The sequence below is a fragment of the Microbacterium sp. 05T445 genome (assembly GCF_056395865.1).
The window spans coordinates 1,574,187-1,804,872 of record NZ_JBFTKJ010000001.1 but is presented as its reverse complement, the minus strand read 5'-3'; the positions used below and the strand labels follow the sequence as shown (position 1 = coordinate 1,804,872).

Here is a 230,686-nt window from a genome sequence, read left to right as displayed (position 1 = left end):
CTGTTCTCGCTCACGGTCCGTGAAATCCACCTGGCTCACGGTGCCGACGTCGGCGGCGCTGCCTGTCATCCCGACCCGCACGCCGCCGATGCGCGCCGCACGCTCGAGGCCGCCCGAGCGCAGGGCGCGCTCGACACGGGCGGCCACGACGGCGGCGACCACCAGGTCGCGCCAGCGCCGGGGAGGCATGCGAAGGACGGTGCGCATGCGATGCTCAAGTGCCATCGGGCTCCCACCGTAACCCGTTCTCCGCGAGCCACGCCGCGTGAAGATGGATCGCGCTGGCCGGTGGCGCAGCGTCGCTCAACCAGGCGTCGCGCAGTCGGTCGATGTCGACGCAGGTCTGGTCGACACCGGCGCCGCTCCACGAGCGCGCGAACGCCCGCTCCCGCTCGGTGAACCGCGCCGCGTTGAAGGCGGCCTTCGTGCCCCGCGACAGGACCGCATCCGGGAGAAGATCGCCGAACAGTCTGCGCATGAGAGCGGTGCGGTCGCCGAGACCGAAGAAGCCTCCTTCGCGCGCGAGAGCACGCACGAAGCGAGGATGGTCGAAGGGGTTCACCGCGTCGAAGCCCTCGTCGGCGAAGACCGCCACCAGATTCGCGCCACCCATCCGCATCGGGCGGCGCGTCACCGCGTGGTGCAGGTCGGCCGACCACCCGAGCGGCTCGCGGCGCGGGGTCATCATCCCGGCGAGGGCGTCCTGCCCTGCGACGGTGAGCCACGGCAGCGTCAGTGCGTACTCACGCCCGAGGTCCGCCGGACGGGCGGGGACGACCGATCGCTTCAGCAGCCGAAGCGCGCGGCGTGGTCGCCGATCGCGAACGGCGGCGCGGACCGCGGTGATCCGACGTCCGCTCACGGTGAGATCTCCGCCTTCCCCGGTGATGATCGCGCTGCCAGGTGCCAGCCCCTCGACGTAGCGCGGCTGCACGTGGAGCCCGGTCGGCCAGAGAAGACCCCGGCGGCGGAGGCTGGCGATCGAGCCGTCGCTGAGGAGGCCCTGCTCCCCACGGAAGTCGAGCACGACGTGGTCGACCAGTCCCAGGTGGCGCAGCACGAGCTCCTGCCACTGCGTCTCGTCGGACTCCGGAGCGTCCGGGTGCCTCCCGGTGACGGGCACCGGGTCGGGGGCTCCGCCGGCGCGTGCGATCGAGGTGGCCAGGGCGAGCAGGGCCGAGGAGTCGCGACCGCCGGAGAACAGCACGTAGCAGCGATCGCGTTGCACCGCGGGCGTCAGGATCGCCTCGAGCGAGGCCCTCGCGGACTCATGGGCGTCGGTCGCCGCGTCGTCCCACCCGTCGAGGACGGGCTCGTTCGCCAGGGGCAGCCCGACGACCCGTTCCTGCGTGGTGAGTCTGATGAAAGTGTGCGACATGTACGACCTGCGGCGTCAGACGGATGCTGTACGCGAAAACGGCGGGTGGCGGTTCACCGCCACCCGCCGTCGTGGTTCGATCAGCGCGAGCCGGGCGTTGCCGGGTCGGACCAGTCCCACAGGTTGTCGAACTTCGGGCCGGTCTGCTTGTCGCCGAGAGTGAGGTCTGCGAACTTGCCGGCCTCAGTGATCTTCGGTGCTTCGTATGCCATGGTCACACTCCCCATCAGTGTTCAATCGATTGGTGTCCGAAAGGTTCCCCAGTACGGACTCTTGGCACATTAGCAATTTCTCATTCTCCGCGCTGAAATCTTTGGCAACCCCTTGGCCACCGCAAAGGTTCACGCCTGCATCGGCGGGAAGCGGCCACCCGGCTGCGGATACGCTCACTCGTATGGGGATGTCCGCGGTGCCCGCGCCTGCGCGCCGAAGCATGGGACGACTGGGCCGGCTGGTCCGTTTCAGCGTCGCTCTCGTGTGGGAGGCCGCGCGCGCGCCGTTCGTGACGCTGACCTCCCTTCAACTGCTCAACGCCGCGCTGCTGGCCGGCCAGGTCTTCGCGGTGCAGGCCGTGCTGGACGGAATCCTCCACCTGGCCGAGAACGGTGCCGGCCCGGTCGTCCTCCCGGTCATCGCGCTCGCCGTGCTGACCGCCGCGACAGCGGTCACCGGCTCGGTGCAGGGGTCGCTGTCGAGGTACGTCGGCGAGTCCGTCGCGCGAGCGATGTGGCAGCGTGTGCTGGACGTGTCGACGAGCGTCGGACTCCGGCAGTTCGAAGACCCGTCGTTCTTCGACCAGCTGGAGCGCGTGCGCGGCAGCGCTCTCACTCGACCGTTCCAGGTCACCAACGGGGTCATCGCGACCATCGGTGCGGTCGCGGCCGGTGTCGGCCTCGCGATCACGCTGGCCAGCTTCAACCCGATCCTGCTTCCGCTGATCCTCATCAGCGGCATCCCGCTCCTGTTCACGAGCCGCCGAGAGAGCAGGCTCGAGTTCCGCTTCAACGTCGACCAGACACCGAAGGTCCGACTTCGCACCTACTTGACGATCCTGCTCACCGGTCGCGACGAGGCGAAGGAGGTCCGCGCGTTCGGCCTGACGAGGAATCTGCGGGCGCGATTCAACGCCCTGTACACGACCTACCTGCACGACCTCGCGAAGCACCTCCGCCGGCGAGCAGGGCTCAGCCTGATCGGCCAGCTCACGGCTGCGCTCGTTCTGGGCGCGACCCTCCTCGTCCTGGTGTGGCTGATCGCCTCCGGCGGTCTGAGCGTGGCTCAGGCGGGTGCGGCGCTGGTCGCAGTGCGCCTGCTCGCGTCGCAGGTGCAGGCACTCTCGGGAGGCGTCCAGACCATCTTCGAGTCAGGCCTGTTCATCGACGATCTGCAACAGTTCCTGGCACTCAGGCCGAGCAACGCCGACGCCGAGACCCGCGCAGAGGCGATCGACTTCTCCGAGATCCGTGCCGAGGACGTGCGCTTCTCGTATCCGGGGCGACAGGAGCCTGCTCTGGACGGCGTGTCGATCCGCATCGGGCGCGGCGAAGTCGTGGCGATCGTGGGTGAGAACGGGTCGGGGAAGACCACGCTGTCCAAGCTGATCGCCGGTTTGTACGCCCCCGACGACGGCCTCGTCGCGTGGGACGGCACACCGGTGGCGGAGCTGCCGGCGGGAGCCGTGCGCGCGAGTACGGCGGTGATCTTCCAGGACTTCGTTCGCTACGGACTCGATGCCCGATCCAACATCGCGCTGGGACGCCCCGACGACGAGCCCGACGAGGCGAGCGTCGTGGCGGCCGCACGCGCCGCAGGGGCGCACGGCGCGCTGTCGTCGCTGCCCGACGGGTACGACACACCGCTGACCAGGTGGTTCGAGGGCGGCCACGACCTCTCGGGTGGGCAGTGGCAGCGCGTGGCCATCGCCCGGGCGTTCTACAAGAACGCGCAGCTGGTGGTGCTCGACGAGCCCTCGGCGGCACTGGACCCTCGTGCCGAGTTCGACCTCTTCTCGTCCCTGCGCCGCACCCTGGAGGGGCGATCCGCCCTCGTGATCTCGCACCGGTTCTCGACGGTTCGCAATGCAGATCGCATCTACGTGATGGAGGAGGGACGCGTCGTCGAGAGCGGATCGCACGACGAGCTGATGGCGCAGGACGGCCTGTACGCGGACCTGTTCCGCCTGCAGGCGGCGGCCTACCTTCCCGAAGGCGAGCCCGACGCCGCCGCCCCCGGTGACGGCTGAGGCGACAGCATCATCGCGAACGCGGTCGCCGATGTCACCACGCCCACCACGCCCGCGGTGAACAGCGGGGGCGCGAGCCCGTCCAGGGCGGTGCCCACCACGGCCAGTGCGCCCACGATCGACGCAGAGGTCGCGATCGCGATCCACGTCCACAGCCTGCGGGACGAGCGCGGCACCGGCGGAACGGCCGTCCCCGCGATCCACTGGGAGAACGCGGCACCGAGGACGGCACCCGCGATGACGTCGCTCACGCGGTGCGCGTGCGCGAGCACGGAGCTCAACGCCACCAGGGCCGGAATCGCGCCGACGAATGCCATCGGCCTGCGAGGTCGCGGCCAGCGCCATAGGGCGACCACCGCGGAAGCCGCCGCCACGCTCACGGCGACATGTCCGCTGGGGAACGAGTTGCCGTCGAATCCGGCCTCCGAACCCAGATCGGGGCGGAACAAAGCGACGTCGCGGAGGAGGGTGTTGACGACTCCCGCCGCTCCGACCACGGCGGCGCCCGTCAGCGCCGGCACGAACCGCCGATGCACCAGTGCGTCCACGATCACGATCGCCGCGCCCACGAGGCTGAGCACGAGTAGCGGTGTGCGCAGCGACAGGGCGAGTCCGCTCACGGCCTCCAGCCACTCGGGCAGTCCGGCTCCGAGCTCGTCCACGCGCTGACCGAGCGGCAGGACCACGAAGAGCACGTACAGGACGGCGACGACGCCGAGAAGCACGACGCTGCGCAAAGCGCGCCGCCTGATCCCCGTCATCATGCGCTCCTGTACGTGATCGTCGGGGCGGGCCGACCCGCCGTCGGCGCGGGCAGCCGGCCCTCGACGGCGGCCTTCGGGACGAGGGGGCCGCGGCGATCTCAGCACCCCTCGGACCTCTCTGCCCCAGGGTGACACAGCGGTGCGCCGCGTAGGCGTTCGCGCCGCTGCGTCACCACGCACTCACCGGCGGCCGCGCCGCAGCTCCTCATCGACGATCTCGTGCAGCCTCGCGGCGAAGCGCTCCTCGGAGAACCGCTCGGCGTGGGCGCTGATGGCGCCGGCGTGCCAGTCGGCACGCACCATCTCGTCCACGGCCCGGCTGATGTCGTCGACGGCGGGTCGGTCGAAGAAGACGCCGGTCCGTCCGCCGACCACGGTGTCGAGGTATCCGCCGTCATGCAGGGCGGCGGTCGGCTTGCCGAAGGAGGCCGCCTCCAGCGGCGAGAGTCCGAAGTCCTCGAAGGATGCCGCCACGAGCCCGGTGCAGTTCTCGTAGAGCCAGCGCAGCTCCGCGTCGCTTACGCGCCCCGCGAGCGTGGTGCCCCCGACCCGTTCCGCCAGTGCCTCCAGCTTGCGGCGCTCGGGACCGTCGCCGACGACCACCAGGTCGATGTCAGGGATCCGCGCGACCGCCTCGATGACGAGGTCGACGTTCTTGTAGGGGAGCAGCCGGGCGACGCACAGCACGAAAGGCTTGCCCACGTTGTCGACGGACTGCGACGCTCCGTCGCGCCCGAGCAGCGCCGGAGGCGGGGCCAGCACCTCGGCCTCGATCCCGTACACCTCGGCCACCGCCCGCTGGACGATCGTCGAGTTGACCACATACCTGTCGGCCGTGTGGGCGGCCTCCTGGTCCCACCGGCGCAGTCGCGGACCGAGCATGTCGGTCGCGAGCTTGACGGCGCGGGAGTGCGCACCGTGCGCCGCCTGGGTGCCGCCGGCGTACCGATCCGCCTGGTACAGCCAGCGGGCCGGGGCGTGGCAGTACACGACCTTGCGACCGGTCGTCGGGATGCCGTGGGCCCAGCCGCTCGAGCTCGCCACGAGCACGTCGGCGTCGATGCGGTAGTGCGAGACCGCATCGGCGAGGAAGGGGAGGGCGAGACGGTGGTGCCGGCGCAGCACCGACCACTTGTTGAGCTTCATCGCGCGCACGTCCACCGCGGAGAACTCCGGGAAGGTGCCCGCAGGGTCGTACAGCGTCGTGTGCAGCGGCGAACCACGGAAGGCTCGCGCCATCGAGAGCGCGACGCGTTCGGCGCCCCCGCGCTGCGTCACATAGTCATGTGCCAGTGCGATCCCGCCGGCATCGTCGACTGCGCCCCCCAAAGGCGCAATGAGGGCATCGATCCCCATTGAATTCCCCAGAATCCCCAGTTGCGCGCGATGCACAGCATCGCGATTCCCTACCTCCCACAGGAGGGAATGGCCGGTACCCCAGATACCGATCCCGAGCACAGCCTAGCGCGCGGTGTCCGCGGGTGTAACGGGCGGGGGCGCAGATCCCGGCGACTTCGCAGGATCGGGATGCCGCGAGCCGCGGCATCCGCTCCCTAGAGCTCGCCGGGCGCGGTGGCCTGCGCGTCGAACTCCTCGACGAGGCGGCGCGCGGCGCTCGGCGCGACGCCCGCCTTGCGCGGCGCGTAGACCACGAGCGAGTGGAACAGGAAGCGCACGAAGAACGCCACGACGAGGGTGATGGCGGTCGCCACGACCGCCGAGATGTGCCCGGTCGAGACCATGACCGCCACGATCGGGATGCGGATGACGGCCTCGGCGTTGTTGAACGCGAACGATTTCGCGAAGCGCGTCCACACGCCCGTGGCACCCTCGCGCATGTCCTGGAAGACGAACCGCTCCTGCAGCAGGAAGTTGCCGACGATCGTCACCTCGGCGGCGATCACGGCGGCGACGATGTAGTCGACGTCCAGCTGCGTGAGGGCCCACACGATCCCCACGTTCGCGATGGCACCGAGCCCGCCGATGACGGCGAACAGCGACATCTTGCCGAACCGCAGCGCGGTCAGCTGCGTGAGGAAGTGCAGCCCCTGCCGCACCGACGCCTTCGACTCGCCGGCGAAGCGGTCGGCGAAGTCGAACGGCACCTCGGCGACGCGCATCGGCCGCCGGGCGAGGATCTCGAGCAGGATCTTGAATCCCCGGGGCTTCAGCTGCGCGGCGTCGACGGAGCGACGGTCGACGAGGAAGAACCCCGTCATCGGGTCGGACACGTCCTTCAACCGGATCGGGAACATGGCGCGGGTGACCGCGGTCGACGCCTTCGACACCAGCACGCGGGTCTGGTCGGCCAGTCCGCTCGCGGTGCCGCCGCCGGCGTAGCGCGAGGCGATCACCAGGTCGACGTCGCCGCGCGAGAAGCGGCGCCAGAGGGCCGGGATCTCTTCGGGCGGATGCTGCAGATCGCCGTCCATGACCAGGCACGCGTCCGACTCCGCCGCGGCCAGGCCTTCCATCACGGCGCCGCCGAGTCCGTCGACGGCGCGGTCGCGGTGGATGAGCCGCACCGGCAGGGGTGCGGATGCCGCGACCTCGCGGATGACGTCGGGGGTGGCATCCGTGCTGTCGTCCACGAACACCATCTCGGCCTCGATGCCCGCCCCGGCGGCCGCGACCGCGACACGGCGGACGAGCTCCGCGATGTTCGGAGCCTCGTTGTACGTCGGGACCACGATGGACAACTGCATCGCCGCATATCCTCCCATGCACGCCGGGTTCCGTTCATCGGGGTTCAGCAGACACAGGGGAGACGCACGGCCGCCGCACGGACGGCCCGGGCGTGTCCGCCCGGCCTTCGCCCAGGATTCCCGGGAGACAATGGCATCATGACCTCCCCCTCGACGATCACCATGTTCGGCGCCGACTGGTGCCGCGACTGCATCCGCACCAAGAAGCAGCTCGACGAGCTCGGCATCTCGTACACCTACGTGGACCTCGTCGCCGACCCCGCTGCGGCCGACGTCGCGCGCGACATCTCGGGTCGCACCAACATCCCGGTGGTCGTGTACCCGGACTCGTCGCACCACGTGGAGCCGTCCAACGCCGACGTCGAGGCGAAGCTGCGCGAGCTCTGGCTCCTCTGAGCCGACGGCTCCGCATCGGGCCCTGACGCCGCGGCGCCGGTCCTGATTAGGCTGAGGCCGTGAGCGTCGAACGCAATACCCGGGCGATCGAGGGATCGGTCGTCACCGACTTCCAGGACCGCATGAGCTACGGCGGCTACCTGGATCTCGAGACCCTGCTCTCGGCGCAGCGGCCGCTCAGCGACCCCGAGCACCACGACGAGCTGCTGTTCATCGTGCAGCACCAGACCACGGAGCTGTGGCTGAAGCTCGTGCTGCACGAGCTCGGCGCCGCCTGCCGGCTGCTGGGCGAGGATCAGCTCGCGCCTGCGCTCAAGTGCATCGCGCGCGTCAAGCACATCCAGAAGACGCTGACCGAGCAGTGGTCGGTGCTGGCGACGCTGACGCCGGCCGAGTACGCGCAGTTCCGCGGCGTGCTCGGCAACGCCAGCGGGTTCCAGTCGGCCCAGTACCGCGCGGTCGAGTTCACCCTGGGCAACAAGAACGCCGGGATGCTGCGCGTGTTCGCATCCGACCCCTCGGCGCATGCGCTCGTCGAGGCGGCGCTCGAGGCGCCGAGCCTCTACGACCAGTTCCTGCGGATGCTGGCTCGATCGGGCTACCCGATCCCCGCATCCGTGCTCGAGCGCGACGTCACCGCCGCATGGACGTACACGCCCGAGCTCGTGCCGGTCTTCACCGAGATCTATCGCGACCCGCAGTCGCATTGGGCGGCGTACGAGACCTGCGAGGAGCTCGTCGACCTCGAGGACAACTTCCAGCTGTGGCGCTTCCGACACCTCAAGACCGTCGAGCGGATCATCGGGCTGAAGTCGGGCACCGGCGGCTCCAGCGGAGTGCCGTTCCTGCGGCGAGCGCTCGAGCTGACGTTCTTCCCCGAGCTGTACGCGGTGCGGACGGAGCTGTGATGACCCGCGATCCGCAGGCGCTGCGGGCTCTGCTCGGACCGGATGCCGAGCTCTGCCGCCGTGCGCTCACCGGCGAGCATGGAGTGTCGCTGCCGCCGTTCACCGACCACCACGTGCACCTGCACCTCATCGACGAGGCGCCGCTGGCCGCCGGCGGCATCGCCGGGGTCGTCGACCTCGGCGGCGACCCGGTCGCGTTCTCCCGTCGCGGGAACCACAGCATTCCGCGTGTGGCGTATGCCGGCGCGTTCCTCACCGCGCCGGGCGGGTACCCCGTCGGGCGCCCCTGGGCCCCGCCGCAGATCGCCCGCGAGATCACCGACCCGTCGACCCATCCCGGCGTGCCCGGCGGCGTCGCGACGGCGGTCGACGAGCAGGTGTCGTTCGGGGCATCAGTCATCAAGGCCTCCCTGAACGCCGTCGAGGGCGCGGTGCTCGACGCCGCGACCCTGACGGCGATCGTCGACGTCGCCCACGAGCGCGGCGTCGCGGTGGTCGCGCACGCAGAGGGCGAGGGGATGCCGCAGCGCGCGCTGGATGCCGGCGTCGACGGCTTCGCCCACACCCCGTTCACCGAGTTCGTGGGCCGGGCGTTCACGGCGCACGCGGTCGCGGCCGGTCAGGTGTGGATCTCGACGCTCGCGATCCATCGCGAAGACGCGGCCGCGAGCGAGTTCGCGCGCGTGAACCTCGCGGGCTTCGCCGCCGCGGGCGGGCGCGTGCTGTACGGCACCGATCTCGGCAACGGCGATCAGCGCGTGGGCGTGAACCCCGACGAGGTCGCGGCGCTCGACGCCGCCGGCGTGCGCGGAGCGGCGCTCATCGCGGCGATGTCCGACCCGTGGCCGGTGGCCGATCCCCCGTCCGGCGTCCGCACCTTCGTCCCCGGGCCGCCGCCCGAACACGTCGACGACGTCGCCCAGTGGCTGCGCGGCGCGACCGTCGTCCCCACCGAGGAGCTCATCCATGACGAGCACTGACCCGGCGCACGGGCTCACCGTCGCGAGCAGATCGGGCGGGCTCGAGGCGGAGGCATCCGCGCTGGACGCCGCCGACCCGCTGCGCGCCCGCCGCGACGCGTTCGTGGGTGCCGAGACGTCTCTCGTGTACTTCGACGGGAACTCGCTCGGCCGCCCGCTGCGCGCGAGCGTCGACAGGCTCGGGGCGTTCGCGCGCGACGAGTGGGGCGGGCGCCTCATCCGCGGCTGGGACGAATCGTGGATGCAGCTGCCGTTCGAGATCGGCGACGCCGTCGGCCGCGCCGCGATCGGCGCGGAGCCGGGGCAGACCGTGATCGGCGACTCGACCACCGTGCTCCTCTACAAGCTGCTGCGCGCGGCGTTCGACGCCGCCGTCGCCGCCGACCCGGCGCGCGTCGAGATCGTCGTGGACCGCGACAACTTCCCCACCGACCGCTACCTCGTCGACGGGATCGCCACGGAGCGCGGCGGGCGCGTGCGGTGGATCGACGTGGATGCGGCGGGCGGCGTCTCGGCCGACGCGCTGCGCACCGCCGTCGGCCCGGCGACCGCGGTCGTGCTGCTGTCGCACGTCGCGTACCGGTCGGGATATCTTGCGGATGCCGCGACCCTCACCCGCATCGCCCACGACGCCGGCGCGCTCATCGTGTGGGACCTCTGCCACTCGGCAGGATCGGTGCCCGTCGAGGCGGACGCGTGGGGCTTCGACCTCGCGGTCGGCTGCACCTACAAGTACCTGAACGGCGGACCGGGATCCCCGGCGTTCGCCTACGTCGCGGCGGGGCTGCAGGACCGGCTGGTGCAGCCGATCCAGGGCTGGATGGGCACCGCCGACGTCTTCGCGATGGGGCCCGAGTACCGGCCGGCCGACGGCATGCGGCGATTCCTCTCGGGCACGCCCCCGATCGTCGGGATGCTCGCGATGCAGGACACGCTCGCGCTGATCGAGGAGGTCGGGATCGCGGCCATCCGCACCAAGTCGGTCGCACTCACCGAGTTCGCCGTCCGCGTCGCCGACGAGCTGCTCGCCCCGCTCGGCGTGACGGTCGCCTCGCCCAGGGATCCCGCCGAGCGCGGCGGTCACGTGACGCTGTCGCATCCGTCCATGCGGGCCGTCACCGCGCGACTGTGGGAGCAGGACGTCATCCCCGACTACCGGGACCCTGGGGGTCTGCGCATCGGCCTGTCCCCGCTGTCGACGTCGTTCGCCGAGACGCTCGCCGGGCTGCGCGCGGTCGAAGCCGCGGTGCGCGCCGAGGCCTGACCGGCCGAGGCCCGCCCCCGCGTGTGCACAGCCCGGAATCGGCGGCGAGCGCGCTGACCTACACTGGCGCGATGAGCAACGAGGCTCCGGCGGCACCCGAAGCCGCGGCATCCACTTCCCCGCGCCTGACGCGCGGCACCATCGCCCGCTACGCGACCGGGTCGCTCGGCACCGGCGGCTTCGCGACGCTGCCCGGGCTGGTGTTGACGTACTACCTCACCGACTCGCTCGGTGTCGCGGCTCTCATGGCAGGCGTCGTCATCACGCTCGCCAAGGTGTGGGATGTCGTCATCGACCCGGTGATCGGCGCCCTCACCGATCGCGACCTCGCCCGCCACGGCAGTCGTCGCCGGCTGATGCTCATCGGCGCGTGCGCGCTGCCGGTGCTGTTCGCACTGACGTTCGCGGTGCCGCCGTCCCTCGGCCCCGTGGTCGCCGGCCTGTGGGTGCTCGTCGCCTTCACCCTCACCGCGACCGCGTTCAGCCTCTTCCAGGTGCCCTACATCGCGCTGCCCGCCGAGCTCACGCCGCGCTACGACGAGCGCACGCGCCTGCTCACATGGCGCGTGGTGGTGCTCACGCTCGCGATCCTGCTGTTCGGCGCGGGCGGGCCGGCGCTGCGCCGCGTCTCGGACGACCCGTTCGTGCAGTACCTCGTGATGGGCGTCGTGTCGGGCGTGGTGATCGGCGTCGGGATGCTCATCGCCACCTCCGTCGCACGCCGCGGTGCGACCGCGCCCGCGGCCCCGCAGGCGCCGGCGACGCCGAGCGCGCCCGACGCGGGGATCCGCGAACACTACGCCTCCGGCATCCGGGCCCTCCGTCGCAGCCGGCCGTTCCGGCTGCTGCTGTCGACGTTCGTGCTGCAGGCGCTGGCCACCGGTCTCATGCTGGCCGGGGCGCAGTACGTGGCGACCTGGGTGCTGCACTCGGAGGCGGCCGTCGAACTGCTGTTCGTCGCGCTCATCGCCCCCGCGCTGCTCGCGGCGCCGGCGTGGGGGGTCCTCGCCCGCCGGATCGGCAAGGAGCGCACGTTCGCGATCGCGAGCGTCGTGTTCGGCGTGGCGGCGCTGTCGATCGTCGCCGTGCTGTGGGCGCCGGGCGACTGGATCTACGTGCCTGTCGGGGTGGCGGGCATCGCCTACGCCGGTATGCAGTCGCTGCCCATGGCGATGCTGCCCGACGTCATCTCGCACGACGAGCAGACGAACGGCGCCGGCCGGGCCGGCTCGTTCAGCGGCGTGTGGACCGCGGGCGAGACCGTCGGCTTCGCACTGGGCGCGACCACGCTGTCGCTGATCCTGGCCGTCACCGGCTACGTCTCGTCGACGGGCGGCGAGGTCGTGACGCAGCCGGATGCCGCGATCACCGGCATCGTCGTCAGCTTCAGCGTGGTGCCGGCCCTGCTCATCGCGCTCAGCCTCGCGACCCTGGCGCGCTACCCGCTGCGCAGGGCCGACATCGACGTGCACTGACCCCGGCCGCGCCGCGGCGGCACGGGAGCCGCGGGCGATACCCGGTCGCACAGAACCTGACACCCCGTCCCACAACGCATCGCCCGGTGTCGTAGGATGCCCCCGAACGAACTCACAGGGCGCCGGACCCGCGGACGCGAGTTCACAGGCGCGAGTTCGAAGGAGAGCCTCCATGTCCCCCACCTCTTCGACGACGCCGGCGAAGCCGCGCAAGAAGCCGGCCGCACGCGCCACCGACCCGGGGCTGCCCGACGAGGAGCGCGCCGCGCTCGACGACGCGATCACGCGCCTCGAGGAGGGCACCCGCGTCTGGAGCGCGCTCACGCTCGACCAGCGCGCACGGCTGCTCGGCCGGGTGCGCGAGACGGTGGGCGCGACGGCCCAGGAGTGGGCCGACGTCGCGACCATGTCGAAGGGCCTGGAGCCGGGGCATGCGCTGTCGGGTGAGGAATGGCTCGGCGGGCCGTACGCCATCATCGGGCTCCTCGACGCGCTGCGCGAGACGCTCGAGGCGCTCGCTCACGGCAAGAGCCCGCTCGACGGCGTGAAAGTCGACGCCGCCCCCGGCGGACGGCTGCGGGCGCACACGTATCCCCACAACGGCACCGACAAGCTCCTGCTGTCGGGGTTCACCGGCGAGGTGTGGTTCGAGCCCGGCGTGACCGCGGCCGCCGCGCGGCGTGAGGCGGGGCTCGCTCAGCTGACCCCGACGGAGTCCGGCGGCGTCGGCCTGGTGCTGGGCGCCGGCAACGTGACCTCGATCCCGGTCGCCGACGTGCTGTACGAGCTGTTCGCCCACAACCGCGTCGCGCTTCTCAAGGTCAACCCGACGCAGGACGCCCTCGTGCCGGTGTTCGAACGGGCGCTGGCACCGCTCATCGAGCCCGGCTTCGTGCGCATCGTGCGCGGCGGCGGCGCGACGGGCGCCTACCTCGCGTCGCACCCGCGCCTGGTCCACGTGCACATCACCGGCTCGGCGCCGACCTTCGACGCCATCGTGTGGGGAACGGGGGCGGATGCGGCGGCCGCACGCGAAGCAGGGACGCCGAAGCTGAAGGTGCCGATCACGGCGGAGCTCGGCGGCGTCTCGCCCATCATCGTCGTCCCCGGCGACTGGTCGGCGGCCGACCTCGCCTACCAGGCCGAGCACATCACGACGATGCGACTGGTGAACGCCGGGCACAACTGCATCGCCGGCCAGCTCGTGATCGTGAGCTCCGACTGGCCGCAGCGCGAGCAGTTCCTGCGCGAGCTGCACAAGGCGTACGCCGCCGCTCCCGAGCGCCCGGTGTGGTACCCGCGCAGCGAGGAGCGCCTTGCGGCCGCTTCGTCCGCGTACCCCGACGCCGTCTGGAGCGCCGACCGCACGCGCGCGATCGTCGAGGTCCGGTCAGGGGACGACGGCGACGCCGTGGAGAAGACCGAGTACTTCGCGCCGATCCTGGGGGTGGTCGAGCTCGCCGGCACGGGGCAGGAGTTCCTCGATGCGGCCGTCGCCCACGCCAATGACAAGCTCACCGGCACGCTCGGGGCGAACGTCCTCATCGACCCGGTCACCGAGGCGGCGCTGGGCGACGGGTTCGAGCGCGCGATCGCCGACCTGCGCTACGGCGACATCGCGATCAACACCTGGACCGCCTTCAACTTCCTCACGGCACGTCTCACGTGGGGCGGCTTCCCCGGGGCGACGCTCGTCGACGTGTCCAGCGGCATCGGCCTGGTGCACAACGCGCTCCTGCTCGATCGCGTCGAGAGGTCGATCGGGCGCGGCCCGTTCCGCCCCTTCCCGCGATCGCTCGGCAAGGGCGTCTTCACGGTCCTGCCCACGCCGCCGTGGTTCGTGAGCTCGCGCACCGGCGCCGAGGTGTGCGCCGGTCTCACCCGCTATCTCATCGACGGCAAGGTGCCGGGACTGGTCAAGACGTTCGCGAAGGCGATGCGGGCGTGATGCGCCGGCAGGACCCTGCCTTCGGCCGCGACGGGCTCGAGGCCGACTACATCGTCGTGGGCGCCGGCTCCGCGGGGGCGGCGCTGGCCGCACGCCTGAGCGAGGACCCGGCCGTGTCGGTGCTGCTCCTCGAAGCCGGCGGCCCCGACAAGGCGCTGGAGCTCCACGTCCCTGCCGCGTTCTCGAAGCTGTTCCGCGGCGACGACGACTGGAACTACGACACCGTCCCGCAGCCCGGACTCGAAGGCCGCACGGTCTACTGGCCCCGCGGCAAGACCCTGGGCGGCTCGTCGTCGCTGAACGCCATGATGTGGGTGCGCGGGTTCGCCGCCGACTACGACGAGTGGGCGGATGCCGCCGGCCCGACGTGGTCGTGGGACGCCCTGGTCCCCTATTTCCGGCGTGTCGAGCGCACGTCCGATCCGGCCGACGCCACGCAGGGGTCTGACGGCGCGCAGCCCGTCGAGCACCAGCGCGACCCGCGGCCCCACACGGCCGTGTTCCTCTCGGCCGTCCGGGAGGCGGGGCATCCGGTCACCGCGGCGAACCTCGCCGAAGGGCAGGGCTTCTCGCAGACGATGGTGACCGAGCACCGCGGCGCGCGGGCTTCGACGGCCGACGCGTACCTGCGTCCGGCGAAGGGGCGGCGCAATCTCCGGGTGCTCACGGGCGCCCACGTGCGGCGCGTGACGTTCGACGACGCGTCGGCCACCGCCGAGCCGCGTGCCACCGGCGCCTACGTCGATGTCGACGGCATCACCCGCCACGTGCGCGCACGCCGCGAGGTGATCCTCTCCGGCGGGGCGATCAACACGCCGCAGCTGCTGATGCTGAGCGGCATCGGCCCGGCCGAGCACCTCGCCGAGCACGGCATCGACGTCGTCGTGGATGCGCCCGACGTCGGCGCGAACCTCCAGGACCACCTGGTCGCCGGGCTCGCGCCCGCCGCCCGCGGCGGCACGCTGTACGACGCCGAGAAGCCCGCAGAGCTCGTGAAGTACCTCACGGCCCGCAAGGGGATGCTGACCTCCAACGTCGCGGAGGCCTACGGCTTCGTGCGCACCGAGGTCGCCGACCGCACCGGCGCCCCCGAGGGTCTGCCCGACATCGAGATCATCTTCGCCCCGGTCCCTTACGTGGGAGAGGGCCTGGTCCCGACGCCGGGCCACGGCCTCACCGTGGGCGCCATCCTGCTGCGTCCCCGCAGCCGCGGCACGATCCGCCTGGCCTCGGCCGATCCCACCGCCAAGCCGGTCATCGACCCCGCCTACCTCTCCGACGAGGACGGCGTGGACGCGGCGACCATGCTCGCCGGCCTCGCCGAGTGCGAGCGCCTCATCGACACCGATGCGCTGCGCACCATCACCACCGGCGACTGGGTGCAGCCCGCGGGCGGCGAGCGCATGACCCCCGTCGAGCGGGCCGAGATGTCGATGCGCCGCTACTCGCACACGCTCTACCACCCCGTCGGCACCGCGCGCATGGGAACGGATGCCGCCTCCGTCGTCGACCCCGAGCTGCGCGTGCGCGGCGTCTCCGGCCTGCGCGTGGCCGACGCGTCGGTCATGCCCACCGTGATCCGCGGCCACACGAACGCCCCCGCCATCGTCATCGGCGAGGTCGCCGCGGATCTGGTGCTCGGCCGACGCGTCTAGCAGGCGGCGCGGCACGCGCATCGGCAAGGCCGAGAAGGTCCGCGGCGGTGTGCCGCGGGCCCTCCTCGTGCGACCTCACACCACCGGAACAGGAGCGGTCTCGGGCAGCGCCGGGGCGTCCGCGCCGGCGGCGAACATCCGCTTGACGAGAGGGAGCGCCGCCCGCGACATGAGGATGCCCGTCAGCGCACGCGACACGGCCGCTTCGAACCGGGTCGCCGGAACCATGCGCGTGATGCCGCCGCCCGGGATCTCCTTGCCGTTCTCTGCGAACGGCGCGATGTCGGCGGAGTACCGTCGCAGCGCGGCGGCGGCATCCCCCGGCGCCTCGGCGAGGCGCGCGGCCAGCAGGTAGGCGCCGATCAGCGCCGTCGCGGTCCCCTGCCCCGTCATCGGCGACCCGCACGACGCCGCGTCGCCGAGCAGCACGATCCGGCCGTTCGCGACGTCGGGCACGTCGATGCGCACCAGCTCGTCGAAGTACAGATCGGATGCCTCCCCCAGCGCCGCGAGCACCGCCGGCGCGTGCCATCCGGCGTCGGCGATGCGACTCCGGATCAGCGCCTCCTGCGCGACACGGTCGCCGCGCAGCGACCGGTCGCGGTCCATGCGCAGCGTGAGGATCGCCTTGGAGGTCGCCGGGTCGCGGTCCGGCCGGATGCCGAAGGTCGCCCCGGGGACGAACCGCAGCGCGAACCAGCCCTCCTCGAGATCGTCGGGCGTGGGCATCGTGAAGAACGCGGCGTACCCGCCGAGGTAGGTCGCGAACCGCTCCTCGGGGCCGAACGCGAGCCGGCGGGTCGCGGAGTGGACGCCGTCGGCGCCGACCACGACGTCGAAGCGCGCCGCCGCCGCGTGCTCGAATCCGACGTCGACGCCCTCGGCATCCTGCGCGAGGGTGGTGATGCGGTCGCCGAACCGGAGCTCGAGCAGGCCCGGACGGGCGCCTGCGGCGACGTGCAGCGCGTCCAGCAGCACCTGGGCGAGGTCGCCGCGCGCGATCTCGATCTCGGCGACGGCGCCCTCTCCGTCGAAGTCCGCCATCGACATGCGGCCGAACACGCGGCCCTTGCCGTTGACGTACGACATGCCCTCTTCGTGCACGCGGAGGCGATCGATGCCCGGCATGAGGCCCATCCGCTCGGCGACCTCGCGGCTCGCGCCGCGCAGGTCGACGGCCTGGCCGCCGGGACGAGGGGCGTCAGCGCGCTCCGCGACGGTGGTGCGCAGGCCGGAGCGCACCAGCTGCAGCGCGAGGGCGAGCCCGGCGATCCCGCCGCCGGAGACGAGCACGTGGGGTGTGCGGTCGAGGTCGTTCATGAGGCATCCCATCCCTTAGACGTCCGTATGAGACATATGTCTAACACGCATTGAGACAACTGTCTAGCACGCTTGTCTAAGACGTTCGGATAGGATGCCGCCATGGGCAATCGCGAAGACCTGCTGGCCGGTGCACGACAGGTGATCCTCGAGCGCGGGGTCGCCAAGGCCACCGCCCGCGACATCGCCGCCGCGGCCGGCGTGAGCCTGGCCGCGATCGGCTATCACTTCGGCTCGAAGGACGAGCTCGTGAGCGCCGCGCTCACCGAGTCGCTGGGCAACGGGATCGGCGACGAGATGGAGGCGATCGCCCACGAGACCGCCGCGCTCCCCCTGCTGGAGGGGTTCGCCACGCTCTTCGACCGCATGCCCGCCATCTTCGCCGCCAACCGCGAGCCGCTCCTGGCCAGCCTCGAGAATACGGTGCGCGTCCTGCACGATCAGCGCGGGAGTCATGCGATCGCGGACGCCGCCGGCCAGGCCTACCTCGGCATCGCCGAGGTGCTGCGCGCCGCCCGCCCGGAGCTCGACGACGCCGACATCGACGCGATCGCCAAGCTCGACTTCGCGCTCGTGCAGAGCCTCGGCATCCTGTGGCTCATCAGCCCCGACGCGCTGCCCAGCGGCGAGGAGCTCGCGCGCGCCGTCTCCGCGATCGCCGCGGACGGCGCGGCGCGGGACTGAGCCTGTCCGCGAGCACAGAATCGGAGCTCTCGGCCGACACGCCGGTTGACGGCATCCCGACTCCGGCGCGTCGCGCGAGACCTCCGACGCTGTGCGCACCCCGCGCAGACGGCGAACGCCCCGGCGCGCAGGCGCCGGGGCGTTCGGGAAGCGGATGCCGGATCAGCGGCCGCCGCGGCGGTTGGTGCCGTTGGGACGGACGACCGAGCCGACCATGAGCTTGCCGGTGCCACCCGACGACGCACGACGACCGGGCGTGCGCGGGTTGCCGGACTGCTGACCCGAACGCGAGTGCCCCGCGCTCTGGTCATGACGCTGATGCGTGGCCTTGTCGCCGGCGGGAGCCGCGTCTCGACGCTGTCCCTGACGCTGCTGACCTGCGGCGCCCTGGCCGCCCTGGCCCGAGCCGCCGCGGCGACGACGGCCGCCCGAACCCGAGCCTTCGGTGCGCGGTGAGGCGTCCGCACCCTGACGCGCGTCGCGCGCCGCGCGCTTGCGCTGCGCGTTCGCGCCCTGGCTGGTGCCGCGCGGCGTCTCGGCGACCGGGACGGGCTTCACGTACGGCGCGACCTGGCCGACGAGCTCGATGACCTCGGGCGAGGTCGCGGTGACCGCGACCGGGGTGACCGTGATCTCGGCCTTGCGCAGCAGCTGCGACACGTCGCGCTTCTGCTCGGGGAGCACGAGGGTGACGACGGCGCCCTCGGCACCGGCACGGGCGGTGCGCCCGGAGCGGTGCAGGTACGCCTTGTGCTCGGTGGGCGGGTCGACGTGGATGACCAGCTCGACGTCGTCGACGTGCACGCCGCGCGCGGCGACGTCGGTCGCCACGAGCACCTTCACGCCGCCGGACGAGAACGCCGCGAGGTTGCGGTCGCGCGCCGCCTGCGACAGGTTGCCGTGCAGGTCGACGGCGGGGATGCCCTGCGCAGTGAGCTGCTTGGCGAGCTTCTTGGCCTGGTGCTTGGTGCGCATGAACAGGATGCGGCGGCCCATGCCCGAGGCGAGCGCCGTGACGGCGTCCTTCTTGGCGTCGGCGTCGGCGAACGTGAAGACGTGGTGCGTCATCGCGGCGACGGGCGAGTGCGCCTCGTCGACGGAGTGCAGCACCTCGTTCTGCAGGAACCGGCGCACGAGCTTGTCGACCCCGTTGTCGAGGGTCGCGCTGAACAGCAGGCGCTGTCCGCCGGCGGGCGTCGCGTTGAGGATGCGCGTGACGCCGGGGAGGAAGCCGAGGTCGGCCATGTGGTCGGCCTCGTCGATGACGGTGATCTCGACGGCGTCGAGGTGCACGAAGCCCTGCTTCATGAGGTCCTCGAGGCGGCCGGGGCACGCCACGACGATGTCGACGCCCGCGTTGAGGGCGTTGACCTGGCGGTTCTGGTTGACGCCGCCGAAGATCGTGGTCGTGGTGAGGTTGTAGGCCTTCGCGAGCGGCGCGAGCACCGCGTCGATCTGGGTGGCGAGCTCGCGCGTCGGGGCGAGCACGAGGCCGAGCGGGCGGCCCTTGCGGCGCGGCCCGCCGGCGAGGGTCGTGCCCAGGCGCGCGATCATCGGGATCGAGAAGGCGAGCGTCTTGCCCGAGCCGGTCTTGCCGCGGCCCAGCACGTCGCGTCCGGCGAGCGTGTCGGGGAGCGTGTCGACCTGGATCGGGAACGCGGTGGTCTTGCCGGCCGCGGCGAGCGCGGTGACGAGGGGCTGAGGCACGCCGAGCGCGCCGAAAGTGGTTTCGGTCATGAGGGTGTTCTCCGGGCACGCGGGTGCCCTGTCGGTGGCCGGGGCGGATCTCGCCCACGGGTCGCCGTACGAAAGATGTCAGCGCGGTTCTTCGGATCAGAATCCGGATGCCGGCGAGGGAAGCGTTCTACGACGCGAGAAGCGCATGAAGCGCTGCAAGATCTCCCACCTTATCAGCGCGCGGCTGGACGTTCGGCGAGCGCGAACCGCCCGGCGTCGCGATCGTACGTTCTCGTCGAGACCGCATGTCGCGCACGTCGACAACGTGCCCCCTCGGCGAGGACGTACGTCCTCGACGAACGTCAGGGGGCGGCGGATGCCTCGGGCTCGGTGGCGGAGTTCTCCTCGGGCTCGGCAGGCGCAGGAGCGGATGCCGCGAAGCGGTCGGTGGCGGCGCGCAGCGCGGCGGCGATGCCCGGCTCGGACGCCGCATGCGCGGCATCCGGAACCATCGTGAACTCTGCCTCCTGCCACGCGCGATGCAGATCCCACGCGGTCATCGCGGGCGTGCACACGTCGTAGCGGCCCTGCACGATGACGGCGGGGATGTGGCGGATGCGATCGACGCCCGCGATCAGCTGGCCTTCGTCGAACCAGCCGCCGTGCAGGAAATAGTGATTCTCGATGCGCGCGAACGCGACCGCGGCGCGCGGCTCCGTCATCGCGGCGACGAGCTCGGCGTCGGGCAGCAGCGTCAGGTTCGACGCCTCCCACTGCGACCACGCGATCGCCGCCGGCGTGTGCACCGCGGGGTCGGGGTCGGCCAGACGCCGGTGATAGGCCTGCATCAGGCGTGAGCGCTCGAGGATCGGGATGGGGGCGATGAAGTCCTCCCACAGATCGGGGACGACCGATGCCGCACCGCCCTCGTAGAACCATTCCAACTCGTGGCGGCGCAGCGTGAAGATGCCGCGCAGCACGATCTCGCTGACCGCCTGCGGGTGCGCCTGCGCATAGGCGAGCGCGAGGGCGCTCCCCCACGATCCGCCGAACACCTGCCACTGCTCGATGCCGAGGTTGCGGCGCAGCAGCTCGATGTCGGCGACGAGGTGCCACGTGGTGTTGTGGCGCAGGTCGGCGTCGGGGTCGCTCGCGTGCGGCGTGGAGCGGCCGCAGCCGCGCTGGTCGAGGAGGATGACGCGGTACCGCTCAGGGTCGAAGAACCGCCGGTGCCAGGGCGACGTGCCCGCGCCGGGCCCGCCGTGCAGGAACACCACCGGCTTGCCCTCGGGGTTTCCGCACTGCTCGTAGTGGATGCGGTTGCCCTCGCCCGCGATGAGCGTGCCGGTGTCGTACGGCTCGATCGGCGGATAGAGGATGTCGTCGAGATGCTCGTTCATAGGCTTCCCCCCGGAACGCCGAAGGTGTCGCAGGACGAGACGCCGCCCCGGTAGCCCGCTTCGAACCAGCGCTGCCGCTGCGCGCTGGAGCCGTGCGTCCAGGACTCGGGATTCACGAAGCCCCCGGATTCCTGCTGGATGTGGTCGTCTCCGACGGCGCCGGCCGCGTCGATCGCGTCGGCGATCTGCTGCGGCGTCGGCGTCCGCAGATACGGTACCCCGTTCTCGTCGACCTGTTCGGTCATGTCGCCGACCCAGGCGCCGGCGAAGCAGTCGGCCTGCAGCTCGGTGCGCACGCTGTTGCTGTCGGGGCCGCTGCCGTTGTTCGGGTGGTCGTTCATGATGCCGGCGATGTTCTGCACGTGGTGCCCGTACTCGTGGGCCAGCACGTACAGCTGGGCGAGCTCGCCCGCGGACGCGTCGAACTGCTGGCGCAGCAGCGCGAAGAAGGTGGGGTCGACGTAGACGGTCTCTTCCGGCGGGCAGTAGAAGGGACCGGTCTGATTGGATGCCGTGCCGCACGCGGTGCCGGTCTGCTGGTCGACGATGATCAGCTGCGGCGCACGATAGCCCTGCACCTGAGTGGCCCAGTACTCGTCGAGCACGACGCTCCCGGCGGCCAGCCGGCACGCGTCGTCGCGGTTCGCGTCGGCACCCGTCTCGCACTGCTGGATCTCGGACTCACCGCCGGATCCGGCATCCGGCACCGGCATGACACTGGACAGGTCGGCACCGGTGAACAGCTGGAACAGCAGCACGGCGATGGCGCCGAGCCCGGCGATGCCGCCGCCGGCGACGGCCACGCCCGCCCCGCGACGCCGCGCCGTGTTCCCCCCGACGTTGGCGTTCTCGTTGAACGTCATGCCTGTCACGGTACCCCGAGAGCCTGATCCGGACACGTTTCGACAGGCAGGACGACCCGAGTGGCACGTGTTCGGGAGGAATAGGCTCGTGACATGGCGAGCGAACCCACGACCGTGACCATCACCGGAGGGGGCGGCCAGATCGGCTACGCCCTGATGTTCCGCATCGCGGCGGGCGACATGCTCGGGCCCGACCGGCCGGTGCGCCTGCGGCTGCTGGAGATCCCGCAGGGCATGCGCGCGGCCGAAGGGGCGGCGCTCGAGCTGCAGGACTGCTCGTTCCCGCTGCTGACGGAGGTCGAGGTCACCGACGACCTGCTGACGGCGTTCCAGGGCACCAGCATCGCGATGCTCGTCGGGGCGCGGCCCCGCTCGGCGGGCATGGAGCGCGGCGACCTGCTCGCCGCGAACGCCGGCATCTTCGGCCCGCAGGGCGACGCGATCGGCGCCGTCGCGGCGGACGACGTGCGCGTGGTGGTGGTGGGCAACCCGGCGAACACGAACGCGCTCATCGCCGCCGCATCCGCCGCCCCTCACGTGCCCGCCGATCGCTTCAGCGCGCTCACGCGCCTGGACCACAACCGGGCCGTCGGCCAGCTGGCCGAGCTGCTCGAGGTGAACCCCGCCGCGATCCGCGACGTGGCGATCTGGGGCAACCACTCCGCCACCCAGTTCCCCGACGTCTCGCACGCGACCCTCCGTCGCGGGCTGGTGGGAGGGATGCCGCTGCTCGACGCCCTCGCCGAGCGCTTCGGCGGCGCCGAGGCGGCGACCGCATGGCTGGACGAGATCTTCATCCCGCGCGTCGCCAAGCGCGGCGCCGAGATCATCGACGTGCGCGGCTCTTCGTCCGTCGCGTCGGCGGCCAACGCCGCGATCGCGCACGTGCGCGACGAACAGCTGGGCACCGACGACGGCTGGACCTCGGCCGCAGTGATCTCGCGCGGCGAGTACGGCGTCCCCGAGGGCATCGTGTGCTCGTTCCCGGTGACCTCGGACGGCGACGGATACCGCGTGGTCGAGGGACTCGACCTCGACGAGCGCGCCCGCGGGCGGCTGGCGGCATCCGTCGACGAACTGGTCGGCGAGCGCGACGCGGTACGGGCGCTGGGCGTGCTCTGACGCGACGCGCTCGGCAGCGGCGGCGCAATAGGCTCTGACCCGTGGAAGCGCTGATCGTCATCATCGTCGCGATCCTGGTGATCGCCCTGGCGACGGCGATCGCACCGAAGCTCGGCATCGCCGGGCCGCTGATCCTGGTGCTGATCGGCGGGGCGGTGAGCCTGCTGCCGTTCGTGCAGGTCCCCGAGATCGACCCCGAGTGGATCCTCGTCGGCGTGCTGCCGCCGCTGCTGTACTCCGCCGCGGTCGCCCTCCCGGCTGTCGAGTTCCGCCGCGACTTCGGCCCCATCGCCGGGCTGTCGTTCCTGCTGGTGATCCTGAGCTCGGTGGTGCTCGCGTTCTTCTTCGTGCTCGTCATCCCGGGCATCCACCCCGCCATCGCGGTCGCGCTGGGCGCGATCCTCAGCCCGACGGATGCCGTCGCCACGTCGATCGTGAAACGGCTGGGCGTCTCCCGGCGCGTGGTGACGATGCTCGAGGGCGAGAGCCTGCTCAACGACGCCACCGCGCTCGTGCTGCTGCGCACCATGATCGCCTCGGTGGCGGTGGCCACCACCGTCGGCGGCGACGCGCGCATCGGGGTGGGGTTCCTGCCCGCGTTCGCGTGGGGCGTCGTCGTCGCGGTCGTGGTCGGAGCGGTGGTGGGCCTGCTGAACCTGCGGCTGCGGGCGCTCGTGCGCAACTCCGCCGCCAACACCGCGATCGGGTTCGTCGTCCCGTTCATCGCGTACATCCCGACCGAGGCGCTGGGCGGGTCGGGACTGGTCGCCGCGGTCGTGGCGGGCATCGTGACCGGCCAGGGCGCGGCACGCTGGTTCAGCCCCGAGCAGCGGCGGTCGGACGAGCACAACTGGCGCACGATCGAGCTCGTGCTCGAGGGCGGCGTCTTCCTCATCATGGGCCTCGAGCTCAGCGAGATCGTGTCGCAGAACATCGAGAACCACAACGGCCTCGGCACGGGTCTGGCCATCGCGGCCGGCGCGCTGGGCATCATCGTCGCGGTGCGGGCGGGGTACGTATCGCTGCTCGTGTGGCTGCAGAGCCGCCGGGCCCGCGGCCGGCAGCGCAGCCGGCTCGAGGCGATGTCGGCGCGCATCGACGAGATCGCGGCGGGGCCGCCGGGGTCCCCCGCGGATGCGGCGCCAGGCCCGGCATCCGGTCGCCGACGACAGGACCGTCGACGCCGCGCCGGCGACGACGGCGGAAGGCGGGTGCAGCGGCGCCTGGACGTGATGCGCAGTCGCGTGTCGCGGGCGCTCAGCGACCTCGACTACTACCAGGCCTCGCCGCTGGGCTGGAAGCACGGCGCGATCATCGTGTGGGCGGGCATGCGCGGCGTCGTGACGCTCGCGGCGGCGCAGACGCTCCCCCGCGACGACACCACCGACCGGGCGCTGCTGGTCTTCATCGCGTTCGCCGTCGCGGTCGGCAGCCTCATGCTGCAGGGCTTCACGCTCCCTTGGCTGGTGCGCATGCTGCGCTTGGAACAGCCGGAAGACGACGACCTGGACCGCGCCGAGCAGTCCGCCCTCGACGACGAGCTGCGCGAGGCCGCGGTCACGGCGCTCTCGAGCCCGCAGCTGCGGCGACGCGACGGGTCGGCGTTCCCGGCCGACCTGGTCGAACGGGTCGGCACGCGCATGGTCGATCCGCCCGAGGAGCCCGAGGCGGCCGCGAGCGTGCGGGACCTCCTCGAGCTGCGGCTGGCGATGATCGAGGCCATGCGCACGCGGCTCAACCACCTCACGTCGGGCGGCGGTTACAGCACGCCCGCCCTGCGGCACGCCCTCGCCGAGCTGGACGCCGACCAGCTCAGCCTCGAGCTGCGCCTCGACGACGAGGACTGACGTCCCGACAGCCGCGGCGGCGTCGGCGGGGGATGAGACAATGGGGACCGAGCGAGGGGGCCTCACCATGAGCGAGACGACCAAGACGCAGGATGCCGGGCATACGCATCCTGCGCCGGCTCCCGGATCGGCGGGGCCCGACACCGCGCCGCTGCACCTGCCGCACCCGGCCACCGCGTGCCCGAAGTGCTTCACCGAGCTCCAGGAGAACCGCAACTGGTGGCAGGCCCAGCCCGCCGGCTCGCGCCTGGTCGGCCTGGTCATCGCCCGCGACGACATGCCTTCCGTCGTCGAGCAGCGGGGCGACCTCACCCGCTTCGGCGTGCCCATCGAGGGCTTCCGCCACCCCGCGCCCGAGACGCTGGAGTCGTGGGAGGAGCGCCTGGTGCGCCTGTTCGGCACGCTCGGCCGCGGCGACGTGCTCGTCGTGGCGAACGTGCACGCGCTCGGCCGCGACATCGACGAGGAGACCCGGACCGTCGCCGAGCTGCACCGCCGCGGCGTGGTCGTGAAGGTCGTCAGCCACGGCGGTCGCCACCTGTACGACGTCGGGCGCTGAGCCGGCCGCGCAGCCTCCCGCAGCCCAGCCCGGATCGCAGGACACGGCGACCGGGGTCTCACGCGCCCCGCGAATCGCCCCCTAGTGTGCGAAGAGGTCCGCCGCGGCATCCGCCGCCGTGGGCCTCCGCAGTCGATACGGAGGGGTGAACATGGCGCACATCGTCGCCACCGGCGCAGGCAAGGTCATGATGGAGCGGCGCAACGACCCGACGCACGAGTACATCCTGGGCCTCACCGGCAAGACCCGCCCGCGGGTGCTGTTCGTCGGCACCGCGACCGGCGACGAGCAGGCGTACACGCTGAGCTTCTACAAGACCTACGACTCCGACCGCTGCGCACCGCACCACCTGACGCTGTTCCACCGCGACCTCGACGACCTCGCGGGCTTCGTGAAGGGGTTCGACGTCATCCACGTCGGCGGCGGCAACACCGCGAACATGCTCGACGTGTGGAAGCGTCAGGGACTGGACGCCATCATGCGCGAGATGTGGGAGGACCCGGCGTCGAACGTCGTGTTCACCGGCGGCTCCGCCGGCGGCATCTGCTGGTTCGAGGGCGGCACCACCGACAGCTACGGGCCGACCCTGCAGGTGCTGCCCGAGGGCCTCGGGTTCCTCGAGGGCAGCTTCTGCCCGCACTACGACGCGGAGGACCAGCGCCAGCCGCTGTTCCACGAGGCGCTGCGCACCGGAGAGCTGTCCACCGGCTACGCGGTCGGCAACCTGCAGTCGCTCCACTTCGACGGAGCCGAGCTCGTCACCGCGATCAGCCCCGTCGAGGACGCGCTGGCGCTGCGGGTCGAGTCCGTCGACGGCCGCATCGTCGAGACCCCTCTCCCGGTGCGGGTGCTGGCGGGTGCCGCCCCGATCGCGAAGGGCCCGAGCGCGTGAACGACAACGTCTGGATCCTGCTCGCCGAGCTCCTGGTCGTCATCCTCTCGATCTACATGGGCACCCGCACCAGCGGGATCGGCCTGGGCGTATGGGGCCTGGTCGGCGTCGCCGTCCTGATCTTCGTGTTCGGCGAGGCGCCGGGCAGCGCCCCCGTCGACGCGGTGTTCATCGTCATCACCGTGATCACGGCCGCCTCCGTCATGCAGGCGGCCGGCGGCATCGACTGGATGGTCGCCGTCGCCGCCAAGGCGATCCGCCGACGGCCGAAGTCGGTCGTCTTCCTGGCACCGGCGATGTCGTTCCTGTTCACCGTCGGCGCGGGCACGGGCAACATCTTCTACCCGCTGCTCCCCGTGATCTACGACGTGTCGTACCAGCAGCGGATCCGCCCCGAGCGGGCACTGTCGGTGTCGGCGGTCGCGTCGCAGGTCGGCATCCTGTGCTCCCCGGTGTCTGCGGCGACGGCGTCGATGGTCGTGCTCCTGGCTCCCAGCGGCTTCGACCTCGGCAAGCTGCTGCTCATCATGTGGCCGGCGTCGATCGTCGGTCTGTCGCTGGCGGCACTGGTGATGATGCGCAAGGGCAAGGAGCTCGACGACGACCCCGAGTTCCAGCGCCGCCTCGCCGCGGGCGAGGTCGCTCCGGCAGCCGAGGACACCACAGGCAAGAAGCTGCCGCGCACCGCGGTGCTGTCGGCATCCCTGTTCCTCGGCGGCGTCGTGGTGATCGTGTTCTGCGGCCTGTTCTCGAACCTGCTGCCCGTCATCGGCACGAACGCCGACGGCGACCCGGTGCGCCTGTCGGTCACGACCGTCATCGAGGTCATCATGGGTGTCATCGCCGCCCTCATCTTCGTCACGTGCAAGGTGCCCGCCGCCGAGGTGCCCAAGCAGTCGACGTTCTCGGCCGGCATGGTCGGCGCGATCGCGCTGTTCGGCATCGCGTGGCTGGCGAACACCTTCGTCGCCGCCAACAACCAGCTGATCGTGGACGGACTCGGAGCCATGGTGTCGGGATCGTCGGCGTTCATCGGCGCGCTGCTGTTCGCGCTGGCTCTGTTCGTGGTCGCGATGCTCACCACCAGTCAGTCCAGCGCGACCAACGCGATCGTGCCGATCGGTCTCGCGATCGGGCTGCCCGCGCACCTCATCGCGGGCCTGTGGCCGAGCGCGATGGGCATGTACACGCTGCCCGCGAACGGCAGCCAGGTCGCGACTGTCGCGTTCGACCGCACCGGCACCACCAAGATGGGCAGGTTCGTGTTCGACCACTCGTTCCAGCTGCCCAACCTGGTGTACGTCGGCAGCGCGATCATCGTCGGCGTCGGGATCTCGTTCCTCCTCGGGTGATGACGAGCTCCGTCCCGGCAGGCACCGTGCGCGCAGCGGATCCGCTGCTCGGCAGGTTCCTGCTGGGGCTCGCCGAGGGTCTGAACGCCGCCGACGAGTCGGTGGACCGCATCCGATCCGAGATGACGACGGTCGCGCGCGCCTACGGGCGCGACGACATCGAGTTCGTCGTGCTGCCGACCGTGATCCTCGTCGAGACCGACACCGGCGACGGCGGGCGGGTGTCGCTGCGCACGGTCGGGGCGAGGTTCCGCTTCGACCAGATCGCGGCGCTGTACCGGCTGCTCACCGACGCCAAGACGGGATCGGTCGCGCCGGAGGACGGCATCCGTCGCCTCAACGAGATCGGCCGCATGACGCCCGGACGCGGGTGGCTCATGCGCACCTTCGGCCACGCGGTGCTCACCGCGGGACTCGCGCTGCTGCTCACGCCGACGTGGGAGGGGGCGGTCGTCGCCTTCGTCCTGGGCGCGCTCATCGGCCTGGCCAAGCTCGTCCCCTCGCCGACCCTGCAGCTGGTGTTCCCGGTGGCCGCCGCGTTCCTGTGCGGCATCACGGTGTTCCTGCTCGCGCCGTACATCCCGTTCGGCGATCCGCTGCGGCTGCTCATCGCCCCGCTGGCGACCTTCCTGCCAGGAGGGATGCTCACCACCGCCGTCACCGAGCTCGCAGCCGGCCAGATGGTTGCGGGGGCCTCGCGACTGGTGACGGGGCTGGTTCAGCTCGGGCTGCTGGCCTTCGGCATCCTCGCCGCCGGCACTGTGGTCGGCGTCGCCGACGCCAGCTATGCCGGAACCGACGGCGGCGCCCCGACGCCGTGGTGGATGGGCGGGCTGGGACTGCTGCTGTTCGCGATCGGCAACTACCTGCACTTCTCGGCGCCGGGCCGCACGTTCCTATGGGTGCTGCTCGCGCTCGTCGTCGCCTACCTGGGCCAGCTCGCGGGTGCAGCGCTGCTGGATGCCACGGTCAGCGGCTTCATCGGCGCCCTGGTCATGACGCCGGTGGTGCTGTGGATCGCGTCGCTGCCGCGCGGCGTGCCGGCGCAGCTGACGTTCCTGCCCGCGTACTGGCTGCTGGTCCCCGGTGCGGCTGGCCTGGTCGGGCTCACCGAGGCGATGGGCGCGGGGCAGGGGTTCGAGGACTTCGCGCTGGCACTGGTCTCGATCATGTCGATCGCGCTCGGCGTGCTCATCGGCACCGCGCTGTACCGCGCGGTGCACCACGGCGCCGAGGAGATCGTGGCCTTCTACGTCGAGGTCCCGCAGCGCGCGCCGGACGCACCTGCGCACCCGGGTTTCTGGGCGCGGGTCCGCCGGGCGATCCGGCGACCGGCGCGCCGTGCGGCCGATCCTGCTGCTGAGACCGCCGAGCGCTCTCAGGAGGCGTGACCGCTGGTCGTCGGCCGCGAAGCCGGCGCTCGGGTCAGCCGACGAGTGCTCCCGACACGATCCGGCGGATCGCTGGCAGCGACGTCTCGTAGTCGGCGGGCGTCGCGGTGCCGGTGACGCGGACCACGTCGGTGATCGTGCCGTGGTCGACGACGGTGACCGCGACCACCTGGACGACGGTGCCGACGGCCTCGGTCGTGTAGGCGAACTCCGAGACCGCCCACGTGCGGCCCGAGAACTCGACGCGTGCGGCGTCGACGCGCGCGACCTCCGGGAGCCTTCCCACGTACTCCTCGATCGCCGCGGCGGCCTCATCGAGGGTGTGGCCCGCGGGCGTGCGCGTCACGCCGACGACGACGTTCGGCGAGAACGCCCCGGCGCCTCGATCGTCGATGAGGGCGAGCACGGTGCCGGCGACCGCGCGCGGCTCCCAGCCGTCGGGCGCGTCGAGCGTCACCGCGGGGAAGGCGGGGAACGTCTCGCTGGGGAAGGATGCCTGGGACATGTGGTTCTCTCCGTGTGTCATCGGTGTGCTGCGCTCACCAGTCGAACAGGTTCATGATGCCGTCCGCCATGTCCTTCGGGCTGAACGAGACGGACGGCTTGACCGAGAAGCCGACCCCGAGCGCGAGCCCCAGCTCGAGCTCGAGTTCGACCTTGTTCGTGGAGAACTCGGCGTTGACGCCCGCGTCGGCCCCGACGCCGGCGCGGACGCCCGCCTCGAGCTGACCGCCGACGCCGAGGACCTCGGCCTCCACCGAACCCTTCGCCTCCGCGCCGGCGAAGGCACCTGCGGAGACACCGGCCTGGGCGCCCTCGGGCCCGAGGGTCAACCCGCCGCCGATGTCGGCGCGGGCACCGGCGAGCGCCTCGCCCTCGACCCCGACATGCCCCAGGTCGTTGCCGTACTCGGCCGATCCCTCCGCGAACGCCCCGGCTTTCGCGTAGGCCTCCCCGCCTACGCCGATGCCGATGTTGTTCTGGGTGATGTCGTCGCCCATGTGGTGGCTGCGATCGCCCTTGTCGTTGGCCTGGGTGTCGTTGGACTCGCCGAAGCTGTACTCGCCCGACGCGTGCGCCTTGGCGCCGAGCCCGGCCTCGCCCTCGGCCTTGGCGGTGCCGCCGAGCACCTTGCCCTCGGCCTCGCCACGCGCGTTCAAGCCCCAGCGCGCCGTGGCCTCGCCGTCCCCGGTCTCGACCGAGCCGTTGTCCCAGCCGGCGAAGTTCGGCGAATCCCCGTCGCCGCCGTCGCCCGCCGGAGCGGGGCGCCCGCCGCCGGTGCCCCCGGTGCCGGTCCCTCCGGTGCCGCCGGGGCCCGCGGAGCCCCCTGCGCCACCCGTGACCGCGCTGGTGGCCTCCTGGTCGTCGGCGTTGGTGCGCAGCGCCCGCGACGCGTCGCGGAGGCGGGACGCGGCATCCGACAGCCGACGGGAGTGGTCCGTGTCCCAGTTCGAGCGGAAGGTCGTCGCGTCGGCGCCCTGCCAGGGTGCCCGCGAGAGCTCGCCGCCCAGCAGCGTCGTGATCGACTCGAGCGACTGCGCGGCGCGCTCGAACTCGGATGCCGCGTCTCGCAGCTGCGCGACGTCTGCCCCGTACACACCCATGACGAACCTTCCGACGGATCAGGCCCGATCGACGCGGTCGAGGGCGGCCCCGAAGGACCGCCCCCGACGAGCGAGGATCAGAGGGACGACGAGGTGCTCTCCTGAGCCGACGCGTTCGCCGACGCCTTCTGACCGGCGTCCTGGAGCGCCGCGATGACCTTCTTCAGCGACGCGGTGTGCTCGCCGTTCCAGTCGTTGCGGAACTGCTCGGCGTCCGGGCCGGTCCACTGCGTCGAGCCGAGCTTCGAGGTCAGCTGCGAGAGGATCGACTGGATGTCGCTCGCCTTGCTGTTGAGCTGCTGCGAGAGCTCGCGGACCTGCTGGACGTCAAGACCCCAAACGGCCATGGTGTTCTCCTTCGTTGAGTCGCCCGTCCGACGGGCTTGTGGTTCCGGTTCAGGCCCCCGAGTCCCCCGGGAAGTCCTTCGAGAGGTTCCCCTCTCATGTCCACGACGCTATCGGCGCCCCTTCCATACCGTCGATGGGGACATATCCCCATCCGTCCTGCACCGTCACGAGACCGGGTCCGCGACGGCCACCTGCAGGCGCCGTGCGCGCCCTTGATGGATCGTGAACCCGCGCCCCGGCGGGAAGTCGGCCCGCTTGACACGACCGAGCGAGAGCCCGAAGAGGGCGTCCCCGTCGACGTCGCTGGGCGCGAGCAGCAGGCCCTGGCGCGCGGCCTTGAACGGCTGGCCGAGCAGCCACGCCTGGCCCCACGTCGAGGACTCCGCCTCGCCCACCACGAACGCCTCGGCGCGGACGGCGGCCCGGATGAGGCGGTCCAGCGCCGACTCGGCCTCGCCGCCCGAGAACTCGGTGAGGTGCTCGACGAGGATCGCCGGGTTCACCAGCGTCCCCGCCTCGATCGCGTCGGCGAGCGTCGCCGCGGCGGCCGCGACCGACGCCGCGTCCTGCGCCGCGAAGCGCGGCTCCGTGGCCAGCTGCAGCGCGGTGCGCCGCGCCGAGAAGTGCACGATCGGCCGCTGCGGGTCGGCGCGGCGCAGCGCCCGGCCGATCGTCGCCAACGCCGTGGTGCGCCCGCTTCCGGGAGGACCGGCGAGCAGGAACGCGCCGCGCGGGTCGATGCCGGCGGGGCCGAGGTCCTCGTCGGCGAGGCCGATGACGACATCGCCCCGCGAGGTGCGCGGCGGCAGCGGAGCGAGCTCGACGCGTTCGGGCAGGCGCCCGACCGCGGGCGCGGCGGCGACACCCTGGCGGCGCATCGCATCGGCCAGGCGCTCCAGCTCGCGTGCCTGCACGGCCATGTTGGCGCTGCCGCCGAGCACCGCGAACTGCACCTCGTCGCCGTCGAGCATGCCTCGACCGGGCGGGGAGGCGGCATCCAGCACGTCCTTCGGGGCGCCCAGCAGCAGGTAGTCGTCCTCGGTCGCCAGGCGCAGCACGAACCGCTTCTGCACGGTGGACGCGATCGAGGTCGGCAGCGCGTTGGGGCGGTCGCCGGTCATCACGAAGTGCACGCCCACCTGGCGGCCGTCGACGGCGATCTGCGAGAACACGGTGAACCACCCGGCGCTTCCCGACGCGAACTCGTAGCGCTCGCGGAAGGCCCCGAGGCCGTCGATCAGCACGACGATGCGCGGCTCGTCGGGGCGGGAGGCCAGGCGGCGGTACTCGGTGATCGTGCCGGCGCGCAGGTCGCCGTAGCGCGCGGAGCGCTCGTCGACGATGTCGCGCAGCATCCGCAGCAGGCGCGTCACCCGCTCGTCGTCGTCGCCGTCCACGACCGCGCCGACGTGCGGCAGATCCTCCAGCATGCGCAGGCCGCCCGCGCCGAAGTCCAGTCCGTACACGTGCACCGGGCCGCCGCGCGGGGTGATCGCCGCCGACACCGCGATGGTGCGCAGCGTCGTGCTCTTGCCCGAGCCGCCGGTGCCGAAGATCGCCACGTTGCCGTCGCGGTCGGGTTCGTAGAACGTCGTCGGCTGCGCCTGCGTGCGCGGGTCGTCGAGCACGCCGAGCAGCATGCGCTCGTCGGTGCGCGGGCTGGGCAGCCGTGCGAGGTCGTAGGCGGCGGCCAGCTCGTCGAGCCACGGTCGCCGCGGGGCGGGGATCGCGAGAGCGGATGCCGCCGACCGCACGGTGCGCACGATCCGGGCGATGTCGGTGGGACCGGGATCGGCCACCGCCTTCACCTCTTCGGCCGGCATCTCCCAGCGGGCGCCCACGCCGAAGTCGAGTTCGTGGATGTCGATCTGCGCGCGCGGCTTCTCGCCGGTCGTCCAGCCGCCGACGTACCCGGTCTGGAACGTCGCGATGCGGCCGGGGCCGGTCTTGGCGGCGCCGCGGCCGGGGATCGACGGGTCGAAGTGCGCGGCCATGGGAGTGCCGAGGATGTCGGACGAGTCCTCGGTGTCGGCCATGCGCAGTGCGACGCGGAGGTTCGTGTTGGCGCGCAGGTTGTCCTTGATGACGCCCGCGGGTCGCTGCGTCGCGAGGATGAGGTGGAGGCCGAGCGAGCGGCCGCGCTGAGCGACGTCCACGACGCCGTCGACGAACTCGGGCACCTCGCTCACGAGCGCGGCGAACTCGTCGACCACGATGATGAGGCTCGGCGGCGTCTCGGGGTCGCCGGTGCGCTCGAGCGAGACGAGGTCCTTCGCCTTCTTGCGGTTGAGCAGGTGCTCGCGGTACCGCAGCTCGGCGCGCAGCGACGTCAGCGCGCGGCGCACGAGGTGCGGCGACAGATCGGTGACGAGGCCGACGGTGTGCGGAAGGTCCACGCAGTCCGCGAACGCCGAGCCGCCCTTGTAGTCGACGAACAGGAACGTGACGCGGTCGGGACTGTGCGCGGCCGCCATGCCGAGCACCCACGACTGCAGGAACTCCGACTTGCCGGCGCCGGTGGTGCCGCCGACGAGCGCGTGCGGACCCTGCGTGCGCAGGTCGAGGTGGAAGGCGCCCGCGCCGCCGTGGCCGACCAGCGCGCGGAGGTTGCCCTCCTTCTTGCGGCGCTGCGGCGGACGCCCGTCGCGCGCGGTGACCGAGTCGCTCTCGCGCCAGCGGTCGACGACCGTCGCGGCATCGCCGCCGATGTCGGCGTCGGCCAGGTCGATGAACGACACCGAGCGGGGCAGGTCGGACTCGTCCTCGACCGGGGTGCCGGCATCCACCGTCGGCGACAGCACGCGCGCCCATGCGGTGGCCGAGCCGTCGTCCAGCAGCTCGACGCGCACCGGGGTGCTCGACAGGCCGCGGCGGACGATGCCCGCCGCCGTGCCTTCGGCCGCCCCCTCGACCACCAGGAACGTGCGGCACGCGGCCGGCAGCGACAGCGGCGACGGCGCCACCCACACGATGTGCACGGCGACGTCGGGGCCGCGCTCGGCCAGGCGTGTCAGGCGCGCGCGGTCGACGGTCGCGTCGTCCTCGACGATCACGAGCACGGCGGGGATGCGCGACGGCGCGGGCTCGGCGGTCTTGCCGGACTCGAGCGGCCCGCGCAGGGCGCCCGCCTCCTTGTCGCCGGCGCGCTCCTCGACGAGTCCCTCCAGGCGGGAGAGGAGGGATGCCGCGGTGCCCGGGTTCGCCGCCAGGTGCGCGCCGTCGAGCGGCGTGTGGGGCGAGCTGGTGTGCGGCAGCCACTCCAGCCACGACCACGCGGGGCGGGTCGCCGGGGAGGTGAACGCGGTCACGACGAGCTCGGCCGGAGAGTGCGTCGCGACCAGCTGCATCGCGAAGGCGCGGGCCGCGGCATCCGCCTGCCCTCGCGCTCCGGCGATGCCGACGTTGCCCGCCTCGCGGAGGTCGGCCACGACCGGCACGTCGTCGATCGTCGCGTAGCGCTCGCGCACCTCGAGCAGGCGTGCGGTGAACTCGGGCTCGGTGTCCTCGATCGAGCCGAGCTCGATGACCGCCCGCGACGGCAGCGTTCCGGTGCCCAGGCGCGCCGTCAGGAACGCGGGGTGCTCGGGACGGTGCGTCCAGGTGAGGTCGCCCCACGACGACAGCGCGGCGAGCGCGTCGGCCAGGGCGGGCACCTCGGCGGAGCGCACCGCGCGCTCCTCGACCTGCTCGCGCTGCATGAGCTCGTCGAACTGCTCCATGCCGGCGTCGAAGCGGGCGACGGCCTTCTTGTGCTCGGCCTTCGCGGCGAGCTTGTTGTCGATCCAGGCCGCGATCATGATGAGCGGGCTCAGCGCGATGAAGATCACCGAGAGCCAGTTCTTCGTGACGTAGAACAGGATCGCGCCCATGAACAGCGGCGCGATGAGGGCGATGTACGGGAGCCGCTGCGCCGCGAGCGGGCGCGGCGGCTTCGGCGCCTGGAAGTCGGGCTTCTCGTAGCGCGGCACGACCCGCGGCGAGCGCACGATCTCGACCGTCGAGGTCGCCGCATGCACCGTGCCCGGACGGGTGAGCGGCACGACCGACACCTCGGTCGACCCCAGCAGCACGACGTCGTCGGGCGAGAGGCTGGTGCGGGCGATCTGCTCGCCGCCCATCACCAGGCCGTTCGCCGAGCCGAGGTCGATGATCTCGACGCCGGCGTCGACGTTGATGCGCGCGTGCCGCTTGGAGACCAGCGCGTCGTCGATGACGATGTCGGCGCCGCGGTCACGGCCCACGACGTTGGCCCCGGCGCGCAGCGGCAGCTCGCTGCCCGCGCGGGGGCCGTTGAGGATGCGCAGCACCGCGGCGGGGGCGTCGTCGCCCACGTACGACGGCGCGGCGACGATCTGCACCGTCTGCCCCGAGCGGATGCCGGACTCCGCCACGGCGCGCGCGGGATCGACGATGCGTGGGCCCGCGGACTCCGCTGTGGCGAGGGTCACCGCGCCCGGGTCGGCGATCTCGTTGCCCGGATCCGCGAGCACGAGCGTGCGCGCGAGGTCGCCCACGGTCGACGTGCCGTCGGCCGTGACCTCCAGATCCACCGGCGTCCCAGGCCGGTGGAGCGTGAACTTGAGCTTCACGCGTCGTCCTCTCCATGGTCGTTCTCCCCGCGGAGCGAGCTCTCGTGCTCGGCGTCCAGCAGGGGAAGGTCGTCGCGGGTGACCAGACGCGCCGCGATCGCGTGCTCCACGAGCCGCACGCGGCGGTTGGTGGCGTACGAGCGCACCCCGCCGCGCATGCCCGGCACGCCGATGCGGTCGAGCTTGTCGCACACGTTGTCGAGCTTGCGATTGAAGCGGGTGAGCGTCCAGCCGAGCCGCTCGGCGGCCTGCGCCGAGGTGGGCAGCTCGCTCATGCCGGTGCCCTCGCGACGCAGCACCGGCTCGGCGAGCGCGAGGATCATGACGCGCTGGCTGTGCGTGAGTGGCACGTCGCCGATGGTCGACAGCCCGTCGTCGTCATCGTCGGGTGCGGGCTGCGTGTCGCGGAACGTCGGCTCGGCGGTGTGGATCGTCAGCTCGTACGTGGTGGGTCCGGCGCTGAAGATCACCGAGGTCGCGGCGAACACCAGCGGCAGACGCGCGCCCGGTGCGAGCCAGGCCTGCACGCGCCCTCCTGAGTCGGTGACGGTGGCCGAGAGCCGAGACCCCACGTTCGAGAGGAGCCACAGCCCCTCGACGTTCTGGATCGTGAGGAAGGTGCGGTGCAGGAACAGGTTGTCGTCGATCGCGAGGTCGCCCTCGCGGCCCACCGTGAACACCGCGCCGGGCGCGACCGGGAACACCTCGCCGGCGAACTCGACGGTGAGCGCGTCGGACGCCGCGGTCACGGCGTGCACCCCGATGCGGGCTCCGAGTCCCTGCCGTTCTCTCTCACGAGCGTCACGTACACGCACGTCTGACCCGACGCGTTCGCAGGCACGACGACCTCGGCGTCCTCGACCTTGTCGCCCTCTGTCGACGGGTCGGTCAGCGACGCGACCTGCACGAGGTAGAAGTCGCCGTCCTGCGGGTCGGGGTTGGTCCACGTGAACTTCACGCCGCCCTCGACGGGCACCCCGACGACGTCCTCGACGGGCGGCACGATCATCGACACCGGATCCTGCGGCTTCGAGGACGCCGAGGGCTTCGGCTTCTCCTCGGCGGTCCCCGACAGCATCCCGGGCAGGGACACCCCGACGATGACCGCGACGATCACGAGCGCGGCGGCGCCGAGCCCGATCCACACGCCGGTGCGGCGACGACGCGGGGGCGCGGCATCCTGTTCCGGCGCAGGCGGCTCGGTGACGGGCGCGCGCACCACCGTCTCGTCCAGCGACACCGGCAGGGCGATGCGGTCGCGGCGCAGCGTCTGCGCGGAAGCCGACGGCGCGGCGGCAGGTGTGGGGCGCGCGACGGTCTCGGTCTCGACGGGAGGGGCCGGATCGAACCGCGGCGCGTACGCCGAGGCGCTCGGCGCGGTCGTCGCCGACGGCCGCGTCATGCCGGCGGCGGGCGTGGTCTCGGGGTTGATGCTGACGACGCCGCGCACCCGCGTGAGGCCGTCGTCCTCGTCCTCCTCGATGTCGTCGGGGACGTGGTCGTCGAGGATGTCGATCGGCGTCACCGAGTGCGACAGCTCGATCTGCACCGTCTGCAGCGCGCGGGCGAACGCCAGCGCGCTCTCGTAGCGGTCGGCGGAGTTCTTCGCCATCGCCCGCTCGAGCACCCGCTGCAGCGAAGCCGGCACGTCGGCGCGTCCGAGCGCGGGCAGCGGCAGCGTCTCGATGCGGTGGATCAGCTCGGCGGCACCGTTGCGCTGCCCCGGCAGCTCGAACGGCGAGCGCCCCGCGAGCAGCGTGTACACCGTCGCGCCCAGCGCGTAGACGTCCGAGCGCGGATCGCTGCGGGGCACGTCGGCGAAGGACTCCGGCGGCGACCACGGGATCGACAGGCCCGCCGACTCGGCGGCCGCGTTCGTCGTCGACGCGATGCCGAAGTCGGTGAGGGCCGGGCGGTTGTACTCGGTGACGAGGATGTTCGCCGGCTTGATGTCGCGGTGCAGCACGCCCGCGCGGTGCGCCGTCTCGACGGCCGCGGCGACCTGCACGCCGACGCGCAGCGACTCGGCGATCGAGAACGGCTCGCGCCGGTACCGCACCTGGAGGTTCGGCCGCGGGCAGTACTCCATCACGAGGTACGGCCGGCCGTCGTTCGCGACCCCGGCCTGGTAGATCGTGACGATCGCCGGGTGCGTCGACAGCATCGCCATGACGTTGGCCTCGGCCGTGAACTCCTCGACCGAGCCGCTGGACATCCGATCGGTCAGCAGCACCTTGACCGCGACGCGGCGCTTGGGCAGCTGCTGCTCGTAGAGGTAGACGTCGGCGAAGCCGCCAGAGCCGAGCACGTCGACATACGTGAACCCGGGAAGATCAGGCGGCGCCATCGGGGCGCGCTTCGCGCTCACGACAGCGCCTCGATCGCGACGGTGATGCCGTCGCCGAGGTCGAGCACGTCGCCGGGCACGACGACGGTGCTCTCACCCGGGTGCAGCCTCACCGGGTCCGCGCCCGCGCGCAGCAGCGTGGTGCCGTTCGTGGTGCGCAGGTCGGTCGCGACGATGCTCTCGCCTTCCACGCGCAGCTCGACGTGGCTGCGCGAGATGTCCTGCTGGGGGCTGTCGACGGCCACCAGGTGCGGCAGATCCGTGCCGCTCACGCGGGTCGAGCGCGGGCGGCGCCCGATCACGACGGTGCGGTCCAGCATCAGCACCTGCCCCGTGGACACCCGGATGCGTCCGGGCGCCGGTGGGCGCGGGGGTGCCAGCGGCGAGGGGAACGAGTCGGTGGGAAGAGCGGATGCCTCCCCCGCGGCGTCGCCGCGCAGTGCGCGCGCCTGGGCGAGCGAGATCGTCGCGCCGTCGTGGTCGCCGACGGGCGGCGCGGCGGCCTCGGCCTCGTCGTCCCCCTCCGGGCGGACGGCGGCGTCCTCGACCGAGCGGATCACGGTCGCGCCCCACAGGTGGTCGTAACCGGTCGTCGAAGCGACCTCGTCGGCCGCCGGCTCGGGCGCCGCGGGCTCGGACGCGGCGGCCTCGTGCGCCGACAGCGCCGAATCCAGCGGGAGGAGCGTCTCGCCGTCGGCGACCGAGAGCACCGCGGTCGAGTCGATGAGCCCGGGAGCCGGCGACGCGGGCTCCGTCGCCGTCGCGCGCGACGACCAGGGTCCTCGCGACGCCGGAGCGGACACGTCCGCCGGCGCGGCCTCGGCCACCGGAGCCGGGAGGACGGATGCCGCGACCGCCGGTTCGACGGGTGCCGCGGTGGCAGGCTCGGCCGGAGCGGCGACGGCGTCCGGCACCGCATCGGCGGGGGTGGACGATGCGGGCAGGGCCGCGGCATCCCACACGATCCCCGCCGCCAGCACGATGCCGTCGGCGATCTCGAGCTCGGCGGGAGCGGATGCGTCGAGCTCGGACGTGGACAGGGTCACGCGCGAGACACCGGGGATCACGCGTTCGGTCCACGTGGTGACGCCGGTGCCCGACACGCGCTCGGAGGAAGCGGCGGTCACCTCGAAGGCGAAGTCGCCGCGCACCGCGAGGCGGACGCCGTCGCCCTCGGCCAGTGCGACGGCGAACGACGGGATCGCGGTCAGCGATGCGCCGTACGCGCCGGTGAGCGCCTCGATCACGCCGCCGAGACCCCGGCCCTCGAGCACCACCGCACGGATCCTCGCCAGCAGCGCCGCCGACGCGCCCGATTCGAGCACCGCGAATCCGCGCGGCGTGACCGCGATGGGGGTGCGTCCGGGGGCGTACAGCGTCGGCATCAGAATCCTCCTGTCGCGAGCGCGCGCGGCAGCGTGTCGCCGTCGATGTCGGCCACGGCGTCGGCCAGGGCGCCCACCGGCACCGTATCGCGCTCGCGCGAACGGTTCGTGCGCGAGCGCACCGCGAGCGCGTCGACCACGAGCGCCGTGATGTTGTCGCGGCCGCCGCGCACCATCGCCTCGTGCACGAGGCGGGTCGCCGCGGCCTGCGGGTCGGCCTCGGCCAGCAGGATGCCGTGGATGGCGTCCTGCTCGAGCTCGCCCGAGAGACCGTCCGAGCACACCAGGATGCGGTCGCCGTGCTCGGCGGGGATCAGCCAGTAGTCCGGCTCGGCGTCGCTGCCGGCGCCGATGGCGCGCGTGATCACGTTGCGGCGCGCGTCGCGCTGCGCGGCCTCGGCCTCGAGCTCGCCGCTGTCGACGAGCTCCTGCACGACCGAGTGATCGACGCTCACCTGCTCGAAGACACCCTCGCTGAGCCGGTAGGTGCGCGAGTCGCCGAGGTTGATCGCCAGCCAGTAGCCCTCGCCGTCGACGTCGGCGATGACAACGCCCGCGAGGGTCGTGCCGGCGCCGGCGCCCGCGCCGGGAGGCAGCATCGCGACCCGACGGCGCGCGGCGGTCATCGCCGACTGCACGTCGTCGATCGCGAGGCTCTCGCGCCCGGCGAGAGCCGAGAACTCGTCGATGACCGTCGCACTGGCGATCTCGCCCGCGTTGTGACCGCCCATGCCGTCGGCCACGAGGAACAGCGGCGGCATCGCGATGTGCGAGTCCTCGTTGATGCGACGGCGCAGCCCCGCGTCGGTCGCGGCGCCGAAGGCGACCGTGATCGGCGCCGCTGCGGGAAGGCTCACGCGGCTCCCACCGTCACCCGGCGGTCGCCGAACTCGAGGACGTCGCCCGGGCGGAGCACGGTGCGCACGCCCGCGACGAGCGGGATGCGCACGCCGTCGCGCACGAGGGTCGTGCCGTTCGTCGAATGCCGGTCGACGATCCATGCGCCCGATGCGTCGCCACCCACCTCGAAGTGCGTCTTCGACAGCGACAGCGTCTCGTCGCGCACCGCGACCGCGACGGCGCCGTCCTCGCTCGCCGGGTTCCGGCCGTAGAGCGTGCGGCCGTACACGGCCATGCGCGCGCCGTCGTCCCACGTCAGCACGGCGAAGACGGGCGCCTCGTCGTACAGCGCGGCGCGCTGCGCGGGCGGCGGCACCGCGATCCGCGTCGAATCGAGGTCGTCGTCCGAAGCGAGCGCCGGCGCAGCGGGGACGGATGCCGCGGCCCCCGCGCCGACGCCGGAAGGAGCCGGGGGAGCAGCTGCGGCGGGCGCGGACGGCGGGGCGACCGGAGCCGACGCGCCTGCGGCCATGGCAGCGCCCAGCGGCTCGGTGGTCGTGGCCGCCGGGAACGGCATCGTCACGCTCGGGAACGCGTCGGCCGGCTGCGGTGCACGTGCGACGGCCGCGCCGACCGGGTCGCCGGTGATCCACGGCACGGCGTCGATCATGCCGGTCGCGGCCGGGGCCGGCGGACGGGTCGTCGACGGCGCGGCCTCGGCGACGGGCCGGAAGCCGGCCTGCGGCACCGGCGGTGCCGGCGGCAGCGGCGGGACCGGCGGCAGCGAGGCCGCCCCCGCCGGCGGCGGCAGGTACGGGTTCGCGGTCGCCGCGACCGCGGCCGGCGCGGCGACGCAGGAGGCGGCATCCGTCTTCCGCACGTCGACGACGACGGCGTGCGCCGCCATGTCGTGCCAGCCCTGACGGCGTCCGCTGCTGTCGAACAGCGGCGTGAAGTAGCCGACGACGATCGACGCGGCGAGGGCGAAGACGATGTTGCGCCACACCGCACGCCAGAAGCCGATCGGCGCGGCGCCGTCGGCGTCCTGCAGGCGCAGCCCGAGGATGCGCTGGCCGATCGACCCGCGGCCGCCCTGCATCGCCGAGTACACCAGCCACCACACGCACAGCAGCAGACCGATGACGAGGTAGCTGAGGAGGATCATCATCGCGAGGCTGTCGCGTTCCCACGCTGGGCCGACGCCGAGCACGATCCCCGCGGCGATGCCGATCAGCACCGCCCCGATGCCGTAAGCGATACCGAGGTCGATCGCGAACGCGCCGACACGGCGTCCGAGGGACGCCGCGGTGGCGGCGCCGGGCGGGCTGATGGTCATTCGGTCTCCTGTGGGGCGCGGGGGGATCGCTCGGGTGCGCTCGGGTCGTCGCGGGCGGCACGGCGGGACGCGCGCCTGCCCGGCGACGACGGTGCGGGCTCGGGTGCCGACGGCGACGCGGGTTCGACAGGGGGAGCCGAGGCGGCGGGCTGCTTCGCGGCGGCCGAGACCGGACGGGTCGGAAGAGCGAACCGCGTCCCTTCCAGGAGCGTGCGGATGCTCAGCCGCGCCCGCAACCGCTGCCACAGCGTGCGGCCGCGGTCCATTCCGCCGACGATCGCGTCGACCTGCGCCCAGAACGTCTCGATGTCCTCCGGCGAGGGGTCGGTCGGTCCGAAGACCTCCAGGTCCGCCCGCGCCGCGAGGGTCGCCACCTGCGGCTCGGCGAAAGCGGCGGTGAGCACGCCGGCATCCTCCTGACGGGTCGCACCCGGACGCACCGGAGCGCCGTAGTCCGATGCCCGGTCGACGAGTTCGTCCCACCCGCCGCTGATGCGGTCGGACGCCCGCTCGGCCTCGCGGCGCTTGCGACGGCGTGTCGCCTTCAGCGCGCCGATCACGACGAACGGCGCCGCCAGCACGGCCAGCAGCCCGATCACGCCGACGCCGATCGACACGATGGTCCACAGCAGTGCGGCGTCGAAGGCGTCCTCGTCCTCCGACCCGCGGTCGTCCGCGGCGGTGGGCGGCAGGTCGACCTGCTCCTGCGGCGGGGGCGGCGGCTGCAGCACCTGCGGCTTGGGGTCGGCCTTGGGCTTGGTCGTCTGGTCGCTGGGCACCTGGTCGTCCGGCGGCGTCGGGTCGAAGGGCACCCAGCCCGCCTCGTCGAAGGCCACCTCGACCCACGCGTGCAGCGTGTCGCCGGTCGCGGCGAACGCGCCCTGACCCTTCTGGTCCTCGGCGGGGTAGAAGCCCATCACCACGCGCGCGGGGATCCCCACCTCGCGGGCGAGCAGCGCCATCGCCGTCGCATACTGCTCGTCGTCGCCGATCATCTGCTCGGCCCCGAGCAGCGTCGAGACGCGCTCCGCGCCGTGGCCGGCGCGCGAGAGCGGCTGCCCTGCCAGTCCGTGGCTGAAGAAGCCGCCCTCCGACAGCATCTGCTGCAGCGCCCGCACCTGCTCGATCGGCGTGGCCGCCTCGGCCACCGTCTTCGAGGCCAGGTCGGCCACGCCCTCCGGCACGCCCTGCTGCTTCGGAAGCGTCACCGGCGCGAACTTCTGGTCGGCGAGCGCCTTGTCGCTCGGGACCTCGGGGATCACCGACTCCAGCGTGTACTGGTCGCCCTTCTCGAGGCCGGCGGTGACCACTCCGGTCCCGGTCGACTCGTTGTAGTGGGCGCTGCGGCGCAGGTCGTCGGCACGGTCGCCGTCGAACGTCACGCTGCGGACGGCGCCGGCATCCGGCATCCACACGCTCTGCAGGTCGCCGATCTCGATGTGCACGGTCGCGGGGGCGCCGTCGGCATCGGCCGACATGTTGGTGCGCGCGGGGGTGAAGGCGCTGGAGGATCCGGCGCCGGAATCGGAGACGTTGTAGACGGTGCCGTTGTAGGCGTCCATCGCCGCCAGGCGCACGCGCGCGTCCTCGGGGAGGCCCGTCACGGTGAACAGGGTCTCGTCGGGGAAGTCGCGCACGTAGGCGCGGAAGGACTGCAGCGGGCTCGCGTACTCGCGGATGTCGAACGGCGGGATCACCACGTCGCGCAGCACGTACCGGGGTGACGCAGGCGCCGCGAGTGGGCTCGCGGCGACGCCGACGGCCACGGCGACCGCGACCACGCCGCCGCCCATGAGCACACGGCGCAGGCCTGCTCCGCGCGTGGCGCCGCCCTCGCCGACCGCGATCGCGGCGACCTGCGGCTGCCACGCCTGGCGCACCGCGAGCCACACCACGGCGACCAGCGCGAACACGACGCCCTGCACCACGGGCACCACCGGCTGCGACGTGCCGAGCGCGATCTCGGCCGCGAGGAAGGCGGCCGCAGGGATGAGCGCCCACGCGGCGCTGCGCAGTCGCAACGCGAGCGATATCGTGAGCACGGCCGCGACGAGCGCGAGGACGAACGGGACCACGAGGTGGCCGTCGTCGGCGGCGACCGGCGCAACGGTGGTCAGCAGCTGCTTCCACGACGTCACTGTGCCCACAGCCAGCAGGCGAAGCGTGTCGAGGGTCGGGATGACGCCCGCCACCGTCGTGCCGGGCAGCGCCAGCGCGCCGCCGAAGAGGAAGTAGACCGCGATCGTGGCGGCGGTGAGGAGCAGGATGCCCCACCGCAGCGCCCGCCCGAGCACGCCCAGCCCCATGCCCAGCACGATCCCGCCGAGCGCGGCGACGAGGTAGCGCGGTCCGTCGAAGGTGGGCCAGAACCCGACGACGGGGATCAGCAGCAGCACCAGCACCGCGCCGAGGTCGAGGATCCAGCGGCGGCGCGGAAGGGCTTCGGGCGTGGGCCGCGGCGCCCGCGGCGCGGCGGCCGCGGATGCCGACGCGGCCTCGGCGCGAGCGGAGGCCCGGGTGGCGGGCGCGGTCATGCGAGCACCTTCCGCAGCGCTGCCGGGAGCTGGTCGAGCGCGCCGATCGTGACGACATCCGCCTCGCCGATGCGGCGCAGCGACGGCGCCTCGATGCCAGGCGAGGCGACGACCGCCATCACGCGAGCGCCGAACGGCAGCCGGCTGCACGCGGTGCGCAGGTCGGCCGGGTCGACCCGGCTGCCGCACACCAGCACGACGACGCTCGCCAGCGGCAGCGTCGCCGCGACGGCGCCGGCGAGGTCGACGATGCCGCCCGCTCGCGGCTTGGAATGGCCGAGCGCCGACAGGGCGTCCAGGAACTGCTTGCCGGTCCCGGCGGGTAGCGCCCGCCCTTGTACGCGCACCTCGACGCGCTGCGAGTCGCGCAGCGCACGCAGGCCGAGCGATCCGGCGGCCGAGATGGCGAGTTCGAACTCCGCGTCGTCGCGGTAGTCGGCGGGGCTGGTCGACAGGCCGATGACGAAGTGGGAGCGGCGGGTCTCCTCGTACTGCCGCACCATCATCTGCCCGGTGCGCGCGGTCGACTTCCAGTGCACGTGGCGCAGGTCATCGCCCGGCTGATACTCCCGCAGCGCGTGGAACGAGACGTCGTCGCGGGAGAGGTCGGTGGCGGGCAGACCCTCGAGGTCGCGGAGGAAGCCGAGCGACTGGCCGTCGAACAGCACCGTGCGCGGGTGGACGAACAGGTCGACGGGCTCGTCGCGTCGGTGGACGCGTTCGAACAGACCCAGCGGGTCGCCGCGCACGACGCTGACCGGGCCCACCTTGACGACCGCACGGCGCGACGTGGGGATCGCGAACAGCTCCTCGGCCGATTCGCCCGCCGCCAGCCGGTGCACGTCGAAGACGCCGCGCCCGCCGCCCACGGGCAGCAGCACGCGGGACGGCAGGATCGCCCGGCTGCCGGTGTTCGACAGGGTCAGCGCGCCCACGGCGCGCTCCCCCACGACCACGCGCGTGCGGTTGAGGTCGAGCGACACGTCGTACGCGGTGCGCCCGACGAGGAACACGAGGCACAGCAGCAGCACGACGGCGATGACGACGGCCGCCACCGTCAGCTCCCACCAGCCGAGCGACCGGCCGGCGATCCACAGCGCCACCGCGGCGGCGATGAGCACCCAGGCGATCGGGCGCACCACACCGAGGATGCGGCCCAGCACGACGCCGGCGCGGCGCAGCGCGCCCAGCACCAGCTGTCCGTACCAGGCGCGACGATCCTCCGCGGTCGCCTCCTGCCCGAGTGCCTCCGTCGTCATCAGGCTGCGGACCTCGCCTGCGGTGCGGCGACCGACTCGAGCACGCGTGCGACGACGGTCTCGGCCGACGTGCCGGCGAACTCGGCCTCGGGGTCGAGCACGATGCGGTGGGTCCACACCGGTGCGGCGAGGGCCTTCACGTCGTCGGGCAGCACGAAGTGGCGCCCCTGCGCGGCGGCGTACACCTTCGCGATGCGGATCATCGCGAGCGAGCCGCGCACCGACACGCCCAGGCGCGTCGCCGGGTCGTTGCGGGTCGCCTCGGCGAGCTGAGCGGTGAAGCGCAGCACGGCGGCGTCGACGTGCACGGTGGCGGCGAGGTCGGCCATGTCAGCGACGGCGCCCGTGGTGATGAGCGCGGGCAGGTGCGCCGACGGGTTGCGGTCGGCCGCGCCGGCCAGGATGCGCTCGGCCACCGCGAGGTCGGGGTAGCCGATCGAGGTCTTCACCAGGAAGCGGTCCAGCTGCGCCTCGGGCAGCTTGTAGGTGCCCGCCTGCTCGATGGGGTTCTGCGTCGCGATCACGAGGAACGGCCGGCCGACGTCGTGCGTGACGCCGTCGACCGTGATCCGCGACTCCTCCATGACCTCCAGCAGGGCCGACTGCGTCTTCGGCGAGGCGCGGTTGATCTCGTCGGCGAGCACGATCGAGGCGAACACGGGGCCGCGGTGGAACTCGAAGCGGTGCGAGGCCTGGTCGTAGATCGTGACGCCGGTCACGTCCGACGGCAGCAGGTCGGGCGTGAACTGGATGCGGCTCGAGGTGCCCTGCACAGTGGCGGCGAGAGCCTTGGCGAGGCTCGTCTTGCCGGTGCCCGGGGCATCCTCCAGCAGCACGTGGCCCTCGGCGAGCATCGCCGACAGCACCAGCGCCACGACGTCGCGCTTGCCCATGAGGGCCTGGTCGACGTTGTCGACCAGGCGGGCGAAGGTGCCCTGGAACCAGCCGGCCTGTTCGGGGGTCATCGTCATGTGAGTCTCGTTCTCTCGTTGCGTCGTGTCGTGTTCAGAAGAGTGGATGCCGCAGCTACCAGGTGATGGCGGCGGCGTCGCCCCAGCCCTCGATGGTCACCCACGCGGACTTCCCCGGGTCACCGAAGTAGCAGCTGAGCTGCGCATAGCCGGTCCCGCTGCCCGAGATGTTCAGCGTCCCGGATCCCCAGGAGCCACCGTTCCCGCCCGTGGCGTTGCAGTGCAGCGAATAGCTCGCGCCCGGGGGGAAGTTCTCGACGCTCACCGTCATGTAGGCACACGACGCGCTGCCGCAGTTCGGTTGCCCCTGCGCGTTGCCGGCACGGCCGGTCGTCGCCTTCGGCTGCGGCTTGGCCATCGTCGTCGCAGAGTCCGTCGCCACCGCCGACCATTGGCCCTCGGTGTCCATCGCCTTCACCTGGATGCTGGAGGTCGTGCTGTAGCCGAGGGTGCGCTGCTCGCTGCCGTTCCGGCCGACGTTCTTCCAGCCTTCGCCGTTGATGTTGACCTGCATCACCTGGATGCTGCGACCGTTGTCGGTGGGAGCCGACCACGAATAGGTGACCGTCAGGCCGCTCGCCGTGGCGTTCGCGCCGGGTGTGTTGACGGGCCCGTACGGTCTGACGCTGTTCGACGCCCCCGACTCGACGCCCGTGTAGCGGACGCCGTCCATCGCCGTGTACGCCCGCACCCGGATGGAGTAGTCCGTCGAGGTCGACAGACTGCCGATCTTCTTGTTGGTCGGCATCGCCGTCCAGCCGCCGCCGTTGAGCGAGTACTCGTACTTCACCTCGGTCGTGCTCGCGCCGTTGCCCGCCGCGGCACCGTACGAGACGACCACCGACTTGTCGGCGTCCGGCGTCGAGAGGCTCACGCCCGTGGGCGTGCCGGGCGTGCCGAAGGCACGCTTCGGCGCGGATGCCGCACTCCACGAGCCCCAGCCGGCCTTGTTCTGCGCGTGAACCTTGAACGTGTAGTCGGTCTCGGACGTCGTCAGGTTGATCGCCTGACGCGTCGTTCCCGCCGCGACGTCGATCGTGTTCCTGACGGTGCTGCCCTGCAGCACCTGCACCTGGTAGCCCGAGATGTCGGCGCCGTTGTTCGCGGGCGCGGCCCACACGACCTCGATCTGCGCCTGGTTCCCGACGGGGTCCAGGCGGTTCGTCGTCGGGGCCGCCGGCGCCTCAGGCGCCTTGGCGGGCACTTCGCCCAGCGACCACGGGCTCCACGACGAGGGCTCGGGGGCGAGGTTCTCGGCCTGCACCTGCACCTGGTACGAGACGCCGTTCTCGAGGCCGTCCCACACGATGCTGTTGCCGGTCACCTTCTGCTTCAGCGCCACCCCCGAGGGCGGAGCCGGCGAGATCTGCAGGTTGAACGACTGCACCGGGGAGCCCGGCGTCGACGGGGTCACCCAGTCCACCCGCAGGCTGCGGTCGCCGAACGTGAGCGTCGGCGCCTGCGGCGTGTCAGGACGCGCGTCGGGACGCGCTTCGCCCGACGGCGCCGACGGGTCGGAGTCGCCGACGCGGTTGGTCGCCACCACCGTGAAGTTGTACTTCACGTTGTTGGTCAGGCCGTCGAGGGTGCAGGTCGTCGACGTGCACTCCTTGCTGTAACCGCCCGCGGTGGCGCTCACCGTGTATCCGGTGATCTCCGCGCCGTTGTTCGCCGGCGGCGTCCACGACAGCACCACCGTGCGGTCCTGCACGCTCGACACGGTCGGGGTCCCCGGTGCGTCGGGGCGTCCCTGCACGGTGAGGCGGATGCGGCCCTCGACCTCGCGGTCGGCGTCGGCGGTGGCATCCTCCACGCGGTAGCGGACCACCATCGTGCCGAAGAACTTCGCGTCGGGCGTGACCTCGACGCGGTCGCCGGACACCTTCACCGTGCCGTCTCCGGTCTCGGTCACCGCGGCGGTGATCTTCAGCGGCTTGCCGTCCTTCTCGAACGGGTTGAAGTCGTTGTCGAGCACCGCGACCGACTGGGTCTTGCCCTGGTGCGCCTCGGCGATCACGTCGTCGTTCGCGGTGGCGAGCGGACGAGTGGATGCCGTCACCCGCACGACCACGGAGCCTTCGATGGGCTGCGTGACGCCGTCGGTGATGCGCAGGTTGATCGTCGCGGCCGTGCCCTTCTTGGTTGCCGCATCCGCACGGACGCGCAGCTCGCCCTTCTCGATGGACGCCGACATCCCGTCGGGCGATCCGCCGACGATCTCGTACTTCATGCCAGGAAGGTCATCGGGGTCGGGGTCGGACGTGAGGGCGCGCAGGTCGAGCGCGGTGGGCTCCTCGCCGGGGGCGACATCCATCTGCCCGTTCGCGAACGTCGGCGGCTGGTTGTCGGGAGGGAGCACCGTGATGGGCAGCGTCAGCGTGGCCTTGCGCCCCTCGGGGTCGTCGGGTCCGGTGCCGTCGGTCACCTCGAAGGTGAGCGCGTCGTCGCCGAAGTAGCCCGCCGCCGAGGTGTAGACGAGGGTCTTCGCGTCCTTGATGAGGCCGGAGCCGTCGCTGTGGACCGCGGCGACCTTCGCCGCCTCGGTCACGATCACCGCGCTGCCGTCGGCCGACCGCACGTACTCGGAGAGCGGGATCTCGATCGTCTCGCCGCTCTTCACCTCGATCGGCTTGGTCGTGGTCAGCGCCGGCGGCAGCGTCTTCAGCCCCGGCACGTGGATGAACGCGGACGCCTCGTTGCCGTCGGGGTCGGTGAGGGTGTACTGGATCAGCTGCGACACGTCGGCGAGCGTCACGCGGATCTTGCCGTCGGCGATGACGCGGGCGGCGGCATCCTTCACGGTCACCTTCAGCGCGTCGACCGTGCCATCGGGGTCCTCGTCGTTGGCGAGCACCTCGACCTCGGCGGTGCCGTCCTCGACGTCGGCGGCGCGCACGTAGTCGTCGCGCGCGACCGGCGGGCGCAGCGGCACGTTCTCGGCGACCGTGATCTGCAGCACCGCGGTGGCCCGCGCGCCTCGGGCGTCCTTGATCGTGTACTGCAACGAGGTCTCGACCGGCTTGTCGGGAGCGGTCACGACCACCCGGTCGCCCTGCACGTCGGCCTTCAGCCCGGCGACGTCCGGCAGCACCAGCCCGTTCGAGACGAGGCCGAAGCGATCGCCGTCGGGGTCGGAGTCGTTCGCGAGCACCGGCACGGCGATCTTGCGGCCCGGGCGCATGACCACGGAGTCCTTCACCGCGTACGGCGACTGATTGGCCGCCTCAGGCGGTGCGATGCCCACGCTGATCGTCGCGGTCGCCTCGGCGCCCAGCCGGTCACGCACCCGGTAGGTGAAGCCGTCGACGCCGGACGTGTCGCCGAACGCCTCGTAGATCAGGTAGTCGGCACCGGTTTCGACGATCCGGCCCTTCTTCGGCGGCGACGCGATGCCCACGAGCTCGACCGAATCGCCGTCGGTGTCGATCCCGTCCAGCGGCACCGCGATGCGCACGCGGCTGTCGGTGAGCACGCGGGCCGTGAGGTCGCGCGGCCGCGGCGCGGCGTTGTTCTCGTTGACCGCCACCACCTGGATGGTGATGTAGCCGGCATCCTTCTGGCCCGTGCTGTCGACGACCTCGTACGTCGCGTACACCGTGCCGGCCTCGTCGGACGCGCGGAAGCGCACGGAGTCCTGCGAGACGAACGCCTCGCCGTCCTCGGGGTCGACCAGCGGCGCGACGAGATCGGGGGCGACGTGGATCGCGTCGCCGTTGGGGTGGTAGTCGTTGTCGAGCACCGGGATCGTCACCACGTCGCCGGCGCGCACGATGGCGAGGTCGTCGTTGGCCACCGGCGGACGCAGCTGCGCGGGCGCGGGCACGGGGATCACGATGACGTCGGCCTCGGCGGACTTCGCGCCGTTGGAGATGCGGTACGAGATGCGCACCTGCTCCGACAGCGCCGCCTGATCGGTGATGCGCAGCGTCTCGTGGTTGAGCACCGCCACCGCGACGCCGGAGTTCGGCTCCACGGTCACCGACTGCACGACGAGGATGCCGCCCGCGGGGTCGCTGTCGTTGTGCAGCACGTCCACAAGCACCTCGCCGCCGCTGGGCAGCAGCGCGACGTCGCGCACCGCGACGGGCGGCAGGTCGGTCTCGCCTTCTTCGATCACGTCCACGCGCACCAGCCCGGGCACGGGGTCCACCCCTGCGGCGACGAGGTACTGCACGTAGTAGGTGCCGGGGGCGTCGGAGCGGAACGTGAACGTCTTGTTCTGATAGTCCGGCGTGATCGTCGCGCCCGGCACCTCGTCCACGCGCGCGAGCCGCAGCGGTTCCCGCGTCGAGCTGACGTCGTTCTGCAGCGGAGCGACGGTCGCGGTCTTGCCGGCGCGCACGACGACGTAGTCGGCGTTCGTGATCGGCACGGTCGAGCCGATCGGCTTCACGTCGAACCGCACGACGCCCTCGGCGTCGTCGGTGCCGTCCGAGACGACCACCGGGACCTCCTTGCGCCCCTGCGCGCCGCCGACCGCGCGGAAGGTGATGCGGCCGTCGGAGGTGAAGTCGGCCTCGTCGCCGTCGCCGGCGACCGCGGACTTCAGGAAGACGTCGTCGCCGTCCGGGTCGGACCAGTCCGGCAGCACGTTGTAGCTGACGACGCCGCCCGCTTCGACGGCGACCGTCGTGACACGTTTGGCGGTCGGCGCGGCGTTCACGTCCCAGCCGTGGACCGCCAGCTGCACCGTCGCGGTGTCGGTGCCGCCGCGGCCGTCGGTGATCTCGTAGGTGAAGCTCGTGGAGCCGGTGGTGTCCTCGGGCACGGCGATCTGCAGTGCCCGCCCGTTGTCGACCGCCTGGATCTCGCCGAAGGCCGGGCCGTCGCCGGTCACACGGGCGGTGAGGATGTCGCCGTCGGGGTCGTTGTCGTTGTCGATGATCGACAGCATCGTGGTGCGGCCGGGGCGCACCCCGAAGTCGTCGTCGGTCGCGTCGGGCGGCGTGTTGATCTCCGAGCGCTCCGGGAGCGTGGTCTCGGTGGTGTCCTCGGTGGTCTGCTCGTCGTCTTCGGAGTCGCCCTCGGGCGGCGTGATCTCGTCCCAGTTGTCGACGCGCTGCATGTCTTCGGCGGCCATCCACGTGGCGCCGCCGATCGTGTCGTTGAGCACGATCACGTCGCGGTTCACACGGAACCGGAGCACCGACGTGGGCTCGATGCCGGCGACGTCGGCCGCGAGGTCGTCGGCCTTGCCGGTGCAGTCGCGCAGGAACCGGCCCGATCCGCTCCACGCGCCGTAGGTGCAGCCCTCGAGGAACACCGGCGCCGCCGGCGATCCGTCCGGGCCGGCATCCTGCGCCGACGGCTTCGAGCCGTCCAGCGGCACCGAGACCAGTTCGGAGGCCGTCGCCACGGCGACCGCGTCGTTCGCGGCCGACGGCTGCTGCAGCACCTCCGCGCCCTTCACGACGGTCTTGGCGCCCCCGGCGTACACCGCCCCGGTGTCGGCGTCGAGCACGACCGGGCGGTCGCCGACGACGGTGATCGTCGCGTCGGCGTCCTTCGGCAGATCGCCGATCGCCGCGTGCTCGGGGTCGCCCGGCACGCCCTCGGCGTCGGTGCGCACGGTCACGAGCTCCCCCGTGGCGGGTGCGACCGCGTACACGACGCCGTCGAGGCCGACCGCGACATCCGCTCCCTTGCCGAGGCTGACCACCGGCTCGTCGCCCTTCACCTGCAGCGTGCCCTGCGCAGGGGCGACCCAGAGGTCGCCCTTGGCCGGATCGAGGATCGCGACCGTCTGGCCGCCCAGGGCGACCAGCGCACCGCCGGGGATGTCAGCGGCCTCGGTCAGCGCGACGTTCGCGGTGTCGACGCCGGAGAGCGTCGAGTTCTCGCCGTCGACCACCAGCACGGTTCCGCCGGACTGGAGGATGTCGTAGTCCTGGCTGGTGGTGCGCAGGCCGCCGTCGAGCACCTGCGACTCGTGGTTGAAGTGGCCGACCATGAGGCTGGACTGCTTGGTGACCCACACGCCGCCGTCATGGAGGTCGACCTCGGTGGTGGGCAGGCCCTGATAGACGAAGGCGAGCGTGGTGACGGCGACGGCGGCGGCCGTGACGGCGCCGGCGGACGCGAGGGCACGCGGGCGCGCGCGAAGCCATGCGAAAGACCTCATGGAAACCTCGGCCTCCTCCGGGGCGTCAGTGTCTATTCGTGGCGTCGGGACCTGACGTGGGGCATCAGGCGCGCACTAGAGACGGGGGAATCGACGATAAGCCTAACGTCTCGACGAACATTCCCCTGATGGGGACAAACACCCATGGGCTCCGCAGGCGGTCGCCCGTCACCCTGCGACGTACTCGCGCAGGTGCTGCGCGGTGAGGGTCTCCGCCCCCGACACGAGGTCGGCGGGGGTGCCCTCGAACACGATCGAGCCGCCGTCGTGGCCGGCGCCAGGACCGATGTCGATGATCCAGTCGGCGTGCGCCATCACGGCCTGGTGGTGCTCGATCACGATCACGCTGTTGCCGGCCTCGACCAGACGGTCGAGCATGCCGAGCATGTTCTCGACGTCGGCGAGGTGCAGCCCCGTGGTGGGCTCGTCGAGCACATAGATCGCACCCTTCTTGGCCATCGAGATCGCGAGCTTCAGTCGCTGCCGCTCGCCGCCGGAGAGGGTGTTGAGCGCCTGGCCGAGCGTGATGTAGCCGAGACCCACGTCGATCATGCGCATCAGCGTCGTGTGCGCGGGACCCTTGGTGATGAACGCGGCCGCCTCGGATGCCGACATGGCCAGCACCTCGGCGATGTTCTTGCCGTCGAGCGTGTACTCGAGCACCGCGTCGCTGAACCCCGACCCGTCGCACAGCTCGCACAGGGTCTCGACGGTCTGCGTGAACCCGAGGTTGGTGATGATGACGCCCAGGCCGCGGCACGCCGGGCACGCGCCCTCGGAGTTGGCGCTGAACAGCGCCGGCTTCACCCCGTTGGCCTTCGCGAAGGCCGAGCGGATGGTGTCGAGGATGCCGGTGTAGGTCGCGGGGCTCGAGCGCCGGTTGCCCTTGATCGGCGACTGGTCGACGACCACCACGTCGTCGAAGCCGGGCACATTGCCGTGGATGAGCGACGACTTGCCCGAACCCGCGACGCCGGTGACGACGGTGAGGATGCCGAGCGGGACGTCGACGTCGACCTCTTTGAGGTTGTGCTGGGTCGCGCCCCGGATCTCGAGCGCGCCCTTGGCCGCACGGGTCGACTCCTTGAGTCGCGCGCGGTCGCCGAGGTGGCGCCCGGTGATCGTGCCGGACGCGCGCAGGCCCGCGACATCCCCCTCGTACTGCACCTCACCGCCCGCACGGCCGGCGCCGGGCCCGAGATCCACGACGTGGTCGGCGATCTCGATCACCTCGGGCTTGTGCTCGACCACGAGCACGGTGTTGCCCTTGTCGCGCAGCAGCTTGAGCAGCCGGTTCATGCGCTGGATGTCGTGCGGGTGCAGGCCGGCCGTCGGCTCGTCGAAGACGTAGCTGATGTCGGTGAGCGCCGAACCGAGATGGCGGATCATCTTGGTGCGCTGCGCCTCGCCGCCCGAGAGCGTCCCCGACGCGCGGTCCAGCGACAGGTACCCGAGGCCGATGTCGATGAACGAGGCGATCGTCTGACGAAGCCCCACCATGAGCGGAGCGACCGACGGGTCGTCGACCGTGTCGAGCCACTCGGCGAGGTCGGTGATCTGCATGGCCGCGGCATCCGCGATGCTGGTCCCGTTGATCTTCGACGACCGCGCGCCCTCGTTCAGCCGGGTGCCGCCGCAGTCGGGGCACGGCATGAACTTCACCGCGCGGTCGACGAACGCGCGGATGTGCGGCTGCAGCGAGTCGCGGTCCTTCTGCAGCATCGACTTGGTGATCTTCGGCACCAGACCCTCGTAGGTCATGTTGATGCCGTTGATCTTGACCTTGGTCGGCTCCTTGAAGAGGAAGTCCTCGCGCTCCTGATCGGTGTAGTCCTGGATGGGCTTGGCGGGGTCGACGAATCCGGACTCGGTGAACCCCTTCACCATCCACCCGTCGGGGTTGTAGCCGGGGATGGTGATCGCGCCGTCCTGCAGCGACTTGGTCTTGTCGTAGAGCTCGTCGAGGTCGACGTCGCTCACCTCGCCCAGACCCTCGCAGCGGGGGCACATGCCGCCGGTGATCTCGAACGACCGGCGTTCCTTGACCTTCTTGCCGGCCTTCTCGAACGTCACGGCTCCGGCGCCGGAGACCGACGGGATGTTGAACGAGAACGCCTGCGGCGAGCCCACGTGCGGCTGACCGATGCGGCTGAACAGCAGCCGGAGCATCGCGTGCGCGTCGGTCGCCGTGCCCACCGTGGAGCGCGCATTGGAGCCCATGCGCTCCTGGTCGACGATGATCGCCGGGCTGACGTTCTCGAGGGCGTCGATGTCGGGCCGGTTCAGCTGCCCCATGAACTGCTGCACGAACGTGGGGTACGTCTCGTTGATGAGCCGCTGCGACTCGTTCGCGATCGTGCCGAACACCAGCGACGACTTGCCCGACCCGCTCACGCCGGTGAACACGGTGAGGCGGCGCTTCGGGATGTCGACCGAGACGTCCTTCAGGTTGTTCTCCCGTGCGCCGACGACGCGGATGACTTCGTGCGAATCTGCGATGTGGGACTCGGATGCCATGCGCACGAGTATGCCCGGCAACCCGGACACCGCGCTTCCTGAATCCTGCTCGATCCGGGATGGCGCCGCTCAGGCCGCGTCCGACTCCGCCGGCTCGATCGCGAAGTTGTCGCGGAAGACGCACGTCGGATCGTAGGCAGCCTTCACGGCGCGCAGCCGCTCCAGCGTCTCCGGCGGGAACGCCTCGCCGATGCGCTCCGGCCGATCCGACGAGTCGAAGCTCAGGTACATGCCGTCCACGTGCGCGGCGAGCGTGCGCCACTGCGCGTCCAGCCGGTCGGGGTGCGACCCGAGCGCGGCGACCGAGAAGTTCGCCGAGCGGTGCGCGTACGCGGTCGCCTCCTCCGGGACGTCGGAGACGGCTCCGCCCACCGCACGCAGCTGGAAGAACGGGACGGCGCCGGACTCCAGCATCCGTGCCGCCGCCTCCGCGAAGGCGGACGTGACGTGCTCGATCAGACCCGAGCGGGAGTGGGGCTCCCCCGCGCCGTGCTGCGGGCCCAGGTCCGCGTTGGCCATCACCTGCGCGTAGGTCGTGAGCTGCACCGACTGCTGCACCAGCGGTGCGAGCTCGGCGAAGGGCTGCAGGCGGGCGATGATCGTGTCGGGGTCGTCGGAGTCGACGATCCCGTACAGCTGGACGACCTGGGGCTGGCCGGGGCGCGGACCGCCGGTCATCAGGAACAGCGTGAGATCGCGCGGCGAGGACTCGACGATGCGGCCGTAGCCCTCCAGGAACTCAGCGACGTCGTCGACCTGGAACGCGAGCTGCGCGTAGCCGACCTGTCCGACTTCGTCGACCTCGAACTCGAACGCGGTGACGATGCCGACGTTGGCACCGGCCCCGCGGATCGCCCAGAAGAGGTCGGGGCGGGTCGCGGCATCCGTCCGCACGATGGAGCCGTCGGCGAGCACCACCTCGGCGGCGCGCAGGTGGTCGATGGTGAGGCCGTGCTCGCGGGCGAGCAGGCCGATGCCGCCCGCGGTGGCGAGCCCGCCGACGCCGACGCCGCCGTAGTCGCCCGAGGTGAGCGCCCAGCCGTGTTCGCCCAGCGCCGCGGCGACGTGCGCCCAGCGTGCGCCGGGTCCGATGCGCACGAGACGACGGTCGGGGTCGAGCACCGTGATCCCGTCGAGGAGCCGGAGGTCGATCACGATGCCGCCGTCGTTGGTGCTGCGGCCGCTGATGCCGTGGCCGCCGCTGCGCACGGCGAGCGGGAGCTCGGGATGCCGCCGCACGAACGTCAGCGCCTCGGCAACCTGCTGTGGCGAATCCGGCTGCAGCACGAGACCGGGCCGGCCGCCGCGCATGTAGGTCGCGCGCACGTCGCCGTAGTCGAAGTCGCCCGGCTCGATCGCCCGGAGTCCCGTGGGCACGTCGTCGTAGGCGATGCCCTCGCGCCGCGCGGCGAGCGCCGCGGACGACCGCACCGGCGCGGCGGCGACCCCGCGATCGCCGCGCTCGGCGGCCACGATCTCGCGCACCGCCGGCGCGACGTCCTCACCGAAGCGCTGCAGCAGGTCCGGGTCGTCGCCGGCGAGGATGAACGTGCCGATGCCGTCCTCGAGCGCCAGCTTCGCGAGGCGCTCGGCGAACTCGCGCGGATCGGCGGCGAGCTGCCCGACATTGAGCAGGCGCCGGACCTCGCGCGGGTCGCGGCCCACCGACGCGGCGGCGTCGTCGATCGCCGCGTTGCCCTTCGCGAGGTCGCCGGGCTTCATGTAGCCGAGCGAGGGCAGCCACCCGTCGCCCTTGCGGCCCGTGAGCGAGAGCATGCGCGGCTTGTACGCGCCGATGTGGATCGGGATGTCGTGCGCCGGGCGCGGCCCGCGCTTCGCGCCGTGCACGCGGTGGAACGTCCCGTCGGTGAACACGCCGCGGCGCTCGTCGGTCCGCCACAGCTCACGGATGACGTCGATCGCCTCTTCGAGGGCGGTGACCGCCTGACCCGGCGTGAGCCGCGTGCCGCCCATCGCCTCGATGGCGTCCCAGAAGCCTCCCGCGCCGAGGGCGAGGTCGAAACGCCCTCCCGTCAGCAGGTCGATGCTCGCCGCGGCCCTGGCCACGACGGCCGGCGGTCGCAGCGGCACGTTCAGCACGTTCGGCGAGATCCGGATCGTGTCGGTGCGCGCCGCGACGAACGACATCAGCGTCCACGTGTCGAGGAGCGCCGGTTGGTACGGGTGGTCCTGGAAGGTGACGAGATCGAGCCCGGCTGCCTCGGCCACCTGCGACAGCAGCACCGGGGCCTCGGGGCTCGCGGCGGTCGGGGTGAGGAAGGCGCCGAATTCGAGCGGGTGTCCGTAGTCCACGGTCCATTCCAACGAATGGGGACCGCCGGTTGTTCCTGAGAGGGATCAGCCCACGCGCCAGCAGCCGTCGACGTGGTCGTCGACCATGCCGGCGGACTGCATCAGCGCGTACATCGTGGTCGGGCCCACGAACCGGAAGCCGCGCCCCCGCAGCGCCTTGCTCATCGCCTCGGCCTCAGGGGTGATGGCGGGCACCTCGGCGAAGCTCGCGGGACGCCGATGGGATGCCGGGGCGAACGACCACATGAAGGCGTCGAGCTCGCCCGGCTCGAGGCCCTGCACCAGGCGCGCGTTCGAGATCGTGGCCTCGATCTTGGCGCGGTTGCGGATGATGCCGGCATCCGCCATCAGCCGCTCGATGTCGTCGTCGCCGAACGCCGCCACCGTCTCGGGATCGAAGCCGGCGAACACCTCACGGAACCGCGGGCGCTTGCGGAGGATCGTGATCCACGACAGCCCCGCCTGGAACCCCTCGAGGCTCATCTTCTCGAAGAGCGCACGATCGCCGTGGAGCGCGACGCCCCATTCCTCGTCGTGGTAGCGGGCGTACTCGGGGTCGTCGCCGACCCACGCGCAGCGCGCGCGGCCGTCGGCGCCCAGACGGACATCGGTGCTCACCGCGCCAGCCTATGCGCGGCCGCCGACGCGGTCGCGTCGCCGTCGCGACACGCGCGCATCCTTCAACCTTCATGTCGAGGTCACACCCTGGGTCACCGCACGGCCGTCGCGTCGCTTACCTTGGAATGTCGGGCTGTTCTCGCCCGCACAGCTGGGAGGCAGGACCATGAAGATCGTCGCGTCGGCGGATTGGCGGGACGCCGTCCCCTTCGAGAACCCGGTGCTCGTCGCCGATGTCGTCCCCGGTGAACCGACGCGCTGCTTCGCCTGCGGCGCGGACTCCGAGCTGCTTCCCCGCACCGAGCTGTGGGCGTTCAAGCACCGGCATCCGAAGAATCACGACGGCTACGTGCGCTTCTACTGCTCGTTCCACCTGCCGAAGGTCGAGCGCCGCCCCGAGCCGGTGGCGCCCGCGACCGCCCGCGCCCGGGCCGCACGCCCCGCGGCCGAGCGCCGCGTCCCGAAGCCGGTCGTGCCCGAGCGCCAGCGGGCGATGTGCCCGAACTGCTTCGTCGAGGTGTCGGCCACCGGCGAGTGCGGCATGTGCGGCTGGACGGCCTAAGACCGCCGGGCAAAGGAAAAGGGGACCGCGTACCCGATTCGCGGTCCCCATGAAGACGTTCCCTCGCCGCGCGAAGCCCGATCACGCGGGCGGTTCAGAGTGGCCTTCACTAGAGGAATGTCCGGAACCCCCCGATTCCTGACACCCTTCCGGCCATCGTTACCGTTTCGTGATCTTTGTCCGGTCCGCAGCGATCGGATCCGTCTGCGCGCTACTTCACCGTGACGATCACCCGCGCCTTCACGTCGGTTCCCTCAATGGTCCCCGCGACGGCGAACCACCCGGCCTCCGCCAGCTTCCCGGCCGGGATCTCCTCCCAGGAGACCGGTACCGCGCCTGTCGTGCCGTCGCTGTAGACCGCCTCCGCCTCGGCCGGCAGCGCCGGCTGCCGGCCGATCGATGTGGTCACCGGTGCGGCGACGGCGTCGACGACGCTCTTCGCGGTCGCCGGCCCGAACACGCTGAACTCGGCCAGCCCGACCTCGCCGTGCCGCGCCTGGTTGTCGAAGACGTTGCTCGGGTCGGCGGTGAACTTCAGCCACGAGGTGGTGACAGGTGCGTCGAGCGTGATCATGTTGTCGGGCTGCCCGTCCCACCTGATCCCGGTGACGACCTTGCTGCCGCCCTCCCACTCGAGAAGCCCCTCGACGATCTGGTTGACCTCGTGGCCGCGGTCGACCAGGTTCACCCGGTCGATCGTCACCGGCGCGCCGAAGTCGAGCCTGATCCACGGCGAGACGTCGGCCTGCTTCGATGCCCAGGAGCTCGCCCTGTCGCCGTCGAGCGCCTTGGCGCCGACGTAGCGGTCATCCACCGCATTCCCGTCCGGTACGCCGTTGCGGTCGCGCACCGACGAGACGGTGACGGATGCCGAGCTCGCCAGGTTCTCGCCGGTGAGGGTCAGCGCGACCGGGGCCGACACGACCTTCTGACCGTCGAGCGTGACCACCGCGCGCACCGTCGCAGCCACCGCGCCGGTGACCGGCTCGGTCAGCACGACGGTGTTCGTTCCGTCGACCTGCGACAGCCGCGGATCGCTGAACTCGAAGGTCGTGCTCACCTCGGCGGGGTTCGCGACAGCGCCCGTGCTCAGCGTCGCCTGCACCTGCGCCACGACGGGCTGCCCCACGCGGATGGTGCCACCGGTCAGCGACAGCTCCACGCTGCGCACGAAGCTCGGCAGCGACAGACGACCGTCCGCTCCGACCTTCACGGTGAAGGAGTCCGAGGCCTGATACCCGTTCACCTTCGCGGTGACCAGGACCTGCGTCCGGCCCTCTCCCACCGCGGTGAGCCGCCCCTCGGCGTCGACCGCCACGACGCCGGTGTCACCGGAGACGAGTTTCACCGCCGAGGAGGGCACCGCGACGGCGTCGCCCTGGAACGTGCGTCCCGTGACCTCGACCTTCGCCGAGCGCCCGTGGTCGCGGATCGTGGGCGATGCCTGGATGCTCGCCAGCCCGGTCATCTCGTGCACGGCCCGGATCTGCACCTCGAGCAGGTCCAGGGACGCGCCCGCCGACCCTTCGGGGAAGGAGATCCGCACGTGCTGCGCGATCCCCGTCACCGGGTAGGAGTCGACGTTGCCCCAGAAGATCGCTCCAGTCGGGCCGTTCGCGGTGGCGGCGTCCTTCCAGGTCTCGCCGTCCATGCTCGTCTGGATGACGATCTTTCGCGGCGTGTTCGCGTAGCTCTGCCCTGCCTCGTTGAACGCCAGCCCGATGCTGGAGAGCTCGGTGGGAGCGGCGAGGTCGAACCGCGCCCACGATGCACCACCCGCGGCGGTGCTCCAGCCCGAACCTGCGAGGTGCGCGGCGTCGATGGTGATGCCGTCGGTGAGCGCGCCCGCGTCCGGGGAGGCGTCGCTGGTGGTGACCGTGGCGGCAGCGGCGACGTCGCGTGTCGGCAGCAGGTCGAGGAGCACCCGGTTGGTGGTCACGGTCTTGCCGTCGAGGGTAACCTCGGCCCAGACCGCGCCCTTGGTCGGCTCACTGACCTGAGGCGTCGTCACCCTGCCCTTCGCGAAGCCGAAGGTGTCCACCTCGGTGATCGCGACCGGCTGGGTCTTGGTGCCGCCGTCGACATCCACGATGCCGGCGTGCCAGGTCACGTCGGCGGCACCGAGCCGCACCGCCTGGCCGTGCCCGGACCGGCCCTCGAGGGAGTACTCCGGATCGGCGCCGGTGGGGAAGGTTCCGAACGTCTCCTTGCCGCCGATGCGCAGCACCGCCGACGACAGGTCGTCGCCGATGTACGCCACGCCGTCCTTGACGGTGACGGTGACCTGCGCCTTCTTGGTGACCTTGCCGGAGGTCACGGCGAGGTCGACCTTCACCGAGCCGTCCGCGCGCGGGATGACGACGCCGTTCTTGTTCACCTGCGCCACCCCGGTGTTCGGTGCGCTGAACACCACCTTGTCGAGCTTCGCGGGCAGTGCCGGGTACGTCATGTACCCGCCGGCGATGAGCTTGAGCCGGCCGGCGCCCAGGGGCTCTGCGTCGATGGTGGCATCCGTGATCCGGTACGTGCGCGCCTTGCTGTCGGTCTCGATCTTGATGATCGTGTCGACGGGGTCGGCGGCGACGGCGGACAGATCGAGCGCGACGGAGTCGCCGTCCTGCGTGAACGTCGAGATCGCCTTCCCGGTGTTCAGGTGCGTGACGGCGGTGACGTCGTGCCCGATGCCGCCGAGGGTCAGCGTGCCGTCCTGGATCGCGTCGAAGCCCTTCTTGCCGTCCGGCCCCTTCAGGATGTGCAGGTACACGATGTTGTCGCGCGCGGTGGCGTACCCCCACTGCGGCCCGGTGGAGGCGTCCGGATGAGCGAACTTCTCGTGGTTGCCGATCCCGTCGTCTTCGTAGCCGTAGCCCGGGAGGAAGAACGGCGTCGTCCCGGAGACGGACTCGAGCAGGTCGATGCCGGCCTTCGGGCTGAACCAGTCGCCGATCTGGTCGCGGACGTCGATGAACTCCTGCGCGCCCTTCGGATAGCGGGTGACGATCTCCTCCGGCGAGTGCCAGTTCGGCCCGCGTCCGTCCACGATCGTCTGGTCGTTGTTGTCGACGTAGCCGCGACCGGCGTTCATGATCGTCTCCTGCACCACCAGGCGGAAGTCGTCGCGCTGCGGGTAGTACGGCGAGTCCTGGTTCCTGGTGCCGAGGATCTTCCACGGTTCCATCGGGCTGCGCTTGACGAGGTGGTTCGCGCTCGCGTTGGCGTAGATGTGGGATGCCTCGTTGGTGCGCAGATCGGGGTCGCCGTACTCCTCGCCCCAGGCGTTCGAGTCGATGACCACGTCGGCGCTGTGGTTGCGCACGGCGCTGTACATCACGTCGTAGTTGGCGTTGGGCATCGCCTGCGGGCCGTCGAAGTAGAGGTAGCTCGGGTCGTAGCGATCCAGCAGGTCCTCGACGTTCTGCACGAACACGTCGGTCGAGTAGTGCTGCAGGCCGCCGCCCTCGGTGGCGTAGTAGATGCCGACATCCATGCCGTAGCGGCGGATGGCGTCGACCATCGGCTTCAGACCGTCGACGACGTTGCCGTCCTCGCCCTTGGGCAGGTACTTCTGCCGATCGCCTGCCGGGTCGGAGAACTTCGAGGGCCAGTGGTAGTTCTGCTGCAGCGCCTCGACCGACACCATCGCCAGCCCCTGCGCCTTCGCGCGCGCGGCCCACTGGTCGTACGAGTAGTTCGGGTCGACGAAGTAGCCGTACATCGGCGCGGCGTGGGTCAGTGCACTGACCCGGCCCTCTTCGAACTTCCTGTTCGGACGCTCCTTCACGGTGAGGGTGAACTTCTTCGTCGCCACGGCACCGGCCCGGTCGGTCACCTCGAGGGTGAACTCGTAGTCGCCGACCTTCGCCTTCGGGCTGATGATGCCCTTTCGGCTGGACAGATCCGCCTTGCCGTCGACGAGGCCGTCCGCGATCGTCCCGTCGGCGTTGAGCTCGAGGCCGTCGGGAAGCTTCCCGTCCACGAGCCTCCAGGTGTAGCCGGGCTCGCCGCCGCTGGCGAGGAACTGGAACGCCGAGGCGGAGACGCCGTGGTTCTTGTCCGTCACCGACTTGTTCCAGACGTACGGCCAGTCCAGGTACCCGGTCGGCAGCTGCTGGGCCGGCAGGCCCTTCCCCGCCTCGTCGTCGGACTTCAGGCCGGTGGTGTCGATCCTCAGCTCGTCCGCGGGGCCGTTCACCGAGCTGAGGATGCCGTCGATGCGGTTGCCGTCCTTGTCGCCCACCCGTCCGTAGAAGCCCAGGAACGCGACGTTCTGGTCCTTGGCGACGGGCACGCCGTTGGCGTTGACGTCCTCGGTGTAGGTGTGCTGGATCTGCAGCAGCACCTTGTTCCAGCCCTGCTGGAGGTCCACCTCCTGACGCGTGAGGTCCTTCTGCACCTCCACGGGGGTGCTGGGGGCGGTGACGCAGCGGTCGTTCACGTACAGCCGGTACGAGCCGCTGGCGCCGACGTTCACGTACGCCTTCCGCGCCTCGGGGCTGTACACGTAGGTGTGGGCGTAGACGAACTTGTTGCGGGTGTCCTCGCCCTTCTTCACCTCGAAGTAGCCGTACAGGTCCTGGTAGTCGTCGTAGTTGCGGTTGTAGACGCGGTCGTCGAAGTACTCCCAGTCACCGGACTCCGCATCGTCGCCGAGCGTGCCGCCGAGCACCGGGTCGATCGACGCGCCGCCGTCGGTCGGCTGCGCGCGCTGGTACACCTCGACCTCGGAGAGCCCGGTGATCGAGGGGTACGGAGTCACTCCCCGATCGATCGCGATCGTCATCGACGTCACGCCGGCGAGGACCTTCGGATGCATGTAGACCGTGGGCTCGGACGGCGAAGCGGACGTGCTGTCCACCCGCGGCGAGGTCACCGTGGACCCGTCCGTCAGGGTGAACGCGAGGTCGTAGTGCCTGTTGACGTGCCTGCCGTCGCCCCACTGCGCGAGCCTGACCTCGTTCAGCGAGATCGGGGTGGTCCAGGTCAGCGTGACCGTCGGGGCGGGGTCGTTCTGCGCCACCCACTGCTTGCGGATGTCGCCGTCGATCAGCTGCGCGGGCGGGTTGACGGCGAGCGCGGACGAGGCGGTCGCCTTCGCGGTCGCGGCGAGGTTCGGCTCCGCGGCCACCTCGCAACCGTAGATCTCGTCCGCGACCGCGGTGTCGAACGGTCCCGACACCAGCCAGGAGTTGATGAACGGCGCCGTCCCGGCGACCTGCTGCGCCTGCGCGGCGCCTGCGCTCGCGCCGAGCACCATCAACGTGGAGATCACGGCGGTCGCAGTGATCATCGCAATCGGCTTCCTGCGGCTGTCTTTCATGCTGCTCCTCTGGGGTTCGTCGATGAACCGACGATGGGGATCGCCTTCGGGGAAAGAGAGTGGACGCTGCGGCCCGTGATCGTTGCTTAGACGATTAAGCGCTGATGCTGTCAACGGTCGACGCCGACGTCAAGAAATCGATCGCGATCAGTGCGCGGAATGCGTGGAGTGGCGCGCGTAGAGCACCGGCTCCAGGACGAGCAGACGATTCTGCGGCGTGCCGGGGTCGAGCGCCCGCTCCAGCACGAAGTCGACGATCCGCTCACGCATGTCCACGGCGCCCACCGAGCTGATCCCCGATCGCCCGGCTTGCACCGAGTCGCCGATCCCGATCACGGCCACGTCCTCCGGCACGCGCAGCCCCAGCTCCCGAGCCGTCTGCACGGCCGCGAACGCCGCGAAGTCGGCTTCGGCGAACACGGCCGAAGGGCGGTGCTCCTGTGTCAGCAGCGCCCGCGAGGCCCGGTACGCGTCGAGCACGTCCTTCTCGAACTGCACGACATACCCCTCGGGGACTGCGCGGCCGGCATCCGTCATCGCCTCGACGTAGGCACGGCGGCGCACACCGCCTTCCGGCTCGTCCGGATCGGCGACCGCCGTCAGGCAGGCCACGTCGCGATGCCGCTCGAGGAGGTGATCCACCGCCATGCGCGCGGCCGACCGCTCGTCGAAGCGGATGACGTCGAAGCCGTCCGGTTCGAGCGTCGACGAATACACCGCCACCTTGCGCGCCAGCGGACCGAGGGCCTCACGCCATTGCGCGGGCTCCGAGACTCCGGTGGCCGCCACGAACGCGGCATCGAACTCGCTGCGCGCGAGCGCGGCCGCGAAGTCCGAGTCCAGTGCGATCAGGGTCGTCAGTGCGTGCTCCGGGGCCCGGGCGGTGAACGCTGCCGCGATGTCCTGGGTCCACGGGTCGCCGAGCATGTGCAGCACCAGCTGGATCACTCCGGCGCGCCCGGTCCGCACGGAGCGAGCCATGCGGTTGGGCACGTACTGCAGCTCGGCAGCCGATCGGCGGACGCGATCGGCCGTCTCCTCCGAGAACCGCGCGCCGGCCTTCTGCGTTCCAGAGAGCACATAGGAGGCGGTCGCCACGGACACCGCGGCTCGCTCCGCCACCTCGCGCAGCGTGGTCCGCGTGCGTGCCTCTCCCGAACGTCCGCCCATAACGCCAGAAGCCTAGAGCCTCGTGCACGCCCGCGCGCACGAGGCCCCACGCGGTCACTTCTTCTTCAGCGACTTCTCCGAGACCGGTGCGTCGCCCGACGCGGCCAGCGCGTGGTAGTACTCGCGGGCCTCGTCCTGGCGCTTGCGCTCGGCACCCGATGCGATGGGCGCGCGCACGTGCTCGGGCTCGAAGCCGTAGGCGTCGACGAGGTCCTGCACGTGCGGGCGCAGTCGCGACGTGAGCCGGTCGATGTAGCGCGAGACCGAGGCTGCGCGCTGCGTCGAGAGGCGTCCGTTGATGAGGTACCACGCGAGGTGCTTCTCGATGAGGTGCATGCCGAACAGGTCGCGCAGCCACGTCAGCACCTGCCGGGTGCTCTCGTCGGAGACGCGGTTCACGCCGTCGGTGAACGCCTCCCACTGCAGCAGCTCGCCGTGCGCGCGGGCGGCCTCGATGAGCTCCGCCTGGTGGCTGTTGAACAGCGCCGCCGCCTCGGCGGGCGACAGCTTGGATGCCGGGCGCAGCGCGCCGGCGACATCCGCCACCATCCGCTGCACGCGGCCGGCGAGCAGCTCGTGCTGCTGGTCCTCGCGCAGCCCCAGCTCCACCGAGCGGGCGGTCGAGCCGAAGTCGGCGACCGCCTGACCCAGCTGACGCAGGCCCGCGCCGTGGAACAGCTTGCCCGCGGTCTGGCCGACCGCGAAGCGGGCGAGGGCTGCGGCATCCTTGCCCTTGAACTGGCGGGCGTAGTCCGCGAGCAGTCGCTTGCCGACCAGCTGCAGCAGGATGTTGTTGTCGCCCTCGAAGGTGACGTAGACGTCGAGATCCTGGTGCAGGCCCACGAAGCGGTTCTCGGCGATGAAGCCCGACCCGCCGCACGCCTCGCGTGCCTCCTGGATCGTCGAGAGCGCGTTCCAGGTGCTCAACGGCTTGAGCGAGGCGGCGAGCGTCTCGAGGTCCTCGCGCTCCTCCGGGGTGTCGTTGCGGCCCGAGAAGACGGCGTCGAACTTCTTCAGCAGCTCGTCGTTGGCGAAGAACTGCGCGTAGTTCTGGGCGAGCAGGGGCAGCAGGCGCCGCTGGTGCTTGCCGTAGTCCAGCAGCACGACCTCTTCGGTGCCGGCGCCCGAGTCGAACTGGCGACGCTGGTTCGCGTAGGTCAGCGCGATGTACAGAGCCAGCGCGGTGCCGGTGGTCGCGGCGCCGTCGAGCGACACGCGACCCTGCACGAGCGCACCGAGCATCGTGAAGAAGCGGCGACCGGGGCTGGGGATGTCGGACGTGTACGCGCCGTCGGGCGCGACCTGGCCGTAGCGGTCGAGCAGGTTGAAGCGGGGCACGCGCACGTGGTCGAACGCGAGCCGGCCGTTGTCGATGCCGTTGAGGCCGCCCTTGACGCCGTCGTCCTCGCTGGTGACGCCGTCGAGCATGCCGCCCTCGTCGTCGCGGATCGGGACGTAGAAGCAATGCACGCCGTAGTTCACGCCGCCGGTGATCAGCTGCGCGAACACCGTCGCCGCCTTGCCGTGCAGCGCCGCGTTGCCGAGGTAGTCCTTCGTCGCCGCGCGGAACGGCGTGTTGATCACGAACTCCTCGGTGTCGGGGTCGTAGGTGGCCGTCGTGCCGATGGCGGCGACATCCGATCCGTGACCGATCTCGGTCATCGCGAACGCTCCGGGGATCGACAGGTCGATCACGCCGGGCAGCCACTGGTCGTGGTGCTTCTTGGTGCCGAGCTGGTAGATGGCCGAGCCGAACAGTCCCCACTGCACGCCGGACTTGATCTGCAGGCTCGGGTCGGCGAGCACCAGCTCCATGAACCCGGCGAGGTTGGCGCCGTTGTCGCCCAGGCCTCCGTACTCCGCAGGGAACGCGCGGCGCGAGCCGCCGTGCTCGACGAGCAGGTGCAGCTGCGTGAGCACGCGCTCGCGGTGCTCGGGCATGGGCAGCCCGTCGATCCGCCAGAACGCGGGGTCCTTGATCATCTCGCGGGCCTCGCGACGCGTGTGCGCCCACGTGCCCAGCAGCAGGTCGGTGACCGCCGCGACATCGATGCGGGGCTCGGATGCCTCGGCCGCGGTGTGCGGAGCGGTCGGGGCGCCGCCGGCGGGCGTGCGCTTGTGGACGGCGGGCTTCTTGGAACGGACGGCGGCGTCAGCCATGTGCATCACCTTTCAGCGGGATGGACAGGAGGAAGTTCTCTTCGACCGTAGAACTCCCACAAGCGCGCATCAAAGCCGCTGTCGAATGTGCACAACATCGGTGCGCGCCTCAGCGCAGACGGGTTGTGCGAGACGCACAGCCCGGCGCCGCTGCGGCCTGTCCGAGGTCGGTGCAGGGCCTTAGGCTCATCGCCATGACGCCGCCCCCGACCGCCATCACGACCGCGTTCATCCCCGTGCACGATCCTCGCGCGAGCGCGCTCTGGTACGCGGAGGTGCTCGGCCTCGGCGTCGTCGAGGCGACCGATGTCTCGAGCGTGCTCGCCGGTTCGCGCGGCCAGGTGACGCTGATGGGCCCGCAGAGCGGCATCCGTGTCGAACCGGGCCTGCCGTGGGCGACGTGCAACTTCCGCGTCGACGACCTGGCGTCGGTGCACGAACGGCTCGCGAGACTCGGGGCGCGCCCGAGCGACGAGCTCGGCGACCCCGATCGCTGCCTGTTCTTCACGGCGACCGACCCCGACGGGAACACCATCCTCGTCACCGACCGCTGACCTGGGCTCGGCATGAGCGATGGAACCGTGACACTCGCGGCGTGGGGGCCGGACGACCGCGCGCTGCTCGAGCGCGCGAACACCCCCGAGATGACGGCTCACCTCGGCGGTCCCGAGAGCCCGGAGCAGCTCGACGAACGCCAGGAGCGCTACCTGCGTCTCATGGACGCCGGCGAAGCGGCGATGTACCGGATCGAGCTCGACGGCACACCTGTCGGCGGCATCGGGTACTGGCAGGTCGAGCACGAGGGCGCGCCCGCGTGGGAGACCGGGTGGAACGTCTTTCCCGAGTGGCAGGGGCGCGGCCTCGCGCGGAAGGCGCTGCGACTGATCGTCCGCGAAGTCGCCGAGCGACATGACCGCGACCTGCTCGTCGCCTACCCCGGCGTCGACAACGCTGCGTCCAACGCGGTATGCCGTGGCGCCGGGTTCGAGCACCGAGGATCCGGCACGGAGCCGTGGCGCGGGTCCGAGCTGCACTTCAACGTCTGGGTGCTCGACATGTCACCGCTCGACCTCGACGGCCGCGAGCCCGCCCTGGACGAGCGCTTCGGCGAGGGGGTGCTCGACGAGAAGGTGTGGTGGCCGTTCTACCTCGCGCACTGGTCGTCGCGCGAGCGCGCCGCGGCGCGGTATTCGGTCGCGCCCGACGCCCTCGAGCTCTTCATCGACGCCGACACCGCGCCGTGGTCGCCCGAGTTCGACGGCGACAACCGCGTCTCGCACCTGCAGACCGGCCAGTTCTCCGGGCAGTGCGGCGGCCCGGTCGGGCAGCACCGCTTCCGCGAAGGGCTCGTGGTGCGCCAGGAGCAGCCGGAGCGCAGGCTCCACCTCCCGCGGTTCGGCGTGATCGAGGTGCGGATGGCCGCGGTGCGCCACCCCGACGCGATGGTCGCGTTCTGGCCGATCGGCTTCGAGGACGTCCCCGAGCACAGCGGGGAGCTGTGCATCGCCGAGATCTTCGGCAGCGAGCTCGACGAGGAGGGCGGGTGGGTCGGCGTCGGCGTGAAGCGGCAGCACGACCCGCGCCTGCGCGACGACTTCGAGAAGATCCGCGTCGTCGGCGACCTCACCGAGATGCACGACTACGCCGTGGAGTGGACGCCCGACGCCGTGCGGTTCTTCATCGACCACCGCTGGGTCAAGACCGTGCGCCAGAGGATCGACTATCCCGTGCAGCTGATGCTCGACCTCTACGAATTCCCGCGGGCCGACGGCACACGCGACCTCGCCGCGCTCCCCCACACGCTGCGCGTGGAGCGGGTGCGGACGTTCCCTCCGGTCTGACGCGGCGCCCGTTCCTCACCCACCACGGCGTGCAACGCCGGCCCGTTGCGGCACGCGACGCCGCTGCCGGTCGACCAGCACCGCACCGGTCAGCAGCGCGAGGAGCGCTGTCGACGCCACGGCGACGAGCGGCGCAGCGACGCCGCCGCTGGCCGCGAGGGCCGCCAACGGCACCTCCGCGGTCGCGGACTGCGACGGGACGGGCCCGCCGCGTCCGATGCCGTCGACCGTCGCCGTGTTCACGACCTTCCCCGCGGCCACGTCGGCGGCGGTGATCGTGTAGACCGCGGTGCATGTCATCGACGCCCCCTCGGCGAGCGTCGTCGACGGACACGTGACGGTCGCCACTCGCGGGTCGGTCACGACGATGTCGTCGACCGCGCCGCCGCCGGTGTTGGTGACGACGAAGTCGAAGCGCAGCTGCGACCCCTCCGAGACATCGCCCGCCACCACCGGCTGGGCGGTCTTGACGAGGCCGAGTGCCGGGTCGGGGGCGATCGCCTGCATCTTGAGGGTTCGGATCAGGTGCACGTCGGTGAACGCACCCGTCGAGGCCGCGAACCCGAACTTCACGGCATCGGGCACCGGCTGTGGCGCCTCCATGCTCAGCACCTGCTGTGAGCCGTTGCCGTCATGGAAGTCGATGAACACCGTGATGGTGTGCACCGGTTCGGGCTCGAGCCGCATGGTCACGGTGCGCCTGGAAGGCTCCAGCGCGGTGACGGCGGCGGCAGGATCCGTGGTGAGCGGACCCGTGGTGGCGCCGTGGAGCACGCCGGGAAGCGTCGAAGCGTTGGGTCCGGTGGCCGTCGCAGCAAGCCAGCAGTAGCCGAGCGTCTGGTCGGCGCCGACCGGACCGCGCACCGTGACCATGTTGGCGCCGGGCGCCGGGACGAGGAACGACGAGCCGGCCGGAGACAGCTGGTCGGGCGGGCATCCGGCGCCGCGCTGCTCCCAGTCGCCGTAGAAGTTGCCGAGCACGTCGAAGCCGAAGCCGAGGTAACCGCCCGCGACTCCGGGCACCATCGCGTTGGCGGGGTCGTCGTCGGGCAGCTTCTTCGCATATCCGAGGCTGCCGCCGAACGCGCCGGGCGCATCGAGCTCGGCGTTCGCGTCGACGAGGAAGAAGGAGATGCCGTCGGCGGTCTGCCCGGCGAACTGCGGGAGCGTCGAGTAGCCGCCGTACTGCCACTGCTCGAACGTGATCTCCACGCCGTCGGTCGCCTTGATCGGGGTGTCGTACAGCACGGCCCCCGCCTGGTCGGGCAGGGCATCGGTGAGACGCAGGAATCCGTTCGGGGCGGCACCGAGGGGCGGCGAGACCGGGAACAGCGACTCGAACCCCGCCGGCGGCACGCCCTGCGCAGGACAGCCCGACAGCGTGTGCACGCCCGCTCCGAGCGGCCCCGCCTGCGGCGCTCCGGTCAGACACGCGGTGCCGTAGCCGGTGAATTCCGGGACCGCGGCGGCACCGGTGAAGTCCTCGTCCAGGAGCAGCGGTCCGACGGCCGGGTCGCCCACCGCCGCAACGACGGGGAGGGCGGATGCCGCGGGCGCACCCGCGATGCCGAGAACGCCGACCAGCCCTGCCAGGACGACCACCGACCAGCGCCGCAACATGCCCACACCCTACGAGCGGGGCTCGCGCCCGGCAAGAACCAAGCCGGTCAGGCCGCGAATCGTCAGAACAGCCCGACGATGCGGCCGTCGTCGTCGACGTCGATCGAGTTGGCCGCCGGCGCCGCCGGCAGCCCCGGCATCGTCATGATGTCGCCGCACACCATCACCACGAACCGTGCGCCGGCCGCGAGGCGCACTTCTCGGATGTCGACGGCATGGTGCCGCGGCGCACCGCGCAGCTTCGGGTCGGTCGAGAACGAGTACTGCGTCTTCGCGACGCACACCGGGTAGCCGCCGTACCCCTCGTCCTGCAGTCGCTTGATCTGATTGCGGACGGCGGTCGACGCGGTGATCTCCGTCGCCCCGTAGATGCGCGTCGCGATCGCGCTCATCTTGTGCCACAGCGTCGCGTCGTCGGGATAGGTGAAGCGGAGCTCCGATGCTGCGCCCCCCGGTGCTGCGGCACGCTCGTCGCACAGTCGCACCACCTCGCGGGCGAGCTCCTCGGCCCCCGCGCCGCCCTCGGCGAAGTGCTTCGCCACGACCGCCCGGACCCCGACCGCCTCGGCCGCAGCCACCAGCGCCGCGGTCTCGGCATCCGTGTCCTCCTCGCGGTGGTTGATCGCCACGACGGTCGGGATTCCCCACGTCTCCCGCAGCGTGGTGAGGTGGCGCACCAGGTTCGCGGTACCGCGCTCGAGGGCGGCGACATCCTCGTGCGGCAGGTCGGCGACCTCCACGCCGCCGTGGTACTTCATGGCGCGCACCGTCGCGACGACCACCGCCACCTCGGGCCGCAGGCCCGTGGTGCGGCACAGGATGTCGACGAACTTCTCGGCGCCGAGGTCGGCGCCGAAGCCCGCCTCGGTGACGACGTAGTCCGACATCCGCAGGGCCGCGTCGGTCGCCAGGAACGAATTGCAGCCGTGCGCGATGTTCGCGAATGGCCCCCCGTGCACGAACGCGGGGGTGTGCTCGAGCGTCTGCACCAGGTTCGGCGCGAGCGCATCGCGCAGGATCGCCGCCATCGCGCCGTGCGCCTGCAGGTCGCGGGCGCGGACGGGCGTACGGTCGCGCCGGTATGCCACGACGATCTCGCCGAGCCGCTCCTTGAGGTCGACGAGATCGGTGGCCAGGCAGAAGATCGCCATGACCTCGCTGGCCACCACGATGTCGAAGCCGTCCTCGCGCGGGTACCCGTTCGAGGGGCCGCCGAGACCGACGACCGCCTCGCGCAGCGCCCGGTCGTTGACGTCGAGCACCCGGCGCCACGTGATGCGCCGCACGTCGATGCCGAGCTCGTTGCCGTGGTGGACGTGGTTGTCGATGAGCGCGGCGAGCAGGTTCGTCGCGATCGCGATCGCCGAGAAGTCGCCGGTGAAGTGGAGGTTGATGTCCTCCATCGGCACGACCTGCGCGTACCCGCCGCCGGCGGCGCCGCCCTTCATGCCGAACACCGGCCCGAGCGCCGGCTCGCGCAGGCAGATCATGGCGCGCTCGCCGATGCGGCTGAGCGCGTCGCCGAGCCCGACGGTCGTCGTGGTCTTGCCCTCGCCGGCCGGCGTCGGCGAGACCGCTGTCATGAGCACCAGTCGCCCGCGCGGGCGATCGCGGAGGGTCCGCAGGTGCCGCAGCGACACCTTGGCCTTGTACCGCCCGTACGGCTCCAGCTCGTCGTCCGGGATGCCGAGTCCCTCGGCGATCCGGGTGATCGGCCAGAGGTCGGCCTGCTGTGCGATCTCGATGTTGCTCGTGGCCACGTGTCGCTCCTGTCGCGGGCGCCGTCGCCCACGACGGCCAGCCTAGGCTCCGGCCCGTCAGCGGCGCAGGACCGCCCACGCGTGCCCGCGCCATCCCACGCGGCGGGCCGCCCGCGATACGGTGACCGTGCGCGGCCGGCCGACGAAAGGGGCACGATGTCCGACATCCTCTCGCTCTTCCCACCGGGCTCGACGGTCGATCCCGACGGTGTCCTGCGGATCGGCGGATGCCGCGTCGATGACCTCGCCGACCGGTTCGGCACACCCGCGATCGTGGTGGCCGAGCAGGCCCTGCGCGACCGGGCTCGTGAGTACCGCGGCGAGCTCGCCGCCCGCTGGCCGCGGTCGCGCGTCGTGTTCGCATCGAAGGCGTTCCCGGTCACGGCGGTGCAGCGCGTGATGGTGGACGAGGGCCTCGGGCTGGACGTGGCCGGGGGCGGCGAGATCCTCAGCGCCCTGCGCGCCGGGGTGGATCCGGCGCTGCTGGTCGTCCACGGCAACGCCAAGACGACCGAGGAGCTGCGTCTCGCGGTCGATGCCGGGGCAGGCCTCGTCGTGGTCGACGGCCCCGACGACCTCGACCGGCTCGAGGCGGTGGTGCCTGCCGGCCGCCGGCAGGACGTCCTCGTCCGCATCGTCCCGGGTGTGGCGGCATCCACCCACCCCCACGTGGCCACCGGTCAGGTGGGGTCGAAGTTCGGGCTCACCCCCGAGGCGGCGAGCGCACTCATCGCGCGCATCCGGCGCAGCGACCGGATCCGCGTCCAGGGCGTTCACGCCCACGTCGGATCCCAGATCATGGAACCCGCCGACCTCGCCGCCGCCGTGGCGCCGCTCGCGGAGATGGGGGCGTTCCCCGTCTACGATCTCGGCGGCGGTCTGGGCGCACGCTACACCTACGACGACCGGCCCGCGTCGGTGGCGGACTATCTCGATGCCCTGATCGGCGCGGCGCGCGCGCACCTTCCCGCCGACGCCGAGATCATCGTCGAGCCGGGGCGCAGCATGGTCAACGCCGCGGCCGCGACGCTGTACACCGTCACCACCGTCAAGCGCGATGCGCGGAACTTCGTCGCGGTCGACGGCGGCATGGGCGACAACCTCGAGGTGGCCCTGTTCGGCCAGCGGTACGAGGCCGCCCTCGCCGCGCGCATGCATGAGCCGGTCGGCGAGGAGGCGGTCGTCGTCGGCAGGCACTGCGAGAGCGGCGACATCCTGATCGACCCGATCGACCTGCCGGTCGCGCGGGTCGGCGATCTGCTGGCGGTCCCCGCGACAGGCGCCTACTGCCACACGATGGCCAACAACTACAACGGCTACCGTCGGCCGCCCGTCGTGTTCGCCCGCGACGGCGAGGCGCGCGCGGTGGTGCGCCGCGAGACCTGGGACGACCTGTTCGCGCGCGACGTCGACGCCTGAGTACGGCACGGCGCGGGACGGCACGCGCGGCGGGCGGCGGGGTTGCCAGCCCGGGGGTATCCACGGGATGCTGTGAGCCACCTCGATCGCGGAGGATCGAGCCTGATCGCCGGGAGTCGTCATGACCACGCTCGCGCAGCAGTTGCTCCGTCGGAAGCCGATCGCACACGTCGCCGACGGGGTCCAGCTCAAACGCAGCATCGGTCTGTTCTCGCTCACGATGATCGGCGTGGGCGGCACCATCGGCACCGGCATCTTCTTCGTGCTGTCGGTGGCGGTGCCCGAGGCCGGGCCCGCGGTCGTCTGGTCGTTCGTCATCGGCGGTGTCGTCGCCGGCCTCACGGCCCTGTGCTACGCGGAGCTGGCCGGATCGGTGCCGGTGTCTGGCTCGACCTACTCGTACGCCTACGCCACCATGGGCGAGGGCACCGCGATGGCGGTCGGGGCGTGCCTCCTTCTGGAGTACGGGGTGTCCACGGCGGCAGTGGCTGTCGGCTGGTCGCAATACGTCAACGAGCTGCTGGACAACCTCTTCGGGTTCGCGCTGCCCGATGCCCTCTCCAACGCCCCCGAGCAGGGCGGGATCATCAACCTGCCGGCCGTCATCGTCATCGCGCTGTGCGCGCTGCTGCTGATCCGCGGGGCCAGCGAGTCCGTCGTCGTCAACAACCTGATGGTGATCGTGAAGATCTCGGTGCTGCTGTTCTTCATCGCGGTGGCCTTCACGGGGTGGAACAGCGACCACTTCGCGAACTTCGCGCCGCACGGCGTGCAGGGCATCGTCGCCGGCGCGGGCATCATCTTCTTCTCGTTCATCGGCTTGGACGCCGTCTCGACGGCGGGCGACGAGGCGAAGAACGCCAAGCGCAACCTGCCGCTGGCGATCATCTTCGCGCTGTCGATCGTCATCGCGCTCTACGTGCTCACCGCGCTGGCGGCGCTGGGCGCCCAGCCCGCCGATGAGTTCGCCGACCAGTCCGCGGGGCTGTCCGCGATCCTCGAGAACGTGCTCGGCGCGACGTGGCCCGGCACGGTCGTCGCGGCCGGCGCCGTGATCTCGATCTTCAGCGTGACCCTGGTGACCCTCTACGGCCAGACGCGCATCCTTTTCGCGATGTCGCGCGACGGCATGATCCCGCGCGTGTTCTCGCGGGTGAACCCGCGCACCATGACCCCGGTGCGCGGAACGATCATCGTCGCCGTCGTGGTGTCCATCCTCGCCGCCGTCATCCCGATCAACTTCCTCGCCGAGATGACGAGCATCGGCACGCTGGTGGCGTTCCTCGTGGTGTCGGTCGGCGTCATCATCCTGCGCCGCCGCGAGCCCGACCTCGAGCGCGGGTTCAAGGTGCCGTTGTACCCGGTGGTCCCGATCCTGTCGATCCTCGGCTGCATCTGGATCATCACGCAGCTGCGCCCCATCACCATCTGGGTGTTCCTCATCTGGACCGCGGTGTTCCTGACGTTCTACTTCTTCTACGGCAGGCGCCATTCACGGCTCGAGCATCCGGACGCCGGCGGACCGGCGGCGTCGCCGGACGTGCCGTACACGACGAACATCGCCCAGCCGACGGCGGCCGACCTCCACGATGGTGCCCCGCGGCGCCCTGACGAGGAAGAGACCGACCGATGAGCCTGCTGGTGGGGGTGAACCCAGGTCATCGCTCCGAGTCCGTCCTGCACCTGGCGGCGATGCTCGCCCGCTCGCTCGAGACCGATCTCGTGATCGCCGCGGTGGTGCACCGCACCTGGCCGCCGTCGGCCGCACCCGTCGACGCGGAGTGGCGCCAGTTCGCCAACGGCTCGGCGGATGTCGTGCTCGACCACGCGGCGAGCGTGCTGGGCGGCGACGTGCGCGCCGAGTTCGTCATCCACGAAGCGTCGTCGGCCCGCCGCGGTCTTCTCGAACTGGCCGCGCAGCGCGGGTCGACGCTGCTGGTGCTCGGCTCGTCGTCGGCCGGATCCTTCGGGCACGTCGCGCTGGGCTCGGTCAGCGACGCGTTGCTGCACGCCTCGCCGATCCCCGTCGCCATCGCTCCGCGCGGGTTCCGGGCGACGGCGGGCGCCCGCGTGGGACGGCTGACCGCCGCCTACGGTGGATCGGATGCGGCCGCCGACCTGGTCGTCGGGGCAGCCGGGATCGCCGGAGACCTGGGCGCGGCGCTGCGTATCGCCTCCTTCGCGGTGATGAGTCATGCCGTCACGGCAGGGACGGGAGCCGATACGGAGCAGCGCATCGTGGACGAGTGGGCCGCCAGCATCGGCGAGCACACTCGCACGCTGCTGTCAGAGGTGTCGTCGCTGCCGCATGCGCCGCACGTCGAGGGCGCCGTCGTGGGCGTCGGCGACTCGTGGGCGGCCGCGATCGAGAACGTGCCGTGGCAGAGCGACGACGTCCTCATCGTCGGCTCGAGCAGCCTCGGACCGATCGCGCGGGTGTTCCTGGGCTCGCACGCCACCAAGGTGGTGCGGCACTCGCCTGTGCCGGTGGTCGTGGTACCGCGCCGCGCCGCCGAGGAGCTCGCCGAGGAGGCGCAGCAGGCCGGCGAGTCGGCCTGAGACAGCGTGCGGGCGACGGATCCGACGGCTAGTCGCGCACGCGCACCGAGAGGCAGGTGACGCAGCCCTCGAGCTTCTCGAACTCGGTGATCGGCGTGGTGAGCACCTCGAGTCCGCGGCTGCGGTACAGCTCGGCCGTCCGGGGCGCATCGGCCGACATCAGCACCGTGTCCGCGTCGAGCACCACCACGGCGGTGCCGTGCTCCTCGGGCACCGCCAGGAACCCGGGGTACACGCCGGTGTCGTCGACGAGCGGCTCGAAGCCGACGACGGTCCCGTCGGGCAGTGCCGTCACCCCGCTCTTGAGGTGCAGCACCTTCGACACCGGAACGGCGACGACCGTCCAGCCTCGCGGCTCGAGGAACTCGCGCAGCTGTGCGATTCCGGCCTCGTTGGTGCGCAAGGTCGAGCCCACGTACACGGTGCGGCCGACCTTCAGCACGTCGCCGCCGTCGAGCGTGCCGGGGGCTTCGATGGAGAGGAACGGGATGCCGGATGCCTCCAGCGCCGCGCGCGTCGAGTCGATCTCGCCGCGCCGCGAGTCGGCGCCGGGACGCGTGAGGACCGCGACGTGGCCGAACATGACGACGGTGTCCTCGACGAACACGCCGTCGGCGTGCGCATCGGCCGGGTCGATCTCGACGACCTCCCAACCGCGCTGCCGGAACACGTCGACGTAGGACTCCCACTGCTGCAGCGCGAGCCCGGCGTCCACGGGCAGTCGTTCGATGTGGGTGAGCTCGCCCTCGGCCAGGCGGGGCGAGGGACGGCGGACGAGTAGGCGCGACATGGCGTCAGGTTACCTCCGGAAACGCGGATGCCGCGCCGCACAGGTGCGGCGCGGCATCCGTCGACCGTCATCCGATCGACGGGCGGAGTGTCAGAGCGACAGCCCGTGGCCGAAGCGGAACAGCGGGTCGGCGGTGTCGAACGGCACGTCGGGACGCGAGGCCTCGACCGCGGCCATCGAGCTCGGGATGTCGAACGGCAGCCGGCCCTTGGCCTCGGCGGCGCCCGACAGCACGTCCAGCAGCGCCGCGGGGCTCGCGCCCCAGTTGCCGGTGACCGCGTGGGCGGCCTCGACGATCGGGCCGAGGATCGCGGGACGGTCCAGGAACACGTCGACCACGGTCGGCACGGCCGCGGCGACCTCGGCGACGTGGGCGACGGTCTCGGGGGAGAAGTCGAGCGAGCCGGCGTGGAAGAACGACTCGAACCCGTTTCCGCGCTGCTCGTACGGCGCCTGCAGGCGCAGCACCGCGATGTCAGCCTCCGCCGGGGTGGCGACGACCTCGCCGTACTGCGCGGCGACGTCCGCGGCGATGCCCTCGACGTAGAGCTTCGCACCCTTCGCGAACGGCAGCGCCTGGTCGCGGTTCGCGAGCACGGCGATGGCCGCACGCTGCGCGGCGTCGCCCGCGGCGCGGAACTCCGCCGAGCCGACGATGCGGTCGGCGGCCCCGGCGTCGACGTACGGGTTCTCGAAGAGGCCGAGCAGGAACTTCTCGCGCAGCAGGCGCCGGGCCGAGGCATCCAGTCGGTCCTCGTCCACACGGCCCGCCTGCACCAGCTCGACGAGCAGGTCGGTGCAGTCCTCGCCGCCGAACTGGTCGGCGCCGGCGTCGAGGATCTTCACCATGCGGTCCTCGCGCGAGAGGTGCTCGACGCCCCATGCACGGGCCGGGAAGGGCTGGCCCATGATCTCGGCATCGGTCACGAGGCCCCAGTCGGTGCAGACCACGCCGTCGAAGCCGTAGCGGTCGCGCAGCAGCCCCGTCAGCACCGACTTGTTGAAGCCGAAGCCGACCTCTTCGTACTCGGTGCCCACCGGCATGCCGTAGTACGGCATGACCTGGCGCACGCCCGCGGCGAAGGCGTCCTCGAAGGGCTTCAGGTGCAGCTCGAACTTGCCGCCCGGGTACACCTGCTCGCGGCCGTACGGGAAGTGCGGGTCTTCGCCGTCCTGCTGCGGTCCGCCGCCCGGGAAGTGCTTGACCATCGTCGAGACCGCGCCGGGGCCGAACGACTCGCCGTTCTGGAAGCCGCGGATGTAGGCGGCGCCCAGCTCGCCCGACAGCTCCGCGTCCTCGCCGAACGTCTGCAGCTGACGCGCCCAGCGGGGCTCGGTGGCGAGGTCGACCTGCGGGTGCAGCGCGACGCGGATGCCGACCGCGGTGTACTCCTGGCGCGCGATGTCGCCGAACTGCTCGACCAGCGCGGCGTCGCGGGTCGCCGCGAGGCCGAGCGTGTCGGGCCACTGCGAGAACGGGCCCGACAGCATCGACGCACCAGGGTTCTCGGTGAACGAGTGGCGCGGGTCGGTCGAGATCGTCACGGGGATGCCGAGGCGGGTGGATGCCGCCAGCTCCTGCAGCGCGTTGTGCCACCGGGCGATGGCACCCGCGGTCGGCGCGACGCCGAGCAGGTTGAAGTGGTTCATCTGCAGGTCGAGCACGTACTCGCGGTTCGACGGCAGGTCGAACACCGGGTCGGCCTCGGCGAGCTCGCCGTCGGGACCCATCGTGATCATGGTCTGGAAGAACAGACCCGCCTTCTCCTCGAGCGTCATCTCGCCGAGCAGCAGCTCGACACGCTCGTCGACGGGCAGGCTCGCGTCGAGCCAGGGCCGTTCGGGTGCCGCGGCTGCGGCATCCTCGATCGTCGTGGTGTTGTTGTCCGTCATCACTTCACTCCCTTGATCCGGTAGACGAGGATCGCGCCGGCGAGGGCCACCAGCGCGCCGAAGAGGTAATACGTCGTGTAGCCGCCGAGCGCGGTCGTCGCGCCGAACGCGATGATGCCCGGGGCGATCGCCGGGGCGATCGACTGCGGCAGCGCGTTGGCGATGTTGAGGACGCCGAGGTCCTTCGCGGTGTCGTCGGGGTTGGGCAGCACCTGGGTCGCGAGGGCCAGGTCGACCGACATGAACGAGCCCGCACCGAGGCCGATGATGGCCTGCGCGATGAGCACGACGGTGACGCTGGGCGCGAACGCGAGGATCACGAGGCCGACGACCATGATGACGCCCGCGATCGCGACGAACGGGCGACGCTTGCCGATCTTGTCCGACAGGATGCCGCCGAGCGGGCCGGAGATCGCCATCGCCACCATCGAGGCGAGGTTGGCGATGAGGATCGTCGTGATCGCGGTCTGCTCGTCGAGCCCGAACTTCTCGGTCAGGTAGTAGGGCAGGAACGTCGCGATGCCGGCATACCCGAACATCACGAGGAACTTCGTGAGCCACGTCCAGCCGAAGTCGGGGTGCTTGGCCGGGTTGAACACGAACGAGCCGAAGAACTGGCCGATCGTGAACTTCTGCTCGGGCTTGTGGTCGAGGCGGCGGTCCTTCAGCACGAGCACGAACAGCACCGCGAGCACCGTCGCGATGGCGGCCGGCACGACGAAGCGGGCGAAGTCGTCGGACAGGAAGTTGACCAGGAACGAGCCGGCGAGGATGCCGAGGGGCGTGGTGAGGCCGACGATGCCCGACACCTTGCCACGGCCCGAGACCGGCACCTGGTCGGGGAGGGTCGCGTTGGCCGCGGCGAGCACGGCGTTCATCGCGGTCTGCACGAGGCACCAGGCGATGAGGACGACCCAGATCGAGTTGGCGACGCCGATCAGCGCGAAACCGCCGAGGCCGACGAGCGTGCCGCCGAGGATCCACGGGCGGCGCATGCCGAAGCGCGAGGTGGTGCGGTCGGACAGGCGACCGGCGAGCGGGTTGGCGATGAGGGCGAACAGCGCGCCCACGCCCATGATGAGGCCGAGGTTGCCTGCGGCCTGTCCCTCGGCGGAGATGTGCTCGACCTTGAAGGCCATCGACACGAGCACGGGCGTGAGCAGTGCGAGGTAGACGCCGAAGTTCACGGCGGCCAGGCCCGGCGTGTAGCCGCGCGGAGTCTTCTCGGGCGTCGTTCCCGGCGCCTTGAAGCCGGTGGTGCCGGCGGCGGCTGCCGTCGCGGCGGGCGACATCTCTGTCATCGGAGTCCTCTCTCGGGTACGCGCATCCCCTGTGACGCGCGCAGGCACGACGATACACGAAACTCGACCGCGTGGTAACTGAAATTAGACCGCTTGGTAATCCGCGAGGATAGGATGAGCCGCAGCAGCGACGAGCACAGAGAGGAGCGAGCCGTGACGACGACCGCACCGCCCGGCACCGCCCGCAGTGCTCGTGCCGAGCGCACCCGAGCCGCCATCGTCGCCGCCGCCTACGACGCGTTCGTGACCCGTGGCTACCGGGCCACCTCGCTGCGCGACGTCGCCGCCGCCGCCGGTATCAGTCACCCGGGGCTGCTGCGCCATTTCGCGACGAAGGACGAGGTGCTGGCCGCGGTCGTCGAGTCGTTCGAGCGCGACAACGAGACCGCGCTGCTGGAGCGCATGGCCGCCGACGAGCCCGGAACCTTGGCCTACGCCGACGTCGCCAGACGCAATGAGGCCACACCCGGATACCTCGCGCTGTTCGCGGCGCTCACGGGCGAGGCATCCACTCCCCGCCATCCCGCGCACGAGATCATGCGCGCCCGCTACGCGCGCCTGCGCGAGCTGTCGACCGACGCCATCGAGGAGGCGATCGCACAGGACACCGTCGCGGGCGACCGCGACCCCGCCGCGGAGGCGGTGCGCATCGCCGCCGCATGGGACGGACTGCAGCTGCTGGCCCAGTACCTCCCGGACCGCGTGGACATCGGGTCAGCGCTCGAGGCGTACGAGGAGCACCTCGCCCTCCCGCTCGGCTGGCGCGAGCCCGGCGATGCGGCGCCGACGGATGCCCCCACCCCCGTCCCCGGGATGCCGCCCTTCGCCGAGCCGCCGTCGGGCCCCGCCGTGGGCTACCGCGTGGGGCGCGAACGCCGCGAACGCATCGTGGAGAGCGCGATGAAGCTGTTCGCGCAGGAGGGCTACGGCGACACGAGCCTGCGCGAGATCGCCGAGCGCGTCGGCGTCTCGAAGTCGACCCTGCTGCACTACTACGCCTCGAAGGACGAGCTGCTCAGCGCCGTGATCTCCGAACGCGACCGTCGGATCGACTCGCGCGAGACGTACGTGCGCGCCGCCCGCGCCGCGGACGAGCTGCGCGGTCTGTCGGTCGGCGCCTCCGAGGACGCGCGGACGATGCCGGGTCTGATCGAGGTGTACGCGGTGCTCTCGTGCGAGGCGGTGCCGGCCGATCATCCCGCGCACGCGTACTTCGAGGACCGCTTCCGCATCGCGCTCGACCACTTCACCGCGCTGTTCCGCGCGGCGCAGGCCGACGGCGACCTCTCGTCGCATCGCGATCCCGCGTTCGAGGCGATCTGGCTGATCGCGCTCTGGGACGGTCTGCAGTACCAGTGGCTCTACGACCGCGACTCGGTGGACGTCGGGGAGCAGCTCGCCGCGCATCTCGCGGACGTGCTCCCGCACGCCTGACGGCCCTGCCGCGGCACCGTGTCAGTGCCGCCCGTCAGGCCGCAGCGACCACCGCCAGCACGGCCTCGCCGTAGGCCTCGCGCTTCTTGGCGCCGATGCCGGACACGCCGTCGAGGTCGGCGAGGCTCTCGGGGCGCCGCTCGGCGAGCGCACGCAGCGTGGCGTCGCCGAACACGATGTAGGCGGGCACGCCCAGCTCCTTGGCCACGCCCGCGCGCCAGGCGCGCAGCGCCTCGAAGAGGCCGGCGTTCGCCGGATCGAGGTTCTCGGGAGCGGTCGACTTGCGCACGCGCGCGACGCCCGAGCGGCCCATCACGTCGCGGCGCAGCGGCACCGGGGTCTCGCCGCGCAGCACGCCGGCCGCCGGCTCGCCGAGGGCCAGCGTGCCGTACTCGCCGCGGGCGACGAGGATGCCGCGGGCCAGCAGCTGCCGGATGACGCTGCGCCAGTCCTGCTCGCTGAGGTCGGCGCCGAGCCCGTACGTGGAGAGCTGATCATGCCCCTGCTGGCGGATGCGGTCGGTGGACGAGCCGCGCAGGATGTCGACGAGGTGACCGGCGCCGAAGGCCTGGTTGCGTTCGCGCTGCAGGCGCACGATCGTCGACAGCAGCTTCTGCGCCGGCACGAGGCCGTCCCACGTCTCGGGTGCCTCGAGGCACGTGTCGCAGTTGCCGCACGGCTGCGAGTCCTCGCCGAAGTAGGCGAGCAGGTTCTGGCGGCGGCATCCGACCGTCTCGCATAGACCCAGCATCGCGTCGAGGTGCTGACCGAGCCGGGTCTTGAAGGCGCGGTCGCCGGGCGACTGGTCGATCATGCGGCGCTGCTGCACCACGTCGCCGAGGCCGTAGGCCATCCAGGCGACGGATGCCTCGCCGTCGCGGCCCGCTCGGCCGGTCTCCTGGTAGTAGCCCTCGACCGACTTCGGCAGGTCGATGTGCGCGACGAAGCGGACGTCGGGCTTGTCGATCCCCATGCCGAAGGCGATCGTCGCGACCATGACGACGCCGTCCTCGCGGAGGAACCGGGACTGGTTCGCGGCACGCGTCTCGGCGGGAAGGCCCGCGTGATACGGCAGCGCGTCGACGCCCTGCGCGGAGAGGAACTCGGCCGTCTGCTCCACCGACTTGCGGCTCAGCGCGTAGACGATGCCCGCCGCACCTGAGCCCTGGGAGCGGATGAACGCGACGAGCTGGCGGCGAGGGTCGGACTTGGCCTCGATGCGGTACTGGATGTTCGGACGGTCGAAGCTCGACACGAAGTGGCGCGCGTTCGGCAGGTGCAGCCGCTCGGTCATCTCGCGGTGGGTCGCCGGCGTCGCCGTCGCGGTGAGCGCGAGCCGGGGCACGCCGGGGAACCGCTCGGCGAGGGCGCCGAGGGCGAGGTAGTCGGGGCGGAAGTCGTGGCCCCACTGCGACACGCAGTGCGCCTCGTCGATCGCGATGACGCTCAGCCGTCCGCGCGCGAGGAAGCGGAGGGTCGTCTCGGTGTTGAGGCGTTCCGGGGCGACGTAGAGCAGGTCGAGCTCGCCCGCGAGGTAGGCGCGCTCGACGGCCGCGCGCTCGGGCGGCGCCTGCGTCGAGTTGAGGTACGCCGCCCGCACACCGTTGGCGACGAGCGCGTCGACCTGGTCGTGCATGAGAGCGATGAGCGGGCTCACCACGAGCCCCGTGCCGGGCCGCACCAGCGCCGGCACCTGGTAGCAGACGCTCTTGCCGCCACCGGTGGGCATCAGCACGACGGCGTCGCCGCCGGCGATGACGTGCTCCACGATCGCGTCCTGCTCGCCGCGGAACGCGTCGTAGCCGTACACCTCGCGCAGCACCGTGCGCGCATCGGCGCCCGTGAAGTCACGGCGCGGGCCGGCCCCCTCGAAGGGGTCGAGCGTGGTCGAGCCGCCTGCCGCGGGGTCGGGCGGCGGCATCCAGCCGTCCTCCGGCGGAGCCCACGAATCGTCGAGCGGGGGCGCGAACTCGTCGGGCTCCCACGCGAGGTCGGCGTACGGGTCGCCCTGCGGGATGGTCACCTGTCCCAGGGTAGTTGCGGCATCCGACGCGATCGTCGCCGTCAGCTAGGTCGCGGCGATAGGCGCGGGGCAGAGGGCGCTCGCCGCGCTTGGGGAGGAGCCTCGGATCAGCACCACTTGTCGGCGATCGCGGCGATGACTTTCGCGTTGCGGCTCGTGGCGACACCGAGCAGCTTCGCCGCGCCCAGCGGATCCACCTCCCCCGCCTGGTACCCGGGGCCGAGCAGCGCGTGCGCCACACGGCCGCGCACGACCATCTCGCCGGCATCCGTCGCGAGCTCCTCGATGCGGGTCACCGTGGCGGCGGGCGGCTCGTCCTTCAGCAGATAGATGTAGTGCCGCTCCAGTCCGCGGCGCCCGGCGCTCAGCACGACCGCGTCGCGTGCGATCGCGGCCAGTTCGGTGGTCGTGAACACGATCGACGGCACGTCGAAGCCGCGGTCGGCGGCGAAGGCGTCCTCCAGCGCCGTCTCCACCTTCGCGCGGGACCGCATCGGGGTGGCGAACCGCACGTTCCCGGTGTTGATGTGCGTCGCGACGTCGGTGAAGCCGATCCCCTCGACGACGCGGCGGATGTCGTCCTTGGGGAACTTCCGGTTCGCCCCCAGGTTGATCGCGCGCAGGAACGCCACGTAGGTCGCCATACCGTCATCATCCGCTATCGTCGTCGGCATGCAATGCCTGTGAGCCCGTCTCCCTCACCCCCGCCCGCCGCGATCCGCGTGGGCGCTCGATCGGATGCCGCCTCCCGGCTTCCACGAAAGGCATCGCATGCACACCTCCCCCTCCCTGCCGCTGCAGGGCAAGACCGCCCTCGTCACCGGCGTCTCACGGCGGCGCGGGATCGGCTACGCCGTCGCGGCCCGGTTCGCGCAGCTCGGCGCCGACGTCGTCATCCACCATTTCGCACCGCACGACCTCGATCAGCCGTGGGGCGCCGACGACCTCGACGCCGTGCGCGCGGGACTGCGCGGCGAGCTCGCCCCGGGGGCGCGGTTCGACGACATCTCGGCGGACCTGCGGGACGCGGCATCCATCCCTCGCGTGATCGGGGCGGCCCGCGAATCGACCGGCCGGCTCGACATCCTGGTGTGCAACCACGCGCAGTCGGGGGACGACGGGTCGATCCTCGACATGACCGCCGAGCGGCTGGACGCCCACTGGCAGACCAACGCGCGCTCGACGATCCTGCTGACGCGCGAGTTCGCCGCCCTGCGGGCGGGTGACGCCGGTCCCTCCGCGCGCCCCGGCGAGCGCGTCGGACGACGGGAGCCGTTCGCCGAGCCGACGGGACGCGTGTTCTGGATGACGTCGGGGCAGATCCACGGACCGCTGCGCGGCGAGGTCGCGTACGCCGCGAGCAAGGCGGCGCTCGCGGGCGTGACGAAGACGGTGGCGGCCGACCTGCTCGACCTCGGCATCATCCTCAACACGATCGACCCGGGACCGGTCAACACGGGCTACCTCGACCCCGAGACCACCGACCGGCCGCTCGAGGAAGCAGAGGCCTGGATGCGCGCGACCCCGTTCGGCCGCTTCGGCGAGCCCGCGGATCCCGCGCGGCTCATCGGATGGCTGTCGACGGATGCCGGAGCCTGGGTCGTCGGCCAGGTGCTGACGTCGGACGGCGGCCTGGGCCTCGGCTGACCGGCTCACCGCGGGCGGCCCGCTCGCGGTGGGCATACGGGCCTAGAGCCGCACGACCTCGGTCACACGCACGACGGCGGTGCCCGCCTCCTCCGATGCGGGGAGATCGACGACCCCACGGATGCGCCAGTCGTGGTGGCCCTCGGGATCGTCGATCGTCTGCTCGACGCGCCACACGCCGGCGGCGGCATCCGTCTCGTCGATCGTGACCAGGCGCGGCGAGCGCGCCGCGCCCCCGGTGAGGATCTCGTCGTGCTCGTCGAAGTAGGCATCCAGCGCGGCCGGCCAGTCGACGTCCGCGTCGAGCTCGACGAGCTCGTCGTCGCGCTGGAGCGCGGCCAGCTGCACGCGCCGGAACAGCTCGTTGCGCACGAGCACGCCGAACGCGCGCCGGTTGGTCAGCACCGATGGCGGAGCGGGCGGGACCACGGGCGCCGAGGGGTCGTCGACCGGGTTGACCAGCGCCTCCCATTCGTCGACGAGGCTCGAGTCGACCTGCCTCACGACCTCGCCGAGCCACGCGACGAGGTCGTGCAGCTCGTCGGTCTGCGCCTCGGCGGGCACGGTCTGGCGGATGGCGCGATAGGCGTCCGAGAGGTAGCGCAGCACCAGACCCTCGCTGCGGGCCAACTGGTACAGCGAGACGAGCTCGGCGAACGACAGCGCCCGCTCGAACATGTCGCGCACGACGGACTTCGGCGACAGCTCGAAGTCGCGGATCCACGGCTGGCTGGACGCGAAGACCTCGTACGCCTGGCTCAGCAGCTCGTCGAGCGGCTTCGGGTACGTGACCTCCTCGAGCAGCGCCATGCGCTCGTCGTACTCGATCCCGTCGGCCTTCATCGCGGCGACGGCCTCGCCGCGGGCCTTGAACTCCTGCTGCGACAGGATCGGCCGCGGGTCGTCGAGGGTCGCCTCGATGACGCTGACGACGTCCAGCGCGTAGTACCCCGTCCCCACGCCGCCGGCCGTGTCGTCGGGATCGAGCAGCTCGATCGCGGCGAGCGCGAACGGCGACAGCGGCTGGTTGAGCGCGAAGTTCGGCTGCAGGTCGACGGTGAGCCGGATGCCGGGGGCCCCGGCATCCGTCGCCGCAGAGCGGTCGATCTCGACGACGTCGGCGGCCAGCAGGGTGCGGAAGATGGCGATCGCGCGGCGCGCGAGCTGGTACCGGCGCGCGCGGGGCTCGTGGTTGTCGAACACGAGCGAGCGGACGTTCGCGAACACGTCGCCGCCGCGCGCGATGACGTTGATGAGCATCGCCGCGGTGAGCTGCAGCTGCGGCACGAGCGGCTCGGGCTCGGCTTCGACGAGGCGCTCGAAGGAGCCGAGACCCCAGTTGACGACGCCCGTCGGCGCCTTCTTGCGCACGATCTTCTTGCGCTTGGCGGGGTCGTCGCCCGCCTTGCGCAGCGCGGCCTCGTTCTCGATCTCCCACTCCGGCGCCATCACGACGACGGTCCCCGAGGTGTCGTAGCCGGCGCGGCCGGCGCGACCGGCGACCTGGTGGAACTCGCGCGCCGAGAGCTGGCGCATCTTCGTGCCGTCGAACTTCGACAGCGCGGTGATCATCACGGTGCGGATCGGCACGTTGATGCCGACGCCGAGCGTGTCGGTGCCGCAGATGACCCGCAGCAGCCCGCGCTGGGCCAGGGTCTCGACCAGGCGCCGGTAGCGCGGAAGCATGCCGGCGTGGTGCACGCCGATGCCGGCGCGCACGTACCGCGACAGGGTGCGGCCGAACGCGGTCGTGAAGCGGAACCCGCCGATCGCCTCGGCGATCGCGTCCCGCTGCTCGCGGCTCACGATCCTGATGCTCGACAGCGCCTGTGCGCGCTCCATCGCGGCGGCCTGCGAGAAGTGCACGATGTACACCGGCGCCTCGTTCGTCTGCAGCAGCTCCTCGACGGTCTCGTGCACCGGCGTGCGCGCGTACGAGAAATGCAGCGGCACCGGGCGCTCGACGCCGGTGATCCGCGAGACGGTCCGCCCGGTGCGGCGCTCGAGGTCTTCGGCGATCGTGGCGACGTCGCCGAGCGTCGCCGACATCAGCACGAACTGCGCGCGCGGCAGGAGCAGCAGCGGAACCTGCCACGCCCACCCGCGGTCGGTGTCCCCGTAGTAATGGAACTCGTCCATGACGACCTGGTCGACGGCGGCGTCGGCCCCCTGGCGCAGCGCGAGGTTCGCCAGGATCTCGGCGGTGCAGCACACGATCGGGGCGTCCGGGTTCACCGACGAGTCGCCCGTGACCATGCCGACGTTCGCGGCGCCGAAGATGTCGACGAGCGCGAAGAACTTCTCGCTCACGAGGGCCTTGATGGGCGCCGTGTAGTAGGTGCGACCGCCACGCGCCAGGCACGCCGCGTGCGCCGCGACGGCGACCAGCGACTTGCCGGTGCCCGTCGGCGTCGACAGGATCACGTGAGAGCCCGACACGATCTCGATGACGGCCTCGTCCTGTGCGGGGTAGAGCGCGAAGCCCTGATCACCCGCCCATTCGACGAACGCGTCGTACAGTGCGTCGGCGTCGGGGGCTCCCGCGGGCGCGCCGGAGGCCGCCGCCGCGGTGGCGATGGTCTCGAGGAGCGTCACCGTCCGAGTCTGCCAGGCCGCGGCGGACGTCCGGCCAGGGTCGTCACGCGCGTGGCGGAATCCCGCGCCCGCGCCGTACGTTTGAGAACGACGACGGAAGGATCGACGTGACCGACATCCACGCGCAGACACTCGTGACCCGCAACGACGAGGACCACCGCTACGAGGTGCACGTCGGCGACGTGCTCGCCGGCTACACGGTGTTCCGCATCGACCCGCGCGGTCGCCTCCATTTCCCCCACACCGAGGTCGACCCGTCCTTCCGGGGCCGGGGTCTGGCACAGACGGTGGTCGCCGAGGCGATGGCGGATGCCGCACGCCGCGGTGAGACGGTCGTCCCCCACTGCCCCGTGGTCGCCAAGTACCTGCGCGAGCACGAGGTGCCCGGCCTCAGCATCGACTGGCCCGAGCACCCGCGCCCGGAGTGAGCGAAGATCGAGTCATGACCCGACTCGACGCCGACGACGCCGTCGCGACCGAATCCTCGGTGGAGTGCAGCGGACCGCGGACGCTGCTCCTGGAAGCGCGCGAGGTGCCGCTCGGCGGCGTGCGCGCGATGTCGGTGCACCGCTCGCTGCCGCAGCGCGACCTGCCGCTGGTGGGCGCCTGGTGCTTCCTCGACCGGTTCGGGCCGCAGTCGACGCGTATGCGCGTCGAGCCGCACCCCCACATCGGGCTGCAGACGGTGACGTGGCCCTACCTGGGCGACATCCGCCACCGCGACTCCGTCGGCAGCGACGTCGTGGTGCAGCGCGGCGCGCTCAACCTGATGACCAGCGGCGCCGGCATCGCCCACTCCGAGTACTCGGTGGGAGAGGATGCCGTGCCCTTGGACGCACTGCAGCTCTGGGTGGCCCTCCCCGAGTCGCGTCGTCACGGCGCCCCGACCTTCGAGCAGCACGCCGTGCTGCCGGAGGTGGCGCTTCCTGCCGTCGTGGGATCCCCCGGCTCGGCGACGGTCGTGCTCGGCGAGCTCGCCGGGGTCGCGTCGCCGGCGACGGTGTACACGCCGATCGTGGGCGCCGAGCTGCGCGTGCCGGCGGGATCGACGGTGCGGGTTCCGCTCACGCCCGCGTGGGAGCACGCGCTGGTCGCGGTCGCCGGCGAGGTCGCGGTGCCCGCCGACGGCGGCGTCGACGTCGTGCTCGACACGACCCATCTGCTGTACCTCGGGACCCACCGTCACGAGGTGGTGGTCTCCAGCCCGGGCGGCGCGACGCTGTTCCTCCTCGGCGGCGAGCCGTTCGAGGACGACGTCGTCATGTGGTGGAACTTCGTCGGCCGCACCCACGAGGAGATCGTCGAGGCCCGAGAGGCCTGGGAGTCGGGCGCTGCCCGGTTCGGCCACGTCGTCGACCACGGCGACGAGCGCGTGCCCGCGCCGCCGCTTCCGGCGGTGCGCCTCACCCGTCGCCGCCGGCGCCTGTGACGGCCGGCCGCGCCTGAGCGCGGCATCCGTCCCGTCATGTGAAAGGGGCGCCCCGGCCGAAGCCGGGGCGCCCCTTGTCCGCGCTAACCGGTCACGGCACGTCGACGAACACGAGCGTGCGCAGCTGCGAGTCGCCGTAGCGGACGACGCCCAGGTAGCCGCCGGCGCTCAGGCCCGACCACGACGCGGTGAACTGCGCCTGCTGAGCCTGCTGCACCGGCAGCGAGCTCGGCGTGACCGCGAAGCCGCCCGCACCGCCGGCGGTGACCAGAGCGCTCGTCGCCGTCCAGGTGAAGGGCTTCGTGTACGAGAACACGTCGGCCGAGACCACGTAGCGGCCCGCCGGCGGGTTCGGGATCGCCACGGCCTCATCGGCCGAGCCGGTCGCCGACTGCCAGACGCGGTCGTACGTGTTCGTGCCGTCGACCAGGTGGTAGACGACCAGGTCGAGGTCCGACCCTGTGTCGTCCGACGAGTCGAGGGCGAAGCGGGCGAGCTCGGCGCCCGCCGCGACGTCGACGAGCACGTTCGTCGTGCCGCCGGTGGAGGCCCCGGTGGTCTCGTTGCCGTCGATGATCACGTTCTCCGGCGCGAGCCCGACCGCGTGCAGGTCGAGGGTGCCGGTGAATCCGGGCGTGAACGTGACGGTCGTGCTGCCGTCGGCGCCGGTGCCCGAGACGGATGCCGGCACATCGGCCTCCACCGGACGCACGGCGATCGGCGAGCGCACCGTCGCGTCGGCGCTCTTCCAGGAGAGGAAGCCGGTCGCCCACTCCCCGATCGCCGCGTCGGCGGTGGTCAGCGTGACGGTGAACGTCTGCGTGCCGCCGGCGGCGATCGTGAACGTGGCGGGCGAGACCACCGCGGTGATCCCCGGGACGTCGACGGAGGCGTTGTACGTGCCCGCCTTGGTCGCCGTCACCGTACGGGTGATCGTCTGGCTGCCGGCGAGGGCGCCCACGCCGATCGAGGCGATGTTGAGGTCGCTCGGATCGGTCGGGTCGATGCCGTCGAAGTAGTCCACGCCGGTGGCGCCCTCGATGTACGACGCCCAGTCCTGCGCCCGGTTCAGGTACACCAGTCCCGGCGCGAGGTACTTCGTCGGGTCGACGTGACCGGCGCCCTGCTCGAACGGGTCGGTGTCGGGGTCGCCGTTCGCGTCGACGAGGTCGTACGCGGTCGTCATGAGCGCGGACTTGATCTCGGCGGGCGAGGCCTTCGGGTGCACGCCCAGGTAGAGCGCACCGAGACCGGCCACGTGCGGCGACGACATCGACGTGCCCGACTTGAAGCCGAACGTGGGCTTCGCGTTGGGCCCGTTGTGGGTGGCCGCGAGGATGGCGACGCCGGGCGCCGACACGTCGGGCTTGATGACGTCGCTGCCGTCGGCGAGGATCGGGCCGCGGCTGGAGAACCCGGCGATCTGCGGCGTCGGGGTCACCTCACCCGACACGTTGTCGCCCACGAGCGTGATGGGACGGTTCGCGCCGCCCTGCACGTACCCGAGGATCTGCGAGTAGTACACGTTCGACATGTGCACGGTCGGCACCGAGTGGAAGTCGTTGTCGAGCGAGTTGGCACCGGTCGGCGAGTTCACCAGCACCATGCCGATGCCGCCGGCGGCCTTGACGACGTCGGACTTCTCGACGCGGGCGTTGCCGCCGCGCACGCAGACCACGATGTGCCCCGACGCCTTCGCGGGGTCGATCGAGCCGGGATAGCACAGCGACGCGTTGGCGGCGATGCCGATGTCGCCGGCGAACACCGACGGTCCGGTGATCTCCTTGCCGAACGGCACGCTCACCGAGGCACCCGCGTGGTTGAAGCCCTCGAACTTCACCGTTCCCTCGTAGGTGGGGATGGTGGATGCCGCGACCGTCGTGTACCAGGGCGAGGCGTGGTCGGCGGTCGACGCACCGGGGCCGTCGTTGCCCGCACTCACGGACACGAACACGCCCGCCTGGGCCGCGCCGAAGAACGCCCAGTCGTCGGCTCCGAACACGGTCGCGGCCGCGCCTCCGCCGATCGAGTAGTTGATGACGTCGACGCCGTCCTCGACGGCCTTGTCGATGGCGGCGATGAGGTCGCTGCCCGCGCAGATGTCGTCGTCGGTGACGAGCACGTCGGGTCCGACGAAGCACGCCTTGTACATCGCGACCTTGGCGGCCGGCGCCACGCCCGAGATCTTGCCGAAGTCGACGCCCTCGACCTTGGTCGAGACGCCGAAGTTGCCGGCGGCGGTGCTGGCGGTGTGCGAACCGTGGCCGTCGCCGTCACGGGGCGACAGGTAGTCGTAGCTGAAGTCGAAGCCGGACGCGGTGGCGCCCTGGGCGAAGTACTGCCCGCCCACCAGCTTGGTGTTGTAGTTCAGCTTGTTCCAGCTCTCCGCGATGGTGATCGGGCTGCGGAACTGGCCGCCGTCGGCCTTGTCGAAGACGATCGTGTCGCCGTTGACTGTGTAGGGCTCGCCGGCGCCGGCCTTCTTCTTGAGCGGGCTGCCGGCGAAGGAGGGGCTCTCGGGAGCGATGCCGGTGTCGATCACACCGACGACGACGCCCTTGCCGGCCTGCGAGATGCCGCCTACCGCGTCCCACACGCCGCCGGAGCCGGTGGCGCCCGAGCCGAGGCCGAGGAACTCCGTGGAGGGCACGGCGGAGGTCGGGTGGAACGTCTCGTCGGGGAACACGCCGAGCACGGCCTTGTCGCCCGTGAGCTCCGCGACCTGCTCACCGGTGAGCTGGGCGGCGAAGCCGTTGACCGTCACGCTGTACGACGTGTCGGGCGTGACTCCTGCGTCCGCGGCGACCTCGGCCTGCTGCTTCTTGAGGTGTGCGGCGTACTTCTGCGAGTTCGACGAGTGCGCGTCGAGCTGGCTGCCCTTGGCGGGCTTGGTCGGAGCGAAGCCGTTGGTGCCGCCCTCGTACGTGGCCAGGGGCTTCTCCTTGAGAAGGACGATGTAGCGGCCGTCCTCCGCGCCGGCCGGTGCCGGGGTTGTCACCTCCTCGGGTACGGCGCCGAAGCTGGCTGTTGCGGTGCCCGTGAACAGTGCGGCGAGTGTGACGACCGCTGCTGCTCTGACCGAGGATCGACCCATCGTGGCCTCCTAGTGGTTCGTGCCGGAAGAGCTGCGCCACATCGTTGGGGCGCAGCTCGCTCAAAGCTATCTCCCAGCTGAATCCCAGCGAATGAGAGCTCGGTGAGAAACGCGAGCCCTTCGGCAAGTACCCTGGGCACGTGGCTGCACGCACCCGACTGTCGACGAGCGTTCTGCTCACCTGCGCGGCGATCGGCGTGGCGACCGGTGCGCTGCAGGCCGGCGCAGGCGCGATCAGCGGCTTCGTCGTCGCCGGTGCGCCGATCCTCTACGGCCTCGTGCTCGGCGTGCACGTGCTCCCCGGTGTGGTCGCACAGGATCTGCTGCGCCGCCCCTGGGTCGCCCTGATCACGCACATGATCGCGGCGCTGGTCGCCAGTGCCGTGCTGCCGCTGTGGATCGGCCGCTACGTCGGCACCGCGCTGCTCATCGGCGGCCTGCAGGAGCTCATCGCCGCCGCCTCGCGCTATCAGCGGTGGGACAAGTGGCGCTTCTTCCTGTCGGCGGTGATCGTCGGCGCCGTCATCGCCGTCGCGATCTGGTTCGCGGCCGACGTCTCGCAGTTCCCGCTGTGGGGCCAGATCGTCTACGTCGCGCTGTTCGTCGCGGGCCCGGTGCTGTGGACGGCTGTCGGCCTCGCGATCGGCTCGGCGCTGCGCCGCGCCGGCGTCGCTCGCCGCAGCCGCTGACCTCCGGCGAGGCCATGCCCGCACCCGCGGGCGACGTTTCGCGCACGCGCGGGCCACGGGTAAGTTAGGGAAGGCTAAGTTTCCTTCGACGATCGGATGCCCGTGTCCTCTGCCGTGCCGCTGCTGCGCGTGCGCGAGCTGGGCGTCACGCACGAAGGCGAGACCACGCCGGCTCCGGCCTCCGTCTCCTTCGATGTCGCTCCGGGCGACGTCGTGCTGCTGCTCGGACCGAGCGGCTCGGGCAAGTCGACGCTGACGCTCGCGCTGGACGGTCTGATCCCGCACGCCGTTCCGGCGACGATGACCGGCACCGTCGAGGTGGACGGCCTCGACACGCAGGCGACCACGGTCGCCGAGCTCAGCACTCGCGTGGGCATGGTCTTCCAGGATCCCGACGCGCAGCTGGTGACCGGGACCCTCCTGGACGAGGTCGCGTTCGGGCCCGAGAATCTGCGGATGCCGGTGCCCGAGGTGCTCGCCCGCGCCGAGGCCGCGCTGCGCCGCGTGGGCCTGTGGGAGCGGCGCGCGGAGAACCCCGACCGGCTGTCGGGCGGAGGGCGCCAGCGGCTCGCGATCGCCTGTGCGCTCGCGATGGGCTCGCCGCTGCTGGTGCTGGACGAGCCGACGGCGAACCTGGACCCTGCCGGCATCGAGGACGTGTACGCCGCGCTGCGCGAGCTGGTCGCCGCCGGAGATCGCGCGATCCTGCTCGTCGAGCACAACCTCGACGCGGCCGTCGGGTTCGTCGACCGGGTCGTCGTGCTCGACCAGGACGGCCGGCTGGCCGCCGACGGCAGCGTCGACGAGGTGCTGCGCGGACGCGCCCCCGACCTGCACCGGATGGGCGTGTGGCTGCCGGTCTCGACCATCGCCGCCCTGCGGCTTCGCGAGGCCGGCTACGCGCTCGACCCCCTGCCGCTCACGCCCGACGAGCTCCGCGCGGCGCTCGAGGCCGAGGAGACCCCCACGCCGCCGCAGGACGCGGGCCCACGGCAGCCGACGACCACGCGACCGAGTGCTGACCCCGTCATCGCCGTACGCGGATTGAGCCTGCGCCGGGGCCGCGCCGAGGTGCTGCACGACATCGACCTCGACGTCCCGGCGGGCGCGTTCGTCGCCGTGGTCGGGGCGAACGGCGCCGGCAAGACGAGCCTCATCCAGGCCCTGGCGGGCGTCGTCCCTCCCCCGAAGGGCGCCGTGCACGTCGGCGGGCTCGACGTCGGCAGGACCGACGCACGGACGCTCAGCGCGCACATCGGGTTCGTGTTCCAGAACCCCGAGCATCAGTTCATCGCGCACACGGTGCACGACGAGATCGCGCACGGCCTGCGCATGCAGCACCTGCCCGACGATCAGGTGCACGCGCGCACCGCGGCGCTGCTGGAGAGGTTCGGGCTGACCGACAAGGCCGGCAGCCACCCGTTCCTGCTGTCGGGCGGGCAGAAGCGGCGGCTGTCGGTGGGCACGGCGCTGGTCGCCGGCGCGCCGGTGCTCGTGCTCGACGAGCCCACGTTCGGCCAGGATCGCGCGCGCGCCGACGAGCTGCTGTCGCTGCTGTCGGAGCTCAACGCCGAGGGCACCACGATCGTCGTCGTGACCCACGACATGCAGCTGGTCACCGACTACGCCGATCGCACCGTCGTCATGGCGGACGGACGCGTGCTCGCGGAGGGCCCGACCGCCGAGATCTTCGCCGACGACGAGCTCATCGCGCGCGCCGGCCTGCGCCCGCCCCCGCTGCGACGCGCCCTGCAGGGTGTGCGGCGGCATCCCGAGCTCTCCCATATCGCGCGCCTCGCCGACCTCCCCGGTGCGGCCTCCGCTCCGACTCTCCCCGCGGCGGGAGGTGCGGCGTGACCGACACCGGCCCCCTCACCGCCGCCGCTGCCGCACAGAGCGGTTTCGACCCCTACGCCGGCCGGGTGTCGGCATCCGCTGTCCGGTTCCTGTACGCGCTCAACCCGCTGGCGAAGCTGGCGGCGCCGCTGCCGGCGATGGTGCTGCTGGTGTTCGTGCGGGATGCCGCGACCCCGGCGGCCTTCCTGCTGACGGCGTACGCGGTGCTGTTGGTCGGCGTCGACTTCACGAGACGGCTGGCGGCGGTGCTGTTCCTGGCGCTGCCGCTGGGGACCCTGCTCATCGGGTTCGGCTTCGCGCTGTGGACCGACGCGTCGCGCGTGGACCAGTCGGTCGTGGTGTGGCAGATCGGCGGGTGGACCATGTACGGCGGAGCGCTCCTCGTCGGCATGGCGACCGCCCTGCGCCTGTCGGCGATCGTCGCCCTCACCCTCATCGCGGGGCTCTCGACGACGGGGCCCGACCTGGTGCGGGCGAGCGTGCAGCAGCTGCGGGTGCCCTACCGCATCGGCTACACGGCCTTGGCGGCGTTCCGGTTCGTGCCGCGGTTCGGGCATGAGCTCGACGTGATCCGCCAGGCGCATCGCGTGCGCGGCGCGCACGGCGGTCGCGGTCCGTTCGCGGCGATCTCCCGTTGGGCGGGGTACGTGGTGCCGCTGCTGGCCGGCGCGATCCGCCACGCCGAGCGCGTGGCGCTGGCGATGGACGCGCGCGCGTTCGGCGCCCACCCCGACCGCACCGAGCGGCACATCGTGCCGTGGCGCGCGCGCGACACGGTGTTCGTCCTGCTGTTCTGGGCGATCTCGGCCGCGCTGTTCGCCGTCCTCTTCCCGTGGGGGCTGTGATGGTCCCCGCCGCATCCGACAAGGAGCGCTGACATGGCCCACGCCCCTCGACTGGTCAAGCCCGAGACGCAGGGCCTCGTGCATCTGACGGTGCTGCGCACCGAGCGTCTCTCCCCGCACTGGATGCGGGTGACCCTGGGCGGCGGTGAGATCGACCGGTTCCGCCCCCTGGGCTACGACCAGTGGTTCCGGCTGTTCCTGCCGCTGGGCGGCGACGAGGGGCTGGAGCGGCTGCCCGCCAAGGCGAACAAGATGTTCGGGTATCTCAAGTACCTCCGCATCCCCGACGGCGTGCGCCCGGTCATGCGCAACTACACCGTGCGGGCGTACCGCCCGGCGACGGCGAGCACCGGCGCCGAGATCGACGTCGACTTCGTGCTCCACGGCTCCGCCGCCGACGGCACCGCCGGTCCGGCCTCGCGCTGGGCCGAGACATGTGCTGCCGGCGAGAGCGTCGTGGTGATCGACGAGGGGCTCACGTTCAACCCCGACCGCGGCATCGACCGCGTCGTACTCGTCGCCGACGAGACCGGCCTTCCCGCGATCGCGGGCATCTGCGCCTCGCTCCCCTCGCACGCGGAAGGCGTCGCGATCGTGGAGGTGCCTTCGGCGGACGACGCCCTCGACTTCCCCCGCCCTGAGGGCGTCACCGTACGGTGGATCGTCCGCGACGACCACGCTGCACCGAGGACCCTCGCGCTGCAGGCGCTCCGCGACGCGGCGATCCCGGATGCCCCCTGCCACGCGTACGTCGTCGGCGAGCAGGCGCTCGCGACCGGGGGCCGCCGGCACCTGGTGGGAGAACGCGGCATCCCGAAGGACCTCGTGAGCTTCTGCGGCTACTGGCGTGTCGGCGCCGCCTCACCCGCGCCCAAGTCGCAGCGAGCGACCGCCGAGGCCCACTCGTGAGCCGCGCGACCACCGCGTACCTGCTCACGTGCGCCGCGATCGGTGTCGCGGGCGGCGTCATGCTGTGGGGAGCGACCGGATTGTCGACGGTGCTGTTCGCCGTCGTGCCGTTCGTCTCGGTGGGTCTGGCCGGCCTGTGGCTGATGCCCGCCGTGGTCGCGCTGCGGCTCATCGAGCGCCCGCTGGCGGGTCTGCTCGTCGGGCTCATCTCGGGACTCGTGGTGTTCCCGTACCTCGCGACGAACCTGTGGTGGGCGTTCTTCGCCGAGCTGCCGTTCCTCCTCGCGCTGTACCGCAGCTGGCGCACGTGGCAGTACTACGCCGGCGCCGTGTTCGTGGGCGTGGTGTACCCGGTGCTCGCCGCCGTCTCCTTCGACCTGGCGTCCATGACGATCGGCGTGCAGATCGGCTTCTTCGCCCTGTCGATCGCGAGCTGCGTCGGAGGCACCGCGCTCGGCCTGCTCATCGCCGACCGCCTGCGCCGCGCGGGGGTCGCCAAGCTCGCGCGCCGTCGCGGCCTGGCGGGTCGCGGCCTCGGTCGCGGCAGCGGACCCGCCGGGCAGCACTGAGCCGCGGGCGGCGGCATCCCCGATCCTCGCGTCAGCCCGCGGCCAGCGCGGCGCGCGCGCGTGCGAGCGCGGCCGGGCCCGCCCCGGCGTGGGCGAGCGCCGCGAGGGCGGCCCCCACGATGGGCGGGGCGGACAGGCGTGCCAGGCGGGCCCGCGGAGCGACGGCGCGCACACCGGCCTCGATGCGCTCGTCGAGCAGAGCGTGACCGGCGGTCAGGATGCTGCCCCCGAGCACGATCGGCACCTCGCGGTCGGCGAAGTCCAGCCGCGTGACGATCGCGCGCACGTAGGCGACGATCTCGTCGGCCTGCCGTTCGACGAGTCCGACCGCCACCTCGTCGCCGGCCGCCGCGGCGTCGAAGATCGCGGGCGCGACGTCGATGAGGTCGCTGTACGGGCGGCGTTCGAAGTGGAGCTCCTCGATGAGGTCGGCGACGGATGCCGCGCTCAGGCGTTCCAGCAGCAGCCCGGTGAGCAGCGTGCGCGGCCCACGGCCGTCCACGTCGCGCGCCACGTGCCACAGCGCCTCGGGCCCGAGGCCGGATCCGCCGCCCCAGTCGCCCGAGAGCGTCCCTAGCGAGGGGAAGCGCACCGTGGCGCCGTCGGCCCGCACTCCGACGGCGTTGACGCCGCTGCCGCAGACGACGGCGACGGCGTCCGCTTCTTCCGTGCCCGCCCGCAGCAGCGCGAACAGGTCGTTGTCGACCACGAGGTGCGCCGACGCCCACTCCAGCGGCGCCACGGCGTCGCGGTACTGCGCGATCTCGACGGGCAGGTCCAGGCCCGACAGGTAGAGGTCGACCTGCGCGACCGGCGCGCCGCCCGCGACCCCACGCACGAGCTCGTCGACGACGCCGACCGACGCGTCGAGGCCCTCGAAATGCGGGCTCGAGCCGGGGCCGCGCCGGCGACCGACGAGATCTCCGTCCAGGCTCAGGGCGACGGCATCCGTCTTCGTCCCTCCGCCGTCGACGGCCACGGCGAGCCCGGAGTTCACGATGCCCACGGCAGGAACCTCGCGTTCGCGGCGAGCAGGAGGTCGGTGAGCTTCTCGGCGCGGTCGTGCTGCAGCACGAGCGGGTGGGCGCGCATCGCGCGCAGCACGCGGTCCCGGCCGCCGTGGACGGCGGCGTCGAGCGCGAGGCGCTCGTACCCCGCGACGGCGGCGATGAGGCCGCGGACGTCGTCGTCGAGCGGCGCGACGGGCTCCGCGACGAACCGCCCGTCGCGGAAGGACGCCGGCACCTCGATCACGTGGTCGTCGGGGAGGAACGGGAGCACGCCGTCGTTGCGCAGATTGACGACCCGGGCGGGGGCGTGCGTGTCGCGCATCGCCGCGAGCAGCTCGACGGCGGCCTCGGAGTAGAACGCGCCGCCGCGACGCTCCAGCGCCTCGGGCTTCTCGTCGACCTCCGGATCGGCGTACAGCGCCAGCAGCTCGTTCTCGATCGCCCGCACCGCCTCGGCGCGCGACGGCTCGGCCAGCTGCTCGGCCAGCACCTCGTCGTGGGCGTAGTAGTAGCGCAGGTAGTACGACGGCACGACCCCGAGATCGGTCAGCAGCTGCGGGGGAAGGTGCACGTCGTCGGAGAGCTCGTCGAGGTGCTCGCGGAACAGCCCCGGAAGCCGGTCATGCCCGTCCACGAGCACGGCGCGCTCCCACGTGAGGTGGTTGAGGCCGACATGGCCGAGCGCGACGCGCGACGGGTCCACGCCGAACATCGCGGCGAAGCGTCGCTGGAACCCGATCGCGACGTTGCACAGGCCGACGGCGCGGTGCCCTTCCGACAGCAGCGCACGGGTCACGATGCCCACCGGATTGGTGAAGTCGACGATCCACGCGTCGGGCTTGGCGTGTGCGCGCACCGCCTCGGCGATCCGCAGCACCACCGGCACCGTGCGCAGCGCCTTGGCGAGCCCGCCCGGGCCGGTGGTCTCCTGTCCGATGCAGTGCACGTCGTGCGGCCAGGTCTCGTCCGCGTGACGGGCGTCCTGCCCGCCGACCCGCAGCTGCAGCAGCACCGCGTCGGCGTCGGACACCCCCGCGACGAGGTCGGTGGTGGTCAGGACGGATGCCGGGTGCCCGGCGCGCGCCAGCATCCTCCGGGCCATCCCGCCCACCAGCGCGAGCCGCGACTCGTCGGGGTCGACCAGGGCGATCTCGTCGAGCGGCAGCACGTCGCGCAGGCGCGCGAACCCGTCGATGAGCTCAGGGGTGTAGGTCGACCCGCCCCCCACGATCGCGAGCTTCATCGATTCCTCCTTCTGGCTTGCAGTGTGTGTGATCGGATGCGGTCAGCCGACCGCGATGGTCTCTTCGAGGCGGTCTCGGATGTGCGCCGTCAGCAGGCGCCGCGCGCCACGCAGGATCGACTGGGTGGGCACGCCGCTCGTGCGGACCTCGAGGACGCGGCGGGTGCGACGGGTCTCGGGACGCTCCCGATCCAGGCGCTCCTGCACCAGCGCGGCGAGGGCATCGCCGCCCGCGATCCCGGTCTGCCCGCCGAGGACCACCAGGCCCGGATCCAGCAGCGCCTCGATCATCCGGACGGCGACCGTGACGCGGTCGGCCAGCGCGCCGAGCAGCTCCGGGCGGCCGGGGAGCCGCGTCAGCGCGGTCTCGACGGTGTCGTCGCTCGTGCCGCCGAGGAGCTGGATCACTCCCGCCGAACCGAGCAGGTCGGTGAAGTCGTTCGCCTCCGGCGCATAGGCCAGCGCCGCGCGCGGGACGGAGAGGTATCCGATCTCCCCGGCGCTGCCGGATGCCCCGCGCTGGACGACGCCGGCGACGTCGACGCCCACGCCGACGCCCCATCCCATCCACAGGTAGGCGAAGCTCTCGGCATCGGCCGCCGTGCCGTGATTGCGCTCGGCGACGCTCGCCAGGTTGACGTCGTTCTCGAGGATCACGGTCGTCCCGGTCGCCTCCTCGATCCGCGCACGAGCGCCGACCAGGGGCCATCCGGGGAGCGTGTCGGTGAGGCTGACCTCGTCGACGTCCGCGTCGACGGCGGCCTGCACTCCGACGACCACGACGCTGACCGACGTGCGGGGGATCCCGGCGGCACGGCACGCGGCGTCGATCGCCGCGGTCACGTCGGACTCGGGCGAGCGGTCGAGGCCGGCCGTGGGGAGCACGACGACGGGGTGCTCGGCATCCGTCGGATCGGTGACGACGGCCTCGATGGCGTCGGCGAGGATGCTGACGGCCACCCCGGTCATGCTGTCGCGACGGACGCCGTAGACCGTCGCGTTCGGCCCTCGGGACTTGGAGGTCTCGCCGACCGCCTCGATGAGCCCGACCCGCTCCAGGCGCTGGATCATCTGCCCGGCGGTCGGCTTGGACAGGCCCGACAGCTGGCCCAGGCGCGAGCGGCTCAGCGGCCCGTGCTCGAGCAGCAGCCGGAAGGCCGTGCGGTCGTTGTGCGCCCGCAGCCACGTAGGCGTGCCCGGATCGATGGTGGTCACGCGTTCTCCTTCGTCACAGCGGCACGCACTTCGTCGCGCAGCATACCGATCCGCTCGGGGTCGGGTGCGGCGCCGAGGAGGGTGCGGGTGTAGTCGTGTTGCGGATCGAGGATGACGGTGTCGGCGGGGCCGCGTTCGACGATGTCGCCGCGGTACATCACCAGGATCTCGTCGGAGAAGTGGCGCGCGGTGGCCAGGTCGTGGGTGATGTACAGCACCCCGAGGTGGTCCTCACGCTGCAGCTGGGCGAGCAGGTTCAGCACACCGAGGCGGATGGACACGTCGAGCATCGACACCGGTTCGTCGGCGACGATGAACTGCGCGCCGGGGGCCAGCGCGCGGGCGATCGCGACGCGCTGCCGCTGCCCGCCGGACAGCTCGTGCGGGCGGCGTTCGGCCATCTTCTCCGTCGGCGTCAGCCGCACCCGGTCCAGCAGCTCCAGGGTGCGGCGGCGCACCTCTGCGCTGCTGATGCCGGGGTTGTGGATGCGCAGCGGCCGCTCCAGGTGGTGCGCGATGGAGTGGAACGGGTTCAGCGACGCGAACGGGTCCTGGAACACCATCTGCACATCGCCCCGGTACGCCGCCACCTCGCGGCCGCCGTTGCCGGCCGGTCTGCCGTCGAGCAGGATGTGCCCGCTCGTGGGCTTCTCCAGGCGGGCGAGCATCTTCGCGATGGTGGACTTGCCCGATCCGGACTCCCCCACCAGCGCGAGGGTGCGGCCCGCTTCGAGCGTGAACGAGACGTCCTTCACCGCGTGCAGGGTCGAGAAGGTCAGGCCGCTGCGCAGCCGGAAGTCCTTGACCAGATTCCGCGCCTCCAGCGTGCGGGGCCCGGCGGCGGTGTGGCTGTGGGCGCTCATGCGGCACCTCCCTGGGCGAGGGTCGCCCCGATGGGCTGGGCGCCGGTGCGCACGAAGTCGCCGCGGTCGCCGCGCAGGCTCGGGAAGCTCGACAGCAGCTTCTTGGTGTACTCGTGCTGCGGGTTCCGGTAGATGTCCGCCGCGGTGCCCGATTCCACGATCTCCCCCTGCAGCATGACCGCGATCCGGTCGCTGATCTCGATCAGCATGGGCAGGTCGTGGGTGATGAAGATCACCGCGAAGCCGAGCTTCTCGCGCAGCCGCATGATCTCCCGGATGATGCCCCGCTGCACCACCACATCGAGCGCCGTGGTGGGCTCGTCCATGATCATCACCTGCGGGTCCAGTGCGAGCGCCATCGCGATCATCACGCGCTGACGCATGCCGCCGGACAGCTCATGCGGGAAGCTCGTCAGCCGTTTGGGGTCGACCCCGACGAGCTCCAGCAGCTCCTCGCTGCGCGCCTGCTTCTGACGCCTGCTCATCCCGGGCCGATGCGTGGTGAACACGTCGAACAGCTGCGCCCGGATGTTGATCACCGGGTTGAGGGAGTTCATCGCGCCCTGGAACACCATCGACACCTTGTCCCACCGGAACCGGCGCAGCTCCTGGTCGGTGAGGCCGACCACGTCGATGTCGACCCCGGACCGGTCGTGGAACACGATCTCGCCCGATGTCATGAGCGCCGGCGGCTTGAGCAGCCGGTTGACGCCGTACGCGAGCGTCGACTTGCCGCATCCCGACTCGCCGGCCAGCCCCAGGATCTCGCCCCGGTTGAGGGTCAGCGAGACGTCCCGCACGGCCTTGACCGGCGGATCCACCTCGTACTCGATCGACACGTTGCGCGCCGTCAGCACCGCTTCGGTCATGCGACCGCACCTCCTCCGGCGACGCCGCGGCCGGCGCGCGCCGCGCGACGCTGGCTGCGCGCCACCTTCGGCGCGAGCCGCAGCTTCGGGTTGACCACCTCGTCGATGGCGAAGTTGATGAGCGCGAGACCGGCGCCCAGGAGCGCGATCATCGCGCCGGGCGGGACGAACCACCACCACGCGCCGCTGCCGACCGCCTGGCCGGTCTGCGCGTCGTTGAGCATCGTGCCCAGCGTGATCGAGCCGGTCGGGCCGAGCCCGAGGTAGGACAGCCCCGCCTCGCCCAGCACCGCGAAGACGATGCCGAAGATCAGCTGGGCGGCGATGAGCGGAACCAGGTTGGGGAGGATCTCGACGAAGATCACGCGCATCGGCTTCTCGCCCGCGACCCGCGCCGCCGCGACGTACTCCCTCGTGCGCAGCGACCGCGACTGGGCGCGCAGCACGATCGCCGAGCCCGCCCATCCGGTGACCCCGAGGATGATCGCCACCAGGAACGAGCTGCGGGCCAACGGACCGAGCCCCGGCGCGTTCTGCACGTACGCGGCGATCACCATCACCAGCGGCAGGCCCGGGATGACCAGCATGATGTTCGTGATCAGCATGAGGATCTCGTCCGCGACGCCGCCGAAGTAGCCCGCGAGGATGCCGAACACGATCGCGAGCAGCAGTGCGACGAATCCCGCGACCAGTCCCACGAACAGCGATTCGCGGGTGCCCCACGCGAGCTGCGAGAACACGTCGTAGCCGAGCTTGGTGGTGCCCAGCAGGTGCTCGGGGCTCGGCGGCTGGAGCGACGGGTTGTCGGAGTCGCGCGGGTTCTGCGCGAACGGCGGCACCAGCAGCCCGAACAGCACGATCAGCCCGGTGATGACGACGCCGGCGATGAGCTTTCCCGACCACGTCGGCAGCAGGTGACGGATGCCTCCCAGCCGCCGCGTCGCGATCGCCAGCGTCGTCGCCTCCTCGGCGGCGACCGAGCGCTCGGTGGCGCGCACCGCCTCCGCCGTCGCCGGCGAAGCCATCGGGGTCTCGTCCTCGACGATGGTGTCGGACGTGGGCTCAGCCATTGTGCCTCACTCGCGGATCGATGAGTCCGTAGATCAGGTCCATCACGAAGTTCGCCGCGAGGACGGTGAGCGTGATGACCAGGAAGACGCCCTGCATGAGCGCATAGTCGAGCCCTTGCACCGACTGGATCATGAGCTTGCCGATGCCGGGGTAGCTGAAGACCTGCTCCATCACGATCGAGCCGGCGACGACGAACCCGAGGGCGATGCCGAATCCGGCCAGGCTCGGGATCGACGCGTTCCGGGCGGCGTAGCGGCCTCGGATCCGGCGAGGGGAGAGCCCCTTCGCCTCCGCGGTGACCACGTAGTCCTCGGCCATCGTCGAGACCATCATGTTGCGCATGCCCAGCAGCCACCCGCCGACCGACGAGATCACGATCGTCGCGGCGGGCAGGATCGCGTGTTCGACGGCGCTCCAGAAGAACGCCCAGCTCCACTCCGGTCCTGACGGGAACTCGAACACGTCGTAGCCGCCCACGATCGGCAGCAGGCCGAGCTGCACCGAGAACACCGCGACGAGCACCAGCGCGAGCCAGAAGTACGGGATCGACTGGAACACCGAGGTGATCGGCACGAGGTGGTCGACCCACGTCCCGCGACGCCAGCCGACCCACGCGCCGACCGCGATGCCGATCACGAACGAGATCACCGTCGCGGTGCCGACGAGGACCACCGTCCACGGCAGGGCGGCGGCGATGAGGTCGCTCACCTCCGCCGGGTAGCGGGTCGACGAGACGCCCAGGTCGCCGTGCAGCAGGCGCCCCCAGTACGCGAGGTACTGGTCCCACAGCGTCATGCCCTTCTCGGCGCCGAGGATCGCCCGCACCGAGGCGATCGTCTCCTCCGACAGCGGCCGTCCGCCGCTGGCCCGGCGCAGCTTGCCCAGCATGATGGCCGCCGGGTCGCCGGGGAGCAGGCGCGGGAGGAAGAAGTTCAGTGAGATCGCGGCCCACAGGGTCACGACGTAGAACGCGATGCGGCGAGCGTAGAACTTCATGCCTCTCCCTCCCGCGTCTGCTCGATGCCGATCATGAGATCCGTCGCCTCATCACTTCGCAGGCTTCAGATGGGTGAGCACGACCGCCGAGGCCGCCGACAGGTACGGCAGCGGGTTGGCGTACAGATCGCCGTCCGTCGGCCAGCCCGTGAAGCGGTCGACGTTGAAGAACGCCTGCGACGCGTTGAGCACGACCGGGATGTACGGCAGGTCCTGCGCGATCTGCGCCTGGATCGTGGCGTAGGCCTCCTTCTTGACGTCCTCATCGAGGGTTCCCGCGGCCACCTCCACCGCGGCGTCCACGTCGGCGTTCTGGTAGCGGGAGTAGTTCTGCCCCGACGTCGGGTCCTCGCCCACCTTCGCCGTCGACTTGCCCGCGAAGTACTGGTCGTAGTTCGAGAACGGGTCGGCGACCAGCGACTGGGTCAGGCCGTACAGCGCCATCTGGAAGTCGCCGCCCGAGATCGGCGTCCAGTACTCGGCATCCGACACGGTGCGGGCGTTGACGCGCAGTCCGGCTTCCGCCGCCTGCTCGCTGATGAGCTTCGCCGCGTCGTTGTAGTCGGTCCAGCCGTCCGGCGAGAACAGGTCGATCTCCAGCGCCGTGCCGTCCTTGCCGTAGAAGCCGTCGCCGCCCTTCGTGTAGCCGGCGGCCTCGAGCACCTCCTGCGCGGCCGCGATGTCGGCATCCTGCGGGCTCGCCGCCAGCGCCGGGTCGCTCAGCCACTGCTCGTCGCGAGGCAGCAGCACGAACGCGGGCGAGCTCTCGGCGACCAGGCCCGCGAAGGCCTTCTCGGCGATCGTCGACCGGTCGATGGCGAGGTTCAGCGCCTGTCGCACAGCAGGGTCGGTCTGCGGTCCGCTGCAGCCGAGGTCGGCGTTGGAGCAGGTGAGGATGACGGTCGGGTCCTGCTGGTTGTTCATCGTCGCGATCTTGCCGCTGCCGGTGACGCTGTCGGGATTGGCGATGAACTGGCCGACCCAGTCGAGCTGGCCGGTCGCCAGCAGGTCCTGCGCCGACTGGTTGGAGTCCAGGCCGATGTACTGCACCTCGGTGACCGCCGGCTCGCCGTCACGGTAGTACTCGTTCGCTTCGACGGTGTAGGCCGCGTCGGAGAACGTCTTGAGCTTGTACGGTCCGGAGCCCACGGGGTCGGGGTTGGTCTCGGACGCGTAGTCGTCGATCTTCGACCAGATGTGCTCGGGGATGATCCACGTCGACCCCAGCAGCAGCGACGCCGAGGTGAAGCGCGGCTCGCTGTAGGTGAGCACGACGGTCGTGTCGCTGGTCGCCTCGGCCGACACCATCTTCTCGTCGACGTTCGACCCGTAGCCGAAGGTGAAGGCGACGTCCTCGGCGGTGAGGTCCTCGCCGTCGTTCCACTTCAGGTCGGGCTTGATCTCGACGGTGAGGGTCTTTCCGTCCTCGCTGTACTCGTAGCTGTCGCCGATCAGGCCCACGGGCGGGTCGGAGGACAGCTGGTTGAAGAAGAAGAGGGGCTCGTAGATGGCCCCGAAGGTCGCGTGGACGGCGGTGTCCACGGCGAACGGATTGAAGTTCTCGCTGATGGGGTTCGCGCTGCCCGCCCACACCCGCAGCGCGGATGCGTCCGCGCCCGACGACGAGTCGGACGGGCCGCAGCCCGCGAGCATGAGCGACACCGCGGCTGCACCGGCAGCGATCGCCACCGACGCCTTGCGCACTCTCCGGCTTGACATTCCGTGATTCCTTTCGGCTCCTGGCAGGGAAAGCCGGTGACATCGAGACACCATCGGCTCGCTCACAATATAGGCAAGAACGTTACCGAAAACAACCTTTTTTGTTACGACTTCATCTCATCGACGACGGATGCCCCGGACCCGGGCCTCCGCAGAGGCTCAGGTCCGGGGCATCCCGGACGGTGTGCGGCGCGAGCCGTCCCGTCAGCGCTTGCCGACGATCTGGCGCGACACGATGTCGCGCATGATCTCGTTCGTGCCGCCGTAGATGCGGTGCACCCGGGCGTCGAGGTAGGCGCGGGCGATCGGGTACTCGGTGATGTAGCCGTAGCCGCCGTGCAGCTGCACGCCGACGTCGAGCAGCTCCGCCTCGCGGTCGGTCGTCCAGAACTTGACCTTCGCCGCCTCTTCGGCGGTGAGCTTCTGGTCCTTGTAGAGCATCATCGCGCGATCGGTGTAGGCCCACATCACGTCGACGGTGGTCGCCATGTCGGCGAGCTTGAAGCGCGTGTTCTGGAAGTCGGCGATGCGCTCGCCGAACGCCTCGCGGCTGAGCACGTACTCGCGGGTCCAGTCGAACGCCGCCTCTCCCGCGGCCGCCGCGGCGACGCCGATCGACAGGCGCTCCAGCGGAAGGTTCATCATGAGCTGGATGAAGCCGAGGCCCTCCTTGCCGCCGATGAGGTTCTCCTCCGGCACGAAGACGTCGGTGAACGACAGCTCGGCGGTGTCCCAGCCGTGGAAGCCCATCTTCTCGAGCTTCTTGCTGTGGTCGAAGCCCTCCATGCCGTCCTCGAGGATCAGCAGGCTGAACGCGTCGGGGCGGTTGCCCTCGCCGGTCTTCACGAAGGTCACGACCATGTCGGCGGTCTTGCCCGACGAGATGAACGTCTTGGCGCCGTTGACGACGTAGCCGCCCTCGACGCGCTTGGCGGTGGTCTTGATGCCGCGAAGGTCGCTGCCCGCGCCGGGCTCGGTCATCGCGAGCGCGCCGAGGATCTCGCCGGTCGCCATGCCGGGGAGCCACTTCTCCTTCTGCTCCTGCGTGCCCATGTGGACGACGTAGGGGACCGCCAGGTCATCCTGGATGCCGAGGGCTCCGGCGAGCGAGCCGAGGCCGGCGCCGATGGTCTCTTCGAGCACGATCGAGCGGAAGCGGTAGTCCTGCAGCATCCCGGCGCCGCCGAACTCCTCGGGGACCGACAGGCCGATGATGCCCGCCTCACCCGCCGCGAGCATGGTGGCGCGGTCGATCTCGCCGTCCGCATCCCACTGCTTGCGCTTCTCCTCCGTCGCGTAGCGCTTGATGAACTCCTTGACGACGTCGCGGAACGCGTCGTGGTCCTCGTCGTAGATGTCGCGCTCCATGGTGCGCCTTCCTCTCGTCGTCGAGCTTGGGGAGATGGATCCGGTTGGGATCGCATCTCACGAGATATGGTACTCAGTTTCAGCTGAGTGGTCCCCCACTCCCCACCAGGGAGTCGTGGCACACCGGGAGTCTCCCGAGGCGGGCGGCGCCGCTGCCGCCGTCAGAGGTAGTCCGGGGCGGGAGGGAGCCCGAAGAACTCCTCCAGGGACGTCCATCCGCCCTCGTGGTACGCCGTGGCCAGCTCGGGACCGACGTAGCGCAGATGCCACGGCTCGGGGAGATACCCGGTGACCGAGGTCGCGCCCTCGACGTACCGCACGATCCAGCCGTGCTCCCAGGCGTGCTCGGCGATCCACTGGCCCTGCGGCGACGCCGCGAGCTGGTCGAGCGTTCCGCACGATCCCGCGCACGCGACGACGTCGGCGCTGAGCCCGAGCTGGTGCTCGCTGTAGCCCGGGCGCGCGCTGACCTGGTCGGCACGCTCGCCGCGCTCGGCGAAGTGGCGGCCGTAGGTCTGCTGCTGCGTCTCGTACGACCGGAACCCGCTCTCCAGCGCGATCTCGCCCACCCCCGCCGCGCGGGCGTCGTTCGCGAGAGAGGCGAGAGCGGATGCCGCATCCGAGCGCAGCGCGCCGCCCTCCAGGTTGCGGACCCCGTCGGGCAGCACCAGTCCCTCGGGACGGTAGTCGACGGGGCTCGCCGGGCGGATCTTGTCCATCACGGTCCACACGTGCGACGAGTCGCTGAGGTTCACGCACGGCGCGCGACCCTCCACGACGGCTGCCCGGAAGGCCTCGCCGCCGCCGGACGCGATGATCGCCGCCTCGTCGTCACCGCGCTGCAGCGCGGTCGCCACATCGGGAAGCGTGCAGATGTCGGCCGCCGGCGGCGACTCCTCCACGTCCGGGACGGGAAGCGCCTCGATGCCCGGCGGCGCGACGGTGAGCGAGAGCGCGGCGTCGGCATCCGGCGACGGGGGCAGCATCATGGCCGTCATCGCGGCCGACCCCGCCAGCAGGGCGGCACCGGCGACCAGTCCCGCGACGATGACGAGGCGCTTGGTGAGCCGCCGCGGACGCGCGTGGCGGACCGGCTGTCCGTCGTCGTCCACCTCGAGCATCTCCGCGGCACGCGCCAGGCGCCGCTCGCTCACGACCGGGCGGGCGGAATGGGCCGTGCGCCCGCGGCCCCGCACGCGCACCTGCGGAACGCGGTGGGCCGTGGAGGCGCCGAGAGCGGCGGATGCCGGAGGTGCGGCATCCGGTGTCCACGACTCCGGAGGCAGTGCCGAAGGCGCGCCCGCCGGCACCGACCCTGGCGCGAACTCGTCGCTCGCAGGCTCGACGGCGACGACGGCGGTATCGGTCTCGCGGGCACGCCGATCGGCCTCCTCGCGCATCGCTCGGGCGGCACGACGAGTCTCGGGGGCGGCTCGGGGGGTAGCGAGCCCGCCAGGCTCCGTCACGTGAGCCATCTTGCCCGTGACGGCCCGATTTCGCCAGGAACCCGGCATCCGTTCCGCCGATGTTCTAATCATGGCGCGTCGGTCTTGACTTGGTTTCGAATCTTTGTTCTCATGAATGCATGCGGTGGCAGGGTCAGGAACTGGGTGTGGCGGATGCCGCAGCCCTGCCCGGCCTCGAGCAGCTGAACGGTCTGGTGCGGTCGGTCACCACACCCGAGTTCGCCGGGGTGACCTTCCACGAGGTGCTCTGCAAGTCGGCGCTCAACCATGTGCCGAGCGCCTCGGCGATGCCGTTCGACTGGACCGTTAATCCGTATCGCGGCTGCTCTCATGCATGCGTGTACTGTCTGCATCCCGACACGCGTGTGTTGATGGCGGACGGCCGCAGCAAGCGCATCGCAGATGTGCGCGCCGGAGACGAGGTGATCGGCACGCGTCGCGAGGGCGCCTATCGCCGCTATGTGCGGGCGGCCGTCTCGGCCCAATGGACGACGCGCAAGCACGCGTATCGGGTGACGCTCGCGGACGGCACCGAGCTGACCGCCAGCGGCGACCACAGGTTCCTCACGGAGCGTGGGTGGAAGTACGTTGGGCCGGCCGGCGCAGGCTCACCTCAGCGCCCCTCCCTGACGACGAACAACAAGCTGATGGGGTTCGGCACGGGCGGCGTGGTCGCGGATGCCACCGAGACCGATGCCTACCGGCAGGGGTACCTGTGCGGGATGATCCGCGGGGACGGCATGATGCTGAAGCGAACGTATCCGCGGTCGAAAGGCGAGGGGACCTTCGTGGCCCACCGATTCCGTCTCGCACTGGCAGACGCCGAGGCGTTGGAACGGTCCCGTGCTTATCTTCGCGGTGTCGGCGTCAGCACCACCCTTCGCCGGTTCGCTCCTGCGACCCCGCAGCGGCGCGAGATGAACGCGATCTTCACCTCCCGGCGCGCGGACTTCGACGCGATCGGCGAGGCCATCCGGTGGCCGGAGTCCGCCTCGCCCGAGTGGTCGCGGGGATTCCTGGCGGGGATCTTCGACGCAGAAGGCAGCTGCAGCCGCGGAGTGCTTCGCATCTCCAACTCGGACGCCGACATCCTCGCGGCGATCGGAGACTCACTCCGACGCCATGACTTCCACTTCGTGCAGGAGCCTCCCCGCCCGAACGGGGTGAGCAGCGTCCGCCTGCTCGGTGGCCTTCCCGCCCGACGACGGTTCTTCGAGCTCACACAACCCGCGATCACGCGGAAGCTGAGCCTGATCGGAGACGCGGTGAAGTCGGATGCCCCACTGCGCGTCGTCTCGATCGAGGATCTCGGTGAGACCATCGACATGGTCGACATCACGACCTCGACGGGGGATTTCATCGCCAACGGCGTCGTCAGCCACAATTGCTTCGCCCGAGGGACGCACGAGTACCTCGAGCTCGATGCGGGGCGGGACTTCGACACGCAGGTCGTGGTGAAGGTGAACGTCGCCGACGTGCTCGCGAAGGAGCTGCGGCGGGGCAGCTGGCGGCACGAGCCGGTCATGCTGGGCACGAACACCGATCCCTACCAGCGCGCCGAGGGGCGCTACAAGCTCATGCCGGGGATCGTCTCGGCGCTCACCGAGTCGGGAACGCCGTTCTCGATCCTCACGAAGGGGACGCTGCTGCGGCGGGATCTGCCGCTGCTGAAGGATGCCGCCGCCGACGTGCATGTCACCCTCGCGATGTCGATCGCGGTGTTCGACGACCACCTGCAGCATCTCATCGAGCCGGGCACACCGACCGCCGCGGCCCGGCTCGAGACCGTGCGGGCGGCGACCGAGGCGGGGTTCCGCGTCACCGTGTTCCTGATGCCGATCATCCCGCACCTGACGGACTCGATCGCCGCGATCGACCACGCGCTGGCCCGCATCAAAGAGGCCGGCGCGGCGCGGGTCGTGTACGGCGCGCTGCATCTGCGTCCGGGAGCGAAGCAGTGGTTCCTGCAATGGCTCGAGCAGCGGCATCCCGAGCTCGTGTCGTCCTACCGCGGACTGTACCCGGGAGCCACGTCGACCGCGCCGAAGGCGTACCGATCATGGCTCGCGAAGCGGGTGCGACCGTTGCTGCGGGTCTACGGGCTCGATGGTCACGCCGAGGACGAGAACGTGCGCGGCGGACCGGTGGCAGGGCTCGCCGACCGGGCCGACGCCCGGGCGGCGCCGCCCATCGTGACGACCTCGCGAGGACGCGCGGCGGCCAGCCTGCGTGCCACGGGCCATGGCACAGCGGGCGCCGCGGACACCGCCTCCCGGCTCTTCTGACGAGTCGACGCCGGCGACGTTGCGTCGACGCGCCTACGCCCCGGCGTCGCGCCGACGCGCCTCGGCCGACCGCGCCGCCACCTGGCGCTGGTGCGCAGTGGCCTTGCGTGCGGCATGCCGACGGCGGGCCCGCTCGTCGTTCGCCGGCCGGGACAGCTCGCCGCGGGCGGCGCGGATCAGGTAGCCGACGGAGTCGACGACGAACTCGACGCCGGCGAGGGCGCCCAGAGAGAGGCCGATGATCGCGATCCATGCCGGAGTCGGGCGCGCGATGCCGACGGTGTCGAACGGCCCGATGCCGTCGATGACGATCTGCACCAGCAGCGTTCCGCAGAGCACGAGCACTGCCAGCCCGATCAGCACCATCACCGCGGAGGCGATGACGCCACCGGTGGTGAGCACCTCTTTGCGTCGCCGTCTCAGCACCGTCCGATTCTGCCCCACGACGGCCGACTCGCGCCGTCGGGCGACACCATGCAGCGTCACGGGCGCACGCCGACCGCGACCCGCTCCCCCAGCAGCGCACCCTCGCGGAACGGAGCGGAGACGGGCAGCGCGGCCGTGGCCGGCCCGACGTCGCGCGGCTCCCCGGTCACGAATTCCACGACGGCGTCGAGCACAGCGTCGTCCGCGAGGACGCGGTTGTGCCCCAGCCCCGTCGTGGCCAGCAGGCTCGCACCGGGGTTCGCGGCGGCGATCCGCTCGGCCTCGCCGAACGGCACCATGCGGTCGCCGCGATCGTGGACCACGAGCAGCGGCACCTCCGGCGCGAGGGGCCGGCGCACGCTCGACAGCCACGAGTACGGGTCCGGCTCGCCGGGGAAGTACCGGCGCGCGAAGCCCTCGCGCATCTGCACCGCCACCGCGTCGGGGTAGCCGAGCATGCCTTGGAACTGCGTCAGCAGCAGATCGGCGTCGGCAGGCGCGGCGATCGTGACGATGCGGCCGGCATCCACGCCGCCCGCCACGCCGACGAGGGTGGCCAGGCCGCCGAAGGAGTGCCCGACCATCAGGTCGAACCGGCCGCGGCGATCCTGCAGCACGCGGAACACGTCCATCCAGTCGACGAGGTACGTGTGACGGCCGGCCGACATCCCGTGCGCGGGGGCATCGAACGCGAGGACGCGGAACCCCTCGGCGACGAGCTCGCGCACCAGCCGTGAGAACTGGCTCGCCCGGCCGTTCCAGCCGTGCGAGACGACGGCGGTGCGGGGCCCGACGCCCCACGCATAGACCGCGACGTCGACCCCGCGCCGATCGATGCCGGGGATCCGCACGGTGCTGCGGCGAGCGCGCTCCATCGTGGGCTCGTCGTCCGGGTGCACCGGACGCGGCCGCGCCACGTGTCCGAAGAGGGGCATGGCCAGCGCGGCGCCCCAGCGCGGCGAGACGGCGCCGGCCGCGCGAACCGTGGTGCCCGCGAGGGCGATGGCGACGTTCATGATCACTCCGATCCAAGAATACGAACGGTCGTACTTATGAATACGAACGATCGTACGGTATTCTCCTGGCATGACACAAGCACCTGTTGACCGCCGTCGCCTGCGCGGCGACGAGTCGCGTCGCGCGGTGCTGACTCATGCCGTCGACACCGCGACCGTCGACGGACTGGACGGCCTCACGATCGGCCGGCTGGCGGATGCCTCCGGCCACAGCAAGAGCGGCATCGCGACGCTCTTCGGCTCCAAGGAGCAGCTGCAGCTCGCGGTGATCGCCGCCGCACGCGACGTCTTCGTCGACAGCGTGGTCGCCCCCGCACGAGAGCGCACGCCGAGGGGCCTCGGCCGCGTGTGCGCCCTGCTGTCGGACTGGCTCGCCTACTCCCGCGACCGGGTGTTCCGCGGCGGGTGCTTCTTCGCCGCGACATCGGTCGAGTTCGACGCCAAGCCGGGCCCGATCCGCGACGCGATCGTCGCGGCCTCGTCGGAGTGGGAGGACTACCTGGCCCGCAGCATCGAGCACGCGATGGCGGCGGGCGAGCTGCCCCTCCTCGACGACGCGCGGCAGCTGACGTTCGAGATGGTGTCGTTCCTCGAAGCGGCGAACACGCGCTCGCTGCTCCACGCGAGCGCCGAGCCCTACCGCCGCGCAGAGGTCGCGCTGCGCACCCGCCTGATCGCGCTCGGCGGCGATCCCGCGCTGGTCGCATCGATCGGCGCGATCGCCGGCACCGACACCGGCGCCTCGGTCACCGCGCCGGCGTGATCGACACCTCCGAGACGCCGTCGTCGATCGTGAAGGTGAGCACGCGGGTCGCGGCATCCCACTCCACGACCTCACCGCCCTCGACGGCAGCGCCGTCCGGGAAGGCGTCGGCCGGGAGGTAGGCCTCGCTCGTGCCGTCGCCGGCGGGGCCGTCCAGGTGGATGACCAGTTCGTCGTCCGCGACCGTCCACGACGACACCGGGCCGGCGACCGCCCGCGGGTAGGGGCGGTCCACGACCGCGACGAGGTTGCGCGGCGTCCCGTCGCCCTCGTACGGCCCCCAGCTGCCCGGATCGCGCGACCAGTACACGACACCCATGCCCGCGGCATCCGCTGTGCGGTAGACGAGGTCGACGTAGTCGAGGGCGCCGGGGAGCGTGGTGTCCAGGCCGAACTCGCCCAGGATCACCGGCACTCCGCCCAGCGCCTCGGCGGCGCGCAGCGTGTTCGACGCCCAGGCCGAGACGGTGCCCTCGATGAGGTCGCGGCTGGTGCCCGAGAAGCCGTCGCCGAGGTCCATGGGCAGCGGGTACAGGTGCGGGCAGAAGGCGATGCGGGGGTCGCCGTCGCGCGCGTCGTCGACGGGGCCGAGGCCGGTGGGCAGGCCCCAGTTGAAGCCGAGCGCCTGCGGCTCCAGGCACACCCACGTGTCGGGATCCACCTCGCGGATCGCGTCGGCGCTGCGCTGGTAGAGCGAGGTGAGCGGTCCGGCCTCGAAGGCCGGGCCCTGCACGGTCCCGCCGTAGGGCTCGTTCATGAGGTCGTACGCGACGACGGCCGGCTCGTCGGCGAAGCGCTCGGCGACCGCGCGCCACGCCCCCGCATAGTGCTCGGCGAGCTCGGGGTGCTCGCCGGTGGTGTTCCAGAAGTTGTCGAAGGCCCGGATGACGCCGGGCTCGAGGTAGTAGAGCTCCCACATGTCCTGGTCGGCGACCGGGTACCCGTCCAGGTACGTCGCCCACGCCGGGGCGCCGTTGCCGGCGTCGCCGCTCGGCGTGATCCCCGTGCCCCACGTGTCCTGGTGCATGTCGAGCATGACGCGGTAGCCGCGCTCGGCGTACCAGTCGACGCGCTCGGCGACGTCGTCCAGGTAGTCCTGGTCGTACTCGCCCGGTGCGGGCTCGACCTTGCGCCACGAGATGAGGAAGCGCACGAAGTCCGTCCCCATGTCGGCGTGCTCCGCATCCAGGTCGGCCTCGGTGAACTCCGGCATCCCATCGGGTGCGATCTTCGAGCTCGACGCGGTGTTGAACCCGTTGGCGACGATCGCCCGCCCCTGGTCGTCCTCCATGTGGGCGGAGACGGATGCCGGTCCCGGCGTGCGCACGACGGCGGCGATGCCGCCGGCCACGACGAGCGCGCCGAGCGCGAGGGAAAGGACGCTGCGGGGACCGAGCATCGGGACCGTCCTCTCTGACGGGCGGAGCACGGCCCCGGGGGTGCGGACACGCGCGAATCGGAGGCTATCATCGGGCGGGTGTCGACGAAGTCACCGTTCCTGTCCGACCGCAGCCTCCTCGCGAGCCTCGTGACCCTCGCCGTTCTGGCGATCGTGGTCGGCATCTGGCCGCTCGTCGGCACCCTCACCACGTGGGTGCCGTATCTGGCGGTGCCGGCCGCCGCGGGCCTGCCGTTCCTGTGGCCGCCGCTGCGACTGGTGCCCCTCGGCGAGACCACGTGGGCGTTCTGGATCGCCGACACCGTCGGCGCCCTGGTCATGCTCGCCGTCGCGTGGGCGATGCTCCGCGCCGCGTCGCGGCGACGGCCCGGCGCCGGGCCGTGGCGCGCGTTCGGCCGTGGCGTGTGGGTCACCGTGGTCGCGGTCGTGGCGGGCAACATCGTGCGCGCCGTCTTCTCGAGCTTCGTCGTGCACGCGGACTTCGGAACCTACGTCGGCACGCTGGCGGCCGGCATCCTGGTGTCGGCGCTGACCGCACTCGTGCCGGGTGCGATCGTGGGCGCCGTAGCCGCGGTGACCGCTGCCACCGGCCGCATCCGCGGGGCGACGGCCGCCGCGGAGGCCTGACCGCCGCGGCGAGCGGCGTCAGCGCCCGGCGAGCTCGTCCAGGAGGTCGTCGCCGGGACGCACGTCGGCGAACGGCGCCTCGATGTCGGCGCGCTGCAGCAGTTCGGCGAGGCGCTCACGCCGCGCCCGCGTCACGAGCGTGACGACCGTTCCGGCGCGGCCGGCGCGGCCGGTGCGCCCAGAGCGGTGCAGGTAGGTCTTGTACTCGTCGGGCGCATCGGCCTGCACCACGAGGTCGATGTCGTCGACGTGGATGCCGCGCGCGGCCACGTCGGTGGCCACCAGCACGTCGATGCGGCCCGACGTGAGCTTCTCGAGGTTGCGGGTGCGGCGGGCCTGATCGAGGTCGCCGTGCAGGGCGAGCGCGCGGATGCCGTCCTCGCCGAACTGCTCGGCGAGCATCTCGGCGAATGCCCGCGTGCGCGTGAACACGAGCGTCTTGCCGTCGCGGTCGACCAGCGACCGGAGGATCTCGCGCTTGTCGCGGTGGTCGACGACGAGCACGCGGTGCTCGATGGTGCCCGAGTCCTGCGTCTCGCCGGCCACTTCGACGACCGTGGGCTCGGCCAGGAACTCGCGGACCAGCGCCGTCACCTGGCCGTCGAGGGTCGCCGAGAACAGCAGCCGCTGCGCGTCGCGCGGCGTCCGGCGCATGAGGCGCTGCACCGGCTCGAGGAAGCCGAGATCGCACATGTGATCCGCCTCGTCGAGCACGGCGACGCGCACCTGCGACAGGTCGAGCGCACGCGACTCGACGAGATCCTCGATGCGGCCGGGCGTGCCGATGACGATGTCGACGCCCCTCTTCAGCGCGCCGAGCTGCCGTGCGTGCGGCACGCCGCCGTAGATCTGCGTGGTGAACAGGCCCACGCTGCGGGCGATGGGCTGGATCGTGGCGTCGATCTGCAGCGCGAGCTCGCGCGTGGGGGCGAGGATCAGCGCACGCGGCGGGCGGCCCATCTCACGCTTCTGGCCCGCCTGCGAGCGCAGCACGCTCTCGACGAGGGGCGCTCCGAAGGCGATGGTCTTGCCCGATCCGGTGCGGCCGCGGGCGAGCACGTCGCGGCCGTCGAGGATCGCGGGGATGGTCGCCGCCTGGATGGGGAACGGATGCTGCGCCCCGAGGTCGGCGATGGTCTTGACGATGTTCTGCCCGAGGCCCAGGTCGGCGAACGTCGTTCCCTCGACCGCTGCGGGAGCGACGGCCGACGCCCGCAGCCGCTCGTGCACGACGTCGCCGGCCGCCTGCTCCCCCTTGCGCGGCGCGGAATCCTTGCGCGGCGCGGCGTCGCGCCGGGGCGCGGCATCCCTGCGGGGTCCGCCGTCGCGGCGCGGCGCATCACCGCGGGGTCCGCCGTCATGGCGCGGCGCGGCATCCCGCCCTGCCGGAGCTCCGCGACCGGCGTCGGGACGGCGCCCGCGGTCGTCGCGTGCGTGGGTGCGGATCGCCCGCGCCTCGTCCCGCCCGGCGCGCTCCTGGTCGGTCCAGCGACGCTTGGGGGCGGCCCCGGCGCCTTCCGAAGAACGGGATGCAGCGCCATCGGCGTCGGTCCGGTACCCGCGGTGGCCAGGGCTGCGGCTGCCCGCCTTCCCGGCGGAGGATTCGCCGGGGCGCCGCTGGGGATCACGGCCGTCGCGCGCCTCGTTGGCGGCGCGGTACTTGGGGTTGTACCGCGGGTCGAAGTTCTTCGCCGCGCGGCCGCCGGCCGGCTTCTTGTTCTTGGGCATCCGGCTCCTCCTGGGTCCCGTTCACGCCGTTCGCGCGTCATCGGGGCTGCGCGAGCGGCGAGCCGGCTCCCCCAGCGTACCCGCGCGGGGTCGGGCGGACGGGGACGGAGCAGCCGATCGGCCAGCGCTCTCACGGCTGTTCCGACTACTGTTTGACTCAGCGGCATGCCGTTGAACTGGGGATTCGGCCTCATTCAGCGACCCGTCGCTGAACTGGGGATTTGTCGTCAGACCTGACGAGTCCCGGGGTCGGGCTCGTTTGGGGGGTGCCGCGGCTCGGGGACCCGTCGACACAACGATCGTGAGTCGAATGCCTCCCACGACCTTATCCGACGCGACCCGGGGCCCCCTGGCCCTGCCCCAGGCGATGATGTCGCGCGACGTCACCGCCGGTCGCGTCACCACCGTCCTCGCGCCCGGGACCTCATCGGGCGCCGTGCCACCCGCTGCCGTGAACGCGGCCTCCGGCGACCCCGCGATCGCCCCGTCCGCCGTCGCGCACCATGTGCACCGCGTGGGCCGGCTCGCCGTGCTGTCGCTCCCGGTGGGCGTGCTCGTGTCGGTGCTCACCACGCACGATCCCACCTGGTGGCACCATCACTTCTCGCAGCTGGGCACCCACTCCGACGTCTCGGGGCGCATGTTCAACACGATCGCGATCTTCTCCGGCTTCTGCCTGGCGACCTACGGCGTACTGGTCGCGGTGGCGCTGCCCACCGGCATCCGTCGCCGCTCGTCTCGCGCGTTCCGCGGCTCGATCGTGTCGGCGGGGCTGCACCTCACCGGCGTCGGGCTGGTGCCCATCCCGGTGAGCGCGGTGATGCACGACATCATCGCCACGGGGCTCGGGCTGTCGTTCCTCGCCACCGTCGCGACGGGCCTGGCGATCCCCCGCCGCAGCCGCCCGTTCCGCCGGGCCACGATGTTGTGCGTGGCGGTGCTGGCCAGCGGGATGGTGGTGCTCACGGCGGGGTTCATCACGCTCGCGCTGTTCGAGTTCGTCGCGTTCGTCACGATGGGCATCTGGCTGCTGTCACTGCCCCGCGTGCTCGCTCACGTGCCGCACGCCGCCCCCGTACCCGCGCGCGTCGCGCCGACCGGAGAATGGATGCCATGGCAGAACCCGTGGCCCACCCCATCACCGTCGCGATCGAACGACGTATCGACCCGTCCCGCACCATCGAAGCCACAAGCTGGATGCAAGCGGGCACAGATCTCGCCGCAGGATTCCCCGGCTTCCTCGGCTCCGGCTGGGTCCGCGCGGGCGAAGGCAGCGACCTCTGGTACATGCTCTACCGCTTCAGCGACATCCCGACCCTCGAGAGCTGGGAGGACTCCCCGCAGCGGTCGTGGTGGCTCGACTCCGGTCGTGCCTTCGCGAGCGAGGTCCGCATCGAGCGCCGCACCGGCATCGAAGGGTGGTTCGACGCTCCGTTCGCGACCCACGTCGAGTCGCGGCATCCGGGCTTCGCGGCGCAGCCGCCCACCGGGCCGGTCCAGCAGCCCATCCCGGCCGCCCCGCCGCGCTGGAAGCAAGCCGTCACGATCTGGCTCGGGTTCTTCCCGACGAACCTCCTCGCGTCGTGGCTCCTCGGGTTCGTCCCGGGGTTCGCGGAGTGGCCGCTTGTCGCCCGCGTCCTCCTGTCCACCGTCCTACTGACGCCGATCATGACGTACGCCGTGCTGCCGTGGGTGACGCGGATGCTGCGCCCCTGGCTGCAGCGCGGCGCCTGAGCCTCCGACAAGCGGATGCCGCGGCATCCGTTCGATGACTTCTCGCGCCGATCGCCCCCGACGTTCCCGGCCGGACGTACTCTGACCTCGTGAGCACCGTGAACGCCCCGTCGCTGCCCGACGCGCCCGCCCCCACACCCGGCCGCCGGGCGGAGTCCGAGGCGGTCTACGCCGCCCTGTCGGCCGGGATCGTCGGCGCGGTCTACGGCCTGATCGTGGGGATCTTCGCCCCCGATCTGAAGCTCGCGGGAGAGGCGGACTCGTTCGCCGTCTGGGCGGCCGCAGGGGCGGCCGTGGTCGCGGCCGTCGCGTCGACCACCGAGTACTGGCGGGCGCGCAACCGGCCGGGGCAGGAGTGGCGCGCCGCCCTGCCGTCGTGGAAGTTCATCGTCAACACCATCTCGGTGGTCATCGTCCACACCGCACTGGCATTCGTCGCGGTGTACGCGCTGTACCGGGTGCTCGCGCTGGGCTTCATCGGGCTGCCGATCGTGACTTTCTGGGCGGTCGTGCTGATGGCGGTGACCCTCGGCCTCACGACGTGGGCGGTCTTCCTGTCGGTGTCGGCGATGACGACCCAGCGCATGTCGACGCTGCTGCTGGCGTTCATCGCGATCGGCACGCTCACCGCGATGGTGACCACGCCCGACCCGAAGTGGTGGACGATCCACTTCAGCCACCTGGGGACCTTCGAGGACGACCTGTCGAGCTGGGTGTTCAACGGCACGCTGATCGCGGCGGGCCTGCTCGTGACGACGTTCGCGGTCTACATCGCCAACGACATGCGCGCCCTCGCCGCCGCAGGTGTGCTCGAGAACCCGCGCGGGCCGCGCATCGTCCCGGTGCTGTTCGTGGTGATGGGCATCATGCTCGCGTGCGTGGGCATCTTCCCCGTCGACGTGAACATGCCGATGCACAACATCTCGGCATCCGGCATGGCGGCGATGTTCCTGGTGCTCCTCATCGGCGGCCCGAACTTCCTGCGGGGGATGCCGCGCACCTACTTCGTCGCGTCGTGGTCGTTCCTCGTCGCGATGGTCGTGTCGGTCGTGCTCTTCATCCCTGCGATCGGGTTCTTCTCGCTGACGGCGTTCGAGATCATCGTGTTCGCACTCATCTTCGGCTGGATCGCGGTCTTCATCCGCTTCCTCGGCGTCGCCGGCCGCCAGGACTGATGGAGAGCGGATGCCGCCCGCATCCGCTCAGTTGATGATCTCGCCGCGCTCGTCCTCGCGCAGCGCGGCCAGCCGTTCCCGCCAGGCCTGCAGCGCCTCGGGCGTCAGCCGCGTCCAGTCGAAGACCTCGCCGACGATCCGCAGCGGCTCGGTGCTGCGATACGAGCGCGTCGGGTTGCCGGGGAACTTCTTGTCGGTCACGTTGGGGTCGTTCTCGAACGCGCCGGTCGGCTCCACCACGTAGACGCGCGGCTCGGCGTCGCCGGGGGCGAGCTCGGCGGCCAGCCCGGCGCCGTCGGGCACCGCGGTGAAGTAGATGTGGTTCATCACGACCTCGGGCCGGTAGTTCGAGCGGAACCCCGCCGAGAGGAGGTCCCCCTCCCGCAGGTCCGCCTTCGTGCCGTGGTAGAACGGGCCCTCGTCCAGCGCGTGCGTCACGGCGACAGCCTAAGCGGTGGCACCGTCGCCCTCACCGAGCGCACGCCCGCGGCCTGGATGCCGGTCGGCTCGGGTACTACCGTCTGACGGGAGCGATCGCACACCATCTGCGGAGGCATCCCATGCTGCAGTCCGTCGCCGAGGGCGTTCTCACCCACGAGAGCGAGTTCATCCAGACCCAGGCCACCGTCGTGCAGGGACGGGAGGGCGTCCTCCTCGTCGACCCCGGCATCACGCGCGCCGAGATGGCGGACCTCGCCAATGACGTGCGCGAGCTCGGCCGCCCCGTCGTCGCGGCCTTCTCGACGCATCCTGACTGGGATCACGTGCTCTGGCACCCGAACCTCGGCGACTCGCCGCGGTACGGCACGGCCCGCGGCGCGGCCGCCATCCACGAGGTGCTGGCCATGGCGGACTGGAAGGAGCAGGTGGCCGAGGGACTTCCGCCCGAGTACGCCGACGACATCCCGATGGAGCTGCTCGGCCTCATCACCGGCCTCCCTGAGCGAACCACTCACATCCCGTGGGACGGACCGGCCGTCCGCATCCTCGAGCACCGGGCGCACGCCCCCGGCCACGCCGCGCTGCTGGTAGAGCCGAGCGGCGTCCTCGTCGCGGGCGACATGCTCTCCGACATCCTGATGCCGTTCCTCGACCTCCAGGCCGACGACCCGATCGGCGACTACCTCGCCGCGCTCGACCTGTTCGACAGCGTGGCCGACGACGTCGTCGCCGTCATTCCCGGCCACGGTTCCGTCGGCGGCGCCGGCCAGGTGCGCCCGCGCATCGCGCAGGACCGCGCCTACGTGCTGGCCCTGCGCGACGGCCGCGCTCCCGACGACCCGCGCATCGGCCCCTCCGCCGCCTTGGACTGGCTCGTCGACGTGCACGACTGGCAGGTGCAGTCCCTCGCCGAGCGCGGCTGACGCAGAACCGACGACGGACGGATGCCTCGGCCGTAGCAACGACTGCCGCCCCAGACCCGCCCTGATGGGAGGACAATCGTGCCATGGCACGCGGCGCGTGGTCGCAGGAAGCACGCCTCGAGGCTGCCGCGGTACGGGTCGAGAAGCAGCTGCACCGTGACGGAGTGGCCGAAGCGCGACGGTTCGCCGTGCGCACCGAGGCGCGGGCGATCGTCGTGGCGGCGCTCGCGTTCGGCGTCGGGCTCGCCGGCGGAGCGCTGGGGTTCTGGGGCCGCGCGGCACCGGTGTGGGAGGGGGCGTCGCTGGGCGCGGCCGGCATCGTGGTCGCGGCATCCGTCACCCTCGCCGCTTCGGCGGTGAGCTATCGGCTCGCGGCCCGCGATCCGAGGCAGGCGTGGCTGAAGGGCGTCACGCGCTCGCGACGAGCCTGGATGTCGGCGGCCCTCGCGATCTCGCTCGCGGCGGTGTTCGCATTGGTGCAGTGGATGCTGTTCCACGCAGCATCGCTGATCTGGCCCGGCGTCGCGGTCGACACGATGACGGCGGCCATGATCGTCGCTCTCGTCGCAGGCGCCTGCGGCTACACGGCGTTCGTGCTCGCGGCGCATGTCACCGCCACCCGGCTCGTGCTGCTGCTGTTCGCCGTGGTGGCGACCGGGTTCACGGTGAGTGTCGCGACGACGCAGGACGACGAGTGGTACCGGCTCAACTTCAGCGAACTCGGCGGCCGCGGCGGGATCACGTCGACCGTCTTCAACGCGACCCTGATCCTGGCCGGCGGGGTGACGGCGCTGCTCGCGATGTACCTGCTGGTGAGCGTGGACGCGTGGGCGCGCACCGAACCCCGGGTCCACCACACGAGCGCGCTCATCGTCTACGGCGTGTTCCTCGCCCTCGCGGCGTGCTTCCTCGGCGCGGCGCTGGTGCCGGTCACGTTCAGCCAGGTGGGCCACAACGTCTTCGCGATCGGCATGGCCGTGATCTTCGGAGCCTTCCTGCTAGGTCTTCGCTGGGTGCTCCCGCGCCTCCCCCGGCCGATGATCGTGCTCGCCCCCGTGGTGGCGGCCGGCATCCTCTTCTCCGCGAGCCTGTTCTGGATCGGGTACTACACCCTCGCCACCCATGAGATGGTCTGCGCCGGCCTCGTGGTCGGGTGGCTGCTGCTGTTCACGCGCACGCTCGCCGTCGCCGGGCGCGCCGACTCCGTGGCGGCCGGGAGCCGTAGCCGGGCGCTGTGAACGACGGCGCCGGTCTGCGGGCGGCGTTCTGCTGCAGAGGGATGATGGACTCATGCCGGCCGCCCATCGTCCCGGACTTCGGGTCAACGCGCAGGTCACGATCCCGGAGTCGGAGTTGTCGTGGCGATTCTCGCGCTCCTCGGGCCCCGGCGGGCAAGGGGTGAACACCGCCGACTCGCGAGCGGAACTCGTATGGGATGCCGCAGCCTCGGCCACCCTCTCCCCCGTTCAGCGAGAACGACTCCTCTCGCACCTGCGCGGCCGTTTGGTGGACGGAGTGCTGACAGTCGCGGCATCCGAGCATCGCGAGCAACTTCGCAACCGGGATGCCGCCCGCGCGCGACTGGCCGCGGTCGTGGCCGACGCGCTGCGGCCGCCCCCAGCGCCGCGTCGACCCACCGCACCCAGTCGAGGAGCCAAGGAACGACGCCTGAAGGCGAAGAAGCAGCGCACTGACGTCAAGCGTCTCCGTCGACCACCCGACGATTGACCACGCCCCGCGTCCACGTCCGCTCCGGCCTCTGCCATTCGCCTCTCCCTCGGCGTAACCTCCGAGCTGAACGCTAAGGGAGGGTGGCCGACATGAGCGACGGACGCAGGGGCGGGGCTGCGGCAAACGCCGCACCGTGGGGGTTCTTCTTCTTTCTGGCGTACATCGGCGCCGCGATCTACTTCATCTCCCACTCCGACATGGGATTCTGGGACTGGGTTCTGGGTCTTCTTCAGGCCCTCGTCTGGCCGGTCTACCTCACCTATTACGCGTTCGAGGCGCTCGGCGTGGCTTGAGCACCCGATGCCGTCGACGCGCTTGCACACTCGCGATCCCCAAACGGGCATTGCGGTCATTCACCAGGGCAGAGTCGTGCTTCAGGGTGTCATTCGCTGCTCTCGCAGCTGACTTATCCACACGCGCCTTGGTTTGGCTATCCGGATGAGCCGGATTGCTACTCTCAGTCGAGAGCTGCAGAGATCGGCCACCTCAGCCTTCGCGCCAAGGGTGCTCGGCGGACGGACTCACATCACCGGAAAACGTGGGGAAGCCGAATGACAAGGAGCAACGCATCTTGAGAAGTGTGCGGTCTCTGATCGGATCCGTTGTGTTGACGGGGGCGCTGACGCTGGCGGGCTGTGCGTCATCCGGCAGCGACACAGCTCCGGACGGGGCTGCCACTCCGACCCCGGAACGAAGCGCGATCCCCGCCGCAGCGCCGACCCCCGGATCCAATGCTGTGACGGATGCCGAGACATGTTCGGCGATCGGTGACGTCATGTCAATCCGATTCAATGCCGACGTCGCGGTGAGCGAAGGGCGCATGGATACGCAAGAGCAAGGCGGCTGGTATCGGCTCGCGACAATCGTGCTCAGCCGTGTGCCCACCCGTGGCGAGGGGTCCGTGAGCGACTCTGTGTCCGCGCTCCAGTCGGCCGTTCCGCCGGTCGCGCTCGCGGCGTATGGCCGCGGCGAGATCGGATCGGACGACTTGGATCAGCAATGGTCCGCTGTCATGCAGGCCTGCACGGAAGCGGGGTCGGAGATCGCGACGGTGGCATTCACGGGCGGCTAAGGCCGGCCAAGTCCCTACGGGGATCCCTAACCGCGCATCGCACGAATGGGGCTCGTTGCGGGCCGCCAGAGGCGGTCCGAAGTAAGTCTCGTGGCCGCAGCGGACGTCATCAGCTGGTCGGAGCTCTACTCCTGGATCGGCTCGTCTTGCGCCTCGCGCCTCTCCCGCGAACTGAGACCCCCGGAACCCACTCTCAGGGCTCCGGGGGTCACTCGTGTCCAGGAGGACCCCACGGGACGCCGGACTGCACGCGCGGGGCTAGTGCGGTCCCTGCTTGCAGGTCGTGCATACGCCCGGCGTCACGAGCCCCTCGTGGTAGGCGTGCTCGAACAGCGGCGCGTGACCCCATGCTTCAGTCTTGTGCGCTCTGCCCTGAGAGCATCGTCCGCAACAGGAGTGACCGACCGCGCGAGTCAGATCCGGATTCTGGTGCTTGGTGCACCCGTCCGGCTGGTAGTGCTGGCAGGTTCCCGCATGGATTCGCGTCATGTGCAGTCTCCCGGGCGCTCCAAATCGAGCCCGATGGTCTCCAGATCCCGCAGGTGATTCACGGCAGCTTGGATCCGATCGGGGTCGGCGACAGTGCTCCCGTCCGCGTCTAGGAAGTCCACGTGGGTGTCGTCGACGGACACGACCCACCGGATGGTCATATCCAGCTCGTCGATTCGATGGACCATGCGGACTTCGTTATCTGCCATGCGCACACGTTACTGGTTCGAGTCACACGGTTCGGATGAACGAATCGGGGTGCCGTGACGTGCGAGCGTCACGCGCTATCTTGACGGCATGCCGGTCGCAGACCCGAACAAGCCGCTCGATGCATTCCTCGACGGCGTGATCGAAATGGAAGCGCGTTACGCGGACACGTATCAAGCTGTGTCCGACCATGTGAAGAACCCTCGTCAACTCCAACTGCGCAAGGGTCTCGCAGCGGACTTCGCGTTTCGACTCGGTTCGGAGTGGGAGCTGTTCCAGCACAAGTGGCACGTCGTCGCCGTGACGGCCGCGCCGGACAGGTTCGTGACCGCCCAGCAAACGAGTCTCGACGCGGGAGTGAAGAAGGCAAGCATCGACCACTACATTCGCCTTCTTCATGGCGGCGCGCTCACCGTCCCGATAAGACCGAAGCAAGGCGAAGTCGAAGCGCTCCTAGACCCCCGTGGATACAACGTCACCTTCGACAGTTGCGAAACGTGGATGACGGAAGCGGCGAGGGATCTCGACACCCGATACTCCGACAAGGTACGAGGCATAGTCGCGACCGCCCCCGACGCTTGCGCTCTTGACCTTCTGAAAGGGATCCGCAACACCCTCGCTCACGGAAGTGGCGGGAGCTTGTCACGACTAAACGAGCTAGTGAAGGAGCGCCCACCGGGAGAGAAGGTCGGTCTTACCGGATCGGTCAACGACGGACTAAAGCGAGATACCAACAAGATCCGTGATGTGGCCGTCTGTCTCCACGGACGTGCCCCGGGGTCCGCGAAGCAACGCGTCCAGAAGTTGGCTCAACGAGTTCGAGAGATCGCCGAACAGCTGCGGGTATAGGCCCACACCGGGATACTGCAACTCCGTATGCCTACGTCGTGCGTGGCGAGGAACGCGCCCACCACTCATCCACCGGCGGCTTCGAGTCGCTCGGGAGGATCTCCGAGTATTCGTTCTTGAACAGGTTGTTCACGGGCGGCATGTTGAATGAGCCGTTGGCGTCGACGAGGAACCGATCGTGCCAGTCGCGTGCGGTGTCGACCCGCCATTCGACAGTGATCCCCTTGTTCGACATCTCCTGCTCGAACCGCTCGAAGTCTTTGAAGCTACGCGGGGACAACACGTTGGGTGCGTCGCCCGAGATGATGCGCAGTTCCGTGACCTTCGACGGGTCGAGCTCGTCGGCGAGCTCCTCGAGTGCACGTGCACCGAAGTGCGGGTCGGCCCACGTCACGACGCCGCTCTGGGTGCGAAGAACACGACGCAGCCGGACCACGTTGGAGTATGGGGTGCGAGGCGAGATCATCGCCCCCAACGATCCGACCTCGCCCGCCTTCGCCGCACCCGGATCGTCGGGGACGAACCGGACCGTCTTCTTCTGGCGCGAGTAGACGACGACGCCGAGGTCGTTGAGCCAGCGGAAGGTGAGGCGGGCGTCGTCGGCGGTGAACGTCGGCGGCACGACGCGGTGGAGAGCGAGCAGGTGGACCGCACCGGACTCTGGGATGGGATCGGTGTTCCCGAGCTCCTGGCCGAGCACCTGAATGGGCAGGAGCGCGCGAAGCGCCTGCCCGAGCAGACGCTTCGTCGCCGGCTCGTCGTGCTGTACCCACGCTGCGCTGTAGAGGGCAAGCCCGGAGGCGGTGAGTCCAAGCGACCCACCACCTCCGTTCGCCTCGACCAGACCGGTCAGCTCGAACACCCGCTGGACGTCAGCCGAAACCGCGTCACCGTTGCCGACGCCGAAGTTCCGGATGCCGTCGAGCATCTCGGGCTGACCGACCCAGAAGATCAGCTGGCCGTCGTCACTCGGACTCACTGGCGTCTTCTCCGTAGCCGAGAGCGTTGAGCACCTTGACGGCGTCGTCCGCGGCCCACTCCGTCATGTCGATCCTGACCTTCACGGTCACCGGCGAACCGCCCACCGCCAGCGCCGCCGGCGCAGGGATGCTCACCGTGACGGGCTGAGCAGGAGGCTGAATCTCGGGCACCGAGGGAGCGGGAGCAGCAACCGGTGCCGGCTGACCTGCAGGAGCAGCCGCGCTCTCGACCTCAGACTCATCGTCGGGTTCGGCATCGGGGTCGACCTCGGCTCCGTTGACGGGAACCGACACGCCACCGAGCGACACGTGCCCGTCTGCGTCGACCAGTCCGGCGTACCGCGCGCTCTGAACGAATGCGTTTGCCGCCGTCACGGCGTCCGCGTTCGACAGTTCGTATTCGAACTCGATGTCGCTCGCCAGCAGCGCGATGGGAGGCAGCTCCCCGCCGTCTGCGCGTTCCAAGAACTTCTGGTACGCGGGAATGCTGAGCACCGCTTCCCGCAAGCCCTTGGTGTGTCCTTCGACATCGGCCGAGTTCGCGATTGCGATTCCGATAGGACTCAGCTTGAAAGCCGAGCCCCGCTCGATCACGTTGAAGGCGCGCAGCGCGGCGACGCGCTTCTGCCATGCGCCGCCGCTTGCCTTGGCATCCTGCTTGCCGGTGATCGCGCGAGCGACCGTGACAGGCGCGGCTTCGCCACGACGAGCGACCTGCCAGATCGCGTTGACGGATGCCTCGATCGTTTCGAGCGCCACCCGCGGGACTCCGTTGCGCGAGCGGAGCTTCTTGGCGGCTTCGCTCGCACCCTCTTCGGTTACTTCTTCGGCCATGGTTTGGCCTCCTCTCGGTGTTGGTGTATCGAAGGCTAGCATCAAACCGCGGAGTTTAGGCATACCTCGAGGGGAAAACACAGAGGCTATTTTTGAGAGATAGAGGGAGTATGTAAACGCGCTTTACAGAGGGTCGATGTCAAGTGCATGAAAAGTCCCGATCAAAAGATGATTCGTTGGACGCCGGCTCGACCGTGTAAACACCCCCTCCGCGTCCTCCGATTTCATGAAACGACTTGAGGGGTCGGCACGCGGGCTGTGGCGGCACTCAGGTGGTGGTCCGCCTCGCCGGGATACGACGAAGCCCCGGCTACAAGGCCGGGGCCGCGTCATGCACACCACAGGTGACGGGAACCACCCGGCCGGGAGCCAACCAGGCGTGACAGACGCCCGCAATCCTTGACTCCGAGTCATGCAGAAGGCTCCCAGGCGGGCCGACCTGTGAGGCCCACCGTTGCCGAGGGCAATACCCCCCCCCCCCCCCCCGGCCCGGCGGTCCCTCCCAAGGGCTGCATGGGGTGCTTCGGAATGGGGTGTATCGGCGTCATCGTGATTGTGGTGCTCGCTTTATTGGTGCCCACTGTTGGGGGTGCTCGAGCGCGCAGCGTGGAAGCAGTGGGGATTCGACAACCATCGGTGGATCGACCGGGGGCGGTGACTCCACCACCGAGGGGGATGGTTCCGCGGGGGGGCGACAGACTCAATCGAACAAGCTCGAGTGGTGCTAGGCGGCGGGTATTCCTATGACCAGATCAAGGTGGTCACGGATGCCGCGCTCTTGGCGACGGGACCGCGATCTCGAACGAGAACTACTCGCGCGCGTGGAGTTCGGTTCTCAAGGTCGTCGAGGGACTCGAAGGCGTCGTCCCAATGGACGTGATGAATTTGCATCGTCGAGCTCGGTCCTTCATCGAACATGGACTTCCCGGAGACGACAGCGCTCGGTGCCACGACTATTCACCTCAACGGGTAGGCGGAATCGCGGCATTGGCCTGGCTAGGACTGACTCCCTCGCCATATGAAGGCTTTCGCGAGTTCTCTCGGCCATCGCTGGATGTGGGTGGGCATGGCCGGAGCATCACCTTCGGAAGCGAGTAGCTCTCTGCGAGTTGTGGAGAGATCTCGGACTTGCGGATCTGGACTCGAGTGTCGCGCAACGGCGTCACGTCCTGAGAGCGCTTCTGCCTCGTTGTCATGATTGATCGAATAACGGAGAAGCGGCGCGTCGCTCGCTGACCGGTCCCTTAGCGCGCGATCCGCCCTCGCCGATGCCTCCGCGGTTGCACGCGAGAGTGCGATGCCCGTATACCCGCCCGGGGTCGATGCCCGCACAGCCGCGGTATTCGCACGGCGGCGAAACAGCCATCGGCTCGGTCAGCCTGCAACGACCGGTCGCTCTCGGCTGGAGGCTTGCGGGCACGGCTGACAGCGGCCAGTCCCCCGGCAACCCCACCCGCTCGTACCGAACGAGCCGCTGCGGATCGTCGGCGAGATCGGCTCATGGACACGGCTGACGCCCGAGGCCGCTACAGCGTGGCTTCGCATCCGTCCTCGTTGTTCGCTGTCGGTCAGTCGTTGCTGCGCGGGCGGTCTTCCTCGACGTCGTGAGCGTCGACGGAGTCGCCGCCAGCCGCCTCCGGCGGCGCCACGTCGGACTCGTCCTCATGCGCCTCGGGCTCGTCGGCCACCTGGTCGGCGGCGGGCACGTCGGTCGATTCGGGCGCGGGCTCCGTCTCGGGGCGCGAAAGCGGGGCGTCGGCCGCTTCCCGCTCGTCGTCCGTCACGGGCTCGGCCTGCGGCTCTGGCTCGCGCTCGGCCGCGAAGTCGGGCGTCTCCGCCACGGCGTCGTGCTCACCGACCGCGGATTCCTCAGCCGGCTCGGACTCGTCGACTGCCGGTTCGGGCTCGGAGCCCTCCGACTCCGGTTCCGTCCCTGCGGCGGCGTCCGGCTCGGCCACAGGCTCGTCCGACGCGACCGACTCCGGTGCCGAACCCGCGGCGTCCGGCTCCGACTCGGCGACGGCGTCGTGCTCGGCAACAGGCTCGTCCGACGCGACCGACTCCGGTGCCGAACCCGCGGCGTCCGGCTCCGCACCGGGCTCCTCCGCGACGATCGGCTCAGGCGCGCTCGTCGGCACGGCATCGATCACATCAGGTCCGTCGGACTCGGCCGGGGCTGCCTCGGCGGCCACGGGCTCGGCATCCGCACCTTCGGCGCCGGCCTCCTCGATCGCGGGTGCGGGCGCCTCGTCCACGGCGGCATCGGCCGGCGTGTCGGCGTCCTGCCCCGCTTCCTCCGCCGCGACGGCCGTCACGGCGTCAGCTTGGTGCACACTCGCCTCGGCAGCCTCGGGCGCAGGAGTCGACTCGAGCACCTCGACGTCCGGGCCCTCCTCGATCACGGGTACCGCGACGGCCGCGCTCTCGGCTGCACCGACCGCGCCGCGCTGCCGGCGCTGACGGCGCGTCTCGAACGCCGCGGCACCGGCGACGCCGGCCGCAGCACCCGCGCCGCCATCACCCGCGGCATCGCCGGAAGCCGCAGCCCCGGCAGCTCCCGCCGCAACGGCAGCCCCGCCCAAGCCGGCACCGACGAGCACACCCTCTGCCTCGGCATCCGCGTCTTCGCCCGACGGGCCCTCGCCCTCGGGTGCCGGACCGCCCTCGCCCCCGCCGTCGCCCTCGTCGCGACGCTTGCGCCGCGCGATGCGCCGCTCCTTCGCGCCCTCGACGAGGTTGTACAGCGTCGGCAGCACGAGCAGCGTCAGCACGGTCGACGACACCAGGCCACCGATCACGACGATCGCCAGCGGCTGCGAGATGAACCCGCCCTGGCCGGTGATACCCAGTGCCATCGGCGTCAGCGCGAAGATCGTCGCCAGCGCCGTCATGAGGATCGGGCGCAGACGACGCGAGCCACCGGCGACGGTCGCGTCGTGGGCGGTGAGACCCTTCTCGCGGTACTGGTTCACGAGATCGACGAGCACGATCGCGTTCGTCACCACGATGCCGATGAGCATCAGCACGCCGATGAGCGAGGCGACGCCGAGCGGCACGCCCGTGATGATCTGCAGCAGGATCGCGCCGGTCGCCGCGAACGGCACCGACACGAGCAGCAGCAGCGGCTGGCGCAGCGACTTGAACGTCGCCACCATCACGATGTACACGATCAGGATCGCGGCGAGCAGGGCCAGCCCCAGCTGCGAGAACGCGTCCTGCTGCTGCGTCACGACGCCGCCGAGGGTGGCGTCGGCCGACGACGGCAGGTCGGCGTCTGCGAGGGCCGTCGTCACCGAGGCCGACGCGGTGGCGAGGTCGTCGGTCGACGGGGTCACCGTGACGGTCGACGTGCGCTGGCCGCCCTCGGTGGTGATCGAGGTGGGTCCCTCGCTCTCCTCGACGGTCGCGACCTGCTCGAGCGGGATCGGACCGGTGGCGCTCGGCACCTGCAGCTGGCGCAGGTCGTCGAGCGACGCCGGCGTCTCGGGTGCCGCGAGGTAGACGGTGAGCGCCGTGTCGTTGATCTCGACCGAGCCGATCGACTGCGCCTGCATGGTGTTCGACACCAGGGCTCCGACGGCGACCTCCGAGAGGCCGAGCTCCGCGGCCTTGTCGCGGTCCACCGTCACCGCGATGTACGGCAGCGAGGCCGAGAGGTTGCTCGTGACCTGACCCACGCCCTCGGAGCCGTCGACGGCGGCGATGACGGCATCCGTCGCGGTCTGGAGGGTCTTCGAGTCCGGAGCCGTGACGTCGATCGCGATGTCGGTCGAACCGAACCCGCCCCCGCCCGCGGCGATCGAGATCTCGCCGGCGTCGTCGAGGTCGGCGACCGCCTTCTGCACGTCTTCGCGCAGCGCCACCTGATCGACGTTCGGGTCGGTGGTGATCGAGTACGTGATGCCGCTGCCGCCGCCCGAGAAGGCGTCGCGCAGGGCCGAGCCGCTCGAGCCGATCGACACCTGCACCGTCTCGATGCCGTCGATGTCGAGCAGCGCCTCCTCGACCTGCTCCGCCGCGGCGCTCTCGGCCTCGAGCGAGGGCGCCGGGCCGATGTCCTGCGTCATGGTGAACGTGTTCTGACCCGAGTCGCCCAGGAAGTTCGTCTTCATGAACGGCGCGGCCGCGATCGTGCCGACGAGCACCAGCACCGCGAGCGCGAGCGTGATCCACGAGTGCTTCAGCGTCCAGCGCAGGATCGGCAGGTACGCCTTCTGCAGGCGGCTGGGCGGGGCGGCCGGGTCCTCGGGGTCGACCGCGACGCCTCCGGCATCCACGATCGGCTTGCCGGGCTTGAGGAACCAGTACGCGAGCACCGGGACGATCGTCAGCGCCACGAACAGCGACGCGGTCATGGCGATCGTGACGGTCATCGCGAACGGACGGAAGAGCTCCCCGGTGACGTCGCCGACGAACGCGATCGGCAGGAACACCGCGACGGTCACGATCGTGGATGCCGTGATGGCCGAGGCCACCTCCCGAACAGCCCGGCGAATGGAATCGCCCTTGTCGGCTCCGGTGACGTAGTGCCGCTTGATGTTCTCGATGACGACGATCGAGTCGTCGACCACGCGCCCGATCGCGATCGTGATCGCACCGAGGGTCAGGATGTTCAGCGAGTAGCCGAACGCCTGCAGGCCGATGAAGGTGATGAGCAGGCTCGTCGGGATCGAGATGGCCGCGACGAGTGTCGAGCGCACCGACAGCAGGAAGACGAAGATCACCAGCACCGCGAACACGAGGCCCAGCAGGCCCTCCTTCGCGAGCGTGTCGATCGACTCCTGGATGTACGGGGCCTGATCGAACACGACGGTGAAGTCGGCGCCGTCGAGCGACTTCTCGAGGTCGGGCAGCACGTCGAGGACGCCGCGCGACACGTCGACGGTGTTCGCCGCAGGCAGCTTGGTGACGGCGATCGTGAGCGCGGGCTCGCCGTTCACGCGCGAGACGGTGGTGACCGGGTCGGCCTCCTCGACGACGGTCGCGACATCCGCGATCGTCTTCGGCCCGCCGACGAACTGGTCCTGCGTCGACGGCACCAGCGGCAGCGCCGCGATCTCGTCGACCGACGAGATCTTCGAGCCGGTCTGCACCGTCAGCGTCTCGTCGCCCTCGGTGATCTCGCCGCCCGGGAACAGCACGCCGTTCTGGTCGAGCGCGTCACGGATCGCCTGCTGCGAGTAGCCGGATGCCGCGAGCTCGGCCTGGTCGGGCGTGATCGTCACGCGCTGGCCGACGCCGCCGACGATCTGCGCCGCGTTGACGCCAGCGACATCCTCGAGGTCGGGGATGACGGATGCCTCCAGCTGCGCCTGGATCGTCGCCTCGTCGTCGTAGCCGGTCACGGCCAGCTGGATGACGGGGAAGTCGTCGATGCTCGCCGAGATGACGTTCGGGTCGACCCCGGTCGGAAGCTGGCTCTTGATGCGGTTGATCGCCTGCGTCATCTTCTGCTCGGCGGTCGCGAGATCGGTGCCGTAGGTGAAGGACGCCTGCACGATCGAGGCGTTGGTCGTGCTCGTCGCGCTCGTCGACTCCAGCCCGGGGACGCCCTGGATCGCCGTCTCGATGGGCACCGAGACGTCGTTGCTGACGACCTCCGGCGACGCACCGGGGTACGTCGAGACGACGATGAGCGCGGGGAACTCGATCGAGGGGATGAGCTCCTGCTTGAGGTTCGTGAGTGCGAGTCCGCCGAAGATCGCGGCGACGATCGTGATCAGCGCGATCAGGGCACGGTTCTTGAGACTCAGGACGGCGAGGTTCGACACACGGAGGCCTTCGCTGGGTGGTGGTGCAACGGATGCGGGAGCCCGCACGATACGGAGACGTATCGAGTGTCAGTATTTCATGCAGCTCTCATATGAAAGGCCTGGGAGCACCAGCGCGGGGACGGCTCCGCGCGGGCGCGACGGAACAGCCCCCGCGCGCATCTTGCGAGCTCGGGAGACGGAGCCGGGAATGCGTCCCCGCGGGGACTCGTCAGTGCACCGAGGCGCGGGCGGACTCCCCGACCCCGACGGGGACTCGGCCGGCATCCGGACGGCGACTGCCCGAGAGTTCGAGGCGCGAGAGATCCGTGTCACCCTCCTCCGCCGGCAGGGAGACCACGGTGCCGGTGCGGCGGGCCTCCTCCGCGGCGAAGACCACACGGTGGCTGGCCATGCTCGCGGAGATGCTCGAGGAGAGCTGTTCGGGTGTGGCGTCCCGTAGCGCCGCGACGAACTCCGACATGAGCCCGCGGTCGCCGCCGCCGTGCCCGGTTGCGGCATCGAAGCCGAGCTCGTCGGTGTCGTACACCGTCGTCTCCAGCGTGCGGAAGTCGTACACGCTGATGAACCGGCCGTCTCCGGTGATCTGCCCTGCCGTGCCGAACAGGCGCGTCTTGCGGTTGGCGCCCTCGGCGAACGCGGTGAGGGTGAAGCTCGCGAGCCTTCCGCCGGAGAACTCCATCTGGACCGTCTGATGATCGACCACGTCGTTGTCGCAGAGGAAGGCGCACCGCCCCCATGGGCCGGTCTCCAGCGCGCGGTCGATCGCCTCCGGGGTCACCTCGCCCGCCATGACCAGGGCGTTGTACTCCTCGGCTGAGCCCGGATTGTTCAGGCCGCTGCGGTAGAAGCGCACGGCGTCGAACGCGCAGGACGACGCGACAGGGCAGGTCACGCAGCGATCGGAGGCGCCGGCCGGCTGGGACTCCGGCCGGAAGTACCCGAGCGAGCCGAAGGAAGAGACCCGCTGCACCGGGCGCCCCATGACGTGCAGCAGCCAGTCGATGTCGTGGCACGACTTGGCCAGCAGGAGGCTGTGGCTGGACGCGGAGCGGGCCCAGTTCCCCCGCACGAAGGAGTGCGCGAAGTGGAGGTGGCCGATCGGCTCGAGATGCTCGATCTGCATGATCTCGCCGATGGCCCCGCTCTCGAGGAGCTGCCTCAGCTTCTGCGTGTACGTGGTGTACCGCAGCACATGGCACACCGTGATGCTGACGCCGTTGGCCTTCGCGGCATCCTCGATGTCGTCGCAGTCCTCCGGGCTGGTAGCGATCGGCTTCTCCAGGAGGATGTCGTAGCCGGCCTGGGCGAAGGCCACGCTCGCATCGCGGTGGTACTCGTCCGGGAGGGCGACGATCACGGCATCGGCGAGACGCGGCTGCGCGGCGAGGTCGCGCCAGTCGTCGAAGGTCTGCGCGTGCGGGAAGCGCCCGGTGAAGCGGGCCATGGTCGTCGGGTTCCGCTCCGCGACCGCGACCACCTCGACGCCCGGAAGCTCCGCCGCCTCCGCCGCATAGGCGTGGCCGCGCATTCCGGCCCCGACGACGGCGAGGCGGATCGTCCGCGCCGTTCCGAGGATGGCGTCATCCCTTTGCTGCACCACTGAGCAGTCCCTTCACGAAGTACTTCTGCAAGAAGATGAACAGGATCACGATCGGGATCGTGGCGAGCACCATGAAGGCGAACACCGCGCCGTAGTTCGACACGTGTTCGCTGATCTGGCGGTACATGCCGACCGTGACAGTGCTCCCGCTGGCCGGCCCGAGGATGATCAACGGCGTAATGAAGTCGTTCCACAGCCCGACCGCGAGGAAGATGATCACGCTCGCTGCAGCAGGGCGCAGCAGGGGGAACACGATCGCCCAGAACGTGCGGATCGGGCCTGCGCCGTCGATGGCGGCGGCCTCCTCGATCTCCTTCGGGATGGTCCGCATGAACCCGGTGAACACCAGCACGCCGAACGGCAGGTTGCCCGCGACGTACACGATGATCAATCCGAACACCGAGCCGATCAGCCCGAAGTCCTTCAGCATGCGCAGCAGCGGCATGAGGGTCGTCGCCGCGGGGATCATCAGCCCGAGCGGGATGACGAACCACAGCAGCTTCCCGAACAGGCTCGTGGAGCGCACCATGTAGTGCGCCATCATCGCGGCCAGAACCGTGGAGATCAGAGTGCCGATGACGGTGATCTGGATGCTGTTGATCAGGCCGGTCCAGAACAGCCCGTCGGGACGGGTGAACACGTCGATGAAGTTCTGCGCCGTGAGGGGCAGCACCGGGAGCCCGGGGTACTTGTAGATGTCCTCCTGCGTCTTGAACGCGTTCAGCAGCACGAGGTAGATCGGGTAGATGAAGATCGCCGTGACGACCAGGGCGAGGATGGTGCGGGTCGGTCCCGCGCCGCTCGCCTCCACGCCGCGCCAGCGGCGCCGAGGTCGCGGATTCCGACTGCTGTCGGCCGTCACGATCGCCTCCGTGGCGCCCATCGCCTCTGCGGTGATCACAGGTCCACCTCCCGCTTGCGCATCAGACGGATCGAGAACAGCGAGATCATCGCGATGATGATGAACATCACCGCGGCCTTGGCGGCGCCGTATCCCACCGCGCCGGCGTCGAGGCTGGTCTGCACGACGTCGAAGGCCAGCGTCGAGGTCGTGCCGACACCCGGTCCACCGTTGGTCATGACCTTCACCTGGTCGTAGATCTTGAAGCCGCCGATCATCGACAGCACGGTCATGATCGTGACGGACGGCGCCAGGAGCGGCCAGGTCACGGCCCAGAACCGGCGCACAGGTCCGGCACCGTCGATGGATGCCGCCTCCAGAAGCTCTTTGGGGATGCTCTGCAGGCCGGCGAGGTACAGCACGACGCACACGCCGACCGACTGCCACGCGACGATGGCCCCCACGCTGTACAGCGCGAGGTCGGGGTCGGACAGCCACCCGGGCGGATCGGCCATGAAGGGGCTGAGGGCGGCGTTGATCAGGCCGTCGTCTTTCAGCAGCAGCTGCCAGACGACCGCGACGACGACCGACGAGAGGATGACCGGCACGAAGAAGACGGCGCGCATCGCGTTGAACGCCCAGCCGCTCCGGTCGAGGAGGATCGCGATGCCGAGGCCGAGCGCGTTCGGCACGATGACGGCGATGATCGTGAGGATGACGGTGTTGCGCAGGGTCTGCAGGTACGCCGGGTCGGAGAACAGGGTGGCGTAGTTCTCGAACCCGATGAAGGAGGTGTCGACCCGGTAGGCGTCTTCGTTCGTCAGGCTCGACCCGAACGCGACCAGCAGCGGCCAGAGCACGAACACCGCGTAGAGCGCGGCGCCGGGGAGGGCGAACAGGAGGAAGTGGAGCGGATTGCGCAGGATCTTCCTGCGCCTGGACTGCGTGTGCTGCGTGGTCATGGCGGCGGCCTTGCTTCTCATGCGTCTCGGTCTGGAAGGGGACGGCCTCGGTCCGAGACCGTCCCCTTCCCGTGCCGGGATGCGGCTACTTCTGCGCGGCGGCGTACTGCTCGTCGAGGTACTGCGCGAACTGCTCGGGCGTCGTCTTGCCGGTGAGCAGATCGACGTTCGCGGCGATCATCTTGTCTCCGAAGCCAGGCGGAAGCGCGCCGTCGCCGGTGACGTTGCCCCAGGCCGGCACGCTGGCCTCAGCGGACGCGGCGGCGTCGTAGGCGGCCACCATCTCCTTGTAGAGCGCGCCCACGCCGTCGGGGATCGTGTAGTCCTTCACGGTGATGATCCCGCCGTCGACGATGGCCGAGGCATCCAGGTTCTTCTTGTCCGTCGCGAACGCCAGCGCCCACTCCTTGGCGAGATCGACGTTCTTCGAGCTCGCGTTCACGTTCATGCCTGCGCCGGTGACGACGGGGAAGGCCGGCTTGCCATCATCGCTGGGCCAGCCGAACACGCCGATGTTGGACAGCTCCTTGCCGTCGGCAGCCGCGGTGAACCACGATCCCATCGGGTACATCGCCGCCTTGCCGTCGACGAACGCCTGCTCGAGGTCGGCGTAGGTCCGCGTCATGCCGTCAGGATCGGCGAAGCCGTCCTTCATGATCGAGGCAACCTTCTCGGCCGCGCCGACGAACTCCGGATCGGTGAACTTGACCTCGTCCTTCTCGCGCTTGAGGAACCACTCCGGGTCGGCGATGAGCACGTCGGCCGAGACGGCGGCGTTCAGCGCGAACGACGTCGCCCAGGTGTCCTTGCCGCCGCCACCGATCTCGAACGGGGCGATGCCGGCAGCCTGCAGCTTGACGCAGTCCTCGATCAGTTCGTCGTATGTCTTCGGCGGGGCGCTGATGCCGGCCTGCTCGAAGAGGTCCTTGTTGTAGTAGACGAGCGGGATGGCCTGCGCGGCGGTTGGGATGCCATAGAACTTGCCGTCGATGGTCCCCGAGGTGAAGTCGGTGATCCCTGCGGCTTCCAGCTCCTCGCGGGTGTACTCCGCGAGCTCGCCCTTCTGCGCCAGACCGTTCGCGATGCCGGCGGCGAAGATGTCGGGCGCCTGGCCCGACGCGAACAGCTGCTGCGCATAGGCCGGGGTGTTCTCGCCGACGACCTTCTTGATCGTGACGCCCGGGACCTTCTCCGATGCGCGGGCGATCGCGGCGTCCCAGTACTCCGGCGTCAGGTTCGGGGATTCGGAGACGAGGAAGGTCAGCGTGACGTTCCCATCGGATCCGGAACTGGCGGACCCGCCGGCTGTGCAGCCGGCGAGCGCGACGGCCGCCGCGGCGGCGGCGCCCAGAGCCAGGTAACGCGTCATACGCCTTTGTGTACGCACGGTTTCTCATTTCTCATGGTCGAGGTGCGACGCGCCGGCATGCAGCGACGCAGGTGCACGGGTTATGAAAATGGTTTTTGTAATGCCTGTGGCTCGGGTAGTTTTGCACCGGAAGGGGGTGCTGTCAACCCGCACTCTTCCGCTAGTCTCTGGGGAACGTGAGCGTTGAAGGCAATTCAGAAATGAGATTCCTTATGTCGGTCAAAGATGTCGGCGCCGGCGGCGTGCACGCGGGGGATTCCTCCACGCTGCGGAAGCTGAACGTCGTCGCCGTGCTGCGTCTGCTCTACGCTGCGCAGGCGGCCGCCGCCCTCCGCGCCGGCGACGACCCCGGCATCGACCGCTACACGGTGACCGAGATCGCGCAGGCGGCCGGCATCTCCCGTCCGACCGCCGAGGACGTGGTCGATGCGCTCATCGGACAGGGCTGGCTGGCCGAGGCGCCACCCGTCCCGCGGGCCGGGCGCCGACCCGCCGGGCGCCCCGCTCGGACGATCTCGTTCGACTCCCAGGCCGGGTGCGTGGTCGGGGTCGACATCGCGCTGTACTGGGTGCGGGCCCTCGTCTCAGATCTGGCGGGGAAGGTGATCGGGCAGGCGGAGTACCCCCTGGCCCACGGGGCGACGGTGGCTGAGCGCGTCGCCGCCACGTCCACAGCGGTCACCGAGGCACTTCGCCTGGCCGACCGCGAGCCGGGGCAGATCCTTGCGGCGACCGCCGCGACGGTCGGCATCGCGCGTGCCGACGGCGAGATCGTGCGTTCCGCCATCCCCCAGCTGACAGGACAGAACCTGGCGGCGATGCTCGGCGAGTTCCTCCCGGTCCGCGTGAAGATCGCGAACGACATGCGCGCCGCCGTGCTCGCCGAACACTGGGTCGGTGCGGCCGCCGGCTGCAGCAGCGCCGTCTACCTGCACGTGGGGCGGCGTCTCGGATCCGCCTACCTCATCGACGGGGTCTCGCCGCTGGGCCATCACGGAGCCGCCGGGGAGATCCCGCCGGAATCCGGTCACCGCCTGATCGACGCCTACCGCAAGCTCGTGAGCTTCACGGGAGTCGGCGTCGACGAGCTCTCGCGCGACCAGATGCTCGGGGTCGATCCGCTGACGGTGTTCGAGGCGGCACGGCGAGGAGAGGTCGACGCGCGCGAGGCCGTCGCCGACTTCGCGGACGAGTTCGCGGCGGGCATCGAGGGGCTGGTGATCACCGTCGATCCCGAGGTCGTCGTCGTCGGCGGCGGCGTGGTCGTCGCCGGAGACATCGCGGCCGAAGCGATCCGCTCCCGCCTGGCGCGCGTGTGCATGTTCGAGCCCCGCGTGGCCGTCTCGCCCCTCGGCGAGGGCGCGGCCGCGATGGGTGCCGTACGTCTTGCCCTGAACGACGTCGAGGAGATGCTGTTCTCGGATCCGTTCGCCCGTACGTCCGCAGCCCAGGGGAGCAGATGAGCGACTCCGCCCGATACGTGACCGCCATCAGCGCAGGGTCCGGCGCACGTCGACCCGCGCGGTCGTGGCTTCATTCCGACGCACCCGTGCGGTCTCTCGACGGACCATGGCGATTCCGGCTGCTGCCGGGAGCGCCCGGGAGCCTCGGCGCGCCGCACGCGCTCCCGGAGGGCGAGGCGGTCGACGGGTTCGCCGACCCGGCGTTCGACGACGCCGGCTGGCAGGCCATCGACCTGCCGTGCCACTGGGTGCTGACCGGCGACGGGGCGTTCGGAAGCCCGGAGTACACGAACAGCCAGCTGAGCATCCCGATCGATCCCCCGCACGTGCCGGATGAGAATCCCACGGGCGACCATCGCCGCACCTTCGACGTGCCGGCCGAATGGCTCGACTCCGCCAGGTTCGACGCCGTCGTGCTCCGCTTCGACGGGGTCGAGTCGATCTACCGGGTGTGGGTGAACGGCACCGAGATCGGCGTCGGCGTCGGATCGCGTCTTGCTCAGGAGTTCGATGTGACCGCGGCCCTGCAGCCCGGGCGCAACACCATCGCCGTGCGCGTGCACAAGTGGTCGGCGCAGACCTTCGTCGAGGACCAGGACCAGTGGTACCTCCCCGGCATCTTCCGCGACGTCGTCCTGCAGGCGCGGCCCGTCGGAGGCATCGAGGACGTCTGGCTCCGGACCGCGTTCGACCCCGGCACGGGCGGCGGGGAGATCCTGCCCGAGGTGATCGCCGACGCCGCCGCCTACCCGGTCCGTCTGGAGGTCCCCGAGCTCGGCATCGATCTGAGCTGGGCGACCGCCGACGAGGTGCGACCCGTTCACGTCGACGCCGTCGTCCCCTGGTCGGCCGAGGTCCCCCGCCTGTACGAGGCATCCGTGTCCAGTGCGAGCGAGAGGATCTCGCTGCGGGTGGGGTTCCGCACCGTGCAGATCGTGGACGGCGAGATCCGCGTCAACGGCGCCCAGGTGATCTTCAACGGGGTGAACCGGCACGAGACGCACCCCGACCTCGGGCGGGTGTTCGATGAGGCATGGGTGCGCGACGAGCTGCACACGATGAAGCGCCACAACGTGAACGCGATCCGCACGTCGCACTATCCCCCGCATCCGCGCGTGCTCGATCTGATCGACGAGATCGGGTTCTGGGTCGTGCTCGAGAACGACTACGAGTCGCACGCCTTCGGCAAGTCAGAGCCTGTGCAGTGGGACGGCAATCCGAGCGGCGACCCCGCGTGGCGCGAGGCCGTGGTCGATCGGATGCGGCGCACCGTCGAGCGAGACAAGAATCATCCGAGCGTCATCATCTGGTCCCTCGGCAACGAGTCGCACACCGGGGAGAACCTCGCCGCCGCCGCCAACTGGGTGCGTGCGCGCGACCCGGAGCGCCCGGTGCACTACGAGGGCGACTACCAGGGGCGCTACACAGACATCTACTCCCGCATGTACACGTCCGTCGCCGACGTGCGCAGCATCTGCAGCGACACCGACGGATCGACCCCGTGGGCCACCGACTTCGCCGAGGCGGCACGCGTGCGAACGCGCCCGTTCCTCATGGCCGAGTACGGCCACGCGATGGGCAACGGCCCCGGCGGGCTCGCACGCTACGAGGACCTGGTCCGCGCGCGCAACGCCGACGGCAGCCGGACGTACCCGCGGCTGCACGGTGGATTCATCTGGGAGTGGCGCGATCACGGCATCCGGCAGACGGCACCGGGTGGCGAGGAGTACTTCGCCTACGGCGGAGACTTCGGTGAGCGCGTGCACGACGGAAACTTCGTGCTGGACGGACTGGTGTTCTCCGACGGCACGCCGAGCCCGGGACTCCTCGAGTTCGCCGCCGTCGTCGCCCCTGTGGAGTTCGGCGAGCCCGTCGTGCGGGACGGACGGCTGTCCGTCGACGTGCGCGGGCACGCCGGCGTCGCGATCGCGCCGGTGCGGTTCACCGGACGGGTGGAGATCGACGGCGTCGCGGGACCCGAGGTCCCCGTATCGCAGGAGGGTGTCGGGGTGGAGGCCCCGCCGCTCACGCCTGGGGAGCAGCGGATGCTGTCGGTCCCGGTCCCCGACATCACCGACGAGGCGGAGGTCTGGGTCACGGTCGAGGCGCAGTTCGGCGCCGACCTGCCGTGGGCCGGCGAGGGTCACGTCGTCGCCGTGGCTCAGTTCGACCTCACCCCGCGGCGCGTCCACGACCGCGCCCGGGAGAGCGCGCCGCCTCCGCCGGCCACGACGTCGCCGGCGGCGGGCGTGCACCGCGCCACGCTGGGCCCGGCATCCTTCGTCGGCGGCCGGCTCACCTCGCTCGCGGGATTGCCGACAGGGCCCGTGCGGTGCGAGCTGTACCGCGCGCCGACCGACAACGACCGGGGGGCGGGCGCGGTGGACTCCTCGAGGTACGACCCGATGCATCCCGTCGACTACCGGCACGCGACCATCGATCCGCCGCACGCGGACGTGTGGGAGCGCGAGTACCTCCACCTCCTCACGGGCCGGGTCGAGTCGATCGAGACGTTCGAGCAGGGGCTGCGCACGCGCAGCCGTTGGTCGCCGCCCAACTCGCGTCACGCCGTCACGCTGACGGAGACCTGGCAGCTGCACCGAGGGGACCTGTGGGTGAGGTTCGACTTCGAGCCGACGTCGGACTGGACGTACATCTGGCCGCGGCTCGGTGTCCGCCTCGACCTGCCGCGCGACGTGGACGGTGCGCAGTGGTTCGGATCCGGTCCCGGCGAGGCCTACCCCGACACGGACCACGCGGTGCGCGTGGGGCGCTTCGCGGCCGGCATCGACGCGCTGGGCGTCCCCTACGCCAAGCCGCAGGAGAACGGACATCGCGCCGACGTGCGCGAGCTGACGCTCACCGCGGACGGCGCGCCTCGCGTCCGATTCGACATGCCGTCGGATCTGCACGGGCGCCGGCCCGGGTTCACGCTCACACGTCACACCGCGCAAGAGGTGGCGCAGGCGCGGCATCCGCACGAGCTGCCGCCCGCGACGGCCTCCTACCTGTACCTCGACGCCGCCCAGAACGGGATCGGATCGAGATCGTGTGGTCCGGACGTGTGGCCGGAGGACATGCTCAGCAGCCAGGCGCGGACGCTCGTGGCACGGATCCGGCAGCTGCCCTAGCGCGCAGCCCCGTCAGGGGGCGGCGAGCACGGCGCCGAGCAGGATGCCCAGCCCGGCCGCGACGGCGGCGAGCGCCAGCGTTCCGAAGAGGTTGAGGGCGGCATCCCGCCAACGCCGCCGCTGCGCGAGCAGCACGGTCTCGACCGACACGGTGCTGAAGGTGGTGTACCCGCCGAGGAGCCCGACGCCGAGGGCGAACGACAGCTCGGGCGCGACGGCCGCGCCCAGGCCCGTGATGACCCCGAGCGCGAACGAGCCCGAGACGTTGACGACGAGGATCCCGAGGGGGAACCGCACGCCGCTGCGCGGGGTGAGGAGGCGGTCGACGAGGTAGCGCAGTCCCGCGCCGACGCCCCCGGCGAGCGCGGCGACCAGCAGCCACGGGCTCATTCGGCGTCCTCCGGGGGTTCGATCTCGCCCGGGACGTCGGCGATCCGGCGCCCGATGTAGAGGCCCACGACGGCACCGACGACACCCAGGACGACGGATGCCGCTGCCAGCCCCGCGGCCAGCCACGGCGTCGACAGCCACAGCGCCGTCGCGACCGCGAACGCGCTGTACGTCGTGAACCCGCCCATGACGCCCGTGCCGAGGAACGCCCGCAGCAGCGGGCGCCGGTCGTCGAACCATCCGACGACCACACCGAGCACGAGCGAGCCGGCGACGTTGATGCCGAGCGTCACCCACGGCACTGCCGTGGGATCGGTGACCGGCGCGAGCACCAGCGCGCGGGCGAGCACGCCCACCGCACCGCCGGCGACGGTCACGCCGAGCACGCGCGGGTCGACGGGCTGCGGCATCCCTTCACGCTACTCCGGCCCGCCGCTTCGTCTCGTCGCTGCGCTCCTCGCTCAGCGACCGGGAGAAGCGCGGTCGCTGAGCCGGCGCCGCGAGACGAAGCGCCGCGCCGGCCGCCCCCGGTCGCTGAGCGAGCGCAGCGAGACGAAGCGCCCCCGCCCCCGGTCGCTGAGCTCACGCAGACCCCCGGTCGCCGAGCTCACGCAGACCACCGGTCGCTGAGCGAGCGCAGCGAGACGAAGCGCCCCCGCCCCCGGTCGCCGAGCTCACGCAGACCACCGGTCGCCGAGCGAGCGCAGCGAGACGAAGCGCCGCTCAGCGGCCGGGGCGCAGGAGACCGCGGATCGCGGATTCGGGCGTGACCGTCAGGTCGAGGAGGTGCCCGTCGTGGTAGCGGGCGAACACGCGCGGGTCGATGTAGGAGCCGCGGGCCACGGCGGGCGTGTTGCCGAGGGCCTCGGCCGTCGCGCGGACCGCGAGCACCTCGGCGCGCTTGCGATCGGCCTTCGTGTCGACGGTCCCGATCCGCGCCAGGGCGTCGGCGGCGAGGATCGTGCCGCGCAGCGTCCGGAAGTCCTTCGCGGTGAACCGGCCGCCGGTGAGCGACCGCACGTAGGCGTTGACCTCCGCGGGGGTCACCGGCACGCGCCGAGCACCCCGCTGCCACGCCAGCAGCGGTGACCGGGGTCGTCCGGCCGCGAGCAGTGCGACCGCGGCGGCGAGGTCGGCGTCGTCGATCTCGAGCAGCTGCCGCTTGCCGCTCTTGCCGGGGAAGGCCAGCGCGACGACGGATGCCTCCACCGACGCGTCCCTCCGCTGAAGCGTCGTGAGGCCGCGGCTGCCGTGTGCGGCGAGGTAGCGCTCCGAGCCGATCCGCGGCGCGGCGTCGTCGAGGAGCCGGAAGGCGACCGCGAGCACACGCTCACGGTCGACCGCCTCCCGCCGCAGCGAGGTCGTCACGCGCGCGCGGGCCCGCGGCAGGGTCTCGGCCAGTGCGAGCGCACGGGCGAACTTGCCGCGGTCGCGGCCCGCGGTCCAGTCGGGGTGGTAGATGTACTGGCGCCTCCCGGCGTCGTCGGTGCCGACGGCCTGGATGTGCCCATCCGGGCGTTCGCTGATCCACACGTCCTGCCATGCGGGCGGGATGACGAGCGCGTCGATGCGCTCGAGATGGCGTCGACCGGGCGTCCGGCCCTTCGCGTCGAGGTAGCGGAAGCCGGACCCCGCGCGCACCCGGCGGAACCCGGGATCCTGCACGGGTCGCACCCGGGTGAGTCTCGGCATCCGTCATCTCCTTCGGCGAGTTCGGATGCCGGTGAGGCCACCCCGGGTCGCGAGTCCGTCGAATCGCTCATGGACGGACCCGCGAACCGACGTCAGTGGTTGCGGATCATCGAGATGAGCTCGGACTTGTTCTTGCCCGAGTATCCCCTGAGCCCGAGTTCCTTCGCGCGCTTGCGCAGCTCGGGCACGGTGCGGTCGTCGTAGTCCTTCGCCTTCGCGCCGCGGCGGCCGACGACCTTCCGACTCTGACTTGCCGCGGCATTGGAGATGCGCGCCGCCTTCTCCTTCGAGGCCCCCTCGTTGCGCAGCTCTTCGTACATCTCGCGGTCCTTGAGGTTCGTCCCGCGTCGCCCTGGCATGGCATCCTCCTTCTCTCCGGGCGCGCCCGTCGGACGCGTCCGTCATAGTCCCTTCCCCCCTGTCACCGGCACGATCGCGCCGGATGTATAGCTCGCGTCGTCGCCGGCGAGGTACACGTACGCACCCGCCAGCTCGGCCGGCTGCCCCGCGCGCCCGAGCGGCGTGTCCTGCCCGAACGTGGCGAGGCGCTGCGCGTCCCACCCGGTCGCGGGGATGAGCGGCGTCCAGATCGGCCCGGGTGCGACGCCGTTGACCCGGATGCCCCGCGGACCGAGCTCCTGCGCGAGCGCCTTGACGAAGGCGACGTGGGCCGCCTTGGTCATCGCGTAGTCGATGAGCGACGGCGAGGGGTTGAAGGCCTGGATCGAGGTCGTCACGATGATCGACGCTCCGGGCTCGAGGTGCGGGATCGCCGCCCGCGCCGTGAACATCGGCGCGTACAGGTTCGTGCGGAACACCCGGTCCATCTCTTCGGTCTCGAGCTCCGCGAGGCTGTCACGGTCCTTCTGATACGCCGCGTTCAGCACCAGCACGTCGAGGCCGCCCCACTCGGCGACGGTACGTTCGACGATCTCGGTGCAGAAGCCCTCGTCACGCAGGTCGCCCGCCAGCGGAAGCGCCCGCACGCCGGACTCCGTGACCCAGCGCATCGTCTCGTCGGCGTCCGCCTGCTCCTCGGGCAGGTACGAGAACGCGACGTCCGCGCCCTCGCGTGCGAAGGCGATCGCGACAGCGCGGCCGATGCCGGAGTCGCCACCGGTGATGAGGGCCCGGCGCTCGCTGAGGCGGAGGGAGCCACGGTATGAGTGCTCCCCGTGGTCGGGCGCGGGATAGGCCCGGTCCGTCAGCCCCGGCTGATCCTGGCGCTGCGGCGGGAACCCGCCGGCGTGATGCGCGGTCGTCGGATCGGTGGACACGGAATTGCTCATGGCTGCGAACGTACGGGGGTCCCGTGCCGCGCGCCGGGGGGTTGACTTCGCCGCCCCGGGCCCCTAGGCGGCGAGGGAGCGGCCGTATCACCGGGTCGGGAGCGGCGTCAACCCCCTACGGGCCGCGTCGGCCGAGTGCCACGGTGGATCCGTGCCCACAAGGCATCCGGCGCATCCCGTGCACCGGAGACGCAGAAGGAGAACCTCCCATGAACCTCGCCCTGATCATCATCATCGTCGTCGCGATCGTGCTCGCGATCGTCGGCGGCCTCAACTCCGCGCTGAGTTGGCTGCTCTGGGTCGCGATCATCGTCGGCGTCATCGCGCTGATCGCGTTCCTGTTCCGGGTGATCAGCGGCAGCCGCAACACCTGATCGACGGCTCTGCCACCAGGACGGACGGATGCCGCGGCCACATCGGCCGCGGCATCCGTCCGTCCCCGGGGCTCTCGCCGGGATCAGAGGTTCGCCTCTGCGTAGACGCGGAGCGCGTCGCGCACGAACCCTGCGCCCTGCGTGCCTCCGTAGTTCGCGGCGAACCGCGGGTCGGCGACGTACATCTCACCCAGACCGAGCACGTACCCCTTGACGTCGCCGCCGGGCGCCGCGGCGGGTGTCCCGGGGATCCCCGTCAGCCACTCGACGTGGCGCCGCGCGAGCGCCTGCGCCTCGTCGGACTCCGGGGCGATCCCGGCCTGCGCCGCGGCGATCCAGTCGCGGCCGAGGTCCGAGACGCGCTGCTGCCACGCGGCCTTGTCGTCGGCGCTCATCGAACGCCACCACCGGTCGCTGTCGGCGTACGCCTTCTTCCCCCAGCGCTCTTCGACCTCGTCCTTGTACTGCGTGTGGTCGAATCCGTCGAACATGTTCTCTGCCATCAGTCGTTCACCTCCTCTCAATGCGCTGATCGTGGTCTCGACCGACGCGATCTGCCGCGCCAGCCTGTTCTGCTCCTGCCGCAGCCACGCCAGGTGGCTCTCCAGGGCGTGGGCTTCGGATGCCTCCCGCCCGAGCACGTCCGCGATCTGCGGCAGTCCGAGCCCGAGCTCGCGCAGCAGCAGGATGCGCTGCAGGCGCACGAGCGAGGCCTGGTCGTAGTGGCGGTAGCCGTTGCGGCCGATGCTCGACGGCGCGAGCAGCCCGATGTCGTCGTAGTGGCGCAGCGTGCGGCTGGTCGTGCCGGCGAGCTTGGCGATCTGCTGGATCGACCATTCCTGTCCGTCGTCCATGACGACCTCCTTCCTGTCGCGTCGTCGGTGACCACGCTAAAGGTTGACGCTGCGTCAAGGTCAACATCGTTCAGCAAACTCCTTGACAAGGACGCGATATATCGTGTTACCCTCGTCATACGCGATATATCGCGATACAGACCCATCCCTAGAGAATCGCAGGAGAGCAGTCATGACCCTGGAGAAGTGGATCATCCACCCGGGCGACACGCGCGTCATCGACATCGAGACCGTCCGCACGCTCAAGGTCGGCCTCGTCGGCGGACAGATCGACGTGATCGCCCACGACGAACCCGGGATCCGGATCGAGGTGCACGAGGTCACCGTCAAGGACCTGCGCATCGAGGTCACCGAGGACCACGTCGAGATCGACCATCCGCAACTGCGCTGGGACAACTTCCTCGAAGTGTTCCGCAACTTCGGCACCGGCGGCCCGAAGGCCGAGGTCAGCGTCGCCGTGCCGCGCGAGGTCGCCCTCACCCTCGGCGTCGTCAGCGCCAACGCGCTGGTCGCGGGCCTGAGCGCCGGCGCCTCGCTGAACACCGTGTCGGGCGACATCATCGTCGACGGGCTCACCGGCGACCTCTCGGTCAACGCCGTCTCGGGCGACGTGCAGGTGCGCGGCCTCGTCGGCGGCCTGAACGCCAACAGCGTGTCCGGCGACGTCGCGGCGACCGGAACGCTGCGCAAGGCCACCATCGACACCGTCTCGGGTGCGCTGCTGGTCGACTCGACCGGCGACATCCTCAGCGTCGGCCTCAACACCGTCAGCGGCAACGCGACAGTGCGCCTGGACGAGGGCTACCCGGCGAACTACGTGGTGCGCAGCGTCAGCGGACGCGTCCAGGTCGACGGCATCGTGCGCTCGGGCAACGGCACCGGTCCCACCACCAACTACGCGGGCTCGGTGGGCGAGCTCAGCGGCAGCTTCGCCGACGTGCGCGCCCACAGCGTGTCGGGCGACATCACCGTGCTGCGCCGGCCGGCCGAGCCGGTGAGGGATGCCGCATCCTCCGCGCCCGTGACCGCCGAGGCCACCGGAGCCGATGGGGCGGCCGGCGACGACGCGGGCTCCGACCGGGGTGAACTGTGATGGCCCCGGTCTTCTCCCACGGCGACCTGCGCCTGTACCTGCTGAACCTGCTCGACGAGGGGCCGCGCCACGGCTACGACATCATGCAGGCGCTCTCCGACCGGACCGGGGGCACCTACACCCCCAGCGCCGGCACCATCTACCCGCGTCTGGCGAAGCTCGAAGAGGAGGGCCTGGTGACCAAGACGGTCGACGGCCGCAAGACCGTGTACGCCATCACCGAGGCGGGCCACGCCGAGGTGCAGTCCCGCGCCGGCGAGCTCGAAGGCATCGAGGCCGGTCTGACCGACTCGGTGCGGCTCATCGCCGACGAGGTGCGCGGCAGCGTCCGCGAGGCGATGAAGAGCCTGCGCGCCGACCTCGCCGCGGCCTCCCGCGACGAGCGCGAGACGACGCCGCAGCGTCCTCGCGAGGACGACCCGCGCGTGCGCAGCCGCGAGCAGGTGCAGCGCGTGGACGCCCTCGTGAACGAGTTCCGCGCGAACGTGCGCGGCGACGTCCGCGTCCACGTCGCGCGTGGCGGCGAACTGGCCGCCGCGGTCGTCGATCAGCTCGCGTCCGAGCTCGACCGCGTCGCCCGCGACGTGACCCGCGCGCTGCGCGGCTGAGGCGCGGCATCCGGTTCTCCCGGCATACGCGAAGGGGTGGATCCGCCACGGCGGGTCCACCCCTTCGATGTCGTCGGACCCGCGTCAGGCGGGCCAGATCTCCTCGTCGTCGGGAACGGGCTCGCCCAACGGTACGATGAGGATCGGGCGGTGCTGCCGGTGCGCGAGGCGCGCGCCGACCGAGCCGGTGAAGAACTCCCGCACCGACTCGCCGAACCCGCGCTTGCGGGTGCCGACGACCAGCAGGCGCGCGTCGATCTGCTCCGCGAAGTGCTTGATCGCCATCGCGGGGTCGCCGACCAGCTGGTGCACGACCCACTCGAGGCCGGACTCGCCCAGCACGGCGGCTGCGGCATCCTGCACCTTCGCCAGTTCGCCCTCGCCGGCCGCGATGTTCATGTCGATGGGGGCCGAGTGCACGTAGCCGTCGGGGTCCTCGTAGGTGACGAAGCGGGTGACGTCGACGTGGACGACCGCGAGGGGCGCCTGGAAGAGCGCGGCGTAGCGCGCCGCCTCCTTCAGCACGCGCGGGGACTGATCGGGGATCACACCCACGATCACCGCCCCGTGCAGGTGCTCGATGCCCGCAGCGTCGGTGTCCGGCTCGGATGCCTCGTCGGTCATACGTCGGTGCTCCTCCCGCACAGGTGTGACGGAACCGCCGGGGTGCAGGGGCTCCGTGTTATCCTGAATGCTACTCTTACCGGTTCGAAGCCGGATTCGTGAATGCCCGGGTTTGCGCGGCTGAGAGCCCGCAAAATAGCCCGCGACCTTAAATGAGGGGGTCTCGCATGGGGCGTGGCCGTCAGAAGGCGAAGCACACCAAGATCGCCCGTGAGCTGAAGTACGACACGTACAACGTGAACTACTCCGCGCTCGAGCGCGAGCTCGGCCACCCGTCCGATGGGGACGAGTACGTCGACAAGTGGGCCGACCAGTACAACGACGAGGACGAGGACGAGACATCGCCGCTCTCGTCGTCGCAGGCGTAGTCTCCCTCGCGCAGGTCGTCGCACCGACCTGATACGCTCGCCGGCCCGGTGAGCCGTATTCGGCGTGCGCTGTCGCGTGCCCGCGTCGCCTCACCAGGCGCCGTGGCGGCGCTCCCAGTCGTCCTCGACGGTGTGGGGGCGTGCCGCGACCACGCCGACCGGGATCGCCGCGGCGACGACGAACGCCAGCACGATGAGCGGGCCGGTCCATGAGCCGGTGGCCTCGTGCAGCAGCCCGATGCCCAGCGGGAAGAACGCGGCGATCGCATAGCCGCCGCTCTGCGCGAATCCGCTGAGCGCGACCGACCCCTCGTGGGTGCGCGTGCGCAGGCCCAGCAGCACCAGGATCATCGGGAACAGCAGCGGCGCCAGGCCGAGCAGCACGACCCACAGCCACGTCGCCACGGTCGGCGCGAACAGCAGGCCGGCGATGCCGGCGAACCCGCACACCACCGCGACCCCGAACAGCAGGCGCGTGGCGTTCCAGCGCGTCACCAGCAGCGGGACGGCGAGGGATGCCGGAAGCCCCATGAATCCGAACAGCGACAGCAGCGCGCCGGCCGCGGCCGGGGTGACGCCGGCGATGTCGACGAGGATCGTCGGCAGCCAGGCGAACGACGTGTACGCGAGGCTGCTCGACACCGCGAAGGCCACCAGCAGCGCCCACGCCAGCGGGATCCGCCACATGCGGCCGAACGCCCGGGGGCTCGGCCCTTCGATGTCGTCGTCCTCCTTGGCTGCCTGCGCGGCGCGGTGGCGCATCGCCAGACCGATCCACGGGATCATCGCCACCAGGGCGAAGCCGGCCCACAGACCGAGCGAGACGTGCCAGTCGGTGGCATCCGCCATCGGGACCGCGATGAGCGGAGGCAGGAACGTCGACACGGCCATCGTGGTCGAGAACACCGTCGTCATGAGCCCGATGCGGTCGGGGAAGTACCGCTTCACCAGCGGCGGCAGCAGGATGTTCCCGGTGCCCACGGCCGCGAACACCAGCGCGGTGCCGGCCAGCAGCAGCCCCCAGCTCGGCGCGAAGCTGCGCGCGACGAGTCCCAGGGTGACGACGGCCATGGCGGCGACCGCGAGCCGTTCGAGCCCGAAACGGCGCTCGAGCGCCGGCGTGAGCAGACCGAAGATCGCGAAGCACACCGGCGGCGCGGTGCCGATGAGCCCGATCACCGCCGCCGGGACGGCGAAGTCCTCGGCGATGTGGTCGTACAGCGGCGACAGCGAGGCGACGGCCGAGCGCAGCGAGAACGCGAACAGCACGATGCCGACGAGCGCGAGGGTCCTCCCCTGCCAGAGCGGGCGGGCAGGAGACGACATCACTCCCCAAGCCTACGGGCGGGGGGAGAGCCCGAGGGTCGTCGTCAGCTCTCCTGCGAGCCCTCGACCCACGCGAGGTACTCGTCGGTGACGGTGCCCGTGATGTAGCGGCCGTCGAAGCAGCTCATGTCGAGGTCCTCGACATCCGACCCCTCGAGGATCGCCGCCTTCAGGTCCTCGACCTCCTGGTAGACCATGTAGTCCGCGCCGAGCTCCTCGGCGATCTCGGGGATCGTGCGACCGTAGGCGACCAGCTCGTGCCGGGACGGCATGTTGATGCCGTACACGTGCGGGTAGCGGACGGGGGGCGCGGCCGAGGCGAACGTGACGCTCTTGGCACCGGCATCCCGCGCCATCTGGATGATCTCCTTCGACGTCGTGCCGCGCACGATCGAGTCGTCGATGAGGAGCACGTTCTTGCCCTTGAACTCGCTCGACATGGCGTTGAGCTTCTGGCGCACGCTGCGCTTGCGCGCCGCCTGGCCGGGCATGATGAACGTGCGGCCGACGTAGCGGTTCTTGTAGAAGCCCTCGCGGTACTCCACGCCGAGCTTGCGGGCCACCTGCATGGCCGCGGGGCGGGACGAGTCGGGGATCGGCATGACGACGTCGATCGCCTCTCGCGGGGTGTACTTCGCGATGGTGTCGGCGAGGCGGTCGCCCATGCGCAGCCGCGCCTCGTACACCGAGATGCCGTTCATCACCGAGTCGGGACGGGCGAGGTAGACGTACTCGAACGAGCACGGCACGAGCTTCGGGTCGGCCGCGCACTGGCGGGTGTGCAGGTTGCCCTCGAGGTCGATGAAGACGGCCTCGCCGGGGGCGACATCGCGCACGACCTCGAACTCGCCGTTCTCGAGCACGAGCGACTCGCTCGTGACGACCCACTCGGAGTGGCCGTCCTCGTGGCGGCGGGTGCCGAGGATGAGCGGACGGATGCCGAACGGGTCGCGGAAGGCGAGCAGGCCGTACCCGGCGATCAGCGCGATCGCGGCGTACGACCCCTCGACGCGCTCGTGCACGCGGGTCACGGCCTGGAACACCTGGTCGGGGTCGAGCTCGAGACCCGAGATCGACGACTGCAGCTCGTTGGCCAGGACGTTGACCAGCAGCTCGGTGTCGGACGAGGTGTTGAGGTGCCGGCGGTCCTTGTGGAAGAGCTCCTCGGTCAGCTCGCGCGTGTTGGTGAGGTTGCCGTTGTGCACCAGCACGATGCCGTACGGGGCGTTCACGTAGAACGGCTGCGCCTCCTCCTCGTTGGAGGCGGTGCCCTTGGTCGCGTAGCGGACGTGGCCGAGGCCGATCTCACCGAGGAGCGCGCGCATGTCGCGCGTGCGGAACGACTCGCGGACCTGGCCCTTCACCTTGTGCATGTGCACGACGCCGTTGCGTTCGGCGGTCGAGATTCCGGTGGAGTCCTGACCACGGTGCTGGAGGAGGAGAAGGGCGTCGTAGATCTCCTGGTTGGCGGACCCGCGTCCCACCACTCCGACGATTCCGCACATGGGTGTTGCTTGCTCCGTTGGTTCGTTCTGCCGGCTCAGCGAGCCGCGTGGTCTGCGTACGCGCCGACGAGGCGCACTGCGCCGCCGTCCACGCCCTTGGCGCCCTGCTCCCAGTGGCCGTCGGGACGGTCGCCGCTGCGGACGACGCCCACCTGCCAGGTGGCGATGCCCTCCTGGGAGAGAGCGGATGCCGCCGCCTGCGCCTTGTCGGCGGACACGACGGCGAGGAACCCGATGCCGAGGTTCCACGTGCCCTCGGTCGACTCGAGGTCGAGGTCGCCGAGGTCGGCGAGGACGCGGAACACCGGCGGCGGCGACCACGTCGAGCGGTCCAGCTCCACCCAGGTGTCCTGCGGGAGCACGCGCGCCAGGTTCGCGGCGATGCCGCCGCCGGTGACGTGGCTGAGGGCATGGACGCGCTCGCCCTGGTCGGCGATCAGGCGCAGCAGTGGCTGGGTGTAAAGGCGCGTCGGCTCGAGCAGCGCCTCGCCCCAGGTCGTGCCGAAGTCGGCGGCGTTGTCGCCGTACTGCACGCCGGCGCCGGCGACGATGTGCCGCACCAGCGAGTAGCCGTTGGAGTGCAGGCCGGAGCTCGCCAGGGCCAGCACCGCGTCGCCTTCGCGGACGCGCTCGGCGCCGAGCACCTGCGAGGCCTCGACGACGCCGGTGGCGGCGCCGGCGACGTCGTAGTCGTTGATGCCGAGCAGGCCCGGGTGCTCGGCCGTCTCCCCGCCGACCAGTGCCGTGCCGGTCTCGGCGCAGCCGGCCGCGATGCCGCGCACGATGTCGGCGATGCGCTCGGGGAAGACCTTGCCGCAGGCGATGTAGTCGGTCATGAACAGCGGCTTGGCGCCCACCACGACGATGTCGTCGACGACCATGCCGACGAGGTCCTGACCGATGGTGTCGTGCTTGTCGATGGCCTGCGCGATGGCGACCTTCGTGCCGACGCCGTCGGTGCTGGTGGCCAGCAGCGGCTTGTCGTACGCCTTGAACGCGGTGGCATCGAAGAGTCCGGCGAAGCCGCCGACGCCACCGAGCACCTCGGGACCGTGCGTGCGGCGCACCGCGGACTTCATCAGTTCGACGGCGAGATCACCGGCGGCGGTGTCCACGCCGGCGGCCGCATACGGGTTCACCGGCGGTTCGGGGCGGGAAGGGGCGTCGCGATCGGTTGAGGCCACGGCCACCAGCCTACCGGCGGCCTGGCTGAGCGGATGCCGGGGGTCTGCGCCCGACGGTTCCCGGTGCGCCGTTTCCGGCCGTCGCGTCGGTGCCCGGATCTAGAATGGCGCCATGGGCGGCGCCGGTGCTCCGGAGTGGCTGATCCGCGAAGACGCCGGTCAGCCGGTACTTCTCGCGCTCTACCTGCGCCAGGTGCTCGGCATCCGCTCTCCCGACGAGCTGCCCCACCTGCGGGGCATCCCGCCGCGCGCGAATGATCGCTCGGAGGAGTCGCAGGCGGCGCTCGAACGGCAGTGGCGCGAGTACTGGGCCATGACGGTCGAGCCGCAGGCCCATCCCTCGGCGGTGCCGCTGGATCTCGTCGACGGGTTCGACACGGCGCTGGCGCTGCCGATCGAGGGGTTCGACGGCCTGCGGGCCGCGTTCGAGCCGCACGCGGCCGACGCGATGGAGTTCGCGAAGGCGGCGAACCTGCGCTATCGCAAGGAGGCCGCGCACAGCACGGGCACGGCCTACCGCGCGTACGCCGGGGCGATCGCCGAGCACGAGCGCCAGGTCGGGCGCCGCGCGCACGCGTTCGAGCTGAACGTGCAGGTGCTGCCGCTGACGCAGCGCGGCGTGTGGTGGATCGGTTCCCTCACCATCGCCGTGACCGACGGACTGCGCGGGGACGTCGCGGCCTTCGACGCCGCGATCCACCCGATCATCGCCGAACTGGCGTGAACGTCCGCGCGGCCTCGGCCGCGTGACTCAGTGGCTGGAGCCGTGACCGTTCGTGCCGGGCTCCGGGTCGACGTGCACGGACTCGTGGTCGACCGCGATCTCGTGCGTGCGACGACGCGAGCGACGGTCGAGGAAGAGCGCCAGGACCGCGGCGAGCGCGATGCCGATCGGCGCGCAGATCAGCACGAGGAAGCCGAACACCTGACCCGCCGAGTACTGCACGCCGGTGTTGGGGCTGACCTCGGCGGTGCCGTTGAAGGCGAAGGTGAGGATCATCGCGACCAGGATGCCGAGCGCGGCCCCGGCGACCAGGAACACCGAGATCTTCGGCGCACGCCGCACGTGCACGGTCTCGATGTGGTCCTGGCTGTGCTCGGGCATGCCTCCATTGTCCCACCGTCCGCCTGCGCCCGGGCACCCCACCCGCGGCGAGACCGTGCGTCTTCGGCGTGCACCGGGCCGCGCTGACCTGCCGAGCGTCAGGAGCGCAGCGGCAGCAGCGCCGAGATGTCGGCGCGCGTGCCGGAGGCGAGGATGCGGCCGGCGGCGGCGGCATCCGTCCACTCCTCGGCTCCTGTCGCCAGCGCGATCCAGGTCGCGGCGTCGGTCTCGACGACGTTGGGTGGCGTGCCGCGGGTGTGCCGCGGTCCCTCGACCACCTGCACCGCCCCGAACGGCGGCACCCGCACCTCGACGGAGTTGCCCGGCGCCTTCTCGGCCAGCAGCTGCAGCAGGTAGCGCACGGCCGTCGCGTTGTCGGTGCGGGCGGGGGCGACGGATGCCGCGCCCGCCGCCGCGACCGCGTGCAGAGCGGCGCGACCGTCGTCGGTGGAGATCTTGCGGGCCACGCCTCCACCGTACGCCGGGGTCCGGTCACTGCCGCGCGGCGCTCTCCCGCAGCCCGCCGAAACGGCCTCGGACCCCGCCGGTAGGCTGGAACGCGTGAAGATCCTGGTCCTCGGCTCGGGCGCGCGTGAGCACGCCATCATCCTGGCGCTGCGTGCGGAGGAGGCCGAGCATGAGATCTTCGCGGCCCCCGGCAACGCCGGCATCGGGCAGGACGCGCAGCTGGTCGCGCTGGACGCGAACGACCCCGGCGCGGTCACCGAGTTCGCCAATGAGAACGGCGTCGACCTCGTCGTGATCGGCCCGGAGGCGCCGCTGGTCGCAGGCGTCGCCGATGCGGTGCGCGAGCGCGGCATCCCGGTGTTCGGTCCCGGGCGCGCGGCCGCGCAGCTGGAGGGTTCGAAGGCGTTCGCGAAGAAGATCATGGATGCCGCAGGCGTGCCCACCGGCCGTGCTGTGCGCGCCGCCGATCGTGACGCCGTCGAAGGCGCGCTCGACGAGTTCGGCGCCCCGTACGTCGTGAAGGCCGACGGCCTGGCGGCCGGCAAGGGCGTCATCGTCACGCCGGATCGTGACGCCGCCCTCGCGCACGCCGAGCACTACCTGTCGTCGGGCCCGGTGCTCGTCGAGGAGTTCCTCGCCGGCCCGGAGGTCTCGCTCTTCTTCCTCTGCGACGGCGACCACGTGCTGCCGCTGAGCCCCGCCCAGGACTACAAGCGCCTCCTCGACGGCGACGAGGGCCCCAACACCGGCGGCATGGGCGCGTACTCGCCGCTGCCGTGGCTCGACGGCCGGTTCGGCAGCGAGCGGGAGTTCGTCGACATCGTCACGCGCGAGATCGCCGAGCCCGTCATCCGCCAGCTGGATGCCGAGGGCGCGCCGTTCATCGGGCTGCTCTACGCGGGCCTCATCCTCACCGATGCCGGCGTCAAGGTCATCGAGTTCAACGCCCGCTTCGGCGACCCCGAGACCGAGGTCGTGCTGCCGCGGCTGGTCGACCCGCTGTCGGAGCTGCTGCTGGCGGCGGCATCGGGCCACCTCGAGGACCTCCCGCGCCCCGCGTTCGCCGACGACGTCGCCGTGACTGTCGTGCTCGCGAGCGAGGGCTACCCGGCCGCACCGGCCACCGGCCGCCCGCTCACCGGACTGCGCGAGGCCGCCGCCGTCCCCGGCGTGCACCTCGCCCACGCCGCCACGGCCGAGACCGACGGCGGCCTGGTCGCCACCGGCGGCCGCGTGCTCAACGTCGTCGGCGTCGCCACGACGTTCGCGCAGGCCCGCGATCGCGTCTACCGCGCGCTCGGCGAGATCGGGCTCGAGGGCGGGCAGCACCGCACCGACATCGCCGCGCGGGTCGCCGAGGGCCTCTGAGAACCCGCGCGGCCCGGCTCGAGGCATCCCGCCTCCCCCGCGACCGTCGCGCGGGAGAAGCGTGGCGCCCCGGACCGGGCCGGTCGGGCGTCGGCGATCAGATCACCGCCCGGGCTTGTCCTTGCACGCGTTCGGGTTCGGGCCGTTGCCCTTGTCGTGCCCGTAGGCGTTGCCCTTGCCGTTGCCCGGCCGGCACTTCTCGGGTTCCGGGTCGCCGAGCGGCGTCAGCGGCATGACCCGCAGCGTCGCCGGGGCCTTGCTGCCGAAGAAGTACACGCCGTCCTGGGCGACCGCGGGGTCGTCGCGCAGTTCCGGCGCGAGCGGCGCGATGACGAAGCGGGCGATCTCCTCGTCCGGCGCGGTGAGGACGCGGTGCTCCATCGTCTCGGGATCGATGACGGTGAGCTTCGACGCGACGTCGAGGAGCAGCAGGCCCTCGTGCCACGCGACGCTCATGGGGCGCCACATGCCGTAGCGCGTCACCTCGGGGAAGATGTTCTTCGACTTCTCGGGGATGACCTGCATCGTCGCCGGATCGACCGCGAACACCCAGCCGTCCGTCGTGCCCCACAGGTTGCCGTCGGGGCCGAACGTGAGGGCGCTGATGTGCTTCGGCGACTGGCCCGAGGGCAGGTTCAGCGCGTACTCGCCGGTCTTCTCGCCGCGGGCGACGTCGTAGGTGAACAGCTTCGCCTCGGTGGCGACCGGGTCGGCGCCGAGGCCGCCCACGATCGTGGTCGAACCATAGACGACGCCATCCTTCACGGCGATGCCGATGACGCTCTGGTTCTCGACGATGCCGGTCTCCACCGTCGTCTGGCCGGTCGCCAGGTCGCGGATCGTGAGCGCGCCCTGGTGCTTCCCGTAACCGGGGATCGAGCCGATGAACAGCTTCCCGTCGCTCTCGACCATCTGGTACGGGCGGTCCTGGTCGCTGCCGATCGTGAACACGCGCTCCGTCTTGGGCGCGCCGTCGGCGCCGGTGACCACCTTGTCGATGTGACCGCCGGGGTACAGGCCGAAGTAGGTCGTGTCGCCGACGGTGAGCATCGATTCCGCCTGCTCGGCGGGGAAGTTGCGGAACGCGCCCGTCGTGGTGTCGTACCGGGCTCCGGTGCCGGCCGGGTAGGTGACCATGTACAGCCCGCCGTCCGCGGCCTCGGCGATCGTGTGCAGCGGAGTGCCGGCGCTGGTGCGCACGACGTTCGGCAGCATGACGGCCTGCTTGGTCGCGATGTTGAGCGCCCGCAGCGGCCCCTGACGGGATGCCGTCACCAGCCACTCGCCCGGATACCCGGCCGCGGTGAGATCGACCCAGGCCTGCCCCCGCATCCCGAGCCCGAACGGGATGCCGGTCGCCGCGAACGTCGGCTCGGAACCGGAGAGGTCGACGGCGGTGAGGTTGCCGTTGTGCGTGAGGTAGACGACGTCGCCCTTCGGGGCCAGCTGCGTGAAGCCCGGGATGCCGGCCTGGCTCGGCGTTCCGGGGATCGCCGTCTTGGTGAGCGCGGCCGTGCTCCACTGCTGCGTCCGCAGGTTGTAGAACGCCGTCGCCGACAGGTCGCCGGTGAAGTTCACCAGCAGCCAGTCGCCCACCTTCTGCATGTCGTAGGCCCACGGCAGCTCCGTCACGCCGAAGACCTCGAGCAGCGGGTCGGAGATCCGCACGCGATCGGTCGGGTCGGACACGTTGATCTTCACGACCGCGCCTTTCGCGCCGGTGCCGGCGTAGAGGTACCCGTCGTCGTACTCGATCGAGCGGACGTACTCCTGGCCCTCGACCTGTCCGAAGCGCGTGAAGGCGCCGGTGGCCGCGTCGTAGGCGACGACCTCGCCGGTCTTGTACGTGCCGATGTAGGCGTTGGACTGCTCGTCGATCACCATCGACCAGTTCGAGCTGGCACCGGGGACGACTCCCGCCATCGTGGCCTGGTTGGCCACCGGGTCGTAGATCCACAGCTCGCCGCGCTGCTGGCCCGATTCGCCGACGCCGATGGCGGCGATGTAGACCTTGCCGTTCGGAGCGATCTCGAGCTTCCACACCTGGATCACGCTCGGCATCGGCGCCGACTTCAGGTAGGTGTTCGACGCGATGTCGATCACGTTCAGGAGCGATCCGCTCGAGGACGTCGCGGTGTAGCCCACGGTGCGGCCGTCGAGCTGCCCGAAGGCCATGTCGATGAGGCTCGGCACCTGCACCGGGATGCCGACCTCGGTCTCGGCCCCGAAGGCCACACCGTGGAAGGCGTCTGCGGCGGCATCCGGTGCCTCGGTGGCGGCGGCGGCCGGAACCGCGGAGGCCACGAGGACTGCCGATGCGAGGACGGCGACGGTCGATCTGAGGAGGCGGTTGCGCGCTGAGGCCACGGCTCTCTCCCATCTGACGCACGGGGCGTCTTCGGTTCCGCTCGACGACGCGGCGCGCGCCGACGGCGCTCGGAGACGCCACGATGCATTCCGACATCAAACGAAACTGCTGTTTGTTATTCGAGAGAGTAGTTAAGAACGGGGCGGAAATAAATACCCCATGGCGATGTGATAACTCCATCGCCGCGCCCGCGTGCGAGCCCTCGCACCGCGGTCCGGCGCCGGCTGCTGCTGTCCCGCGCGATCGTCACACGGCCTGACGCTGCTGCAGCAGCGGGCACTCGAACGGGTCCCGCTCGCCGAGCCCGACCCGATTGATGTAGCGGGTGACGATGCGGTACGACTCCCACAGACCCGTCTCGGTGTATCGCACGTCGTGCGCGATGCAGTACGCCCTGATCGTGCCGGAGGCCTCCCTGAGGTGCGGTCGCGGCATCGAGGGGAAGAGGTGGTGCTCGATCTGGTAGTTGAGACCGCCCATCACGACGTCAAGGAACCGGCTGCCGCGGATGTTGCGGCTCATCAGCACCTGGCGGCGCAGGAAGTCGAGCTTGAGGTCTGCCGGCACCAGCGGCATGCCCTTGTGGTTCGGCGCGAAAGACATCCCCATGTAGACGCCGAACAGCCCCAGCTGCACGGCGAGGAAGACCGCGGCGATCCCCGGCGAGAGGACGAGGAACACCAGGGTGAGGTACCCGCCGATCCTGATGGCGAGGAACGCGATCTCGACGCCGCGGCGCCGCAACGGCTCCCGCGAGACCACCCGGCGCACGCTGGAGGCGTGCAGCGACAGGCCCTCGAGCAGCAGGATCGGGAAGAAGAACATCCCCTGGTGCGCCATGACCCAGGCGAGCGCCGGGCCGTACTGCTTCGCGCGGTGCACGACCTGGTCCGGTGTGAACGACACGACAGGCAGCTCGATGTCGGGGTCGGAACCCACCTTGTTCGGGTTCGCATGGTGACGCGTGTGCTTGTGCTGCCACCATCCGTAGCTCATGCCCACCAGGAGGTTGCCGAGCACCATCGACGTCCAGTCGTTCCATCGCCCCGACACGAAGATCTGCCGATGTGCGGCGTCGTGGCCGAGCATCGCGATCTGTGTGAACACGATGGCCAGGCCTGCTCCCATGAACAGCTGCCACCAGCTGTCGCCGATGAGGACGAAGCCCACCAGGGCGGCCGAGAGGACGACGACGGCGCCGATCAGCTTGGCCCAGTAGTACCCGTAGCGGCGTCGCATCAAGCCGCTGGCGCCGACCAGCTTCGCCAGGTCGGTGAAGTCGTTGGGCGCGCGCGTCGTCCGCAGTCCGTCGGCACGGGCTGCGCCGGTGAGTTGATTGGTCATTGCCTCGGCCCCGATCCTCCGGCCGCACGTGCGTACGGGCCGCGGATGTCGGGGTCTGGGGCATCCCTGCGGTCAGGCTACGCCGGTGCCGGCCCCCGCGGGCGGGCTTCCGGCAACCTCCCAGCCCGGCTCACGTCTGGCGGCGGATGAAGCGCATCAGCCAGGCGATCACGGCGATGATGATGATCACGAGGCCGATCCACAGCAGGAACTTGGCCGCCTCGATGAACACGCCCAGCAGGAGCAGGACGATTCCGACGATGAGCAGGATCACTGCGAGTCCGGTCATGACTCCGATCCTGCTCCCGCGAGGGGACGCGCACCACCGGGTTGACAGGCGAGCGAACGCACGCAAGCCGTCCCGCGGAGCGACCGGATGGGCCGCTCCGCGGGATGGGGCCGGTCAGTCGGCCGCGACGGCGGCGCTCGCCTTCTGCCAGTCCTCGGTCGAGGACGTCTTCGGCCCGCGCAGGAAGAGCACGACCACGACGCCGACCAGCATGACGGCGGCGGGGAGCAGGATCGCCTGCGCCATGGCCTGCGAGAACCCGTCGACGACGAACGGCGGAAGCGCGCCCTCGCCGAACCCGCCCGACGCCTCCGACGCACCCGGCAGGTTCGCCTCGAGGCGGGCCTGCATGAACGCGGCGATCGAGGCCGAGCCGATGACCGATCCGATCGTGCGGGTCGTGTTGTAGATCCCCGCGCCGGCGCCGGCCTGTCGCGGCGGGAGGTTGCGCGTAGCGGTCGTCGCCAGCGGGCCCCACATGCCGGCGTTGCCGATGCCCATGAGCGCCGACGGCAGCAGGTACATCCAGATCGGGGTGTCGACGGTCATCAGCGACGAGTACCAGAACAGCGATCCGGCGACCAGGAGCAGACCCGGCACCAGCAGGAACCGCGGATCGGTGCGGTCCAGGAGTCGTCCCGCGAACGGCGCCAGCACACCCGAGAGCACCGCCATCGGGATCAGCAGAAGTGCGGACTCGGTCGGGGTGAGGCCGCGGGCGAGCTGGATGAAGAACATCAGCGGCAGCGACATGCTCGTCACGGTGAACCCGACCATCGAGATCGCGAGGTTCGAGACCGAGAAGTTGCGGTCGCGGAACAGCGGCAGCGGAACGAGGGGCTCGTTCTTGGTGCGTGCCTGCGTCCAGACGAAGACGCCCATGACGACGACGCCACCGGCGATCATCGCCCACACCCACGGCGCCCAGTCGTACTTCTCACCCTCCTGCAGGCCGAAGACGATCAGGAACAGACCGATCGCGCTCAGCACGACACCCACCACGTCGAAGCGGTGCGGGTGCGTCTCGAGCTTGGGCACGAGGATCCAGGCGAGCACGAAGGCGATGATGCCGACCGGGATGTTGATGAAGAAGATCCACTCCCATCCGAGGCCGTCCACCAGCAGGCCGCCGGCCAGCGGGCCGACCAGCGTCGCGACGCCGGCCGTGGCGCCCCACAGCCCCATCGCCGCGCCGCGGCGGTTGGGCGGGAAGGTGCGCGTGATCACGGCCATCGTCTGCGGCGTCATCATGGCGGCGCCGAGACCCTGCACCGCACGGGCGACGATGAGCATCTCGAGCGTTCCCGACAGACCGCACCACAGCGACGCGAGCGTGAACACCGACAGGCCGATGAGGTAGATGTTCTTCGGCCCGAACCGGTCGCCGAGACGGCCGGTGATCAGCAGCGGGACGGCGTACGCGAGCAGGTAGGCCGAAGTCACCCACACGACGTTGTCGAGGTTGTTGGTGTCGGGGTCGAGCGCCGCCTTGATGGCGGGGTTGGCGACCGAGACGATCGTGGTGTCGACCAGGATCATGAAGAACCCGATGACGAGGGCCCACAGGGCCGGCCACGGGCTGCGGGGCTTGTGCCCGGCGGCGTACGCGCCGGTGGGCGGGTGCGCGGCCGAGGCGGTTCCGGATGCCGCGCCCGCGGTGCGGGCTGCGTCCGGGGTGTTCGGGGTGGTCACAGGCGTGCTGCCTTTCTCTGTGCGAGATAGCGTTCGGAGGGCACCGAGGCGGGGCCCCAGGGGAAGTCGGGATCCTCGATGCGCGGGAGGGTGGCATCCATCCACGCGATCTCGGCGTGCAGGAGCGCCTCCTCGCGCGCGAGCTCGAGGAGGTACTGCTCGGGGACGCCCTTCGCGAGCGCCGTGCGGCGACCGTTCGCCAGCGCCTCGAGCTGCTCCACGAGCGCGCCGCGGCGGGCGCGCAGCAGGTCGAGGGCCTCGGCGCGGTCGAGCCCGTGCACCTCGGCGAGCGCGACGCGGAACTCCGCCCGCCGGTCGACGCGGGGAAGCTCTGCCCTGACCCACTGGAGGACGGCTTCGGCGCCGGCCTCGGTCTGCGTGTACGTGGTGCGCTCGGGGCGGTTGCCGTCGCGGTCCACGCCCACTTCGGCCACGAGCCCCGCCCGTTCCAGCCGGGCCACGGTGTGGTAGACGGTGCCGTTCGTGATCGTGACGAGACGGTCGTCGCGCCGCATGTGCATGAGCCGGATCATCTCGTAGGGGTGCATGTCGCCCTCGCTCAGCAGCGCGAGCACCACCACCCCGAGCGGGGTCAGGCGGCCGACGGCATCCTTCACGACGATCACTCCATATCGATTAGTCCACGTGGACTATACGCCTGATCGCCACGATCCGCATCCTCGGGCGAGGGGCCCTGGTGCACTGTCGGACGCCCGTCCTACGGTGGATGTCATGGCAGACAAGAACGCTGCGCGCAGGGAGAAGTTCCCGGAGTCGTACGCGATCTTCGACCCGATCGTGGCGGAGTGGACCGCCCGCCCCGACGTCGAGCTCGGCGCGATGTTCGGCTCCGAAGGGCTGAACGTGCGCGGCAAGGTGTTCGCGTTCGTGACCTTCGAGGGCGCGCTCATGGTGAAGCTGCCCGAGAGCCGCGTCGGCGAACTCGCCGAGGCGGGCGAGGCGCAGCCGGCCGTCATGCGCGGCAGGCCGATGCGCGAGTGGGCGACCGCGGGGACGGATGCCGCGGACCGCTGGCCCGCTCTCGTCGCAGAGGCGTTCGCGCACGTCGACGAGATCACGCCCTGAGCTCGCCCAGGGGCGGCCCCGAAACGCGCCGCAGCCGCACGGGGATAATGGTCGGGTGACGGCTATTCCCACCCCCTCGACCGAGCTGCCCGGCTGGCGCCACGTCTACTCCGGCAAGGTGCGCGATCTGTACGTGCCGAGCGGGACGCCCGAGGGCGGACGCCCGGAGCGGATGCTGGTCGTCGCGAGCGACCGCGTTAGCGCGTTCGACCACGTGCTGTCCCCCGGCATCCCCGGAAAGGGCGAGCTGCTCACCACGCTCAGCCTGTGGTGGTTCGACCAGCTGGCGGGAGCGGACGGCGGGCGCGGCATCCCGAATCACCTCGCCGCGTCGCACGAGCTCACCCTCGGCGCGGACGGCATCGCGAACACCCCCGACGACCTGCAGGCGCTGATCCCGGATGCCGTCGCCGGACGCGCGATGGTCGTGAAGAGCCTCGAGATGCAGCCCATCGAATGCGTCGTGCGCGGCTACCTCACCGGGTCGGGCTGGGCCGAGTATCGCGAGAGCGGCACGGTGTGCGGCATCCGTCTTCCGGACGGCCTCGCCAACGGCGACCGGCTGCCCGAGCCGATCTACACCCCCGCGTACAAGGCGCCGCTCGGCGAGCACGACGAGAACATCTCGTACGAGCGCACCGTCGAGCTCGTCGGCGCCGAGCGCGCGGCCGAGCTGCGAGACCTCTCGCTCGAGATCTACGCCCGCGCGGCGGCCACCGCCGAAGCGCACGGCGTGATCCTCGCCGACACGAAGTTCGAGTTCGGTCTCGACGACAACGGCGTGCTGACCCTCGCCGACGAGGTGCTCACGAGCGACTCGTCGCGCTACTGGGATGCCGCGGCCTGGGCCTCGGGCACGACCCCCGAGCAGCGCATGGCGAGCTTCGACAAGCAGATCGTGCGCGACTGGCTCGCCGCGAACTGGGCGCCGCCGCGCGACGGCGAGCCGCCCGCGCTCCCCGCCGACATCGTCGAGCGCACCACGGCCCGCTACCGCGAACTGCTCGAGCGCCTCTCGGCCGCCTGACGCCGCGGCGCGGCATCCCTCGCCGTCACGCGTTCTTCATCGCCCGCAGCCGCGCGAGCACGGCCGGCGCGCTGCGGTCGAGCTGGGAGCCGCCCACGAGGATGCCGGTCACGAGCACGGCGGATCCGAGCACGATCCCGACCGTGCACGCGACCCAGCTCAGCGTCGGGTTCTGGGTGAAGAAGCCGATCACCCCGATGATCACGGCCGGCGCCGAAAGCACCAGCGCCACCAGCCAGATTCCGAAGAACGCCATGCCCTGCAGGAACGTCGTGCCCGGCACCCGCTTGAACGGGTTGTCGCCGGCGGCCGCCACCGGCACGACGATCTGCGCCGAGGTCACCGCGCACACGCCGTAGCAGGTGAACAGGACACCGAGCGACATGCCGAGGATGCCGGGGAACTGCCCCCAGTCGCCGCCGGCGGCGAACGGGAGGATCACGGCGAGCAGCACGAGCGGCACCGCGAGCGTGCCGGCGGCGAGGATGCGGCCGATCCGGTCCGCGCGTCCGGGGGCGCCCGTGATGAGCTGCGTGCCGAACGCCGTGCCGTCGTACGAGAGGTCTGCCCAGATGACGATGCCGATGACCATCGCGATGATGGGCCCGGAGAACGACAGCGCCACTGTCGCGTCGGCCTCGCGGGCATAGAACCACAGCAGCACCGGCACCAGCGGCACGCCGATGAGCTGACGGAGGTAGCGGGGATCGCGCACCCAGTACGTCAGCGACCGCGCATAGATCGCGCCCGTCGCCCCCGTCGGCACGCGGCCGAAGATCCCGATCGCGCCGGCGCGCACCGCGGCGGCCGAGGCCTGCCGCGGGCGGACCAGGGACCGTCCGAGGGACGCGCGCCACAGCAGCCACAGCACCGCGAGGGTGGCCAGCGCGATGAGGAGCTTCGCCCCGGCGCCGAGCAGGTCGCCGGCCGCGGCAGCCCCCGGTACGGCCCACGCGGCGCCCAGCGGCGTCCACCCGAGCACCGCCGCCGTCGCGGCGACGGTGTCGCCGTTCACGGCGAACCCGGTCGAGAGTCCGACGATGATCGGACCGGCGAGGATCAGCGGGATGAAGATGAGGATGCCGGAGACCTCGCGGAAGCGGCGGCCGCCGCCCAGGCCCGCCGCGACCGACGCCACGGCGCGCGACGCCACGACCGCAGTGAGGACGGCGATCGGGATGCTGAGCAGCCACGCTGCGATCGCCGCCGGCCAGTGCGCCCACGTCGCGATCGTGGCCAGGGCGGCGACGGACGTGATGATGCCCGGGATGCCGCACACCCCCGCGAGCGTCAGCGCCACCATCAGCCGCGACAGCGACATCGGGAAGACGACGAGCCGGTCGGGATCCAGCGTGGTGTCGACCCCGAAGGCGACCAGTGGGACGAGGGCCCAGCCGAGGGTGACCAGCGACCCGGCGCCGACGATGACGCCCGCCGCGAGCGGGAGATCGCCGAAACCGAGCAGCACCAGGGCTGCGACGATCCCCACGAGGACGACGACCCCGTAGACGGCGCCGAAGATGAAGCCGACGAGCTGCCACGGGCTGCGCGCGAGCTGATTGCCGAGGACGCGGAACCGCAGCCTCAGGAGCGTCGCAACCATTCCGGTCCCTCCGTGTGACGGCGACCACCGACGAGTTCGACGAAGCGGTCCTGCAGGGACTGGCCGCCGCGCACGTCGTCGACGGTCCCGGCGACGAGCAGCCGCCCGGCGGCGACGATGGCGACGTGGTCGCACATGCGCTGCACGAGATCCATCGAGTGGCTGGACACGATCACCGTGCCGCCACCGGCCACGTAACCGGTGAGGATGTCCTGGATGTTTGCGGCCGACACCGGGTCGACCGACTCGAAGGGCTCGTCGAGGACGAGCAGCCGCGGGGCGTGGACGAGGGCGCACGCCAGCGCGATCTTCTTGGTCATGCCGGCCGAGTAGTCGACGACCATCGTGCCGGCGGCATCCGTCATGTCCATCAGGGCGAGGAGGTCTGCGGCGCGCCCGGCGATCTCGTCCTGCGGGATGCCGAACAGCAGGCCGTTGTAGGTGACCAGCTGCTCGCCGGTCAGGCGGTCGAAGAGCTTCACGCCGTCGGCGAGGTTGCCCAGCATCCGCTTCGCCGTGACCGGATCGCGCCACACGTCGACGCCGTGGACGAGCGCCTGCCCCGCGTCCGGTGCGAGCAGCCCCGTCGCCATCGAGAGCGTCGTCGTCTTGCCCGCGCCGTTCGGGCCGACCAGTCCGTAGAACGACCCGGTCGGGACCCGCAGGCTGAGGTCGGCGACGGCGAGCTTCTGACCGAACCGCTTGTGCAGACCCCTCAGTTCGAGCGCCGCGGCGCCTGCCCGCGCCGACGGAACGCCGGAGACGGGATCGACCGCGACTGGCGGGGCCGGCGGCAGTGGGGGGATCGCTGAGTCGGTCACATCTCTCCGTCGTGTCGCTGTCGGGCGCCCGGTGCGCTCGTCGCGTCGACCCAGCCTCTCGGATGCCGCTTCCCGGAAGCAACTCGGTGCCCGGACGCTCGCTAGGGTGATGCTCGCACCATTCCCGAGCGCAAGGAGCGCGCATGCCTTTGTGGACCATTCACGGCAACGGCCGGACCGTCGAACCCGGGAAGGTCGTGAAGCCCGACGAGCGCCTGAACTGGCCCGCGACCGTCGCGATCGGCGCGCAGCACGTCATCGCGATGTTCGGCGCCACGTTCCTGGTGCCGGCGATCACCGGCTTCCCCGTCTCGACGACCCTCCTCTTCTCGGGCATCGGAACGCTGCTGTTCCTGCTCATCACGAAGAACCGCCTGCCCAGCTACCTCGGCTCGTCGTTCGCCTTCATCGCGCCGGTGACGGCGGCCACGGCGTCGCAGGGCATGGGGTCGGCTCTCGCCGGCATCGTCGCGGTCGGCGTGCTGCTGGCGGCGGTCGGCTTCATCGTGCAGTTCGCCGGACTCGGCTGGATCGACAAGCTCATGCCGCCGGTCGTCGCCGGCGCCATCGTCGCGCTCATCGGCTTCAACCTCGCGCCGGTGGCGTGGTCGAACTACCAGAAGGCACCCCTCACGGCGACGATCACGCTCGTCTCGGTGATCCTGTTCAGCGTGCTGTTCCGCGGGTTCCTGGGCCGCATCTCGATCTTCCTCGGCGTCATCGTCGGCTACATCGTGGCGCTGGTGAGCGGCGAGGTGAAGTTCGACGCCGTGAACGAGCTCGTCGCGAACGGCCAGTGGATCGGCCTGCCGACCTTCCAGTTCCCGACGTTCGGCGACCCCGGCACGTGGAGCGTCATCGCGATGTTCCTGCCGGTCGTGCTCGTGCTCATCGCCGAGAACGTCGGCCACGTCCGCGGCGTCGCGACGATGACGGAGTCGTCCGTCAACAAGTACACCGGCCGCGCGCTCATCGCCGACGGCGCCGCCACGGTGCTCGCCGGCGGCTTCGGAGGTTCGGGTACGACGACGTACGGCGAGAACATCGGCGTCATGGCGGCGACCCGCGTCTACTCGACCGCGGCGTACTGGGTCGCGGGCCTGTTCGCGATCCTCCTGTCGCTGTCGCCGGTGGTCGGCGCCGTGTTCAACTCGATCCCGGCCGGCGTGCTCGGCGGCGTGACGACGGCGCTCTACGGCCTCATCGGCATCATCGGCATCAAGATCTGGGTCGACAACCGCGTCGACTTCTCGCGTCCGGTGAACCAGTACACCGGCGCCGTGGCGCTCGTGATCGCGATCGCGGGCTTCACGATGCAGTGGGGCGACTTCCAGCTCGGCGCGATCGTCCTCGGCGCCGCGGCCGCGCTGCTGATCTACCACGTGGGCAATGCCATCGCCCGCTGGCGCAAGACCGGCGCCGACGACGGCGGCCCGATCCCCGCCGTCGGCCAGCTCGGCGGCGACCCGCAGTAACCGCGGGGGAATGGCGGACGGATGCCGGAGGTTGAACATTCACGTGAATGAACTGGCCCCGGCATCCGACCGCCTCGCCCCCGACACCGCGATGGGCGCGGTCACGCTGCTGGTGGGCGACCTCGACGGGATGACGGCGTTCTACCGCGACGTCGTGACGCTGCAGGTGCTCTCGGCCGACGGCGACCAGGTCGTGCTGGGCCGCGCCGGGCGCCCGATCGTGGTCCTCAGGCACGAACCTGCGCTGCGGCACGCGACGCCGGGATCCGCGGGCCTGTTCCACACCGCGATCCTGTTCGAGACGCAGGAGGCCCTCGCCGCCGCGCTCTACAGCGTCGCCCGGCACGCGCCGCAGACGTTCACCGGCTCGGCCGACCACCTCGTCAGCGAGGCGTTCTACCTCACCGATCCCGAGGGCAACGGCATCGAGCTGTACTGGGACCGCACCCGCACCGAGTGGTCGTGGACCCACGGCTCCATCGAGATGGCGACGCTCTACCTCGACCCGAACGCCTACCTGCGCGACCATCTCACCGAACGGGCGGCAGAGGGGGCGACCGCGCAGGACGCGGCATCCGTCGGCCATGTGCACCTGTCGGTCGGCGACGTCGCCGGCGCCCGCGCGTTCTACGTCGACGCACTCGGCTTCGACCAGACCGCCGCGATGGGCGACCAGGCGCTGTTCGTCAGCGCCGGCGGCTACCACCACCACATGGCGATGAACGTGTGGAATTCGCGCGGCGCAGGACCGCGGATGCCGGCCCTCGGCCTCGGCCGCGTCGACCTCGACCTGCCCGACGCCGACGCGCTCGGCGAGCTCACCGAGCGCCTGCGCCACCACGGGTTCGAGGTGCGCGACGACGGACGCACGGTGGCGTTCGACGACCCGTGGCTGAACCTCCTGCAGGCGACCGTCCCCGGCCGCAGCTGATCCGGGCCGGTCAGACCGAGTCTCGCACCACGAGCTCGGTCTCGAGGATCGTCACGTGCCGGGGATGCCGCCCGGCGAGAAGGTCGATCAGCACCGTCGCCATGCGCTCGCCCTGCGCGAAGGACGGCTGCCGCACGGTCGTCAGCTGCGGGGTGACCGAGGTCGCCACCGGCGAGTCGTCGAAGCCGATGACCGCGACGTCCTCCGGCACGCGCAGGCCCGCCGAGGCGAGGACGGTGAGCACCCCGCGCGCCATCAGGTCGCTCGCGACGAAGACGGCATCGGGCTTCGCGCCCGACTCCAGCAGGCGCCGCATCGCTGCGGCGCCGCCGTCGGCCGTGAAGTTGCCGTCCTCGATCCCGATCTCGTTCAGATCCCACGCGGCCAGCGCGTCGCGGTACCCGCGGAGGCGGTCGACGCCGGCCGGCATGTCGTGCGGGCCGCTGATGGTCGCGATGCGTCGGCGTCCGCTCTCGATGAGGTAGACGGTGGCGTCGTAGGCGCCGCGCACGTTGTCGACGTCGACGTAGTAGTCGCGCTCGCGCTCGCGCGCCGGACGACCGCCGTAGACCACGGGCACGACGCTCGCGATGCGGTCGACGAACGTGTCGCTGGTGTGGTGCGAGACCACGATGGCCCCGTCCACCGCGCCGCTGCGCACGTAGCTCGTCGTCTTGTCGCCCGGGTCGTCGCTGGCGATGAACAGGTTGAGCACGTAGTCCGAGCGGCTCAGGCGCGAGTTGATGCCCGACACGATGGCCGCGAAGAACGGGTCGCCGAAGAAGCGCGTGGTGTCCTCCGGCACGATCAGTGCGACGGCGTGCGTCTTCTGGCTCGCCAGCGAACGTGCGGCCCGGTTGGGGACATAGTTGAGGTCGGCGATCGCCCGGGTCACCGACTCCAGGGCCTCGGGGCTGACCGCCGTCGATCCGTTGACGACGCGCGACACCGTCGACCGCGACACTCCCGCGGCCGCGGCGACCTCCTCGATCGTCACGGCCGAACGCATGGCATCCGTGCTCATCCTGTCCTCCTCCCGGATGCTACGACGTCGAGCGGCCGACCGGGTGTTACGGCGCGACGCGCGCCGGCTCCACGTCCAGTGCCCGCGCGCCGATGATGCGGCGGTACTCGCGGGCGCTGTCCTTCGCGGTGCGCTCCTGCGTGTCGTAGTCCACGCGCACGATGCCGAACCGCTTCTCGTAGCCCCAGGCCCACTCGAAGTTGTCGAGCAGCGACCAGTAGAAGTATCCCCGCACATCGACACCGGTCTCGGCGGCATCCAGGATCGCACCGAGGTGGCCGCGCAGGAACTGCGTCCGGTCGACGTCGTGCACGCGCTTCTCGCCGTCCTCGACGACGAGCTCGTCGTCGTACGCGGCGCCGTTCTCGGTGACGTAGAGCGCCGTGCCGGCGGGCTGGGCGTACTCGTCCCACACCCGCTCGAGGAGCGTCGTGAGGCCTTCCGGCTGCACCTCCCAGTGCATCGGCGTGCGCGGCAGCCCGCGCTCGTGCCAGTGGATGCCCTCGTGCGAGGGGAAGGGCGAGCGGCCGGGCCGGTCGGTCGGCGCGTCTCCGCCGACAGGCGGGTCCGCGGGTTCGTGACCGCCCACGTACTCCCCGTGGTAGTAGTTCACCCCGAGCGTGTCGATGGGCGTCGCGATGATCTCGAGGTCGCCCGGGCGCACCGCGGACTCCCACGCGGCGACGGCCGCGGCATCCACCGTGCGGATGTCCTCGACGATGTCGGCCGGGTACTGGGCGCGGAAGATCGGGTCGAGGAACCACCGGTTGAACTGCCCGTCGATGCGGCGCGCGGCGTCGACGTCGGCCGGGTCGTGCTCATCGACCGGTTCGGCGACGGTGAGGTTCAGCGTGATGCCGAGCTCGAGCGACGCGTCGCGGGCGCGGAGCTCGCGTACGGCCTGGCCGTGTCCGAGCAGCAGGTGGTGCGCGGCGAGTACGCCCTCCTCGACGCTGTAGTGGCCCGGCGCGTGCAGGCCCGCGGTGTAGCTGAGGAAGGACGAGCACCACGGCTCGTTGAGCGTCGTCCACACCTTCACGCGGTCGCCGAGGGCGTCGTGCATGGTCAGGGCGTACTCGGTGAACAGGTCCGCGGTGTCGCGGTTCGCCCAGCCACCCTTCTCCTGCAGCGCCTGCGGCAGGTCCCAGTGGTACAGCGTCAGCCACGGCATGATGCCGGCGCCGAGCAGCTCGTCGACCAGCCGCTGGTAGAAGTCGACACCCTGCGGGTTGACCGCCCCGCCGTCCGGCCGCACCCGCGACCAGGACGTCGAGAACCGGTAGGTCTGCAGGCCGAGGTCCTTCATGAGGGCCACGTCGTCGCGGTACCGGTGGTAGTGGTCGCAGGCCACGTCGCCGTTGTCGCCGTTGATGACGGCGCCCGGCACGCGGCAGAACGCGTCCCAGATGGAATCGCGGCGGCCGTCCTCGTGGGCGGCGCCTTCGATCTGGAAGGCGGCAGTCGCGGCGCCGAACAGGAAGCCCTGCGGGAAGGCGCGCGGGATCGCGGTCGTCATGAGGGGAGCGTCCTCTCTGGAAGAAGCGTTGAATTCAGGATGTCTCAGGCCCGGCGGCGGTGAAAGGGCCTAGCCCTTGACCGCGCCGGCCATGATGCCGCTGACCAGCTGCTTGCCCGTGAAGGCGAAGAGGATCAGCAGCGGGATCGTCGCCAGCAGCACGCCGGCGAGCACGATCGAGTAGTCGACGAAGTAGTTCGACTGCAGGAGCGACAGCGCCACGGGGAGCGTGGGGCTCTGGCGGTCGAGCACGATGAACGGCCAGAAGAACTGGTTCCACGCGCCCACGAAGGTGAACAGGAACAGCATCGCCGCGGCGGGGCGTGCGGCGGTCACGCCGACGGTCCAGAACGTGCGGATCATGGATGCCCCGTCCACACGCGCCGCCTCGATGAGCTCGTCGGGCACGGTCTGCGAGAGGTACTGCGTCATCCAGAACACGCCGAACGCGCTGGTGAGCGCGGGGATGATGATCGCGCCGATCTGCCCGGTCCAGCCGAGGTCCGAGAACAGCAGGTACAGCGGCACGACGCCCAGCTGCATGGGAACGGCCATGGTCGCGACCACGAAGGCGAGCAGCCACTTGCCGCCCGGGAAGCGCAGCTTCGCGAATGCCCAGCCCGCGAGGGTCGAGAAGACGACGACGGATGCCGCGATCACGGTCGAGCTGAAGATCGAGTTCCACAGCGCCGGCCAGAAGTTCACGGCCGGGTCGTTCATGACCTTCAGCGCGTTGTCGATGAAGTTGCCGCCGGGCAGCCACGACATGTTCGGGTCGTTGATGGTCGAGGCGTCCCCCGAGCCGATCAGGAACGACCAGTAGTAGGGGAAGATCGCCGAGATCACGACGACCCCGAGGCCGGCGTAGACCCAGAACCCGGCGCGCACGCCGCGGATCTTGGTGGTGCGGTTGCGCCGGCGGCCGCTGTTCGGCAGGTTCTCCTCGACGACGGCGAGCGGCGGCGTGCTGATGGCGCTCACAGCTGGGCTCCCTTCCGGCGGCGGCGGCGTTGGATCACGCCGCGCCCGCCCTCGTCGCGCACCAGGCGACGCGTGATGACGAGGTTGATGAGGCCGATGGCCAGGATGATGATGAAGAGGATCCACGCCAGAGCGGCGGCGCGGCCGAAGTTGAACTCGCCCCAGCCGATGTTGTAGAGGTACAGCGTGATCGTGAGCCACTGGTTGGCGGCGCCGCCTCGACCTGTCTGGTCGAACATGCGCGGCTCGTCGAAGATCTGCAGTCCGCCGATCGTCGAGGTGATGATCACGAAGATGAGGGTGGGCTTCAGCGACGGGAGCGTGATGCTCCAGAACTGCCGGAAGGCGTTCGCTCCGTCGACGGTCGCCGCTTCGTAGTACTCGCGCGGCACGGCCTGCATCGCGGCGAGGAGGATCAGGGCGTTGTAGCCGGTCCAGCGGAAGTTGACCATCGTCGCGATCGCGATGTGGCTCCAGAACGGGTCCTTGTGCCATGGGATCGGGTTCAGGCCGATGTCGGTGAGGATGCTGTTCACCAGGCCGTGGTTGTCGCCGAACATGTTGCTGAAGATCAGCGCGACGGCGACGGGGGCCATGACGAACGGGAGCAGGACGCTCATCCGCCAGAAGGTCTTGGCCCGGATGTTCCGGTCGAGCATCGCCGCGATGAACATCGCGAGGATGAGCTGCGGCACCGACGACAGCAGGAAGATGCTGAAGGTGTTGCGCAGGGCTGTCCAGAAGTCGGCCTGCGACAGGATCCAGATGTACTGGTCGAATCCGACGAAGGTGCCGGAGTTGCGCACCAGGTCCCACTGCTGGAACGAGATGACGGCGGTGTACACGATCGGGAAGAGCCCCACGATCGCGAACAGGATGAAGAACGGCGAGATGTAGAGGTAGGGCGAGACCTTCAGGTCCCACTTGCTCAGCTTCTGGGAGAACGAGAGGACGCGCGGGGGGCGTTCCGGATCGGGCCGATCGGCGGGCCCGGATGCCGTGGTGCGGGTAGCGGTCGAGGTCACCGGCTGGCTCCGATTCGGGTGTGGAGGGTGGGCGGTGGAGGCGGAGTGCGTACGGGCCAGGGGCTCCGCACGCACTCCGCTCCTGCTGTCAGACCTCGTCCGTGCGAGTGGACGCGGTCGTCAGTGTCGGCCTATCAGAAGGCCTCGACCTCGGCGACGTACGTGTTCCACGACGTCTGCTGGTCTTCCACTCCGTCGAAGACGCGGGTGATGGCGTCCTGGAGCGCGGTGTTGTACTTGAAGTAGTTCGCGCTCTTGTACGGCGTGACGGTGATCGCCGCGGAACGGTCCGCGAAGATCGTGCCGGTGGGCGCGTCGGCGAAGTACTCGTTCTTCGAGTCGGTGATCGACGACGCGCTCTGGGCCTCCAGCGCGCTGGGGTAGGCGCCGACGTTGACGAACGTCTTCTCCTGCTGCGCGGGATCGGTCAGCCAGTCGGCGAGCTTGAGGGCCTCGTCGACGTTCTTGCCGTTGGCCGGAACGGTCAGGTACGAACCGCCCCAGTTGCCGCCGCCGTTGGGGAACGCGTTCGCGATCTCCCAGCCGGTGACCTCGGGCGCGTTCCCCGAGATGATGCCGAGCATCCACGGCGGGCACAGCATCGCGGCGAACTCACCGTTGGCCATCGACGCGTTCCAGTCGTCCGACCACTGGCCCGAGTAGGCCGAGTTCGGGATGCCGCGCTCGACGACGAGGTTGTACGCCGCCTCCAGCTCGGGGTTGTCGGTCGCGACGACGGTCCCGTCGGGCTCGTCGTACGGCGTCTCGATCTGGTTGACGATGCCCTGGAACGCGGAGTTCGCGGCGTCGAGCATCGGCTTGCCGGTGGCGGCCTTGTACTTGTCGGCCAGGTCGAAGAAGGTGTTCCAGTCGCCGTCGATCGCCGAGGCGACCTCGCCGGGCGTCGAAGGCAGGCCCGCCGCGGCGAACAGGTCGGCACGGTAGCAGACGGCCTGCGGGCCGATGTCGGTGCCGAAGCCGACGAGGCGTCCGTCGGCGTCGGTCGCCGCCGCTTCCTTCCAGTCGACCCAGCGGCCCTTGGCGCTGTCGGGCACCTCGGCGAGCAGGTCGGAGTACTGCATGGCCTCGGCGAACCAGTCGACCTCGACCGCCTCGATGTCGGCGAGACCCTCCTTGCCGAGCTTCGCGAAGAAGTTCGTGCGAGCGTCGTCGGTGATCGCCGCCTTGTTGTGGACGATCTTGATGTTCGGGTTCTCGTCCATGTACTCCTGGAGGAGCGCATCGTCGTACCCGAAGTCGTTGAACGTGGCCAGGGTCAGCGTGATCTGGCCGTCTTCGCCGCTGGCGTCGTCTCCGCCGCCGCCGGCGCAGCCGGCGAGGACGATGGCCGAAGCCGAGAATGCGGCGATTGCCACTGCGCTTCTGCGGAAGGCGCGTGCGTTCACTGTCACTCCTTTGTGTTGTCAGGTTCGTGTGTGTTGCAGGACCGGCCCGGACGGGTTCCGGTGCCGTGGTGGTCGTGGGAGCGTTCCCAACGATCGAGACGACACGCTATGGGATCGCTCCCACGGATGTCAAGGGAGCGCTCCCATGGAATGGTCACGGTTGCGTCACGGGCGTCGCGCGGCCGCTCCCGGCACTCGCGGAAAGGCCGAGACGGCGCCCGCCGCCGCGGCCCGTAGACTGGAGGGGACCCCTGCCCGCGACATCCGGAGCTGTCACATGCCCACCATCGTCGTCGACGTCATGCCCAAGGCCGAGCTTCTGGACCCGCAGGGGAAGGCCGTCTCGGGCGCGTTCGCCCGCCTCGGAGTCACCGACTTCAGCGCCGTGCGCATCGGCAAGCGGTTCGAGCTCACCGTGGACGGCGAGGTCACCGACGAGGTGCTCGCCGAGGCCAGGCGCATCGCGGACGAGATCCTGTCGAACGCGGTCATCGAGGACGTCGTCGGCGTCGAGGTCGTGGAATGACCGCCCGCATCGGGGTCATCACCTTCCCGGGCTCGCTCGACGACCGCGACGCGCAGCGCGCGATCGAGATCGCCGGCGGCGAGGCCGTCGCACTCTGGCACGGCTCGCACGACCTCGACGGCGTGGACGCGCTGGTCCTTCCCGGCGGCTTCAGCTACGGCGACTACCTCCGCGCCGGCGCCATCGCGGCGCTCGCGCCGATCATGTCGGAGGTGAAGGATGCCGCAGCCAAGGGCATGCCGATCCTCGGCATCTGCAACGGCTTCCAGATGCTCGTCGAGGCGCACCTGCTCCCGGGCGGTCTGATCCGCAACGCGCACCAGCAGTTCATCCGCCGCGACCAGAAGCTGCGCGTCGAGAACAACGACACCGCCTGGACGAGCGACTTCGCCTCCGGCCAGGAGATCGTCATCCCGCTGAAGAACGCCGACGGCGGCTACATCGCCTCGGAGTCCGAGCTCGACCGCCTCGAGGGCGAGGGACTCGTCGCGTTCCGCTACCTCGGCGTCAACCCCAACGGGTCGCTGCGCGACATCGCCGGCATCGCCAACGAGCGCGGCAACGTGGTCGGCCTGATGCCGCACCCCGAGCACGCCGTCGAGCCCGGGTTCGGCCCCGACACGTCCGCCGCGATGCGGTCCGGCGTGGACGGCCTGTCGTTCTTCACGTCGGCCATCGCGGCCGTGGTCGCCCAGGCCGCCTGAGGCCGCATTCCGTCTCGCTGCGCTCGCTCGACGACCGGCGCCACATCCAGCGCGGGCGCGCGTCAGACCGTGCCGGCCGGCGGCCAGACGCCGATGATGAGCGCCATCACGAGGATCGTGACGAGTTCGTGCGCGATGTTGAGCACCGTGAGCGACGACGGGCGGCCCTCGAACGCATCGTGCGTGATGAAGCGCGCCGCGGTGAAGCCCGCCCACAGGATCACGCCCGTGCCGAGCGCGCCCAGCAGGTAGCTGCCCTCGTAGAAGTGCCACGCGATCGACGACGCGCCGGCGAGCACCCACGCGGTGATGAAGCTCACGATGACGGTGGTCACGATCGGCAGCACGGCGCTGGCGCCGGGCCGGTCCATGTCGACCTTCGCGAGCTCCGACCAGCGGGTGCCGAACACGCCCCTCGCGTACCAGATCGAGCCGACGAGCATGCTCGACGCCGTCGCCAGCAGCACCGCCCAGTAGTTGATCTCGGGAACCATGTCCGCCTCCTCGGTCGGGGCCGCTCGGGCGCGTCCGCCGCTGGACGCGAGCGTAGCGCCGCCGTCCGCGCCCGGTAGCGCACCGCGCCGGTAGCGTGGAGCGGGTGAGCACCGGCATCCACGATCTCGTCGTCAGCGTCCCCACCACCCAGCTGGCGGCCGACCTGGGTCCGCTTCCCGAGGGCGTCGAGCTGGTGATCTGGCCGATGGATGCCGCGGCCCCCCGGAATCGGTTCGACATCGTGGTGCCGCCGTACATGTCGATGGCGCGCGTGCTCGAGCGGCTGCAGGGCGTGGAGGTGGGGCTCGTGCAGGGCCAGTCGATCGGCTACGACGGCGTGGCCGGCATCCTGCCCGAGGGGCTGCGGTTCGCCAACGCCGCCTCGGTGCACGAGACCTCGACCGCCGAGCTCGCGGTGGGCCTGGCCCTCGCGGCGCAGCGGCATATCGACGCGTTCGCCGTCGACACCGCCGCCGGTCGCTGGGCGCCGGTCTTCGCCCAGAGCCTCGCCGACCGGCGGGTGCTGCTGCTCGGCTACGGCGGTGTGGGCAAGGCGGTGGCCGCACGGCTGGCGCCGTTCGAGGTGGAGCTCACGATCGTCGCATCGCGCGCCCGTGACGTGGACGGCGTCGCCGTCCACGGTGTCGACGAGCTGCCGTCGCTGCTGCCCGACGCCGAGATCGTGATCGTGACGCTGCCGGGCGGTGCGGCCACCCAGCACATCGTCGACGACACGTTCCTGGCGGCGCTGCCCGACGGCGCGCTGATCGTGAACGTCGGCCGTGGCACGCTCGTGGACACCGACGCGCTCGTCGACCACGTGCGTCGCGGACGCATCCGCGCGGCGCTGGACGTCACCGACCCCGAGCCGCTGCCCGCGGGCCACCCGCTGTGGAGCCTGCCGGGCGTGCTCATCGCGCCGCACGTCGGCGGCGCCTCCAGCGCGATGCGGCCGCGCATCGCGCGACTGGTGCGCACCCAGATCGAGAGGCTCGCCGCCGGCGAGCCGCCGCTGAACGTGGTGCTGGGCGGCTGACGCGACCGGTGCCCGCTCAGCGCACGGCGTCGCCCGGCCTCACGAGCCCGGTCTCGTAGGCGGCCACCACCGCCTGCACGCGGTCGCGGACGCCGAGCTTCGCCAGCAGCCGTGTGACGTGCGCCTTCACCGTCGCCTCGCTGAGGTAGAGCTCCTGACCGATCTCGAGGTTCGAGCGCCCGCGCGCGATGCTCAGCCAGATCTCGTGCTCTCGCGGGGTCAGGTCGGCAGGCGGGCGCGCGTCCGGCGGCGGTGCGCCGAGGTAGCGTTCGATGAGCCGGCGCGTGACCTCCGGCGCCAGCAGCGCCTCACCCGCGGCGACCGTGCGCACGGCATCGACCAGCCGCTCCGGCGGCGCGTCCTTCAGGAGGAAGCCGGACGCCCCCGACGCCAGCGCGCGGTACACGTACTCGTCGAGGTCGAACGTCGTCAGGACGAGCACGCGCGCCGCACCGGGATCGGCGGCGATCACGCCTGTCGCCTCGATGCCGTCCATACCGGGCATGCGGATGTCCATCAGCACGACATCGGGAGCCAGGGTCCGCGCGGCGGCGACGGCCTCCTGGCCGTTCGCCGCCTCGCCCACGACCTCGAGGTCGGCGGCCTCCAGAAGGCCCCTGATGCCCGAGCGCACGAGCGCATGGTCGTCTGCGATGAGCACCCGGATCGCCGACGGCGCCGCGTCTCCGACGCTCACGAGGGCTCCCCCACCGGGATCGTCGCCCGGACGAGCCATCCTCCTTGCGCCGTGGGCCGGGACTCGAGCACGCCGCCGTAGAGTCGCGCACGCTCCCGCATGCCCGGGATCCCCCGACCGCCACCCTCGACCGCGACCGGAGCGACCGCTCCCGCGGGGCCGTTCTCCACGCTGACCTCGAGCGCGCGCCCCGAGAAGCCGACCTTCACGACGACGTCGGCGCGCGGGGCGTGCTTGCGGACGTTCGTCAGCGACTCCTGCACGATGCGGTACACGGCGAGCGCCGGGCCGTCGGCGAGGTCGCTGGTCGCGGCATCCACCGTCGACGTGCAGCGATGACCGGCCGCCTCGGTCTCGGCGATGAGGTCGGGAAGGGCGGACAGGCCCGGCTGCGGGGCGTACGACACCTCATCCTCGCGGAGCACTTCGAGCAGGTGCCGCATCTCATCGAGCGCGCCCTGCGCGGTGCGCCGCGTGAGCTGGAGGTGCGTGCGTGCCCGAGCGGGGTCCCGTTCGACGAACTGCTCGGCCGCCGCAGCCTGCAGCGCCACGATCGACAGCGAGTGGGCGACGATGTCGTGCAGCTCGCGCGCGATGCGACGGCGCTCGGATGCCGCAGCCTCGGCGGCGCGCTGCTCCGAGCCTTCGCGGGCGCTCTGGAGCGTCAGCGCGCGATGGCGCACGATTCGCCCCGCCGCCCAGGTCGAGCCCACGAAGAAGACCAGGAACAGGGTGCCGGCCGTCTCGATTCCGATGGCGCCGAAGTAGCCGAGCGCGTGCGCGGTGAGCATGGCGGCGATCGGCACCAGCCCGAGAAGGGCCGCGAGCGGCCACGGCCGGATCCGTTCGGCGACGGTGAAGGTCGCGACGAGGAGGCTCGGGAACGGGTTGAACGTCGCGTCCGCTCCCGCCAGCGCCGCGTGCAGCACGAGGGCGGACGCGACCACCAGCATGACCGTCGCCGGGAGGCGGCGGCGCACGGCGAGCGGCAGCGAGATCGCGAGCGCGAAGCCCAGCTGCGCGAGCGGCTGCGTGGACGGGACGAGGAGGGCCTCGAGCACCGCCCACACCGCGATCGCACCCGCGATCGCGAGATCCAGCGGGGAGGTCCAGGCCCGCCACCCCACCGAGCCGCGCGCGGCGGCACGCGTCCCGAGGGGCGCGGGCGCGGGCTGCGTGATCACGCTCCGATGCTAGGGGCGCGCGTGGCCGCAGACGTAGCGACGAAGGTCGACATCCGGTCCGACGCGAGTCGCCATCGGAACGCGCCACTGAGCCTACGCGTGGGCGACCTACGGGCGATGCCGGGCGGGGGCGGCCGTCAATAGCTTCGTCTCGTCGCACCGGGACCCCGGCCGCGGCGCAAGACTCGACAGAAAGGCCGGCCATGACTGCCCTCACCACACCCGTCCCCGCGACCCCTGCCGTCGCCCCGACCTCCTATCCCCGCGACGGCCGGCTCATCGGCAGGGTGAGCAGCCGCCTGGCGGGTGCCGCTGCGCTGACCGCCGGCATCCTGTCGATCGCCATCGGCACGCTGCAGTTCCTGTTCCCGCAGGACGAGGACCCGGCGATCGACCCGCGCACGCGGCTCATCCTGGTCATGTTCACGCTGAGCCTGTGGGCGTTCGCCGTGCTCTTCCTGGGCCTCGCCCGCTACGCACGCTCGAGCTGGGGAGCGTTCGTCGCCGCCACCGGCACGGTGCTCCTGACGCTCGGCACCGTCACGAGCGCAGCGAACGGGATCGACCTGGACTTCTTCCCGATCGTCGCGATGGCGGCCAACGCGCTGTGGCTCATCGGTGTGATCGGCCTCACGGTCTCGCTCGTGCGCGCTCGGCAGCTCAGTCTGTGGCTGGTGCTGCCCCTGCCGCTCGTGCAGGTGATGCTGCTGTTCTTCTCGCAGATGGGCGGCGGCGTGCCGGCGGGCGTGTTCGTCTCGGCGCTCGGGATCGTGCTCCTCGCCGGCGGGGCGCAGTCCCGAGCCCGTCGCGCGGGCCGCTGATCGAGCGGGTGGAGGGCCGGGGCGGATGCCTCGGCCCTTCGCCGTGCGTCGCGTGGAGAGCCGCCCGGCTCCGGTCTGGGCTGCCGATCAGCGTGGGGGCCCGACCTCGAAGCCGTGCTCGCCCGACGGCGCACTGATCGTCATCGTCGTCGGCGGGGCGTCCGGCGCCATGCGCCCGCGCATCGCACGCTTGGTGCGGACGCAGGTCGAGCGGCTCGCCGCCGGCGAGCCCGCGCCGAACATCGTGCTCGGCGGCTGCCACCCACGACCCGAGGAGCCGGAATGAACCTGCAGGACACGTTGGCCGCGGCATCCGCTCTGCTCGGTGCGGCGATGGCCGGCGTCTACTTCGGTTTCTCGCTGCTGGTGATGCCCGGCCTCTCGCGCACCGCCGACGGCGCGGCGCTGGCGGCGATGCAGCAGATCAACCGGTCGATCCGGCCGGTGTTCCTGCTGCTGTTCCTCGGCTCCGCGGTCGTGGCCGCGGCATCCGCGATCGCCGAGCTGGTCGCCTGGCAGGGCGCGCTCTCGGTGTGGCGCCTGGTCGGCGATGTGCTGATCATCGCCCATTTCTTCATCACGGGCGGCTTCCACATCCCCCGCAACAACACCGTTGATCGCCTCTCGCCCGACAGCGCGGCGGATCAGCGCACGTGGCGCACGATCGCGCGCCAGTGGACGGTGGGCAACCACATCCGCGGGTGGGTGGCGTTCGTGGGTGCCGGCATCCTGCTGGCGACGCTGCTGCTCTGAACGAGCCCGACGAAATCGGGGGCGGTGGGGCGAGCTGGTCCGGTTGTGGCCTCGGCCTCCATGCGCGCCGACTACCGTTGAGGAAGCACGTACGCGAGGGGAGACGGTGTGGTCACGGGTCCGTTGAAGGGTCAGGTCGACAAGGTCTGGGATGCCTTCTGGTCGGGAGGCATCGCCAATCCCGTCGAGGTCATCGAGCAGATCACCTACCTCCTGTTCATCAAGCGACTCGACGAGCTTCACACCAAGGCGGAGCAGAAGGCGGCGCGGTTCGGCGACCCGATCGAGGACCCGGTCTTCCCCGAGGGCTACGACAGCGAACTGCCGGGTCGGCGCCCGTATCGCGACCTGCGGTGGAGCGTCTTCACGAACTACTCCCCCGCCGAGATGTTCGAGGTCGTCTCGGAGCACGTCTTCCCGTGGCTGCGGCGGCTCGGCGCCGAGGGTTCGAGCTATGCGCGCAACATGCGCGACGCCCGCTTCACGATCCCGACGGCGGCGCTGCTGACGAAGGTCGTCGACCTGCTCGCCGAGATCCCGATGGAGGATCGCGACACCAAGGGCGACATCTACGAGTACATGCTCATGAAGCTGTCGACCAGTGGCACGAACGGCCAGTTCCGCACGTCGCGGCACATCATCCAGCTCATGGTCGAGCTGCAGCAGCCGCGCCCCGACGACCGCATCATCGACCCCGCGGTCGGCACGGCCGGGTTCCTGGTGGCGGCCGAGGAGCACCTGCGCGCGCATCATCCTGAGATCTGGACAGATGCCGCCACCCGCGCCCACTTCAACGGCCCGATGTTCACCGGCTACGACTCCGACGCCGCGATGGCACGCATCGCCAGCATGAACATGCTGCTGCACGGCGTCGAGAATCCGACGATCGAGCGCGCGGATTCGCTGTCGGAAGGGCATCCGGGTCTCGAGGAGTACACGCTGGTGCTCGCGAACCCGCCGTTCGCCGGGTCGCTCGACGACGAGACGGTGTCGAAGGACCTGCAGAAGGTCGTCAAGACCCGCAAGACCGAGCTGCTGTTCCTTGTGCTCATGATCCGGATGCTGCGCAACGGCGGCCGCGCGGCCGTCATCGTTCCCGAGGGTGTGCTGTTCGGGTCGTCGAACGCCCACAAGGCTGTGCGCAAGCTGCTCGTCGACGACCACAAGCTGGACGCCGTCATCAAGCTGCCGTCGGGCACGTTCAAGCCGTACACGGGGGTGTCGACGGCGATCCTACTGTTCACGAAGACCTCGTCGGGTGGCACCGACAACGTGTGGTTCTACGATGTGCGCGCCGACGGTATGACCCTCGACGACAAGCGCACCCCGATCGAGGCGAACGACCTCCCCGACGTGCTGGCGCGGTGGCGGGATCGGGATGCGGAGGCTGCGCGTGCGCGCACGGACCAGAGCTTTCTCGTGCCGCGCGCCGAGATCGTGGAGAACGGCTACGACCTCTCGCTTAATCGGTACAAGGAGATCGAGCTCGAGGAGGTCGAGCACCGGTCCCCGACCGAAATCCTCGACGAGCTCGACGCCCTCGAAGTGGAGATCCAGGACGGCCTCAAGCGGCTGCGGGAGATGCTCGCGTGACGTGGGAGACGCTGGCAACAGCCCTTACCCCGCGCATCGAGAGCGAGTGGATCGGAGAGCCCGATCGTGAAACTTTCGTCACCGTCAAGCTCCGCGGCGGCGGCGCTGTCCGACGGACGATCGGTGAAGGAAAAACACCACGGCCGTTTCGCGGTTCACGGATCCGCGGCGGCGATCTGATCTACTCGCGCATCGACGCGCGCAACGGGGCCTTCGCGATCGTTACTCCCGAACTTGACGGCGCGGTTGTTTCCAAGGACTTTCCGACGTTCGGAGTGAACGTGGACCGTCTTGAGCCCGCATACCTCGCGCACCTTGTTCGCGCCGGAGGATTCTGGGCTCGCTTCCAGGCGATGAGCTTCGGGGCCACGAACCGTCAGCGCATCGACGAACGTCTGCTGCTGGCACAGGAGGTTTACCTCCCGCCCCTCCCCGAGCAGCGCCGCATCGCGACGATCCTCGACGAGGCCGAAGGCCTGCGCACTGCCGCGTTTCAGCAGCTATCGCTGATCGATCTGACGGTTCAGGCAGCCTTCGCGGAGCTTCTCAACAAGACGCACTCTGGCCCGACCACGATCGACGCCCTCATCCAGTCATCGCAGTACGGCACCTCACAGAAGGCCGGAGCTGAAGGGGACGTGCCGGTGCTGCGGATGGGGAACATCACCTATGACGGTCGTATCGACCTCACTGACATGAAGTACCTGGATCTCCCGTCATCGGACGAAAGCAAGTACCTCGTTCACGCGGGCGACGTCCTCTTCAACCGCACGAACAGTGCTGAGCTTGTCGGCAAGACGGCGGTCTACCGTGAGCCCGAGCCGCGGGCGTATGCCGGCTACCTCGTGCGGCTGCGGCCGCGCTCCCCCGAACTCGGGGAGTACATCGCCGGCTACCTGAACTCGGCAGTGGGCAAGCTGACGCTTCGAAAGATGGCGAAGAGCATCGTGGGGATGGCGAACATCAACGCGAAAGAGGTGCGATCCATTCGCCTCCCTGTGCCCGACCCGACCGCGCTCGCATGGTTCACCGAGCTGCGTCGGCATGCGGACGCCGAGCGCCCCAGACTCGTCTCGCGATCCGAGGAGTTCGACGCCCTCTTCGCCTCCCTCCAGCACCGCGCCTTCCGAGGAGAACTGTGACCGACCTGTCCGCGCACACGCCGGTGTCGACGATGCCCAAGTGGTACGAGTTCTTCCGGCCGGCCCTCGAGGTACTCGCTGACGGGGACACATGGCGCAAGCGCGATATGGAGCGCGCCGTCGCGACGCGGGCCGGGCTGACATCGGCCGAACTCGACGAGACCATCGTCTCCGGTGAGTCTCGCGCGTTCAACCGCATCGGCTGGGCGACGTCCGCACTTCGACGCGCGAAAGCGATCGAGTCACCCGCTCGCGCGCAGTTCCGCATCACCGATGAGGGACGAAAGCTCCTCGCCGACCACGTGGGCCCCATCCCGGAACCCGCTGTCTACGCCCTCCCGGCGTACAGCGAGTATGTGCCCGCGAGGGGTCGGCGTGCGACATCCGCCACTGCCCCTGTCATGCCAGATCTCGACGACGCCGATCCCGACGAGCTGATCAGTTCGGGCATTCAGCTCATCACGCAGGATACGAGCGCGACGCTGCTGCAGCGACTCAAAGAGAGCGATCCCTACGACTTCGAGCGCGTGGTGCGCACCCTGCTGGTCAGGATGGGCTACGGCAAGGACGGCAAGATGTCGCCGCTCACCGGTTCAGGCGATGGTGGGCTCGACGGGGTGATCGACCGTGACGAACTCGGGCTCAGCAAGATCTATGTTCAGGCCAAGCGCTACGCGGAGGCCACCGTAGGGCGCCCGAAGGTTCAGGAGTTCGTCGGGGCGCTCGCCACCCGCGGGGCGAAGGTCGGTGTGTTCTTCACCACCAGCCGATTCAGCGCCGAGGCCGTGGATGCCGCGGCGCGGGTTCCGCAGGAGATCGCCCTCGTGGATGGCGAGCGCCTTACGACGCTAATGATGCGGCATAAGGTGGGCGTCCAGGTCGCGCGGACGATCGAGATCCTCAAAGTCGACGAGGACTTCTTCGCCGACGAGTGAAGCATCGCCAACCAGGGTGATCGCCGCCGCAGCGACGACCACCCCGGGCTCGATCAGTAGCCCACTGCCGCCAGCCCGAACTGGATCTCGGCGTCGGTGAACCCCTCGTACGCGAGCTGGTCGTACAGGCCCTGACGGGAGAACGAGGTGAACTCGAGGTAGCTTGCGGCTTTCTCCGCGGCTTCCGCGTTCCAGTCGGCGCCGGCGTTGTCGGCGCCAAACGTGGCGTCCTCGGTGGAGTAGCCCTCGTACTCGAGCTGGTCGATGAGCCCGCTGCGCGAGAACCCGGCGAAGTCGAGGTACGACTGCGCCTTGCCGATCGCGTTCTGCTGCGCCAGCGTGTACATGGGCTTCGGCGCCTCCGCCGTGATGAGAACCTCCGTGCCGGGGTCGGCCTGACGCCCGTCGCTGATCGTCTGCGTCAGCACGACCCAGTCGTCCCCGGTGCCCACCGGCATCGCGATCACGAACCCGGCGGCCTCCACTGCCGCGCGCGCCTCAGCCACCGTGAGCCCGACCAGGCCGGGCATCTCTTCGCGATCGTCGACCGGCTTCGGCTCAGGCGCGTCGACCTCCTGCGCCTTCACCGTCGGGGTCGGGGTTGCCGCAGCGCCGTCGCGATGGCCCCCGCCGAGGGCACCCGCGATGACGCTGATCAGCACCAGCACGCCGAACGCGATGAGAGCCCACTGCCACCACTTCAGCTTCGGCAGACCGCGCCGGGCCGGAACAGCGATCACGCCTGCGCCGGTGCTGTCACCGGGGCCCGCAGGAAGACCTGCGGCCTGCGGACCGGTCTCGGAGCGAATCTCTGCGGCCTGCATGAGAGGTGCCATCACCTGGGTGGGCACGGCATCGGAGCCGGTGGGCACCGCTGTGTGCTCGGTCCACTGAGTCCCGTCCCAGTAGCGCTGCACGACTTTTCCGAGCGGGTCGCGGGCATCGTGCGGGTCGGGGTACCAGCCGGCGGGCGGCAGGTGAGGCGAGGTGTTGTTGTTGCTGTTGTCGGACATGACGAACCTTCTGGTCGTTCGAGGCGCAAACCCCCAGGTGTGCGCCACCGGCCGACGGCCAGTAGAACAGGACACACCAGACCTCCGACATTTCCGTCGGCATGGCGCGTTTCGTCTCGCTTTCGCTCGCTCAACGACCGAAACTCGACCCACGACCGGGATACTCGCTCAGCCTCCGGGGCTGCGGGCCCGCAACCGTCGGCTCAGGCGTGTCGGCGACTTCGTGACCGCGCGCCATCGCATCGAGGAATCCCACCAGCACGGACCACGCACCTCGGGCACGCCGCCGCGCATCCGAACTTTCCACCCACTCGAGTCGATCGTTCGGTGGTGGTACCAGCACAGGAGCACGCCGTTGTCGGTGTGCGTCGCACCGCCGACCGCATGTTCGATGACGTGGTGGATCTCGCACCACGCGGCGGGGACGCCGCAGCCCGGGATGATGCACCCGCCGTCGCGCAGCGTGATGGCCTTGCGCTGATGCGCGGCGAAGACGCGGTCGCTGATGTCGATGGCGAGGATGCGCCCCGCACGGTCGGTGGTGACGCGTTGCACCGCTCCCGCGCACGCGATCTGTCGTGCGACAGCAAGTGACACCGGCTCGTCGAATCCGTCGAGGTGTGCGTGCCCGCGGCCCGAGGCCAGATCCCCAGACTCGACCGAGACGACGAGCGTCGGCGCTGCGCCGCCGATTGACGGCAATGCGCCGGACCGCGCGGCGACCCTGAGGATCATCGCGAACGCATCGTGCTGCTGCATCGCGCGCGATCGCGGGTCGACTGCGCCCTCCACCGGCGAGTCCGGGGCGGAGTCCACGAAGTGAGGGCCCGTCGGCGCCCCGGGCCCGTCGCCCTTGGGGTTGAGGATGCTGTCGAACAGGCGCTCCAACTGTGCGGCGACCTCGGGCAGCACGCTGCCCCGGCAGGGCACGATGCCGTCGCGGCACAGGCCCAGCGTGAAGCCTCGCTTGCGCAGCGCGCGGGACTCCCGGGGCTCGGCGCCGTCCTGATCGAGGTACATCGCCCACACCTGCGCCTGCAGTCGCAGGTCGTCGGCGTGCGGGACGGGACCACCGCCCTCGCCCTCCCCTCGAGCGGATGCCGCCAGCTCGGTGTCGGCGGCGGCCCGGGCCTCGCGGGTGCACGCCGCGCCCTCGAGGGCGCCGACGACCGCGACGAGGGCGTCGAGTCCGACAGCACCGTCGGCGGCGGCTTGCCGCATCGCCGGGTACTCGGCCGCGAGGGCCTCGCCGGTCGACGCCGACACCGGCTGCCTGACCGCACGTGCCCCGCGGATCAACTCACCGACCGTGCGGCCCGACGCCTGGGTCGTGCGCTGCACGAGCTCTTTCATGGATCGGCAGCCGTAGCGGGTGGTGGGCCGCTCGGCGTGGGGTGCGGCATCCACTCGCTCCTGCACGTCGGCGACCGTCGCGACCAGCAGGGCCTCAGCTCGCCTCACGACGCTTGCCGCGCGAGCCATGAGCCGGAGTGAGGCCTCGTCATCGAGCCTGCCGAGATCGCCTGTCCGAAAGGCCCGATCGACCGCCCCACCGAGCACGCGCTCGAGCCCGAGAAGGGCTTCGGCGAGGCTTTCCATGCCTCCATTCTGTCGAGGGCCACCGACATTTCGACACCGCAAACAGCCAGATCAGCTAGCGAAACCGAGCCCTGTGGAGATCGCCGTCGGCGGGGCGTTTGGGGAGGAGTTGGCGCCCTTCGCTAGCATGTGGCGAGGGCAGGGGCCGAGCCTGCCGCCGGGAGCCGTTCGTGGGGAACTTCGACTTCGTCCGGGATCGCTGGCCGAAAGTCTGGGAGGCCGCATCCCGCGCCGAGTCGTACCTTCGCAGCGACCCGCGCGCCTCCGCGACGTACTCCCGACGCGCCGGCGAGATGTTCACCGAGTGGATCTACGTCGCGGAGAACCTCTCCCGCCCATACGACGACTCGTTCGCCAACCTGACCGCGCAGCGCGCGTTCCGTGACGCTGTGGGCACGAACGTCGACGGCGGCCTTCGCATCGTGCGCCGCACGGGCAACGACGCCGTTCACAAGGCGGACGATCTGCCCCTCCCACGCGCCAGGGGCGCCCTCGAGCAGCTCCACACGATCTGTCGGTGGCTGGACCACTGCTACGGCGATCCGGATGCCGCGCCGCCGCCGCCGTTCGACTTCGCACGGGTGCCCCCGGCTCCCGCGGCTGTCGCCATGCGCGCCCGGGCGGAGCTCGAGAAGGCGCAGGCAGAGTTCGACGATGCGCGCCGCGCCCTCGCCGAAGAACGCGAGCGTAACGCGGCGCTCCAGCAGGAACTCGAGGCGATCCACACCGCGGCGGCGACCGCGAAGGCCGCGAACGCGGCGGCCAACGTCGAGCTCGACATCCCCGACCCGACCCTGGCCACCGAGGCCGAGACGCGGCGCGACCTCATCGATCTGCAGCTGAACGAGGCCGGGTGGATGCGCGCCGACGCGCGGGATCGCGAGTGGCCGGTGAGCGGCATCCCGAGCCCCTCCGGCACCGGGAAGGCCGACTACGTGCTGTGGGGCGACGACGGCAAGCCCCTCGCCGTCGTCGAAGCCAAGCGCACAACGAAGAGCGCGAAGGAGGGCAGGCTCCAGGCCGAGATCTATGCCGACGCCCTCGAGCGCGACTTCGGCCAGCGCCCGCTGATCTACTACACCAACGGGTTCGAGACGTGGCTCTGGGACGACCGCCGCTACCCGCCGCGCGAGGTCGCGGGCTACATGACGAAGGATCAGCTCGCGCTCGCGATCCAGCGCCGCGACAGCCTCCGCCCGCTCGCAACGGCGGCGATCGACCGCACGATCGTGGAACGCCCGTACCAGCTGCGCGCCATCCGTGCCGTGACGGAGGCGTTCGAGGCCAAACGCCGACGCGCACTCCTGGTCATGGCGACCGGAACCGGTAAGACCCGCACCGTGATCGCCCTCGTGGACGTGCTGCAGAAGGCCAACTGGGTCAAGCGCGTGTTGTTCCTCGCCGACCGCACCGCGCTGGTCAACCAGGCTGTCGCCGCCTTCAAGACGCACCTGCCCGACAGCGCGCCCGTGAACCTCGTCACCGACCGCGACACCGAGGGTCGCGTCTTCGTCTCGACGTACCAGACCGTCATGGGGCTCATCGATTCGGGCGAGGACGACCTGCGCCGCTTCGGCCCCGGCTACTTCGACCTCATCGTTGTCGACGAAGCGCACCGCTCTATCTACAACCGCTACGGCGAGATCTTCTCGTACTTCGACGCGCTCGTCGTCGGGCTCACCGCGACACCGCGGGCCGACGTCGACCACAACACCTATGACCTGTTCGGACTCGACGACGGCGTGCCGACCGACGCGTTCGAGCTCGACGACGCGATCGCCGGCGGCTACCTCGTGCCGCCTGTCGCACGGCCGATCGATCTGGGCTTCATGACGCGCGGCATCCGTTACGCCGATCTGACCGCGTCCGAGCGCGAACAATGGGACGAGCTCGAATGGCAGGACGGCGAGATCCCCGATCAGATCGACGCCGCCGCTATGAACCGCTGGCTGTTCAACAAGGACACCGTCGACAAGGTGCTCGAGGTTCTCGTCGCCGAGGGTCGCCGTGTGGGCGGGGGCGACATCCTTGGCAAGACGATCATCTTCGCCAAGAACCAGCTGCACGCCGAGTTCATCGAGTCGCGCTTCGACGAGAACTTCCCCGAGAAGCGCGGGGACTTCGCCCGTGTGATCACGTACGCCTCGGGCCCGTACGCGCAGACGCAGATCGACGCGTTCTCGACGACGGGAAAGTACCCGCAGATCGCGATCTCGGTCGACATGCTCGACACCGGCATCGACATCCCCGACGTGGTGAACCTCGTCTTCTTCAAGCCGGTGGGCTCCCACACGAAGTTCTGGCAGATGGTCGGCCGCGGCACCCGGCTGCGCCCCGACCTCTACGGGCCGGGTGACGACAAGCAGGACTTCGTCATCTTCGACGTGTGCGGCAACATCGACTTCTTCAACGAAGAACTGCCCGAGGCATCCGCTTCCCGGTCTCGGTCCCTCTCGGAACGCACCTTCCTGCTGCGGGCGCGCCTGCTCGCCGCGCTGAGCGACGTGCACGAATCGGATGCCGCGACACTGCGCGCGACGATCGCCGCTCGCCTGCATGCTGCTGTGACGGGCATGAACCGCGACAACTTCCTCGTGCGAAAGCACCTGCGCGCCGTCGAGCGATTCGCGGGCACCGGCGCATGGGAGGGGTTCGGCGCCGAGGACGTCGATGCGGTGTCCGACCTCGCAGGGCTGCCCTCCGCGGCAGAGCAGGACACCGACGAGGCAGCCAAGAGGTTCGACGCGCTCGTGCTCGATGCCCAGGTCGCCGTCGCGAGCGGTTCCGTCGTGCCGTCCGGCGTCACCACGCACATCGTCGGGATCGCGCAGGCACTCGGCGATCAGCGGAGCATCCCCGCCGTCGCCGCCCAGGCGGCCCTGCTCGACGCGCTCGTCGATCCTGCGTGGTGGGACGGAGTCGACGTCGTCTCACTGGAGCGGGTCCGCGTGAAGCTGCGCGACCTGGTGCGACTGATCGGGCGGGACAGTCAGGCGATCGTCTACACCGACTTCGAAGACAGCATCGACGCCGTCCGCGATGTCGCCCTCACCCGGATCGTTCCCGGGCTCAATCGCCGCGCGTTCCGCGAGAAACTGCTCGGGTTCCTCGAAGGCCGATCGGATGTCGCGCTCCACAAGCTGCGGACCGGCCGCCCGCTCACGCAGGTCGACCTGAACGAACTGGAGTCCGTGCTCACCTCGGCGGGCGGGCTGGATGCCGAACAGCTCCACGACGAGGCTACCGACGTGGGCGGCCTCGGCAGGCTCCTGCGCTCGATCGTCGGCATGGAGCGCTCGGCCGTCGAAGAGGCTCTCGCCGATTTCGTCTCGGTGCCCGGCTTCACCCACCGCCAGCACGTCTTCGTCGACCTGGTGGTGCAGCAGCTCACGATCGCTGGACACCTCGACCCTCGCCGCCTCTACGAGGATCCCTTCGACGGAGTGGCCCCGGAGGGTCCCGACGGGATCTTCTCGGATGCGCAGGTGACCGATCTCATCGCGCGCATCCGGCGGATCGACGAATCGGCCGACCCGATCGACGAGGCTCAGCCCGCCACCGCGTGAGCAGCCGACGGGTCGCTGGACCCTCCGCCGTCCAGCCTCAGGCCGTGAAGACGGTGTGCACGTCGCCGACGAGGGCGCGGCCGCCGAGCGCGGTGAGCTCCATGAGCACGGCGGTGCCGACCACGACGCCGCCGAGCGCCCCGACGAGCTCGTGTGCCGCCACGAGCGTGCCGCCGGTGGCGAGCACGTCGTCCACGAGCAGCACGCGGGTGCCGTCGGCGATGTCGTCGTGCGCCTCGATCGTGGCGGTGCCGTACTCGAGCGCATAGGTGACGGATGCCGCCGGCAGCGGCAGCTTGCCGGCCTTGCGGATCGGCACGAGGCCCACCCCGGCCTCCATCGCGACCGCCCCGGCGAGGAGGAACCCGCGGGCCTCGACGCCTGCCACGACGTCGAAGGAGCCCTCGAAGGGGGCGATCATCGCGTGGATGACGGTGCGCAGTGCTCGGGCATCCGCCAGCAGCGGAGTGATGTCGCGGAACAGCACGCCCGGCTCGGGGTAGTCGGGGATGGTGCGGATCAGGGACTCGGCGCGGGTGAGGGCTTCGGACAGCACCGACCCACCTTACGCCCGGCCTCTGAACGCCGACCCCGGCGGCGATGCGGCGGAACGTGCACTGTAAGCGCTTGCAGTAGACTGGGGGGATGACTTCCGCAGAGACCGCTGAGCGCACGGACGCGTTCCTCGCCCCCATCGGCGGCGAGTGGTGGCGCACCGCCGTCATCTACCAGATCTACCCCCGCTCCTTCGCGGACGCATCCGGTGACGGCATCGGCGACCTGCCCGGCATCACCTCGCACCTCGACGACCTGCAGCACCTCGGCATCGACGCGATCTGGCTGAGCCCGTTCCAGCGCTCGCCCCAGAAGGACGCCGGCTACGACGTCAGCGACTACTGCGACGTCGACCCGCTGTTCGGCACGCTGGCCGACTTCGACGACATGCTCGCCGCGGCCCACGCGCGCGGCATCCGCGTCATCGTGGATCTGGTCCCCAACCACTCGTCCGATCAGCACGAGTGGTTCCAGCAGGCCCTCGCCGCCGCCCCCGGCAGTGTCGAGCGGGCGCGCTACATGTTCCGCGACGGCCGGGGCGAGAACGGCGAGCTGCCGCCCAATAACTGGGAGTCCGTCTTCGGCGGCCCGGCCTGGACGCGCATCGTCGAGCCGGGCGGCGAGCCCGGCCAGTGGTACCTGCACCTCTTCGACTCGTCGCAGCCCGACTTCGACTGGTCCAACGAGGAGGTGCGCGAGGAGTTCCGCCGCATCCTGCGCTTCTGGCTCGACCGCGGCGTCGACGGCTTCCGCGTCGACGTGGCGCACGGCCTGGTGAAGGCCGAGGGCCTGCCCGACTACATCCCGAACCCCGACGCGGGCTCGATGGGCGGCGAAGAGGAGAACGTGCCGTACTGGGGCCAGGAGGGCGTGCACGAGGTGTACCGCGACTGGCGCAAGATCCTCGAGGAGTACCAGGGCGACCGCGCCCTGGCCGCCGAGGCGTGGCTGCCGACCGCCGACCGCACCGCGGAGTGGGTGCGCTCGGACGAGATGCACCAGGCGTTCAACTTCCCGTACCTGCAGACCGAGTGGAACGCCGCCGACCTGCGCAAGGTCATCGAGGTGTCGCTGCGCGCGTTCCCCGGCGTGGGCGCTCCGAGCACGTGGGTGCTGTCGAACCACGACGTCGTCCGTCACGCGTCGCGCCTGGCGCTGACCGCGGAGAACCCGCAGGGTCACGGCATCGGTCCGGAATCCCCCGGCCAGCCGATCCCCGAGGTGGGTCTCGCCCGCGCCCGCGCGGCGACGACGCTCATGCTCGCCCTCCCCGGCTCCGCCTACCTGTACCAGGGCGAGGAGCTCGGCCTTCCCGAGGTCATCGACATCCCCGGCGACGCCCGTCAGGATCCGACGTGGTTCCGCACGAACGGCGAGCGGTACGGCCGCGACGGCTGCCGCGTGCCGATCCCGTGGAACGCGGATGCCCCCGCCTACGGCTTCAACGACAGCGGGGCGTCCTGGCTCCCCCAGCCCGCCGAGTGGGCCGCGCTCGCGCGCGACGCGCAGAACGGCGTCGCCGGCTCCACGCTGGAGCTGTACCGCACGCTGCTGGCCGAGCGCCGCGCCCGGGGCCTCGGCGCCGGTTCGCTGGAGTGGATCGAGGGCTACGGACCGGACGTCGTCGCATTCCGCAACGGGAATGTCACCGTCATCGCGAACACCGGTTCCACGCCGATCGCCCTCACGAGCGGTATCGTGATCGCGGCGAGCGGTCCGGTCGCCGATGGGGAACTGCCGGGCGACACGACGGTCTGGCTCGTCAACGGCTGAGGCCGATCCGGCGGGGACGCCGGTCGCCACCGGGGGTGAGGTCCCCCGGCGGCGCGCGAGCGGACATGCGGTCCGCGCCGCGAGACAGAGGAGGACGACGTGGTCAGCATCGACGAGGTCGCCCGCGCCGCGGGCGTCTCGACCGCGACCGTCTCGCGCGCGCTGAGCGGGCGCGGTCATGTCTCGGCCGGCGCGAAGGCCAAGGTGGAGGCGGCCGCCAAGGACCTCGGCTACGTCGTGTCGGCGTCGGCGTCCAGCCTCGCCTCGGGCCGCACGCGCAACGTGGGCGTGCTGGTGCCGTTCCTCGACCGCTGGTTCTTCTCGACGGTGCTCAGCGGCATCGCCTCCGCGCTGATGCGCCGCGGCTATGACATCACGCTGTACAGCCTCACCGCCGACCGCGCCGAGCGCCATGACGTCTTCGACACGTTCCTGCGCCGCCAGCGCGTGGACGGGGTCATCGCGATCTCGCTGGAGCTCGGCGAGGAGGAGACCGAGCGCCTGCTCGAGCTCGACCTCCCGGTCATCGCGATCGGCGGCCCCAACCCGCACCTGACCACGCTCACCGTCGACGACGTCGCCGTGGCACGCCTGGCCACCGAGCACCTGCTGGCGCTCGGGCACCGCGAGATCGCGCACATCGGCGCGAGCCCCGAATTCGACATCGACTTCCACATCCCGACGCAGCGCCGGCAGGGCTTCGAGCAGGCGCTGGCGGATGCCGGCATCCCGGCCCGCCCCGCCCTGTACGAACCGGCCGACTTCACCATCGAGGGCGGGTTCCGGGCGGCCAAGCAGCTGCTGGGCAAGCCCGGCGGGCGTCCCACCGCGATCTTCGCGGCGTCCGACGAGATGGCGATCGGCGCGCTGCTGGCTGCGCGCGACCTCGGGTACCGCGTTCCCGAGGACCTCTCGGTGATCGGCGTCGACGGCCACGAGCTCGGCGAGTTCTTCCGCCTCACCACGGTCGACCAGTTCCCCCGCGGCCAGGGCGAGCGGGCCGCCGACGCGATCCTCGAGGCGCTGGAGTCGACGGATGCCGAGGCCCCCACGCACCGGCCGGGCGAGCTGCCCTTCGAGCTCATCGTGCGCGGCTCCACGGCGCGCCTGGCGGACTGATCCAGGCCCTTCCGGGAGGCGCCGGAGGCGCGGCTAGGCTCGGGTCATGACCCTCGACCTCGAAGCGCTCTACATCGATCTGCACCGGCATCCGGAGCTTTCCTTCCAGGAGACCCGCACGGCGGGGGTGATCGCGCAGCACCTCACCGAGCTCGGCGTCGAGTTCGAGGAGGGCATCGGCAAGACGGGCGTGGCCGCGGTCATCCGCAACGGCGAGGGGCCCGTGGTGTGGCTGCGCGCCGACATGGACGCGCTGCCGGTGCCCGAGCAGACCGGGCTCGAGTACGCCAGCACCGCGCGTGGCACCGACCCGGCGGGCAACGACGTCCCCGTCATGCACGCGTGCGGTCACGACATGCACGTCACGGCCCTGCTGGGCGCCCTCGAGCGTCTGGTCGCCACGAAGGACGAGTGGGCGGGCACGGTGGTCGCCGTGTTCCAGCCCGCCGAGGAGTACGGCGCAGGGTCGCAGGCGATGATCGCCGACGGCGTGCTCGACCGGTTCCCGAAGCCCGACATCGTGCTCGGCCAGCACGTCACCCCGCTTCCAGCAGGCACCATCGGCGTGCGCAGCGGCACGCAGATGGCGGCATCCGACGGCCTGACCGTCACCCTGCTGGGTCGCGGCGGCCACGGCTCGCGCCCGCAGGCGACGATCGACCCCGTCGTCATGGCCGCGGCCACCGTGATGCGCCTGCAGACGATCGTCTCGCGCGAGGTCGACCCGCGCGACGTCGCCGTCGTGACGGTCGGATCGATCCACGCGGGCCTCAAGAACAACATCATCCCCGCCGAGGCCAAGCTCGAGCTCAGCCTGCGCTACCCCGACGACGAAGCCCGCGCCAGCGTGCTCGAGAAGGTCGAGCGCATCGTGCGCGCCGAGGCGCAGGCCTCCGGCGCCGAGGAGCCGCCCGTCATCGTCACCGACCACACGCTGCCCCCGACGATCAACGACGACGCCGCGACCGCCCGCCTGATCACCGCGTTCGACACCGCCTTCGGCGAGGGCACCGTCATCGACCCGGGCATGTTCACCGGCAGCGAGGACGTGTCGTGGTTCGCCCGCGAGGCCGGCGTGCCGCTGGTGTTCTGGTTCTGGGGAGGCGTCGATCCCGTGGCGTTCGCCGAGGCGTCCGCCGCCGGCACCGTCGAGCGCGACATCCCGACGAACCACTCGCCGTTCTTCGCCCCGCTCATCCAGCCCACGCTCGGCCGCGGCGTCGACGCGCTCGTCGTGGCCGCGCGCGAGTTCCTCGGGTCACCCGCCGAGTAACGAGGGCGGATCCGGCGGCGCCTCGCTTCGTCTCGCTCCGCTCGCTCAGCGACCGGACGTCCGTCGATGGCCCCACCATCGGGAGGTCCGGACTCCGGTCCCTGAGCGAGGGAGCGCAGCGCACACCGGTCCCCGAGCGAGGCAGCGCAGCGCACACCGGTCCCCGAGCGAGGCAGCGCAGCGCACACCGGTCCCCGAGCGAGAGAGCGCAGCGACCGAGACGAAGGGTCAGCCCGGGAGAAGCGGCGGGGGCGGAGGCGCGGCATCCGGTGTCACCGGCTCACGCGCGTCGATCAGGCGCTGCCCCGACAGCAGACCGGGCAGACCGCGCCGGTCGTCGGTGGTGAGCACCAGCACGAACGACAGCAGCGCGAACACGCCGGCGACGAATCCCCACGCTCCGGGGAGCGCGCTGATCACCAGGTACCCGCCGATGCCGCCCGCGAACCGCAGGAATCGGGCGAGGCCGATCGGGAGCTCGCCGCCGGTGAACCGCAGCTGCACGGCATGGTCGCCGATCGTGCGGCCGGTCGCGAGCGTGACCACGAACCACACCACGATCGGTGCGACCCCGGCCACCGCCGATGCCGCCGATCCGTCGCGCATCGCGGCATCCGCCCCCATCAGGTGCAGCATCACCTGGAACACCACGGCGACCGCCAGGGCCGTGAGCCACGCGGCGAGCACATCGCACAGCATGCCCAGCAGGCGCCGGCGGCGCGTGACGGGGCGGGGCGTCTCGGCATCGGGGAAGCGCGGCGTGCCCCACAGCCGCCGGGGGACGGCCAGCGCGAGCACCGACCCGATGACGGCGCCCAGCGTATTGGTGAGGAGGTCGTCGACGTCGAACACGCGGTAGGCGCACGGGTACAGGCCCCACACCCCGGTGAGCTGCGTCGTCTCGACGAACAGCGAGATGCCCAGCCCCACCAGCAGGGCGGTGGGGATTCCGCGTCCCGCGAGCACCCGCAGGAAGAAGCCGAGCGGCACGAACAGCAGCACGTTCAGCAGGAGCTGCAGGACGGCCGGATCGCTGATGGTGCGACCAGGACGGCCGATCGCCCCGCGGATGTCGTCCACGAAGGCGAGGATGTCGAGGTTCACGCCGGCGCAGCGGATCCCCGCGGGGTCGGGCAGCGGCAGCAGGGTGTACGTCCAGATGGCCATGAGGTAGATCAGCGCCGCCGCCCACAGCACGAACCTGCCCGCGCCGAATCCGCCCTGGCGGCGATAGCTCAGCGCGACGAAAGGAACGAACAGCAGCACGGCCACGACGACGCCCGCGGTGATCGCGAGCACGCCGAGGATGATCTGGTCCTGCACCCTACGAGTTTCCCAGACGGACCAGGCGTAAGGATTTCGTGAGGATGCCCGTATGGATGCATCCTCACGATCTCCTCGCGGGTAGCCTTACCCGCCGTGACGAACGAAAGCCGGGAGCCGTCGGTCGACGAGACCCCGATCGCGAAGCGGCTCATTCTGGGGGATCCGCTCGCGTCCACCGACACCGACGAGCACCTGCTTCCGAAGCGGATGGCGCTGCCGATCTTCGCGTCCGACGCGCTGTCGTCGGTCGCGTATGCGCCGCAGGAGCTGCTGCTCATCCTCCTCACCGGAGGGCTCGCCTTCCTCGCCTTCGCCCCCTGGGTCGCCGCAGCGGTCGTGGTCCTGCTGATCGTCGTCGTGATCAGCTACCGCCAGCTCATCAAGGCCTACCCGTCGGGCGGCGGCGACTACGAGGTCGCCCGCAAGAACCTCGGCGAGATCCCCGGCGTGATCGTCGCGTCGGCGCTGGCCGTCGACTACGCGCTCACCGTCGCCGTGTCCGTCGCCTCCGGCGTCGACAACATCATCTCGGCGCTGCCCGGCCTGAACCCGTTCCGGGTCGAGTTGGCGGTCGGCTTCGTCATCCTCATCGTCATCGTCAACCTCCGCGGCGTGCGGGAGGCCTCGCGCGCCTTCGCCATCCCGACGTACGTCTTCATCGGGTCGGTCGGCGTCATGATCGTCGTCGGGCTCTTCCAGATCGCGACGGGCAGCCCTCCCGTCGCCTCGAGCGCCCAGTACGGCGTCGAGACGCAGAGCCTCACCCAGGCGGCCGTCATCCTGCTGGTGCTCCGTGCGTTCTCGAGCGGCTGCTCGGCCCTCACCGGCGTCGAGGCCGTCTCCAACGGCGTGCAGGCGTTCCGCAAGCCGAAGATCCGCAACGCCCAGTCGACCCTCGCGATGATGGGCGGGATCGCGATCCTGCTGTTCGCGGGGCTGACGGCGATCGCGCTCGTGTCGGGCGTGCACTACGCCGAGAACCCGTGCGACCTCATCGGCTTCGACTGCGAGAGCAACCCGCAGCCGAGCCTCATGGCCCAGGTGTCGTCGGCCGTGTTCGGCATGAACTCCATCCCGTTCTTCATCATCCAGGCCGCCACGGCGGTCGTGCTGCTGCTGGCCGCCAACACCGCGTTCAACGGGTTCCCGCTGCTGGGATCGGTCCTCGCCCGCGACGGCTACGCGCCGAAGGCGCTGAACACCCGCGGCGACCGCCTCGTGTACTCGAACGGCATGATCATCCTCGGCCTCGTCGCGATCGGCGTGCTGATCGTCTACCAGGCCAACCTCACGAACCTGATCCAGCTGTACATCATCGGCGTGTTCGTGTCGTTCACGCTCGGTCAGGCCGGCATGATCCGGCACTGGACCCGCGGCCTCCGTGCGATCCAGGCGCTGCCCGCGGACGAGCGGGCGAGCAAGGCGACCCGCGCCGACCAGTTCAGCTACCGCAAGGGCCTGATCATCAACTCGCTCGGCGCGACGATGACGGCGTCGGTGCTCGTGATCGTGACCATCACCAAGTTCACGCACGGCGCGTGGCTGGTGTTCCTGGCGATCCCGATCCTGTCGTTCCTCATGATCGGCGTGCACCGGTACTACCGCGACGTCGAGCACGAGATCGAGATGGACGACACGACCCACTTCGGCTCGACCGGCGACGTCGCCCTGATCCTCGTCAACAAGCTGCAGAAGCCCGTCGTGAAGGCCGTCGACTACGCGCTGGCCGCCAAGCACGAGAAGACCTTCGCGGTGCACATCTCGGTGACGAAGGAGGACGCCGCGCAGCTCGAGGCGGAATGGCGCGCACACCGGATGCCGATCCCGCTGAAGATCATCGAGTCGCCGTACCGCACCTACGCCAGCCCGATCGCGGAGTTCGTCAAGAAATACCGCGAGGAGCACGGGTCGGCGGTGGTCACGGTGTACCTGCCGCAGTACATCGTCGGGCACTGGTGGGAGTCGATCCTCCACAACCGGCGCGCGCGGCGGATCGCGCAGCAGCTCATGCTGGTGCACGGCGTGTCGATCACGCTCGTGCCGTGGCTGCTGGATTCGTCCGAGCTCATCTACGGCAGACGGTCACGGTCGCTCCCGGGCGACGACCGCGCCGGGCGGGCTGCGGCCCCCCAGGTGGAGTCGCACGGCCGGCGCGCCGTGCGACCGGCAGGGCCTCCCGAGAAGGTCGACGTACCGGCGGCGGCCGAACCCAAGTAGCGCGCGACCGGTGTGCGGCGCCGCTCGACGGTGACGACGGCGCCGGGAGGCGGCATCCCGCGTAGCCTTGAAGGGTGACCGCTTCCGCACCTGCCCCGACGCCGGCCGTCGTGCTCGACGCCGCCGCGCTCCGCGAGGACTTCCCGCTCCTCGGAGAGCGCGTGAACGGCCAGCGCCTGGTGTACCTCGATTCGGGTGCGACCAGCCAGAAGCCGCGGGCGGTCATCGACGCCGAGGTGGACTTCCTCACCCGCGCGAACTCCGCCGTGCACCGCGGCGCGCACACCCTCGCCGCCGAGGCCACCGAGCTGTTCGAGGACGCCCGCGTCACCGTGGCAGGGTTCGTCGGTGCGCAGCCCGAGCAGCTGGTGTGGACGAGCGGGGCGACGGCAGGACTCAACCTCGTCGCCTACGCGATCGGCAACGCGTCTCTCGGGCGCGGCGCCCCCGAGAGCGCGCGCTTCGCGCTGCGCCCGGGCGACGAGATCGTCGTCACCGAGATCGAGCACCACGCGAACCTCATCCCGTGGCAGGAGCTGTGCGCCCGCACCGGCGCGGTGCTGCGCCACATCCCGGTGCACGACGACGGCACCCTCGACATGGATGCCGCCACCGCCCTCATCGGCGAGCGCACCCGCGTCGTCGCCTTCACGCACGTGTCGAACGTGCTGGGCATCGTGAACCCGGTCGCCGAGCTCATCGCGCTCGCGCAGGGCGTGGGCGCACTGACCGTGCTGGACGCGTGCCAGTCGGCGCCGCACCTGCCGCTGGATCTTCCTGCGCTGGGCGTGGACCTCGCCGTCTTCTCGGGACACAAGATGCTCGGCCCGTACGGGATCGGCGGTCTCTACGGCCGGTCCGACGTGCTCGAGGCGCTGCCGCCGTTCCTCACCGGCGGCTCGATGATCACCACGGTCACCCTCGACGAGGCGTCGTACCTGCCGCCGCCGCAGCGGTTCGAGGCGGGCACGCAGCCGGTGTCGCAGGCGATCGCCCTCGCCGCCGCCGTGCGCTACCTCGACGGTGTCGGAATGGATGCCGCGCACGCGCACGAGAAGGCACTCGAGGCGCGCATGGCTGAAGGCCTCCGCACGATCCCCGGTGTGCGCCTGCTCGGCGATGCTTCGGCCGGCACAGCAACCGGGCAGCAGGCGGAGCGCGTCGGGCTGTGGGCCTTCGACGTCGAGGGCGTGCACGCGCACGATGTCGGCCAGTTCCTCGACGCGCGCGGCGTCGCGGTGCGGGTCGGCCACCACTGCGCCCAGCCGCTGCACCGCCGATTCGGCCTGACCGCGTCGGTGCGGGCATCCACCGCGCTCTACAACACCGCCGACGACGTCGACGTGTTCCTCGATGCGCTGTCGGGCGTGAGGGCCTTCTTCGGAGCGGACGCATGAACGACCTCGAATCCCTGTACCAGGAGCTGATCCTCGATCACTCCAAGCGCCCGCACGGCAAGGGCCTGGCCGCCGAAGATGGCCGCGTGGCCACCTCGCACCAGCGCAACCCGATCTGCGGCGACGAGATCACCCTCCGCGTGCAGCTGTCCGACGACGGCGCCGACGTGACCGGGGTCAGCTGGGACGGCGCCGGCTGCTCCATCTCGCAGGCCTCGGCGTCGATGCTCGCCTCCCTGATCGAGGAAGAGGAGCGGATGCCGAAGGCCGAGGCATCCGCTCTCATCGACGGCTTCCGCGAGGCGCTGCGCTCGCGCGGCGCGATCGCGCTCGACGAGGAGGTCTACGGCGATGCCGCCGCGCTGTCGGGGGTGTCGAAGTTCACGGCCCGCGTGAAGTGCGCCATGCTCGCGTGGGTGGCGTTCGAGGACGCGTCGGCCCGCGCCTGATCTCAGTCGCCGCCGGCGACCGGATGCGTGCGGTGCACGGTGATGTCTCCGTACCCCGCCCGCGCGTACAGCTCGACGGTGCCCTCGCCCTCCACCGGTCCGGTGGCGGCGGCGAGCTCGTTGCGCACCACGCCGTGCTGGCTGGAGGCGTCGACCCAGCACGCGGTCCCCGAGCGCACGCCCAGCGTCACCGCGCCGTAGGACGCCTCGACCCGGGCCGTGCCGCCGTTGAGGTCGCCGATCCGCACGGCTCCGTACGCCGAGCGCACCGTGAGGGCGGGCCCCGGGTCGCCGAGGTGCACGACCCCGCTGGAGGTCGCGATGTCGGCGACGCCCGAGACGGAGCCCACGTCGATGCCGGCATCCGATCCCTTCAGGCGCAGCGCACCGTCGACGATCCCGATGCGGGCGCGCCCGGACTGGATGCTGACGTCCGCATCGCCCCGCACGTGCTCGACGCGCAGCTCGCCGTGGCCGAGGCCCAGGTCGGCGCGGCCGGTTCGTTCGAGGGTCGCATCGCCGTAGTCGAGCGCGATGCGGGCGGTGCCGACGGCGCCGGCCACCCGGATCGAGCCGTACTTGAGCGCCAGCGACACGTCGGAGCCCTGCGGCACGCGCACCGACACGTCGACCGAGTCGCCCGAGCCGAACAGGTTGAAACGCACCGGCCCGACGATGCGCAGGTCGGAGCCCGCGTGCGTCACGCGCACCGCATCGGCGGCACTGCGATCACCGCCGCGGTGAGGGTTGGCGGGTGCGACGTCGACAGTGAGATCGCGGCGGTGCTCGGCGACGACGTCGATCCGGCCCATCTGCAGCTCGATGCGGATCGCGACCGGCCCCGACACGGGGTACGTGCTCATGAGCGCACCCAGCCGGTGTACGCGGAGCTGCTGTTGCGCGCCGGCGGTGCCGGATCGAGCGCGGCCGACACGGCGCGTACGAGCCAGGCGTTGAGCGAGAGCCCGTCGGCTCCGGCGGCCGTCTCGGCGCGCAACTTGAGCGAGTCGGGCAGCCGCAGGGTGGTGCGGGCGGTCGCGTCGTCGGCGTCGTCGGATGCCGCCCCTCCGGCGTCGCCGGCAGGCACCGACCCGCTCGGGTTCGCGGTCGCCTCGGCGGGCGCCGTGTCCGGGCCGGGCCGCGTCACCACGAAGTCGACCTCGCGCCCGCGCAGGCGCACGTCGACCGAACCCGGTGCGAGCTCGCGGGTGATCTCGCCCGCCGCCTCCGAGAGCGCCTCGAGGATCGCCAGCCGCGCCGCGGGCTCGAGGGCTGCGGCCAGCCTCTCGGCGACCTCGCCCGCCTCGGCCCCGCCCGAGGCGGCGGCGAGCTGACGCTGGAGCTCCTCGACGTGGGTCCCGATCTGCATGACGTCATGGTGACACCACTCTGATGTCGCGTCAATGTCGGGGTGGTGCCGTCAGGGGATCGTGAGCGTCCGCGAGCAGGACGTTCGGATTCCGTGAGGACGACGCAGACGGCATCCGCTGCGGGGTTGCATCGAATCCGGGTCCGCGGCACTGCGGACCGCCGCGCGGCCGATACCGCCGGAACGCACCCACCGGGAGTCCCTGTGCTCGATGTCATCTACCTCGCCCTGACGCTCGCGCTGTTCGCGCTCGTCGGCCTGATCGCCAAGGGGGCGGAGAAGCTGTGATCGTGTTCTCGCTCCTGGGCGCCGCCCTCGGCGTCGCCGCGATCGTCTACCTCGTGGTCGCCCTCGTGAAGCCGGAGAAGTTCTGATGGATGCCGCCACGGTGTGGACCGGCATCCTCCAGATCGCCACCGTCCTGTTGATCCTCGCGTTCCTGTACCGCCCGCTCGGAGACTGGATCGCCCGCACGTACACCGCTGAGAGGGACTGGCGCGTCGAGCGCGGCATGTACCGCCTCGTCGGCGTCGACCCCCGCTCCGAGCAGACCTGGCAGGCCTACGCGCGCGGCGTCCTGGCGTTCTCGGCGATGGGCGTGCTCTTCGTCTACGCCCTGCAGCGCTTCCAGGCGGTGCTGCCGTACTCACTGGGGCTGCCGGCCGTCCCCGAAGGCCTTGCCTTCAACACGGCGGCGTCGTTCGTGGCCAACACGAACTGGCAGTCGTACTCGCCCGAGCTCACGATGGGCTACACGGTGCAGCTGGCAGGACTGGCGGTGCAGAACTTCGTGTCGGCGGCCGTCGGCATCGCCGTCGCGATCGCCCTGGTGCGCGGGTTCTCGCGCCGCGGATCCGCGACGATCGGCAACTTCTGGGTCGACCTCACCCGGGGACTCACGCGCCTGCTGCTTCCGCTGGCCGTGATCTCGGCGATCGCGCTGGTGATCGCCGGCGTGACGCAGAACGTCAACGGATTCACCGAGGTCGGCACGATCGCCGGCGGCACGCAGTCGATCCCCGGTGGTCCGGTGGCCTCGCAGGAGGCGATCAAGCTCCTCGGCACCAACGGCGGCGGCTTCTTCAACGCCAACTCGGCGCACCCGTTCGAGAACCCCACGCCGTGGTCGAACGTGCTCGAGATCCTGCTGATCCTCGCGATCCCGGTCGCGCTGCCCCGTGCCTTCGGCCGCATGGTCGGCGACAACCGCCAGGGCTACGCGATCCTCGCGGCCATGGGGTCGATCGCGGTCGTCTCGATCGCGGCCGTGACGTGGCTGGAGTCGCTGGGCCTGGGCACCGCACCGCAGCTGGCAGGCGCGGCGATGGAGGGCAAGGAGGCGCGGTTCGGCATCTTCGGCTCGACCTTGTTCGCCGGCGCGACCACGCTCACCTCGACCGGCGCCGTCAATTCGATGCACGACTCCTACACGGCGCTGGGCGGCATGATCCCGATGATCAACATGATGCTCGGCGAGATCGCGCCCGGCGGGGTCGGCTCGGGGCTGTACGGGATGCTGGTGCTCGCCGTCATCGCGGTGTTCGTCGGCGGCCTGCTGGTCGGTCGCACCCCCGAGTACCTGGGCAAGAAGGTGGGGCCCACGCAGATCAAGCTCGCGAGCCTGTACATCCTGGTGACCCCGACCCTCGTGCTCGCGGGCACGGCGCTGAGCTTCGGCATCCCGGCCGTCCGCGCCGACATGGAGTCGACGTCGATCTGGAACCCGGGTGTGCACGGGCTCGGCGAGGTGCTCTACGCGTTCACCTCGGCGGCCAACAACAACGGCTCCGCGTTCGCAGGGCTCACGGCGAACACGCCCTGGCTGAACACGGCGCTGGGCGTCGCGATGCTGCTCGGCCGGTTCATCCCGATCGTCCTGGTGCTGGCGCTGGCTGGTTCGCTCGCCGCGCAGCGGTCGGTGCCCTCCACGATGGGCACGCTCCCCACCCACCGCCCGCAGTTCGTCGGCCTCCTGGCCGTCGTCTCGGTCGTCATCACCGCACTCACCTACTTCCCCGTTCTCACGCTGGGTCCCCTGGCGGAAGGGCTCGTCTGACTCATGTCCACCGTTTCGTCTCGCTCCGCTCGCTCAACGACCGAGAGGTCGGCGACCAGCACCGGCCCGATCCCGGGCACCATCCCTCCCCAGCCCTCGCGCGACCGCGCGTTCAGCGCCGCGCAGCTGTGGGCCGCCCTGCCAGGGGCGCTGCGCAAGCTGAACCCGGCGGCGCTGTGGCGCAACCCCGTCATGTTCCTGGTGTGGGTCGGCGCGGCACTGACCACCGTGATCGCGGTCGCCGAGCCGTTCCTCGGCGGCCCGGAGGCCTCCGGAGGCACCGAGGTGCCGTTCGGGTTCACGTGGGGCATCGCGGTCTGGCTGTGGCTCACCGTGCTGTTCGCGAACCTCGCCGAGTCGGTGGCCGAGGGCCGCGGCAAGGCGCAGGCGGCGACGCTGCGCAAGACCCGCACCTCCACCGTCGCGCAGCGGGTGACCGCTTACGACGCGAAGGCGGATGCCGCCGCCGACCGCGCCGAGACCGTCGAGGTCTCGTCGGCCGACCTGCGGCTGGGAGACGTCGTCATCGTGACGGCCGGCGAGCTGATCCCGGGCGACGGCGACATCGTGCACGGCATCGCCACGGTCGACGAGTCGGCCATCACCGGCGAGTCCGCGCCGGTCGTGCGCGAGTCCGGCGGTGACCGCAGCGCCGTCACCGGCGGCACCCGGGTGCTCTCGGACCGCATCGTCGTGCGCATCACCTCGAAGCCCGGCGAGACGTTCGTGGACCGCATGATCGCGCTCGTCGAAGGCGCCAGCCGCCAGAAGACGCCGAACGAGATCGCGCTGAACATCCTCCTGGCGAGCCTGTCGATCGTGTTCGTCGTCGTCGTGCTGACGCTCAACCCGATCGCGTCGTACGCGGCGTCGCCGGTCAGCATCCCCGTCCTGGTGGCCCTGCTGGTCTGCCTCATCCCGACGACAATCGGCGCACTCCTCTCGGCGATCGGCATCGCCGGCATGGACCGTCTCGTGCAGCGCAACGTGCTGGCGATGTCGGGGCGCGCCGTCGAGGCCGCCGGCGACGTCACGACCCTGCTCCTGGACAAGACCGGCACGATCACCTACGGCAACCGCCGCGCCTCGGACTTCGTCACGATGCCCGGCGCCACCGACGAGGAGCTCGCCCGGGCCGCGGCCCTGTCGTCACTGGCCGACCCCACTCCCGAGGGCGTCTCGGTGGTGGAGCTGGCCGCTGTCCGCGGCATCCGCGTCACCGCCCCCGACGGCGCCACCACCGTCCCGTTCACGGCGCAGACCCGCATGAGCGGCGTCGACCTCCCGGACGGCACCCAGGTGCGCAAGGGCGCAGGGTCGGCGGTGCTGGCGTGGCTGGAGGCATCCGGCTCGCCCGTCCTCGCCGACACCCGTGCGCGGCTCACCGGGGAGACCGACGCGATCGCCCAGTCCGGCGGCACGCCGCTCGTCGTCGCCACCCTTCGTCGGGCTCAGGGACCGGAAGGGGAGGACGGCGCAGGGCGCGTGCTCGGCGTCGTGCACCTCAAGGACATCGTCAAGGACGGCCTGCGCGACCGGTTCGCCGAGCTGCGCGAGATGGGCATCCGCACGGTCATGATCACCGGCGACAACCCGCTGACCGCACGCGCCATCGCCAAGGAGGCCGGCGTCGACGACTTCCTCGCCGAGGCGACCCCCGAAGACAAGCTCGCACTCATCAAGCGCGAGCAGGAGGGCGGCAACCTCGTCGCGATGACCGGCGACGGCACCAACGACGCGCCGGCTCTCGCACAGGCCGACGTCGGCGTCGCGATGAACACGGGCACGTCGGCGGCGAAGGAGGCCGGCAACATGGTCGACCTCGACTCCGATCCGACCAAGCTCATCGACATCGTGCGCATCGGCAAGCAGCTGCTCATCACGCGCGGCGCGCTGACGACGTTCTCGCTGGCCAACGACATCGCCAAGTACTTCGCGATCATCCCCGCGATGTTCATGGGGATCTTCCCGGGGCTGGCCGCGCTGAACATCATGCAGCTGAGCTCTCCGGCATCCGCGGTGACCAGCGCGATCATCTTCAACGCGATCATCATCGTCGTGCTCATCCCGCTGTCGCTGCGCGGCGTGAAGTACCGCCCCGCCGGCGCCTCGCAGATCCTCAGCCGCAACCTGCTCGTCTACGGGCTGGGCGGCGTCATCGCCCCGTTCATCGGCATCAAGCTCATCGACCTCGTCGTGAGCCTCATCCCGGGCTTCTGAGTCCGGAGCCCGACAGGAGACACCATGTCCACCACCACCCGCACCACCGTCCGCACCGCAGGGGTCGCCCTCCGCGCGATGCTCGTCCTCACGCTCGTCCTGGGTGTCGGCTACACCCTCGTCGTCACCGGCATCGGCCAGCTCGCCCTCCCGTGGCAGGCGAACGGGTCGCCGGTGCAGGACGCCGGCGGCGACACCGTCGGGTCCGCGCTCATCGGGCAGTCGTTCACGGATGCCGACGGCGCCCCGCTTCCCGAGTACTTCCAGTCCCGTCCCTCCGCGGCCGGCGACGGCTACGACGGCGGCGCGTCCAGCGGCTCCAACTGGGGACCGGAGAACGCCGACCTCATCTCGGCGATCACGGAGCGCCGGGCCGCGATCGCCGCGTTCGAAGGCGTCGACCCCGCCGCCGTGCCCGCCGACGCCCTGACCGCGTCGGGATCTGGGCTGGACCCGCACATCAGCCCCGCCTACGCCCTGCTGCAGGTTCCTCGTGTCGCCGAGGCGCGCGGCCTCGACGAGGCGCAGGTGCGCGACCTCGTCGAGGCCCGCATCCAGCAGCGCGATCTCGGCTTCCTCGGTGAACCGCGGGTGAACGTGCTCGAGCTGAACCTGGCCCTGGACGCCCTCGGCCGGTGATGCGTTTCGTCTCGCTGCGCTCGCTCAACGACCGAGACGAGTCCCGCAAGGGACTCCCGGTCGTTGAGCGAGGGAGCGCAGCGACCGGGACGAGTCCGCAAAGGGACTCCCGGTCGTCGAGCGAGGGAGCGCAGCGACCGGGACGAATCCCGCAAGGGGCTCCCGGTCGTCGAGCGAGGGAGCGCAGCGACCGGGACGAGTCCCGCAAGGGGCTCCCGGTCGTCGAACGAGGGAGCGCAGCGACCGAGACGAGTCCCGCAAGGGGCTTCCGGTCGTCGAACGAGGGAGCGCAGCGACCGAGACGAGTCCCGCAAGGGGCTCCCGGTCGTCGAGCGAGGGAGCGCAGCGACCGGGACGAGTCCCGCAAGGGGCTCCCGGTCGTCGAGCGAGGGAGCGCAGCGACCGGGACGAGTCCCGCAAAGGGCTTCCGGTCGTTGAGCGAGGGAGCGCAGCGACCGAGACGAAACGCGTCAAAGGACCCTGGAGACATAAGGTGACGACATGAAGCGCGGCAAGCTGCGGGTGCTCCTCGGGGCGGCGCCCGGCGTCGGCAAGACGTACGAGATGCTCGAAGAGGGCCGCCGCCTCGCCGAGGACGGGCGCGACGTCGTGATCGCGGTCGTCGAGACCCACGGTCGTGCCGCCACCGCGGCGCTCACCGAGGGCCTGCCCGTCGTGCCGCGCACCGTGGTCTCACATCGCGGCGTCGAGCTCACCGACATGGATCTCGAGGGCGTGCTGGAGCGGCATCCCGAGATCGCCCTCGTCGACGAGCTCGCCCACACCAACGCGCCCGGTCTCGTGCACACCAAGCGCTGGCAGGACGTCGCGTCGCTGCTGGATGCCGGCATCGACGTCATCACGACCGTCAACGTCCAGCACATCGAGTCGCTCGGCGGCGTGGTCGAGCAGATCACGGGCGTCGCGCAGCGCGAGACGGTGCCGGATGCCGTCGTCCGCGGCTCCGACCAGATCGAGGTCGTCGACCTCTCGCCGCAGTCGCTGCGCGATCGCCTCTCGGCGGGACTGGTCTACCCGGCGGAGCGGATCGACGCCGCGCTGTCGAACTACTTCCGGCTGGGCAACCTCACCGCCCTGCGCGAGCTGGCGCTGCTGTGGCTGGCCGACGAGGTCGACAGCGCGCTGAAGTCGTACCGGGCCGAGCACGGCATCGAGGGCACCTGGCAGGCGCGGGAACGGGTCGTCGTCGCTCTCACCGGCGGACCCGAGGGCGAGACGCTGCTGCGCCGCGGCGCCCGCATCGCGGCGCGCTCGGCCGGCGGCGAGCTGCTCGCGGTGCACGTGTCGAGCCAGGACGGCCTGCGGGCGGGCGACCCGGGGGCCCTGGCCGCGCAGCGCGCGCTGGTCGAGTCGCTCGGCGGCACCTATCACCAGGTCGTCGGCGACGACATCCCCCGCTCGCTCGTGGACTTCGCCCGCTCGGCCAACGCCACTCAGCTCGTGATCGGCGTGAGCCGGCGCGGCCGCCTCGCGGCGGCGCTCACCGGCCCCGGCATCGGGGCGACGGTGATCCGGGAGTCCGGCGACATCGACGTGCACATCGTCACGCACGCCGCCGCGGGCGGCCGGTTCCCGCTCCCCCGCATGACCGGCGGCGCGCTGAGCGTCAAGCGCCGCGTGCTCGGCTTCGCGCTCGCGCTGATCGGCGGCCCGCTGCTGACGTGGCTGCTGGTCTCGATCCGCAGCGACGACACGATCACGAGCGATGTGCTTGCGTACCAGCTGCTCGTCGTGCTGGTCGCCCTGGTGGGCGGCATCTGGCCGGCGGTGTTCGCCGCCGTGATGTCGGGGCTCACGCTCAACTACTTCTTCGTCCCGCCGTTCTACGCCGTGACCATCGCGGACCCGCGCAACGTGTGGGCGCTGGTGCTGTACGTCGTGATCGCCGTGCTCGTCAGCTTCATCGTCGACCGCGCCGCGCGGGCGGCGCGGGCAGCGCGCCGCGCCGAGGCGGAGGCGGAACTGCTGGCGAACGTGGCCGGCAGCGTGCTGCGGGGCGACTCGGCGGTGCCCGCGCTCATCAGCCGCACCCGCGAGTCGCTGGGGCTCGCCGGCGTCCGCCTGGTCGACGCGGACGGATCGGTCCTGGCCACCGACGGCGAGCCCGTGCGCGACGGACGCTACGACGCGGTGACCGTCGCCCGTCGCAACGGCGGACCGCCCGCGATGCTCGAGCTGCACGGACACGTGCTCGACGCGTCCGAGCGGCGCCTCGTCGACGCCGTGGCGGCGCAGCTGTCGGCGGCGCTCGAGCACACCGACCTCGCCGCGACCGCGCGCGAGGCGGGAGTGCTGGCCGAGACCGACCAGGTGCGCAGCGCCCTGCTCTCCGCGGTGAGCCACGACCTGCGCCGTCCGCTCGCGGCGGCCGTCGCCGCGGTCGGCGGGCTGCGTGCCGCCGGGCCCCACCTCTCACCCGAGGACCGTCGCGAGCTGCTCGCGACGGCCGACGAGTCGCTCGCGACGCTGTCGGCCCTGGTCACCGATCTGCTCGACGTCAGCCGCGTGCAGGCGGGTGTGCTCGCCGTGTCGCTGCAGGCCGTCGACAGCGCCGGGGTGGTGCTGGCGGCGCTGGACGAACTGGGCGCCGGCCCCGACCGGTTCGAGCTCGCGCTCGACCCCGACCTCCCCCTCGTGGAGGCCGACCCTGTGCTGCTGCAGCGCGTGCTGGTGAACGTGCTCGCCAACGCGTCGCGGCACTCACCGCCGGGCTCCCACGTGCGGGTGTCGACCAGTCGCCTGGGCCGCACCGCCGAGATCCGGGTCGTGGACCACGGCAGCGGCGTCGCGCCGGAGCGCCGCGACGACATGTTCACCCCGTTCCAGCGCCTCGGCGACACCGACAACACCACGGGCCTCGGCCTCGGACTCGCCCTGTCGAAGGGGTTCACCGAAGGCATGGGCGGTACGCTCGCCCCCGAGGACACGCCTGGCGGGGGCTTGACGATGGTCATCGCGCTCCCCGTCGCCGGCGAGTCCGTCCGATCGAACGGAGTCGCCCTGTGAAGGTCCTCATCGCCGACGACGACCCCCAGCTCGTCCGCGCGCTGCGCATCACGCTCGCCGCGCACGGCTACGACGTCGTCGCCGCCCCCGATGGCGCGGCCGCGGTGGCCCTCGCCGCCAAGGAGCATCCCGACATCGTGATGGTGGATCTCGGGATGCCGCGCCTGGACGGCGTGCAGGTGATCGAGGCGCTGCGGGGCTGGACGACGGCCCCCGTCATCGTGGTGTCGGGACGCACGGGCTCCGCCGACAAGGTGGAGGCGCTGGATGCCGGAGCCGACGACTACGTCACCAAGCCGTTCCAGATCGACGAGCTGCTGGCACGGCTGCGGGCGCTCTCGCGGCGTGCGGGTGCGGCATCCGGGACTCCCGTGGTGACCTTCGGGGACGTCGTGGTGGACCTGTCGACGAAGTCGGTCACGCGCGCGGGAGACCGCGTGCACCTGACTCCGACGGAGTGGCGGATCCTCGAGTTCCTCGCCCGCAACCCCGGTTCGCTGGTGACGCGGCAGGCGCTGCTGAAGGACATCTGGGGCACCGAGCAGGTCGCCGACACCGGCTACCTGCGCCTGTACATGTCGCAGCTGCGCAAGAAGCTCGAGGTCGACCCGGGACATCCGGCGCACCTGCTCACCGAGTCGGGCATGGGGTACCGGCTGATGGCCGACACCGCGGCCTGATCCGGCTGTCGCCGAGCCTCCGCCCACCGCGCAACGCGGTGTCCGATCACCGCCAGACCGCGCCGCGGGGTGCGTCCGAGACTGGACGCGTCCCCCACGAAAGGCGGCTCCGATGGGCGCTCTCACCACGCTGGATGCTCACACGGCCATCTCCCCCGCGATCCTGTACTTCGGCACCCCGGTGTCGGTGCTGTCGACGGTCGACGAGGACGGGCATCCCAACCTCGCCCCCAACTCCTCGGTGTGGTGGCTCGGCCAGACCGCGGTCATCGGAACCTCGGCACGCAGCCAGACCGGCCTCAACCTGCTGGCGACCGGCGAGGTCGTCATCAACCTGCCGTCGGCCGCCGAGGTCGACGCGGTCGACCGGCTCGCCCTGACCACCGGGCGCTCCCCGGTGTCGCCGCGCAAGCAGGCGGCCGGCTATCGCCACGTGGCCGACAAGTTCGCCCACGCCCGGCTGCATCCGGTCGCGTCCGAGACCGTGACGCCGCCCCGCGTCGCGGAGTTCCCGGTGCACCTGGAGGGCACCGTCGTGGCGCGGCATCCGCTCGGCGGCGTGGCCACCCCGGCCGACGCGAGCATCCTCGCGGTGGAGGTCGCGATCACCCGGGTGCACGTGCGCGAGTCGCTGCGGCTCGCGGGCCACGCGAACCGCATCGACCCCGAGCGGTGGCATCCGCTGCTGCTGAGCTTCCAGCGGTTCTTCGCGCGCGGCGACGAGGCGATGCCGTCGCGCCTGGCGTCGATCGACGAGGAGTGGTATCGCGGCTGAGGGCGGTCAGCCCTGCGCCGCAGCACGGCGAGCGCGCCGTGCCGCGACGCGCAGGCCGATGCGCCGACCGATCTGCAGCTGGACGTAGAGCGTCGCGATGCCGGCGATGAACAGGCCCGCGAGGTTCACGAGCAGCTGCACCACCGAGCTCAGCGCCTCGTCCCACGCCCCGACGGCGAGCGTGACGCCGAGCGTCCCCACGGCGGGCACGGTGGTGATCGAGATGAACACGCCCACCAGGGCCGACGACTTCGACGTGGTCAGCGACAGCACCCCGGCGATGCCGGCGAGCAGCGCGATGACGAACGACCACGCGTCGGGCGAGACGATGAACTCGGTCGCAGCCCCCGTGGTGGCCTGCTCGAAGGTGATGAGCCCCAGGCCGTAGGCGACCGCCCACACGCCCCAGGCGATCACCGCGCTCACGGCGAGGCCGCCGAACAGCGTGACCGACGCCATGCCCGCGATCCCGCGCTTGCGTCGCACGACGGCGTAGCAGATCGCCGCGAGCGGGGCGAACTCGGGACCGACCACCATCGCCCCGATGATGAGGATCGGCTGGTCGAGCACGCGCCCGATCCCCGCGATGAGGGTCGCCAGCAGCAGGAAGGCGAAGAAGGCCCACGACGGACGGGCGTCCTCGCGGGACCGGTCGGCCAGCTGCGCCCACAGCACGCCGTCGGCGGGATGCCCGGGCGCGGCGCGTTCGGCCGCGTCGGCGGCATCCGAGAGCACCGCGATCGGCTCGCTCACGACGATCGAGCCGTGCGCGGGCACGCCGGCGTGGCGGAGCATGCGCATGACGTTGTTGGCGTTCTCGCGCGCGAGCTCGAAGTGGATGAGATCTCCGGTGCCGGAGGCGGCCACGCCAGGGACGTAGACGATGTCGCTCACGGTCGGCTCGTCACGCAGGCGCGTGCGCAGCTCCTGCGCGAGCTCATGGGGTGCGGTGACGCGGACGGTGAGCATGCGGCCATCCTCCCGTGCCGCCGCCCGCGACGCCGTCAGCCGGCGTGAGTGTCCCGTGAGGATCGTGGGACCGGGTGCGCGGGCGGTGTCAGCGCCGACCTCGTCGCCCCGTGGTCCGCTACCGGATCAGCCGAGACCCTGGCGCTCCTCGCCCGCGGCGGGGGCGGCATCCCCTGCCACCGGCTTGGACGAGAGCCCCACCGACCCGGCATGCGGGTCGCCCGAGAGCGCCGCGGCGACGGCGACGGACTCGTCGACGTCGGGGTACTGCGGGCGCAGCTGCACCGGGGTGCGGCGGCGCTGCTCGCGCTTGGCCTTCGACGCGGCCGCCCAGAGGTTCAGCGCCTCGACGAAGATCGCGAACGCCATCGGGCCGTAGATGAACGCCTTGTCGATGTGGAACCCGAAGCCCTCGGCGATGAGGAACACGCCGATCAGCAGGAGGAACGACAGCGCCAGCATCTTGACCGTGGGGTGCTTGTTCACGAACGCGAAGATGTAGCGCGAGGCGAAGAGCATGATGCCGAACGACAGCACCACGACCGTGATGATGACGACGAGGTTCTCGGTCATGCCGACGGCGGTGATCACCGAGTCCAGCGAGAAGACGAGGTCGAGCACGAGGATCTGGGCGATGACCGACCCGAACGTGATCGCCTTGGCGCCGCCGGCGCCGTGCTCCTCCTCGGCGCCCTCGAGCTTGTGGTGGATCTCGGTGACCGCCTTGTAGACGAGGAACAGCCCGCCGGCGATGAGGATGAGGTCCTTCCATGAGAAGCCCATCTCGCCGATGAAGAAGACGTCCTCCTTGAGAGTGACGATCCACCCCGCGAACAGCACGAGGACCACGCGCATCAGCATCGCCAGCGTGAGACCCAGGTTGCGGGCCTTCGCCTGCTGCTCCTTGGGGAGCTTGGACGCGAGGATCGAGATGAAGATGACGTTGTCGACGCCGAGCACCACCTCCAGCACGAACAGCGTCAGGAACACGGCGATCAGATCGGGCGTGAAGGCGAAGGAGAAGTCCACGGGGCCATCGTAGGCGGCGCACTCTGCGGCCCTCCGGGAACGGCGCCTGGACGTCACCCCCCAACAGCCTGGGCATCACCCGCCCATTCCCCTGCGGCCATATGGACCTGCGTAGTGTGGGCACCAGCGATCGGCATCCGCCTGTGGCTCCGCGTCGACCGGGCGGTCGGCATCCGACCCAGAGCAGGTGCGATCATCGCCACCGTCACCACTGTCGCAGCCGAGTCGCGACTGGGCCCCATCCGCCAGACGTATGCCGGGACCGAGACCTTCCCGCCCGTCGCCCGCGCGTACACCGAGGTGTCGCAGGTCGTCCGCGAGACCGGCCTGCTCCAGCGTGCGCGCTGGTTCTACGCCCTCGTCGGCGCCGCGCTCGTGGTCGCCTTCGGCGGCGCGATCACCGGCTTCATCCTGCTGGGCGACACCTGGTACCAGCTGCTGATCGCAGCAGCCCTCGGCATCCTGTTCACCCAGGTCGCGTTCCTCGCGCACGAGGCCGCCCACCGGCAGATCCTCGTCTCGGGACCCGCGAACGACCGGCTCGGGCGATTCCTCGCCGCCGGGATCGTGGGGATCAGCCTCTCCTGGTGGAACAACAAGCACAATCGCCACCACGCGAACCCCAACCGGGTCGGCAAGGACCCCGACATCGAGGTCGACACCATCCGATTCCTCGACGAGGACGCCGCGAAGGTGGGCCGCCTGGGCGCGCTCATCACCCGCAAGCAGGGGTGGCTGTTCTTCCCGCTGCTCACCCTCGAGGGCCTGAACCTCCACGCGCACGCGCTGCGGCACCTGGTCTCGCGCGGCGAGGTGAAGGGCCGGTGGATCGAGCTGTCGCTCATCGCCGCACGTTTCGCGCTCTACCTCACGCCCCTGTTCCTCTTCCTGCCGGTCGGCATGGCGTTCGCGTTCCTCGGCGTGCAGCTGGCCGTGTTCGGCGTCTACATGGGCGCCTCCTTCGCACCGAACCACAAGGGGATGCCGATCATCGCGGCCGACGCGAAGCTCGACTTCTTCTCCAAGCAGGTGCGCACGTCCCGCAACATCCGCGGCGGCTGGTGGGCGACCGCCCTCATGGGCGGCCTCAACTACCAGGTCGAGCACCACCTCTTCCCGAGCATGGCGCGGCCCTACCTCTCGCGGACCCGCGAGATCGTCATCGAGCAGTGCCGCACGCGCGGCGTGCCGTACACCGAGACGACGCTGCTGCAGTCCTACGCGATCGTCATCGACTACCTGAACCGCGTCGGCCTCGCCGCCCGCGACCCGTTCGACTGCCCGATGGTCAACCGCTTCCGCAGCGCCTGAGCCGCTGCGGGCGAGGGACGCCTCACACCGTCTGCAGGAAGATGGCTGAGCGGATGCCGCGAGCGGCGGCATCCTCCCACAGCGCCTCCGTGCCGACGTCGGGAATCGTCTGGACTCCTTCGACCACGCAACGGCGCACCGCCGCCACGCTCACTCCCGCTCCTCGTCCTGCGGTGCGGTCGCGGGTCGTCGATCCGCCTGCGGAGACGACCATTCGGCGAACTCGGCCTCGACGCGCGCGCAGCGATGGGCCCATGTGATCGTGGCGAGCAGCATCACGCCACCCCCTCGCCGGTGGTCCCGCAGCGGGGGCGCACATCGCCCACCGAGACCACGCCGGCGCACGGCACAGTGACGAGGTCCCCCGATCGCAGATCGCCGGGAAGGATCATGCCGACGCCCGGCACGGGAACGCCGGCGGCGTCCGTCAGCGCGAAGCGGCGATCACGCACGTCGGACACGCGGCCGATCAGTCGGGCCTCGTTCCAGCACGGCGTGGCCGCGTCGAGCACCGCGTCCAGCACGACGACCGGTGTCGGATCGACGCGCCACCCGGCTGCGGCATCCGATTCGAGCACCTCGACGACCGAGACCGTCAGCACCGCCACGGTGTCGGAGGTGGACGCGATGCCCCCGGAGTGGGGGATCACGGCCGCGCCCGTCATGACGCACGGCGTGCCGCACAGCTCGACGTACCGCAGGACGGAGATCCCGGTGACGGTCACGTCATCGACGGCGGGCAAGGCGCCCGCGGGCCAGAGCTCGCGTGCGAAGGGCGAAGGGATGCTGTGTCTCAGTGTGGGCAGGAGCGACGTGAGTGTCATGCATCCGGTCTATGCCGAGTGCGACCTGAGGGTATGCGCCCTCACGAGACGTGAACGGCCGGGCGACGGATCCTGACGCGCGCCATACTCGGACGGCGGTGCGGATGCCTCGGCATCCGCACCGCCGTCGCTTGTCAGCCGAGGACCTCCTGCAGGCGGGCGGCGAAGCCCACCGGGTCGCCGGGGTATCCCGGCTGGTCGGTGAATCCCCCGTGGTGGCTCGGGAAGTCCGTCACCGGCCGACCGATCGCGGCGGCGACCCCTCGGGCGCCGCGCGCGGCCAGGGTGTCGCCGGACTCAACCCCTGCCGCGATGACGAGGCGCTCGCCCAGCGCCCGCAGCGCGTCGACGTCGATGCGGTAGGCGACGGTGGCCGGCATGTTCCGCAGCAGCGGGTTCGTGCGCGAGCCGTCGTCCTCCGGCGACATGCCGAACATCGCGGGGTCGGGCGCCGGCTGGTCGAGGTAGTCGTCGGGCAGGGGCCCGTCGGTCATCACGAACGGCATGAACTTCGCCATGGCGGCGCCGTCGCCCTTCTCGGCGTAGGTACGCTTCATGTCGGCGACCGCCGCGAGCACCGTGTCACGGTCGGGGAGCACGTCGCCCAGAGGCGGTTCGTGGGCGACCGCGATCCGCACGTCGTCCGGGTGGGTCGCGACCAGCGCGAGCAGGTTCACCGCCCCGCCGCTGCTGCCGAAGGCGTCGACGGGCCCGACGCCCAGCGCCCCGATGACGCGGTGCAGATCCGCGGCGTGCTGCTCGACCGCGATGTCGGCGGTTCCGACGGGGTTGCGCCCGGCTCCGCGCGGGTCGTACGTCACCACAGGTCGGTCGCCGATCTGCGCGGCCAGCTGCGCCAGTCCGCTCGCGTCCATGGGCGCGGCGAAGAGGAACAGCGCGGGCCGCTCGGCGGTCGCCTCGCTCAGATCGCCGTGGATGTCGTAGGTGATCGCGTCTTCTCCGGAGCCCACGACGTGCGTGGTCACGGTGCGTGCGACGGTGTTCTCTGTCATCTTCGTCTCCTCGTCCGCGCTCACACTCCGGCGAGCACGCCCTCCAGACGGCGGTAGCTGGCCTCCATGCCGTCGGTCATGCCGGTGGCCAGGACGATGTCGCGCGTCTTCATGTCGGGGTACTCGATCAGCAGCGTGACCAGCGTCGCGCCGTCCTCTTCGTAGAGGCTCAGGTCGTTGAGCGTCGACGGGAAGTCGGTGCCGGTCATGTGCTCGGTGGTGACCGCGCGCCGCGGGGCGTCGGTGAGGACGGTCTCGCCGTCGAAGCCGAAGCGCTCGCCCTTGGTGCCCTCGAGGGGCTCCCACTCGTAGCGATAGCGGCCGCCGACCGTCGGGTCGACCTCGCAGATCGACATGCGCCAGCCGTCGGGGCCGAGCAGCCAGCGCTGGATCAGCTCCGGCTCCTGGTGGGCCCGCCACACCAGGTCGATGGGGCCCTCGATGAGCCGTGTGATGCGGACGTGCGTGTCGTCGAGGATCTCGGTCTGCGTCCCCTTGCCGGCGGCGTAGGCGCGCAGTCCCTCGAGGACGCGGTCGAGCTGGTTGATGGCCATGGTCGAGCCCTCGACGGCGCCCATCGCGACGACCTTCTCCAGCGCCTCGGCGGAGTCGAAGTAGGTGGTGTTGCGCAGCCGCGACCCGGCGGGGATCTGCTCGAAGGCGAACACCATGCGCGAGGTGGGCATGTCGGCCAGCACCTCGCCGTTCTCGTCGGCGAACGAGTCGAGGGCCGTGAAGGATCGCGGGCCGTCGAGCTCGAGGAACTCCCAGACGCCGTGGTACTGCTCGCCCTGCGGGCTGGTCATGCGGTACCGCGCGCGGCCGCCCGCGGTCAGGTCGAACTCGGTGAACGTGGCGGGGTAGCCGGGAGGTCCCCAGAACCGCTCGAGCTCGCGAGGCTCGGTGAAGGCCTCCCACAGCCGCTCGACCGGAGCGGCGAACTCGGCCGTGAGCGTCATGGTGAGCGCTTCGGGGTCGGTGGTGACGTCGGTGACGGGCATCGTCATTCTCCTTCGTTCCTGCGGTGGTCGTTCTCTGGACTGTCGGGGGCGCCGGCGGGTTCGGCGAGCAGCGCGTCGAGTCGGTCGATGCGCGACCGCCAGAGCTCCTCGTAGCGGGTGAGCAGCGCGCGAGCGCGGGCGATCATGGCCGGATCCGCCCGGACGAGACGCTCGCGACCCTCGGCGCGCTTGACGATGAGGCCTGCCGCCTCGAGCACGGTGACGTGCTTCTGCACGGCCGCGAACGACATGTCGTACTCGCGGGCGAGCGTCGAGACGGAGTACTCGGCCGACAGCGTCCGACGCAGGATGTCGCGCCGGGTCGCCGCCGCCAGTGCGTGGAACACGCGGTCGATCTCGTCATCGCTGAGCTCAATTCCTACAACCATTTGGTTGTACGTTACGACGGGAGGAGGCATCCGTCAACCCCCTCTCGCGCCGAATAGACTTGAGGGGTCCGGCATCCCCCGAATTTCTGGAGCTGAGCCGCGTGACCACCCCCTCTTCGACTGCTGTCGCCGATACCGTCTCGAACGCCGAGGCCACCCCGGAGAAGGAGCAGCCGTACGCGGCGCTCGGTCTCAAGCCCGACGAGTACGACAGGATCCGCGAGATCCTCGGCCGCCGCCCCACCTCGGGCGAGCTGGCGATGTACTCCGTCATGTGGTCGGAGCACTGTTCCTACAAGTCCTCGAAGATCTACCTCCGCAAGTTCGGGGAGAAGGTCTCGGAAGAGATGAAGGAACGGCTCATGGTCGGCATGGGCCAGAACGCCGGCGTCGTCGACATCGGCGAGGGCTGGGCGGTCACCTTCAAGGTCGAGTCGCACAACCACCCGAGCTACATCGAGCCGTTCCAGGGCGCCGCGACCGGCGTCGGCGGCATCGTGCGCGACATCATCTCGATGGGCGCGCGCCCCGTGGCGGTCATGGACCAGCTGCGCTTCGGCGCCATCGACAACCCCGACACCGCGCGCGTGGTCCACGGCGTCGTCTCGGGCATCAGCTTCTACGGCAACTGTCTGGGCCTGCCGAACATCGGCGGCGAGACCGTGTTCGACGCGGTCTACCAGGGCAACCCGCTCGTGAACGCCCTCGCGGTGGGCGTCCTCCGCCACGAGGACCTCAAGCTCGCCAACGCCACCGGCGCCGGCAACAAGGTCGTGCTGTTCGGCGCCCGCACCGGCGGCGACGGCATCGGCGGGGCATCCATCCTCGCCTCCGACACGTTCGCCGACGGCGGCCCGACCAAGCGCCCCGCGGTGCAGGTGGGCGACCCGTTCGCCGAGAAGGTGCTCATCGAGTGCTGCCTCGAGCTCTACCGCGACGAGCTCGTCGAGGCCATCCAGGACCTCGGCGCCGCCGGCATCTCGTGCGCCACGAGCGAGCTCGCCGCCAACGGCGGCTCGGGCATGCGCGTCGACCTCGAGAACGTGCTGCTGCGCGACCCCACGCTCACGCCGGAGGAGATCCTCATGAGCGAGAGCCAGGAGCGCATGATGGCGATCGTGGCTCCCGAGAAGCTCGACGCCTTCCTCGAGGTCGTGGGCAAGTGGGACGTCGAGACCTCCGTCCTCGGCGAGGTGACCGGCGACGGTCGCCTGCAGATCTTCTGGCACGGCGAGGAGATCGTGAACGTCGACCCCTCGACCGTCGCGGTCGACGGCCCCGTCTACGAGCGCCCTGTGGCCTACCCGACGTGGATCGACGCGCTGCGCGAGGACTCGGCATCCGCCCTTCCCCGCGCGACCGATGCCGAGACGCTGCGCGCCCAGTTCACGAAGCTCGTCGCGAGCCCGAACCTCGCCGACACGTCGTGGGTGACCAACCAGTACGACTACTACGTCATGGGCAACACGGCGCTGTCGTTCCCCGACGACGCCGGCATGGTCCGCGTCGACGAGCACTCCGGCCTCGGCTTCGCCATCGCGACCGACTGCAACGGCCGCTACTGCCAGCTCGACCCGTACCAGGGCGCGAAGCTCGCCCTCGCCGAGGCGTACCGCAACGTCGCCGTCTCGGGCGCGGTCCCCACGGCCGTCACCGACTGCCTCAACTTCGGCTCCCCCGAGAACCCCGAGGTCATGTGGCAGTTCTCGCAGGCCGTGGACGGCCTGTCGGACGGATGCCTCGAGCTCGGAGTGCCCGTCACCGGCGGCAACGTGTCGTTCTACAACCAGACCGGCGACCAGCCGATCTTCCCGACCCCGGTCGTGGGCGTCCTCGGGATCATCGACGACGTCGCCCGCCGCATCCCGTCCGGCTGGCAGGACGCGGGCGAGAACATCTACCTCCTCGGCGTGACCGCGACGGAGCTCTCGGGCTCGCAGTGGGCGGGCACGATCCACGGGCACCTCGGCGGACGCCCGCCCGCGGTCGACCTCGGCCAGGAGAAGAAGCTCGCCGAGCTGCTCCACGCCGCCGGCCAGCAGTCGCTCGTCTCGTCGGCGCACGACCTCTCCTCGGGCGGTCTCGCGCAGACCCTCGCCGAGGCCGTCATGCGCTTCGGCGTCGGCGCGCGGGTATGGCTGAACGAGATCCAGGAGCGCGACGGGGTGGATGCCGCCACCGCGCTGTTCTCGGAGTCGACCGGACGCGTCATCGTGACGGTGCCCCGCGAGGACGACGTGAAGTTCCGCGGACTGTGCGAGGGTCGGGGCTACCCGGTGCTGCGCATCGGCGTGACCGACTCGGCCGCCGACGGCGACGAGCCGGCACTCGAGGTGCAGGGCCTGTTCACGGTGCCGCTGGCCGAGCTGCGCGACCTCTCGACCTCGACGCTGCCCGACGCGTTCGGCCCGATCGTCAGCGAGCACACCGCCTGACCCCGGCCTCACCCCACCCCGGCGCGGGCCCAGCTGCGGCCCGCCCGGTCGGGATGCGGTGTTCGGGGCGGGATGTCTCCCTCGGGGCGGGAGTTCTGCACCCCGATGGGCAGATTCCGCCCCGAACCCGCCCACTAGACTGGGGGCATGGCGCCGGACGACGACGAGTACAGCGATTACAACGACGCCCGGCAGCGGCGCGTCAAGATCATCGCGTGGGTGACGATCGTCGCGCTCATCCTCGTCGGCGGTGGGGCCACCGTCTTCGCACTCCTCTTCGGCTGAGAACGCTCGAGCTCGTATCCGCGGTCGACGCGCGCGGTCTTCGTCTTCCCTCCGCCGGGCGGACGCTCGACCGGCGCATCCCCGCGCGGTAGGGTCGGCGCCAGGAGGAACGATGACCCGCAAGCCGTCGCTGTGGACCCGCATCAAGAACGTCTTCTCGCCGCCGGTCGAGTCCTACGACTCGCGCGGGGCGCGTCCCGGTGAGCCCGCACCGGGCCCGGGCACCCCGACGTACGAGGCGACCGACCCGCGGCGGCACGGCGGGACGATGCAGCTCGGCGGGTAGCCCGCACCTCATCGGGCATCCTCGGCGAACTCCCTGCCGGATTGCGCTATATCGCGACTACCATGGCAACGTGGAGCCGATCCTCCTGATCGTGTCGAGCTGGTGGTGGATCGCCCCGGCAGCCGCGGGCGCCGGTGCGGCGACCTACGCCGGCCTGACCACACGCAGTCGCCGGGCACGGCGGCTCGAACTCGACGCCGCGCGCCACGAGGAGTCGCAGTCCTACCGGGCGCTGGTCGCGGCCAAGGCGCGCGTGCGCACCGCCCAGGCCGACCTGCTCACGGCGAAGTCGCGCGTCGCGACGCCGGCCGCCGCCGACGCGCGCCGCGAGCTGCAGTCCGCTCGGCAGTCCGAGAAGACGGCGTCGCTGGAGCTGCGCGCGAGCCGCTCCCGCGTGAAGGCCGGCTACGCGCAGTACCGCGCCGCGACCGCCGGCGACCCGCTCCCGATCGACCGGCTCTGTGCCGCGCACGATGCGCTCAACGGCCGGTGGCTCGCGTACGAGACCGACATCGACAAGGCGCTGGCGTATCCGAAGATGACCGATACGCGGCATCCGCCCACCGTCGCGTTCCTGCGTGCGCAGCGCGAGGCGCTCGCGAAGCGGCCGACGCTGCGCGACCGGGTGACCCCGCAGCAGTACCTCGAGTACCGGGTCGCGGTGCACGACCTCGAGGCCGCGCTCGACGAGGCGGAACGCCGCGCGGGCGTTCCGGGCCATGCCCGCCCCTCCACCGCCGGCGCCACCGCGGCGGCAGGCCTCACCGCCGCCGCCGAGCTCATCTCCGAGCTCGCCGACCGCCTGCCGGCGCTGATCGCACGGATGCCGTCGCCCTCGCGGGCGAACGAGCCACCCGCTGGCAGGGTGCCCTGAGCCCGACCACCGCGGCCGTGCGGCCGTTAGCATGACAGAGTGCAGCAGTTCTGGGAGTTCGCGGGCAACTTCTGGTGGCTCGTCTTCCCGCTCATGGGCGTCGTCGGCATGGTCGGCAACGCGTGGGAGCGGGGTGCGCGGCGCCGCCATCGCCGGCGCCTGGAGACCCTGCACGCCAAGGCGGAGCTGAAGGCCGCGCAGGCCGCCGCCCGCGGCAAAGTCGTCGCCGCGGCATCCCTTCCCCCGATCACGGCGGCGACGGCCGTGCCCGTGGCCGCGGACGCGCCGCAGCGCGAGACCCAGGTGACGCAGCTCGAACGGCTGTTCGCGACGCATGACGCCGTCACCGCGCGCTGGCTCGAGTACGAGCTCGACGTCGCCAAGATCATCGCGTTCCCGGCGATGAGCGACGGCCGCCAGCCGCTGACGGCCGCGTTCCTGCGCGCCAAGCGCTTCGCCGACGGGCTGCGCCCGGCATCGGCGAAGGCGCGCGTCTCGCGCGAACAGCTCGCCGAGTACCGCAACGCCGTCGCCGACTTCGAGACGGCGTTCGACGTAGCCGAGCGCGATGCCCGCCGCATCCGCGATTCGAGCTTCACCGAGGCCGAGCGCAAGCGCCTCGACACCGCCAAGAAGCTGCTGACCGTGGCGATCGACGAGGCGGCGACCCCCGCCGAGCGTCAACTGGCCTACCGGCGCGTGCGCGAAGAGCTCGATGGCCTCATCTCGATCTCGGACGAGGCGATCGAGGTGCTCGAGAAGAAGGTCATGCTCGAGCTCGGGGCGACGACCACCGCTCCGACGGTCACGCAGCCGGCGGCGGATGCCGCGCCGGCGGCGCCCGCGGCGAGCCCTGACCCCTCACCCGTCCCGGTCGCCGAGCCCCTGCCCGCGGACCGCCCGAGCACGACGCCGCCGCCGTGGCCGGTGCCCTCCCGCGGGACCGGCGACGCTCCCGGCCGGGTCACGCACCCCAAGCCGCACCGCTGACCCGCAGGCGCCTGGCCCCTCAGGCCCCGAGCTCGGGGTGCGCGTCGATCCACGCGTCGATGCGGCCGAACCAGTCGAAGAGCCACGCGGCCCGCGCATCGAGGTCGTCGGGGATCTCGCTGCGGGGCACCCGCCAGGCGCGCATCGTGATGCCCTTGTCCATCGGCAGCTCCCGCCAGATGTCGCGCAACGTCACGAGGCGGTCCAGGCCCGTGTGCGCGATGAACACGACGTCGGCGTCGGGGGCGGCATCCAGCGCCGCGTGCATGCCGCCCGGCTGCGGGGCCATCACGTGCCGCAGCGCCTCGGCCCGCTCGGCCATGGCCTCGCGGCCGGCGTCGCGCAGACGTTGGATGCGCGACTTCCGGCGCGACGGGCTGACGTTGCCGCCCTCGGGGAAGATGACGAACGCGTCCTCGGGTCCGAGGCCCGTGGCGAGCACCGCGAGCGCCTCCTCGACACGCACACCGCCGCCCTTGCGCCCCTGCCCGAAGCCCGAAGGCACGATGAACTGCGACGGCACGCGGTGCAGCAGGATGTCGATCGCCGGATCCCACTGCAGCGTGTACTTGAGCACGATCCGCGGCCGGCGGGCGACCTCGTTGAGCAGCGTGTGGATGAGGATGAACGAGTCGCCCGGCCCGCCGTGGCGGCTCGCGACGATGAGCGGCGCACCGGCGGCGAACAGCTCGTCGAACGCGGCGCGGCCCGCCCGCGGTTCAGGGTCGTCGGACCCGGTCGTGGTGATCGTCAGGCGCAGCACCCCGCCGAAGATCCAGAACAGCAGCCGCAGCCCCCACGCGCCGAGGCGGTAGTGGGCGGTCACGAAGGCCGGGCGCCGGATGGCGTACCCGAACCCCGACGCGATCCACAGTGCGAACATCGCGATCACGAGCATCGCGTCCCACAGCAGGTAGACGGTCACCAGCCACAGCACGCGCGGCAGGCGGAACCGCCCGGGCACGAGCGAGGTGAGCGCGAGGGCCACGAGCAGCCACAGCGGCGTGAGCGCCAGCATCCCGATCGCCGCGACGATCACGAGCGGGGCGAGAAGGATGCGGCGCACCCAGGTCGGCGGCAGGTGACTCATGGCTCCTCGGGGCTCGGGGCGTCGGCGGCCTCCGCGGCGTCCAGCGCGTCGGCGAGGTAGGCGCGGCTCGCCTCGTAGGCGGCGTCGATCCGCCGCCGGACGGTGCTCATGCGACGGTACGACATCAGCGAGTCGTCGCCGTCGAGCGCGCCGCCGCTGGGAAGCACGTGCAGGTCGACGCCTTCGGGGAGGTTCGCGATGTCGTGGGCGTACCGATGGCGCCGTGCGATCTCGAACGCGACGCGCGCCGTCTCGACGGCCGTGCGCGGCGGCTCCAGCGGCGTCTCGATGCGGCCGACCTGCAGCACATAGACGGTGCGGGCGCCGGCGCCGAGCGCCTGGGCGATCGGGATCGAGTTGACGATGCCGCCGTCGATGAAGTGCTCGTCGCCGATGCGGGTGGGCGGCAGCAGTCCCGGCACCGACGCCGAGGCGAGCACCGCCTCGATGAGGGGGCCGGAATCGAAGACGTGCTCTGCGGCGCGCTCGATGCTCGCGGCGACCACCCGCAGGGGCACCGGGAGGTCTTCGAAGCGGGTGTCGGCGCCCAGCGCGCGCTCGAGCAGGTGGCGCAGCGGCGCCGGCGAATTCAGGTGCGTCTTGGTCTTCACCAGCCGCCCGAACTGGGCGAACAGCGAGTCACCGTAGACGGCGTTCGCCTCGGGAGAGGTCCACGCGTCGAGGAGCCGGTCGATCACCGCGAGGGTCGGGTCGCTCGCGACGAGGGCGCCGTTGATGGCGCCGATCGAGGTGCCGACGACCAGGTCGGGACGGATGCCGCGCTCGAGGAGCGCGCGCAGCATGCCGATCTCCACGGCTCCGCGCACGCCGCCCCCACCGAGCACGTAGGCCACCGTCATGCCCACACCCTAGTGCGGCGGGTCAACGGATCCGAGATTCGGAGGTCGGACGAGAATTCGGATGCCGCGGGCCTGCGGCATCCGAATTCCGTGCCGATCTCCGAATCCGCTCAGCGACGGGACGTGGTGAGACTGTCGGCCCAGTTCTGGTTGTCGGCGACCCACTTCGCGACGACGGGTCCGTAGTCGTCGCCGTCGTACTCGCCGAACATGGCGTCCTCGAGCGAGTAGAGCAGCTCGTTGTCCATGCGGAACGCCTCGAGCCACCCGGCGATCTCGGGGAACTCCTCGGCGAACGAGGTCGAGGTCACGGTGTGGATCCCCTCGGCGTCGCCGAGGAGTCCGTCCGGGTCTTCGAGGTCCTTGAGGGGGAACGCGTTGTACGCCCAGTGCGGGCGCCAGAGCGTGACCGCGACATCGCGACCGGCATCCGTCGCCGCCTGCAGCTCGGTGAGCATGGCGGGCGTCGACGACGTCACGAACTCCATGCCCTCCAGGCCGTAACCGGGGATGACGTCGTTCTGCGTGACGGTGACCAGGCCCGACCCCGCCTCGATGCCGACCAGTCGGTCGCCGAACACGTCGGCGTTCGCGGCGAGCTCGGTGAGCGAGTCGATGGGGGCGTCCTCGTTCACGGCGATGGTGAGCTTCGCCTCGTCGTTCCACGAACCGAGGTCGACGAGGTCGTCGCCGTACGTCTTCATGAAGTCGGCGTGCGTGAGCGGCAGCCAGGTGTCGAGCGTCAGGTCGTAGTCGCCCTTCGCGATGCCGGTGTAGGCGGCGGCCGGATCGGCATAGGCGAGGTCGACCGTGTAGCCCTTGTCCTCGAGCACGGCCTTCCACAGCTCGGATGCCGCGATGCCCTCGTCCCAGCCGTTGAAGACGGCGATCGTCAGGTGGCCTTTGTCGGAACCGCCGACACCTGTCTGCACGAGCGCGCCGTTCACGAGGAGGGCGGCGGTCCCCGCCAAGGCGAGGCCTGCGGCGATGATGCGTCGCTTGGTCATGTCGGAATCCTCTCCGGGTCTCTCACGCGGGGACGTGGTCGGGGTGCGCCGCGGCGGCGTGCGGTGCGGGGGCGGGCGTCGCGGGCGCGGCATCCGCTTCCTTGCTGTCCGAGACGGTCGCCGCCTTCTGCGCGGAGCGCGTGCGCGGCTGCGAGAAGCCGGACGTCACGCGGTCGAGGATCATCGCGAGGATGACGACCGACAGGCCCGCTTCGACGCCGAGGCCGATGTCGATGCGGCTGAGACTCTGCACGACCTGGCCGCCCAGCCCGCCGGCGCCGACCATGCCGGCGATGACCACCATCGACAGGCTGAGCATGATCACCTGGTTGACCCCCGCCATGATGCTGGGCATCGCCAGCGGCAGCTGGATCTGGCGCAGGATGCGACCCGGCGAGGCGCCGAACGCCTGGCCGGCCTCGACGATCTCGGCATCCACCCCGCGGATGCCGAGCTCCGTGAGTCGCACGCCGGGAGCCAGCGCGAAGGCGATCGTCGCGACCATGCCAGGGACGGGGCCGACGCCGAAGATGAGCATCGCCGGGATCAGGTAGACGAAGGCCGGCATCGTCTGGAGGAAGTCGAGCACGGGACGCAGGATCGCCGAGACGCGATCGCTGCGGGCGGCCCAGATGCCCAGCGGCACGGCGATCGCGATCGCCACGACGGCGGCGAGGATCACCAGCGCGAGCGAGTCCATCGCGTTGGACCACTGCCCCACCGCGACGATCACCAGAAGGCCCAGGGCGCTGCCGACGGCGAGCGCGAGCCCCTTCGACCAGTAGGCGAAGGCCGCGACGACGAGGATCACCACCCAGAACGGGGGTGTGGACAGCGAGGCGTCGAGCCAGTCGTACAGGCCGCGGAAGATGACCGCGACGATGTCGAAGAAACCGCCGAGCACGTCGATCACCCAGCGGACGCCGGCCTCGACGACGTCTCCGAGCGGAAGGCGGATCCCATCGTTCATCGCGCGACCCCCTGTTCCGCGGCGACCGCGTCGACGGCCCCGACCTCCGTGGGCGGCGCCGAACGGCCGGTCTGCATCGCGCCGCCGCCGGGCTGCTCGACGACGGCGAGGGTCTGCGTGATCACGCTGGCCGGCACCGTCGCGGGGACGTCGATGACCGGGTTCTCGCGGGTCACCGCCGGCACGTTGCCCAGCGCCGCGAGCAGCGTCACGCGCGGGATGGTGCCGACCAGCCGCCCGGCGTCATCGACGACGGCGACGGGCACGGGGCGCTCCACGGCGCGCTCGACGACGTCGCTGAGCGGGTCGTCGACGTGCACGGCGGCGTGGTTCGTCTGCACGAGCGAGCGCAGGTCCGCACGGCCGTCCTTGACGGCGCGGATGACGGCCCGATCGGTCACCGTGCCGAGGAACCGCCGGTTCTCGACCACCGACACCGATCCGACCTGCTGGTCGCGCATGACGCGCAGGGCACCGCGCACTCCGGCGCTCACCGGCGTCATGGCCACCGGCGGTGCCATGACCGAGCCGGCGGTGAGCACGCGCGCGCGGTCCACGTCCTGCACGAACTGGGCGACGTAGTCGTTGGCCGGATCGGTGAGGATCTCCTCCGGCGTGCCGTTCTGCACGATGCGCCCGTCCCGCATCACGGCGATGCGGTCGCCGAGGAACATCGCCTCGTTGAGGTCGTGCGTGATGAAGACGATGGTGCGGCCGAGCTCGCGCTGCAGCTCGATGAGCTGCTCCTGCATCTCACGGCGGATGAGGGGATCCAGCGCCGAGAACGCCTCGTCCATGAGCAGGATGTCGGTGCCGGCCGTCAAGGCGCGGGCGAGGCCGACGCGCTGGCGCATCCCGCCCGAGAGCTCGTCGGGCATCGCTTCGGCCCGGTCGGCGAGCCCGACCTTGGCGAGGATCTCACGCGCCCGCGCCCGGCGCTCGTCGCGCCCGACGCCCTGGATCTCGAGCGCATAGGCGGCGTTGTCGAGCACCGTGAGGTGCGGCAGCAGCGCGAAGTGCTGGAACACCATCGAGATCGAGCGCTGACGGATGCCGCGCAGGGCCTTCGCGGAGGCGTCGGTCACGCTCTGCCCCTGCACGAGCACGTCTCCGGCTGTGGGTGGCAGGAGCCCGTTCAGCATGCGCAGCACGGTGGACTTGCCCGAACCCGACAGCCCCATGATCACGAAGATCTCGCCGGGCTGCACCGTGAAGCTCGCGTCGATGACGGCGGCGGAACCGGCGTCGGCCACGTCGGCGCGCGTCGCGCCCTCACGGAGGCGCCGCACCGCATCGCGGGGATTGCGCCCGAAGACTTTGAAGAGGCCCTTCGCCTCGATGGCAGGAGGAAGCGTCACTGTGCACCTCGGCAGCGTCCGTGCAGGAGCTGCAGCGGTTGCGCCCGGGTGGCGGCCGTACGGCAGCGGATGTCGGATCCGCGCTCCGGCCGCCGACCATACGCCCGCCGGTCTGACATCCCGGGAGGGACGTCACCGGCGACCGCGGACTGGTCGGGACGGCCCGATGACGGGCCTGTTCCACCGTTCCACACGACTTCCGCCCCTGGCAAATTGGCAACCGACCGGCCCTTTCGCTACCTCGCGCACGCGTTATACCACGGCTCGCGCCGAGGGGGACCGATGACGGATGCCGGCGCCAGGGGTTGACATCCTCCCGATCACCGTTGCATGGTTAGTTAGTCAAGTAAGTAACCGAACCAGCGGAGCGGGATGTGATCGAAGAAGGTCGGGCGCTGTTCCTCCAGATCGCCGAGAGCGTGGAGGACGCGATCATCGAGGGGAGCCTCGCCGAGGAGGCGCAGGCGCCCTCCACGAACGAGCTCGCCGCGTTCTATCGCATCAATCCCGCCACCGCCGCGAAGGGAGTCGCGATGCTCACCGACAAGGGCGTGCTGTACAAGCGGCGCGGCATCGGCATGTTCGTGGCGCCCGGCGCGCGCGACCTGCTCCTCGCCGAGCGCCGGTCGGCGTTCGCCGACCGCTTCGTCGAGCCGCTGCTCATCGAGGCACGCAAGCTCGGGCTCGGGCCCGACGATCTGGCACTGCTCATCCGCGACCGCGCCGACGCGCGCGCCGCGGCCACCACAGAAGGGAACGCAGGATGACGACCGGGACGCACGTCATCGAGGTGAACAACCTCACCAAGCGCTATCGCGACATCGTCGCGGTCGACGACGTGAGCTTCACGATCGAGAAGGACACCATCTACGGCCTCCTCGGCCGCAACGGCGCGGGCAAGACCACCGTCATGTCGATCCTCACGGCGCAGAACTTCGCCACCAGCGGCGACGTGCGCGTGTTCGGCATGCACCCGTACGAGAACGCCAAGGTGCTCTCGCGCATGTGCTTCGTCCGCGAGAGCCAGAAATACCCCGACGACGCGATGCCGCGGCACGCGTTCGCCTCGGCGAGGCTGTTCTTCCCGAACTGGGACCAGGATCTCGCCGACCGTCTCGTCGAGGACTTCCAGCTGCCGATGAAGCGGCGCATCAAGAAGCTCTCCCGCGGCCAGCTGTCGGCGGTGGGCGTCATCATCGGGCTCGCCTCGCGCGCCGAGATCACGTTCTTCGACGAGCCCTACCTCGGCCTCGACGCGGTGGCGCGGCAGATCTTCTACGACCGGCTCCTCGAGGACTACACCGAGCATCCGCGCACGGTGATCCTCTCGAGCCACCTCATCGACGAGGTCTCGAACCTCATCGAACGCGTGCTGGTGATCGACCGCGGCCGCATCGTGATGGACGAGGCGACGGATGCCGTCCGCGACCGCGCCGCGAACATCGTCGGCGACACCTCCGCCGTCGACGCGTTCGTCGCCGGCCGCCAGGTGAT

At 71.0% G+C, this 230,686-nt stretch carries 190 protein-coding genes and 2 pseudogenes (2 of these 192 only partly in view); 86 read left to right on the top strand and 106 right to left on the bottom strand.

Annotation, left to right across the window (positions count from 1 at the left end; genetic code table 11):
- The 3 genes from AC1DDU_RS08525 to AC1DDU_RS08515 all read right to left on the bottom strand — a co-directional run.
- Positions 1-162, bottom strand: the start of a protein-coding gene (locus AC1DDU_RS08525; RefSeq protein ID WP_477432992.1) for a lasso peptide biosynthesis B2 protein. It extends 234 nt beyond the left edge of the window; the window shows 162 of its 396 coding nt (coding positions 1-162); its start codon is at positions 160-162; its stop codon lies off the left edge, out of view.
- Between the two features lie 52 nt (positions 163-214).
- Positions 215-1,378, bottom strand: coding sequence for an asparagine synthase-related protein (locus tag AC1DDU_RS08520; protein WP_477432990.1), 1,164 nt, complete (start codon positions 1,376-1,378; stop codon positions 215-217).
- An 80-nt stretch (positions 1,379-1,458) separates the two neighbouring features.
- The gene (locus AC1DDU_RS08515; RefSeq protein ID WP_477432988.1) at positions 1,459-1,590 is read right to left on the bottom strand and encodes a lasso RiPP family leader peptide-containing protein; all 132 of its coding nucleotides are present in this window, start codon (positions 1,588-1,590) and stop codon (positions 1,459-1,461) included.
- Positions 1,591-1,811: 221 nt separating this feature from the next.
- Here AC1DDU_RS08515 and AC1DDU_RS08510 point away from each other — a divergent pair, with 221 nt between their 5' ends.
- Entirely contained in the window at positions 1,812-3,620 is a 1,809-nt protein-coding gene (locus AC1DDU_RS08510) for an ABC transporter ATP-binding protein (RefSeq protein ID WP_477432986.1), read from the top strand.
- On the opposite strand, the gene AC1DDU_RS08505 is transcribed toward AC1DDU_RS08510, so the two are convergent.
- The 3 genes from AC1DDU_RS08505 to AC1DDU_RS08495 all read right to left on the bottom strand — a co-directional run bounded on the left by AC1DDU_RS08505 (position 3,572) and on the right by AC1DDU_RS08495 (position 7,089).
- Entirely contained in the window at positions 3,572-4,381 is an 810-nt protein-coding gene (locus AC1DDU_RS08505) for a phosphatase PAP2 family protein (RefSeq protein ID WP_477432984.1), read from the bottom strand. The two genes, AC1DDU_RS08510 and AC1DDU_RS08505, sit on opposite strands and share 49 nt — an antisense overlap.
- A gap of 183 nt (positions 4,382-4,564) precedes the next feature.
- Positions 4,565-5,662, bottom strand: a complete 1,098-nt coding sequence (locus AC1DDU_RS08500) for a glycosyltransferase (protein ID WP_477432982.1) — start codon at positions 5,660-5,662, stop codon at positions 4,565-4,567.
- 275 nt (positions 5,663-5,937) lie between these two features.
- On the bottom strand, positions 5,938-7,089 hold the full coding sequence (locus tag AC1DDU_RS08495) for a glycosyltransferase (RefSeq protein ID WP_477432980.1): 1,152 nt from the start codon (positions 7,087-7,089) through the stop codon (positions 5,938-5,940).
- A gap of 138 nt (positions 7,090-7,227) precedes the next feature.
- On the opposite strand from AC1DDU_RS08495, the gene AC1DDU_RS08490 reads away from it, so the two are divergent.
- The 7 genes from AC1DDU_RS08490 (at position 7,228) to AC1DDU_RS08460 (ending at position 15,715) form a co-directional block, all read left to right on the top strand.
- Complete coding sequence (locus AC1DDU_RS08490; RefSeq protein WP_477432978.1) at positions 7,228-7,485, top strand: glutaredoxin domain-containing protein; 258 nt, start codon at positions 7,228-7,230, stop codon at positions 7,483-7,485.
- A gap of 59 nt (positions 7,486-7,544) precedes the next feature.
- A complete protein-coding gene (gene kynA / locus AC1DDU_RS08485; protein WP_477432976.1) occupies positions 7,545-8,393 on the top strand; it encodes a tryptophan 2,3-dioxygenase in 849 nt (282 codons plus the stop codon).
- Positions 8,393-9,373: an amidohydrolase family protein gene (locus tag AC1DDU_RS08480; RefSeq protein ID WP_477432974.1), complete on the top strand. Its 981-nt coding sequence runs from the start codon at positions 8,393-8,395 to the stop codon at positions 9,371-9,373. The genes kynA and AC1DDU_RS08480 overlap by 1 nt, the downstream gene beginning before the upstream one ends.
- Positions 9,360-10,637, top strand: a complete 1,278-nt coding sequence (locus AC1DDU_RS08475) for a kynureninase (RefSeq protein ID WP_477432972.1) — start codon at positions 9,360-9,362, stop codon at positions 10,635-10,637. The genes AC1DDU_RS08480 and AC1DDU_RS08475 overlap by 14 nt, the downstream gene beginning before the upstream one ends.
- Before the next feature lie 71 nt (positions 10,638-10,708).
- Positions 10,709-12,112 carry an MFS transporter gene (locus AC1DDU_RS08470; RefSeq protein ID WP_477432970.1) on the top strand — a complete coding sequence of 468 codons (1,404 nt, stop codon included), beginning with the start codon at positions 10,709-10,711 and terminating at the stop codon, positions 12,110-12,112.
- A gap of 172 nt (positions 12,113-12,284) precedes the next feature.
- On the top strand, positions 12,285-14,060 hold the full coding sequence (locus AC1DDU_RS08465) for an aldehyde dehydrogenase family protein (protein WP_477432968.1): 1,776 nt from the start codon (positions 12,285-12,287) through the stop codon (positions 14,058-14,060).
- Positions 14,060-15,715 (top strand): GMC family oxidoreductase, encoded by a 1,656-nt coding sequence (locus AC1DDU_RS08460; protein ID WP_477432966.1) that lies wholly within the window; start codon positions 14,060-14,062, stop codon positions 15,713-15,715. Before AC1DDU_RS08465 ends, AC1DDU_RS08460 begins: the two co-directional genes overlap by 1 nt.
- A gap of 75 nt (positions 15,716-15,790) precedes the next feature.
- Here the strand turns inward: AC1DDU_RS08460 and AC1DDU_RS08455 are convergent, their stop codons facing one another.
- The gene (locus AC1DDU_RS08455; protein ID WP_477432964.1) at positions 15,791-17,035 is read right to left on the bottom strand and encodes an FAD-dependent monooxygenase; all 1,245 of its coding nucleotides are present in this window, start codon (positions 17,033-17,035) and stop codon (positions 15,791-15,793) included.
- A gap of 102 nt (positions 17,036-17,137) precedes the next feature.
- On the opposite strand from AC1DDU_RS08455, the gene AC1DDU_RS08450 reads away from it, so the two are divergent.
- Positions 17,138-17,719: a TetR family transcriptional regulator gene (locus AC1DDU_RS08450; RefSeq protein ID WP_477432962.1), complete on the top strand. Its 582-nt coding sequence runs from the start codon at positions 17,138-17,140 to the stop codon at positions 17,717-17,719.
- Between the two features lie 162 nt (positions 17,720-17,881).
- Here the strand turns inward: AC1DDU_RS08450 and AC1DDU_RS08445 are convergent, their stop codons facing one another.
- The 3 genes from AC1DDU_RS08445 to ypfJ form a co-directional block, all read right to left on the bottom strand.
- Positions 17,882-19,456, bottom strand: coding sequence for a DEAD/DEAH box helicase (locus AC1DDU_RS08445; RefSeq protein WP_477432960.1), 1,575 nt, complete (start codon positions 19,454-19,456; stop codon positions 17,882-17,884).
- A 302-nt stretch (positions 19,457-19,758) separates the two neighbouring features.
- A complete protein-coding gene (gene pip, locus AC1DDU_RS08440) occupies positions 19,759-20,796 on the bottom strand; it encodes a prolyl aminopeptidase (protein ID WP_477432958.1) in 1,038 nt (345 codons plus the stop codon).
- The gene (ypfJ, locus tag AC1DDU_RS08435; protein WP_477432956.1) at positions 20,793-21,659 is read right to left on the bottom strand and encodes a KPN_02809 family neutral zinc metallopeptidase; all 867 of its coding nucleotides are present in this window, start codon (positions 21,657-21,659) and stop codon (positions 20,793-20,795) included. The genes pip and ypfJ overlap by 4 nt, the downstream gene beginning before the upstream one ends.
- Before the next feature lie 93 nt (positions 21,660-21,752).
- On the opposite strand from ypfJ, the gene AC1DDU_RS08430 reads away from it, so the two are divergent.
- From AC1DDU_RS08430 to AC1DDU_RS08405, 6 genes are all read left to right on the top strand, one after another.
- Positions 21,753-22,781, top strand: a complete 1,029-nt coding sequence (locus AC1DDU_RS08430; RefSeq protein ID WP_477432954.1) for a malate dehydrogenase — start codon at positions 21,753-21,755, stop codon at positions 22,779-22,781.
- 41 nt (positions 22,782-22,822) lie between these two features.
- Positions 22,823-24,628 (top strand): cation:proton antiporter, encoded by a 1,806-nt coding sequence (locus tag AC1DDU_RS08425; protein WP_477432952.1) that lies wholly within the window; start codon positions 22,823-22,825, stop codon positions 24,626-24,628.
- A gap of 67 nt (positions 24,629-24,695) precedes the next feature.
- A complete protein-coding gene (locus tag AC1DDU_RS08420; RefSeq protein ID WP_477432950.1) occupies positions 24,696-25,187 on the top strand; it encodes a dehydrogenase in 492 nt (163 codons plus the stop codon).
- A 151-nt stretch (positions 25,188-25,338) separates the two neighbouring features.
- The gene (locus tag AC1DDU_RS08415) at positions 25,339-26,079 is read left to right on the top strand and encodes a Type 1 glutamine amidotransferase-like domain-containing protein (RefSeq protein ID WP_477432948.1); all 741 of its coding nucleotides are present in this window, start codon (positions 25,339-25,341) and stop codon (positions 26,077-26,079) included.
- The gene (locus AC1DDU_RS08410; protein ID WP_477432946.1) at positions 26,076-27,431 is read left to right on the top strand and encodes an anaerobic C4-dicarboxylate transporter family protein; all 1,356 of its coding nucleotides are present in this window, start codon (positions 26,076-26,078) and stop codon (positions 27,429-27,431) included. Before AC1DDU_RS08415 ends, AC1DDU_RS08410 begins: the two co-directional genes overlap by 4 nt.
- Positions 27,431-28,822, top strand: coding sequence for a threonine/serine exporter family protein (locus AC1DDU_RS08405; protein WP_477432944.1), 1,392 nt, complete (start codon positions 27,431-27,433; stop codon positions 28,820-28,822). Before AC1DDU_RS08410 ends, AC1DDU_RS08405 begins: the two co-directional genes overlap by 1 nt.
- A 34-nt stretch (positions 28,823-28,856) precedes the next feature.
- On the opposite strand, the gene AC1DDU_RS08400 is transcribed toward AC1DDU_RS08405, so the two are convergent.
- From AC1DDU_RS08400 to AC1DDU_RS08325, 16 genes are all read right to left on the bottom strand, one after another.
- Positions 28,857-29,327 (bottom strand): hypothetical protein, encoded by a 471-nt coding sequence (locus tag AC1DDU_RS08400; RefSeq protein ID WP_477432942.1) that lies wholly within the window; start codon positions 29,325-29,327, stop codon positions 28,857-28,859.
- A gap of 34 nt (positions 29,328-29,361) precedes the next feature.
- Positions 29,362-30,426 (bottom strand): WXG100 family type VII secretion target, encoded by a 1,065-nt coding sequence (locus AC1DDU_RS08395; protein WP_477432940.1) that lies wholly within the window; start codon positions 30,424-30,426, stop codon positions 29,362-29,364.
- A 77-nt stretch (positions 30,427-30,503) separates the two neighbouring features.
- A complete protein-coding gene (locus AC1DDU_RS08390; protein WP_477432938.1) occupies positions 30,504-30,773 on the bottom strand; it encodes a WXG100 family type VII secretion target in 270 nt (89 codons plus the stop codon).
- Positions 30,774-30,938: 165 nt separating this feature from the next.
- A complete protein-coding gene (locus AC1DDU_RS08385; RefSeq protein ID WP_477432936.1) occupies positions 30,939-35,363 on the bottom strand; it encodes an FtsK/SpoIIIE domain-containing protein in 4,425 nt (1,474 codons plus the stop codon).
- Positions 35,360-36,121, bottom strand: a complete 762-nt coding sequence (locus AC1DDU_RS08380; RefSeq protein ID WP_477432934.1) for a hypothetical protein — start codon at positions 36,119-36,121, stop codon at positions 35,360-35,362. The genes AC1DDU_RS08385 and AC1DDU_RS08380 overlap by 4 nt, the downstream gene beginning before the upstream one ends.
- On the bottom strand, positions 36,109-37,731 hold the full coding sequence (locus AC1DDU_RS08375) for a serine/threonine-protein kinase (RefSeq protein ID WP_477432932.1): 1,623 nt from the start codon (positions 37,729-37,731) through the stop codon (positions 36,109-36,111). The genes AC1DDU_RS08380 and AC1DDU_RS08375 overlap by 13 nt, the downstream gene beginning before the upstream one ends.
- Positions 37,728-39,095: an FHA domain-containing protein gene (locus AC1DDU_RS08370; RefSeq protein WP_477432930.1), complete on the bottom strand. Its 1,368-nt coding sequence runs from the start codon at positions 39,093-39,095 to the stop codon at positions 37,728-37,730. The genes AC1DDU_RS08375 and AC1DDU_RS08370 overlap by 4 nt, the downstream gene beginning before the upstream one ends.
- A complete protein-coding gene (locus AC1DDU_RS08365) occupies positions 39,095-39,952 on the bottom strand; it encodes a PP2C family protein-serine/threonine phosphatase (protein WP_477432928.1) in 858 nt (285 codons plus the stop codon). The genes AC1DDU_RS08370 and AC1DDU_RS08365 overlap by 1 nt, the downstream gene beginning before the upstream one ends.
- Positions 39,949-41,271 (bottom strand): RDD family protein, encoded by a 1,323-nt coding sequence (locus AC1DDU_RS08360; protein ID WP_477432926.1) that lies wholly within the window; start codon positions 41,269-41,271, stop codon positions 39,949-39,951. Before AC1DDU_RS08360 ends, AC1DDU_RS08365 begins: the two co-directional genes overlap by 4 nt.
- Positions 41,268-43,805, bottom strand: coding sequence for a transglutaminase-like domain-containing protein (locus AC1DDU_RS08355; protein ID WP_477432924.1), 2,538 nt, complete (start codon positions 43,803-43,805; stop codon positions 41,268-41,270). The genes AC1DDU_RS08360 and AC1DDU_RS08355 overlap by 4 nt, the downstream gene beginning before the upstream one ends.
- Entirely contained in the window at positions 43,802-45,064 is a 1,263-nt protein-coding gene (locus tag AC1DDU_RS08350; RefSeq protein ID WP_477432922.1) for a DUF58 domain-containing protein, read from the bottom strand. The genes AC1DDU_RS08355 and AC1DDU_RS08350 overlap by 4 nt, the downstream gene beginning before the upstream one ends.
- Positions 45,064-46,035 carry an AAA family ATPase gene (locus tag AC1DDU_RS08345; protein WP_477432920.1) on the bottom strand — a complete coding sequence of 324 codons (972 nt, stop codon included), beginning with the start codon at positions 46,033-46,035 and terminating at the stop codon, positions 45,064-45,066. The genes AC1DDU_RS08350 and AC1DDU_RS08345 overlap by 1 nt, the downstream gene beginning before the upstream one ends.
- Positions 46,036-46,090: 55 nt before the next feature.
- Complete coding sequence (locus AC1DDU_RS08340) at positions 46,091-52,156, bottom strand: Ig-like domain-containing protein (protein WP_477432918.1); 6,066 nt, start codon at positions 52,154-52,156, stop codon at positions 46,091-46,093.
- Between the two features lie 168 nt (positions 52,157-52,324).
- Positions 52,325-54,673 carry an ATP-binding cassette domain-containing protein gene (locus AC1DDU_RS08335; RefSeq protein ID WP_477432916.1) on the bottom strand — a complete coding sequence of 783 codons (2,349 nt, stop codon included), beginning with the start codon at positions 54,671-54,673 and terminating at the stop codon, positions 52,325-52,327.
- 69 nt (positions 54,674-54,742) lie between these two features.
- The gene (locus tag AC1DDU_RS08330; protein ID WP_477432914.1) at positions 54,743-56,986 is read right to left on the bottom strand and encodes an LLM class flavin-dependent oxidoreductase; all 2,244 of its coding nucleotides are present in this window, start codon (positions 56,984-56,986) and stop codon (positions 54,743-54,745) included.
- Between the two features lie 45 nt (positions 56,987-57,031).
- Positions 57,032-57,604 (bottom strand): DNA-3-methyladenine glycosylase I, encoded by a 573-nt coding sequence (locus tag AC1DDU_RS08325; RefSeq protein ID WP_477432912.1) that lies wholly within the window; start codon positions 57,602-57,604, stop codon positions 57,032-57,034.
- 166 nt (positions 57,605-57,770) lie between these two features.
- Between AC1DDU_RS08325 and AC1DDU_RS08320 the strand changes: the two genes are divergently transcribed.
- Entirely contained in the window at positions 57,771-58,166 is a 396-nt protein-coding gene (locus tag AC1DDU_RS08320) for a glucose-6-phosphate dehydrogenase (RefSeq protein WP_477432910.1), read from the top strand.
- A 211-nt stretch (positions 58,167-58,377) separates the two neighbouring features.
- Here AC1DDU_RS08320 and AC1DDU_RS08315 read toward each other — a convergent pair whose 3' ends face one another.
- From AC1DDU_RS08315 to AC1DDU_RS08305, 3 genes are all read right to left on the bottom strand, one after another.
- Positions 58,378-63,453 (bottom strand): DUF7402 domain-containing protein, encoded by a 5,076-nt coding sequence (locus tag AC1DDU_RS08315; RefSeq protein WP_477432908.1) that lies wholly within the window; start codon positions 63,451-63,453, stop codon positions 58,378-58,380.
- A 177-nt stretch (positions 63,454-63,630) separates the two neighbouring features.
- The gene (locus AC1DDU_RS08310; protein ID WP_477432906.1) at positions 63,631-64,653 is read right to left on the bottom strand and encodes a LacI family DNA-binding transcriptional regulator; all 1,023 of its coding nucleotides are present in this window, start codon (positions 64,651-64,653) and stop codon (positions 63,631-63,633) included.
- Between the two features lie 54 nt (positions 64,654-64,707).
- Positions 64,708-66,813: an acyl-CoA dehydrogenase family protein gene (locus AC1DDU_RS08305; RefSeq protein ID WP_477432905.1), complete on the bottom strand. Its 2,106-nt coding sequence runs from the start codon at positions 66,811-66,813 to the stop codon at positions 64,708-64,710.
- A 194-nt stretch (positions 66,814-67,007) separates the two neighbouring features.
- Here AC1DDU_RS08305 and AC1DDU_RS08300 point away from each other — a divergent pair, with 194 nt between their 5' ends.
- Both AC1DDU_RS08300 and AC1DDU_RS08295 read left to right on the top strand, forming a co-directional pair.
- Positions 67,008-67,367, top strand: coding sequence for a VOC family protein (locus AC1DDU_RS08300; RefSeq protein WP_477432903.1), 360 nt, complete (start codon positions 67,008-67,010; stop codon positions 67,365-67,367).
- 12 nt (positions 67,368-67,379) lie between these two features.
- Positions 67,380-68,654, top strand: a complete 1,275-nt coding sequence (locus tag AC1DDU_RS08295) for a GNAT family N-acetyltransferase (protein WP_477432901.1) — start codon at positions 67,380-67,382, stop codon at positions 68,652-68,654.
- Between the two features lie 15 nt (positions 68,655-68,669).
- Here the strand turns inward: AC1DDU_RS08295 and AC1DDU_RS08290 are convergent, their stop codons facing one another.
- Together AC1DDU_RS08290 and AC1DDU_RS08285 are read right to left on the bottom strand one after the other, a co-directional pair.
- Entirely contained in the window at positions 68,670-70,274 is a 1,605-nt protein-coding gene (locus tag AC1DDU_RS08290) for a DUF7507 domain-containing protein (RefSeq protein ID WP_477432899.1), read from the bottom strand.
- Positions 70,275-70,336: 62 nt separating this feature from the next.
- Positions 70,337-72,034, bottom strand: a complete 1,698-nt coding sequence (locus tag AC1DDU_RS08285) for a formate--tetrahydrofolate ligase (protein ID WP_477432897.1) — start codon at positions 72,032-72,034, stop codon at positions 70,337-70,339.
- Positions 72,035-72,190: 156 nt separating this feature from the next.
- On the opposite strand from AC1DDU_RS08285, the gene lysA reads away from it, so the two are divergent.
- The 3 genes from lysA to AC1DDU_RS08270 all read left to right on the top strand — a co-directional run bounded on the left by lysA (position 72,191) and on the right by AC1DDU_RS08270 (position 76,012).
- A complete protein-coding gene (gene lysA / locus AC1DDU_RS08280) occupies positions 72,191-73,453 on the top strand; it encodes a diaminopimelate decarboxylase (RefSeq protein ID WP_477432896.1) in 1,263 nt (420 codons plus the stop codon).
- A 121-nt stretch (positions 73,454-73,574) separates the two neighbouring features.
- Complete coding sequence (locus AC1DDU_RS08275) at positions 73,575-75,086, top strand: amino acid permease (RefSeq protein WP_477432894.1); 1,512 nt, start codon at positions 73,575-73,577, stop codon at positions 75,084-75,086.
- Positions 75,083-76,012 (top strand): universal stress protein, encoded by a 930-nt coding sequence (locus tag AC1DDU_RS08270; protein WP_477432892.1) that lies wholly within the window; start codon positions 75,083-75,085, stop codon positions 76,010-76,012. The genes AC1DDU_RS08275 and AC1DDU_RS08270 overlap by 4 nt, the downstream gene beginning before the upstream one ends.
- 28 nt (positions 76,013-76,040) lie before the next feature.
- Here the strand turns inward: AC1DDU_RS08270 and ddaH are convergent, their stop codons facing one another.
- The 3 genes from ddaH to AC1DDU_RS08255 form a co-directional block, all read right to left on the bottom strand.
- Positions 76,041-76,802 (bottom strand): dimethylargininase, encoded by a 762-nt coding sequence (gene ddaH, locus AC1DDU_RS08265; protein WP_477432890.1) that lies wholly within the window; start codon positions 76,800-76,802, stop codon positions 76,041-76,043.
- Between the two features lie 90 nt (positions 76,803-76,892).
- Complete coding sequence (locus AC1DDU_RS08260) at positions 76,893-78,695, bottom strand: glycoside hydrolase family 3 protein (RefSeq protein WP_477432888.1); 1,803 nt, start codon at positions 78,693-78,695, stop codon at positions 76,893-76,895.
- On the bottom strand, positions 78,695-79,996 hold the full coding sequence (locus AC1DDU_RS08255; protein ID WP_477432886.1) for an MFS transporter: 1,302 nt from the start codon (positions 79,994-79,996) through the stop codon (positions 78,695-78,697). The genes AC1DDU_RS08260 and AC1DDU_RS08255 overlap by 1 nt, the downstream gene beginning before the upstream one ends.
- Positions 79,997-80,149: 153 nt before the next feature.
- Here AC1DDU_RS08255 and AC1DDU_RS08250 point away from each other — a divergent pair, with 153 nt between their 5' ends.
- The gene (locus AC1DDU_RS08250; protein WP_477432884.1) at positions 80,150-81,430 is read left to right on the top strand and encodes a TetR/AcrR family transcriptional regulator; all 1,281 of its coding nucleotides are present in this window, start codon (positions 80,150-80,152) and stop codon (positions 81,428-81,430) included.
- Positions 81,431-81,464: 34 nt separating this feature from the next.
- On the opposite strand, the gene recQ is transcribed toward AC1DDU_RS08250, so the two are convergent.
- Both recQ and AC1DDU_RS08240 read right to left on the bottom strand, forming a co-directional pair.
- Positions 81,465-83,462, bottom strand: coding sequence for a DNA helicase RecQ (recQ, locus tag AC1DDU_RS08245; RefSeq protein ID WP_477433470.1), 1,998 nt, complete (start codon positions 83,460-83,462; stop codon positions 81,465-81,467).
- Between the two features lie 98 nt (positions 83,463-83,560).
- Positions 83,561-84,097 carry a DUF1697 domain-containing protein gene (locus AC1DDU_RS08240; RefSeq protein ID WP_477432882.1) on the bottom strand — a complete coding sequence of 179 codons (537 nt, stop codon included), beginning with the start codon at positions 84,095-84,097 and terminating at the stop codon, positions 83,561-83,563.
- 127 nt (positions 84,098-84,224) lie between these two features.
- Here AC1DDU_RS08240 and AC1DDU_RS08235 point away from each other — a divergent pair, with 127 nt between their 5' ends.
- A complete protein-coding gene (locus tag AC1DDU_RS08235) occupies positions 84,225-85,100 on the top strand; it encodes an SDR family oxidoreductase (protein ID WP_477432880.1) in 876 nt (291 codons plus the stop codon).
- A 42-nt stretch (positions 85,101-85,142) separates the two neighbouring features.
- On the opposite strand, the gene AC1DDU_RS08230 is transcribed toward AC1DDU_RS08235, so the two are convergent.
- Entirely contained in the window at positions 85,143-87,695 is a 2,553-nt protein-coding gene (locus tag AC1DDU_RS08230; protein ID WP_477432878.1) for a DEAD/DEAH box helicase, read from the bottom strand.
- Between the two features lie 107 nt (positions 87,696-87,802).
- On the opposite strand from AC1DDU_RS08230, the gene AC1DDU_RS08225 reads away from it, so the two are divergent.
- Positions 87,803-88,123: a GNAT family N-acetyltransferase gene (locus tag AC1DDU_RS08225; RefSeq protein ID WP_477432876.1), complete on the top strand. Its 321-nt coding sequence runs from the start codon at positions 87,803-87,805 to the stop codon at positions 88,121-88,123.
- A gap of 14 nt (positions 88,124-88,137) precedes the next feature.
- Complete coding sequence (locus tag AC1DDU_RS08220; protein ID WP_477432874.1) at positions 88,138-89,124, top strand: pirin family protein; 987 nt, start codon at positions 88,138-88,140, stop codon at positions 89,122-89,124.
- A 91-nt stretch (positions 89,125-89,215) separates the two neighbouring features.
- Here the strand turns inward: AC1DDU_RS08220 and AC1DDU_RS08215 are convergent, their stop codons facing one another.
- Complete coding sequence (locus tag AC1DDU_RS08215) at positions 89,216-92,218, bottom strand: S8 family peptidase (protein ID WP_477432872.1); 3,003 nt, start codon at positions 92,216-92,218, stop codon at positions 89,216-89,218.
- A 140-nt stretch (positions 92,219-92,358) separates the two neighbouring features.
- Between AC1DDU_RS08215 and AC1DDU_RS08210 the strand changes: the two genes are divergently transcribed.
- The 5 genes from AC1DDU_RS08210 to AC1DDU_RS08190 all read left to right on the top strand — a co-directional run bounded on the left by AC1DDU_RS08210 (position 92,359) and on the right by AC1DDU_RS08190 (position 97,087).
- On the top strand, positions 92,359-92,907 hold the full coding sequence (locus AC1DDU_RS08210) for an ECF transporter S component (protein ID WP_477432871.1): 549 nt from the start codon (positions 92,359-92,361) through the stop codon (positions 92,905-92,907).
- Between the two features lie 96 nt (positions 92,908-93,003).
- Positions 93,004-94,764, top strand: a complete 1,761-nt coding sequence (locus AC1DDU_RS08205; RefSeq protein ID WP_477432869.1) for an ABC transporter ATP-binding protein — start codon at positions 93,004-93,006, stop codon at positions 94,762-94,764.
- Entirely contained in the window at positions 94,761-95,609 is an 849-nt protein-coding gene (locus AC1DDU_RS08200) for an energy-coupling factor transporter transmembrane component T (RefSeq protein WP_477432867.1), read from the top strand. The genes AC1DDU_RS08205 and AC1DDU_RS08200 overlap by 4 nt, the downstream gene beginning before the upstream one ends.
- Positions 95,610-95,642: 33 nt before the next feature.
- Positions 95,643-96,518 carry a siderophore-interacting protein gene (locus AC1DDU_RS08195; protein ID WP_477432865.1) on the top strand — a complete coding sequence of 292 codons (876 nt, stop codon included), beginning with the start codon at positions 95,643-95,645 and terminating at the stop codon, positions 96,516-96,518.
- Positions 96,515-97,087 carry an ECF transporter S component gene (locus AC1DDU_RS08190; RefSeq protein WP_477432863.1) on the top strand — a complete coding sequence of 191 codons (573 nt, stop codon included), beginning with the start codon at positions 96,515-96,517 and terminating at the stop codon, positions 97,085-97,087. Before AC1DDU_RS08195 ends, AC1DDU_RS08190 begins: the two co-directional genes overlap by 4 nt.
- A 31-nt stretch (positions 97,088-97,118) precedes the next feature.
- On the opposite strand, the gene AC1DDU_RS08185 is transcribed toward AC1DDU_RS08190, so the two are convergent.
- The 10 genes from AC1DDU_RS08185 to AC1DDU_RS08140 form a co-directional block, all read right to left on the bottom strand.
- Positions 97,119-98,093 carry an N-acetylglucosamine kinase gene (locus tag AC1DDU_RS08185; protein ID WP_477432861.1) on the bottom strand — a complete coding sequence of 325 codons (975 nt, stop codon included), beginning with the start codon at positions 98,091-98,093 and terminating at the stop codon, positions 97,119-97,121.
- A complete protein-coding gene (locus AC1DDU_RS08180) occupies positions 98,081-99,340 on the bottom strand; it encodes a 6-phospho-beta-glucosidase (RefSeq protein ID WP_477432859.1) in 1,260 nt (419 codons plus the stop codon). Before AC1DDU_RS08180 ends, AC1DDU_RS08185 begins: the two co-directional genes overlap by 13 nt.
- A gap of 42 nt (positions 99,341-99,382) precedes the next feature.
- A complete protein-coding gene (locus tag AC1DDU_RS08175; protein ID WP_477432858.1) occupies positions 99,383-100,555 on the bottom strand; it encodes an ROK family protein in 1,173 nt (390 codons plus the stop codon).
- Positions 100,552-101,418 carry an ABC transporter ATP-binding protein gene (locus AC1DDU_RS08170; RefSeq protein ID WP_477432856.1) on the bottom strand — a complete coding sequence of 289 codons (867 nt, stop codon included), beginning with the start codon at positions 101,416-101,418 and terminating at the stop codon, positions 100,552-100,554. Before AC1DDU_RS08170 ends, AC1DDU_RS08175 begins: the two co-directional genes overlap by 4 nt.
- Positions 101,415-102,287: an ABC transporter ATP-binding protein gene (locus AC1DDU_RS08165; protein WP_477432854.1), complete on the bottom strand. Its 873-nt coding sequence runs from the start codon at positions 102,285-102,287 to the stop codon at positions 101,415-101,417. Before AC1DDU_RS08165 ends, AC1DDU_RS08170 begins: the two co-directional genes overlap by 4 nt.
- A complete protein-coding gene (locus AC1DDU_RS08160) occupies positions 102,284-103,357 on the bottom strand; it encodes an ABC transporter permease (protein WP_477432852.1) in 1,074 nt (357 codons plus the stop codon). The genes AC1DDU_RS08165 and AC1DDU_RS08160 overlap by 4 nt, the downstream gene beginning before the upstream one ends.
- Positions 103,350-104,354 (bottom strand): ABC transporter permease, encoded by a 1,005-nt coding sequence (locus AC1DDU_RS08155; RefSeq protein WP_477432850.1) that lies wholly within the window; start codon positions 104,352-104,354, stop codon positions 103,350-103,352. The genes AC1DDU_RS08160 and AC1DDU_RS08155 overlap by 8 nt, the downstream gene beginning before the upstream one ends.
- 51 nt (positions 104,355-104,405) lie before the next feature.
- Positions 104,406-106,073 carry an ABC transporter substrate-binding protein gene (locus AC1DDU_RS08150; protein ID WP_477432848.1) on the bottom strand — a complete coding sequence of 556 codons (1,668 nt, stop codon included), beginning with the start codon at positions 106,071-106,073 and terminating at the stop codon, positions 104,406-104,408.
- Between the two features lie 204 nt (positions 106,074-106,277).
- Positions 106,278-107,441 (bottom strand): acyl-CoA dehydrogenase family protein, encoded by a 1,164-nt coding sequence (locus AC1DDU_RS08145; RefSeq protein WP_477432847.1) that lies wholly within the window; start codon positions 107,439-107,441, stop codon positions 106,278-106,280.
- A gap of 161 nt (positions 107,442-107,602) precedes the next feature.
- A complete protein-coding gene (locus tag AC1DDU_RS08140; protein WP_477432845.1) occupies positions 107,603-108,907 on the bottom strand; it encodes a M15 family metallopeptidase in 1,305 nt (434 codons plus the stop codon).
- A 119-nt stretch (positions 108,908-109,026) separates the two neighbouring features.
- Here AC1DDU_RS08140 and AC1DDU_RS08135 point away from each other — a divergent pair, with 119 nt between their 5' ends.
- Positions 109,027-111,192: an intein-containing Rv2578c family radical SAM protein gene (locus AC1DDU_RS08135; RefSeq protein WP_477432843.1), complete on the top strand. Its 2,166-nt coding sequence runs from the start codon at positions 109,027-109,029 to the stop codon at positions 111,190-111,192.
- Positions 111,193-111,225: 33 nt separating this feature from the next.
- Here the strand turns inward: AC1DDU_RS08135 and AC1DDU_RS08130 are convergent, their stop codons facing one another.
- Entirely contained in the window at positions 111,226-111,618 is a 393-nt protein-coding gene (locus tag AC1DDU_RS08130; protein ID WP_477432841.1) for a hypothetical protein, read from the bottom strand.
- 56 nt (positions 111,619-111,674) lie between these two features.
- The gene (locus AC1DDU_RS08125; RefSeq protein ID WP_477432839.1) at positions 111,675-112,634 is read right to left on the bottom strand and encodes an alpha/beta hydrolase; all 960 of its coding nucleotides are present in this window, start codon (positions 112,632-112,634) and stop codon (positions 111,675-111,677) included.
- Between the two features lie 70 nt (positions 112,635-112,704).
- Between AC1DDU_RS08125 and AC1DDU_RS08120 the strand changes: the two genes are divergently transcribed.
- Positions 112,705-113,397 carry a TetR/AcrR family transcriptional regulator gene (locus tag AC1DDU_RS08120; protein WP_477432837.1) on the top strand — a complete coding sequence of 231 codons (693 nt, stop codon included), beginning with the start codon at positions 112,705-112,707 and terminating at the stop codon, positions 113,395-113,397.
- On the opposite strand, the gene AC1DDU_RS08115 is transcribed toward AC1DDU_RS08120, so the two are convergent.
- Positions 113,381-114,796 (bottom strand): cellulase family glycosylhydrolase, encoded by a 1,416-nt coding sequence (locus AC1DDU_RS08115; RefSeq protein WP_477432835.1) that lies wholly within the window; start codon positions 114,794-114,796, stop codon positions 113,381-113,383. The genes AC1DDU_RS08120 and AC1DDU_RS08115 overlap by 17 nt on opposite strands.
- A 78-nt stretch (positions 114,797-114,874) precedes the next feature.
- Here AC1DDU_RS08115 and AC1DDU_RS08110 point away from each other — a divergent pair, with 78 nt between their 5' ends.
- A complete protein-coding gene (locus tag AC1DDU_RS08110) occupies positions 114,875-115,423 on the top strand; it encodes a hypothetical protein (RefSeq protein ID WP_477432833.1) in 549 nt (182 codons plus the stop codon).
- Between the two features lie 18 nt (positions 115,424-115,441).
- On the opposite strand, the gene AC1DDU_RS08105 is transcribed toward AC1DDU_RS08110, so the two are convergent.
- Positions 115,442-117,151 (bottom strand): DEAD/DEAH box helicase, encoded by a 1,710-nt coding sequence (locus AC1DDU_RS08105; RefSeq protein ID WP_477432831.1) that lies wholly within the window; start codon positions 117,149-117,151, stop codon positions 115,442-115,444.
- 310 nt (positions 117,152-117,461) lie between these two features.
- Here AC1DDU_RS08105 and AC1DDU_RS08100 point away from each other — a divergent pair.
- The 3 genes and pseudogenes from AC1DDU_RS08100 to AC1DDU_RS08090 all read left to right on the top strand — a co-directional run.
- Positions 117,462-118,127, top strand: a pseudogene (locus AC1DDU_RS08100) (DUF998 domain-containing protein); the annotation flags it as partial.
- 128 nt (positions 118,128-118,255) lie between these two features.
- Entirely contained in the window at positions 118,256-118,885 is a 630-nt protein-coding gene (locus AC1DDU_RS08095; protein ID WP_477432829.1) for an antibiotic biosynthesis monooxygenase, read from the top strand.
- Between the two features lie 89 nt (positions 118,886-118,974).
- Positions 118,975-120,060, top strand: a complete 1,086-nt coding sequence (locus tag AC1DDU_RS08090) for a DUF998 domain-containing protein (protein WP_477432828.1) — start codon at positions 118,975-118,977, stop codon at positions 120,058-120,060.
- Positions 120,061-120,087: 27 nt separating this feature from the next.
- Here AC1DDU_RS08090 and arr read toward each other — a convergent pair whose 3' ends face one another.
- Positions 120,088-120,498, bottom strand: coding sequence for an NAD(+)--rifampin ADP-ribosyltransferase (gene arr / locus AC1DDU_RS08085; RefSeq protein WP_477432826.1), 411 nt, complete (start codon positions 120,496-120,498; stop codon positions 120,088-120,090).
- Between the two features lie 122 nt (positions 120,499-120,620).
- Here arr and AC1DDU_RS08080 point away from each other — a divergent pair, with 122 nt between their 5' ends.
- The 5 genes from AC1DDU_RS08080 to AC1DDU_RS08060 all read left to right on the top strand — a co-directional run bounded on the left by AC1DDU_RS08080 (position 120,621) and on the right by AC1DDU_RS08060 (position 124,227).
- Positions 120,621-121,424, top strand: coding sequence for an MBL fold metallo-hydrolase (locus tag AC1DDU_RS08080; RefSeq protein WP_477432824.1), 804 nt, complete (start codon positions 120,621-120,623; stop codon positions 121,422-121,424).
- A gap of 83 nt (positions 121,425-121,507) precedes the next feature.
- A complete protein-coding gene (locus tag AC1DDU_RS08075) occupies positions 121,508-122,662 on the top strand; it encodes a hypothetical protein (protein WP_477432822.1) in 1,155 nt (384 codons plus the stop codon).
- A 52-nt stretch (positions 122,663-122,714) separates the two neighbouring features.
- Positions 122,715-123,152 carry an alternative ribosome rescue aminoacyl-tRNA hydrolase ArfB gene (gene arfB, locus AC1DDU_RS08070; protein ID WP_477432820.1) on the top strand — a complete coding sequence of 146 codons (438 nt, stop codon included), beginning with the start codon at positions 122,715-122,717 and terminating at the stop codon, positions 123,150-123,152.
- 92 nt (positions 123,153-123,244) lie between these two features.
- Entirely contained in the window at positions 123,245-123,448 is a 204-nt protein-coding gene (locus AC1DDU_RS08065) for a hypothetical protein (protein ID WP_477432818.1), read from the top strand.
- A gap of 443 nt (positions 123,449-123,891) precedes the next feature.
- Positions 123,892-124,227: a hypothetical protein gene (locus AC1DDU_RS08060; protein WP_477432816.1), complete on the top strand. Its 336-nt coding sequence runs from the start codon at positions 123,892-123,894 to the stop codon at positions 124,225-124,227.
- Positions 124,228-124,712: 485 nt separating this feature from the next.
- On the opposite strand, the gene AC1DDU_RS08055 is transcribed toward AC1DDU_RS08060, so the two are convergent.
- Positions 124,713-124,925: a hypothetical protein gene (locus AC1DDU_RS08055; RefSeq protein WP_477432814.1), complete on the bottom strand. Its 213-nt coding sequence runs from the start codon at positions 124,923-124,925 to the stop codon at positions 124,713-124,715.
- Between the two features lie 88 nt (positions 124,926-125,013).
- Between AC1DDU_RS08055 and AC1DDU_RS08050 the strand changes: the two genes are divergently transcribed.
- Positions 125,014-125,772, top strand: a complete 759-nt coding sequence (locus AC1DDU_RS08050; RefSeq protein ID WP_477432812.1) for a hypothetical protein — start codon at positions 125,014-125,016, stop codon at positions 125,770-125,772.
- A gap of 31 nt (positions 125,773-125,803) precedes the next feature.
- Here AC1DDU_RS08050 and AC1DDU_RS08045 read toward each other — a convergent pair whose 3' ends face one another.
- The 7 genes and pseudogenes from AC1DDU_RS08045 to AC1DDU_RS08015 all read right to left on the bottom strand — a co-directional run bounded on the left by AC1DDU_RS08045 (position 125,804) and on the right by AC1DDU_RS08015 (position 138,132).
- Positions 125,804-126,751: a hypothetical protein gene (locus AC1DDU_RS08045; protein ID WP_477432810.1), complete on the bottom strand. Its 948-nt coding sequence runs from the start codon at positions 126,749-126,751 to the stop codon at positions 125,804-125,806.
- Positions 126,738-127,649 carry a hypothetical protein gene (locus tag AC1DDU_RS08040; protein WP_477432808.1) on the bottom strand — a complete coding sequence of 304 codons (912 nt, stop codon included), beginning with the start codon at positions 127,647-127,649 and terminating at the stop codon, positions 126,738-126,740. Before AC1DDU_RS08040 ends, AC1DDU_RS08045 begins: the two co-directional genes overlap by 14 nt.
- 2,570 nt (positions 127,650-130,219) lie before the next feature.
- Positions 130,220-133,357 (bottom strand): annotated as a pseudogene (locus tag AC1DDU_RS08035) (efflux RND transporter permease subunit); the annotation flags it as partial.
- A 211-nt stretch (positions 133,358-133,568) separates the two neighbouring features.
- On the bottom strand, positions 133,569-134,960 hold the full coding sequence (locus AC1DDU_RS08030) for a Gfo/Idh/MocA family protein (RefSeq protein WP_477432806.1): 1,392 nt from the start codon (positions 134,958-134,960) through the stop codon (positions 133,569-133,571).
- Complete coding sequence (locus AC1DDU_RS08025) at positions 134,941-135,861, bottom strand: carbohydrate ABC transporter permease (RefSeq protein ID WP_477432804.1); 921 nt, start codon at positions 135,859-135,861, stop codon at positions 134,941-134,943. The genes AC1DDU_RS08030 and AC1DDU_RS08025 overlap by 20 nt, the downstream gene beginning before the upstream one ends.
- A complete protein-coding gene (locus AC1DDU_RS08020) occupies positions 135,858-136,763 on the bottom strand; it encodes a carbohydrate ABC transporter permease (RefSeq protein ID WP_477432802.1) in 906 nt (301 codons plus the stop codon). The genes AC1DDU_RS08025 and AC1DDU_RS08020 overlap by 4 nt, the downstream gene beginning before the upstream one ends.
- An 85-nt stretch (positions 136,764-136,848) precedes the next feature.
- Positions 136,849-138,132 (bottom strand): ABC transporter substrate-binding protein, encoded by a 1,284-nt coding sequence (locus AC1DDU_RS08015; RefSeq protein ID WP_477432800.1) that lies wholly within the window; start codon positions 138,130-138,132, stop codon positions 136,849-136,851.
- A 212-nt stretch (positions 138,133-138,344) separates the two neighbouring features.
- Between AC1DDU_RS08015 and AC1DDU_RS08010 the strand changes: the two genes are divergently transcribed.
- Both AC1DDU_RS08010 and AC1DDU_RS08005 read left to right on the top strand, forming a co-directional pair.
- The gene (locus tag AC1DDU_RS08010) at positions 138,345-139,595 is read left to right on the top strand and encodes an ROK family protein (protein WP_477432798.1); all 1,251 of its coding nucleotides are present in this window, start codon (positions 138,345-138,347) and stop codon (positions 139,593-139,595) included.
- Positions 139,596-139,681: 86 nt separating this feature from the next.
- The gene (locus tag AC1DDU_RS08005; RefSeq protein WP_477432796.1) at positions 139,682-142,726 is read left to right on the top strand and encodes a glycoside hydrolase family 2 TIM barrel-domain containing protein; all 3,045 of its coding nucleotides are present in this window, start codon (positions 139,682-139,684) and stop codon (positions 142,724-142,726) included.
- A gap of 12 nt (positions 142,727-142,738) precedes the next feature.
- Here the strand turns inward: AC1DDU_RS08005 and AC1DDU_RS08000 are convergent, their stop codons facing one another.
- From AC1DDU_RS08000 to AC1DDU_RS07980, 5 genes are all read right to left on the bottom strand, one after another.
- On the bottom strand, positions 142,739-143,116 hold the full coding sequence (locus tag AC1DDU_RS08000; protein WP_477432794.1) for a fluoride efflux transporter FluC: 378 nt from the start codon (positions 143,114-143,116) through the stop codon (positions 142,739-142,741).
- Positions 143,113-143,526 carry a fluoride efflux transporter FluC gene (locus AC1DDU_RS07995; protein WP_477432792.1) on the bottom strand — a complete coding sequence of 138 codons (414 nt, stop codon included), beginning with the start codon at positions 143,524-143,526 and terminating at the stop codon, positions 143,113-143,115. The genes AC1DDU_RS08000 and AC1DDU_RS07995 overlap by 4 nt, the downstream gene beginning before the upstream one ends.
- 313 nt (positions 143,527-143,839) lie before the next feature.
- Positions 143,840-144,808, bottom strand: coding sequence for a DNA topoisomerase IB (locus AC1DDU_RS07990; protein WP_477432790.1), 969 nt, complete (start codon positions 144,806-144,808; stop codon positions 143,840-143,842).
- A gap of 92 nt (positions 144,809-144,900) precedes the next feature.
- Entirely contained in the window at positions 144,901-145,167 is a 267-nt protein-coding gene (locus AC1DDU_RS07985) for a DUF7218 family protein (protein ID WP_477432788.1), read from the bottom strand.
- A 42-nt stretch (positions 145,168-145,209) separates the two neighbouring features.
- The gene (locus AC1DDU_RS07980) at positions 145,210-146,097 is read right to left on the bottom strand and encodes an SDR family oxidoreductase (RefSeq protein ID WP_477432786.1); all 888 of its coding nucleotides are present in this window, start codon (positions 146,095-146,097) and stop codon (positions 145,210-145,212) included.
- 209 nt (positions 146,098-146,306) lie between these two features.
- Here AC1DDU_RS07980 and AC1DDU_RS07975 point away from each other — a divergent pair, with 209 nt between their 5' ends.
- On the top strand, positions 146,307-146,471 hold the full coding sequence (locus AC1DDU_RS07975) for a hypothetical protein (protein WP_477432784.1): 165 nt from the start codon (positions 146,307-146,309) through the stop codon (positions 146,469-146,471).
- Between the two features lie 83 nt (positions 146,472-146,554).
- Here the strand turns inward: AC1DDU_RS07975 and AC1DDU_RS07970 are convergent, their stop codons facing one another.
- Entirely contained in the window at positions 146,555-147,325 is a 771-nt protein-coding gene (locus AC1DDU_RS07970; RefSeq protein ID WP_477432782.1) for a MerR family transcriptional regulator, read from the bottom strand.
- A 172-nt stretch (positions 147,326-147,497) separates the two neighbouring features.
- Here AC1DDU_RS07970 and AC1DDU_RS07965 point away from each other — a divergent pair, with 172 nt between their 5' ends.
- Both AC1DDU_RS07965 and AC1DDU_RS07960 read left to right on the top strand, forming a co-directional pair.
- Positions 147,498-148,418 (top strand): DUF4097 family beta strand repeat-containing protein, encoded by a 921-nt coding sequence (locus tag AC1DDU_RS07965; RefSeq protein ID WP_477432780.1) that lies wholly within the window; start codon positions 147,498-147,500, stop codon positions 148,416-148,418.
- A complete protein-coding gene (locus AC1DDU_RS07960; RefSeq protein ID WP_477432778.1) occupies positions 148,418-149,026 on the top strand; it encodes a PadR family transcriptional regulator in 609 nt (202 codons plus the stop codon). The genes AC1DDU_RS07965 and AC1DDU_RS07960 overlap by 1 nt, the downstream gene beginning before the upstream one ends.
- 84 nt (positions 149,027-149,110) lie before the next feature.
- Here the strand turns inward: AC1DDU_RS07960 and AC1DDU_RS07955 are convergent, their stop codons facing one another.
- A complete protein-coding gene (locus tag AC1DDU_RS07955; protein ID WP_477432776.1) occupies positions 149,111-149,650 on the bottom strand; it encodes a universal stress protein in 540 nt (179 codons plus the stop codon).
- Between the two features lie 167 nt (positions 149,651-149,817).
- Here AC1DDU_RS07955 and AC1DDU_RS07950 point away from each other — a divergent pair, with 167 nt between their 5' ends.
- Positions 149,818-150,018, top strand: a complete 201-nt coding sequence (locus AC1DDU_RS07950) for a DUF3073 domain-containing protein (RefSeq protein WP_477432774.1) — start codon at positions 149,818-149,820, stop codon at positions 150,016-150,018.
- 90 nt (positions 150,019-150,108) lie between these two features.
- Here AC1DDU_RS07950 and AC1DDU_RS07945 read toward each other — a convergent pair whose 3' ends face one another.
- Genes AC1DDU_RS07945 through purM form a run of 3 tightly spaced genes read right to left on the bottom strand, consistent with a single transcriptional unit; the run spans position 150,109 to position 154,033 of the window.
- On the bottom strand, positions 150,109-151,344 hold the full coding sequence (locus AC1DDU_RS07945) for a CynX/NimT family MFS transporter (protein WP_477432772.1): 1,236 nt from the start codon (positions 151,342-151,344) through the stop codon (positions 150,109-150,111).
- 44 nt (positions 151,345-151,388) lie between these two features.
- Positions 151,389-152,849 carry an amidophosphoribosyltransferase gene (gene purF, locus AC1DDU_RS07940; RefSeq protein WP_477432770.1) on the bottom strand — a complete coding sequence of 487 codons (1,461 nt, stop codon included), beginning with the start codon at positions 152,847-152,849 and terminating at the stop codon, positions 151,389-151,391.
- A gap of 35 nt (positions 152,850-152,884) precedes the next feature.
- Positions 152,885-154,033, bottom strand: coding sequence for a phosphoribosylformylglycinamidine cyclo-ligase (purM, locus tag AC1DDU_RS07935; RefSeq protein WP_477432768.1), 1,149 nt, complete (start codon positions 154,031-154,033; stop codon positions 152,885-152,887).
- A 112-nt stretch (positions 154,034-154,145) separates the two neighbouring features.
- Here purM and AC1DDU_RS07930 point away from each other — a divergent pair, with 112 nt between their 5' ends.
- Positions 154,146-154,757, top strand: a complete 612-nt coding sequence (locus tag AC1DDU_RS07930; RefSeq protein ID WP_477432766.1) for a zinc-binding alcohol dehydrogenase — start codon at positions 154,146-154,148, stop codon at positions 154,755-154,757.
- A gap of 27 nt (positions 154,758-154,784) precedes the next feature.
- Here AC1DDU_RS07930 and AC1DDU_RS07925 read toward each other — a convergent pair whose 3' ends face one another.
- Together AC1DDU_RS07925 and AC1DDU_RS07920 are read right to left on the bottom strand one after the other, a co-directional pair.
- The gene (locus AC1DDU_RS07925; RefSeq protein WP_477432764.1) at positions 154,785-155,138 is read right to left on the bottom strand and encodes a potassium transporter Trk; all 354 of its coding nucleotides are present in this window, start codon (positions 155,136-155,138) and stop codon (positions 154,785-154,787) included.
- Between the two features lie 98 nt (positions 155,139-155,236).
- The gene (locus AC1DDU_RS07920; protein ID WP_477432762.1) at positions 155,237-155,605 is read right to left on the bottom strand and encodes a sterol carrier family protein; all 369 of its coding nucleotides are present in this window, start codon (positions 155,603-155,605) and stop codon (positions 155,237-155,239) included.
- Between the two features lie 94 nt (positions 155,606-155,699).
- Here AC1DDU_RS07920 and purD point away from each other — a divergent pair, with 94 nt between their 5' ends.
- Complete coding sequence (gene purD / locus AC1DDU_RS07915) at positions 155,700-156,974, top strand: phosphoribosylamine--glycine ligase (protein ID WP_477432760.1); 1,275 nt, start codon at positions 155,700-155,702, stop codon at positions 156,972-156,974.
- Between the two features lie 102 nt (positions 156,975-157,076).
- Here the strand turns inward: purD and AC1DDU_RS07910 are convergent, their stop codons facing one another.
- The 5 genes from AC1DDU_RS07910 to AC1DDU_RS07890 form a co-directional block, all read right to left on the bottom strand.
- The gene (locus AC1DDU_RS07910; RefSeq protein WP_477432758.1) at positions 157,077-159,341 is read right to left on the bottom strand and encodes an NHL repeat-containing protein; all 2,265 of its coding nucleotides are present in this window, start codon (positions 159,339-159,341) and stop codon (positions 157,077-157,079) included.
- Positions 159,342-159,588: 247 nt separating this feature from the next.
- Positions 159,589-160,686 carry a fatty acid desaturase family protein gene (locus AC1DDU_RS07905; RefSeq protein ID WP_477432756.1) on the bottom strand — a complete coding sequence of 366 codons (1,098 nt, stop codon included), beginning with the start codon at positions 160,684-160,686 and terminating at the stop codon, positions 159,589-159,591.
- Between the two features lie 130 nt (positions 160,687-160,816).
- Positions 160,817-160,975, bottom strand: coding sequence for a hypothetical protein (locus tag AC1DDU_RS07900; protein WP_308866175.1), 159 nt, complete (start codon positions 160,973-160,975; stop codon positions 160,817-160,819).
- A 114-nt stretch (positions 160,976-161,089) separates the two neighbouring features.
- On the bottom strand, positions 161,090-162,667 hold the full coding sequence (locus tag AC1DDU_RS07895; protein WP_477432754.1) for an MFS transporter: 1,578 nt from the start codon (positions 162,665-162,667) through the stop codon (positions 161,090-161,092).
- Positions 162,664-163,293 carry a PadR family transcriptional regulator gene (locus AC1DDU_RS07890; RefSeq protein ID WP_477432752.1) on the bottom strand — a complete coding sequence of 210 codons (630 nt, stop codon included), beginning with the start codon at positions 163,291-163,293 and terminating at the stop codon, positions 162,664-162,666. Before AC1DDU_RS07890 ends, AC1DDU_RS07895 begins: the two co-directional genes overlap by 4 nt.
- Before the next feature lie 106 nt (positions 163,294-163,399).
- On the opposite strand from AC1DDU_RS07890, the gene AC1DDU_RS07885 reads away from it, so the two are divergent.
- Together AC1DDU_RS07885 and AC1DDU_RS07880 are read left to right on the top strand one after the other, a co-directional pair.
- Positions 163,400-163,753, top strand: coding sequence for a hypothetical protein (locus tag AC1DDU_RS07885; RefSeq protein WP_477432750.1), 354 nt, complete (start codon positions 163,400-163,402; stop codon positions 163,751-163,753).
- 64 nt (positions 163,754-163,817) lie between these two features.
- Positions 163,818-164,780 (top strand): phosphoribosylaminoimidazolesuccinocarboxamide synthase, encoded by a 963-nt coding sequence (locus AC1DDU_RS07880; protein WP_477433469.1) that lies wholly within the window; start codon positions 163,818-163,820, stop codon positions 164,778-164,780.
- A gap of 25 nt (positions 164,781-164,805) precedes the next feature.
- Here the strand turns inward: AC1DDU_RS07880 and AC1DDU_RS07875 are convergent, their stop codons facing one another.
- Both AC1DDU_RS07875 and AC1DDU_RS07870 read right to left on the bottom strand, forming a co-directional pair.
- Positions 164,806-166,383, bottom strand: a complete 1,578-nt coding sequence (locus tag AC1DDU_RS07875) for a hypothetical protein (RefSeq protein ID WP_477432748.1) — start codon at positions 166,381-166,383, stop codon at positions 164,806-164,808.
- The gene (locus AC1DDU_RS07870) at positions 166,365-167,204 is read right to left on the bottom strand and encodes an ABC transporter ATP-binding protein (protein WP_477432746.1); all 840 of its coding nucleotides are present in this window, start codon (positions 167,202-167,204) and stop codon (positions 166,365-166,367) included. Before AC1DDU_RS07870 ends, AC1DDU_RS07875 begins: the two co-directional genes overlap by 19 nt.
- A 143-nt stretch (positions 167,205-167,347) precedes the next feature.
- Between AC1DDU_RS07870 and AC1DDU_RS07865 the strand changes: the two genes are divergently transcribed.
- Together AC1DDU_RS07865 and AC1DDU_RS07860 are read left to right on the top strand one after the other, a co-directional pair.
- Positions 167,348-168,679, top strand: coding sequence for a uracil-xanthine permease family protein (locus AC1DDU_RS07865; RefSeq protein WP_477432744.1), 1,332 nt, complete (start codon positions 167,348-167,350; stop codon positions 168,677-168,679).
- Between the two features lie 91 nt (positions 168,680-168,770).
- Positions 168,771-169,610, top strand: a complete 840-nt coding sequence (locus AC1DDU_RS07860) for a VOC family protein (RefSeq protein WP_477433467.1) — start codon at positions 168,771-168,773, stop codon at positions 169,608-169,610.
- Positions 169,611-169,620: 10 nt separating this feature from the next.
- Here the strand turns inward: AC1DDU_RS07860 and AC1DDU_RS07855 are convergent, their stop codons facing one another.
- The 5 genes from AC1DDU_RS07855 to AC1DDU_RS07835 all read right to left on the bottom strand — a co-directional run bounded on the left by AC1DDU_RS07855 (position 169,621) and on the right by AC1DDU_RS07835 (position 175,532).
- Entirely contained in the window at positions 169,621-170,634 is a 1,014-nt protein-coding gene (locus AC1DDU_RS07855; protein ID WP_477432742.1) for a LacI family DNA-binding transcriptional regulator, read from the bottom strand.
- Positions 170,635-170,680: 46 nt separating this feature from the next.
- Positions 170,681-172,150 carry a glycoside hydrolase family 1 protein gene (locus tag AC1DDU_RS07850; protein WP_477432740.1) on the bottom strand — a complete coding sequence of 490 codons (1,470 nt, stop codon included), beginning with the start codon at positions 172,148-172,150 and terminating at the stop codon, positions 170,681-170,683.
- Between the two features lie 69 nt (positions 172,151-172,219).
- The gene (locus AC1DDU_RS07845; protein ID WP_477432738.1) at positions 172,220-173,131 is read right to left on the bottom strand and encodes a carbohydrate ABC transporter permease; all 912 of its coding nucleotides are present in this window, start codon (positions 173,129-173,131) and stop codon (positions 172,220-172,222) included.
- Entirely contained in the window at positions 173,128-174,156 is a 1,029-nt protein-coding gene (locus AC1DDU_RS07840; protein WP_477432736.1) for a carbohydrate ABC transporter permease, read from the bottom strand. Before AC1DDU_RS07840 ends, AC1DDU_RS07845 begins: the two co-directional genes overlap by 4 nt.
- Before the next feature lie 134 nt (positions 174,157-174,290).
- A complete protein-coding gene (locus AC1DDU_RS07835) occupies positions 174,291-175,532 on the bottom strand; it encodes an ABC transporter substrate-binding protein (protein ID WP_477432734.1) in 1,242 nt (413 codons plus the stop codon).
- Positions 175,533-175,839: 307 nt separating this feature from the next.
- Here AC1DDU_RS07835 and purS point away from each other — a divergent pair, with 307 nt between their 5' ends.
- Both purS and purQ read left to right on the top strand, forming a co-directional pair.
- On the top strand, positions 175,840-176,088 hold the full coding sequence (gene purS, locus AC1DDU_RS07830; protein ID WP_477432732.1) for a phosphoribosylformylglycinamidine synthase subunit PurS: 249 nt from the start codon (positions 175,840-175,842) through the stop codon (positions 176,086-176,088).
- Positions 176,085-176,792, top strand: coding sequence for a phosphoribosylformylglycinamidine synthase subunit PurQ (gene purQ, locus AC1DDU_RS07825; protein WP_477432731.1), 708 nt, complete (start codon positions 176,085-176,087; stop codon positions 176,790-176,792). The genes purS and purQ overlap by 4 nt, the downstream gene beginning before the upstream one ends.
- Positions 176,793-176,854: 62 nt before the next feature.
- Here purQ and AC1DDU_RS07820 read toward each other — a convergent pair whose 3' ends face one another.
- Positions 176,855-177,286, bottom strand: coding sequence for a DUF1761 domain-containing protein (locus AC1DDU_RS07820; RefSeq protein ID WP_477432729.1), 432 nt, complete (start codon positions 177,284-177,286; stop codon positions 176,855-176,857).
- Between the two features lie 104 nt (positions 177,287-177,390).
- On the opposite strand from AC1DDU_RS07820, the gene AC1DDU_RS07815 reads away from it, so the two are divergent.
- Positions 177,391-178,323, top strand: coding sequence for a 2-hydroxyacid dehydrogenase (locus AC1DDU_RS07815; protein ID WP_477432727.1), 933 nt, complete (start codon positions 177,391-177,393; stop codon positions 178,321-178,323).
- Between the two features lie 16 nt (positions 178,324-178,339).
- Here the strand turns inward: AC1DDU_RS07815 and AC1DDU_RS07810 are convergent, their stop codons facing one another.
- Positions 178,340-179,020 (bottom strand): response regulator, encoded by a 681-nt coding sequence (locus AC1DDU_RS07810; RefSeq protein WP_477432725.1) that lies wholly within the window; start codon positions 179,018-179,020, stop codon positions 178,340-178,342.
- Positions 179,017-180,204, bottom strand: coding sequence for a sensor histidine kinase (locus AC1DDU_RS07805; protein WP_477432723.1), 1,188 nt, complete (start codon positions 180,202-180,204; stop codon positions 179,017-179,019). The genes AC1DDU_RS07810 and AC1DDU_RS07805 overlap by 4 nt, the downstream gene beginning before the upstream one ends.
- Positions 180,205-180,407: 203 nt before the next feature.
- Between AC1DDU_RS07805 and AC1DDU_RS07800 the strand changes: the two genes are divergently transcribed.
- The 6 genes from AC1DDU_RS07800 (at position 180,408) to AC1DDU_RS07775 (ending at position 185,448) form a co-directional block, all read left to right on the top strand.
- A complete protein-coding gene (locus tag AC1DDU_RS07800; protein ID WP_477432721.1) occupies positions 180,408-181,025 on the top strand; it encodes a hypothetical protein in 618 nt (205 codons plus the stop codon).
- 25 nt (positions 181,026-181,050) lie between these two features.
- Positions 181,051-181,311, top strand: a complete 261-nt coding sequence (locus AC1DDU_RS07795; RefSeq protein ID WP_477432719.1) for a hypothetical protein — start codon at positions 181,051-181,053, stop codon at positions 181,309-181,311.
- Complete coding sequence (locus AC1DDU_RS07790) at positions 181,308-181,778, top strand: anthrone oxygenase family protein (RefSeq protein WP_477432717.1); 471 nt, start codon at positions 181,308-181,310, stop codon at positions 181,776-181,778. The genes AC1DDU_RS07795 and AC1DDU_RS07790 overlap by 4 nt, the downstream gene beginning before the upstream one ends.
- 108 nt (positions 181,779-181,886) lie before the next feature.
- The gene (locus AC1DDU_RS07785) at positions 181,887-183,371 is read left to right on the top strand and encodes a type I restriction-modification system subunit M (RefSeq protein WP_477432715.1); all 1,485 of its coding nucleotides are present in this window, start codon (positions 181,887-181,889) and stop codon (positions 183,369-183,371) included.
- Positions 183,368-184,513 carry a restriction endonuclease subunit S gene (locus tag AC1DDU_RS07780; RefSeq protein ID WP_477432713.1) on the top strand — a complete coding sequence of 382 codons (1,146 nt, stop codon included), beginning with the start codon at positions 183,368-183,370 and terminating at the stop codon, positions 184,511-184,513. Before AC1DDU_RS07785 ends, AC1DDU_RS07780 begins: the two co-directional genes overlap by 4 nt.
- Complete coding sequence (locus tag AC1DDU_RS07775) at positions 184,510-185,448, top strand: restriction endonuclease (protein ID WP_477432711.1); 939 nt, start codon at positions 184,510-184,512, stop codon at positions 185,446-185,448. Before AC1DDU_RS07780 ends, AC1DDU_RS07775 begins: the two co-directional genes overlap by 4 nt.
- Before the next feature lie 53 nt (positions 185,449-185,501).
- Here the strand turns inward: AC1DDU_RS07775 and AC1DDU_RS07770 are convergent, their stop codons facing one another.
- On the bottom strand, positions 185,502-186,461 hold the full coding sequence (locus tag AC1DDU_RS07770; RefSeq protein ID WP_477432709.1) for an Ltp family lipoprotein: 960 nt from the start codon (positions 186,459-186,461) through the stop codon (positions 185,502-185,504).
- A gap of 168 nt (positions 186,462-186,629) precedes the next feature.
- Complete coding sequence (locus tag AC1DDU_RS07765; RefSeq protein WP_477432707.1) at positions 186,630-188,060, bottom strand: HNH endonuclease signature motif containing protein; 1,431 nt, start codon at positions 188,058-188,060, stop codon at positions 186,630-186,632.
- A 170-nt stretch (positions 188,061-188,230) separates the two neighbouring features.
- On the opposite strand from AC1DDU_RS07765, the gene AC1DDU_RS07760 reads away from it, so the two are divergent.
- Positions 188,231-191,626, top strand: a complete 3,396-nt coding sequence (locus tag AC1DDU_RS07760; protein ID WP_477432705.1) for a DEAD/DEAH box helicase family protein — start codon at positions 188,231-188,233, stop codon at positions 191,624-191,626.
- Positions 191,627-191,663: 37 nt separating this feature from the next.
- Here the strand turns inward: AC1DDU_RS07760 and AC1DDU_RS07755 are convergent, their stop codons facing one another.
- On the bottom strand, positions 191,664-192,182 hold the full coding sequence (locus AC1DDU_RS07755) for an adenine phosphoribosyltransferase (RefSeq protein ID WP_477432704.1): 519 nt from the start codon (positions 192,180-192,182) through the stop codon (positions 191,664-191,666).
- Positions 192,183-192,271: 89 nt separating this feature from the next.
- Between AC1DDU_RS07755 and AC1DDU_RS07750 the strand changes: the two genes are divergently transcribed.
- The 3 genes from AC1DDU_RS07750 to AC1DDU_RS07740 all read left to right on the top strand — a co-directional run bounded on the left by AC1DDU_RS07750 (position 192,272) and on the right by AC1DDU_RS07740 (position 196,346).
- Positions 192,272-193,954: a glycoside hydrolase family 13 protein gene (locus tag AC1DDU_RS07750; protein ID WP_477432702.1), complete on the top strand. Its 1,683-nt coding sequence runs from the start codon at positions 192,272-192,274 to the stop codon at positions 193,952-193,954.
- Positions 193,955-194,053: 99 nt separating this feature from the next.
- Positions 194,054-195,073, top strand: a complete 1,020-nt coding sequence (locus tag AC1DDU_RS07745) for a LacI family DNA-binding transcriptional regulator (protein WP_477432700.1) — start codon at positions 194,054-194,056, stop codon at positions 195,071-195,073.
- Between the two features lie 46 nt (positions 195,074-195,119).
- Entirely contained in the window at positions 195,120-196,346 is a 1,227-nt protein-coding gene (locus AC1DDU_RS07740) for an amidohydrolase (RefSeq protein ID WP_477432698.1), read from the top strand.
- Between the two features lie 228 nt (positions 196,347-196,574).
- Here the strand turns inward: AC1DDU_RS07740 and AC1DDU_RS07735 are convergent, their stop codons facing one another.
- On the bottom strand, positions 196,575-197,669 hold the full coding sequence (locus AC1DDU_RS07735) for a VanZ family protein (protein WP_477432696.1): 1,095 nt from the start codon (positions 197,667-197,669) through the stop codon (positions 196,575-196,577).
- Between the two features lie 153 nt (positions 197,670-197,822).
- Between AC1DDU_RS07735 and AC1DDU_RS07730 the strand changes: the two genes are divergently transcribed.
- The 3 genes from AC1DDU_RS07730 to sufU all read left to right on the top strand — a co-directional run bounded on the left by AC1DDU_RS07730 (position 197,823) and on the right by sufU (position 201,735).
- The gene (locus tag AC1DDU_RS07730; protein WP_477433465.1) at positions 197,823-199,889 is read left to right on the top strand and encodes an APC family permease; all 2,067 of its coding nucleotides are present in this window, start codon (positions 197,823-197,825) and stop codon (positions 199,887-199,889) included.
- Positions 199,890-199,963: 74 nt separating this feature from the next.
- Positions 199,964-201,286 (top strand): SufS family cysteine desulfurase, encoded by a 1,323-nt coding sequence (locus tag AC1DDU_RS07725; protein ID WP_477432694.1) that lies wholly within the window; start codon positions 199,964-199,966, stop codon positions 201,284-201,286.
- Entirely contained in the window at positions 201,283-201,735 is a 453-nt protein-coding gene (gene sufU / locus AC1DDU_RS07720; protein WP_477432692.1) for a Fe-S cluster assembly sulfur transfer protein SufU, read from the top strand. The genes AC1DDU_RS07725 and sufU overlap by 4 nt, the downstream gene beginning before the upstream one ends.
- Positions 201,736-201,737: 2 nt before the next feature.
- On the opposite strand, the gene AC1DDU_RS07715 is transcribed toward sufU, so the two are convergent.
- On the bottom strand, positions 201,738-202,598 hold the full coding sequence (locus AC1DDU_RS07715) for a DUF4097 family beta strand repeat-containing protein (protein ID WP_477432690.1): 861 nt from the start codon (positions 202,596-202,598) through the stop codon (positions 201,738-201,740).
- A complete protein-coding gene (locus AC1DDU_RS07710; protein WP_477432688.1) occupies positions 202,595-203,104 on the bottom strand; it encodes a histidine kinase in 510 nt (169 codons plus the stop codon). The genes AC1DDU_RS07715 and AC1DDU_RS07710 overlap by 4 nt, the downstream gene beginning before the upstream one ends.
- Positions 203,105-203,197: 93 nt before the next feature.
- Between AC1DDU_RS07710 and AC1DDU_RS07705 the strand changes: the two genes are divergently transcribed.
- The 8 genes from AC1DDU_RS07705 (at position 203,198) to AC1DDU_RS07670 (ending at position 212,501) form a co-directional block, all read left to right on the top strand.
- Positions 203,198-203,392 carry a hypothetical protein gene (locus AC1DDU_RS07705; RefSeq protein ID WP_477432686.1) on the top strand — a complete coding sequence of 65 codons (195 nt, stop codon included), beginning with the start codon at positions 203,198-203,200 and terminating at the stop codon, positions 203,390-203,392.
- Positions 203,389-203,478, top strand: a complete 90-nt coding sequence (kdpF, locus tag AC1DDU_RS07700; protein WP_477432684.1) for a K(+)-transporting ATPase subunit F — start codon at positions 203,389-203,391, stop codon at positions 203,476-203,478. Before AC1DDU_RS07705 ends, kdpF begins: the two co-directional genes overlap by 4 nt.
- Positions 203,478-205,160 (top strand): potassium-transporting ATPase subunit KdpA, encoded by a 1,683-nt coding sequence (gene kdpA, locus AC1DDU_RS07695; protein ID WP_477432682.1) that lies wholly within the window; start codon positions 203,478-203,480, stop codon positions 205,158-205,160. The genes kdpF and kdpA overlap by 1 nt, the downstream gene beginning before the upstream one ends.
- Positions 205,161-205,163: 3 nt before the next feature.
- Entirely contained in the window at positions 205,164-207,380 is a 2,217-nt protein-coding gene (kdpB, locus tag AC1DDU_RS07690; protein ID WP_477432680.1) for a potassium-transporting ATPase subunit KdpB, read from the top strand.
- 24 nt (positions 207,381-207,404) lie between these two features.
- On the top strand, positions 207,405-208,019 hold the full coding sequence (kdpC, locus tag AC1DDU_RS07685; protein ID WP_477432678.1) for a potassium-transporting ATPase subunit KdpC: 615 nt from the start codon (positions 207,405-207,407) through the stop codon (positions 208,017-208,019).
- Positions 208,020-208,520: 501 nt separating this feature from the next.
- Positions 208,521-211,046 carry a sensor histidine kinase gene (locus AC1DDU_RS07680; RefSeq protein WP_477432676.1) on the top strand — a complete coding sequence of 842 codons (2,526 nt, stop codon included), beginning with the start codon at positions 208,521-208,523 and terminating at the stop codon, positions 211,044-211,046.
- Positions 211,043-211,726, top strand: a complete 684-nt coding sequence (locus tag AC1DDU_RS07675) for a response regulator (RefSeq protein ID WP_477432674.1) — start codon at positions 211,043-211,045, stop codon at positions 211,724-211,726. The genes AC1DDU_RS07680 and AC1DDU_RS07675 overlap by 4 nt, the downstream gene beginning before the upstream one ends.
- A 112-nt stretch (positions 211,727-211,838) precedes the next feature.
- Positions 211,839-212,501, top strand: coding sequence for a flavin reductase family protein (locus tag AC1DDU_RS07670; protein ID WP_477432672.1), 663 nt, complete (start codon positions 211,839-211,841; stop codon positions 212,499-212,501).
- Between the two features lie 6 nt (positions 212,502-212,507).
- On the opposite strand, the gene AC1DDU_RS07665 is transcribed toward AC1DDU_RS07670, so the two are convergent.
- Together AC1DDU_RS07665 and AC1DDU_RS07660 are read right to left on the bottom strand one after the other, a co-directional pair.
- Positions 212,508-213,470, bottom strand: a complete 963-nt coding sequence (locus tag AC1DDU_RS07665) for a DUF389 domain-containing protein (RefSeq protein WP_477432670.1) — start codon at positions 213,468-213,470, stop codon at positions 212,508-212,510.
- A gap of 126 nt (positions 213,471-213,596) precedes the next feature.
- Positions 213,597-214,499 carry a TerC family protein gene (locus AC1DDU_RS07660; protein ID WP_477432668.1) on the bottom strand — a complete coding sequence of 301 codons (903 nt, stop codon included), beginning with the start codon at positions 214,497-214,499 and terminating at the stop codon, positions 213,597-213,599.
- A gap of 171 nt (positions 214,500-214,670) precedes the next feature.
- Between AC1DDU_RS07660 and AC1DDU_RS07655 the strand changes: the two genes are divergently transcribed.
- Complete coding sequence (locus AC1DDU_RS07655) at positions 214,671-215,810, top strand: fatty acid desaturase family protein (protein ID WP_477433463.1); 1,140 nt, start codon at positions 214,671-214,673, stop codon at positions 215,808-215,810.
- 22 nt (positions 215,811-215,832) lie between these two features.
- On the opposite strand, the gene AC1DDU_RS07650 is transcribed toward AC1DDU_RS07655, so the two are convergent.
- The 5 genes from AC1DDU_RS07650 to AC1DDU_RS07630 all read right to left on the bottom strand — a co-directional run bounded on the left by AC1DDU_RS07650 (position 215,833) and on the right by AC1DDU_RS07630 (position 219,037).
- On the bottom strand, positions 215,833-216,024 hold the full coding sequence (locus AC1DDU_RS07650; RefSeq protein WP_477432666.1) for a hypothetical protein: 192 nt from the start codon (positions 216,022-216,024) through the stop codon (positions 215,833-215,835).
- Between the two features lie 61 nt (positions 216,025-216,085).
- Complete coding sequence (locus tag AC1DDU_RS07645; protein ID WP_477432664.1) at positions 216,086-216,634, bottom strand: hypothetical protein; 549 nt, start codon at positions 216,632-216,634, stop codon at positions 216,086-216,088.
- A gap of 134 nt (positions 216,635-216,768) precedes the next feature.
- A complete protein-coding gene (locus tag AC1DDU_RS07640) occupies positions 216,769-217,647 on the bottom strand; it encodes an alpha/beta fold hydrolase (RefSeq protein ID WP_477432662.1) in 879 nt (292 codons plus the stop codon).
- A gap of 20 nt (positions 217,648-217,667) precedes the next feature.
- Positions 217,668-218,648, bottom strand: a complete 981-nt coding sequence (locus AC1DDU_RS07635) for an SRPBCC family protein (RefSeq protein WP_477432660.1) — start codon at positions 218,646-218,648, stop codon at positions 217,668-217,670.
- Positions 218,649-218,650: 2 nt separating this feature from the next.
- Positions 218,651-219,037, bottom strand: coding sequence for an ArsR/SmtB family transcription factor (locus AC1DDU_RS07630; protein WP_477432658.1), 387 nt, complete (start codon positions 219,035-219,037; stop codon positions 218,651-218,653).
- Between the two features lie 101 nt (positions 219,038-219,138).
- Between AC1DDU_RS07630 and purL the strand changes: the two genes are divergently transcribed.
- The 5 genes from purL (at position 219,139) to AC1DDU_RS07605 (ending at position 223,907) form a co-directional block, all read left to right on the top strand.
- Positions 219,139-221,472, top strand: a complete 2,334-nt coding sequence (gene purL / locus AC1DDU_RS07625; protein ID WP_477432656.1) for a phosphoribosylformylglycinamidine synthase subunit PurL — start codon at positions 219,139-219,141, stop codon at positions 221,470-221,472.
- 147 nt (positions 221,473-221,619) lie between these two features.
- Entirely contained in the window at positions 221,620-221,757 is a 138-nt protein-coding gene (locus tag AC1DDU_RS07620; RefSeq protein WP_477432654.1) for a hypothetical protein, read from the top strand.
- Positions 221,758-221,869: 112 nt separating this feature from the next.
- A complete protein-coding gene (locus AC1DDU_RS07615; protein WP_477432652.1) occupies positions 221,870-222,043 on the top strand; it encodes a hypothetical protein in 174 nt (57 codons plus the stop codon).
- 70 nt (positions 222,044-222,113) lie between these two features.
- Positions 222,114-222,917 (top strand): hypothetical protein, encoded by an 804-nt coding sequence (locus AC1DDU_RS07610; RefSeq protein ID WP_477432650.1) that lies wholly within the window; start codon positions 222,114-222,116, stop codon positions 222,915-222,917.
- A gap of 39 nt (positions 222,918-222,956) precedes the next feature.
- Complete coding sequence (locus AC1DDU_RS07605; RefSeq protein WP_477432648.1) at positions 222,957-223,907, top strand: hypothetical protein; 951 nt, start codon at positions 222,957-222,959, stop codon at positions 223,905-223,907.
- A 19-nt stretch (positions 223,908-223,926) separates the two neighbouring features.
- Here the strand turns inward: AC1DDU_RS07605 and AC1DDU_RS07600 are convergent, their stop codons facing one another.
- The 5 genes from AC1DDU_RS07600 to AC1DDU_RS07580 form a co-directional block, all read right to left on the bottom strand.
- A complete protein-coding gene (locus tag AC1DDU_RS07600) occupies positions 223,927-224,997 on the bottom strand; it encodes a 1-acyl-sn-glycerol-3-phosphate acyltransferase (RefSeq protein ID WP_477432646.1) in 1,071 nt (356 codons plus the stop codon).
- Positions 224,994-225,857 (bottom strand): patatin-like phospholipase family protein, encoded by an 864-nt coding sequence (locus tag AC1DDU_RS07595; protein ID WP_477432644.1) that lies wholly within the window; start codon positions 225,855-225,857, stop codon positions 224,994-224,996. The genes AC1DDU_RS07600 and AC1DDU_RS07595 overlap by 4 nt, the downstream gene beginning before the upstream one ends.
- Before the next feature lie 110 nt (positions 225,858-225,967).
- Positions 225,968-226,864 (bottom strand): glycine betaine ABC transporter substrate-binding protein, encoded by an 897-nt coding sequence (locus AC1DDU_RS07590; protein ID WP_477432642.1) that lies wholly within the window; start codon positions 226,862-226,864, stop codon positions 225,968-225,970.
- Positions 226,865-226,886: 22 nt separating this feature from the next.
- On the bottom strand, positions 226,887-227,834 hold the full coding sequence (locus AC1DDU_RS07585) for an ABC transporter permease (RefSeq protein WP_477432641.1): 948 nt from the start codon (positions 227,832-227,834) through the stop codon (positions 226,887-226,889).
- Positions 227,831-229,192: a quaternary amine ABC transporter ATP-binding protein gene (locus tag AC1DDU_RS07580; protein WP_477432640.1), complete on the bottom strand. Its 1,362-nt coding sequence runs from the start codon at positions 229,190-229,192 to the stop codon at positions 227,831-227,833. The genes AC1DDU_RS07585 and AC1DDU_RS07580 overlap by 4 nt, the downstream gene beginning before the upstream one ends.
- Before the next feature lie 374 nt (positions 229,193-229,566).
- Here AC1DDU_RS07580 and AC1DDU_RS07575 point away from each other — a divergent pair, with 374 nt between their 5' ends.
- The gene (locus AC1DDU_RS07575; protein ID WP_477432639.1) at positions 229,567-229,959 is read left to right on the top strand and encodes a GntR family transcriptional regulator; all 393 of its coding nucleotides are present in this window, start codon (positions 229,567-229,569) and stop codon (positions 229,957-229,959) included.
- Positions 229,956-230,686 carry the 5' portion of an ABC transporter ATP-binding protein gene (locus AC1DDU_RS07570; RefSeq protein ID WP_477432638.1) on the top strand. The gene runs 187 nt beyond the window's last position, so the window shows 731 of its 918 coding nt (coding positions 1-731); it begins with the start codon at positions 229,956-229,958; its stop codon lies beyond the right edge, outside the window. Before AC1DDU_RS07575 ends, AC1DDU_RS07570 begins: the two co-directional genes overlap by 4 nt.

What these genes read in the sequence shown, in the direction of transcription:
- kdpB (WP_477432680.1), top strand. Translation starts at nt 205,164, where the DNA reads ATGTCCACCGTTTCGTCTCGCTCCGCTCGCTCAACGACCGAGAGGTCG.
- AC1DDU_RS08055 (WP_477432814.1), bottom strand. Translation starts at nt 124,925, where the DNA reads ATGGCAGATAACGAAGTCCGCATGGTCCATCGAATCGACGAGCTGGAT.
- AC1DDU_RS07665 (WP_477432670.1), bottom strand. Translation starts at nt 213,470, where the DNA reads ATGCTCACCGTCCGCGTCACCGCACCCCATGAGCTCGCGCAGGAGCTG.
- AC1DDU_RS07710 (WP_477432688.1), bottom strand. Translation starts at nt 203,104, where the DNA reads ATGCAGATCGGGACCCACGTCGAGGAGCTCCAGCGTCAGCTCGCCGCC.
- AC1DDU_RS08050 (WP_477432812.1), top strand. Translation starts at nt 125,014, where the DNA reads ATGCCGGTCGCAGACCCGAACAAGCCGCTCGATGCATTCCTCGACGGC.
- AC1DDU_RS07750 (WP_477432702.1), top strand. Translation starts at nt 192,272, where the DNA reads ATGACTTCCGCAGAGACCGCTGAGCGCACGGACGCGTTCCTCGCCCCC.
- AC1DDU_RS07795 (WP_477432719.1), top strand. Translation starts at nt 181,051, where the DNA reads ATGCCTCGGCCCTTCGCCGTGCGTCGCGTGGAGAGCCGCCCGGCTCCG.
- AC1DDU_RS08430 (WP_477432954.1), top strand. Translation starts at nt 21,753, where the DNA reads ATGGCGAGCGAACCCACGACCGTGACCATCACCGGAGGGGGCGGCCAG.
- AC1DDU_RS07960 (WP_477432778.1), top strand. Translation starts at nt 148,418, where the DNA reads ATGGCCCCGGTCTTCTCCCACGGCGACCTGCGCCTGTACCTGCTGAAC.
- AC1DDU_RS07600 (WP_477432646.1), bottom strand. Translation starts at nt 224,997, where the DNA reads ATGAGTCACCTGCCGCCGACCTGGGTGCGCCGCATCCTTCTCGCCCCG.
- AC1DDU_RS07680 (WP_477432676.1), top strand. Translation starts at nt 208,521, where the DNA reads ATGAAGCGCGGCAAGCTGCGGGTGCTCCTCGGGGCGGCGCCCGGCGTC.
- AC1DDU_RS08040 (WP_477432808.1), bottom strand. Translation starts at nt 127,649, where the DNA reads ATGCCTAAACTCCGCGGTTTGATGCTAGCCTTCGATACACCAACACCG.
- AC1DDU_RS08510 (WP_477432986.1), top strand. Translation starts at nt 1,812, where the DNA reads ATGGGACGACTGGGCCGGCTGGTCCGTTTCAGCGTCGCTCTCGTGTGG.
- AC1DDU_RS07650 (WP_477432666.1), bottom strand. Translation starts at nt 216,024, where the DNA reads ATGGTCGTCTCCGCAGGCGGATCGACGACCCGCGACCGCACCGCAGGA.
- AC1DDU_RS08000 (WP_477432794.1), bottom strand. Translation starts at nt 143,116, where the DNA reads ATGAGCCCGTGGCTGCTGGTCGCCGCGCTCGCCGGGGGCGTCGGCGCG.
- AC1DDU_RS08400 (WP_477432942.1), bottom strand. Translation starts at nt 29,327, where the DNA reads ATGTCCCAGGCATCCTTCCCCAGCGAGACGTTCCCCGCCTTCCCCGCG.
- AC1DDU_RS08220 (WP_477432874.1), top strand. Translation starts at nt 88,138, where the DNA reads ATGACCCGACTCGACGCCGACGACGCCGTCGCGACCGAATCCTCGGTG.
- AC1DDU_RS08505 (WP_477432984.1), bottom strand. Translation starts at nt 4,381, where the DNA reads ATGACGGGGATCAGGCGGCGCGCTTTGCGCAGCGTCGTGCTTCTCGGC.
- kdpA (WP_477432682.1), top strand. Translation starts at nt 203,478, where the DNA reads ATGGATGCCGCCACGGTGTGGACCGGCATCCTCCAGATCGCCACCGTC.
- AC1DDU_RS07670 (WP_477432672.1), top strand. Translation starts at nt 211,839, where the DNA reads ATGGGCGCTCTCACCACGCTGGATGCTCACACGGCCATCTCCCCCGCG.
- AC1DDU_RS08145 (WP_477432847.1), bottom strand. Translation starts at nt 107,441, where the DNA reads ATGGAGCGCGACATCTACGACGAGGACCACGACGCGTTCCGCGACGTC.
- sufU (WP_477432692.1), top strand. Translation starts at nt 201,283, where the DNA reads ATGAACGACCTCGAATCCCTGTACCAGGAGCTGATCCTCGATCACTCC.
- ddaH (WP_477432890.1), bottom strand. Translation starts at nt 76,802, where the DNA reads ATGTCGCGCCTACTCGTCCGCCGTCCCTCGCCCCGCCTGGCCGAGGGC.
- AC1DDU_RS07770 (WP_477432709.1), bottom strand. Translation starts at nt 186,461, where the DNA reads ATGTCCGACAACAGCAACAACAACACCTCGCCTCACCTGCCGCCCGCC.
- purQ (WP_477432731.1), top strand. Translation starts at nt 176,085, where the DNA reads ATGACCGCCCGCATCGGGGTCATCACCTTCCCGGGCTCGCTCGACGAC.
- AC1DDU_RS08305 (WP_477432905.1), bottom strand. Translation starts at nt 66,813, where the DNA reads ATGGCTGACGCCGCCGTCCGTTCCAAGAAGCCCGCCGTCCACAAGCGC.
- AC1DDU_RS07615 (WP_477432652.1), top strand. Translation starts at nt 221,870, where the DNA reads ATGACCCGCAAGCCGTCGCTGTGGACCCGCATCAAGAACGTCTTCTCG.
- AC1DDU_RS08105 (WP_477432831.1), bottom strand. Translation starts at nt 117,151, where the DNA reads ATGCCCAAGAACAAGAAGCCGGCCGGCGGCCGCGCGGCGAAGAACTTC.
- AC1DDU_RS08235 (WP_477432880.1), top strand. Translation starts at nt 84,225, where the DNA reads ATGCACACCTCCCCCTCCCTGCCGCTGCAGGGCAAGACCGCCCTCGTC.
- AC1DDU_RS08340 (WP_477432918.1), bottom strand. Translation starts at nt 52,156, where the DNA reads ATGAGGTCTTTCGCATGGCTTCGCGCGCGCCCGCGTGCCCTCGCGTCC.
- AC1DDU_RS07820 (WP_477432729.1), bottom strand. Translation starts at nt 177,286, where the DNA reads ATGGTTCCCGAGATCAACTACTGGGCGGTGCTGCTGGCGACGGCGTCG.
- AC1DDU_RS08475 (WP_477432972.1), top strand. Translation starts at nt 9,360, where the DNA reads ATGACGAGCACTGACCCGGCGCACGGGCTCACCGTCGCGAGCAGATCG.
- AC1DDU_RS08445 (WP_477432960.1), bottom strand. Translation starts at nt 19,456, where the DNA reads ATGACCGAAACCACTTTCGGCGCGCTCGGCGTGCCTCAGCCCCTCGTC.
- AC1DDU_RS08080 (WP_477432824.1), top strand. Translation starts at nt 120,621, where the DNA reads ATGCTGCAGTCCGTCGCCGAGGGCGTTCTCACCCACGAGAGCGAGTTC.
- AC1DDU_RS07885 (WP_477432750.1), top strand. Translation starts at nt 163,400, where the DNA reads ATGGCAGACAAGAACGCTGCGCGCAGGGAGAAGTTCCCGGAGTCGTAC.
- arfB (WP_477432820.1), top strand. Translation starts at nt 122,715, where the DNA reads ATGCCGGCCGCCCATCGTCCCGGACTTCGGGTCAACGCGCAGGTCACG.
- AC1DDU_RS08470 (WP_477432970.1), top strand. Translation starts at nt 10,709, where the DNA reads ATGAGCAACGAGGCTCCGGCGGCACCCGAAGCCGCGGCATCCACTTCC.
- AC1DDU_RS08135 (WP_477432843.1), top strand. Translation starts at nt 109,027, where the DNA reads ATGCGGTGGCAGGGTCAGGAACTGGGTGTGGCGGATGCCGCAGCCCTG.
- AC1DDU_RS07985 (WP_477432788.1), bottom strand. Translation starts at nt 145,167, where the DNA reads ATGCCAGGGCGACGCGGGACGAACCTCAAGGACCGCGAGATGTACGAA.
- AC1DDU_RS08290 (WP_477432899.1), bottom strand. Translation starts at nt 70,274, where the DNA reads ATGTTGCGGCGCTGGTCGGTGGTCGTCCTGGCAGGGCTGGTCGGCGTT.
- AC1DDU_RS07875 (WP_477432748.1), bottom strand. Translation starts at nt 166,383, where the DNA reads ATGGTTGCGACGCTCCTGAGGCTGCGGTTCCGCGTCCTCGGCAATCAG.
- AC1DDU_RS08240 (WP_477432882.1), bottom strand. Translation starts at nt 84,097, where the DNA reads ATGGCGACCTACGTGGCGTTCCTGCGCGCGATCAACCTGGGGGCGAAC.
- AC1DDU_RS08115 (WP_477432835.1), bottom strand. Translation starts at nt 114,796, where the DNA reads ATGCTCGGTCCCCGCAGCGTCCTTTCCCTCGCGCTCGGCGCGCTCGTC.
- AC1DDU_RS08390 (WP_477432938.1), bottom strand. Translation starts at nt 30,773, where the DNA reads ATGGCCGTTTGGGGTCTTGACGTCCAGCAGGTCCGCGAGCTCTCGCAG.
- AC1DDU_RS07620 (WP_477432654.1), top strand. Translation starts at nt 221,620, where the DNA reads ATGGCGCCGGACGACGACGAGTACAGCGATTACAACGACGCCCGGCAG.
- AC1DDU_RS07630 (WP_477432658.1), bottom strand. Translation starts at nt 219,037, where the DNA reads ATGGTTGTAGGAATTGAGCTCAGCGATGACGAGATCGACCGCGTGTTC.
- purF (WP_477432770.1), bottom strand. Translation starts at nt 152,849, where the DNA reads ATGTGCGGAATCGTCGGAGTGGTGGGACGCGGGTCCGCCAACCAGGAG.
- AC1DDU_RS07975 (WP_477432784.1), top strand. Translation starts at nt 146,307, where the DNA reads ATGAACCTCGCCCTGATCATCATCATCGTCGTCGCGATCGTGCTCGCG.
- AC1DDU_RS08370 (WP_477432930.1), bottom strand. Translation starts at nt 39,095, where the DNA reads ATGCCGACGCTGTACGCCCCCGGACGCACCCCCATCGCGGTCACGCCG.
- AC1DDU_RS08170 (WP_477432856.1), bottom strand. Translation starts at nt 101,418, where the DNA reads ATGAGCGCCCACAGCCACACCGCCGCCGGGCCCCGCACGCTGGAGGCG.
- AC1DDU_RS07645 (WP_477432664.1), bottom strand. Translation starts at nt 216,634, where the DNA reads ATGACACTCACGTCGCTCCTGCCCACACTGAGACACAGCATCCCTTCG.
- AC1DDU_RS08275 (WP_477432894.1), top strand. Translation starts at nt 73,575, where the DNA reads ATGACCACGCTCGCGCAGCAGTTGCTCCGTCGGAAGCCGATCGCACAC.
- AC1DDU_RS08065 (WP_477432818.1), top strand. Translation starts at nt 123,245, where the DNA reads ATGAGCGACGGACGCAGGGGCGGGGCTGCGGCAAACGCCGCACCGTGG.
- AC1DDU_RS07590 (WP_477432642.1), bottom strand. Translation starts at nt 226,864, where the DNA reads ATGACCAAGCGACGCATCATCGCCGCAGGCCTCGCCTTGGCGGGGACC.
- kdpC (WP_477432678.1), top strand. Translation starts at nt 207,405, where the DNA reads ATGTCCACCACCACCCGCACCACCGTCCGCACCGCAGGGGTCGCCCTC.
- AC1DDU_RS08015 (WP_477432800.1), bottom strand. Translation starts at nt 138,132, where the DNA reads ATGACGCGTTACCTGGCTCTGGGCGCCGCCGCCGCGGCGGCCGTCGCG.
- AC1DDU_RS08460 (WP_477432966.1), top strand. Translation starts at nt 14,060, where the DNA reads ATGCGCCGGCAGGACCCTGCCTTCGGCCGCGACGGGCTCGAGGCCGAC.
- AC1DDU_RS08180 (WP_477432859.1), bottom strand. Translation starts at nt 99,340, where the DNA reads ATGAAGCTCGCGATCGTGGGGGGCGGGTCGACCTACACCCCTGAGCTC.
- AC1DDU_RS08205 (WP_477432869.1), top strand. Translation starts at nt 93,004, where the DNA reads ATGCCCGTGTCCTCTGCCGTGCCGCTGCTGCGCGTGCGCGAGCTGGGC.
- AC1DDU_RS08395 (WP_477432940.1), bottom strand. Translation starts at nt 30,426, where the DNA reads ATGGGTGTGTACGGGGCAGACGTCGCGCAGCTGCGAGACGCGGCATCC.
- AC1DDU_RS08420 (WP_477432950.1), top strand. Translation starts at nt 24,696, where the DNA reads ATGAGCGAGACGACCAAGACGCAGGATGCCGGGCATACGCATCCTGCG.
- AC1DDU_RS08335 (WP_477432916.1), bottom strand. Translation starts at nt 54,673, where the DNA reads ATGGCATCCGAGTCCCACATCGCAGATTCGCACGAAGTCATCCGCGTC.
- AC1DDU_RS08450 (WP_477432962.1), top strand. Translation starts at nt 17,138, where the DNA reads ATGGGCAATCGCGAAGACCTGCTGGCCGGTGCACGACAGGTGATCCTC.
- AC1DDU_RS07800 (WP_477432721.1), top strand. Translation starts at nt 180,408, where the DNA reads ATGACTGCCCTCACCACACCCGTCCCCGCGACCCCTGCCGTCGCCCCG.
- AC1DDU_RS07990 (WP_477432790.1), bottom strand. Translation starts at nt 144,808, where the DNA reads ATGCCGAGACTCACCCGGGTGCGACCCGTGCAGGATCCCGGGTTCCGC.
- AC1DDU_RS07640 (WP_477432662.1), bottom strand. Translation starts at nt 217,647, where the DNA reads ATGACAGAGAACACCGTCGCACGCACCGTGACCACGCACGTCGTGGGC.
- AC1DDU_RS08415 (WP_477432948.1), top strand. Translation starts at nt 25,339, where the DNA reads ATGGCGCACATCGTCGCCACCGGCGCAGGCAAGGTCATGATGGAGCGG.
- AC1DDU_RS07850 (WP_477432740.1), bottom strand. Translation starts at nt 172,150, where the DNA reads ATGACGACCGCGATCCCGCGCGCCTTCCCGCAGGGCTTCCTGTTCGGC.
- AC1DDU_RS08125 (WP_477432839.1), bottom strand. Translation starts at nt 112,634, where the DNA reads ATGAACGTCGCCATCGCCCTCGCGGGCACCACGGTTCGCGCGGCCGGC.
- AC1DDU_RS08355 (WP_477432924.1), bottom strand. Translation starts at nt 43,805, where the DNA reads ATGACCGCGCCCGCCACCCGGGCCTCCGCTCGCGCCGAGGCCGCGTCG.
- AC1DDU_RS08075 (WP_477432822.1), top strand. Translation starts at nt 121,508, where the DNA reads ATGGCACGCGGCGCGTGGTCGCAGGAAGCACGCCTCGAGGCTGCCGCG.
- AC1DDU_RS08520 (WP_477432990.1), bottom strand. Translation starts at nt 1,378, where the DNA reads ATGTCGCACACTTTCATCAGACTCACCACGCAGGAACGGGTCGTCGGG.
- AC1DDU_RS07765 (WP_477432707.1), bottom strand. Translation starts at nt 188,060, where the DNA reads ATGGAAAGCCTCGCCGAAGCCCTTCTCGGGCTCGAGCGCGTGCTCGGT.
- AC1DDU_RS08405 (WP_477432944.1), top strand. Translation starts at nt 27,431, where the DNA reads ATGACGAGCTCCGTCCCGGCAGGCACCGTGCGCGCAGCGGATCCGCTG.
- AC1DDU_RS08495 (WP_477432980.1), bottom strand. Translation starts at nt 7,089, where the DNA reads ATGCAGTTGTCCATCGTGGTCCCGACGTACAACGAGGCTCCGAACATC.
- AC1DDU_RS07950 (WP_477432774.1), top strand. Translation starts at nt 149,818, where the DNA reads ATGGGGCGTGGCCGTCAGAAGGCGAAGCACACCAAGATCGCCCGTGAG.
- AC1DDU_RS07595 (WP_477432644.1), bottom strand. Translation starts at nt 225,857, where the DNA reads ATGACGGTGGCCTACGTGCTCGGTGGGGGCGGCGTGCGCGGAGCCGTG.
- AC1DDU_RS08490 (WP_477432978.1), top strand. Translation starts at nt 7,228, where the DNA reads ATGACCTCCCCCTCGACGATCACCATGTTCGGCGCCGACTGGTGCCGC.
- AC1DDU_RS08310 (WP_477432906.1), bottom strand. Translation starts at nt 64,653, where the DNA reads ATGGGCGGACGTTCGGGAGAGGCACGCACGCGGACCACGCTGCGCGAG.
- ypfJ (WP_477432956.1), bottom strand. Translation starts at nt 21,659, where the DNA reads ATGACGTTCAACGAGAACGCCAACGTCGGGGGGAACACGGCGCGGCGT.
- AC1DDU_RS07740 (WP_477432698.1), top strand. Translation starts at nt 195,120, where the DNA reads ATGACCCTCGACCTCGAAGCGCTCTACATCGATCTGCACCGGCATCCG.
- AC1DDU_RS08020 (WP_477432802.1), bottom strand. Translation starts at nt 136,763, where the DNA reads ATGACCACGCAGCACACGCAGTCCAGGCGCAGGAAGATCCTGCGCAAT.
- AC1DDU_RS08260 (WP_477432888.1), bottom strand. Translation starts at nt 78,695, where the DNA reads ATGACGGACAACAACACCACGACGATCGAGGATGCCGCAGCCGCGGCA.
- AC1DDU_RS08120 (WP_477432837.1), top strand. Translation starts at nt 112,705, where the DNA reads ATGACACAAGCACCTGTTGACCGCCGTCGCCTGCGCGGCGACGAGTCG.
- AC1DDU_RS07930 (WP_477432766.1), top strand. Translation starts at nt 154,146, where the DNA reads ATGGGCGGCGCCGGTGCTCCGGAGTGGCTGATCCGCGAAGACGCCGGT.
- AC1DDU_RS07585 (WP_477432641.1), bottom strand. Translation starts at nt 227,834, where the DNA reads ATGAACGATGGGATCCGCCTTCCGCTCGGAGACGTCGTCGAGGCCGGC.
- AC1DDU_RS08195 (WP_477432865.1), top strand. Translation starts at nt 95,643, where the DNA reads ATGGCCCACGCCCCTCGACTGGTCAAGCCCGAGACGCAGGGCCTCGTG.
- AC1DDU_RS08010 (WP_477432798.1), top strand. Translation starts at nt 138,345, where the DNA reads ATGTCGGTCAAAGATGTCGGCGCCGGCGGCGTGCACGCGGGGGATTCC.
- AC1DDU_RS07995 (WP_477432792.1), bottom strand. Translation starts at nt 143,526, where the DNA reads ATGCCGCAGCCCGTCGACCCGCGCGTGCTCGGCGTGACCGTCGCCGGC.
- AC1DDU_RS07970 (WP_477432782.1), bottom strand. Translation starts at nt 147,325, where the DNA reads ATGGACGACGGACAGGAATGGTCGATCCAGCAGATCGCCAAGCTCGCC.
- AC1DDU_RS07905 (WP_477432756.1), bottom strand. Translation starts at nt 160,686, where the DNA reads ATGACCAATCAACTCACCGGCGCAGCCCGTGCCGACGGACTGCGGACG.
- pip (WP_477432958.1), bottom strand. Translation starts at nt 20,796, where the DNA reads ATGAACGAGCATCTCGACGACATCCTCTATCCGCCGATCGAGCCGTAC.
- AC1DDU_RS08320 (WP_477432910.1), top strand. Translation starts at nt 57,771, where the DNA reads ATGAAGATCGTCGCGTCGGCGGATTGGCGGGACGCCGTCCCCTTCGAG.
- AC1DDU_RS08215 (WP_477432872.1), bottom strand. Translation starts at nt 92,218, where the DNA reads ATGGGTCGATCCTCGGTCAGAGCAGCAGCGGTCGTCACACTCGCCGCA.
- AC1DDU_RS07955 (WP_477432776.1), bottom strand. Translation starts at nt 149,650, where the DNA reads ATGACCGACGAGGCATCCGAGCCGGACACCGACGCTGCGGGCATCGAG.
- AC1DDU_RS07980 (WP_477432786.1), bottom strand. Translation starts at nt 146,097, where the DNA reads ATGAGCAATTCCGTGTCCACCGATCCGACGACCGCGCATCACGCCGGC.
- AC1DDU_RS07925 (WP_477432764.1), bottom strand. Translation starts at nt 155,138, where the DNA reads ATGCCCGAGCACAGCCAGGACCACATCGAGACCGTGCACGTGCGGCGT.
- AC1DDU_RS08480 (WP_477432974.1), top strand. Translation starts at nt 8,393, where the DNA reads ATGACCCGCGATCCGCAGGCGCTGCGGGCTCTGCTCGGACCGGATGCC.
- AC1DDU_RS08095 (WP_477432829.1), top strand. Translation starts at nt 118,256, where the DNA reads ATGGATGCCATGGCAGAACCCGTGGCCCACCCCATCACCGTCGCGATC.
- AC1DDU_RS07945 (WP_477432772.1), bottom strand. Translation starts at nt 151,344, where the DNA reads ATGTCGTCTCCTGCCCGCCCGCTCTGGCAGGGGAGGACCCTCGCGCTC.
- AC1DDU_RS07900 (WP_308866175.1), bottom strand. Translation starts at nt 160,975, where the DNA reads ATGACCGGACTCGCAGTGATCCTGCTCATCGTCGGAATCGTCCTGCTC.
- AC1DDU_RS08150 (WP_477432848.1), bottom strand. Translation starts at nt 106,073, where the DNA reads ATGTCAAGCCGGAGAGTGCGCAAGGCGTCGGTGGCGATCGCTGCCGGT.
- AC1DDU_RS08360 (WP_477432926.1), bottom strand. Translation starts at nt 41,271, where the DNA reads ATGACCATCAGCCCGCCCGGCGCCGCCACCGCGGCGTCCCTCGGACGC.
- AC1DDU_RS08165 (WP_477432854.1), bottom strand. Translation starts at nt 102,287, where the DNA reads ATGACCGAAGCGGTGCTGACGGCGCGCAACGTGTCGATCGAGTACGAG.
- AC1DDU_RS08455 (WP_477432964.1), bottom strand. Translation starts at nt 17,035, where the DNA reads ATGAACGACCTCGACCGCACACCCCACGTGCTCGTCTCCGGCGGCGGG.
- AC1DDU_RS08295 (WP_477432901.1), top strand. Translation starts at nt 67,380, where the DNA reads ATGAGCGATGGAACCGTGACACTCGCGGCGTGGGGGCCGGACGACCGC.
- AC1DDU_RS08255 (WP_477432886.1), bottom strand. Translation starts at nt 79,996, where the DNA reads ATGACAGAGATGTCGCCCGCCGCGACGGCAGCCGCCGCCGGCACCACC.
- AC1DDU_RS07715 (WP_477432690.1), bottom strand. Translation starts at nt 202,598, where the DNA reads ATGAGCACGTACCCCGTGTCGGGGCCGGTCGCGATCCGCATCGAGCTG.
- AC1DDU_RS07860 (WP_477433467.1), top strand. Translation starts at nt 168,771, where the DNA reads ATGGGCGCGGTCACGCTGCTGGTGGGCGACCTCGACGGGATGACGGCG.
- AC1DDU_RS08300 (WP_477432903.1), top strand. Translation starts at nt 67,008, where the DNA reads ATGACGCCGCCCCCGACCGCCATCACGACCGCGTTCATCCCCGTGCAC.
- AC1DDU_RS07965 (WP_477432780.1), top strand. Translation starts at nt 147,498, where the DNA reads ATGACCCTGGAGAAGTGGATCATCCACCCGGGCGACACGCGCGTCATC.
- lysA (WP_477432896.1), top strand. Translation starts at nt 72,191, where the DNA reads ATGTCCGACATCCTCTCGCTCTTCCCACCGGGCTCGACGGTCGATCCC.
- AC1DDU_RS08515 (WP_477432988.1), bottom strand. Translation starts at nt 1,590, where the DNA reads ATGGCATACGAAGCACCGAAGATCACTGAGGCCGGCAAGTTCGCAGAC.
- AC1DDU_RS08315 (WP_477432908.1), bottom strand. Translation starts at nt 63,453, where the DNA reads ATGATCACTGCGACCGCCGTGATCTCCACGTTGATGGTGCTCGGCGCG.
- AC1DDU_RS08270 (WP_477432892.1), top strand. Translation starts at nt 75,083, where the DNA reads ATGAGCCTGCTGGTGGGGGTGAACCCAGGTCATCGCTCCGAGTCCGTC.
- AC1DDU_RS08345 (WP_477432920.1), bottom strand. Translation starts at nt 46,035, where the DNA reads ATGACGATGACCCCCGAACAGGCCGGCTGGTTCCAGGGCACCTTCGCC.
- AC1DDU_RS08465 (WP_477432968.1), top strand. Translation starts at nt 12,285, where the DNA reads ATGTCCCCCACCTCTTCGACGACGCCGGCGAAGCCGCGCAAGAAGCCG.
- AC1DDU_RS08160 (WP_477432852.1), bottom strand. Translation starts at nt 103,357, where the DNA reads ATGGCTGAGCCCACGTCCGACACCATCGTCGAGGACGAGACCCCGATG.
- purS (WP_477432732.1), top strand. Translation starts at nt 175,840, where the DNA reads ATGCCCACCATCGTCGTCGACGTCATGCCCAAGGCCGAGCTTCTGGAC.
- AC1DDU_RS07855 (WP_477432742.1), bottom strand. Translation starts at nt 170,634, where the DNA reads ATGAGCACGGATGCCATGCGTTCGGCCGTGACGATCGAGGAGGTCGCC.
- AC1DDU_RS08350 (WP_477432922.1), bottom strand. Translation starts at nt 45,064, where the DNA reads ATGACGACGGAGGCACTCGGGCAGGAGGCGACCGCGGAGGATCGTCGC.
- AC1DDU_RS08155 (WP_477432850.1), bottom strand. Translation starts at nt 104,354, where the DNA reads ATGAAGTTCTACGCTCGCCGCATCGCGTTCTACGTCGTGACCCTGTGG.
- AC1DDU_RS07635 (WP_477432660.1), bottom strand. Translation starts at nt 218,648, where the DNA reads ATGCCCGTCACCGACGTCACCACCGACCCCGAAGCGCTCACCATGACG.
- AC1DDU_RS07790 (WP_477432717.1), top strand. Translation starts at nt 181,308, where the DNA reads ATGAACCTGCAGGACACGTTGGCCGCGGCATCCGCTCTGCTCGGTGCG.
- AC1DDU_RS07865 (WP_477432744.1), top strand. Translation starts at nt 167,348, where the DNA reads ATGCCTTTGTGGACCATTCACGGCAACGGCCGGACCGTCGAACCCGGG.